The following is a 226,843-nucleotide window of genomic DNA, read 5'->3' as shown; positions in this document are numbered from 1 at the left end:
CAGGGGAATTCCGGAACGGCGACGCTCGCCACGCAGCACCCGCCCGGCGCACAGGGCGTTGTACCGGGTGACGCTCGCGGCTTGGAAGATCTCTTCGAACGCCTGGCCGCGGGTCTTTCCGGTCTCGGTCTGCAGGGCATCGAGCAACAGTTCCCGGCGGTGCAGGAGCAGGTCGTGCGCGCGCAGAAGCACGCGGCGCCGGGCGGTGAACCCGGCCTTGGCCCAGGACAGCTGTGCCTGGCGGGCGCGGGTGTAGGCATCCGTCACGTCGCTGTGTTCGCTCACCGGAAGCTCGTGCAGCACCGTTCCGGTGAACGGGGCCAGCACCGCGGCGGTGCGGCGACGGGACGAGGAGATCTGGCGGTCGAGGGCGGCGATAACGGGCCTGCCGAGGGACGAGTGCGACATAGCGTCAGTCTAAGTCGACTGCCGCGGCCGCTCCACCGGCCATGGTGGCTACAGCGGAGTGATGCCGAGGCTGCGACCGGAGAGACCGCGACCGCGGGTGGCGAGGCGCGTGGCGACGGCGGTGATGGCCACCGCGGCGGGGTCATCGGGGTGGGCGATGACCACGGGGACCCCGTCGTCGCCGCCGCCGCGCAGGGCGACGCTCAGCGGAACCAGCGCCAGAAGCGGCACGGGAGTGTCCTGCCCCGTTGAGAGCCTCCCGGCCACGTCGGCGCCGCCGCCCGAGCCGAAAAGCTCGAGCACCGTGCCGTCAGGCTGGGTGAGGCCGCTCATATTCTCGATGACGCCGTAGACCGTCTGCCCGGTCTGGCGGGCGACGATGCCGCTGCGCTCGGCCACGTCGGACGCGGCGGGCTGCGGGGTGGTCACCACGATGACCTCGGCGTGGGGGAGAAGCTGGCCCACGGTGATCGCCACGTCGCCCGTACCCGGCGGAAGATCGAGCAGCAGAATGTCCAGGTCGCCGAAATACACGTCGGTGAGGAACTGGTTGATCGTGCGGTGCAGCATGGGCCCGCGCCACGCGACGGCCGCCGAGGCGTCGTCAATGAACATGCCGATCGAGATGACCTTCACGTCGTGACTGATCGGCGGCAGGATCATGTCGCCGACCTGGGTGGGTTTCACGGCGAGACCGTCGTGCACCAGCCCGAGCAGACCAGGAATCGAGAAGCCATGCACGTCGGCGTCGACGATGCCCACCCGTAGCCCCTGTCGCGCCAGGGACACGGCGAGGTTCGCCGTGATCGTCGACTTGCCGACACCGCCCTTGCCGCTGGTGATCGCGTACACCCTGGTGAGCGACTCCGGGCCGAACTGGAAGACACGGGCCGCCTTGCCGCCGCGGAGCTTCTCGGTGAGCGCCTCGCGCTGCTCGCGCGTCATGATGCCGACCTCGATGCTCGCGTTGCCGGCGCCGGCAACGGATTCCGCCGCCGCACGAACGTCGCTCTCGATCCGCTGCGCGGCCGGGCAGCCGGCGATCGTGAGCAGGATGCCCACGGTCACGTGGCCGTCGTCCGCCACGGTGACACCGGACACCATGTCGAGTTCGGTGATGGGCTTGCGGATTTCGGGGTCGGTCACTCCGGCCAGTGCGCCGAGCACCCGGTCGGCCGTGGGGAGCGCGTCAGTCAAGAGCGCGGCGTCCGCGGGGCGTGCGCGGCGGGGTGTCGTCGGGCTCGGCGTCAGTGTCGGGGTGTCGTTCCTCGAGGGTCTCGACGAGCGCCCGCAACTCGCTCTTGATGAAGTCCTTCGACACGAGGTCTTTCAGGGCGATGCGCAGGGCAACGACCTCGCGGGCCAGGTACTCGGTATCGGCCAGGTTGCGTTCGGCCCGTTGACGATCCTGTTCGAACTGCACCCGATCGCGGTCATCCTGGCGGTTCTGCGCGAGCAGGATCATCGGGGCGGCATACGATGCCTGCATCGACAGCACGAGGGTCAGCGCAATGAAACCGAGCGAGATGGAGTCGAATCTCCACGCCGCCGGCGCGAGCGTGTTCCACGCAATCCATGCCACGGCGAAAACCGTGAGGCCGAGCAGAAACCATGGAGTGCCCATGCCTCGGGCGATGGCCTCGGTGAACCGTCCGAACCGGTCGCTGCGCGGAGCACCGCGGTACCGGCCGACGAGCGGCGTCGTGCGCAGCCCCTTCGGCGCATCGAGTCGGAGGTCGGACCGGCTAGCTCTCGCCATGTGCGCTTCTCCGTGTCCCGGGCAGCGGAATGCTGCCCGTCTTCAGGTCGTTGCGGGCGGCGGCACGTCGCCCGATGTCGTCGTCGCTGTCCTGACTGCGCCAATCGTCCGGCAGCAGGTAGTCGAGTACGTCGTCGATGGTGACGACTCCCACCAGGCGGTGGTTGTCATCGACGACCGGCACGGACACGAGGTCGTAGCTGGCGAGGATGCGGGACACCTCTGCCGCGGAGGTGTCGGCCCGAACGGGATCGAGCCCCTGGTCGAGCAGGGTGCCGAGTCGCTCGTGGGGCGGGTAGCGCAGCATCCGTTGGAAATGCACCATGCCGAGGAAGCGGCCGGTGGGTGCCTCGTAGGGCGGCAGGGTGACGCAGATCGCGGCGCCGAGGGCGGGTGCGAGGTCGTGGCGGCGCACCCGTGCCAGTCCCTCGGCCACGGTGGCGTCGGCGGAGACGATGACAGGCTCGGTGGTCATCAGCCCGCCGGCCGTGTCCGGAGCGTAGCTGAGCAGAAGACGAACGTCGTCGGCCTCTTCGGGTTCCATCAGGTCGAGCAGCTGCTCGCCGCGTTCCTCGGGGAGTTGGGCGATGAGGTCCGCGGCGTCGTCGGGCTCCATCTGGTCGAGCACGTCGGCGGCGCGCGCGTCACCGAGCCTCGTGAGGATGCTGACCTGGTCGCTTTCGGGCATCTCCCCGAGCGCGTCCGCGAGACGGTTGTCGGGCAGTTCACCGGCCACCTCGAACATCCGCTCCCGGGGCAGGTCGAGCAACGTATTGGCGAGGTCAGCAGGTTTGAGTTCCGAGTATGTCGCGATCAGTTGCTCGGCGGACTGCGCCTGGCCGAGAGTGACTTTCTCGTGCACCTCCGCCCACGTCGTGAACGTCGTGATGCCCTTGGCGAAGAGGGACGCGCTCGTCTTGGGTCGGCGCACGAAAAGCTGGCTGATTTCCCACTCGGATTCGGTGCCTTCCCGAATCGCCACGTCTTCGATGGTGGCTTCGCCGCTGCCGTCATTGAACGTCACCTTGCGCCCGAGGAGCTCGGCAATCACCCGGACCTCACCGCCGCGCTGCTCGAAGCGACGCACGTTGATGAGGCCCGTGGTGATGACCTGGCCGGAGCCGATACTGGAGACCCGACCGATGGACACGAACACGCGGCGCTTGCCGGGAATCTCGACGATCAGACCGACGACGCGGGGCGGATGACTTTTTCGATAGACCACGAGAACATCGCGCACCTTGCCGACACGGTCTCCCGCGGGGTCGAAGACGGTGCACCCGGCCAAACGGGCAGCAAAAACTCTGGTGGCACTCACAGTACAAATGTAGTCTCTGTGCGGCTGATCACCCGCTGCAAACCCCGATGCGCCTATTTGAGGGGACTTGTGTGCACCAGAGACGGGTACTCTATCGCCCGTCGTGGAGCTTCGTTCCCTGTGTCGCGTGTGATTTGCCCGCCGTTTTTTGGACCGGGTCGGCCGCGGCAGGCTCGGGGATACCCGTCGTTTCGGGTGTTTCGGGTGTTTCGGGCGGTTCGGGCACGATTTGCAGGCCCGTGGGAGTGTTGGTGAGCCGGGCAAGCACTTCCAACCAGTTTCGATTCAGGTGCGGATCCTTGCTGCCGTAGAACTCAAACTGCAGCGGAACGGACGGGTTCAGCCAGACGGAATTGCGACCGCCGCCCGACTCCGGCGTGTTGGTCCAAGTGAAGGTGAAGCTCTCGCCTCGCCGGAGCTTCGCCGTGATGACAATTTTCAGGTGCGCCAGCACACGATCATCGAACTCGACCGCCGTTGCCGGCGAACTGTACATGAACCTGCCCATTGGACTCCCAAATCCCACGCCCCCGCCAGACTGCCGGCGGACCACCCACGATATTCATGCTGACTTCCTTGGCAGTGCGCATAATACAACACAATGCGCGAGTTGACGAGGCCGACGAACAGATCAAAGAGCTGGTCAGCGCTCTGACATGTGCGGCCGGACCGTGGAAGAATGACGGCATGAGCAATCAGAGTCCCTTCGGGCGCGGCGGCAAACTCCTTCCGCCGGCGCTGCCCACCGGCGAGGTCCTGGCCACCTATGGGACCTACGCCGAGGCGCAGGGCGCGGTCGACACGCTGGCCAAGCTCGACTTTCCCGTGAAGGAGCTCGCCATTGTCGGCAACGACCTGAAGAGCGTGGAACGGGTCACGGGGAAACTCACCTACGGCCGTGTCGCCCTCGGGGGAGCGGCAACCGGCGCGTGGCTGGGGATTTTCTTCGGGCTTCTCTTCTTCATCTTCTCGCCCACGGGATCGAGCCTGGCCTTCGTGGCGGCGGCGCTGCTGATCGGTTCGGGTTTCGGCATGCTGTTCGCTCTGGTGAGCTACGCGGTCAATCGTCGTCGCCGGGACTTCACCTCGACCATGCAGGTCATTGCCGGAAACTATCAGGTCATCGTGGGCGCGGAACGGCTGAACCGGGCTCGCAACCTGCTGAACGGCCAGGGAGAGAGCGTTGTTCCGCCCGCGGCGCACCCCTCCGACCCGCCGCTCGGCCCGCCGGCCGAGTAACTCCGCGCCCGATTTCGGTGGCCGCTACGCCGGCTACCGTAGCGGCCATCCCATTCGGTAGCGGTGGTGGCGGTTACGCGCGAAGTCCCCGGATCCAGGCCTCCACGGCGTCCGCGGAACGCGGGATGGCCGCCGACAGATTCTCCGCGCCGTTCTCCGTCATCAGGATGTCGTCTTCGATCCGCACGCCGATTCCGCGGAACTCCGCCGGCACGGTGAGGTCATCGGGCTGGAAGTAGAGTCCGGGTTCGATGGTGAAGACCATGCCGGGCTCGAGCACGCCGTCCATGTACATGTCGCGGCGCGCCTTGGCGCAGTCGTGCACGTCGAGACCGAGGTGGTGGCTCGTGCCGTGCACCATGTACCGGCGGTGATGACCGTTGTCCGGCAGGAGCGCCTCCTCGGCCGTGACGGGCAGCATGCCCCACTCCGCGGTGCGGCGGGCGATGACCGCCATGGCGGCGGCATGCACGTCGCGGAAGATGGCGCCGGGGACGGCGACGGCGAATGCGGCATCCGCTGCCTCGCGCACGGTCTCGTAGACGAGGCGCTGCACCTCGCTGAAGGTTCCGTTCACCGGCAGCGTGCGCGTGATATCAGCGGTGTAGTAGCTGTCGAGCTCGACGCCCGCGTCCAGCAGCATGACGTCGCCCGGGGTGACGGGTCCGTCGTTGCGGGTCCAGTGCAAGATGCAGGCGTGCGGGCCGGATGCCGCGATCGTGTCGTAGCCGACGGCATTGCCGTCGCTGCGTGCGCGGGTGTTGAACACGCCCTCGACGAGACGTTCGCCACGGGAATGCGTGCTCGAGCTCTGCAGATCGCGCACCACGTCGTCGAAGCCGCGCGCGGTCGCGTCGACGGCGAGGCGCATCTGGTTGATTTCCCAGGCGTCCTTCACCAGACGGAGCTCAGAGACGGCGCGGGCGAAGTCGTCGTCAACCTCGTGCAGCCCATTCACTTCGATGCTGAAGGCGCTGTCGCTGGCGTTGACACCGAGGACGCGTTCGGCCGCATAGCGCAGTCGGCCTTCATCCACTTCGAGGGTGAGGGTCGGGTCGGCCTCGCGAACCACCACGGTTTCGCTGTCGATTATCGCGAGGATGCCCGCCAGATCGGCGATGCCGCGGACGGTGACGGCCAGGTCGCTGGAGACCTGTGCGATGGACGGGCGCGGGCCGATCCAGAATTCGCCGATGTCCGGGTTGGCGTAGAACTCGTCGGAGTCGCGACCCGCGCGCTCACGGAAGTAGACGGTGGCATCGTGCCCCGTTGCCCCGTTCGGCTCCAGCACCAGTACCGCACCGGGCTCGGAGTCGCTGCCCCAACCGGTGAGGTGCGCAAAGCCCGAGTGCGCTCGGAACGCGTAGTCGGTGTCGTTGGAGCGCTGCTTGAGGCGACCGGCCGGAATGATCAGGCGCTGTCCGGGGTACTGCGCCGAGAGACGGTCACGGCGAGCGGCGGCATAGGCGGCCTGCTCGCGGGCTGGGGGAAGAACTTCGGTTCGTTCGGCCCAGCCGGAGGAGATGAATGCTTTGAAGCCCTCGGAGCCCGGTGTCGTGGACCGGTTCTCGTTCGAGCGGGTGGGCGGGGTGATCGCGGTTGCGGTGGTATCGGCCATACGCCATTCTCGCACTGTCGCCTGACCGCCGCACGGGAATGGCGCGGCCTACGGGCTGGTGACCGTCGCGACAATAGGCCGGTGATCGCTTCCCGCGGAATCGAGGGACGTGATCACGCTCATGTCCGTGACGGTCCAATTCGAGCTGGCCAGTATGTGATCGATGGGGCTGCCGAGGAGCGCGGGGATCTTCGTCGTCCAGGTACCGACGGCCCCCGACCCGGCGGACAAAGCCGCGTCGTGGCAGTCTCCGAGCACGGCGCCGTTGTCCGATCCCCGTCCGCTCATGTGATCAATCGTGGCGTTGAAGTCGCCGGCCATGATGATGTTGTCGTTCTGGCACTGCTCGGCGAGCCAGTCCAGATCAGACCGCCAGTTGGACATCTCGAATTCGATCGGTGCCACGGCGTGCACGGCCACGATCGTGGGTCCGGTGCCGTCGCTGGGGGTGGCCACCACGGTGGGGAGCACGTTCGTATTGCCGGGAGGGCCGGAACCCGCCTCATTCGTCACGGTATAGTCGCCCAGATCGGGGCTGATCAGCAGCGTTGTGGAGCGCGCCTTGGAGATCTGGTCGAAGGCGAGCGTGTGCACCCACATCGGCCGTCCGCCGTCACGCATGGCCTCGGCGACGGCGATGCCGGCCTCCTTCGTCGTCTCCGGCAGGGTGATGACGTTGGCCTCCTGCTCGAGGGCGAGGCGCGCGATGGTCGCGGCGCCCGGGGCGTCGCCCAGCGTGTTCCAGCTGAGCACGGTCACGGACTCCGACGCCGGCGCTGCCTGCGCGGCGGACTCCGTGCCGAGACCCCGCGACGTCAGGATCCCGACGTTGGCCACACCGAAGAGCAGGGTGAGCACGATGAAGACGGTCATGGTGCGCCGCCAGGGCCGGAATCGAGCCAGCACGAGCAGAACGAGAACCAGGATCCCCGCCGCCACCACCGCAAGGCCGCGCAGCGACACGGCGTGTGCGATCACCCATGTGTTCTGCAGCCCGAAGGCCTGCGGCCACACGAAAACGAGCAGGACCGCGGCCACGGCGGCCACGATCAGGAAACGTACGATGCGCGTCAACATAGGTGAGGCCATGTTAATCGCGCATCCTGACAGAGTGCCCGGCCGCCCCGGTCGAGGTCCCACAACCGGGGCCCCGCATGCCGCCAACTAACATGGGGTCATGCCAGTAGCTCGTCCGTTTCGAGGTCCCATCGATTTGCACACGCATTCGAGTGTGTCGGACGGCACAGAAACCCCCGCCGAACTCATGCATGCCGCCGCAGAGGCCGGCATCGGCACGGTCGCCCTGACGGACCACGATTCGACCGCCGGGTGGGACGCCGCGACCGCCGCGGCGCGCGCCGAGCAGATCACCCTGATCCCGGGCATGGAATTCAGCACCCGGGTCGACTACTCCAGCGTGCACCTGCTCGCCTACCTCTTCGACCCGACGGATGTCGGCATCGTCACGGAGATTACGCGGATCCGCGCCGCTCGACTGACGCGGGCCGAGCAGATGGTGCAGCGCATCGCCTTCGACTACGCCATCACCTGGGACGATGTTCTCGCACAAACCACCCGCGACGCCACAGTGGGTCGACCGCATATCGCGGATGCGCTCGTGGCTCGCGGCCACGCCCTCACGCGCAGCGACGCCTTCGCGGGGATCCTGCACTGGAAGTCCGGGTACTACCAGCCGCACTATGCGCCTGACCCGCTGCGCGCGGTCGAGCTCGTGCGCGCCGCCGGGGGAGTGCCCGTGATTGCGCACCCCGCGACGAGAGGCGCCGCGGATGTCATCCCGGAGGCCCGCCTCGCCAGGCTCGCGCGGGCCGGACTGTTCGGTCTCGAATTGGGACATCGGGAGAATCGTCCGGGGGCGACCGCGCACCTGGCCGTACTCGCCGAGAAGTACGGCCTCTTCATCACCGGGTCGAGCGACTACCACGGGACCGGCAAACCCAACCGGCTCGGCGAGAACACGACGACGCCCGAGGTGCTCGAGCGCATCATCGATCAGGGTCGTGGTTCCGCGCCCCGCTACGCTTGACGGGGGCCGGACACGCCAACGCCGCCCCGCCGCCCGTGCGGGCGAGACGAGAGCGGCGTCGGTGACGTGCGATGCGGCTGCGGTGGACCCTTAGACGGTGCCGTCGGACTGGGGTGAACGACGACGGGTGCGGCTGCGGCGCAGCGGTGCGTTGTTGCCGTCGTGGTGTTCGGCGCCTCCACCGTCATGGGTGCCCGCCGCGGGCGTCGCGGCCGGGGCGTTCGGGTTGGTCGTTGAGCTGACGCGCGTGCGCGACCGGCTGCGTGCGGAGCGGTCGGCGCCGTCCTTCGCGGGGGCACTGTCGGTGCGGGGAGCGCCGCCGCGGGCGGCATCGCCACGGCCCGAATCGCCACGACCGGCGTCGGTGCGACCCGAACCCGACCGGGATCCGGAGCGGGCAGCGCCGGATCGAGTGGATTCGCCGCGGCCTCCACGGCCTGCGGATGCACCGGCGGCGACGTCCTTCACCGGAGTGGCGCGCAGACGGCCCTTCGACCCGGCCGGGATGTTCAGGTCGGTGTAGAGGTGGGGTGACGAGGAGTACGTCTCCATCGGCTCCGGCTGGCCGAAGTCGAGGGCCTTATTGATGAGCGACCACTTATGCATGTCGTCCCAGTCCACGAACGTGACGGCGATGCCGGTCTTGCCCGCACGACCGGTGCGGCCCACGCGGTGCAGGTACGCCTTTTCATCTTCCGGGATCGTGTGGTTGATGACATGCGTGACATCTTCGACGTCGATACCGCGAGCGGCAACATCCGTCGCGATGAGGATGTCTTTCTTGCCCGCCTTGAACGACGCCATCGCGCGCTCGCGCTGTTCCTGGTTCAGGTCGCCGTGCACGGCGGTGGCATTGAAACCGCGGTCGCCGAGTTCTTCGACGAGCTTCGCCGCCGCCCGCTTCGTGCGGGTGAAGATGACGGTCTTGCCGCGGCCCTCTGACATGAGAATGCGACCGATGACCTCGTCCTTGTCCATGCTGTGCGCACGGTAGACGAGGTGTTCGATGTTCGCCTGCATGAGGCCCTCATCGGGATCGCTCGCGCGGATGTGGATCGGGCGGTTCATGAATCGGCGAGCGAGCGCCACGATCGGTCCGGGCATCGTGGCCGAGAACAACATCGTGTGGCGGTCGGGCGGCGTCTGCGCGAAGAGCTTCTCGATGTCGGAGAGAAAACCGAGGTCGAGCATCTTGTCGGCCTCGTCGAGTACCATCTCCCGCACGTTGGCGAAGCTGAGCAGGCGCTGGTTGGCGAGGTCGAGCAGGCGACCCGGTGTTCCGACGACGATCTGTGCGCCGGCCTTGAGCTGCTCGATCTGACCTTCGTAGGCCTTGCCGCCGTAAATGGAGACGATCTTTGTCTCTCGGTTGCGGGCGGCGAGTTCCAGGTCTTCAGAGACCTGAACGCACAGCTCGCGAGTGGGCACCACGATGAGCGCCTGAACGCCCGATTCCGGGTTCAGTCCCAGCCGTTGGATGACCGGAAGCCCGAACCCGAAGGTCTTGCCGGTTCCGGTTTTGGCCTGCCCGATGATGTCCTGGCCGGACAGCGCCAGGGGAATGGTCTGGGTTTGAATGGGGAACGGTTCGAGGATTCCCTTGTCTGCGAGGGAGTCGACCATGTCCTGGTCGATATTGAGTTCGGAGAAAGTCACGAATGTATGCCTGTCATTAACTAGAACGGGGGTGCGCTCGTCTTCTGTCTCGGGCACCGGTCACCGATCCTTGCCGGCGACGTAATTCCACCTTACTGCGCGGGGTGTACCGCAGCCACAGGCGCGCGGTCGTATGCTGGGTTCGTGGTCACGTGGTTCGGTCGGCGCCCGCAGCGCGTGGAGGTCCCCCGGCTCACAGCCCGCGGGGTGGCACAGTCGAGCGTGAAAGTGGACATCGCAACCCTGACGCCCGACCTCATGCATTTTCTCGGCCAGGCGGCCTATTTCGAGCTCGGCGAGTTCGAAAGCCTTGCCCGTGCCGTCGCCACCGCGCCGAATCTGGCGGCGAAGGAAGGCCTCAGCGCTGCCGCCGGCCGTGCGCTTTCCAAACACCACGGCCTCATCGCCGAGATTCGCCGCCGTGGCACGGAACCCGACGTGGCGATGGCTCCGTTCGTGCCGGCTCTCGACCACTATCGCGCGCAGAGTCAGGGGTCCGACTGGCACGAGCTCCTGCTGAGCTGCTACCTGACCGGCGGCCTGCTTGAGGACTTCTTCGTGCGACTGTCCGACGGGCTTCCGCGCGACGTGGGTCCCCGCATCGCCCAGTTGCTCGGCGAAGACTCGGGAACGACCGTGCTGGTGCACGAACTACAGGCGGCCATCGCCGCCGACGCCGCTCTGGGCTCACGGCTGGCCATGTGGGGTCGCCGCCTCGTGGGCGACACACTTCTCATCGCCCGCTCGGCCATGCCGGTGTGCGAACCCGACGTCTCAGCCGAGTCGCGCACCGAGCCGGTGTTCACGGAGATCATCGCCGCCCACACGCGTCGGATGGACGGCCTCGGACTCACCGCTTAGCCGTACGACGCGAGCCGAGCCCCGGCGACGCGTCGAGTGGGCGGCGAGGGTGCCGTCAGCTTGCGGGGGACCCTCCGGGCGCGCCGTTGTTCATGCGGGCATGGAGCATATCGAGGTCGGCCTGGTTGCGTCGCCGGGCAAGCACGATCGCGATGGCAGCGGATGCCACGGCCGAGACGATGAGGGACACCCACCAGATTGCGCCGCCGTCCCACTTCCAGCCGAGCCAAGTGAGGCCCACCCAGACCGCGGCGGCGATGACCGTGCCCAGGGCCGGCACGAGTACCGACCCGTGGGTGGAACGGCCGGGCAGCAGGTAGCGCGCGGCGAGTCCCAGAAGCGTGCCGCCGAGGGACACGAACAGCAGTTCCATGCGCTGTTAGGCGACGAAACCGACGTGACGGGACTGCTCCGAGCCCAGCTCCACGTAGGCGAGACCGACCGTGGGGATGATGTACACCTTGCCCTTGTCGTCCTTCAAGGTCAGGTAGCCGGTCTGAGCGGCCAGCGCGGCCGCGACCGCTTCCTCGATCTCGGCTGCGGGCTGTGAGGTCTCGAAACCAATCTCACGGGGAGAGTTGAAGATGCCAATGCGGATATCCACCAGATGAGCCTTTCGTTGCGTAATGGTCAGGTTACGACAGAACGGCACGCCTGCCCGACACCGTTCACTGTCGGCGCAACCAGATACCGTTGAAAACGTGAACACCTCCCGCCTCCCCGACACCGTTGAGTCCGAGGACGCATCGACGGCCGGTGTCGTCACCCCCCGGCCGATCACCCCCGATGCCTCGCAGCAGGCGGCGATCGCGCTGCCCGACGGCCTGTCGTGCTCCGTCATCGGTGCGCCGGGAACGGGAAAGACGAGCACCCTGATCGAGCTCGTCGCCGACCGCGTGCTCGGCCGGGGCTATTCGCCGAGCGAGGTGCTCGTGCTCGTTCCCACCCGCACCGGCGCCACCACCCTGCGAGACCGGCTCGGCCTCCGTCTCGGCGTCCCCACGAACGGCCCGCTCGCCCGCAGCGCCAATTCGGTGGCCTTCCAGATTGTGCGGGGCGCCGAGGCCGTGTCGGGCGGACCGGCGCCGACCCTGCTCACCGGCGGGGAGCAAGACCAGATCATTGCCGAGCTGCTGCAGGGGCACCTGGACGGTGCGGCGTCCGCACGCGAAACCGATCAGGCAGGGACGACTGCCGGGCCGGACTGGCCCGAAACGCTCGGTCCCGACGTGCGTCGCCTGCGCGGTTTCCGCACGGAGCTGCGCGACCTGATGATGCGCGCCGTGGAGTACGGAGTAACGGCCACAGCGCTGGCCCGGTTTGGTGAGAGCGAGCAGCGTCCGGAGTGGGTGGCGGCGGCGGAGTTCATTCGCGGCTACGAGGACGTGAAAGACCAGACCCGTCCGGGTCAGTACGATTCGACCGAAATGGCCCAGTTCGCCGCCGCCATCGTGGCCAAGGCCCCGGCCGGGGCGGCGGGCGAAGGCGTTCTCGGGGCGCTCGCCGGGCTGCGCCTCATCGTGCTGGACGACGCGCAGGAAGTCACCCAGGCCACCCTCACGCTGCTGGCCCGGTTCGTGGACCGCGGCGTGACGGTCATCGCGTTCGGTGACCCCGACATCAGCACCGGATCCTTTCACGGCGCCCACCCGGATGCCCTCGGGCGGCTCGGTGCCTACCTCGACGCTCCGGGGTCTCGCGCCGCCGGCGACCCGGCGCTCGTCGGCCCCGCCCTCGTGCTCTCCACGGTGTACCGCCACGACGACGGGATCCGTGACGTCGTGCGCGAGATCAGCCATCGCATTGGCACCGCCGCGGCCGGCACACAGCGCGCGGCCCGCAGCGCGTCGAGCGCGCTTCCCGCGGCGAACGCTCCCCGACAGGTTCCGGCAGAGCAGGCAGAGCAGGCAGAGCAGGCAGCCCCGGCGGACCCCGCACCGGGCAATGACCGCGTGCACACCGTTGTGGTGGACAGCCCCGCCGAGCAACTCGCCGTGATTGCCCGGCGGCTGCGGGACCGGCACGTGCTTCACGGTGTGCCGTGGGGACGCATGGCGGTAATTGTGCGCAGCGGCTCCCTCGTCCCCTCGCTCTCCCGGGGCCTCGCCGCCCTGGAAGTGCCCACGCAGGTGTCGACAGCCCAGACCGCCCTGCGCGACGACTACGCGGTGCGAGCGTTCATCCTGGCCCTCGAGGTAACGCTCGGCCGTCAACCGCTCGGCGCCGAGGCGGCCGTCGAGTTGCTGCGCGGACCGCTCGGCGGACTCGACCCGATCACCCTGCGCCGGCTGCGAGCCGCGCTGCGCCAGCAGGAGCTGAGCAGGTCGCTCCCCGGCGACGAGCAGGGCTCCGCCGCCCCCGTCCCTCCGCCCGGTCGTGACCGCACATCCGACGAGCTGCTCGCCGCGGTGTTCACCACCCCGAGCCTGCTCGCGGCCATCGACAACCGCACCGCCCGTCGCGCCGCAAGCTGCGCCGCGAGTCTGCGCCAGGCCGCGATCGAGAACGCCGCGGGGGCCACGATCGAGGAGCTCCTCTGGGGCCTCTGGCAACGCAGCGGCCTCGCGCGGGAGTGGAAGGAGCAGTCCACCGGAACCGGAATCGTCGCCGACGAGGCCAACCACAACCTCGACGCCGTCGTGGCCCTCTTCTCGGCCGCGCAGCGCTACGTGGAACGCACCCCCGGCGCTCCGCCGGTCTTGTTCCTCGAGCACCTCGTCGACACGGACGTTCCCGAAGACACGCTCGCCCCGCGGTCCCTCGGCGACGCCGTGGTGGTGGCGACCCCCAGCGGCACCATCAACCGCGACTTCGAGATCGTGGTGTTGGCCGGGGTGCAGGCGAATGTGTGGCCCGACCTGCGCATCCGTGGATCCCTCCTCGGCGCCGGCGATCTCGCCGCGCTCGCCGGTCACGGTGACTCGGCCGCGGGCAACGATCCCCGCCTGGAGGTGCTGCATGACGAACTGCGCATGTTCGCCCAGGCGGCGAGCCGTGCCACCAACGAACTCATCGTCACGTGCATCAAGAGCGAAGAAAACGAACCGTCCGCTTTTCTGCGCCTGCTCCCGCCGCCCGAGACGGCCGGCGACGATCCCGACGACCCCAGCCACTACCCGCTGTCCCTGCGCGGTCTCGCCGGTCGGCTGCGCGCCGACCTCACCAGGGCCGGCTCGCCGGAGTCCGCACACCGAAGCGCTCGGGCCGCGGATGCCGCGGCGACGCTCGCCCGACTGGCCGCCGCCAACGTGCCGGGAGCATCCGTCACCGAGTGGTACGGCCTGAGCGAACCGAGCACGGAACGGCCGCTGAATGACCCGGACGCGGGCGACGACCCCGTGCGCGTCTCCCCGTCCCGGATGGCGGCGTTCGAGACCTGCCCGCTGCACTGGCTGATCGGCCAGGTGGGCGGCGGCACGTCCAACACGGCGGCGAATCTCGGCACGATCATTCACAAGGTGATGGAGGAGTCCACCGCCCGCAGCCCCGACGCGCTCTGGCAGGGCGTGGAGGAACGCTGGAACGAACTGCAGTTCGACGCCGAATGGCAGTCGCGGGTGCAGAAGGTCGAGGCGCGCGCACTCACCGACCGCCTCGCGTCGTACCTGCTCGACTTCGAACACACCGGGGGAGCGCTGCTCAGCGCCGAAGGCAAGTTCGCGCTGCCCGTCGACGGCGCCGTGCTCTCGGGAACCATCGACCGGGTGGAGCGCCTGAGCGACGGCCGGGCGGTCATCGTCGACCTCAAGACCGGCAAGGGTGATCCCACGAGCGACGCCGGAGTCATCGACCATCCCCAACTCGGTGCCTACCAGCTCGCCTTCACCGAGGGTGTCATCGAGGGGATACCGGCCGACATGTCGCTCGCCGGCGCGCGACTCGTGATCGTGTCTTCCGGCACGGCCAAACAGAACTACCGCAATCCCACCCAGCCGGCGTTCGACCCCGAGCAGATCGAGCAGTTCCGGGCCCGAGTCGGAGCCGACGCCGCCGGCATGGGCGCGTCCACGTTCCTGGCGGAGATCAGCTCTCACTGCCTCGACCCCCGTTCCTACGGCTCGTGCCGCATCCACGTGATCAAGCAGGTAAGCACATGACCCCGCACACTCCCGCCGGCGACCCGGTCTCGGCACTGCAGATTGCCGCGGCACTGGCGCTGCCGCCGCCCACCGTCCAACAGCAGGCGGTGATTGAGGCGCCACTCACGCCCACGCTCGTGGTTGCCGGCGCCGGCAGCGGCAAGACCGAGACCATGGCGAACCGGGTGCTGTGGTTGCTCGCGAACGGCCACGCCCGCCCGGATCAGATTCTGGGGCTCACGTTCACGCGCAAGGCCGCCGGTGAGCTGTCCGAGCGCATCAACAAGCGCATCCTCGAACTGGACAAGGCCGGTCTGTTGCCCACGCACGAGGCCGCAGAACCGGGCGACAACGTCGCCGACGCGGGCGACCTCTTCAACACGCCGAGCGTCTCCACCTACAACTCGTTCGCGAGCCGGCTGTTCACGGACAACGCGCTGCTGCTCGGCCGCGAACCCGAGTCGGTGCTGCTCAGTGAGACCTCCGCATGGCTTCTCGCCCGTCGGGTGGTCGTCGAACACGGCGATGGCCGCCTCGTGCCCTTCGGCCGCAACGTCGACGCCGTCACCAATGCCGTTCTCGGCCTCAGCCGGGCGCTCGCCGAGAACCCGCCGGACTTCGTTCCCGGTGCGGCCCGCGCACCCCACGATCTCACCGGCTTCGCGTCCGGTTTCGGCTACCTCCGCGATCTGCCGTATGGCAACCCGCGCAAGAAGATTCCGTACGCGTCCGTCGAGGATTCGCTTGCGGCCGTTCTGCCGATCGCGGTGCTCGCGGAACTCGCCGCGCGGTACAGCGACGAGAAGCGTCGGCTCGGCCTGATCGAATTCTCCGATCAGGTGGCCCTGGCCCTGCAGGTGTGCCAGAAGGTGCAGGCCGTCGTGGACCGTTACCGCGACCAGTACCGCGTGGTGCTCCTCGACGAATACCAGGACACGTCCGTGCTGCAGACCGAGCTGCTGCACACCGTCTTCGCGCGGCATCCGGTCATGGCCGTCGGTGACCCGCATCAGTCGATCTACGGATGGCGGGGGGCGAGTTCCGCGAACCTGCTCGGCTTCTCCCAGGACTTTGCGGGTGTCTCCAACCGGCAGGCCCCCGCCATGAGTCTGTCGTACACCTGGCGCAACCCGGTCAGCGTGCTGGACGCGGCCAACGCTCTCGTCGCGCCGCTCAGCGAGGCGCTGCGGGCCCGGCCGGACGGCATCCAGGTCGACACCCTCAAGGTGCCGGCGGGAAAGATGACCGGAACGGTGCAGGCCGTCATGGCCGAAACCATGGTCGACGAGGCCAATGCGGTCGCGGCATGGTTCGCGCGGCGGCTGCCCGCCGGCAGTCAACTCTCCGGTGCCCTGCTTTTTCGCGCGCGCAAAGACATGGAATTCTTCGCCGAAGTGCTGCGCGAGCACGGGGTGCGGGCGCATGTGCTGGGCCTCGGCGGTCTCTTGTCCACGCCGGAGGTTGCCGACGTCGTGAGCGCGCTGCGCGTCGTGCACGACCCGGGAGCGGGAAGCGAACTCGTGCGTCTGCTGAGCGGCGGACGCTTCCGGATCGGGGCGCGGGACCTGCAGGCCCTCTCCGCGGTCGCCGGGTGGCTCGCCTCTCACGACTGGGCGCAGCAGGCCGTTCCGCGGGAGATCCGAGACAAACTGCGCGCATCGGTTGCCGTCGATGAGGGGGCATCCCTGGTCGACGCGCTCGACTTTGTGGCGACCGCCTCGGAGACCCACGGCCAGCTGGCCGCCTTCAGCGAGGACGGTCGTACACGGCTGCGCGCCGCCGGGCGTCAACTGGCCTGGCTGCGGTCCCGCGCCGGGCTGCCGCTGCTCGACTTTGTGCGGCTCATCGAGCAGGAGCTGCTGCTCGACGTGGAGCTTGTGGCGAACGAATCCAACGGGCTCGGCCTCGCCAATCTCTATGCGTTCCACGACACGGTGTCCGCCTTTCTCGACAGCGACGAGCAGGGCACCCTCGCCAGCTTCGTGCGCTGGGTGGGTCGCGCCGAACGCTCTGACGACATGGGTCCTCGTCTTGAAGTTGCGGAGGAGGGCACGGTGCAGTTGCTCACCATCCACGGCGCCAAGGGACTCGAATGGGACTTCGTGGCGATTCCCAACCTCACCGAGAAGAGCCTCCCCGCGCAGAGTCGGGAGACGAGCGGATGGATGCGCTTCGGCGAGCTGCCCTATGCGTTTCGAGGCGACCGCTCCGAACTGCCCGAGCTGGAATGGTGGGACCACGAGACCCAACGTTCCTACGACGACGCCTTCACCCGGTACAAGGAGGAGCTCGGGGTACGGCACGACGACGAGGAACGCCGACTGATTTACGTGGCCACCACGCGGTCCCAACAGGAGCTGCTGCTCAGCGGCTCCTTCTGGGGCGGTGGCACCACCCAGCGCAAACCCAGCCGGTACCTGCTCGAGCTCGCCGAGGCCGGGCTCATCGCCGATGTGCCCGAGTGCAGTGAGACGGACGAGAAGCCCGACAAGGATCAGGGCGGGACCGAATCGTGGCCATTCGACCCGCTCGGCACTCGCCGACCGGTCGTTGAGGCCGCCGCAGAGCAGGTGCGCGAGGCGCACGGCGACCGGGAGACCCGGTGGACGCACATCGTGACCCTGCTCCTGGAGGAGAGGGCGCTGCGGCTGGCCGGCATCGCCGACGCCCCGATCCCCACTCGAATCCCGGCGTCACGGTTCAAGGACTACGTCGACGACCCGATCAAGGTGGCCGCCGCGCTCCGGCGCCCCATGCCGGAGCGACCGTACCGGGCCACGCGGCTCGGGACCTTGTTTCACGCCTGGGTCGAACACCGGGCCGGTGGTGTGGACTCCGAGGATCTCATCGACTCGTCCTCGTTCGAACGCGACGGACTCGACGGATTCGACGACGACACGTCAAGCGATGCCGCGCTGCCCCAGGACTGGGCCGCGGCCGAGCACGCCGCGCTCGAGCGACTTCAGCGCACGTTCGAGCGGTCCCCGTGGGGAGATCGCCGCCCGGAAGAAGTGGAGATCGAGATTCACCATCCGATGGCCGGGCAGGTGTTCGTCTGCAAGCTCGACGCGGTGTACCGCACGGACACCGGCTATCAGGTCGTCGACTGGAAGACCGGCCGTGCGCCCACGGACGCCGCCGACCTCGAGCTCAAGCAAACACAACTGGCGCTGTACCGACTCGCGTACGCGCGGTGGAAGGGAATCGACCCGGAACTCGTCGACGCCGTCTTCTACTTCGTGGCGGACGACGCCATTGTGGCGCCGGATCGCATCTACTCGGAGGACGACCTGATGCGTGCGTGGTCGTCGGTCGTCGCGCCGGAGCCGGCATCGGTGTCGGGCAGCGTGATCGGCCCGGTCGCGTCGTCACCGGTGAAGGACCCGCCGGACTGATCCGACTCGGTCCCGGCGTCGTCGTCGCCGTTCAAGCGTGCGAATTCGCCGGAGTCAAGATCGGCGAAGTTGTAGCTGTCGGTGTGCATCGACGCGTCCTGGTCAGGCGCGCGTGGCGGCCGCGGGGTCTTGTCGAGCATTGTTTCCACATCGCTGACTCCGAGAATCGGCCCGGTGTCGGGAGACAGCGGATGCGTGGTGTGGCTGTGCACCGTTTCCACGAGACCGTCAAGCATCACGACGGCATCATCGACGATGGACTGGTTGCGCGTGGCGGTGCCGTGCAGCAGCCACTGCGCCAGCTCAAGCTCCGCGTACAACATGGCGCGCTGGGTGATGCGGGAATCACCGATCTGCCTGGCCGTGGTGTACGCGACAATGGCTGTCTCCGCGGCGTCCCCCCGAGCGGACAGCAGCCAGTGCAGGTCGCGGGCGGGGTCGCCGACGCACAGGCCGGACCAACCGAGAACTCCCGACACGGAATCGTCGGTGATCAGGAGCGATTCGGCCGACATGGTGCCGTGCACAACGGTCGGGGCGAACTGCCAGAGCGCGTCGTCGTCCGTCGCCGTTTCCCAGCGACGCAGGAGCGCGGCCGGCAGGTAGCCGGTGTCCGCGGCCTGGTCAATGACGTCGATCACCGCGGTGCGGCATTCTTCCGCACTCTGCTGCGGGAGACCTGCCGTGTTGACGAAGGCGGTGGGGAGTCCGTGGATGGCGGCGATCGCGCGACCGATCGACCCGGCAACACCGTCATGGCTCGTGAGCGCGTCGGCGTCGAACATGTCGCCGTCGAGCAGCTCATAGACGATCGCCCGCGTTCCGGAGACCGGCGTCTGGCCCACAAAAGCGGGAACGTCAAATGGCAGGCGACTGCGGTTGCCCGCCGTGAGCGCGCGCAGGGCAATGAGGTCGGCCGACTGCTCGGTTTCGGCGGCCTGCGTGTTGGGAACGCGAATGATCAGCGTCCGGTCGTCGGTGCACACGATGAGTGCCGAGTCGAACAGCCCGTGCGCGCCGGAGCTGTGGCGACGCGTGCGGGCGACGCCGAGTCCGGAGACGGCGGAAGTGGCCAACGCGGCTAGAGTGAGATGAGATCTGGCCATGCCTCCTAGGTTAGGTCGACTTGCCCCCCTGCGGTTGTTCGCCACGCCTCCACAATACTTTTAGCGCCAAACCGGAGAATTCACCATGTCGTTCGCTTTCACGACGCGGCTGCCGCTGTCACGACACGCGGTTGATCGTGACCACATCGAGCGCACCACTCCGGGGCTCTTTGACACGCTCTGGGCGGATGCGTCGGCGCGTGTGTTCGTGCTCTGGCACGGACGTGCGCTGCTCACCCTTCCCCTGCCACGCGGGGAGAGGTCGGCATCCGTGCGGCCGAGACTGCAGCTCGTCGCCCCCGACCGAATCCCCGCCGACGCCCTGCGCGTGTATTTGGGCCGGTCACTGGCCGATGACGAGCTGGAGTCGGCCGGAACCCGGCTCGCCGCGGTCACGCTGAGCGACGATCAAGCCGCGGCCCTCGAGCCCGACGAGACGCGGTGGGTCGGCCTGCGCGCCGTCGTCACGGACCTGTCCGACCGGGACGCCGGGCTGTTCACCGAGGCACTCGGCGTGCTCAACTGGCACGCCTCCCACGCGCATTGCCCGCGGTGTGGCAGTGAAACAGCGTCGGAGGACGGCGGCTGGGTGCGGCGCTGCCCGTCGTGCGGCAACCAGGTCTTTCCCCGCACGGACCCCGCCGTGATCGTCCTGATCACCGACGGGCAGGACCGCCTCCTTCTGGGGTCGAACGCGCTCTGGGAGAACAACCGCTACTCGCTCCTGGCCGGTTTTGTGGAACCGGGGGAACCGCTCGAAGCGGCCGTCGTGCGCGAGATGTTCGAGGAATCCGGACTGCGTGTCACCCGCCCGGAGTATGTCGGTTCGCAGCCGTGGCCGTTCCCGGCCTCGATCATGTGCGGCTTCACGGCCCGGCTCGCCGACGACCAGCTCGCCGACGATCTCGTTCCCGACGGCCAGGAGATCCTGGACCTGCGCTGGTTCACCCGTCAGGAGCTGCGGGACGCCTCGGAGTGGCTGATTCTCCCCGGACCCTCATCCATTGCCCACGCCATGATCGAGCGGTGGCTCAGCGGCGTGCCGAGCGGTGCGCAGGCCCCGACGCCGTGACGATCACCGAGGAATCCCTGCTGGCCGGACTCGACGACCAGCAACGCGTGGCCGCGGAAGCGCTCGTCGGCCCGGTGTGCATGCTGGCCGGGGCGGGTACCGGCAAGACCCGTGCCATCACGCACCGCATCGCCTACGGGGTGATGAGCGGCGCCTACGCGCCCAACCGGGTGATGGCGCTCACCTTCACCTCCCGGTCCGCCGCCGAACTGCGCGGTCGCCTGCGACAGCTCGGCGCGGGCGGGGTCGCGGCCCGTACATTCCACGCCGCGGCCATGTCCCAACTGAACTACTTCTGGCCGCATGTTGTCGGGGGAGTCGCCCCGCGCATCCTCGACGGTAAGGGGCGGCTGCTCGGCCACGCCGCCGAGGCGCTGCGACTCAAGCTCGATACCGCTACACTCCGTGACCTGGCGGCAGAGATTGAGTGGCGCAAAACCAGCGGAATCGGCATCGACCAGTATGCCGCCGGAATCGCCTCCCGCACGCTGCCCGGTCGGCTGGATCTCGCTCAGGTGGTGGACCTGCAACTCACCTACGAACGGCTCAAGGATGAGCGCAAGCAGATCGACTTCGAGGACGTGCTGCTCGCCATGGCGGGAATGATCGAGGCAGAGCCCTCCGTGGCCCTGCAGGTTCGTGAGCAGTACCGGTTCTTCGTCGTCGACGAATACCAGGACGTGTCGCCCCTGCAGCACGACCTGCTCATGCTCTGGCTCGGCGACCGCCGCGACCTGTGCGTCGTCGGCGACGCCAGCCAGACCATCTACTCCTTCGCGGGCGCGCGCAGCGAGTACCTGCTGGAGTTTCCCAAACGCTTCACGGATGCCACGGTCGTTCGGCTGGAGCAGAACTACCGTTCCACGCCAACCATCGTGGCCGCGGCCAACCAGCTCATGCGCGGACGTCCCGGCGCACTGACGCTGCACTCCACGTCGGCGGGGCCCGGCATCGACCCGCAGGTGCGCGACTACTCCAGTGACATGGCGGAGGCGCGTGGCGTCGCCCAGCAGATACTGGACCTCATCGAAGCGGGCGCGAAACCAGAAGACATCGCCGTGTTGTTCCGCGTGAACGTGCAGGCCGCGCTGCTGGAAACGGCCCTCGGAGACGTGGGCGTCAATTACCAGATTCGCGGGGCCAAGCGGTTCTTCGACCTGCAGGAGGTGAAGCAGGCGGTCATGTCACTGCGCGCCGCATCCGTGTCGATCATGGGGGAGCCGCTGTTCAAAAGCGTCAGTGACGTTCTCCGGTCACTGGGCTGGAGCCAGACGGCGCCCGAGGCGCGCGGTGCGGTGCGCGACCGCTGGGAATCCCTCAACGCGATCATGGGACTCGTTGACCAGGCGGCCCCCGGAACAACGTTTCGCGCGTTCACGGACGAGCTCATGGAAAGGCAGGCCGGGCAGCACGAACCGACGGTGGCGGCCGTCACCCTCGCCACGATGCACTCGGCGAAGGGTCTCGAGTGGGACACGGTTTTCGTGATCGGTCTCAGTGAGGGCCTTGTGCCGATCAGTTTCGCGAGCACCTTCGAGCAGATCGACGAGGAACGTCGCCTGCTCTATGTGGGCATCACGCGCGCCAGGAAGCGGCTCGGTCTGAGCTGGTCGAAGGTCGGAAATCAGCAGCGATCCGGTCGGGAACGGTCGCGTTTTCTGGCAGAGCTTGGCACCCGCACCGCTCGTGCGCCAGGTGCACGCGGCGCCTGACCTCACCGGTTGCGGCGTCGATGATGATCGAGCCGCCCAGCATCGAGGTGGGATGCGCGGCCCGGTTCTCCAGCGTGTCGTGTGCGAGTGCGGCGACGCGGGCGGCGACCTCGATGGAGAGCCGTGGTGTCTCCGTGGCGGCGGTGCGGCGCACGAGCTGGCAGGCGAGGGCCGGCCAGGCCGGGTCGAGTTCGACGTGCGCGAGCTCCACGCACACGAGGCACGGCCCTGCTCCCGGGTGCACGAGCGGCCCGATGCGTACCCCGGCGTCGCCGTAGATCACCGAGAGATGCGGCACGTCCCGGCGCAGCCAGCGAGTGTGGCGATCCGGTTGCAGCACATAGTGCCCGATGAGTATGGCGAGGGACGGTGGCAGGTTCGACGGCGGCGCGGCCGGTGCGTCGACGAGCCCGAGGTCCCGCAGCAGAACGCGAAGGCGCTCCGCGGTCGGCCCGGCTCCGTCGACAACCACGGTCGGTCGGTCATGCTGCGGGCCGGGCGTGCTCTGCTCGACGAGCGCCGGCCCAAGCTGTTCGATCAGCCGGGTGACGGAGACCGCGGATGCTCCGGCTTCTCGTCCCAGCAGCAGCGCCGCCGAGAGGGGTACTCCCGCTTGCAGGCCGGCGATCACCGACTCCAACGCCGGCGTGACCCCGGCCACCACGAGCGCCGGACGGTCGATGCCGACCTGAATCGTGTCGGGGGTGCGCCACACCAGCGGGAGGCTGGGGTTGAGCCGGAGGATCATGACACGATGATGCACCCCGCCGACGGCGGACGGCAGTTATCCACAGGGCCGGGCGCGCCGATCGCCCCGCCGTTTCACGGAACGCGCGAAACGGCGGGGCGACGGGTGCTGCGCGCACGAGGGACCGTGCGCCGGGAATGCCCCCGCGGCTGTGTCGGCTAGTACTCGATGACGACGCGACCGTCGATCTTGCCGTGCTTCATCTCATCGAGAACATCGTTGACCTCCGCGAGTTTGCGGGTGCTCACCGTGGGATGAATCTCACCGCGTGCGTAGAAGTCGAGGGCCTCTTCCATGTCCTGGCGGGTGCCGACGATCGAGCCGCGGATGGTGAGGCCCTTGAGCACGATGTCGAAGATCGGGGCGGGGAAGTCGCCCGGCGGCAGGCCGTTGAAGACGATCGTTCCGCCGCGACGCGTCATGCCGATCGCCTGACCGAATGCTGCCGGGTGAACGGCGGTGACGAGTACGCCGTGGGCGCCCCCGGTGGCTGCCTGAATCGCGGCGATCGGGTCTTCGTTGAGCGCGTTGACGGTGACCTCCGCGCCGTGCTTGCGCGCGAGGGCCAGCTTGTCGTCGGCGATGTCGACGGCGGCAACGCGCAGCCCCATGGCCCTGGCGTACTGAACGGCGACGTGGCCGAGGCCCCCGATTCCGGAGATGACCACCCACTGGCCGGGACGGGCCTCGGTCATTTTGAGGCCCTTGTACACGGTCACTCCGGCGCACAGCACCGGAGCGATCTCGATCGGGTTGGATCCGGCGGGGATTTTCACGGCGAAGCGGGCGTCGACGAGCATGTACTGGCCGAACGAACCGTCGACACTGTAGCCGCCGTTCTGCTGCGTCTCGCAGAGGGTTTCCCAGCCGGTGCGGCAGTACTGGCAGCTGCCACACGCCGACCAGAGCCAGGCATTGCCGACGCGCTCGCCGAGCTCGAGGTTGGTCACGCCGGCGCCGAGGGCGACGACCTCGCCGACACCCTCGTGGCCGGGAATGAAGGGTGGGCTCGGTTTGACCGGCCAGTCGCCTTCCACCGCGTGCAGGTCGGTGTGGCAGACACCGCTGCTGATGAGCTTGACGAGGGCCTGCCCGGGGCCGGGCTCCGGAACGGCGACCTCTTCAATCGTGAGGTCCTGGCCGAACTCGGTCACGACCGCAGCGTGCATGGTGGCGGGCGTTCGCGTCGACTCGTAGCGAGCCTTGAACTCGTCGGTGGCAGCGTTCGCGGTGGGCTGAGCGTAAATAGTCATTCCCTGGCTCCTTCGGTTGGGACGTCTCTGTCCGTCTTCAAACCGTAGATCCGCTCGGGTTGCACAAACGTTGCGAGGGGGTTGCGACGGCCGGTGTCGGCCGTCGCAACCCCCTCGCAACGTCAGGCGTACCGGTTACTCCTCGATCGGGCGCTCCGTGCCGTCATCACGGAGCAAGTCTTCCAGGGCGCGATCGAGGTCGTCGAGTTCCGGTGCCGCCCCCGTCGACGCGCTGGTGAGGCGTGCCACGAGCGCCTGGGGATCATCGATGTCGTCCGAGGACGGCACAATGTCCGGGTGGGCCCAGAGGGCGTCGCGCGCTTCGTTGCCCACAGCATCCGTGATGCCCTGCCACATGGTCGCGGCCTCACGCAGCCGGCGAGGGCGCAACTCGAGCCCGACGAGCGTCGCGAACGCCGACTCGGCGGGCCCGCCCGAGGCACGACGCCGTTTGACCGTCTCCGCAATGGCATCCGCTTTCGGCAGGCGACTGGTGGCTTCGAGCGTGACGACGTCGACCCAGCCCTCGATCAACGCGAGCATGGTTTCGAGGCGGCCGAGGGCCTGCAGCTGGGCGTCGGATTTCGGAGGGATGAGCGACCCATCGACCATCGCCTGGCGCAGTTCCTCGGGGTTGGCGGGGTCGAATCCGGCAGCGAGGTCTTCGAGGCGGCTCGAGTCGATCGTGATGCCGCGGGCGAACTCGGTGATAGAGCTGATCAGGTGCAGGCGCAGCCACCGCGCGTGGCGGAAGAGGCGGGCATGAGCCAGTTCGCGAACGGCGAGGTAGATCTGCACCTGGTCATCGGGAACGTCGAGCCCCGCACCGAACTCGGCCACGTTTTGGGGAATGAGCGCGGCCTGCTGCTCAACCAGAAGAGGGATCCCCACGTCACCGCCGGAGACGACCTCGCTGGAGAGCTGACCGACAACCTGTCCGAGCTGCATGGCGAACAGCGTGCCCCCGACGCTGCGCACGATCTGGCTGGCGTTGGCGATCATCGCCTGCATCTCCTCCGGGGCCTGCTCGGAGAGCACGCGGGTGAGGGAATCGGCGATGCTCGTCGCGACGGGCTCGGCGAGCTGGGTCCACAGCGGCATGGTGGCCGTGACCCACTCGCGGCGGGTCATCAGGCGCGGTTCCACGGTGAGCTCGGCAACGGAGATGACGTCGTCCAGCCACAGCGCGGCGACGTGAAACGCCTGCATGAGTTGGGTGTGCTGCTCTGTTGTGGGGGAGAGCTGGCCGGTGGCGGCGCGCTCCTGTCCCTGGGTGAGCGCAACGTCCCAGTTCACGCCGGTGGAGCCCTGACTGGAGTTCATGGCGCTCTGTAGTTGTTTCATGAGAGCGGCCAGGCTGGCGGGGTCGCCGGCGAGTCCGGCCGCTCCCGCGAGTTGGCTTGGGTCGATGGACGACTTGCCCGAGAGCATATCCCGCAGCATGTCGCGGAATTGATCCTCGGGATTCTGACCTTCATCGGGTCGGGAGTCTTCAGCCACTTCAGGCACCTCTCAGTTACGTACTTCTACGCTAGTGCGAGAACCTTCCCGGAACTGGGAAATGGCCTAAGGTAGAGGGTTCGGGTGTCCGCCTGTCGCGAACAGGCCCACCTGGCGAATCACAACCGAAGAGACGGAAGGTACGCGGTGGCGCTTTTCACCGATGACTCCAGTGCACCGCACCGGCGCGGCGGGTTGAAGGGCTGGATCGTTCTCGGCGTCGCGCTCGTGGCCGGCATCGCCCTGGGCGTGGTCCCGTCCCCGTACGTGATCGAGCAGCCGGGGCCGGTGTTCAACACCCTCGGTACGGCGCCCAACGCCGACGACGTCGAAACCCCGTTGATTCAGATCGACGGTGAGCCGGTGTATCCCACGAAGGGCAGCCTCGACCTGCTCACCGTGTCCCTGTTCGGCAACCAGGACAGCCGGCCGAGCTGGTTGGCCGTGGCGGGAGCCTGGCTGGACCCGAGCAAGGCCGTGCTCCCCGTGGATCAGGTCTTCCCCGTCGGCATCACGAGCGAGCAGCGCGATACCCAGAATCAGGCCGCGATGGTCAACTCCCAGCAGGACGCGATCGCCGCCGCCCTCACCCATCTGGAGTACGACTACCCGACCACGGTGACCGTGGTCGGTCTGCCGGACGACTCCCCGGCGACCGGGCTGCTCGCGGCCGGCGACGTGGTGACGAGCATCGACGACACGCCCATTCGCAGTATCAGCGAGCTGCGCGCGGCCCTGCAGACGGCGGGAACGGATGCCCCCGTGGTTGTGGGGCTCACTCGGGACGGAACGGCCGCGTCGGAATCCGTGACCCCGGTGCTCAGCGACGGCAGCGTCGTGCTCGGCATTGGTGTCACCACGAACTATGTGTTCCCGTTCACGGTTGAACTCGAACTGGACCGCGTGGGCGGTCCGAGCGCCGGCATGATGTTTGCGCTCGGGATCATTGACAAGCTCACCCCCGGTGAGCTGCAGGGCGGCGCGAGCGTGGCGGGCACGGGCACGATCGACCAGGCCGGAACGGTCGGACCGATCGGCGGTATCCAGCAGAAGCTGTATGGGGCGAAGGATGCCGGAGCCGACTGGTTCCTGGCTCCCGCCGAGAACTGCGATGAGGTCACCGGTCACATCCCGAAGGGCCTCACCGTCTTCTCCGTGGAGACGCTGGACGACGCAGTCGCGGCCCTTGATGTCGTCCGCACCGGAGGCGACGCGGGCAGCGTTCCGACCTGCCCGACAAAGTGATGTGAATGCTGCTCAGCGCCATTTCGGTGAATGGGCCTGACGGGGTTTACTAGGATGGAATAGTCCCTGATCCCACAGAGCATGAGGCCAATTCGTGACATCTTCGCCCGACAGCGCTCCCCGACGGAGCCGAACCCCGCTCGCCATCACGGCAGCGATCATTGCGGGGTTGGTGATCCTGTTCTTTATCTTCGCCGGACTGTACACCGATGTGCTGTGGTACGACCAGCTCGGGTTCCTCAGCGTGTTGACCACGCAGTGGATCGCCACGGCGGCACTATTCCTTGTCGGCTTCGTCGCGATGGCCGTGGCCGTTTGGATCAGCATCCAGATTGCGTACCGCAAGCGCCCGGTCTACGCCAAGCTCAACTCGCAGCTTGATCGCTACCAGCAGGTGATTGAGCCGCTGCGTCGTCTCGCGATGTACGGCATCCCCGCCCTCCTTGGATTGTTCGCCGGTGTCGCCGCCGCAACCCGTTGGCAGGTTGTGCTCATGTGGCTCAACCGCAGCGAGGTAGGCCGTCAGGACCCGCAATTCGGCTTCGACATCTCGTTTTATCTCTTCGACCTGCCGTTCTTCCAGGCCGTACTCGGCTTCGCGTCGGCCGCCATTCTCATCTCGGCGCTCGTTGCTCTGGCCACGAGCTACCTCTACGGTTCGATCCGTATCAACGGTCGCGACGTCATCATTTCCAAGGCCGCGCGCGTGCAGATCGCGGTCACGGCCAGCGTCTACCTCCTGCTGCAGGCCGTGAGTATCTGGTTCGACCAGTACTCCACCCTCACGAGCGAGGGCAGCCTCATCACAGGTGCGAGCTACACAGACGTGTTCGCGACAATTCCCAGCCGTGCGATTCTCGCCGGCATCGCCGCCGTCGTTGCCTTGCTCTTCATTGTCACGGCCGTCATCGGCCGCTGGCGTCTGCCGATCATCGGCACCGCGCTGCTGATCATCTCGAGTCTGCTGATCGGCTCGTTGTATCCCTGGGTCGTTCAGCGCTTCCAGGTGGACCCGAGCGCGAAGGCGCTCGAGGCCCCGTACATCGAGAAGAACATCAACCTCACCCGTGATGCCTACGGCCTGGCCGACGTCGAGCAGATTCCGTACAACGCGACCACAACCGCAGAGCCCGGCGCGCTGCGCACCGACGCCACGACGACTGCCAACATCCGCATCCTCGACCCGGCACTGGTGAGCGATTCCTTCGGCCAGCTCGAGCAGTTCCGTCAGTACTACCAGTTCCCGTCGAACCTCGACGTCGACCGGTACATGATCGACGGCAAATCACAGGACACCGTCGTCGCCGTGCGTGACCTCAACCTCAATGGCTTGAACGCCGGCAACACCTGGGTCAACTCGACGACCGTGTACACGCACGGTTACGGTATCGTCGCAGCGTACGGCAACCAGCGTTCGGCCGATGGCCAGCCCGTATTCCTGGAGTCGGGCATTCCCACCTCAGGCGCGCTCGGCGAGTTCGAACCACGCATCTACTTCGGCGAGACCTCACCCGAGTACTCCATTGTGGGCGCGCCCGAGGGCACGGACTCCATTGAGCTCGACTACCCGTCGGGATCCGACGGAGCCGGCCAGACGTACACCACATTCTCCGGCGACGGCGGACCCAAGCTCGACAACCCGTTCAAGCAGCTCATTTACGCGCTCAAGTTCCAGTCGGAGCAAATCTTCCTCGCGAACGCCGTGAACGAGAAGTCGCAGATCCTCTACGATCGCGACCCGGTCACGCGCGTGCAAAAGGTTGCCCCGTACCTGACCCTCGACTCCGAGGCCTATCCCTCGGTCGTCGACGGCCGGGTCAAGTGGATCGTCGACGGGTACACGACCTCCGCGAACTACCCGTACTCCACGGCCGTGAGCCTGAGCGACGCGATCACCGACACGGAGACCCCGCCGCAGCCATTCGCGCTCGACAGCATCAACTACATTCGCAACTCGGTCAAGGCGACCGTCGACGCCTACAGCGGCGAGGTCACCCTCTACGCCTGGGACGACAAGGAGCCCATGCTCCAGACCTGGCAGAAGATCTTCCCGTCGACTGTCAAGCCGATGAGCGAGATGAGTGGCGACCTGATGAGCCACGTACGCTACCCCGCGGACCTCTTCAAGGTGCAGCGCGCAATCCTCGGCCAGTACCACGTGACCGATCCCGGGTCGTTCTACTCGAAGGATGACGCCTGGATCTCACCGAACGACCCGGACTCGCCGGCGTCGAACCCCACCCTGCAGCCGCCGTACTACCTCACCATGCAGGTACCCGGCCAGGATTCGCCGTCGTTCTCGCTCTACACGACGTTCCAGCCTGAGGCTACCGGGGAATCGAGCAGAAACGTGCTCTACGGCTACCTGGCCGTTGACGCGGATGCCGGTCGCACCGACGGTGAGCGTGCCGACGGTTACGGAAAGCTGAGGTTGCTCACGCTGCCGAAGGACGGAACGGTTCCCGGCCCCGGGCAGGTGCAGAACGTCTTCAACGCCGACCCGACCGTGTCGACCGAACTCAACCTGCTGCGCCAGGGCTCCTCGACGGTGCTCAACGGAAACCTGCTGACCCTCCCGGTAGGTGGCGGACTGCTGTACGTGCAGCCCGTCTACGTGCAGTCCACGGGTGAGACGAGCTACCCGCTGCTGCAGAAGGTCCTGGTGGCCTTCGGCGACCAGATCGCATTCGAGGACACGCTGAATCAGGCCCTGGACGTGTTGTTCGGTGGTGACTCCGGTGCAAGCGCCGGCGACACGACCGTGCCGGTGACCGAGAATGACACGTCAACGGAGAGTCCGACCGACGGTGAGCCCACGGCGACGCCGCCGGCAACCTCGACCGGGGACCCGGTCACGGACGCGCAGCTCAAGGACCTGCTGGCGACGGCCAACACCGCGTTGACCGACAAGCAGGCCGCGCTGGCCGCCGGTGACTTCGCCGCATTCGGCGTCGCCGACAAGAAGCTGTCGGAGACGATCGCGAGCATGCTGGCCTTGCTCGGCGAGTAGCGTTCGCTTCTCACCGCGAGCCCTCACCCGATACGGGTGGGGGCTCGCAGTGGTTAATCGGGCACGTGGTCACGGAACGCGCTGACATGAGGTAAATTGGTACATGCAGCGCGGGGTGGAGCAGTTCGGTAGCTCGCTGGGCTCATAACCCAGAGGTCGTAGGTTCAAATCCTGCCCCCGCAACCACACGGAGGGCCGGTTCAGCAGAAATGCTGAACCGGCCCTCCTTTTTTTGCGCCTCCCGGCACTCAGGTGTTTTCGGCAGAACGCCTTATGGCTGCTGCGCACGTTCGTCTGGGGTAGGGCGGAGCCCGTCTCGTCACTACGAAGTCGAACGCAAACGGCGTGTCAGACGGGACCAACCAGGCAGCGTGGGCGGCACGGTCATGCGGTGACGGCCTAGCCGTGGGTCTGACGGAGTAGTAGGTTCGCGCCGACGGTGACCGGCGGCATGAGACGGGTTGGAGACAAGAATGGGCGAGAGCAGCGCGGTATGGTTCGACGACATCGGTATGGACGACGTTCCTCGCGTCGGCGGAAAGAACGCCTCGCTCGGGGAAATGGTGCGTGCCCTGGCTTCGAGCGGTGTGCGGGTGCCGGACGGCTTCGCGACGACCGCGAACGCGTACCGGGCGTTCATTACGGCCAACGGGATCGAAGCCGCGCTCCGTCGGGAGCTGGACCTGTTCCACGCCGGAGAACAGAGCCTGCGCACAACCGGAGAAAGCCTGCGCGAGCTCTTCCGCGGTGGAGAGTTCCCCGTCGATACTGCCGAGGAGATCCGCGCCTTTTACCGGGCCCTGGGCGAACGCGCGGGACGCCCCAATCTGGCGGTGGCGGTGCGCAGCAGCGCGACGGCGGAGGACCTCGTGGATGCCAGCTTCGCGGGTCAACAGGAAACCTTTCTCAACGTCACGGGGGAGCGGGATCTGCTCGACGCCTGCCGTCGCTGCTTCGCGTCGCTTTTCACCGACCGGGCGATCAGCTACCGAGAGCTGAAAGGCTTCGACCATCTTGATGTGGCATTGTCGGTCGGGGTTCAGCGCATGGTTCGATCGGATGTCGGCGGATCCGGTGTGATGTTCTCCATCGATCCCGACAGCGGATTTCCCGGTGCCGCCGTGATCAGCGCCGCCTGGGGACTGGGCGAAACGGTGGTGCAGGGCGCCGTCGAACCGGACAAATATCTGGTGTTCAAGGCGCTGCTGGAACATAGCGACCGGATACCGATCATCGAGAAGACGCTCGGGGCGAAAGACCGCAAGATGGTCTACGCGGCGGGCGGCAGCGCGCGTACCCGTACCGTCGACACGTCGGAGCGGGAGCGACGGTCGTTCGTGCTGAGCGACGTGGAGATTGTGCAGTTGGGACGCTGGGCGGTGATCGTGGAGACGCACTACGGGCGGCCGATGGACATGGAATGGGCCAAGGACGGGCTCAGCAATGAGATGTTCATGGTGCAGGCCCGACCCGAGACCGTGCAGTCGCAGGCGAGCGGCACGACTTTTTCGGTGAGCAGGCTCACGGAGACCGGGCCGCTGTTGATCTCCGGCGTGGCCGTTGGCGAGAGCATCGCCAGTGGGAAGGCCTGCGTCATCCGGGACCCCGCCGACATCGAAAACTTCGTCGATGGCGCGATTCTCGTCACCGAGATGACCGACCCGGACTGGGTGCCGATCATGGCGCGGGCAGCGGGCATCGTCACCGACCACGGTGGCCCGACCAGCCACGCGGCAATCGTCAGCCGGGAGCTGGGCGTCCCGGCCATCGTCGGCACACGTACCGCCACCGAGACACTTACCGACGGACAGACGATCACCATGTCGTGTGCCGAGGGCGACCAAGGCAACGTCTACGCGGGCTCACTCGGCTTCGAGACCGAGACGATCGACCTCGGCGCGGTGCCGACGACCCGCACGAAGGTCATGGTGAACATCGCCAGTCCGGTCGCCGCCTTCGAATGGTGGCGCCTGCCGGCGGACGGTGTGGGCCTGGCCCGGATGGAATTCATCATCAACAATCTGATCAAGGTGCACCCGATGGCGCTCGTGCATCCGGAGCTCGTCACGGACCCGGTGGCCGTGCGGCAGATCGGCGAACTCACCCGCGGCTACCCCGACCCGGCGGAGTACTTTGTGCAGACACTGGCCCTCGGAATCGCGAAGCTTGCTGCCCCCTACTATCCGAACCCGGTGATCGTGCGCATGAGCGACTTCAAGACCAACGAGTACGCACACCTGATCGGTGGGGAGTCGTTTGAGCATGCGGAGGAGAACCCGATGCTCGGCTTCCGGGGCGCATCGCGCTACTACGACCCGCGGTACCGGGAGGGATTCGCCCTCGAGTGTCAGGCGATCCGACGAGTGCGCCAACAGATCGGTTTCACTAACGTCATCGTGATGATCCCCTTCTGCCGCACAACAGCCGAGGCCGACAGGGTACTTGAAGCGATGGCCGGGAACGGGCTGGTGCGTGGGGAGAACGACCTGCAGGTGTACATGATGTGTGAGATCCCGGCCAACGTGATTCTCGCGGAGAAGTTTGCGCCCCGGTTCGACGGCTTCTCCATCGGCTCCAACGACCTGACGCAGCTGGTGCTCGGTGTCGACCGTGACGCGGAGGACCTCGCCGCCCTCTTCGACGAGCGCGACGAGGCGGTGAAACGGATGATCAGTCAGGCGATCGAGAAAGCGCATGCCGCCGGAATCAAGGTGGGAATCTGCGGGCAGGCGCCCAGCAACTACCCGGACTTCGCGGCATTTCTGGTGGGGGAGGGGATCGACTCGATCTCGCTCAACCCGGACAGTTTCCTGAAAACGGTGACCCGAATAGCCGCTGCCGAGGCCGGGCACGACACGGACTGACGCCGGGAGGCAGAATCTTCTGCGTATGCTCTTGATTTTCGGCCATAGACGGCATAAATTCAGAGAAAGCAGTGGCCGTGGTTACGCGTTCTTTCAGGGTGTGCTAAATTAGTTCTTGTAGCGCGGGGTGGAGCAGTTCGGTAGCTCGCTGGGCTCATAACCCAGAGGTCGTAGGTTCAAATCCTGCCCCCGCAACCACAAGAAGGGCCGGCTCAGCAGACATGCTGAACCGGCCCTTCTTTTTTGCCATCTGCCGGATGATCGCCGGCCCCCGTGATCGACAGGTCGACACACTCGTCCGAACGCGCCCACGCGGGAAACGTTCCTCGCCGGTGCAGCGCGGCGCCGCGGTCCTGGCGAGCCCCGTCCCGCCATCCGTGCCGATGGACCGCTGTAGCTTGACAAACGACTCAAAATCAGAGATCGTGTAGGAAATACGATCTACACGACGGAGTGATGTATGCGTTACACAGCAGAAACCTGGCCCATCACTGCAGCACTGCTGCAGTTCCCCGGAACCGATGCGCTGGGCAATACCGCCCAGACAGCACCCGCGAGTGTTTGGGCCGAGGTCTTCCGCGAGGTCAAGGAAGCCGGCTTCGCCAACGTCGATCTTTTCGACTCGTGGATTCGCCCCGGTGACCTCTCCTCCGCGCGTCTGGACGAATTGAAGGACACCGCGACGCAAGTGGGAATCGGTGCCCCGGCGATCTCCGCCATTCGACGAAGCGTTATCGACGAGGCCAACTGGGAAGATAACCTGGCCTACAGTCACCGCACCCTTGAGGCCGCTGCGCAGCTCGGCTGCGAGGTCGTGTCGTTCGGCCTGCATCAGGCATTGACAGCCGAGCAGCGCAAACAGCTGTGGTTCTGGACCGTCGAAGGCCACCACGACCCGGTCGGCGACACCGAGGTGTGGGGCAAGGCCGTCTCGCGGCTGAAGGAGCTGGGCAATCACGCCTCCGAACTTGGTTTGCTGCTGTCCCTCGAGCTCTATGAAGACACGTACCTCGGCACCGGGGATTCAGCCGTGCAGCTGGTCCAGGACATCGGACTGACCAACGTCGGTCTCAACCCCGACCTGGGCAACCTCGTGCGTTTGCACCGCCCGATCGAAGCCGTGCAGGAAATGATCGCCAAGACCGTTCCCTACGCAAACTACTGGCACGTGAAAAACTACAGCCGCGACGAAGACCTCGCGCGTGGTCACTTCACCGCTGTTCCGGCGCCGATGGAGACCGGCGTGATCAGCTACCGGGAGGCGTTCCGCACGGCACTGTCCTTCGGCTTCCAGGGGATCATCTGCGCCGAGCACTACGGTGGCGACGGTCTCAGCGTGTCGGCCACCAACCAGGCGTACTTGCGCGAGAAGATCCTGCCCAAGACCGAGGACTATGTTCTTGGCGCCCCGCTGGTGGCTCAGGGCCGGCAGACTCCGACCGCGGTCTCGGCTGCCGTCTAGCCACCCGAACCATCCGGCGGGGGCTGCCGTATCGCAGCTCCTGCCCCCATAGATCAGTGCCGTCGTCGCTCACGCTCTGCAGTGTGGGCGTGCGACCGGGCCCAACCTATTCAATGAGGAACTATGACACGGATATTTGACGATCCCGCGGCGTTTGCCGATGAGGCACTGGCTGGTTTTGTCGCGGCCAACCGACGTTACGTGGCCCCGGTCGACGGCGGTGTCGTGCGCGCCACCGAAATGAACCCCGACCAGGTCGCCCTCGTCATCGGGGGAGGGTCGGGACACTACCCCGCCTTCGCCGGACTCGTCGGCCAGGGGCTTGCCGCCGGCTCGGCCTGCGGCAACATGTTCGCGTCGCCCGCGGCCGGTCAGATCTACCGCGTGGCCAAGGCCTCACACGCCGGTGGCGGCGTGCTTCTGAGCTACGGCAACTATGCCGGCGACGTGCTTCACTTCGGCCAGGCGCAGGACCGCCTGAACGCCGAAGGAATCCCCACCCGCACCGTGGTCGTCACCGATGACATCGCGAGCGCTGCGCCCGCCGAAATCGAGAAGCGGCGAGGTATCGCCGGTGACCTCACCGTCTTCAAAATCGCAGGGGCGGCGGCGGATGCCGGCCTCGACCTTGACGAGGTCGAGCGACTTGCCCGCAAGGCAAACTCGCTGACCCGTTCCCTGGGTGTGGCCTTCGACGGTTGCACCCTGCCCGGTGCCACGGAACCGCTCTTCAGCGTTCCCGCCGGCCAGATGTCCCTGGGATTGGGCATTCACGGTGAGCCCGGAATCTCGGACCACGACCTCCCGACTGCGAGCGAACTGGCTGAACTGCTCGTAGGCCGCCTTCTCGCCGAGAAACCGGAGGGTGCCGGAACCCGCGTGGTTCCCATCGTCAATGGTCTGGGCACCGTCAAATACGACGAGCTCTTCCTGCTTTTCGGCAAGATCGAAACCCTCCTGCTCGAGGCCGGTCTTGACGTCGTCGAGCCCGAATGCGGCGAACTCGTCACGAGCCTCGACATGTCGGGCCTCTCCCTCACCCTGTTCTGGGTCGACGACGAACTCCTGACCCTGTGGAACGCGTCCGCGGACACCCCCGCCTTCCGCCGAGGCAATGTGGCCGCCCGTCCACAGCGCACCGTCGAGCAGGTCGTGGATGCGGGCGTGGGCCCGGTGGCAACGGCGACGGAAGCCGCCGCCCGGCTCGGCGTCGGAGCCTTCGCCCTGCTGCAGTCGGTGCAGTCCGTCGTCGTGGAACACGAGGATGAACTGGGTCGCCTTGACGCGATCGCCGGCGACGGCGACCACGGAATCGGCATGCGCCGTGGAGTCGACGCGGCCGTGGACGCCGCCGAACAGCAGCTCGGGGCCGGAGCCGGCGTCGAACGGGTGCTCGTCGCCGCCGGTGAGGCCTGGGCAGAGAAGGCAGGGGGAACATCCGGTGCGTTGTGGGGAGCGGCCGTGTGCGCGTCTGGACGTTCACTCGGAAACCGAGAGTCCTACGGCCGCGCCGATGCCCTCCCCGTCGCCGAAGCCTTCAGCTCCGCGATCACCGATCTGGGTAAGGCTGAACTCGGCGACAAAACGATGGTCGATGCGCTCGTGCCGTACGTTGCCGCGTTCGCGGCCGGACTGCGGGATTCGGTATCCGTGGAAGACGCCCTGACGGATGCGGCTGCGGCGGCCGTGGAGGCCGCCGCCGTCACGGCCGCGCTCAGCCCTCGTCGCGGACGCGCCCGGCCCCTGGCCGAGCGGAGCATCGGCCATCCAGACCCGGGCGCCGTCTCCTTCGGGCTGATCGCCGCGGGGATGGCCCGTGCCTACGCCACCTTCACCGCATCAGAGACCACGACCGCACACACCACCACCGCAGCATCACCAACAGCAGAGGGCGTAACAGCATGAGCGACAAATGGCGCATCGTCATTGCAAACGACGAAGCCGGCGTTGAATTCAAAACGGCGCTGAAGCAGCTAATGGAATCGGATGACCGCGTCGAATTCGTCACCGACATGGGAGTCGGCGACAAGGACAAGACCGCCTACCCGCACATCGCCGTGAACGCGGCGCGCAAGGTTGCTGCGGGGGAATTCGACCGTGCACTGCTGATTTGCGGCACCGGGATGGGTGTCGCGATTTCCGCCAACAAGGTTCCCGGCATCCGGGCCGTCACGGCACACGACAGCTACTCCGTCGAGCGGTCCGTACTCAGCAACAACGCCCAGGTCCTGACCCTGGGCCAGCGTGTCATTGGCCTCGAACTGGCCAAGAAGCTCGTCACCGAGTGGCTCGGCTACCGGTTTGACGACAGTTCCGCCTCGGCCGAGAAGGTCGCTGCGATCGCATCCTACGAAGTGAAAGAGAGCTAGACATGACACACACAATCGCAATCGTCGGATCCGGTTACATGGGCGGCGGCATTGCCCAGGTTCTGGCGCTCGCCGGTAACCAGGTCTACCTCGCCGACGTCTCGCTCGAAGTGACCGAGAAGAACTACCAGCGTCTCATCGACGAATCGAAGGACTTCGTCAGCGCCGGCCTGTTCGCCGAGGGATCGACAGCCCTGCTCGAAGCCAACCTGCACGTGTCGGCCACGGTCGAGGAAGCCGTCGCCAACGCCGACTTCATCGAAGAAGCCGTGCCCGAGGTGCTTGCGATCAAGCACGACATTCTCGCCCGCATCAGCGGTGCGGCTCGCGCCGACGCGATTATCGCCTCCAATACCTCCACCATCTCGATCGGGGACATGGCGACGGCCGTCACCAACCCCGAGCGTTTCCTCGGTGTGCACTTCTCTAACCCGTCACCCTTCATCCCCGGCGTCGAGGTCATCCCACACTCCGGAACCGGCAGCGACGTCGTTGACCGTGCCCGCGAAATCGTGCACTCCACGGGCAAGCAGACCGCCGTCGTCAAGGACGTCACCGGCTTCGTGCTCAACCGCCTGCAGTACGCGCTCTTTCACGAGGCCACGCAGCTCGTCGAAGAGGGCGTCGCGACGGCGGACGACATCGACACGCTTGTGCGCACGACCTTCGGCTTCCGCCTGCCGATCTTCGGCCCGTTCGCCATCGCCGATATGGCAGGCCTCGACGTCTACAACTTCTGCTACAAGTCGCTGCAGACCGAATTCCCGGAGCGTTTCGCGACGCCGAAGATCCTTTCCGACCTCGTCGACGCCGGCAAGCTCGGTACCAAAACGGGAGCAGGCTTCCTCGACGTTCCTGCGGAGCGTACGGCTGAGCTCATCGCGTACCGCAACAAGGCCTACGTGGCGATGCAGAAGCTGATCGACGAACTCGGTCCGGCACCGCTGCACTAGGTCGCACCGTACGAGGAGATCCGCACCGTGCCAGCATCGATGACCGCCCCGACCGGGCCACAGGCCTGCCTTGTCGGGGTGAGCACCAAAATGTATCTGGGCTACCAGGACAGCCTGGACTGGCTCACCGCCGTGCGAGCCGTCGTGGCCGCGCGCAGCCCACTGCCATCCGGGCTGACGGTCTTCGTTGCTCCGTCGTTTCCCGTGTTGGAGAGCGCCCGGCGCATTCTGGCCGGCAGCGGCGTGCTGCTGGGCGCGCAGAACTGCAGCGCGGCGGGCGGAGCTCTCACGGGTGAGGTCAGCTCGGCTCTGCTGGCCGAGCTGGATGTGCAGCTTGTCGAAATCGGTCACGCCGAACGCCGACGGCTGTTCGGTGAAACGGATGCCGTGGTCGCGCTCAAAACGGCGGCTGCAGCGGCCGCCGGGCTGACACCTCTGCTGTGTGTGGGGGAGACCGAGCGCGGTCTCCCCGCCGACGCCGCCCGCTTCTGCTTTGAGCAGATTGCCGCGGCGCTCGGGCAGACGGTGTCGCTTGATGATGTCGTGGTGGCCTATGAACCGGTCTGGGCCATCGGCGCAGCCGACCCGGCGCAACCCGGCTACGTGAACGATGTCGTCGCCCAACTACGCGAGCTCCTGCTGCGGCGCAGCCAGGCGCACACCGGCCGCCCACGCATCATCTACGGCGGAAGCGCCGGGCCGGGCCTCTTGCCTCAGCTCGACACCGTCGACGGTCTCTTTCTCGGCCGGTTCGCCCACAATCCCGCCGGGCTCGGTCAGGTGCTCGACGAAGCCATCCGACGCGCCGACCGCTAGAAGCAGCCCGCCTTCCGCGGGCGACTCCATGGGTGCGCTGACGCCCTCGACGTCAGGAGTGAAGGCGCAGTGGTGACCGAGGCTTCAGCGGTGATGTGTTGGCGAGGCGGATGGGTGTTCGGGTGGGATCGGCGGTCGCGGGTGGGATTAGCCAATAGTCCATGCCGGTTCCAGTGCCCACTCGGGTGATCTCCCACCCGTCGTTGTGCAACCGGAGATGATCTCGGGCGCAGAGCAGGATGCCGTCATCCAGGTTGGTGAGGCCGCCGTCCGCGTGCCAACCGTGCAGGTGATGCGCTTCGCAGTGGCTGGGTGGTCGGTGGCAGCTGGGCCACGTGCACCCGCCGTCCCGGAGCGCGAGGGCCGCCCGTTGCGCCTGCGTAAAGAGTCGTTGTTCGCGTCCGACGTCGAGCACGGCGCCGTCCCTGCTGAACGACACCGGTATGAAACCCGTGTTGCAGATCGACCGGTCGATGGTGGTGGTCGCGACGGCGTCCGGCGCTCCTTCGATGAACCCGGTGCGGAGGGTCTGGCCCGATGCGGGACCGGGTACCGGTTCCTCGGTCACCACAAGCTTGACGGAGGGGCGGATCCGGCTGAACAGGGTGCCGGGGTCGGCGGCCGCGGCGACCTTGATCACTTCGATCAGGGCCTCGGCGGCGATCTGGTCCGTGGAGCGGGGGTCGTCGATGATGCGCCTGGCGCGTTCCTTCTCGCCCTTCTCCACGAACCGGGGTCCGCCGGTGCGGGGGCCGGTGATTTGCAGCAGGAAGTCTTTGAAGTAGGCGCCGTTCTCCGGGTCCAGTTCGAAGGTGCCGTGCAGCATCCCGTCGGGCTTGTCCCACACCCGCAGGTACTGCCGGGCGCGCATGGCGTCGGCCCGGGACGCGACACCGGCGGCAGCGATGGAATCCCGGCACTGCCGGGCCGTCTTCGCCGCCTGATCCGCGTTCACGGTGCGGCACTCGGCGACCAGGTGCACGAGTGCGTCCGTGAGCATGCGCTCCGTGACCCCAATGGCCGGTTCACCGAGGCCCCGGCGGATCGCGGTCGCGCACTCGGTGCTGAGGGTTCCGTCGCTGACGGCGGTGCCGAGCGGTGCGAACCAGGGCACGTGCACGTCGCGTGGCGGGGCCTCCGGGTGAGCGAGGGCCAGCCGGTCGGCCTGCCCCTGTTGTGCCCGGGCGGTTTCGGCTTCGGTGGCCATGGTGCCGGCCTCGATGAGGCGGCGGGTGTCGGCCTTCTCCGACTGATCGTCGGAGAGCTCCGCGAATGACGCCGCGGATATACCTGACCGGGCCAGAGCCCCGGTCAGTTCAACGAAAACACCGTCAATGGTGGTTGTCATGAGATAAGTGTGACAGGCACCACCGACATTGACCGGGGGCGCCCTCGGCGCTCAAAGCGTCATCATCGGGATGCACGTGCAGCGCCGGGTACACGCACGACTGGCCCGCACCCCGGGATCGGGGTGCGGGCCAGTCGTGCGTGTGCGTCGCGGCTATCCGGCCACGGACGGCAGGAAGAGCACGAGCTGCGGGAAGGCGATCAGGATCGCCAACACCGACAGCATGGCCAGGTAGAACGGTGGCATGTTGCGCAGCAGCTCATGCATGCTCACCTTCCCGACCGCGCACCCCACATACAGCACCGTGCCGACCGGCGGCGAAATGAGGCCAATACCGAGCACGAGGGACATGATCACGCCGAAGTACACGGGGTCGACCCCGACGGAGATGACGATCGGTGCCATGATGGGCGCCAGAATCACCATGGCCGGGGTGAGGTCCATGACGACGCCGACGAGCACGAGCATCGCGCACAAGAGGATCAGCATCACGTAGGGGTTCGTGGAGAAATCGCTCGCCGCAGCCACGAGCGTCTGCGGGACCATCGACTTGGTCAGCAGGATCGCCACGGGTGTCGCCAGTGCGAGCAAGAACAGCACCATTCCGGAGAGGCGACCGGTGCGTATCAGAATCGGCCACAGATCGCGCACTCGCAGCTCTTTGTAGAAGAACAGGGAGATCACGAGGGAATACACGACGGCCGCGACCGCGGCCTCAGTGGCCGTGAAGACGCCGCCGAGGATGCCGCCGATGATGATGACCGGCAGCAACAGTCCCAGCCACGCCGACTTGAAGGACTTGGCCAGGGCTACGCCGGAAAACTTCTGGCGGCTGGCCCCGCCCGTGGCCCGCCGCGAGGTGAGGTACGTGGCGATCATGAGGGCGATACCGATGAGGATGCCCGGGATGATGCCGGCGATGAACAGGGCGCTGATCGACGTGCCGGTGACGATTCCGTACAGAATCAGCGGAATCGACGGAGGCACGATGATGCCGATGACGGCGGACGACACAGTGATCGCGGTCGCGTGACCGGCCGTGTAGCCCTGTTTTTTCATCGGCGAAATCATGATGCCGCCGATGGCGGACGTGTCCGCGACCGCCGAGCCGCTGATGCCCCCGAAGAACATGGATGCCGCGACGTTGACCTGTCCGAGCCCGCCGGCCATGAAACCGACCAGGGCCTGGGCGAAATCTACCAAGCGGGTGGCGATGCCACCACGACTCATGATCTCGCCGACCAGCACAAAGAATGGGATTGCCAATAGCGGGAAGCTGTTCACACCGTTGGTTGCCTGCTCCACCAGGAGGGCGGCGTTTTCGCCGCTGGCGACCATCATGACAACGGCGGCGAGGCCGATGGCGAACGAAATGGGTATGCCGACGATGATTCCGACGAACAGTACCCCCAGGAATATCCACAGCATGGCTAGCTCATCTCACGGGGATTGGTTTTGCGAAAGGCTCCGGCCATGCGGTAGGCCGTGACCATGAGCATGACGATGGCGCACACCGGGACGGATGCATTCACCCAGATGAGGGGAACGCCGAGCAGCGGCGAGTCGCCGAGGGAGAGGGACATGACGCGCTGGGCGCTCACCAACAGTGCCACGAGCACGACGCCGATGAGAAGTTCCTGCAGCACGATCACCGGCCGCTTGAATGCGTGGGGCAGTCGGGTCACGACGAGGTCCACGGCGATGTGTTCGCCGTGGAGGTGGGCGAGGGCCGCTCCCAGGAAGATGACCCAGATAAAGAGGAATCGAGACAGCTCATCGGAGGTCGCCAGCGAATTGTGGAAGATGAATCGACCCACGACGTTCACCGCGACCGTACCGATGAGCACGGCGAGCAGCGTCACCATGACGAACCGGAGCGCGTTGTCGATCAGGCGGAACGGCACCGGCATGGCCTTGCGAGCCTGGCGCTCGGTCTCGGCCAATTCATCCTCGAGGGACAGCGTGTCACCCGGATCGTCGCCGGGTTGGGCTGTCTCATCAGCTTTTTTCGCCATGATTCCTCATTTCTTGTGGCAAAACGAAAATTTCTTGTGGCACACGAAACAGGAGGGGGCGACCGGAGTCGCCCCCTCCTGTAGCTGGTGAGCTAGCGGGCTTCGATCTGGTCTTGAACGCTTTTCACGAGCTCGGAGCCGATCTCGGGCCCCCAGGTGTCGTATACCGGCTGGGTAGCGTCCTGGAAAACCTTGAGCTGTTCGGGCGACAGGTCGGTGATTTCCATTCCGCCGGCGGCAAGTTCAGCCTTCGCGAAGTCGTCGTACTCGCGGTTGATGACCCGGTCGTAGTCACCGGCGGCCTTGGCCGCCTCCTGCACGATTTCCTGATCGTCGGCGCTGAGGTCGTCGAACATCTGCTGGCTCATCATGATGAGGAACGGCGTGTACACGTGACCGGTCTGAGAGCCGAATCCCTGCACCTCGTAGAACTTGGAGCTGTAGATCGTCGACCAGGGGTTCTCCTGCCCGTCGACGACGCCCTGCTCGAGCGCACTGAAGACCTCACCGAACGCCATGGACGTGGGGTTGGCGCCGAGCGCCTTCCAGACATCGATCTGCAGGGCATTTTCCATGACTCGCAGGTCCAGGCCTGCGACATCGGCCGGCGTCTCGACGGCATTCTTGCTGTTGGTCAAGTTGCGGAAGCCGTTGTCGGCCCACGACAGGGCCTTGATTCCGGTTCCGTCGAAGCGAGCCAGCATTTCGTCGCCGATGGGGCCGTCGACCACTGCGTCCGCGTCCTCGGCGGTCGGGAACATGAACGGCAGGTCGAAGACACGCAGCTCGGGCACGAGGGTTGTCGCCGCAGACGTGGACGGGTAGGTCATGTCCAGCGACCCGGACTGGAGCGCGGACATCATCTCCTTGTCGTCACCCACCTGGCTATTGGGGAAAATATCGACGGTGAGACGGCCGTCCGTGCGCTGGTCCAGAATTTCGCCAAAGTACTCTACGGAGAGGTACTGCGGCGACGTGTCGTTGAGGCCGATGCCGAACTTGATCGCGTGCTCGTCACCCTCAGCGACGACGTCGCCCGTGATTTCCGGGGGTGCCGACAGGTTCGGGCCGCTGGTGGTGGAATCGGTGTCGGCCTTGGCGACGTCGCCGCCGAAGCCTCCGCTGCAACCGGTGAGAACGAGCGCACTCACCAAAACGATTCCCCCAGGGATAAGGCGTCTCCGTAGGGTGCTGCCTCTTCCTCGCAATACTGGCGTCTGCTGGGGGGACTGGCTGGTTGATTTGCTCATGAATTCACTCCATTGTTCAGATCATGTTTCCTATAGGGTGCAGGATATTTCCTAGACTGTCAACTCGGTCATCCGACGCTCGGCGGGGAAAACACGCGCCGTTCGGCGGGCTAGAGTTTGTGCATGGCCGTCAAACCCGAAAAGCATCGCACCGTCAACAGGCAGGTGTTGGCCGACCACGTGTATGAGGAAGTCTTCGCCTCCCTGATCGATGGTGATCTGGAAGCCGGTGCGAACATCAGCATTGATGGCCTGGCCCGGGAGCTTGATGTGTCGCCGACCCCGGTGCGGGAGGCTCTGGCGCGCTTGGAGGCGACCGGGATGGTGCGTCGAGTCGCGCTCAAAGGCTACCGAGTGGCTCCGGTGGCTACGATCGAGGAACTTGCGGAGCTCATGGATGCCCGGCTGGTCATCGAGCCGGTGACCACCCAGCGCACCTGCGAGCGTCTCACGCCGCAAATCTACGCCGCGCTTGAGCGGACGATCGAGGATCTGCGTCGCGCTCCGCGGGGAGCCTCTTTTGCGAACTTCCGAGAGTACTGGGAGGCCGACCAGCGCTTCCACCGCCTCATTGCCGAGCACTGTGGTAACCAGTTCATCTCCTCGGCTTTCACCGCCCTGGGCGCTCAAAACCAGCGTTTTCGGCTGTTTAGCGAGCTCGGCGTGACCGATGCGGAATTTGCCATAGCCGAACATTCGGCAGTTCTTGAGGCCTTCGCCGCGGGAGATCCGCTGCGGGCCAGGCAGGCCATGTGCACGCACCTTGAAGGGGTTAAACGGCGCGCCCTCGACGATATGTCGGGGCACCGCCCCGAGTGACCCTGTAGGGGCTGCCCGCCGCGGGCGGGGGCTGGAATGCGCGCCGTGTGAGTGTTGATCGGGAATGGCACTTGCCCAACCCTATGCTGGATCGCCCCGCCCTGTGGCGTTCACGCGTGCGCGTTGCCAGTGACGTCAATGCGAACGGACCGCCATGCCTCGTGGCTACGAGGCATGGCGGTCCGTTCCTGCGCTGCTGGATCAGTGCATGTACATCCCGCCGTCGACGTTGAGCGTCTGGCCGGTGATGAATCCGCTCTGGTCGCTGATCAGGAATTCCACCGCAGCGGCGATGTCGGCCGGAACGCCGACACGGTCGACGAGCAGTCCCTGCACGAGTTCACGCTTGCGGTCATCACTCAGCGTTCCACCCATGATGTCGGTGTCAATGGGCCCGGGGGCGATGGCGTTCATGGTAATTCCGTGCGGGCCCAATTCGCGCGCCACTGCACGCGTCAGGCCGATGACGCCGGCCTTCGCGACGGAGTACGGAGTCTTGCTGTAGCTGCCGCCGCCGATCTGGGCGGACACCGACGACAGGCTCACGATCCGGCCGACGCCATTCTTCACCATCGTCTCGGCGACTCGGCGCGTGGCGTAGTGCACGCCGTTCAGGTTGACGTTGAGCACACGATCCCATTCGGCCGCGTCGAGATCGAGGTAGGGGATCGGCGAGGCGACGCCGGCGATGTTGGCGAGCGCACAGATCTGAGGCAGGGCCGCTTCCAGCTCGTCAATGGCGCGGCGAACAGATGTCTCGTCTGTCACGTTGGCTGCGGCGCCGGCTGCCTGAACGTTGTAGGTCTCCTGGATCTCGGCAGCGAGTGTCGCGCAAGCCTCAGCGTCGAGGTCGATGATGCCGATGTTCCAGCCCTGGGCGGCGAGGTGCAGCGCTGTCGCCCGTCCGATTCCGCGCGGCGATGCTGCGCCGGTGACGATGACTGTTTTCTCTGCGGGGAAAGTTCCCATGTTGATCTCCTGATGCGGTTCGGGATGAATAGTGGTTCGGGATGAATCTGCGGTTGCTGGCAAGAACTAGGGCACCTGGACGTCCTCTCGCCCGTCATCGCCGGCATCCCCGGTCATGCTTGCCGGCAATGCGATGAAGTGCCGCGGGGAACGCCCTATATAGAGGTAGGAAGCATGTGCGCCGAGACGGCGTGCCATGCCTCGCTTCCCCGGGTCGCACAGGCATGCGCCGCGACGCGATTGGGAGGTCACCGGGCATCCCACCGATCGCGGTTCTGCGCATGCATCCAACGGCCAGGAAGCGAGCCTGTCGACCGCGCCGGCGCGCGCATCAGGGGCGCCCTGGCCCGCGGGTTCGGTGAACCGCCGGACTGTCGTCGGTGGGGCGATTCGCTCGACTCATGATTCGTACTCCGCTGTCTAGATCATGTTTCCTACAGGATCTAGGATATCGCGGGCGCCGTGAATAGCAAAAGCAGCGCCGGGCCGTCGAACAGGGCCTAGAGCGTGGCGGTGTCGTCGCGGAAGAGCTCCTGCACGATCGCATGGTCACGGGCGCCCAGATCGCGTTCCACCACCTCGCTGAACAGCTCTTCGAGCAACGACAGAAGTGGGGCCCGGGCGCCGGCCTCATCCGCGGCGCGGTGCGCGTGCCGCAGGTCTTTGAGCTGGTTCAGTGCGCTTCCGCCGAGAGAATACTCGCGGCGCAACAGTTTCTCGCCCTTGAGGTCGAGCACCGCACTGGCTGCGAGCCCGCCGCCGAGAATCTCCGCCAGACAGTCCACGTTGAGGTCGCTGCGCGCCGCCAGGCTGAAGGCCTCGGCCAGGGCCGTGAGTGTGCCGGCCACCACTACCTGGTTGCATAACTTTGCCAGCGAGCCGGCGCCCACCCCGCCCATGCGTCGGATGGTCGTCCCGATCGATTCCAAGACCGGTTTGACCTCGAGAAAATCGGCCTCGCTGCCGCCGACCATGATGCTCAGGGAACCCTCGCGGGCACCCCGGTCCCCGCCGGACATGGGGGCGTCGAGCACCGCGATGGAATAGGGCTCGAGTTGTTCGGCCAGGCGCCGCACGTCTGCGGGTGAGGTCGTGCTCATGATCACCAGGCGTGCACGCCGGGAGCCCCACGCGGCCAGCGTGGCCTCGTCGAGGAGGGCCTCCAGCTGCGGAACGTCCGGCAAGACCGAGAGGATGATGTCGGCGGCGGCATCCGCCGGCGTGGACGCGACCCGGGCGCCGCGGGCACCGAAGGGAGCCGCCGTTGCGGCCGTTCGGTTCCACACCGTGACCGCGGCGGGGGAGGCGATCAAGTTGTCTGCGATGGGCGCCCCCATCGGCCCCAGCCCGATCACGCTGACGGTGGTCTGTTTCATTCGGATCCCCTCGCTCATGTGTTCTCCGGCGCGAATCGCGCGTGCGACACTCACGCTCGAAGGATGGAATCCTATTTTATCCGCACCCACCGCCCGTGGGTTACGCCGGCCAGATGCAACGCCCGGCCGGCAGTCCACTAGCGTTGCCTCATGAGCACTGACGCCAAGCTGGCCATCGTTCGTCAAGGCGTCACCTTCTTCGAGGAGCAGCTGAACACACTCAGCGATGCCCGACTCGACGAACCCTCGCTGTTGCCCGACTGGTCGCGCCGCCACGTGGTGGCACACGTCGGGTACAACGCGCTGGCGATCGCGCGGCTCGTGTCATGGGCGGAGACGGGCGTCGAGACCCCCATGTACGAGAGTCGAGCGGTCCGCGACGCGGAGATCACCTCCGGGGCGGCGCTTCCCGCCGACGCGTTGCGCAAACTCAGCATGCACGCCGGCATGCTTCTTGACAGTGCCTGGGCGAACCTGCCGGAGGAGAAATGGACGGCCGAGGTGCAGACCGCACAGGGACGCACGGTCCCGGCCACGGAAACGATCTGGATGCGCACGCGTGAGCTGTGGATCCACGCCGTTGACCTCGGCACGGAGGCCGGCTTCACCGATATTCCCCCCGGAGTCCTGCGACGCATCCTCGCGGACATCGTTGACGCGTGGACAACCCGCGGCGAGCACGTGGGCCTGCAGCTGAAGCAGTTGGACGGCGAAGGGCTGGTGCTCGGTGACCGTGATGGGGCAGATCCGCTCGTCGTCACGGGGGACGTGGCCGCCCTCACCCAGTGGGCAGCCGGCCGCCCGGGCGCAAACGTAACCAGCAACCGCCCCGGCACTCCGGTCGCTCCACGCTGGCTCTAGGCGCCGAGGCGGTGCACGGCGGCGACGGCATCGTGAACGGATGCGGCGGCCTGCTCGATCTCGTCGGCCGAATTGCCTGCCGACAGGGTGAACCGCACCGCCGTCTGCGCTACGTCATCGGCGTAGCCCATGGCCGTGAGCACGTGCGACGGTTCTGAGCTGCCCGCCGCGCACGCCGATCCGCTCGAGCACACGATTCCGCGCCGCTCAAGCTCGAGCAGCACCGCCTCGCCGCTCGTACCGGGAAAGACGAATGACGCCGTACCGGGCAACCGTTCCGCGGGGTGTCCGGTGAGCCGGGCGGTGGGCGACCGGCTCAGCACGGTGGCGATGAACGCGTCCCGCAGCGTGGCGACCCGATCCGCCGTCTCGCTGCGCTCCCGAAGGCTGAGCTCGAGCGCCACGGCGAAGGCCACCGCGCCGGCGACGTTCTCGGTGCCGCTGCGTTTGCCGCGTTCCTGACCGCCCCCGTGCAGCAGGGGCTCCAGGGGCAAGCGGCCGCGCACGAACAGTGCGCCGACCCCGGGGGGCGCACCGAGCTTGTGACCGGAGAGGCTGAGCGCATCCACCCCGAGGGCGGTTACATCGAGCGGCAGCCAGCCGCCTGCCTGCACGGCGTCGGTATGGAACCGCGCGCCGGCCGCGCGGGCGATTCCGGCGAGCTCGGCGAGGGGCTGTACGGTGCCGACCTCGTTGTTGGCGTAGTGCACGGAAACGAGGCGGGTGTTCGGGCGGAGGGACTCGCGGAGGTCGTCGGCACGCACCCGGCCATGGGCGTCCGTGGGCAGCAGCGTGACCTCGAAGCCGTGCAGCCGGTGCAGGTAATCGACGCTCTCCAGCACGGCCTCGTGTTCGATCGCTGTCGTGATGAGGTGGCCGGGCGCCTCGGTGCCCAGGCTGCCGAGGGCGAGGCCCTTGATCGCGAGGTTGTCGGACTCGGTGCCGCCGCTCGTGAAGATCACGTCCCCGGCGCGGGCGCCGAGGGAGCGCGCGACGCTCCGCCTGGCCTGTGTGAGCGCGGCGGCGGCCGCCTCACCGACATGGTGGTGACTTGACGGGTTGCCGAAACTGCCGGTGAGGAACGGCCACATGGCCTCCAGGGCCTCTCGGCGCACCGGTGTCGTCGCCGCGTTGTCGAGATAGATCACGCCGAATCAGGCCTCGGTGTGCAGCACGACGTCGAGCCCGAGGTCAAGCGAGTGCACGCTGTGGGTGAGGGCGCCCACCGAGATGATGTCGATGCCGGATTGGGCGATGCCGCGCACGGTGTCGAGGTTCACCCCACCGCTCGCCTCCACCAGGGCCCGCCCGGCCACGAGTCGCACGCCGGCGCGCAGGTCAGCGGGGGAGAAGTTGTCGAGCATGATCGTGTCGATCCCGGCGGCCAGGACCGCCTCGATCTGGTCGAGGCGGTCGACCTCCACCTCGAAATGGGTCGTGTGGGACAGTCGCCCGCGCACGTCGCGCAGCGCCGTGGTGAGGTCTTGTCCGCCCGCGGTGATCACGGCTAGGTGATTGTCCTTGGCCATCACGGTGTCCGACAGGCTGAACCGGTGGTTTCGGCCGCCGCCGTCCCGCACCGCGTGGCGCTCCAGGGCGCGCAGGCCCGGGGTGGTCTTGCGGGTGTCCACAATGCGAGCCGCGGTGCCGACCGTCTCGGCGACGTATCGGGCGGTCAGCGTCGCGATTCCGCTCATCCGCTGCACGAAGTTGAGTCCGATGCGTTCGGCCTGAAGCACCCCGCGCGCCGGGCCGGTCACCTCGGCGAGCACCGTGCCGGCGTCGAAGGCGTCGCCGTCGGCCACGAGCAGCCGCACGACAACGGCAGGGTCCGTGAGGCGGAAGGCGGCGGCGAAGACCTGTCCACCGCTGAACACTCCCGGTTCCCGGGCCTGCAACTGGGCGGTTGCCACGGCAAGGCGGGGAATGAGCACCTCGGAGGTGAGGTCGCCCCACGGGGCATCCTCGGTGAGGGCGGCCTGCACGACCAGGTCGATCGCGTGTGTGGTCAGCATGCAATGGCCTCCCTGGCCGTGGTGTCCGGTGCGTGGGGTGGGGATGTGCGCGCGAGCAGGGGCGACGGCCGGTGGGCGACCCATGACCGGGAACGGGCCAGATCGGTGCGCGTGAGCGGGTAGTCCGCGCGGTGGTGCGCTCCGCGCGATTCGGTGCGGGCGAGGGCTGCCTCTACGGCGAGCCGGCCGAGGTCGAGCAGGTTGCGATCCTCGAGCTGCCGCACGTCGGCGTGGGCGGGGTCGCTGCTCCGCCACCCGGCGAGCGTGGTCGCCGCCTGCTCGAGGCCGGCTCCGGAACGGTGCACGCCGGCGCTGTCCCACATGACGTTCTGCAGGGCCTCGCGCGAGAACGCCGGTGCGGTCGCCGCGACGACGTTCTCGGCGGGGTTCAGGCCGACGGTGGCCCGGGATCGCGCGCCGGACACCACGCGCGCCGCGTCGTGGTCCGGCGAGGAACCCGTCTGCAGCGAATCGGACAGGGCGCGAACGGCCCGATCGGCGAAGACCGCGGCTTCGAGCAGGGAGTTGGACGCGAGCCGGTTGGCGCCGTGGGCGCCCGTACGGGCAACCTCACCCACGGCGAAAAGTCCGGGCAGGGTCGTGCGACCCCACACGTCGGTCACCACGCCGCCCATCCAATAGTGCGCGGCCGGGGCCACCGGAATGGGTTCGAGGGCCCAATCCAGTCCGGCGCTTCGGCACGCCGCCGTGATGGTGGGGAATCGTGACTCGAGCAGGTCTCGGCCGAGGCCGGTGGCGTCCAGCAGAACCGGTTCGCCGTCTTGCTGGGCCATTTCGCGGGCGATGGCGCGGGCGACGATGTCGCGAGGGGCGAGTTCCTCGCCCGGAATGCCGAGCATGAATCGGTCCCCGCGTCGGTTGCGCAGCACGGCGCCTTCTCCGCGCACGGCCTCCGATACGAGCGGGCTGCCGGCGACCGCGAGGGCGGTCGGGTGAAATTGGTAGAACTCCAGGTCCGCGACGGATGCCCCCGCTCGCCACGCGGCGGCCACGCCGTCGCCGGTGGCGACGCTGGGGTTGGTCGTGTGGCGGAACAGCGTGCCGGCACCGCCCGTGGCGAGGATGACGGCGTCCGCGCGTATCTCTTGTGCCGGGCCCTCCGGGCCGAGCACGCTCACGCCGACGACGCGACCCGATCGCACGGAAAGATCGATCAGCATCGTCTGCTCACGAATGACCATCGCGGTGCCGGCCGGTGCCGCGGAGCCCGCGGCACGCTGGCGCACGGTCGCGACGAGGGCGGCCTGGATGGCGGCCCCGGTCGCGTCTCCTCCGGCGTGCAGCACCCGGGAACGCGAGTGCGCGGCCTCGAGCCCGCGAGATATTCCCGATTCGTCATGGTCGAAGTCGACGCCGAATCGGATCAGGTCCCGCACCCGGGCCGGGCCCTCGGCGCAGAGAACCTGAACCGCGTCCTCGTCGCACAGGCCCGCGCCCGCGCGCAGGGTGTCGAGCATATGCGCCTCGACCGAGTCGTCCGGAAACAGGGCGGCGGCGATGCCGCCCTGGGCATACTTCGTGTTGCTTTCGGGGAGTGCGGCCTTGGTCACCAGCGTCACCCGGTGGCCGGCATCCGTCGCGCGCACGGCGGCGGTGAGCCCGGCGAGGCCGCTGCCGATCACCACGACCGAGGCCATCAGGCTTGTCCGGCGACGAGGCGGTCGGCGTCAGCGGCGGGCGCGGTGACCGCGAGGGGCGGCCGGGCGGCCAGCATCCGTTCCAGGGCGATCTGGGCGTACGCGGCAACGTCGTCGGCGACCTCGATGCGGTTGAGCACCTCGGCGGGTCGTTCGCTGGTGCCCACCAGACCCTCAAGCACCCACGCCAGGTAACCGGCGTGGATGCGGTACATCGTCGAACACGGGCAGACCACCGGGTCGAGGCAGAAGATGGTGTGCTCGGGGTGCTGGGCGGCCAGGCGCTGCACCAGGTTGATCTCGGTGCCGATCGCAAACGTCGACCCGGCGGGAGCCGCGGCGATGGCCTTGCCGATGAAGTCGGTGGATCCGGCGGAATCGGCGGCATCCACGACCGCCATCGGGCACTCCGGGTGAACAACCACCTGAACCCCCGGGTGCGTCACGCGGGCCTGGGCGATCTGGTCCACCGTGAACCGGCGGTGCACGCTGCAGAACCCGTGCCACAGGATCACGCGGGCCGCATCGAGTTCGGCGGCGGTGCTGCCGCCGAGTGCCTTCCGCGGGTTCCACATCGGCATCTGCTCGAGCGGCACCCCCATGGCCTTGGCGGTGTTGCGTCCCAGGTGCTGGTCGGGGAAGAACAAGACCCGCTGGCCGCGTTCGAACGCCCACTCCAGCACGGTCTGGGCGTTCGAGGAGGTGCACACGATTCCGCCGTGTTCACCGCAGAACGCCTTGAGGGCGGCGGAAGAATTCATGTAGGTGACCGGGATCACAGGAACACGGCCGGAGGCATCCGGTTCGGTGCCGTAGAGGTCTTCTAGCTGTTCCCAACATTCGGTGACCGAATCGAGGTCGGCCATGTCGGCCATCGAACAGCCGGCGGCGAGGTTGGGCAGAATGACGGCCTGCTCCGGACCGGACAGCAGGTCGGCGGTCTCGGCCATGAAGTGCACGCCGCAGAAGATGATCGCCTCGGCCTGCGGGCGACTCTTCGTCGCCGTCGCAAGCTGGAAGGAATCGCCCACGACATCGGCGTGCTGGAGCACCTCGTCGCGTTGGTAGAAGTGACCGAGAATGACCACACGGTCACCGAGCGTCGCCTTGGCCGCACGGATGCGCGAATCCAGCTCCTCCGGCGTGGCCCGACGGTAGTCCTCGGGCAGTTCGCCCTGGCGGGGCGACCCGGTGGGGATGACGTCGCCCATCGAGGAGCCCGGCCCGTAGGAGGGCGCGACGGAGTCGAATTCCCACGGGTCGGTGGCCAGATCGGGGCTGCACGTGCTGCCGGCGGCGGCGCCCGTGCTGATGAGCTGGATGGTGCGATCGACCGACGGGTTCGTCATGGCGTTCTCCTGAGTGCTGGGGGACTGCTCGTTCGGGAAATGCGGGTCTGGCGGGTGGTGCGGTTCAGGCGTGCGGGGGAGCAGGTGCCCCGGAGGGACCGTGGTCGGAATGGGCATCCGAGCCGTCGTATCGGTAGAGCCGGGCCGGGCGATGCCGTGCGCCGGCAACATGCCGACCGGTGTCGACGAGGGTGCCCGAAGATTCCACGGTGCGGCGAAAGTTCGCGGGATCCAGCGGTTTACGCAGCACGGCCTCATGAACTTCGCGAAGCTGGGTGAGAGTGAACGTCTCGCCGAGAAAGGCATGGGCGATGCGTGAGTACTCCACCTTGGTGCGCAGCCGCCATAGGGCGTATTCCACGATCCTGTTGTGGTCGAAGGCCAGGCCGGGAAGCCGATCGGCGGCGAACCAGCGCACATTGTCTCCCTCGGCGGCCCTGGCCGCTTCGTCGGACTGCACCAGCGCCCAATAGACGATGGACACCACGCGGTGGCCCGGTGAGCGGCCGACGTCCCCGAACGTGTACAGCTGTTCGAGGTAGGTGGGAGACAGGGACGTGGTTTCCTGCAGCGTTCGTGCCGCCGCGTCCGCGAGCTGCTCCGCATCGGGCAGCCATCCACCGGGGAGTGCCCACTGGCCCTCGTGCGGTTGTCTGGTGCGGCGAACGAGCGGCAGCCAGAGCGTCTTCAGGGTGGAGGCGTCGTCCGGGCGCAGGGCAAAAATCACCGTCGACACGGCCAGCGTGGCGTGATTTTCTGCGGTCATGAGGGACGTCCCGGCGGTAAAGGTCTAAGTGACTCTAACTATTGCGGTAATTCTATAGCGGAACGAGCGTCGCCGAAACCAGTCGCGCCGTCCTGACGAGGCACCAGGGCCCCCAGGCTACTGTTGCGGGGCCGTCTCTGCGGGCGTGCGGGAACGCCGCACGCCCATGCCGGTCAGCCCCCAGATGGTGACCCGCATCATGGCCTCCAGCACGATCCGACCGCTCATCTTGGACGAGCCGAGCGTGCGCTCCACGAATGTGATCGGCACCTCCACGACCGTGAGCTGCGCGCGAACGGCGTGCAGGAGCATATCGATCTGAAAGCAGTATCCGAGGCTCTCGAGGCTGGAAAGCTGCATGCTCTCCAGTGCATGCGCCGAATACACCCGGTATCCGCCCGTCACGTCGTGCTGGGGCAGGCGCAGCAGGGCGCGCGAGTAGATCGAGCCGCCGCGGGACAGCGCGCGGCGGTGCCAGGGCCAGTTCTTCACGGCCCCACCGGGTATCCACCGAGAACCCATGACGACGTCGGCCGTGGCGGCGGCGGCCAGCAGCCCGGGAAGCTGCTCGGGGAGGTGCGACCCGTCGGCATCCAGTTGCACGAGCTGGTCGTAGCCGTGCGAGAGCGCCCAGCCGAAGCCGTCCAGGTACGCCGCTCCGAGCCCGGTTTTCTCCGTACGATGCAGAACGTGCACGCTGTCGTCGGCCGTGGCGAGTGCGTCGGCGAGGGCGCCCGTGCCATCGGGTGACGCGTCGTCAACGACGAGGACATGGGCGGAGGGAACACTCGAGCGAACCCGGTTGACGATGAGTCCGATGTTTTCGCACTCGTTGTACGTCGGAATGATCACCAGGGTGTTGGCCATGAGCTACCTCGTCATTTCGAAAGTGGTGGTGCGATTGACCAGTATGGTCTGGTCGACTGGGAACTCCTGTGGATTGCGTACTGTAATCTGCGCACCCGCGACGGGTCCGTGATTCTCATGATCCCTCGACTCGACGGCTAGGCTGGCGGCATGGCTGATGCGTACCCCCGCAATGACTCACCGCGTCCCGAGACCGAGACCGAGAGCGGGGTCGGCGTCGCCGTGGCACAATTTCGCCCGGGCACCGATGAACCAGCCAACCTCGCCGAAATGCGCGGCCTCGTTGCCGTTGCGGCGGGACGCGGCGCAAGCCTGGTCGTTTTTCCGGAGTATTCGGCGTTCTGTGAGGTGCCGCTCGGCCCCGCGTCGCTTGCCGCGGCCCAGCCGCTGGACGGCCGTTTCGTGTCGGCCATCGGAGACTTGGCGCGCGAGTTCGCCGTGTTCATCGTCGCCGGAATGCTGGAGGCGACCGATGATCCCACGCGCTTCTCCAACACTCTCGTCGCCGTCGACCCGAGCGGCGTGCATGTGGCGACGTATCGTAAACTGCACCTCTACGACGCCTTTGGGCAGCATGAATCCGGCGTGGTGCTGGCCGGTGAGATCGGGCATCCCGAGACCTTCGAGGTGCGTGGCCTGACCGTGGGGATGCAGACGTGTTACGACACGCGCTTTCCCGAGGTCACGCGGCGGATCGTGGATGCCGGAGCCGACGTCGTTCTGGTTCCGGCCGAATGGATGCGCGGTCCGCTCAAGGAGCACCACTGGCGCGTGCTGCTCACCGCGCGGGCGCTCGAAAACACGGTGTACGTCGTGGCCGCCGATCAGGCGCCGCCGATCGGCGTCGGCCAGAGCATGATCGTCGACCCGATGGGGGTCGAGATCGTTACGATCGGTGAGACCACCGACGTTGCCGTGGGTTGGTTGTCGTCGGAGCGCATTGCGGCGGTGCGCGCCGTGAACCCGGCACTCGCACACCGCCGGTTCGGGGTCGTACCGCGGTAGCTGCCGACTACCGCATGCTGGCCTTTGTGGCACGCGACGGTGCCGCGGCACGAATGTTTGTTGCCGGTTCGGTGCGCAAGGCCTTGTCGGGTTCCACCGCGGAGTTGTCTTCGCCGGTGACGATCAGTCCTTGCGAACTGTTTGCCGAGCGGGTGAGCTGGGCGATCCAATGCGGGTTGATGCTTGGCGCGTGTCCGCCGGAGAACTTGAAATACAGCGGGATCGAGGGATGCAGCCACGCGGAGCTGCGACCATCTCCCACAACGGCGGCGTCACGCCAGGATAAGAGAAAACTCTCGCCGCGGCGCAGCTTCTGAATAATGACGAGCTGGAGGTGCGCGAGCACCCGGTCATCGAATTCCACTACAACTCGGTCGTAAGTCAAGGAGCCCATGAGTTGCCTTCCGTCGTCACGCATGGTGCCGGGACGGTGAAAGCGGTGCTAAACACGTGCACACAACCGGATTGTATTAATTATCCCCCTTACGAGGGACGGAGAGCAAGCGATTACCGTATCTGGCGGCGTATTGGCAGACCGAGCGTGCGCACAATATCGAAGGGCCGTTCAATATGACCGAAGTGTCCGGCGCCGGTCACGGTCACCAGACTGAAGTCCGAGATCACGCGGCTCAGAGTATCGCGATCCGACGCCGCGATGAAAACGTCCCGGTCACCGGCGCAGGCTCGAACCCGGCAGTTGATGCGCGACCACGACGCGACGGCGTCGTAGCTACCGGCGCGAGCCGATGCCAGACTGAAACCGCGGGGCCGTACCTCGACGGCGAGCGCGGCAATAACGGAGGCGGGCACCCGGCCCGGATGGCGAAACAGCGGGGACACCACGGCACGCAGCAGATGCAGGCGGGCAAGACCGACGACGAGGGCGCGGCCCCACGTGCCGGCGAGGCACAGCATCCGCATCACCTGAAGAAGAGTCGTGAAACCGGGGAGCAGGCCGAACCGGAGCACGGGATGGCGCACGCTGTCGATCACGGAGAAGGTGGTGGCGGAAATGAGCCCGACCGACACGGTGGCGCCGGTCTCGGCGGCGGCGAGCTCGAGGGCGATGAGGCCGCCCATGGAATGACCGACCACGGTCCACCGGCTGTACCCCAACGCCCGGGCGATGTCAGCGACGGTGGCGGCCATCGTCTCGATCGTGAGTTCCGCGGTGTCGGCGGGCAGACCAGAGTCGCCCCAACCGGGAAGATCGGGAATGATCAGGTCCGTCAGGTCGGGGTCCGTCGGCGCCCCGTCGCCGTGCTCCGCGGCCCGGAGCAGGGGAGTCCACGTCGTCCAGGACCCGGCTGCGCCGTGCAGGAGGATCGTGGCGGTGTCGCTGTCGGTGCGGCGCCCGTGCCGCACCGACACCGAGACCGCCCCGAGCCCCAGGCGCATGACACTCGTCGTCAGACCGAAATGACGGGCATCCGCGTCGAGTGGAAAGGGGGCATACCGCGTCGTCAGGTCCGCTTCCGGTCGCGCGGTCGTGCCTGGCCGGGTGGCCGCACCTGCGCGGCGGCGGGGGCTGCGGGAAAGAACGGTGGTCATAAGACTGGTTCGGCGCGCACCGGCTTCCGGATTGGCCCGCATTGAACACGTGCTGACACGGCGCATTCTCAGGGAGGAATAGTGCGTGCCGGTCGATGTTGCACCTGAAACCGACCGACCGACAGAAAGAGATCCGCTGTGAATTTGTTTTCCCCCACCACCCTGGGCGAGCTGCGCCTGACCAATCGCCTGGTCATGGCGCCTCTCACCCGCACCCGATCGGGACAAGCCGGCGTTCCCGGCCCGATGGTGGCCGAGCACTACGCCCAGCGCGCGTCGCTCGGTCTGATCGTGTCCGAGGGCACCTACCCGAGCCACGCCGGGCAGGGTTTTCCCGGCCAGCCCGGCCTGGTCACGCCCGAGCAGATCGAGGGATGGAGGCAGGTGGCTGCCGGGGTGCACGCGGCGGGCGGCCAGATCGTCGCCCAGGTGATGCACGCGGGCCGGGTGACCCACGAGGGCACCACCGGCGGACGCACCGTGGTCGGCCCGAGTGCCATCGCGATCAACGGCCAGACGCACACCTACGATGGCAAGCAGCCGTACCCGGTTCCGCATGCGCTCGCCGACAGTGAGATCGCCGGCGTGGTCGAGGAATTCGTGACGGCGTCTCGCAATGCCATCGCGGCGGGACTCGACGGCGTCGAGATTCATTCCGCAAACGGATACCTGCTGCACGAATTCCTCTCGCCCGCGTCGAACCAGCGCGAGGGCCTGTACGGCGGTTCCCCGGAGAACCGGGCTCGTTTCGTGGTCGAGGTCGTGACCGCGGTGGCGGACGCGATCGGTGCCGGACGCGTGGGCCTGCGCATTTCCCCGGAGCACAACATTCAGGACGCGCTGGAGACGGACAGCGCCGACGTGCTCGCGACCTACGGCGCCCTGGTCGACGCCCTCGCCCCGCTGGACCTCGCCTACCTCAGCGTGCTGCACGCCGAGCCCACCGGTGCCTTCGTGCAGGAGCTGCGCGCCCGCTTCGGCGGAGCGGTGCTGCTCAACAGTGGATTCGCGCAGATGACAAGTCGTGACGAGGCCTTCGGGCTGATGCGCGACGGTCACGCCGAAGGTGTTGTTGTGGGCCGGCCGGCCCTCGCGAACCCCGACCTGGCCTATCGCTGGCAGGAAGACCTGCCGCTGAACAGCGCCGACGCCACGACCTTCTACGGCGCCGGCCCCGAGGGATACACGGACTACCCGGCCCTCGTGCGCCGCTAGCGCGTCGCCAGAGCGGCCAGTTGCGACGCGCCCCGCTCGAGCACATCGACCTTCTTGCAGAAGGCGAAGCGCACGAGGGGGGTGTAGTCGGCCCGGTACCGGGGAGAGCAGAACGCGGTCACAGGCACGGCGACGACTCCGGCCAGTTCGGGGAGTTTCCGACAGAAGTCCCCACCGTCCCTGTACCCGAACGGTGTCGCATCCGCAATGATGAAATAGCCGCCCTGCGGCTGGCTGATCGTGAAGCCGGCTGCGGTGAGGCCGCTCCCGAGCACGTCGCGTTTGGCCCGCAGATCGGCGGCGGCTCCCACATAGTAGGAATCGGGCAGGTCCAGGCCCACCGCGATGGCCGGCTGAAACGGCGCACCGTTGACGTAGGTGAGGAACTGCTTGACGGCGAGGATCGCGGTCACGAGCACAGCGGGGGCGCTCAGCCAGCCGATCTTCCAACCGGTGACACTGAATGTCTTGCCGGCCGATGAGACCGTGATGGTGCGTTCGCGTGCCCCGGGCAGGGTGCTGATCGGAATGTGCGGGCCGTCAAAGGTGAGGTGCTCGTAGACCTCATCGGTGACGATGAGCGCATCGTGATGGTGCGCCAGCTCCACGATGAGGGCGAGGGTTTCGCGGGGAAGCACGGTCCCGGTGGGGTTATGGGGGTCATTGACGATGATCAGGCGGGTGCGGTCGGTCACCGCGGCCCGGAGGGCATCCAGATCCGGTTGAAACTCGGGGGCACGCAGCGGCACGGTGCGGTGGATGCCGCCACCGAGGGCGATCAGTGCGCCGTAGGCGTCGTAGAAGGGCTCGAACGTGACCACTTCGTCGCCGGGTTCCACGAGCGCGAGAATTGTCGAGGCCAGGGCCTCGGTCGCCCCGGCGGTGACGAGCACTTCCGTCTCGGGATCGATGGTGTGACCGTAGAACCGCTGCTGGTGGCGGGCGATTGCCTCCCGCAGCACCGGCATTCCACGCCCGGGCGGGTACTGATTGACGCCGTCCGCGATCGCCTGTCTGGCTGCCTCGCGCACCTCGGCCGGCCCGTCCTCATCGGGAAATCCCTGACCCAGGTTGAGAGCACCGGTCCGAGCTGCGAGCGCACTCATTTCCGCGAAAATGCTGGCAGCAACGCTTCCGTCCGCGGCGAGGAGGCCCGCTCCGGCCGCCGTTCGACGCCATGCTCCTGTGATGCTCATCGTATTGTTCCCATGCAATAAAGCTACGTCATCGCGTTCGCGCTACTCTGACGATGACGAATTACGCGGGGCATGAATTGCCTGATCCCAGCCCCGAGCAAGGTCACGGTGTCATCATTGAATGCTCCCAGCCTGTCCATACCAAACATTCAGGTTTGGGCGCGAAGCTGGCGTTGCTTGGAAGGAGCACCCCATGACCGACAACACCAAGGATTCTGGTAACGACGTTCCCGAACCTCGCGACGAGACAGCGTCATTCGCCGTGAACGGTTCCGGCGAGGCAGCGACCACCCCTCCCACTACCAACCCGGATCCCATTGTCAGTGCGGATTCGGCGCCCACCGAAAACGTCGCTGCGGCCGAAGCGGCGCAGCCCACGGTGCACCCCTCCTCCGCCGGCGGCGCACCCGCCCCCGGCGCCTCGGCTGCCGGCAGCCCGGCAGAGACTTACCCCACGGCGGCGTACCCCACCGACGCGTTCGGACGTCCGGTCGCAGCGTCGGCCGCCGGTCCGTCCGGTCCCGCCGGCCAGGGCTACGCCACCGACGGCTACGCCACCGCGTACCCGGCCACGGCGGCCCCGAGCCTCGGCAAAGACACGACCAAGCGTCGCAACAGCGTCGGCCTGATCGCGGCGCTCGCCATCGCGGCTCTCGTCGGCGGCGCATCCGGCGCCGGCATCTACGCACTCGCCGATTCCGGACGTGAGACGGGCGTATCGACCAGCCAGACGTCGGGCGCGGCCAATGTCGTGGTGAACAACACCGAGAGCGTGAATGAGATCACCGCAGTGGCGGCGAAGGCCTCGCCGAGCGTTGTCACCATCGAGGTCAGTAGCGGACAACAGGGCGGCTCCGGGTCCGGCGTCATCCTCAGCGCCGATGGCTACGTGCTCACGAATACACACGTCGTCACCCTCGACGGTGCTGTCGGGGACGCGACGATTCAGGTGAAGAGCAACGATGGGAAGCTGTATGCGGCGACCGTCGTGGGCACCGACCCGATCTCCGACCTCGCCGTCATCAAGCTCACCGACGCCTCTGGACTCACGCCGATCGTCATGGCTGACTCGTCCAAGATCAATGTGGGTGACACTGCCATCGCGATCGGTGCGCCCCTGGGTCTTGCCGGCACGGTGACGAACGGTATCGTGAGCGCTCTCAACCGCAGCATCACGGTGGCGTCGTCGGCGGCCCCGACGACTCCGGACGCCACGACGCCCGACGACGGCGGTTCCAGCCCGTTTGATTTCTGGAACTTCGACATTCCGAACCAGGACGGCACACCGCAGCAGCCCCAGGCGCAGAAGGCGACGGGCAGCATTTCCCTGCCGGTGATCCAAACGGATGCGGCGATCAACCCCGGCAATTCCGGTGGCGCCCTGCTGAACAGCAAGGGGGAGCTCATCGGTATCAACGTGGCCATCGCCAACGCCGGTGACTCGAGCTCGGCCGCAGGAAGCATCGGCGTCGGATTCTCGATTCCCTCCAACTTCGCCCAGCGCATCTCCGAGGAACTCATCACGAACGGCACGGCGACCCACGGCCTGCTCGGTGCGAGCGTCTCCAACCCCACGAGCGCCTCAAGCGACACGGTGGGTGCGCTCATCGTCAAGGTCTCGTCCGGCGGAGCGGCCGAAAAGGCCGGACTCAAGAACGGTGACGTGGTGACCAACTTCAACGGCCTGCCCATCACGGACCCCAACGACCTGACCGCGCAGGTGCGCGCGATGCCGGCCGGTGGAACGGCCGACCTCACGTACGTGCGTGACGGAAAGACCGCAACGGTGTCGGTGACCCTGGGCGAGCTCGCTGGCTAGCCGCGTCGCTCCTTCCACCCATGTGCGCCGTCGGCCTGTCCGGCGGCGCACGCGTGTGTGCGGGGGCCGATGCGTGTGCGAGCGCCAATGATAGGCTGAATCGCCTACCCAACTACCGGAAAGCGGGCTGCCGCGTGCGTCAAAGTGGTGACCAACTCCTACCCGGGGTCTCATACGTCATGCCGGTGCTCAACGAAGTGACGCATGTGCGCGCCGCGGTGATGAGCCTGCTGCATCAGGACTATCAGGGCCCGTTCGAAGTGACCCTGGCCCTCGGCCCGAGCCTCGACGGCACGACCGAACTGGTCGAAGAGATGGCCGCCGTGGATGCCCGCATCCGCATTGTGCCCAATGACGTGGGTTCCACTCCCGCCGGCCTCAACACCGCCATCAGGGCCTCCCAATACGCGGTCGTCATTCGAGTCGACGCGCATTCCGTGCTGCCCCCGAACTATGCCCGCATCGCCGTGGAAACTCTCGAACGCACGGGCGCCGACAACGTGGGCGGAATCATGGACGCTCAGGGCGGCACGCCGTTCGAGAAGGCGGTGGCCCGCGCCTACGGCGCCCGCATCGGCCTCGGAGGCACGCCCCACCATGTGGGTGGCAAACAGGGCAAGGCCGAGACCGTCTACCTGGGCTGCTTCCGAACCGAGAGCATCCTTAAGGTCGGTCTCTTCGACGAGGGCGTCAAGCGCGGCCAGGACTGGGACCTCAACCGGCGCCTGCGCGAAGCCGGGGGCACGGTGTGGTTCACCCCCGAATTGCGGGTCGTCTACCGACCGCGCCCGAGCGTGTCACGGCTGGCCCGGCAGATGCTCTCCACCGGGCTGTGGCGTGGTGAACTGGCCAGGCGCTACCCCGCGGCCAACGGCATCCGCTACTTCATTCCGCCGCTGATGGTGCTGGGCGTGGCACTCGGTCTGCTTCTCGGGATCGGCGGCGTCGCGCAGGCCCTCGCCGGGGCGACCCCCTGGCTCCTGCTCGGTCTGATCGTTCCGATCGGGTACGCTCTGATCGTCGTCGCGGCGACGTTGACGGTGGCTCGCCCCGACGGGTTTCGTTCGGCGAGCCGGTTTCTCGTAGTCTTGCCCTGCATTCACTTTTGCTGGGGTGCGGGATTCGTACTCGGATTCCTCAAGCTCACGAGCAACATCACGGCACACACGGGGAGATAACCACATGCAAGCCACGCCCAACTCGGCTCGGCCCACGTCGATCGCCGAGTTGCGACGGGTGGCCCAGCCGCCAGAGGTTCGTCTGCGGGCCAACGCGGAACACTGGACGGCCAGCCTCTACCTGCGCAACCTGTCTCCGTACATCACCTGGATGCTGCTGAAAACGCGCATCTCGGCCAATGGTGTGACCGGACTGATGATCATGATCGGATGGTCGACCGCCGCGGCCCTGCTCATCCCCGGCATTTGGGGTGCCCTGCTGGCCCTCGTGCTCGGCCAGCTGCAAATGCTCATCGACTGCTGCGACGGCGAAGTCGCCCGGTGGCGCAAAACATCCTCACCGGCCGGGGTGTTCCTCGACAAGGTGGGGCACTACTCCACCGAGGCTCTGATCCCCATCGCGCTCGGTTTTCGTGCGGCGATGTACCCGATCGAAGCACCCGAGGACTTGCTCTGGACGAGCCTCGCGCTCCTGTTGGCACTCATCATCGTGCTCAATAAGGCGCTCAACGACATGGTGCACGTCGCGCGCGCCAATGCGGGTCTCCCGAAGCTCGCCGACGCGCACGGAGAGAGTGCCCCGACCTCGAGCCTGCTGAAGCGCGTCCGGCGGCTGGCACGTTTCCTTCCCTTCCATCGGTTGTACCACTCCGTGGAACTGACCATGGTGATTTTCGTCGCGGCGCTGTTGGGCCTCGTCATCGGCGAACCAACCGCGGACCGCGCGCTGCTCATCGTGCTGGTTCCGCTCGCCTTCCTGTCTTTGATCGGGCATTTCGTTGCGATCATGGCGTCCAAGCGTGTCCGTTCCTAAGGCAGGGGGGCGTCCCGAGGTGGCAAAGCTGCCGACCGTCGGCGTCGTGGTGCTCTCTCAGGGGACCCGGCCGGCGGACCTCGAGCGCGGCATCCTGAGTCTGTTGGCGCAACAGGGCGTTCAACTGGACGTGGTCTGCGTGGGCAACGGATGGGAACCTGCCGGGCTGCCGGGCAACGTTCGAACGCTCGGGCTTCCGACGAATCTCGGAATCCCCGCCGGACGCAACCGCGGTGTCGACCGGGTCAGCGGTGAGTACCTCTTCTTCCTCGACGACGACGCGAGCATTCCCGACCCGCATTTTCTGCGCCGCGCCATCGACAAGCTCCGGGCCGATCCGACGATCGGTCTGCTCCAGCCCCGCGTGGTCGACCCGGAGGGCCTCGCTTCCCCGAGGCGCTGGGTGCCGCGCATCCGCAAAGGCGAAGCCAGCGAGTCTAGCGCCGTGTTCTCGGTGTGGGAGGGCGCCGTGCTGCTGCCCCGTGCCGTCTTCGACGCCACCGGCGGCTGGGCGGAGCCGTTTTTCTACGCCCATGAGGGCATCGAGCTCGCCTGGCGGGTGTGGGACCAGGGTCTGCGCGTCTGGTACGCCGGTGACCTCGAAGCCAATCATCCGTTCATGCATCCGACCCGACATGCCGCGTACTATCGCCTGAACGCCCGCAACCGCGTGTGGCTGGCCCGGCGCAACCTGCCGACGGTGCTCGTGCCCGTGTACGTGGCATCGTGGACGCTGATCCAGCTGCTGCGCTGGTCTCGCAACCCCACAGCACTGCGCGCCTGGTTCGGCGGCTGGCGTGAGGGCTGGCGAACCGACCCGGGGGAGCGGCGCGTGCTGTCCCCGCGAACGGTTTGGCGCATGACTCGCGCCGGACGTCCCCCGATCGTCTGACCCTTCTCGAAGGGTAGGCTTAAGCGGTGGGTATTCAGAAAGATGTCAGGCGCGCCGTCAAGTTGGTCAGGGACGTCGCAGCGTCCCGGAAAGCTCAGCGGTATCTCGCCGATGCCCGCGAGCCGTTGCCGGAGAACCACTTCAAGATCGCCGTCTACTTTGCGGACGGCCCGGTGAACATGTATCAGATGCGCCAGTGGTACAAACCGTTGCTCGAACTCGCCGAGACCTGGCCCGTGGTCGTGTTGAGCCGCACCGGCGGCGGATCCTTGAAACTCATGAAGGAATCGCCCCTCCCCATCGCCCACGTGCGCACCGTGCGCGACCTGGAACGCGTGATCCACGAACAAGACATCCGCATGGTGTTCTACGTCAACCAGAATCCCCGAAACTTTCAGATGATGCGCTACGGGCGCATGTGGCACGTTTTCATCAATCATGGTGAGAGCGACAAAATGTACATGGTCACGAACCAGTTCAAGGCCTACGACTACTCACTCGTCGCCGGGCAGGCGGCCCTGTCCCGGCTGGGCCGGGTGCTGTGGAACTACGATTTCGACAACCGGGCCATCACCATCGGGCGACCACAGGCCGACCACTTCAGCGGGCCGCTGCCCTACACGCCCGATGCCCGCCAGGTCGTGCTGTATGCACCAACGTGGGAGGGCGACCGACCCGCCGCGGCGTACGGGTCCATTGCGACGCACGGCGTGGCGCTCGTGACGGCCCTGCTGAAAACCAGCACCCACCGCGTGATCTACCGGCCCCACCCGCGCAGCGGCGTGGTCGACCCCGCCTACGATGCGGCCAACAAGCGCATCATCGCGGCGATCGCGGCGGCGAACGCGAAAGACCCCGGCGCCCAGCACGTGCACGACACCGGCCCCGAATTGGGCTGGCAGTTGTCGGCCGCAGACGTGGCGATCGTCGACATCTCGGCCATGGTCTACGACCGGCTGGCCGCCGGTAAGCCGCTCATGATCACCCGCCCCGTCAACCCTGCCGCCCTGATCGATACGAGCGGCTATCTCTCGGATTGCGAGTGGCTCGACGCGGGGGCGTCCACCGAAATCGCGGAGGCTCTCGACGCACTCGCGAACAACACGACCGCATCGGCCCGGCTCGAGGCCTGGGTGCAGCACTACTTCGGTGACACGTCACCCGGCGCCGCCACGGCGCGACTGCATGCCGCCGTGGCCGCCCTGATGACCGAATGGGACCGGCATTCCGCCCTCCATGATGGTGATGCGCTCTTCGACCTCACCGAATCGGCCTCGGTCGACACCTCAGAGGTCTAGAGCGCCGGTCTGGCCGGGGTGGACTCGCCCGCGGTTGCGGGCAGGCCCACGGTGCGCTGCAGATGAGCGAGGATCTCGCCGCGAGAGACGGGGGCGTTCTCGTTCGAGAGGAGCACCTTCGCGCAGATGCCATCGGTGATGGCGACCAGGGCCTCGATCACGACGGGGTCAGATGTGTGGGTCGCGGCGGCGCGACCGACGAGGTCCGGCCACTTGGTGGTGAGGGGTCGCAATGCCGGACGACGTGCGGCCATCAGGACCATTTCCCGCTCGGCCAGTGCCCGGCCCCGTCCGGTTCCGCCGACGTCGGCGAGGAGAGCCGCGATTGCCTCGAGCGGAGAGAGCCCGCCGTCCAGCAGGCTCGCATACTGCAGGTCGTACTCGTCGCTGGCCCGTGTCAACGCGGCGACGAGGAGGTCGTCCAGGGTCGAAAAATAGTAGGCCACCAGGGACGGGCGCACGTCGGCTTGCGCGGCGACCGTGCGGTGACTGACACCGGCCACACCGTGTGCCTCGATGACCCGGAGCGTGGCCGCGATGATCGACAGCTTTCGATCGATGCCGCGGGCGATGCGGCCGTCCGTCGGCGGGCGGTCGGTGCTCTCAGGCGATCTCATGCGTACCGCCGTGTTCCAGGGCGACGACTCCCGCGATGACCAGCCCGATTCCCGCCACTTGCAGCCAGGTTAGGTGATCGCCGAGGAAGAGGGCACCGATCGCCGCGACGAGGGTCACCCCGGCGGCGGCCCAGATTCCGTAGGCGACGCCGATGCCCATGCCTTGTTTGAGTGCCAGGGACAACAGAAAATAGGCGCCGAGTACGCCGACGACCGTGACCACCGTGGGCACGAGTCGGGTGAAGCCATCGGAATATCGGGTGGCGATGGCTGCCACGACCTCGGCCGCGATTGCGGCGGTGAGAAACACGTAGGCCATCAGGCTCCCTCCGACCGCGACTGCAGATTTACTGAACGAACGTTCAAATAGAACGATGGTTCAATCTTATCGACGCATCAACCCGCCGGAAGCAGTGAGCCGGTTTAACTACGGCGGGGGACGCCGACGTCGGGGGAGTAGCGCGCGTGCTCCGTTGCGGATTCCGCTCAACGCATGCGTCGGCCGAGTGGCCGCCGGGTCTCGGGCCAACCGCAGGGTCGGTGCCAACTCGGCGCGAAATTCGTGCGGGGCGGGGCCGAACGCGAGCCGCGACGAATGCACCACCCTTTTGCCGAGCAGATGGTTGCCGGTGCCGCCGATGACCGCCCCGACGCCGAAGGGAAGCGCCTTGCCGAGCAGGCTCGCGCCGCCCTTGTGCGCGAACTGGCGGATGAAGACGCTCTTGAGTTTGTCGGTCAGCGGTCCGAGCAGGGTGTGCGGCAGGCTGCTGGTGATGAGCTCTCCCCAGTAGGTTGTCCGTGCACCGCCGCCGGTGAGCTGTCCGGCGAGCTGGCGGACCAGCTCCGATCCCTCCGTGCCGAGCATCATCGTCATCACGAGCGCCCGCGCGCGATCCGGGTCGTTGATGGCGATTCCGTGCACTTCACTCACGGACTGCGCGAACAGGGCTGTGGCCTCGAGAAAGCCGGCCGTCTCCACGCCGGAGAGCGCCAGGGTGATGCCGGTACCGACACCGGGAATCACGGCCGTCGCGCCGACGGCGGCTCCCCCCATCGTCGTGGCCGTCAGGTAGCGCCGTTCAAGAACCCGAATGATGGCCTCGGGCGTCGCCTGGGGGTTGTGACGCCGGATGGCTCGGATGTGGGCCAGCACGGCGGGACGGTGCACTGCCAGGATCCGGTCAAAGCCGCGGACGAATCCGTGAGGAAGCTGGCCGTCCTGTGGGCTGCCGCCCGTCGGCAAGGGGAGCGGCGGGGGTGTTGCGGACATGAGCCCTCCTTCGCTGTTCGGTTAGAGCATACGTGCCCCGCGCGGGGTCTGGTAATGCCGAGTTGGGTCCGGTAGACAGGACGTATGGCTGATCTGACCTCCGACGCAAGTCGAATATTAGGGCTTCGACTGCGTGAGCGCCGCGTGGCGCTCGCACTCAACCAGGAGGATGTGGCGCTGGCCGCCGGGATCAACGTGTCCAACTACGCCCGCATCGATCGGGGTCATGGGAATCCCACGTTCCACACGCTGCTTCGCCTCTCCCGTGTGCTGGGACTCGATCTCAGTGTGCTGCTCTCCGACTTCACAGCGGACGCTCCGACCGGACGGGGTCGCGGGAAACATGCGGCTCAGGTTCGCTTGACACCGTACTCGTCGTTGTAGCGAGCGAGCACGTCCTCGATGGGGCCGTCCAGCACGAGGTCGCCCTTGTCGAGGTACAGCCCACGTTTGCAGAAGCGACGAAGGTCGCGTTCGTTGTGCGAGACGATGAACAGGGTGCGCCCACCGGCGAGCAGCTCTTCGATGCGGCGGTAGCACTTCTCCCGGAACGCCTTATCGCCGACGGCCAGTACTTCGTCGACGAGGATGATGGGTTCTTCGAGCCGGGAAATGACGGCGAAGGCGATGCGAACCTTCATGCCGCTCGACAGATGTTTGTAGGGCGTGTCGACGAAATCGGCGATCTCCGCGAAGTCGATGATCTCGTCAAACCGCGCATCGATCTGCTTACGGGTCATGCCGTGCAGCCCCGCGGTCAGGTAGACGTTGTCCCGAACCGTCAGATCGTCCACGAAGCCGCCGGTGATCTCGATCAGCGGCGCGACGCCCTCGGTGACCTTCACCACACCCGCATCGGGCAGGACGACCCCGGTCACGAGCTTCAGGAGAGTCGATTTGCCCTGGCCGTTGCGACCCACAACGCCGATCGCCTCGCCGCGCTGCACGGAGAACGTCACATTCTGCAGCGCCCAGAACTCGCCGGGTCGGCTACGGCGGCTGCGGGCGGCGAAGAGATCCTTGAAGTTGCGGCGGCCGCGCCGATTGCGACGAAAACGGATGCCGACATCCGTCAGCGAGATCACGGGAAGGGTGCTCGGCAGCGTGGAGACGGGAGCGGCCACTAGATCTCCTTCAGAACCGCGCGCTCGGTGCGCGCGAAGACGAACAGGCCCAGGGCCAGAAAGGCAACCGACATGGCGCTGCCGACGCCGACCGAGAACCAGTCGAGCTGGTCGGGAAAAAAGGCGGAGCGGTACAGGCTGAAGATGCCGCTCAGCGGGTTGAATGCCGCCCACATGTGCAGGTCGCCGGGAAGGTCGCGGGTGCTGTAAATGATCGGGGAGGCATAGAAGAGAAAGCGCAGGATGAGTTTCACGGCGCGTTCGAGATCACGGAAGAACACCACAAGGGGAGCCACCAGCAGGCCGACGCCCGCAGTGAGGATCACCTGGAGAACAACGGCAAGCGGAAACAGCAGAACGCCGGCGTTCAGCTCGGCCCCGTAGACCACGGCGAAGAGCACGAGCACGGGAATCGCGGCGACGAATTCAATGCCCTTGGACAACACGAGGCGATTCACCCAAATGGTGCGGGGTATGCGCGTCGACCGGATCAGCTTGGCCTCGCGCAGGAAGGCACGGGTGCAGTCGGACACCGCACCGTTGAACCACATCCACGGCAGCAGGGCCGACAGCAGAAACACGATGTACGGCGACTCGCCCACATCGCGTTCGAAGACCTGGGTGAACACGAACCAGTAGATCCCGGCCATGACCAGCGGGTCGAGGATCGACCAGAAGTACCCGAGCGCCGAGGTGGAGTACCGTACGCGCAGGTCTCGTCGGGTCAGTAGCCACAGGGAATGCCAATACCGCGCGAGCGGGGTGCGCTGCTGTGGGGGCACCGTGGCGAAACTACTATTCACGCGCTCTATCGTAGGTGAGCGAATGCGACCGTGTGTTCACGGCGCATCCGCTCGCTCGCCCAGGCGGCACGAGGTGCTGGTTAGACGAACAGGTTGGCGCGTTCGAGGTCTTCGGCGAAGTCCACCTCAACGGCGTAGAAGTCGGAGATGTTTACCGGCTCCACAAGCATGCTGTTCTTCTCGATAGCCACCTCGATGCCGCGTTCGAAGTAGTCCTGGTCGCCAACCTTGGCGAGCTGGCGCATGAGAACGGCCTTGTCGGCACCGGAGACGTAGTTGATTCCGACGGCCTCACCGAGACCGTTCTTGACGGTCTTGGACAGCTCCTTGATGTAGCCCTCGGCGCTCGTGGTGTACTTCACTTCCTCGTCAGACACCTTGTCGGTGTTGACCATCACGAAGGACTGGTCGCGAGCCATCATGGCCGCGGCGCGGTCGAGAATCGCCGGGTCGAAGACTACGTCGCCGTTCATCCACAGCACGCCGCCGGGGGCCGACGCCTGAAGGGCACGCAGCAGGCTCTTGGACGTGTTCGTCTGGTCGTACTCTTCGTTGTACACGAAGGAAGCCTGCGGGAACGCCTCGATGATGTGCTCGAGCTTGTAACCGACGACGATCGTGACCTGGGCTGCTTTGCCGAAGGCGTGATCGATGTTGTCGAACTGCTGCTGCATGATCGTGCGACCGTCGTTGAGTTCGGTCAGCGGTTTAGGGAGCGAGCGGCCGAGACGGCTGCCCATTCCTGCCGCAAGAATTACAATTTGGGTATTCACGATTATCTCCTCGAGATGGATCGGGCGACCCCGAATGCCTCTCAAAGAGAAGAATTTGCTCAGGGTTCACCCACAAGTTTCTGTAAAGACACACCGTTATGCCACCCTCATCTTACCCAATTGCTTCGAGAATGGGGAAGTGTGCCCGATTATGGGACCATGCTGTGACATTCCAGCGGGCTTTTTTGCCGGCCATTTTGCGGCGATGTCGTATCATCACCTCTCAGTCAGATTGACCTTGGTAGGTTAAACGGGTGACCACTGTCCCGCCCAACTCCGAGCCCGACGGGCAGTCGTCAGGCGCGCGCAGCCCCGGCCGTGCCGCGGCCGATTCCTCGCCGTTTCTGGCGGATGCTGTTCCCGCCTTCCCCGATCCTTCCGCGGCCGTCCGGGCGGCCCAACCGGCCACCGTGCGCAAGTCCCCGGTGCGCAAGCCTGCCACAGCGCGCAGCACGACACCGCGACCGAAGCCGCCGGGATCAGCGACCTCGGCGCCGGGCGACGCCACCTCGACGGCGGTGCCGCGCACGACGGGCACGCCCACGCGCGTTCCCCGGACGACGCCGTTCGGCACCCCGCTGGCCGATTCGGCGCAGCCCGAAACAGGTACGGACGCCCCCTCGGAGTCCCCGACGCGGTCCGGTGCGGCCAAACCGGCCGCCGCAAGACCAAGCGCCGCAAGACCAAGCGCCGCAAGACCAAGCGCTGCAAAACCGGGCGCTGCAAAACCGGGAACCGCGAACCCGGCCGCCGCCGGTACGAACGCGGCTCGGACCGCCGCGGCCACCAGGACCGCTGCTGCCCGGTCGGCGTCCGCAAAAAAGGCGGCAGCGACCAGGGCCGCCACGAAAGCGAAGGCGTCGGCCGCTGCGGCGGCAGCTGCAGAGCCCGCCGTCGAGCCGCAGCATCCCCTCCCTGTCCCGCCGTCCGCGACACCCGCGTCCGCGAAGCCGCCCGCGATCGCAACGACGACGCCGGCTGTCCCGGTCGAACGCCGCGCAGACGCGGCCGCGCCCCACAGGCCCGCGGCGGATTCGCCCGCCACGAGGGCGCCGCGGCCGAACACGAGCCGCGCGTCCAACACGTCAGAGGCGCCCGTCGTGCTCTCGGTCGTTGGGCTGTCCAAACGCTTCCGTCAGAACGTCGCCGTGTCCGGAATCGATCTTGAGGTTCGCGCCGGCTCCTTCTTCGGCATCGTCGGCCCGAACGGCGCCGGCAAGACCACCACCCTGTCGATGATCACCGGGCTGCTGCGCCCAGACCACGGCTCGGTGCACGTGAATGGCATCGACGTGTGGAAGAAGCCGCGCGAGGCCAAACGCACGATTGGGGTGCTTCCCGACCGCTTGCGTGTCTTCGACCGGCTCACCGGTGCCCAGCTCCTGTACTACTCCGGCATCCTGCGCGGACTCGACAACGAGACGGTACGCGCCCGGTCGGCCGACCTCACCGCGGCGTTCGGGCTGTCTGACGCCGTCAACCGGCTCGTCTCGGACTACTCCGCCGGCATGACCAAAAAAATCGCCCTGGCGTGCGCCATGATCCACTCCCCGCGACTGCTGGTGCTCGACGAGCCGTTTGAATCCGTCGACCCCGTGTCGGCCGTGACCGTGACGGAGATTTTGCAGAAATACGTGGCGGGAGGCGGCACGGTTGTGCTGTCCAGCCACGGAATCGACATGATCCAACGGGTGTGCGACAACGTGGCCGTCATCGTGCACGGTCAGCTGCTGGATGCCGGAACCATCGATGAGGTGCGCGGGGACAAGTCCCTGGAAGAGCGCTTCGTTGAACTCGCCGGAGGGCGCGAAGAGTCGGAGGGTCTGGAGTGGTTGCACAGTTTCTCGGACTAAAGCTCCGACTGCTGTCCAACCTGTTCCGTCGCGGCCCGGGGCAGATCGCGGGAGTGGTGGCGGCCCTTGTCTATGCGCTCGCCCTGGCGGTGGCGCTGCTCGTGTCGCTCGTCGGCCTCCGCACGGTCGGTGAACTGGCGCTGATCCGCGACGCCTCCACGGTGTCCGGGTCGATCGTGGTTCTCGGCTTCCTGCTGCTACCGCTCGCGTTCGGCACCGAAGACGGCATGGACCCCCGAAAGTTCGCTCTCCTCGGACTGCCCAACCGGCAGATGTCGCTCGGGCTCGGAGTCGCCGGCCTCCTCGGCCTTCCCTCCCTCACCCTGACGATTGTGCTGCTGGGGACGGTCGTGACCTGGTCCCGGGGCGCTCTGGAAACCCTGCTGGCCGTCGTTGCCGCCGCACTGGTTCTCGTCACCTGTGTTCTGGTGTCCCGCCTCAGCATGGGGGTCGGTGCCCTCGTCCTGTCCACGCGTCGATCCCGGGAGTTCACCGGCGTCGGCGGCATCGTTTTGCTCGTGATCATCGCACCGGTCGTTCTCCTGGTGGTCAACTCGAATTGGGGCCGCAGCGGGCGCGCACTGCTGGACGACTTGTCCGCGATCCTGGGCTGGACGCCACTCGGCGCGGCCTGGGCGGTTCCCGGGGACGCGGCCATGGGCTTGTGGGGAACGGCGGGGTTGAAGCTGCTCGTGGCCGCCGCGACGGTCGGCGTGCTGTGGCTCGCCTGGCAGGCAGTCGTCGCCCGACTCATCCTGACGCCCGGACGGGACGTTGTCGTGCGCGAGCACACGCCGCTCGGCTGGTTTGATCGCTTGCCGCACGGCCCGACCGGGGCCATCGCGGCACGAAGCCTCACCTATTGGGCGCGCGACTCCCGCTACTGGATTTCCTTCCTCATGATTCCGATCGTGCCGATCATTGCGGTGACTCCGCTGGCCATTGCCGGTGTACCCACAACATGGCTCGCTCTGCTGCCCGTGCCGCTCATGTGCGTCTTTCTGGGCTGGACGATCCACAACGACGTCGCCTATGACAGCACCGCGATCTGGTTGCACGTGGCGTCCGGCACACGCGGCATCGCCGATCGAATCGGGCGGTTGCTCCCGACTCTGTCGATCGGCATTCCGGTGATCGGCCTCGGATCTGCGCTGAGCATCTTCCTCTACAACGACTGGGCGGTTCTCCCCTCCATGCTCGGGGTCGCCACGTGCATATTCCTGTGTAGTCTCGGATTCGCCAGCTTCGCCTCGGCGCGGTTCCCCTACCCGGTGGCCAAGCCGGGCGACAGCCCGTTCGCCCAGCCCCAGGCATCCGAATCGTCCTCGGCGCTCACCCAGAGCCTGACCTTCGTCGGACCGATCATTCTGGCCCTGCCCGCCATCGCCTGTGCCTACCTGGGGCTGACGAGTGACCCGATGTGGCACTCCACCGCGCTCATGGTCGGCGTGGGGACCGGCCTCGTCGTTCTGATCCTGGGCGTGTGGGCCGGCGGCCGCGCCTTCGAGCGTCGTGGTCCCGACATGCTCGCGGCGGCCCAACGCGCCTGACCCGCCCTGCCCTGACCTGCCCCGAGAAGCACGGCGCGGATTACACTGGACTCATGACTGATATCTTCCGTGCGAGCATTGCTGAACCCGGCCAGCCCGGGGGAGGAACGTCCACCCTCGACCGCGAATTGGAAGAGCTGCTCGAGCAGGAGCAGATCGAGCCGGGCGACCACGAACGGTTCTCGCACTACGTGCCCAAAGACAAGATCCTCGAGTCGGCCATCACCGGCAAGCCGGTCAAGGCGCTGTGCGGCAAGAAGTGGCTGCCGGGCCGCGACCCCGAGAAATTTCCGGTGTGCCCCACCTGCAAGGCCATCTGGGAGAAGATGAAAGACAAGTAGCCGTCGGCGCCACGCCCGGCGCCACGCCGGAGGGCTAGCGGTAGACCGTGGGGATGACAGCCTCACCGCGGCCGAGGCGGAACGCCTCAATGGGCAGTTCCCGCAGAACCGTCGCACAGTGCTCGCGGGCCAGCACGGTTCCCGCCGCACCCGTGTACCGGTCGTCGACGACGCCGTCCGTGATCAGCGGAACGAGCAGCGCACGATCGCGGGCTCCCGCCTCGATCGGGTCCGCGTTGAGCGGCGTCTCGTCGGGTTCCGCGCCGAGCAGCACGGTTTCCTGCTGGGCGGTGCCGTGCGCATCCAGGCGGCGCACGGCATTCTTTCGCCCGCCGACCGACACCTTCGAGGCGGAGGACTTGGCGACCGGGATCCACTCCGTGTCCGGACTGCGGTGCGCGACAAGCTTGTAGACCAGACCCGCGGCGGGTTCTCCGGAGCCCGTGACAACGGATGTTCCCACGCCGAACGCGTCCACCGGGGAAGCCGACAGCGCGGCGATGGCAAATTCATCGAGGTCGCTGGTGACCGTGATGGTGGTGTTGACGGCGCCGAGGGAGTCCAACTGGGCTCGGGCCGCGGCAACGACGGTGGGCAGATCCCCGGAGTCGATGCGGATGGCGCCCAGCTGCGGTCCGGCGACCTTGACGGCGAGGGCGATCCCCGTGGGAACGTCGTAGGTGTCCACGAGCAGGGTGGTGTCGGTGCCGAAGGCAGCGACCTGCGCGCGGAACGCCTCCTCCTCGCTGTCGTGCAGGAGTACGAAGGAATGCGCCGCCGTGCCCATGGTGGGAATACCCCAGGTGCGTCCGGCCTCGAGGCTGCTCGTCGCCGCGAAGCCGGCGATGTACGCGGCGCGCGCGGCGGCGACAGCGGCATGTTCGCTGGTGCGGCGTGACCCCATTTCGGCGATGGGTCGCCCGAGGCTTACGGACACCATCCGGGCGGCGGCGCTGGCCACGGACGTGTCGTAGTTCAGCACGCTCAGGATGATGGTTTCCAGCATCACGCCCTCGGCGAAGGTGCTCTCCACCTGGAGCAGGGGCGAACCCGGAAAATAGACATCGCCTTCCTGGTAGCCCCAGATGCTGCCCCGGAAGGAGTAGTTCGCAAGAAAGTCGAGGGTGGGGCGGCGCACGACCGCGTTCTCCTCAAGCCAGCTCAGCTCGGAATCCTCGAATCGAAACTGACGGATGAGGTCCATGAGACGCCCGGTCCCGGCGACGATGCCGTACCGCCGCCCCGTGGGCAGGCGGCGCGCGAAGGCCTCGAACATGCACTCCAGATCGGCGCGTCCGCTCTGGATCGCGGCGTCAACCATGGTGAGTTCGTAGCGGTCTGTGCGGAATGCGGGGGACGGAGTCACGGCAAAAGCCTATCCGTCCGCGCTGTCCGCTGTTGCGGGCCGGGCGACTAGGCTGGATCGAGTGACTGACGCACCGATTGGAATCTTTGACTCCGGAGTGGGCGGCCTCACGGTCGCTCGGGCGATCAAGGACCAGTTGCCCAACGAATCCCTGCTGTATATCGGCGACACGGCGCATTCGCCCTACGGACCGAAGAAAATCGCCGACGTGCGCGGATTCGCGCTCGATGTTCTCGACGACCTCGTCGCGCAAGACGTGAAACTGATCGTCATCGCCTGCAATACGGCGTCGGCGGCCATGCTTCGAGACGCGAGAGAGCGGTACAGCGTGCCCGTGATCGAGGTCATTCAGCCGGCCGTGCGCCGGGCCGTCGGCACCACCCGCAACAAGCGGGTCGGGGTGATCGGCACCAGCGGAACGGTGAATTCCCGGGCGTACAACGATGCCTTCGCCGCGGCCACGGACATCCGCCTGTTCAGTCAGGCCTGCCCACGCTTCGTCGAATTCGTGGAGGCCGGTGTCACCTCGGGCGCCGAGGTGCTCGCCGTCGCCGAGGAATATCTCGCACCGCTGCGCGATGCGGACGTCGACACGCTCGTGCTCGGCTGCACGCACTACCCCTTCCTGCGCGGCGCGATTTCCTACGTGATGGGGGACGCCGTGACCCTCGTGTCCAGCGACACCGAAACGGCCAATGACGTGTACCGCGTGCTCGTGAGCCAGGGCCTCGAACGCCAGGTGCGAACGGCCCCGACCTACCGCTACGAGGCCACCGGCGCGAGCGCCGACGATTTTCTGGACCTCGCACACCGGCTGCTCGGACCAGAAATTTCCCGGGTCAACCTGATCGAAACGGGTTCCCTCAGCCTCAGCGACCTCAACGAGTTCGCCGCCCTGCACCCGCACACCACCCTCAAGGAGACCCCGTGAACGACCTCTTGCGTATCGATGGACGCACCAACGACCAGCTGCGCCCCGTAACGATCGAGCGCGGCTGGAGCGACCAGGCCGAAGGTTCGGCACTGATCTCCTACGGCCGCACCAAGGTGCTGTGCACCGCCTCGTTCACCAACGGTGTGCCCCGTTGGATGTCCGGCAAGGGCAAGGGCAAGGGATGGGTCACCGCCGAATACGCGATGCTTCCCCGTTCCACCAACTCCCGCATGGACCGCGAGTCGGTCAAGGGCAAGGTCGGCGGGCGCACACACGAGATCAGCCGCCTGGTCGGGCGCAGCCTGCGGGCCGTCGTGGACATGAAGGCCCTCGGCGAGAACACCATCGTGCTGGACTGCGACGTGTTGCAGGCCGACGGCGGTACGCGCACCGCGGCCATCACCGGCGCCTACGTGGCCCTCGCGGACGCCCTGGAGTGGGGCCGTGAGAAGAAATTCATTGCGCAGAAGGCGCAGCCGCTCACCGATAGCGTGTCGGCCGTGTCGGTTGGCATCATCAAGGGCGTGCCCATGCTGGACCTGGCATATACCGAGGATGTGCGTGCCGACACCGACATGAACGTCGTGGTCACCGGCCGCGGCAAGTTCGTGGAGGTGCAGGGCACCGCGGAAGCCGCGCCCTTCGACCGCAGCGAACTCGACACCTTGCTTGACCTCGCGCTCGGCGGCGCCATCACCCTGACCGAGTTTCAGAACCGTGCGTTGGAGGGCTGACCCGATGCAAATCGTGCTGGCCACGCACAACGCCCACAAGGTCGACGAGCTGCGGCGCATTCTGGAGCCGCAGCTGCCCGGCATTGAAGTGCTCGCGTACGACGGACCCGAGCCGATCGAAGACGGCGCGACGTTCACCGACAATGCGTTGATCAAGGCGCGGGCCGCCGCGGCCCACACCGGCCTGCCGGCCATCGCCGATGACTCCGGCATCTGCGTCGACGTGCTTGGCGGCTCACCGGGCATCTTCTCCGCGCGCTGGGCCGGACCGGCCCGCGACTCGGAGGCGAACGTGCGGCTCCTGCTGTCGCAGATCAGCGACATCGCCGACGACGACCGGGGAGCGCACTTCACCTGCGTCGCCGCCCTGGCCCTCCCCGACGGCACCGAGCGTGCCGTGTCCGCCGAGTGGGCGGGGCAGCTGCTGCACGAGCCGAACGGCACCAATGGGTTCGGATACGACCCCATCTTCCTCCCGGACGGCTACGCGATCTCCGCGGCGGAGCTCTCCGCCCATGTGAAGAACCAGGTCAGTCATCGCGCGATGGCCTTCGAAGGGCTCATCCCCGTGGTTCGCGAGGCTCTGGGCGGATAACGGGCAGTCGAGAATGGCATTCATTCCCAACTAGCGGCCCGGCTGGCATTCATGCACCGGCCCACCTAACGTGGAGACATGGGTCATGACCACGCGCACGCCTCGGGGTCGAACCGTACCCGCCTGTCCCTCGCGATCGGCATCATCGGGCTCGTTCTCGTGGCCGAAATCGTGGGCGCCGTCCTCAGCGGTTCGCTGTCCCTGTTGGCCGATGCCGGGCACATGTTCTCCGATCTGCTCGGTCTGGTCGTCGCCCTCACCGCCACGATCGTCGCGGCACGACCGGCGACGGACCGGCAGACCTTCGGCTATCAACGAGCCGAGGTCTTCGGCGCGCTGATCAACGGGCTGATTCTGCTCGGCGTCGCCGTGTTCGTCGTGATCGGGGCGGTGGAACGGCTGTTGAAGCCCGCGGATGTTGAGGTTCTCGGCGGTCCGATGCTCGTCGTGGCCATCATCGGCCTCGTCGCCAACATTGCCGCGTTGCTCCTGCTGCGCCCGGCGGCGGCCGGATCCATCAATATGCGCGGGGCCTACCTCGAGGTGCTCGGTGACGCGCTCGGTTCGGTGGCCGTGATCATCGCGGCCACCGTCATTCTGCTCACCGGTTTCGCCCCAGCGGATGCGATCGCCTCGCTCGTCATCGCGGCGATGATCGTGCCACGCGCCTTCGCGCTGCTGCGGGACGTGGTGCGCGTGTTCAGCGAATCGGCACCGGCCGACACGGATGTGGCCGAAATTCGCCGCCACCTTGAGGCGGCCGCCGGCGTCGTTGCCGTGCACGACGTGCACGTGTGGGCGATCACGAGCGGCGCGCACGTCTTCACCGCGCACATCGTCGTCGAGGCGGAGGTGCTCGCCGAGGGCGGCGCCGGGGCGCTCCTCGACGAGCTGTCCGAGTGCTTGTCGACGCACTTCGACGTGGAGCACTCCACCTTTCAGCTGGAGCCCGCGGAACACGCCGACCACGGGCACGACCACATGCATCCCTGACCCGGCACGCCTCGGCCGGTGCGCCTGCTTGTGCTAGACCTCCGGGCGGTCCATCAGCGCGATGCGCGCCGCACGACGGGCCTTGACCGTGGACTGCACGTAGTGAAAAAGCGTCGGTATGAGCGTGATGACGACGGCGCCGAGCAGAATCAGGTCGATGTAACTCGTCACAAAGTCCGCGACCGGTGGGATGTAGCCGAGGAAGTAGCCGGTGTAGGTGAGCCCGGTACCCCAGGCCAAAGCGCCGATCAGGTTGTAGAGCGTGTATTTGCGGTAGTTCATTTTGCCCACGCCGGCGGCAACCGGGGCGAACGTGCGCACGACGGGCACGAACCGGGCGACGATGACGGCCACCCCGCCGAAGCGCACGAAGAACGAATTGGTGCGCTCCACGTTTGCGATGCTGAACAGGCCGGATTCCTTGCGTTCGAAGACGTGCGGCCCGAACTTGTGCCCGATGAAGTATCCGGCCTCGCCACCGAGGAACGCGGCCAAACCGATGGCCAGAGCCACCCACCAGATGTCGATGGGGATCACTCCCGCCGCGGGAAAGGCGAGCAGGCCCGTGATCACGAGAAGGGTGTCACCGGGCAGCAGAAACCCGACCAGCAGACCGGTCTCGGCGAAGACGATGGCGCACACGACAAGCAGGGCCCACGGGCCGGCCGAATTGATAATCTGGTTCGGATCCAGCCAGGGAATCAAGGCGGTTTGAATCACAGGTGACTACTCCAGTTGACGACGTCTCAAGGATGAGCCGTCGTGGCCCAGAGTACCGCGTTTGATCGATAGTTCGCCCGCAGGACGGCCCTTGCGGTGGTCTGTAAGCAAAGCACATCCGACCTCGGTGGGAAGCCGACGCCGCCGGCATCGGCGCCGGGTGATGAAACTCTAGGCCGCGCTGAGTAGCGCCGCGAGTTCCTCCAACGCATCTTCTCCGGTCATGTCTCGAACCAGCAGCGGCAGTTCGGTCATCGGCACGGTAGGGAGGTGCCCACGGAGCTCGTGGAGACAAGCATCTTCGCGTTTCCTGCGTTCCGCGAGGAAGGCGCCGGCGTCAGCAGGGGAGCGGCGGTTGACCACAAGGGCTGTGACGTCGACGCCCAAATCGTGCAATTGACCGACGATGTCAAGGGATTCGGCAACCGGCATCTTTTCCGCGACGGTCACGACCACGAAGCCCGTGATGGTGCCATCGGTGATCGTCGTGCTCATGCGCGCGAACCGGTCACGGCGGGCGATCAATGTGCGCCGCAGCTCCGAGTCGGCTGCGGCCTCCGGGTCTTCACCGCCGACAATTCCTCGGGCCGCCGCGGCGAATCGGTCCGATCTGGAGCGGCTGGCGAGCAGCGATTCCGTCCACCCCGTCAACTTCTCCGGCAGGCTGAGCAGGTGCAGCGTGTGGCCCGATGGCGCCGTGTCGAAAAGCACGAGGTCATAGGCGTCGAGACCATGGTCGATGAGCTCGGCGATCCGTTCGAGTACGGCGGACTCGTGGCTGCCCGGCGCGGTCTTCGCCAGCTCGAGGTGCGCCTTCGCCGAACGGTGCAGCCGCTCGGGCAGGAGCTTCATCATCGTGGCGCTGACCACCGTGAAATGCCGCTCGATGGTGGCGCGCGGGTCTATCTCAACGGCGTCCACGTATCCATCGGATGCGGTGAAAACCCGTGCGGCGGCATCCGACAAGACCGTGTCCCAGATATGTCCGAGGTTGTGTGCCGGATCTGTGGAGACGAGCAGCACCCGTCCGCCGTTCCGGGCACGAGCAAGAGCCAAAGCGGATGCCACGGAGGTTTTGCCCACTCCGCCCTTGCCTCCGACGAAGAGCACTTTCCGCTCGCCGGCGAGTGTCAGCAGCATCCGATGTGGTCCAATGGTGAGCGGGGGATTCCTATCCGGCGATGCCAGGCATGGAAGTCCTCCCAGAGGGCGGGCATGAGTTCGGCGGTGTAATACGCGGCCGGGTCGGGCACGCCGAGAGCCTCGCCCAGGACAGCAATCATGAACAGGTCGTCTTCGGCCTGCTGCTCCCGTTTGAACATTTGACGGTACGGGCCCACGTAGAACTCGTGCAGGCCCTCCCAAAACGCGGACCAGCGCCGGGAGAAGATCTCCCGGCGCCGGCCAATCTGCACAGGTTCCATCTAGTTGGACGTCGCCTTGGTGCCGATCAGATCCACGTTCGCGTCTTCGTCTTCGTCTTCGTGTTCGGGAACCATTTTTTTGGCGTTGCGCATTGCCATGATCGCTTCGACGGCGACCCACACGCTGGCCACGATGATGATCACGTCGAGCGAGAAGAGCATCCAATCCGGGTCGCTGGGATTCATGAAGCTGCCAAGCTGCACGATCGCTGCCCAGAATGCCATGACGAAGAGGATCACCAGCGGTATCAACGCCGCGAGGGGGTTGCGTCCCTTGCGGATCAGCATGACCGCGATGATCGACAGGGTCAACGACGCCATGAGCTGGTTGGTGGTTCCGAACAACGGCCAGATGCGCAGGCCGCCCTCGCCTCCGAGCCCCTGGGAGAACGTCAGGCCGAGCCCGAGTGCCACGACGATGAGGGTCGCCGTGATGTTGCCGATCCTGACCTTGAAGGTGACGCCGACTTCCTGGACCACGAAGCGCAGCAGCCGCATTCCGGTGTCCATCGTGGTTGCGGCGAACAGCACGGCCATGGTCGCCAACAGCGTGGCGCTCAGTGATGCCGGCAGGCCGATGCCGTTCTGCATCAGCGTCGAACCGCCCTGAACGAAGGCATTGACTCCGCCTGAGCCGAACGAGCTGTAGATCTCATTCCACTCGGCAACCGACTTGAATCCACCGACGACCGCGAGGATCGTTCCGAGGGAGAGCAGGCCCTCACCGATGGCGCCGAAGTACCCGACGAAACGAGCATCCGTTTCCTTGTCGAGCTGCTTCGACGTGGTGCCGGAGGCCACCATGCCGTGGAACCCCGAGATGGCGCCACACGCAATGGTCACGAACAGCAGCGGAATCATGGCTGGTGTGCCCGCGGGAAGGTTCATGTTGATGGCGGGGGCGACGATAGCCGGCGGTGTTGCGGAGAACAGCGTGGCCAGCAGAACGGATCCGAACAACAGGATCAGGCCGACGAAGAGCTGCACACCGTTGATGTAGTCACGCGGCTGCAGGAGGACCCACACCGGCAGAAGCGACGCGATCGCCCCATAGGCGAACAGAGCGACAATCCAGAATGTGGCGGGCGACATGCCCAGCGTCGATTCGGGGAGCACCACCGGCATCTTGTCGCCAAGCACGATAAGCGCATAAAGCGCTGCGACGCCGACGACGGTAACGGGCAGCAGATGCCAGCGAAGCCGGTACACCGCCACGCCCACCAGAAGGGCGACGACAATCGCGCCCCACACGGGAATGACCGCTCCCGGTGTGCTGATGAGGAGGTTCTTGATGACGACGGCGAATGCCGCGATCACCATGAGCAGGACCAGGAAAATCACGACCAGAAACAGGTTGGCCCCGCGTTTTCCGATGTATCGGGTGGACAGGCCGCCGATGGAGCGTCCCTTGTTACGCGTCGAGGCCCACAGCGCGCCGAGGTCGTGCATCCCGGCGAAGAATACGGTGCCGAGGGTCACCCACAGCAAGGCGGGGAGCCAGCCCCAGATCACGGCAATCGCAGGTCCGACAATGGGGGCAGCTCCGGCGACGGAGGTGAAATGATGGCCCCACAGAATGAACTTGTTCGTGGGTACGTAGTCCACGCCGTCTTTGAGCTCGTGAGCCGGGGTTACGAAGGTGTCCTTGAGCTTGAAGACCTTGCGCGCGAGAAACTTGGAATAAACGAAGTAGCCGGCCGCCATGACGGCCAGACCGATGATCATCAGAACTAGGGAACCCAAGAAGTTCTCCCCCTCTTTGCTAAGCCACTGCAGACGGCAGCGTCCGCCAGTGGGATTGGACCGACACAAATTTTGCGCTTGAGGACAAAAGGATGCCAATCAGACTTCCCGAAGGTATCAGGTCTGACCGGAATATTTCAATCCGAGCGGGACCCGGGTGAGTGCGGCAGAGGTTGCGCGGCCGGACGACCGCCGCCGACCCGCATTCGGGTAAAAAAATAGGCCGGACAACCAATATCGGTTGTCTCGACCCATTTCCCCAACGGACGTCCGGATTTCTCCGAACGTCCCACGGTGCGGGAGAGGGGACTTGAACCCCCACGCTCGAAAGCACAGGATCCTAAATCCTGCGTGTCTACCAATTCCACCACTCCCGCAATTACCGTGCCAGTCTACTTTCATTACGCCGCCGTCACTGCGCGACGGAGCGACCCATCAGCACATGGGCGAAGGCCGCCGTCTGGGAGCGCAGGGCGTTGACGACGGCTGCGACGGCGGGTTGCCGCAGTGAATCCGGTCGCAAGACCATCCAATACGGAAGCTGCTCCTTGAAATCGTCGGGCAGCAGGCGCACGAGGTCGCTGTGCTGGTCGGCCATGAAACAGGGCAGAAAGCCGATGCCGGCCCCCGCGCGCGTCGCCTCCACGTGCACGAACACGTTCGTCGAACTGATCGAGTCTTGCATCTGCGGCACGATGCGTCGCGGCGCATCGAGGTCGTCCACCTGCAGCATCGAGTCCACGAAATACACGAGCGGATGTGTGCAGAGCTCGGCGATGCTCTGCGGGATGCCGTTCTCCGCGAGGTAATTGCGTGAGGCGTACATGCCGAGCATGTAGTCACCCAGACGAAAGGCCTCGGCCCGGTGCACCTGAGGCTCACCGACGACCACCTCGATGTCGAGGCCGGAACGGTGTTGCAGGGCGCGGCGGGTCACGGTCACGATCTCCACTCGCAGTTTGGGATTTCTGCGCTGCAGATTGGCGACGGCCGGCGCGGCGATATACGCGCTGAAGCCGTCGGTGGCGGAAATTCGCACGACGCCGGAGAGTTGCGGCGCCGCTCCGAGCGGCGTGGCGAGCAGGGCCACGGCCGATTCCACGTTTTCGGCCGCTTCCACGGCGCGGATGCCGAGGGCGGTGAGTTCCCACCCGCCCACCGTCTTGGACAGAAGCCGGCCGTCGAGCACCTTCTCGAGCGCGGTGATGCGCCGCGAGATGGTGGTGTGGTTCAGGCCCAGGCTTTCGGCGGCGAGCGTGTACCGACCCGTGCGCGCGACTGCGAGCAGAACGAGCAGGTCATCGGGGTTCGGGGGCGATTGTGACGCGGACAGAAATGTCATATCTGCAATTATGCACACAGCGTGTGTCGAAGTGGTTCTTGTTGCACGTCGAGGTGACAGGAATACTCGGTGAAGGCGTCTGCGTCATGCACCCGCGCCACCACCCACACCGTGCCGGCCCCTGGGCCGGCCCATCCCGTGTCAGAGACGACACTGAAGGAGACTGACATGAGCGTCAATCAGCAAGTTGGGGGCGCGAAACCCGGTGCAGGCAGCACGGGGAGCGGCGACGTCACCGAAACCTCCGGACTCAAGAAGATTGTGGCCGCCTCGATGGTGGGGACCGTCGTCGAATGGTACGAGTTCTTCCTGTACGCCACGGCCGCGAGCCTCGTGTTCGGCAAGGTCTTCTTCCCGAACGCGGGCAGCGAGTTGGACGGCATCCTCGCCGCCTTCCTGACCTACGCGGTCGGATTCCTCGCCCGCCCGCTGGGCGGCATCGTCTTCGGCCAGATCGGCGACAAGCTGGGCCGCAAGCACACGCTGCAGCTCACGATCGTTCTCGTCGGCGTCGCGACCTTCCTGATGGGGTGCCTGCCCGGCTTCGACAGCATTGGCTACTGGGCGCCCGCACTCCTCATCGCGCTTCGCTTCATCCAGGGCTTCGCCGTTGGCGGCGAATGGGGTGGCGCCGTGCTGCTCGTCGCCGAGCACAGCCCCAACAAGTCCCGCGGTTTCTGGTCCAGCTGGCCGCAGGCCGCGGTTCCGGTCGGTAACCTGCTGGCAACCCTCGTTCTGCTGGCCAGCTCCGCGCTGCTGACCCCCGAGGCGTTCCTCAGCTGGGGCTGGCGCGTCGCGTTCTGGCTCTCCGCCATCATCGTCGTCGTCGGCTACTACATCCGCACGCACGTCAGCGAAGCTCCGATCTTCCTCGAGACTCGCGCCCAGGCCGAGGCCCAGAAGGCCGTCAACTACGGTGTGCTCGAAGTTGTACGCAAGTACCCGCGCGGAATCCTCAGCGCCATGGGCCTGCGTTTCGCTGAAAACATCCTCTACTACATCATCGTGAGCTTCTCGATCGTGTATCTGGTCACGGTGCACCAGTACGACACCAGCAAGCTGCTGTTCGCCCTGCTCCTGGCCCACCTCGTGCATTTCCTCGTGATCCCGCAGGTCGGGCGCCTCTCCGACAAGGTCGGTCGCAAGCCCGTCTACCTCGCCGGCGCCGTGCTCGGCGCGACCTGGGCACTGTTCGCCTTCCCGATGTTCGACACCGAGAACCCGGTTCTGATCATCCTGGCGATCACCCTGGGACTGTGCTTCCACGCCCTGATGTACGCCGGCCAGCCCGCGATCATGGCCGAGCTGTTCCCGACCCGGATGCGCTACTCCGGTGTATCGCTTGGCTACCAGGTCACGTCGATCCTGGCCGGTTCGATGGCGCCGATCATCGCCGTCGCACTGCTCAAGCAGTTCGACTCCTGGGTGCCGGTCGCGATCTACCTCGCGATCGCCTGCGCGATCACGGTCGTCGCCGTGCTCACGCTCAAGGAATCCAGGGGCTCCTCGCTGCGCGAGATCGATGCCATCGACGCCCGCAAGCACGGACTGCCCACGGCCGTACCGGTCAAGTAGCAGCACCATCCGCTACCCCCTTCGAGAGGCGAATCATGACTGACACACTCCCATCACCACTCACCGTTCACCGCTCCGGCCCGCTCGCAGGCAAGCGAGCGATGGTCACCGGGGGAGCGAGCGGAATCGGCGCCGCAATCACGCGTTCGCTCTCAGATCAGGGGGCCCACGTGATCGTGGCCGACATGGACGCTCACGGGGCGGCCGCGCTCGCCGAGGAGGTGGGCGGTTCGAGTTGGGCCGTTAACCTGCTCCGGACCGAGGAGTTCGGCGAGCAGGGCCTGGCCGCAGCGATGGACGGCGTGGATATCCTCGTCAACAACGCGGGCATCCAGCGGATCAGTCCGATTCAGGACTTTGACCCGGGCGACTTTCGTCGCATTCTCTCGCTGATGCTCGAGGCCCCGTTCCTGCTCATCCGGTCGGCGCTGCCGCAGATGTATGAGCGCAACTTCGGCCGCATCATCAACGTGTCGTCGGTGCACGGACTGCGGGCGTCACCGTTCAAGTCCGCGTACGTGTCCGCCAAGCACGGGCTGGAGGGACTCTCGAAGGTCACCGCGCTGGAGGGTGGCGAGCACGGGGTGACGAGCAACTGCGTGAGCCCCGGGTATGTGAACACGGCCCTCGTGCAGAAACAGATCGCCGATCAGGCCCTTGCGCACGGCATCCCCGAGTCGGAGGTGCTGAGCAAGATCATGCTGACCGAAAGCGCGATCAAGCGCCTCGTCGAACCGGACGAGGTCGGTTCCCTCGTGGCCTGGCTCGCGTCGGATCACGCGGCCATGGTCACCGGCTCGAGCTACACGATGGACGGCGGCTGGTCCGCACGTTAATCGCCTGGCTGGTCGCTAGTTCAGGAGATCTGACGGCCGGCATCCGCCCGCCCCTGTCGTTTCGGGGGTGGGCGGTGCCGGCGGTCGTGTTCGTCCTGAAGTAGCGACGGGAGTGGCGAGCCGACGCGCCTTCGCGCACACCAGGTCAACCTGTCGAAAGGCACCCCGAGTGCAGTCGGGAGCCTCACCTGAGACGGGTATACGTTCAAGGCATGGTCGAATCCCCGCCCATTGATCGCATCACCGTCGACGACCTGATGTCGCTGGTTTCTGAGCGTGGCCCCACACCCATGCAGGTCGGGGCGGTGTTGATGCTTGATGCACGGGCCGGCCTCGATCCGGCGCGTGCCATCGCCCGCATCGGACAGTGCGTCGCGGCGGTACCGCGCCTTCGGCAGCGGCTCGAGAACACGCCGTTCGGATGCGGCCGGCCGGTCTGGGTGGATGACCCCTTGTTCGAGGTCACCAATCACGTGACGGCGATCCCGTGCCCGCCGCCCGGCGGCGAGCCGGCGGTACTGGGCCTGGCGGCCGAACTGATCGGCTCCCGACTGCCGCGGGATCATCCGCTCTGGGCGGCGATTCTGGTGACCGACACGACACCGGGCGAGGCAGCCCTGATCCTGATCTTCCACCACGTGCTCGCCGATGGGATCGGCGGGCTGGCTGTTCTCGCTGCCCTCGCCGACGAGGGCAGCGAAGACGGCGTCCGAGAGGTGGTCCACCCCGGGTTTCCGAGGCCGGGCCCGTCGACTCTGCAGCTGGCCGTGGATGCCGCGCGGGGACGCATCCATTCGCTGCGGCGGATGCCGCAGACGGTTCGCCGGATCGGCAGTGCCGTGGCCGAGTTGCGCCCGACGGCCGGGGCGGGCGCGGCTCCCACATCGCTCAACCGGCCGACGGGGCCCCGGAGGGGTTTCATCGGCATCCGGGTCACGCTGATCCGCGTTCACCGTGTCGCGCACGCCCACGGGGCCACGGTGAACGACGTTGTACTCACGGCCGTCGCCGGCGCCCTGCACCATCTGCTGGCACGTCGCGGCGAGCAGGTCGACACGATCGTGATTTCGGTGCCGTTCTCCGCCCGGCGTCAGGCCAGCGCGGGCAACCTCGGCAATGACAGCGGAGTGATCCCCTTGGCGATCCCCGGTGCCGGCGACCCGACCACGCGGCTCAAAGCGGTCGCCGAGCTCACTCGCAGCGCCAAGCAGAAGCCGCCCGGCGCATCCACGGCTCTGCTCGGCCCGGTGTTCCGGGTGCTCGCCCGGGTGGGCCTGTACCAGCGCTTCATCAGCCGGCAACGGATGATCCACACCTTCGTAAGTACGCTGCGTGGGCCCGAGTCCCAACGGTCACTGTTCGGCTGCCCGATCACCGGGATCCTCCCGCTGAGCGTGCCGACCGGGAATGTGACGGTGTCGTTCGTGGTGCTGTCTTACGCGGGCGACGTCGCTGTGACGATCGCCGCGGACCCGCTGGCCTGCCCGGACCTCCCGGCGCTGCGGGAGTTGCTTGCGGAAGAGTTCGCGACGCTTGAGCGGCGGAGCGGGTGAGTTACGCGTTCTCGTCGCTGCCGCGAGGACGCGCGACGTAGTTGGTTGCTAGTGCCGGCGGTCGTGTTTGTCCTGGAGTAGGGACGGGTGCGGGAGGTACTGGCGCGAACGGGGCTGTGGATAACTCGGTGTCGGACGGGGAAGTGGGGCATCATGCACCCATGACTGAGGCCGTTCGCATCATTACCGAGCAGGTGCGGCTGCGCGTGCGCCGTGATGGCGTCGACCTGGCGGCCGACAACGCGCTCGCCGAACAGTACGTGCGCGACGAGGTGCGGCGCTACAGCGAACGCGCCCTCGGCGGTTCCCTGCCGCTGCTCGCCGACGAGCACCAGGCGACACGGGAGGTCGTCGCCTCGCTCACCGGGTTCGGAGCGCTGCAGCCGTTCCTCGACGACCCCGACATCGAGGAGGTCTGGATCAACGGGCCGGCGCGGGTGTTCGTGGCTCGGGACGGCGTGCCGGAGCTCACCACGCTGCTGCTCAGCGAACGTGAGGTGCGTGACCTCGTCGAGCGGATGCTGCAGGCCTCCGGCCGGCGTGTCGACCTGTCCTCACCCTTCGTCGATGCGTCTCTGCCCGACGGGTCGCGACTGCACGTCGTGATTCCCGACATCACCCGCAAATTCTGGGCCGTGAACATCCGCAAGTTCACCCGCCGCATCCACGACCTGAACCAGCTCGTGGCGCTCGGTTCGCTCACCACCCAGGCCGCGGAATTCCTGCGACTGTGCGTGCTGTCCGGCCAGAACATCCTCGTTTCCGGGGCCACGCAGGCGGGCAAGACCACCATGCTCAATGCGCTGCTCTCGGCCACCCGGCCAGGCGAACGCATCGTGACGGTGGAGGAGACGTTCGAGCTGGACCTCAGCGCGCGAGACGTCGTCGCCATGCAATGCCGCCAGCCGAGCCTCGAAGGCACGGGGGAAATCACCCTGCGGCGCTTGATCAAAGAGTCTCTGCGCATGCGACCCGATCGACTCATCGTGGGGGAGGTGCGGGAGGCCGAGAGCCTCGACCTGCTCATCGCTCTCAACAGCGGGCTGCCCGGCATGTGCAGCATCCACGCCAACAGCGCCCGGGATGCCCTCTCGAAGCTCTCGACGCTGCCGTTGCTGGCCGGCCGCAACATCGACTCCTCCTTCGTGCTGCCCACCGTCGCGGGATGCATCGACATTGTCGTGCACTGCGAAATCGACCGACACGGGCGCCGCCGGGTCACCGAAATCATCGCGCCGAGCGGGCAGCTCGCCGGGCCGATGATTGAAGCAAGCCCGATCTTTCTCTCACCCGACGGTCACCTGCAACCCACCGGTGGGCATCCCACGAAGCTGGCGAAGTTTCGGGCGAGCGGCCTCGACCCGACCCAGGTACTGCGGCATGGTGCCGCATGATCATCGCGCTCGGCTGCCTGCTCGGTGCCGGCCTGGTGCTGTTGGCGTCGCCGCTGATGTGGCCCGCGCAGGCCAGGGCCGGGTCCAGCGCGCCCACCCTCGTCGGTCGCTGGCGCACCCTTCTCGCGCAGGCGGGCCTGGGCGCCGTGCCGCTCGGTGTCTTTCTGGCGATCTCGGGAGTGGTTGCGCTTGCCGCGACCGGACTCGTGCAGGGCCTGTTCGCGGTGAGGGCGCTGTCGGTTGTGGCCGGAATTCTGGGTCTCGTGTTGCCGTCGCTGGTCGTGTCGTGGCGGGCGCGGGCTCGTCGCCGGGCGAATCGCACGGTCTGGCCGGATGTCGTCGACCACCTCGTGTCGGCGCTGCGCTCGGGCCTGGCGCTTCCCGATAGCGTGAGCAGCCTCGCGCTGTCCGGGCCGGCGCCCACGCGCAGTGCCTTTGCGCAGTTCGAGCGGGAATATCGGGCCACCGGTAATTTCACGTACTGCGTCGACGAGCTCAAACGCAGCCTGGCCGACCCCGTCGCGGATCGCATTCTCGAGACCTTGCGCATGGCGCGGGAGGTGGGCGGCAGCGATGTGACCGTGGTGCTGCGCAACCTCGCGGCCTGGTTGCGGCAGGACGCCGCCATCCGCTCGGAGGTAGAGGCTCGGCAGTCGTGGATTGTGAATGCCGCGCGTCTGGGCGTGGCGGCGCCGTGGATCATCCTCGTGCTGCTGGCCTCGCGGCCCGAAGCCGCTTTCGCTTACAACACTCCGGCGGGCACCGGGGTGATCGTCGGTGGACTGGTGATCTCTGTTGTGGCCTACCGGGTGATGGTCGCGCTCGGGCGGCTGCCCGAGGAACATCGCTGGTTTCGCTAGGGGCAGGTCCGCGCGGTGTGACGTCGATCGCAGCGATCCGACGGCCGGTGAGCGTCGTGGCGGCAGGGTGCTGCGTGCTGCGTGCTGCGTGCTGCGCGATGCTGAAATATCCTCAGAATCAACCTGTGGATAACTGCTGATCACTTGCGCTATCGCGGCATCATGCATCCATGATCGTTTCCGGCACCGAGAGACGCGGGCGGCGCGGGTGCTGCCCGTGACGACCTCGCTGGGCTGGGCCGTGCTGCTGGGCACCACGCTCGGGGTGGGGTTGTGGTCGCTCGTGAGCCTGATGCCGAGGCTCAGTCGACCACGGTTGGCGGATCGGGTCGCGCCGTACATTGTGGATGTGTCGGCCGAGGCGCGGGCGTTCGTCAGCCGGGTGTCTGTGGATCCGATTCCGATTCTCGGCACCCTGTTTTCGCCGGCATTCGGGTGGCTCAAACGCGGGTTGTCCAGTGTTCTCGGTGGAGCGGAGACGATTGAACGACGCCTGCGGCAGTCGGGGTCGAGCCGGACCGTCGACGAGTTCCGTTCGGGCCAATTGGTGTGGGGGCTCGTCGCCCTGGCGGGTGGGGTGGTGCTCACCGCGGCGTTGCCGGCGGTGCGAGCGCTGCCGCTGGTGCTTCAGCTCAGCCTGCCCCTGCTCGCCGGTTGCGGCGGGGCGCTCGCGCGGGAGTGGCTGCTGCAGCGCGCCGCCACCGCTCGGCTCGCACGTATGCGCAGCGAACTGCCCACGATCCTGGAATTCCTCACCCTGTCGCTGTCCGCGGGCGAAGGAATCCTTGATTCATTGCGACGCGTGTCGGGCACGAGTTCGGGGGAGCTGTCCCGGGAATTTGCGGGCGTCGTGACCGAGGTGCACACCGGGGTGCCGTTCGCGGTGGCTCTGCAGTCGCTGGCGCGCGGCATCCGGCTGCCGGAGGTGACGCGGCTCGTCGACCAGATTACGGGAGCCCTCGACCGCGGCTCCCCACTCGCCGAAGTGCTGCGGGCGCAAGCGCAAGATGCCCGCGACCAGGCCAAGCGGGTCCTGCTCGAGATCGCCGGCAAGAAAGAAGTCGCGATGCTCGTGCCACTGGTATTTCTCATTTTGCCGATGACCATACTGTTCGCTATCTTTCCCGGGCTCGTTGTCTTGCAGTCCGGCTTCTGACCGTTCCATTCGACCGTGATTCCTCAGGAAAGCAGACGATGATGTCCCAGCTCATGCGCCGCCTTGCAGTTCGCCTCACCGATGAGAGGGGCGATGTTCCCGGCTGGGTGCTGATCACCCTCATGACGGCCGGGCTGGTGCTCATCATCTGGGGCCTCGCCGGTCCCGCATTGAGCGGTGTCTTCGAGCAAGCCATCTCACGGGTCAGCGGCATCTGAGCGGTGATCGCCCTGAAACGGATGCTCCGCGCGGTGCGGGCGCCCACCCGAGCCTCCTCGGAGCGCGGCTCAGCGGTCGCCGAGTTCGTCATGGTCGCGTCGCTTCTGACCGTGCTCACGCTCGGGGTCATGCAACTTGCCCTCGCTCTGCACGTGCGCAACACCGTGCTGGACGCGGCAGCCGAAGGCGCTCGCTATGCCTCTCTCGCGGACAGCAGCCTGGCGGAGGGAACCGCGCGCACGCGTGATTTGATTCAGATCGCGGTGGGACCGGCCTACGCGCAGGGGATCACGGCGAGTTACGGCTCCGATGCCGGGGTGCCAACCGTGCAGATGCGCGTTGTCGCCCCGCTGCCGCTTCTGGGTTTGATCGGCATCAATCGCGGGTTGGAGGTCGAAGGCCATGCGGCTCGGGAGACGGCGGGGGAGTGAGCGCTCCGGGTCGTCCCACCTGAGACTCCTGCGGTCGAGGCGGGCCCAGGCGGCCCGGAGCCTCGTGGCCGACGATTCCGAATCCGGCTCCGCCGCACTTGAATTCATCACCGCCGGCATGATCCTGCTGGTACCGCTGGTCTATCTGGTTGTCGCAATGTCGGCATTGCAGGGCGGGTCGCTCGCGGTCGAGGGCGCGGCGCGGCAGGCCGCGCGGGTTTACGTGGGCTCGCCCGATGAGGAGACCGCCAACGAGCGGGCCGCCCGCGCCGTGCACTTCGCCCTGATGGATTACGGCCTCGACCCGGACGCCGCTGCCGTGGTCATCGATTGCACGGCTCCCGCCGGCGGATGCCTCACCCGCCAGAGCGCGGTCACCGTCACCGTGCGCATTCGGGTCACGCTGCCGCTCGTGCCCGACCTGCTCGCGCTGCCGAGAGCGGCGAGCATCCCGCTGGAGGCCACCGCCACGCGTGTTGTGTCGCGCTTCTGGGGCACGCGATGACCCGCCGCGACCTCGGCGCGGCAAACGAGGAAGGCTCCACCCTGCTGCTCACCATCTTCTACGGGTTCGTGTCGCTCGCGCTCATCCTCGTGGTCGTCGCCGCGACGTCCCTGTACTTGGAACGCAAACGCCTGTTCACCCTCGCAGACGGCGCGGCGCTCGCCGGGGCGGAGGCCTTCCAATTCGGCGCGATCGAACGGGGAACCACCGACGCCGACCGCGCCCTCGACGCCGCCGAAGTGCGGGGCGCCGTCGCCGACTACCTCGCCCTGCCGCACGAAGACTTCGAGGGCCTGACCATGTCTCAGGCTCTGTCAAGCGATGGTCACAGCGCCACCGTGTCGCTCAGCGCCTGGTGGAGGCCACCCGTCCTGACCCTTTTTGTCCCCGACGGCATCCCCGTCGAGGTGACCGTGGTTGCCCGCTCGGTCATGTGGTAACAATTCTGATGATTCTGGTGTATGCTGCACAGAACGCGTACTTGGCATTGTTGCTTCTTATTTTGTAAGGAGCATTTTTCTTTTTGTGTGTTCCTAATTCCATTCCAGCCCCGGACCCTGGTTGGTGTACCGACGCTTCGTCGTCGCTCATCCGGTGTGGTCGCCAGCGGGTGTTATGTGCCACCGCGCGGCTCCCCTCCTGGACGGACCGTTTCACTTCATGAATCCGCTATTGGATGCAGTTCTCGACGTTGAGATTGTCGAACTGCTCGATTTTGACACTAATTTTCCCTGCGAGGGCGTGCATCACGACCGCGGCCTCAGCGGACACGACCCGGCCGAGCCCGGCAGCTACATGGTCATCTCACCGTGCTGCGGCCCCAAGGTCATCCAGTGTTCCTCACGGGTCGTTGCCATGCGCAATTCCGGGGTGCTGTACTGCGGCATCTGCAAGAAGGAACACCTCACGAGCGAGTACAGCTTCATCCCCCTCCCCGACTAGAAACGGATGCCTCACCGCACTCGCCCGTAGCCACTACGCTCGATAGCGCACCTCCCCGGTGCAGGGGAGGACGTGCGGTGAGCGACAAACGCGACCGATTGAATGGCGCGGGCGCCCAAATCGCCACCGAGGTCAGCATCAACTTCGGCTCCAGCCTGGCCGGCCTGCTCATTCCCGTCGTGGGATCACCGGTCGTTGTCGCCGCGCGCCAGATCGTGATGGTCTGTGTGATTCTGCCGTTCTACCGGCCCAAGCTGTCGAGTCTCAGCTGGCGCCGCGTGTGGCCGGCACTCGCGCTGGGTGTCGTGCTCGCCATCATGAACGTCACCTTTTACCAGGCCGTCGGCCTGCTCGGACTCGGCGTGGCGGCGACGATCGAGTTCCTCGGCCCGTTCGCCCTGGCCCTGGCCACGTCCCGTCGTCCCCTCGACTTCGTGTTTGCCATGGCGGCAGGCGGCGGCGTGTTTCTACTCACCTGGTCGGACGGAACGCTCAGTCTGCTGGGCATCGTGCTCGCGCTCACCGCGGCGGCGGCATGGGCCGCGTATATCCTGCTCACCCGGCGCGTCGCCGCCGAGTTTCCGGGGTTGGAGGGAATTACGATTGCGAGCCTCGTCAGCCTGGCCCTCGTGGTGCCGCTCGCTCTCGTCACCGTGGACTTCAGCCGCCTCGACTGGGGCGTCATCGGCCTGCTGGCACTCATCGGCGTGCTGTCGTCGGCGTTCCCGTACACGGTCGACACGTACATCCTCCGCCGGATCACCCCGCGCCTGTACGCGATCATCACGAGTTTCGGCCCGGTGATCGCCGCGGGGTTCGGGGCGCTCGTGCTCGGCGAATCGTTCACGCTGCAGCAGCAGATCGCCATCCTGGTGGTGTGTGTGGCCGCCGGTGCCGCCGTCGCGACCCAGCGTGAGGATCGTCCGCGGTCCGACCTCGAGCTCACGGCCACCGCCGTCCCCTAGCGGAACCGCGAGGGGACGGCGGCGCGCTACTCCACGAGGATGCCGAGGTGCGCGGCGAGTAGCGGTGCCAGCAGCGACAGCTGCGCGTCGTCGATCGTGGCGCCGCGGAGTCCCTCGAGGCCGTGGACGGCACCGAACTCGCTCGAACGCAGGTCCACGTCCTTGAGCTTGGCACCATTCACGTCGAGCGTGCCGATATGGCAGTTCTGCAGCTCCAGCCGCTGCACGGACGCGCCGCCGAGATCGAGCTCGTCGATGATGCAATTGGAGAGGAGCACATCGGTGAGGGTGGCGCTGCGCAGGTTGACGAAGTCGAGCTTGGACCCGTCGATGTGCACCGAACGCATCTGCGCCTCGTAGGCCTCGACCGAGCCGAGACGCGCATGGTCGACGCGCACGTCACGCCAGGTGGAGCGGGGGGCACTGAACACGGGAGCGTGCAGGTCTCTGGCCTGCACCTCCGAGAACGTCACGCCGCGCAGTTTCGTTTCGGTGAACGTCACGCCCACGAACTCACACTCGCGAAACGAGGCGCCGGTGAGGTCGCGCGCGGTCAGGTCGCAGCCGCTGAACCGTTCGGCTTCCCGGTCGTCACCGCGTTGCAGCTGCGATCCATCGTTGTCGGCGAGATCATGCAGCCGAATCGGGTCGATCGTGGCGCCGCGGAGGCGCGAACGCGCCACGCTTAGTCAGCGACGATGGGTTCGAGTACGAACACCGGAATCGTTCGCTCCGTCTTGGCCTGGTAGTCCGCGTAGTCGGGGAACGCCGCAACCGCGCGCTCCCACCACTGGGACTTCTCGTCGCCGGTCACTTCACGCGCCGTCATGTCCCACTTCTGCGTGCCGTCCTGCAACTCCACGATGGGGTGATTCACCACGTTCGCGTACCAGACCGGGTTTTTAGGACTGCCGCCCAGGGACGCGACGGCGGCGTAGCTGCCCTCGTACTCCACACGCATGAGTGGTGCCTTGCGCAGTTTGCCGGACTTCGCGCCGAGCGTCGTCAGCACCACAACGGGCATGCCGCGCAGCGTGGTGCCTTGGGCTCCTCCGGAACTTTCATAGAGGTCCACCTGGTCACGCACCCACTGGGCCGTGCTTGCTTCGTATTCTCCAATGAGGGGCATACCGGAGCGAACAGCGTGAGCGTCGGCATTATTCCGCCGGCCCTATTCCGCCGGTTCAGGCGGCCGTCGCGACGAACAGCTCGCACCGCGCGTCGTAGTAGGCGTCGGTCACGCCCTCGTGGCGCATGCCGATGCGTTCGCACACTCGCTGCGATGCCAGGTTGTGTGGGTTGGTCACCGCCACGATCCGGTCTAGACCGTGCGCGAAGGCGTGCCGCAAGACTGCGGATGCCGCCTCGCTCGCGCAGCCTTTGCCCCACTCATCCGGATGAAAATGCCAGCCGATCTCCGTGTCGCCTGCCCGATCACCGTCCACATTCGTGGTGGACGCCGGAATGTACTTGAGCAGAACTGTCCCGAGCAGCTTGCCGCTGTCGGACTCGGTCACCGCCCAGACGCCGCGCACGCCGTCGTCGAGGAGCCGCCAGGCCGCGAGGCGATCGAAGGCATCATCGATGGAGGTCATCAGCCATGGCACGACGCCGATGTAGCGCTGCACGTCCCAGCGCGAGTAGACATCCAGAAGAAAATCCGCGTCGGTGACAGTCCACGGCCGCAGCAACAGCCGATCGGTGCGGAGCAGGTGCATGGGAATGCCTATCGCTGGCGGAACGGGCGGCTATCGAGGCCGGTGGGGAGCATAGCGCGGAATATACCTATACAGAAGTATGGCCCCCACAAGGCCGAGCACGCCCATGGCTCCGCTGGCGATGGACAACGTCGCGACTCCGGTCAGGCCGGCGATGGTCAGCGGAGCGGCCGCGCTGCCGGCATCCGCGGTGAACCGCCAGGCCCCGAGGAACGCGGCCGGACCGATCTGGGGCGCCAGGTCGGCGCCGAGCGTCATGAGCAACCCGCTTCCGATGCCGTTGGCGAGGGAGAGGAACATGGCGATGCCGATGAACCATTCCACGTTCGTGGGCAGATCGTGGGTGAGGGCGAGCACGAGATGACCGGCGGCGAGACCCACCATGGACGGCACGGCGCTCCACAGCCGCCCGAACCGGTCCATGATCTGGCCGCTCACGTAGAACAGGGCGAAGTCGATGCCGCCCGCGATGCCGATGATGAGGGCGGTGTGCGGCGCGCTGATGCCGATGCTCACCGCCCAGAGCGGGAGCATGACGGTACGGCTGGCGCGCATTGCCCCGACGAGAGCGGCGCCGGTGCCCAAACGTACGAGTACCGCGCTGCTGTCGCGAATGGTGGCGAACAGCCCGGGGGCGCGCAGGGTGGCGGGCAGGCCGACCGCGGCAGGACCGCGGGCGGGGCGTTCGCCAAACGTGGCAGCAGGGTCGGGCAGCAGAAACAGGATGACGGCCGCGCCCAGCGAGCACGCGATGAACAGCCAGAACGCCGATCGGGTCGACCCGGTGACATAGATGAGCCCGGCCGCCAGGATCGGGCCGATGAACCAGCCGGCGCGAAAAACACCGCCGAGGGTGGAGAGCGCTCTCGCCCGGTACACGCGCGGCACGTAGCTCGCCATAAAGGCATGCCGGGCGAGGGCGAAGACGGCGGTGGCGATGCCGATGAGAAAAATGCCGACCCCGAGCACCCACGGGTTGGGCGCCACGAGGCAGACGAGCACGGACACGATGGTGAGCAGCGACGCCCACAGCATGGCGTTGCGCTCGCCGATGCGGGAGACGATGGCTCCGCTCGGGATATCGCCCACCAGTTCGCCGAGCATGATCATGGCCGCGATGAAGCCGGCAACGGCGAGGGTGGCACCGAGATCATTGGCCACGAGCGGAATCAGCGGGATGATCGCGCCCTCTCCGACCGAGAAGAGCAGGGTCGGCAGAAAAGCAGCCAAGGCGACCGACCGCAGGCTGAAGGGGCGCTCGGCGTTACTCATCGGTGTCGATGCTACGCCTGCCCCGCCGGGAAACCGCCGGTTCGCGCGCCAACCGGGCCGGGTAGGCTGGAGCCCGACATGATTGACTTGAACTTCTCGGAGCAGATCGCCGCATTGCGGACCACTTTTGGCGATATTCGTTCGGTGGTCGACGTTGAACGGCTGCGCGCCGACATCGCCGAGCTCAGCGACGAGGCCGGTACACCCGACCTCTGGAACGACACCGAACACGCGCAAAAGGTCACGAGCGACCTTAGCCACCGGCAGAGTTCCCTCAAGCGCATCGAGAGCATCGACTCACGCCTCGACGACCTCGAGCTGCTGGTCGAGATGGCCAATGAGGGCCAGGGAGACCAGGACTCGGCCGATGAGGCGGCGACCGAACTTGCCAGCCTGCAGAAGCTGCTGGGCGAGCTGGAAGTGCAGACCCTGCTCAATGGCGAGTTCGACGAGCGCAACGCCGTCATCACCATTCGCGCCGGCGCCGGGGGAGTGGATGCCGCGGACTTCGCCGAGATGCTGCTGCGAATGTACCTGCGCTGGGCGGAACAGCACGACTACCGTACGAGCGTGCTCGACATCAGCTACGCCGAAGAGGCCGGCATCAAATCGGCCATCGTTGAAGTTGACGGCACTTACGCCTTCGGCACCCTGAGCGTGGAGGCCGGTACCCACCGGCTCGTGCGCATGAGCCCGTTCAACTCGGCCGGAAAACGCCAGACGTCGTTCGCGGCGGTCGAGGTCGTTCCCTTGATCGAGCAGACCGAATCCATTGACGTGCCCGACAATGACATTCGGGTCGACGTTTTTCGATCGAGCGGTCCCGGCGGCCAGTCGGTGAACACCACCGACTCCGCGGTGCGCATCACCCACCTTCCCACCGGAACAGTGGTGAGCTGCCAGAACGAGAAGAGCCAGATTCAAAACCGCGCCGCGGCCATGCGCGTGTTGCAGTCCCGGCTGCTCCTGCTCGAGCGCGAGAAGGAAGCGGCGACCAAGAAGGAACTCGCCGGAAACATCACGGCGAGCTGGGGCGACCAGATGCGCAGCTACGTGCTCGCGCCGTACCAAATGGTCAAGGACCTTCGCACGAACCACGAAGTCAACAACCCTACGAGCGTGTTCAACGGTGACCTGGACGGCTTCATTTCCGCGGGCATCCGCTGGCGCAAACGGGCGCCTCAGGACTGATAGCGCGCAATAGGTATGTCGCTGTGGCAAATCGGCTGTGGCCTGCCTAGGCTCAAGAGGCCATGATTCGATTTGATCACATCACCAAGAAGTATCCCGGTACCACCCGACCGGCCCTGAACGCTGTCGACCTCGAGATTCTTCGCGGCGAATTCGTGTTCCTTGTTGGCGCGTCCGGCTCGGGAAAATCGAGTTGTCTGCGCCTCGTGCTGAAGGAAGAGAAGCCCACCAGCGGCAGCATTCACGTGCTCGGCCACGACCTGCGCTCCATCTCCAACCGCAAGGTCCCCTACTTTCGCCGCAACCTCGGTGTGGTGTTCCAGGACTTCCGCCTGCTGCCGAACAAGAACGTCTTCGACAACGTGGCGTTCAGCCTGCAGGTGATCGGCAAGTCCCGCGGCTTCATCCAGGAAGCCGTACCCGACACGCTCAAGATGGTGGGGCTGGCCGAAAAGGCGCTTCGCCTGCCGCACGAACTCTCCGGAGGCGAGCAGCAGCGTGTGGCGATCGCCCGAGCCATTGTGAATAAACCGCAGATCCTGCTCGCCGACGAGCCGACGGGAAACCTCGACCCCACCACGAGTGCCGAAATCATGGCCCTGCTGGCGAGCATCAACGCCGGCGGCACCACGGTGATCATGGCCACCCACGAGGCCGGCATCGTCGACAAAATGCAGCGTCGAGTGATTGAACTCGAGGACGGCACGATCGTGCGCGACGAGCGTGAGGGCGGATACGCCACGGCTGCGATCCCGACCATTCCCGGAGCGGCGCATCCCGTGGCTCCCGGGTTCGCCGCCCCCGTGCACACGGACACCGTGCTGGCACCCCCCGCGGTCGCAACCCAGGCACCGTCCCGCGAGGCGATGTTCTTCCCACCGGCGCCCCCGGTGGCGCGTGACCCGGAGACCACGCCCGAGCCCGAGCCCGCGCCCGTCCCCGCGCCGGAACCTGTCCCCGAGCCCGAGCCCGAGCCCGTCCCCGTGCCGGAACCCGTCCCCGCGCCGGCTCCCGAGCCGGCACGTCTGTCTGATTTCGATCGACCGGCCGTTTCCCCGCCCGCCGACGGCGCCGAGGAACCCGCCGACGACGAGACCGCGGCCGACGAGACCGTCCCCGCCATGACGCGCCCGATTCTGCCGGTTACCCAGCACGACGCACCCGAACAGCTCACCCTGGCCGAGAAGCTCGGACTTCGTGCCCCGGGTGAGAAACCCGACCAAACCGGCGAGCAGAACGTAGGCCCCACCCGATGAGACTCGCACTCGTACTTTCTGAGGCAGCGAACGGCCTCCGCCGCAACGCCTCCATGGTGGTTTCCGTCGTGCTCGTCACGTTCATCTCCCTCACCTTCGTGGGCGCCGCCATTTTGATGCAGATGCAGATCGGCCAGATGAAGAACTTCTGGTACGAGAAGGCGCAGGTGGGCATCTACATGTGCACCGACGTGTCGTCCGGTGAGACGTGCACCGGGGGCGAAGCAACCCAGGAGCAGATCGACGCGGTCGAGGACCAGCTGAAGTCCCCGACCCTCGCGCCGTTCGTGGACAAGTACTACTTCGAGACCCACGATCAGGCGTTCGAGAACTTCCAGACGCAGTTCAAGGGCAACCCGGTCGCCGACTATGTGTCCCCGGACCAGCTCAACCAGACGTTCTGGGTGAACCTGAACGACCCCTCGCAGTCTGACGTGCTTGTGGAGAGCCTGTCCGGCCAATCCGGTGTCGAGAACGTGGCTGACCAGCGCAAGTACCTGGACCAAATCTTCTCCGTGCTCAACGTCGCCAGCTACACCGCTATCGGGATCGCGGGGCTCATGCTTGTGGCGGCGGCGCTGCTCATCGCCACGACCATCCGCTTGTCGGCATTCTCGAGGCGGCGCGAGTTGGGCATCATGCGGCTCGTCGGAGCGTCGAACCGGTTCATTCAGACCCCGTTCATTCTTGAGGGCGTGTTCGCGGCTCTTCTGGGCTCGCTACTGGCCGGCGGTGCCATCGTGGGCATCGTGCACTTCTTCGTGCAGGGGTACCTCGGGATAAGACTCACCGGATTCTCACTCGTTGGCATGGACGATGCGGCGCTTGTGGTGCCGATTCTGCTGGTGGTCGGTGCGGTCCTGGCCGCGTTCTCGGCCAACTTCGCGATCACGCGTTACCTCAAGGTCTAGCCCCGGGCCTGCTCGCGCTAGACTGATGGGCTGCCCCGCACACGCGGGCCGCTCACGTATTGGAGAAATTGTGCCCAGGGAAAGTGGCGAGAAAGTTGTAGCGTCCAACCGCAAGGCGCGCCACGACTATTCCATCGGTGACACGTACGAGGCCGGAATGGTCTTGAGCGGCACCGAGGTGAAGTCGCTGCGCGCCGGTCGAGCCTCACTCATCGACGGCTATGCCTTCATTGAGGGCGGCGAGATGTGGCTCGATGCCGTGCACATTCCCGAGTACTCGGGCGGCAGCTGGACGAACCACCCGCCCCGGCGCAAGCGCAAACTCCTGCTGCACAAGCAGGAGATCATCAAGATCAGCCATAAGACGAAAGAGGGCGGCTACACGCTCGTTCCGCTGCGCATCTACTTCTCGAACGGTCGCGCGAAGGTGGAGATTGCGGTAGCGAAGGGCAAGAAGGAATACGACAAGCGTCAGACCCTGCGGGAACGCCAGGACAAGCGTGAGTCGGATCGCGCGATGTCGGCCCGTCGCCACCTGGGCGACTAACTGGTGCCACGGCCGTGCGTGCGGTAGAGCTGTGCGTGCGGTAGAGCCGTGCGTGCGGTAGAGCCGTGCGTGCGGTAGAGTTAAGGACTGCGAAAGCAGTTTGGTAATTCAACAGCGTGTGACAACCACCTCTTCATGGGGATGATCGGTTTCGACATTGTTTGCGCAATTATGAGAAGCGGGTCGAGGATGCAGGGTTATCTCGTAAACGATCTCTGCAAAACAATAAGTGCCAATTCAAACCGCACTGTCTCGCGTTCCGCTTTCGCCCTCGCGGCCTAAGTAGAACCACATTGAGACCGTCAGACTGGGAATGCTCTCTACCCGGATCCTGACGTCAGCTAGAGAGATTGCTTCTACACTGAGCCCCGGGGTGTAGAGGGACTTAAACGAAGGCTGGGCCTGTCGGAGTAGATGCCAGTGGCAAATTCCGGGGCCGAGAAAGCGATTTCACTGGATACACCCGTAGAAGGCATATGACCACAACAGTGGACCGGGGTTCAATTCCCCGCATCTCCACCACTGGTGGTTGTCACACGCAGTTGAATTGCCAGCAGGCGCAAGCCGGCAACACAAGGCCCGGAACGTTATCGTTCCGGGCCTTGTGCGTGCCCACTGTCCCACCGTCCCGCCGACTGGTACTTTGGGGCGCACCGACGTGCCGGGAAGGAATGGGTTGGCTGCCAGGATGCTGCGGCGCTGGGTGCCGGGGATCGACACGGCACGCAGCTACCAGCGCGCGTGGCTCGTTCCGGATCTGCGTGCGGGCGTCGTGCTCACCACGCTGCTCATCCCGGTGGGCATCGGCTACGCCAAGGTCGCCGGCCTTCCGCCGCAGGCCGGTCTCTACGCCACAATCATTCCGCTGCTCGCCTACGCCGTGTTCGGTCCGTCACGCATTCTCGTGCTGGGCCCGGACTCGGCCCTGGCGCCGATCATTGCCGTGGCCATTGTGCCGCTCGCCCTCGGGGACGGTGATCGGGCCGTGGCCCTCGCCGGGTTGCTCGCGATCATGGTCGGCGTGATCCTGCTCCTTGGCGGCATTCTGCGCCTCGGGTTCATCACGGACCTGCTGTCCAAGCCCCTGCGGGTCGGTTACCTGAACGCGCTCGCGGTGTTGGTGATCATGTCGCAGCTGCCGGCACTTCTGGGTTTCCAGGTGACGGCCGATACCCCCGTCGGAACCGCGGTCGGCGTCGCCCGGGGCATCGCCGCCGGCGAGGTGCAGCTGACCGCGACGCTGATCGGCCTCGGCGCATTGCTGGTCATTGTCGTGCTGGCGTGGCGCAAGGCCCGCGTGGTGGGTGTCATCGTGGCCGTCGTCGGCGCAACGACGCTCACGGCGGTGCTGGGTCTGCAGAATGACCTTCCCGTCGTCGGGGCGCTGCCGCAGGGAATCCCGGCGCCGGAACTCGGCGGCCTCCGCTGGAGCGACGTGGGGGCCCTCGTCGTGCCGGCGCTGGGCATCGCCCTGATCGCCTTTGCCGACACGGCCGTGATTTCGCGCTCGTTCGCGGCGCGACGGGGCGAGAGCGTCGACGGCGGCCAGGAGATGACGGCCGTCGGTCTGGCCAACATTTCCGGCGGGCTGCTCGGCGGGTTTCCGGTGTGCGCCTCGTCCTCACGCACTCCCGTTGCCGAGCAGGCGGGGGCGCGGTCGCAGCTCACGAACGTGGTCGGAGCGCTGCTCATCGTGGCCTTCATGCTGCTCGCGCCGGGCTTGACCGCGTACCTGCCCTCGGCCGTCATCGCCGCCGTAGTGATCGTCGCTGCGGCCGGCCTCGTCGACGTGCGCGGATTCTTCGCGCTCGTGAGAATGAGCAAGATCGAGGCCGCCCTGTCGCTCGCGTCCTTCGCCGGAGTACTCGCCGTGGGGGTGATCGAAGGAATCGTCGTGGCGATCGTGCTGTCCCTCGGTGCCTTCATCGCCCATGCCTGGCGCCCGTACCGCGCCGAGCTCGGCCGGGTGAGCGGCGTGCGCGGCTACCACGATCTCGCCAGGCACCCGGAGGGCGAGCGGCTCCCGGGCCTCGTCATCGTGCGCTTCGACGCCCCGCTGTTTTTCGCCAACGGCGGCATGTTCGATGACTTCGTGCGATCCACGGTCGCCGGCGCCGGGGACGGGATCCACACCGTCATTCTGGCCGCCGAACCCATCACCGAAATCGACACCACCGCGATCGACGAGCTCATTGCACTCGACGATTTTCTCGCATCCCACGGCATCACCCTCATCTTCGCCGAGATGAAGGGGCCCGTGAAAGACACGCTCCGGGAGTACGGGTTGGGCGACCGGTTTCGGCCCGAGCGATTTGCCGGAACCGTCGGCGCCGCGGTTGACGCGGCGACCGGAACCCTGCGCGGCGACCTCGAGGGCACCGACTGGGACGATGACGCCTGAGCCGTGAAAGGCCCGGTGCTAGTCTGGCGCCACCAAGCGGCCCAGGGTGGAGAACCATGCACAGTACTGAAACGCCAGGCCAGGAGCGGCTGCTCGTGGTTGATCTGGACCGGGTCGATGCCGATGCTCTCGCGCTGGTGGGCGGCAAGGCCGCCAACCTCGGAGTGTTGATCCGGGCCGGGTTCGCCGTGCCGCCCGGCTTCTCACTGACCACGGATGCGTACCGGCTCAGCGCCGCCACCACCGCGCTCGACCCCGTGCTGCAGGCCCTGCGTGCAACGGACATCGACGATGTTCCCCACCTCACTCGGCTCGCCGGCGAGGCCCGCGCCATCGTGTTGGCGAGCGCGGTTCCCGCCTCGGTCGACGAGGCCGTGCGGCGCGCCTATGCGCGCTGGGGCACGGACGAACCCGTGGCGGTACGGTCGTCGGCGACCGCCGAGGACCTTCCGACGGCGAGCTTCGCCGGCCAGCAGGACACGTTCCTCAATGTGGTGGGCGGCGACGCGGTGGTGGAGGCGGTGCGTCGCTGCTGGGCCAGTCTGTTCACCGACCGGGCGGTGGTGTACCGGGCGCAGAACGGCATCCGTGACGTGGCACTGGCCGTCGTCGTGCAGCGCATGGTGCAGGCATCCGTCGCCGGCGTGATGTTCACCGCGAATCCGGTGACCGGTCGACGCCGGGAGACGGTGATCGACGCGAGCGAAGGCCTCGGCGAGGCCGTGGTATCCGGCCTCGTGACCCCAGATCATTTCGTCGTGGCCAGCGAATCCGGGACCATTCGTTCACGGCAGCCCGGTGACCGGCGATCATCCGTGCGGTCGATGCCGGGCGGCGGCACCGAACAGGTCGACCAGGAGGGCTCCGGGGCGGCCTGCCTGGACGACGCGCAGGTACGCGCGATCGCGGCCCTGGGGCGCCGGATCGAGCAGCACTTCGCGGCACCGCAAGACGTGGAATGGGCCATCGACGCCGACGGGATGTTGTGGGTGACGCAATCCCGGCCGGTGACCACGCTGTACCCGCGAGCACCCCGAACCTCGAGCCATCCGGGTCCGCGTGCCTACCTGTGCCTCAGTCTCGCCCAGGGCCTCACCCGCCCGATCACGCCGATGGGTCGCGCAGGTTTTCGGGTGATCGCATCCTCCATGGCACGGATGGGCGGGGTCGTCGTGGCCGATCCCCGAAACGGCCCCGGCGCGTACACCGAGATCGGCCAGCGCATGTTCCTGGACGTGACGCCGATGCTGCGCAGCCGCATCGGCCGCGAGATGATCGGCCGGGCCCTCGGAGTGATGGAGGCACGGTCTGCGGTCGTGTTCGCTGCCGTCGGTGCCGATCCGCGCTTCTTGGTTACCGGCCGGTCGCCCTTCCCCGTGGTGAAGCGCTTCGTGCGCGTGGCCGCCCGCATCGGTGCGGTCCCGATTCTCGTGCGTGCGGTGCTCTTCCCGAAGGCGGCGCTGCGGCGGGCCGAGCAGGTGGGGGAGGTGTTGGAACAGCTCTGCACGATACCGCCCGGGTCCACGCCGCGGGAACGACTGGACCACGCCGAACGCATCCTCGGCAGCATCTTTCCCCTGGTTCCGTCCGTTTTGCCGGTGGCGGTGGCGGGATTCGTCATGCTGGCCGCCGCGCGCTCGCTGCTCGGGGCGTCCGCGGCGCCGGGGGACCTGCAGGGCGTGCTGCGCGGGCTGCCCCACAACGTGACCACCGAAATGGATCTGGCGCTGTGGTCCGTCGCGCAGACGATTCGCCGTGACGAGGCGTCCCTCGCGCGGTTCGAGGCCGCGCCCGTACGGGAATTGGCGGAGGAATACGAGGAGGGCACGTTGCCGCACGCGGCACACGACGCGGTGACGCTGTTCCTCGCCCGCTATGGGCACCGGGCCGTCGCCGAGATTGATATCGGCATGCCTCGCTGGAGCGAGGACCCCACGCATATCGTGGGGATGGTCGCCAACTACCTGCGGCTGAGCGACCCCGAGCTCGCGCCCGACCGTCAGTTTGAGGCCGGCGCGACCGCGGCGGAGGCCACCGTCGCGAGGCTCGTGGCCACGGCTCGGCGCAGAGGGTGGCTGCGCGGGGTGCTCGTGCACGCCGCGCTGCGCCGGGCGCGGTTACTGTGCGGGCAGCGGGAACTGCCCAAGAACTACATCGTGCACATGATCGGCGCCGCACGCGGCCAGCTCCTGCTGGTGGGTCGGGAACTCGTCGACCGCGGGCTGCTCGCCGCCGCCACGGATGTTTTCTGGCTGAACCTCGGCGAGGCGCGGCTCGCCGTGCACAGCGGGGAAGACGTCCGGGCGCGAATCGAGGAGCGGCGCGATGACTACGAACGGGAGATGCGCCGCCGTCACGTTCCCCGGGTGCTGCTCTCCGACGGCACCGAGCCGGAAGCCCTGCCGGGGACGGCGCACCACAACGATCCGAACACGCTGCTGGGCAGCCCCGCATCATCGGGCACGATCACCGGTCTGGCGCGGGTGATTCTCGATCCGGTGGGCGCCCACGTCGAACCGGGGGAGATTCTGGTGGCACCGTCCACCGACCCCGGTTGGACGCCGCTGTTTCTCACCGCCGGCGCCCTTGTGATGGAAATGGGCGGTTCCAACTCGCATGGCGCCGTGGTCGCTCGGGAGTACGGCATCCCGGCGGTGGTGGGTGTGGCCGATGCGACCCTGCGCATCGTCACCGGTCAGCGGGTGACCGTTGACGGGGCCGCCGGAACGGTCACCCTCGGCTAGGGGTGCATACTGCTCAGCCCGTGAGGTTCACCGTGAAATTGTTGAAGTTCCCCGTGCACTTCTCGCGCATGCCCACCCGGCGCGAGTCGGTCGAACTTGTGTTGATGCACCAGTCGAACACCCGCGGCGGAACGAACTCCGTGAATTCGCCGGCCCACTCAGCCCCGTCAGCAGCGTGCGCGTAGTAGTACGAGCACGCGTTCAGCGCTGTGAGGTCACCGCCGTACACCACCGAGGTTTGACCCGGCTCGATGCGCCACCATCCCTTCTTCTCCCAGTTGCCTCCGTCGCTGCAGTTAGGGTGGTGCCATTCGAACATGACCCAGACGGTTCTCGAGTACCTGTTGCAGAACGCAAACATGTCAGCTCTCCCGTCGCTCTTCGGCGGAGGCCGTGTCGCGCGGATGCGCCCGGTCGCGCCGGACCGTGTCGTCCAGTCCTTCGGGCGAGCCGGAGTCCGTTTCCTGACCCGATGCCGCTTCGTCCTGCCCAAAGCGTGCCGATGTGTCTACGTCCGGACCGCCGAAGTCTTCGACCGGGTCCACACGCACGTATTCTTGCCCACTCGCCATCAGCGTTTTGCTCCTTCTCTCACGTGGCCCCTCTGGCCAGTGACAGTGAACTCCGCGCTGCGTTACCGGGACGTTATTCGGGGCGGGAGAAGGCTTTCCAGGCGCGGTGAAAACGCGCCACGGCATCCGCTGCCCGAAGCTCCTCCCGGGTGTACAGGCGACCATAGCTGAAGGTGGGCTCGCCGTTGCGGTGCGCCTGCTCGGTGAAGCGGGTGAGCAGAAGGTCACGGGCGATCACGCTGTCCTGGTGCTCGCCGAGGATGCTTTGCAGCTTTTGTGCGTCGGCGGCCAGACGTTTGGCGCTTTTGCGCCGCACGGGCAGGGCCGTTTCTGCGGCGTAGCGGAGGCGTTTCGCGCTCTTGCGCACCTCGTGCAGGGCGCGGTCGTGCTCCGGGCCGGCCGGTACATGTTTGGCCGCGCGTACCGCGGTGCGCACGCGTTTCCAGTCGCGCGCGAGCAGGCCGGGCACCACCGTGCGCGCCGAGGCATAGGCGAGCCTGGTAAAGCGTGGCGCCGCGAGTAGCTCGTCGAGCTCGTCGAGCAGTCGAAAGTAGCGGGTGCCGTCGAGCACCGACTGAAGATCGCCTCGGGCGGCCTCCGTTCGGTCCGCGAACTGCGCGGCAACGCGTTCGGCGACCGGACCGAGCAGCAGCTTGGCCGGCTCCTTCGCAATGAGCTTCAGCAGGCGGGCTTCCTGCACGTGCTCGTCTCGGGCGCGGCCGAGCGAGCGCGCCAGCCATTGCAGTTCTGCCCGCAGCCGGGTGGTGGCTTGCTCGTCGGTGAACAGGGGAGCGTACGTGGCGAGGGCGGTGCGCAGGCGGCGGGTGGCGATTCGCATCTTGTGCACGGCGTCGGGCTCGTCTTCACGCACTCGGGGGTCCTGCTCGGTGAGTGCGGACACCTGTTCGTGCGTGTAGGCAAGCAGAACTCCGGCCGCGGCGCCGGACGAGGTGGCCGCCGGAACGCCGGCCGGCTCAGCCGGAAAGCCGTCGCCGAGCGCCCGCCCGAGCTTGGAGGCATGCACCGAGGGGCGGATGCCGTCGGCGGCGAGCAGCTCGCGGCTCGCGTCGAGCAGGGAAGCCGGGCCGTCGACCAGCTCGACCTCCCATTCACGCCAGGCCGCATGCTGGGGGCTCGGCACGAGCCGGTCGGCCTCCACGCGGTCGTCGCAGACATCGGCCAGGGCCTCGCCGTCGAGTCCGCGGAGCCGGTGCACGATGCGCCGGGTGCGCAGCAGCACGACCGCCACGAGAGGGCGGTCGCGCACGTGCACCCGCACGAGGCGTACGAGCGATTCGGGCACCGTGGCGGAGTCCCCGGTCAGCGGGGCGTGGATCTCCTGCCGCTCACCGGCGTCGATCGGCAACTTGAGGTGCCAGCCCGCATCGTCGCCGCCGGCGCGACGCCGCAGGGTGATGTGGTGGGCGGCGAGTACGAGGCTCTCGGTGTCGAAGTACACCGCCTCCAGGTGATGCTCCGTCGGCGGCTCGACGGTCTTCACGCCCGGCAGATTCCGCAGCGTCGGCAGCGTCGCCTGCTCGTCGACGTCAAACTTCAGTTCAATCTCACGTCCGCTGGAAGTGTCCACACGTTAGCCTATCGCCGGGGCTCCGCCGGTGGGGATGTTCTCCGGCACCGATGCCCCGGTCGCACGCGTTACGCGGCCGGGTCGGTTCCGGCGAGCCACAGGTCCGGGCCGAAGACCTCATAGTGAATGTGCTTGGCCGGCACGCCAGAGGCCAGGGCCTGCGAACGGATCTTGCGCATGAATGGCAGCGGCCCGCACAGGTACATGGACGCGTTCGCCGGCAGGGTCACACCGTCGAGGGACATGAAGCCGGCGTGCGACTCCTCGGTGGGCTTCTCCAGCCACAGTTGCATGGTGGCGTCGCCCAGGTGGGCGACGTCGGCGTTCATCTGGTCGCGCAGAGCCCACCGCTCCATGGTGCTCTCGGCGTGCAGCACGAGAACCTCACGCTTCGAGCCGGCGTCGGCGAGCGAGCGCAGAATCGACGCGCTCGGCGTGCAGCCGATTCCGGCGGAGGCCAGGATGAGCGGGCCGTCGTCTTCGGTGAGGGTCACGTCGCCGCAGGGGTGGGAGAGCGTGAGCTGGTCGCCGACCTGCACGTCGCGGTGCAGGGCGGGGGAGACCTCGCCGTCGGAGTCGAGCTTGGTGGTGAAAACGCGCACGTCCGTGCCGGTACCGGCCGAGAGGGTGTACTGGCGAACCTGGCGGATGCCGTCGGGCATCATGACCGTGACGCTCACGTACTGACCGGGCTTCGACGCGGACACGGGGGTGTCGTCGGCGGGAACCAGGGTGAACGTGAGCGCGTCCGTGCCGGCCGCTTCCTTCTTGGTGACGGTCCACGGGTTGAGGGCCTTCGGGCTGGCGAGCCCGGCGTACAGTTCCGTTTCCTGCTTGATCAGGGCGTGGGCCATGAGCCAGTACACCTCGGTCCAGGCGTCGGCGATCTCGGCGGAGATGACGTCGCTCAGTTCGTCGGCGATGGCCTCGAACAGGTACTTGTAGACGATGTCGTACTGCTCGGGGCGGATGTCGAGCGATACGTGCTTGTGCGCGATGCGGGAGAGCATGATCTCGGGGGCGCTGTCGGGATTCTGCACGAGGTGGCTCGCGAACATGGCGACGCTGCCGGCCAGGGCCTGCTGCTGGGTGCCGTTCTTCTGGTTGGACCGGCTGAACAGCCCGTCGAACAACTCAGGGTGGGCGGTGAGCATGCGGTGGTAGAAGTTTTTCGCGATGGCGGGCATCCGCTCGCCGACGATGGGGAGGGTGGCTTCGATGATGGGTACCGACTGGACCGAAAGCATGGGGACTCCTTTGTGTGGGGACGATCCCAAAAGTAACATTTCATATGCCGAATTACGGGCCTAGTTCTACGATATGTAGAAATTGGGGTCTTAAGTCCCGGACGCTCGGGTGAGCAGCGTGACGGGCGCCGGGCCGGACGTGCGGCTGTGCAACATATCCGCGATCACGAGGTCGTCGAGCTCGCTGTAGAAGGCCTCACGCGCGCGGCGCAGCGCGCCGCGCAGCTGGCAACCGGCAATGAGCGGGCACGTGCCCGCGTGGGTTTCGCAGCCGGCGAGGTCGAGGCGGGTGTCGAGCTGGCGCAGCAGCCATCCCACCGTGGCCGTTCTTCCGAACGCGCTGATCTGCACGCCCCCGGTGCGACCCCGCACCACATCGACCATGTCGAGTTCACGCAGCCGGCTGATGGCCTTGGTCACGTGGTTGTACGGGGTCGCGACGCCCTCCGCAATGGTACGGCTGGTGACCAGCGCCGGGGTGGGCTCGGCGGCCAGTACCATGACCACCCGCAGGCAGACATCCGAAAAGGCGGTGATTCGCATGACCTCAGACTACGGCCGAGTGCGGGCGGGCCCCGAATGCGGGAGAATAGCGCAGGTGACGATGGACTCCGGGGCGATATTTGAGGTAATCCGTTTTGTGGACCTCGCCGGGGTGCTCGCCAACGCCATCCTCGGCGGTGTCGCGGCCCGATCCGCTCGCCTCGATATCGTGGGCTTCGTCGTTCTGGCCATTATGTCGGGCCTCGGCGGCGGCATTATTCGCGACACGCTGCTGCAGCAGGGACCGCCCGCGGCGCTCACCGACTCGGCGTATCTCATCACGGCGGTTCTCGGAGGGGTGATCGCCTACTTCGTCACCTTCAACGGGCGGTGGTCCCGGCGCCTGCTGATGCTGCTCGACGCGCTCGCCGTGGGATGTTGGTCGGCCGTGGGCGTGCAGAAGGCACTCGACGCCAACCTCGGCTGGCTGCCGGCGATTCTTCTCGGCATCACCACGGCGGTGGGTGGTGGCATGGTGCGCGACGTGATGCTGCTCAAGGTGCCCACCATCTTCGGTGGCAACACGCTGTATGCCACGAGCGCAGTGCTCGCGAGCGTGGAAATGGTGATCATGAGCAAGCTCGGGTTTGTGGCGCTCGGCACGGCGGTGGCCATTCTGAGTGGCGCGGTGCTGTCGCTTCTCGCGCGCCGCTACGGGTGGGTGCTGCCCACCGGTTACGCCCTCCGCATTCCCAAACCGATCTTTCTGATCAATCCGCGGGCCTGGCGCGAGCGTCGCCGCAGCGCTAAACGGCGTTTCGACCTCGAATAGCGCCACCGCTTTCCTGCCCGCCCGCTTTCCTGTCCGCCCGGGTTGCGAACCGCGTCTATTGCGGCGCGATGGCCGCCGGGTTGAGCGCCGCAAGCGTGGCCTCATGCAGCAGACCGTTGGTGGCCAGGGCGTTTCCGTGCCAGACGCCCGGTTCGCCGCTCACCGACGTGAACATGCCACCGGCCTCCTGCACGATCGGGGCGAGCGCGGCCATGTCGTAGGGTTGCAGGTCGAACTCGCCCACGATGTCGAGGTGCCCCTCGGCGAGCAGCATGTACGACCACATGTCGCCGTAGGCGCGGGTGCGCCACACCTGGCGCGACAGGCTCACGAGGGAGTCGAGGTGCCCCGCCTGGTCCCACTGCTGAATGCTGTTGTAGCTGATTGATGCCGCGGCGAGCGAATCCACGCCGGACACCTGCAGCCGGGTGGGCGCGGCGTCGGGCGTGCGTTCGTCCGTGGACCAGGCACCGCCGCCGAGGTGGGCCCACCAGCGTTTGCCGAGGGCGGGGGAGCTCACGACTCCGACCGAGGGGACGCCGTCGATCGCCAGGGAGATCAGTGTCGCCCAGATAGGGATTCCGCGCAGAAAGCCGGCCGTGCCGTCGATCGGGTCGATGATCCACTGCCGCTGCGTGGAGCCGGCGGTGCCGAACTCCTCGCCGAGGATTCCATCGGCCGGGCGGTGCGTGGCGAGCAGGTCGCGGATGGCTCGTTCGACGGCCTGGTCGGCATCCGTTACCGGGGTGCGGTCGGGCTTCGTGGTCACCACCAGATCGAGCGCGGTGAAGCGGGCCCGAGAGATCGCATCGGCGGCATCGGCGAGGTCCAGGGCGAGCTGCAGGTCCTGGGCCAAAGAGAAGGTTTCGGGCGTAGTTTGGGCGTCGGTCACGCTCTCTAGGATAGTAATTCTGAGGCAGGACACGCGGGCGGCGTCTCGATTGGCGCCCGGACTATTTGGGGTGTTAGGGTTGAACGTTCCCGCAGGTCGCCCTGCAGAAATAACACGCACCTCTAGCTCAATTGGCAGAGCAACTGACTCTTAATCAGTGGGTTCCCGGTTCAAGTCCGGGGGGGTGCACCACGCTACGACAAGCAAGGCCCGAATCGCGCAGAGCGCGGTTCGGGCCTTTTTTGTGTGCTCGCCGGCTCGCCTACGCGGAGTCGCGCAGTACCAGGCGGGTGGGCATGATCGTACGGAGCGGCACCTGGTCGTCCGTGTCGCCGGCGAGTCGGCGCAGCAGGATGTCCGCCATCGCGAAACCCATCTCGTCCGAGGGCTGGCTCACCGTGGTGAGCTGCACCGGACCGGACGTCGCCGCGGGGCTGTCATCGAATGACACGACGGCCACGTCCCGCGGGACGGAGCGGCCGCGTGCGTGCAGCACGGCCAGTGCGCCGGTGGCCATCAGGTCGCTCGCCACGAACAGCCCGTCGACGTCGGGGTACCGCTCGAGCAACCGTGCGGTCGCGGCCGCCGCGCCGGCAGCCGTGAAGTCGGCGGATTCGACGGCATCCGTTGGCATTCCGACGCGTTCCAGGGTGCGGAGAAAACCGCTCAGTCGGTCGATGCCGGCCGGCATGTCCAGGGGGCCGGTGATCGAGCCGATTCGGCGCCGGCCGATGTCGATCAGCCGCTGGGTGCCCGTTTCGGCGCCGGCCGCGTTGTCGACGTCGACGAAGTACGTGTTCGTGCCCGTGATCGTCGCCGGCCGGCCACCGAACACCACCGGCATCGTGGTTTCGAGTTCTGCCACGAAATCGTCACCGGTGTGGTGCGAGATGATCAGCGCACCGTCGACGTTGCCCGAGCGCAGGTAGCGCATCGTCTTGTGCCGGGGATCGCTCGACGCGACGAGCAGGTTGAGCGTGTAATCGCTCTCGTCGAGGCGCCGGGTGATGCCCTGTACGACGGCGGCGAAGTACGGGTCTCCGAAAAACCGGGTCATGTCTTCGGGCACCACGAGCGCCACGGCCTGGGTCTGGTGGCTGGCGAGCGAGCGGGCCGCGCGATTGGGCACGTAGTTGAGTCGTTCGACGGCCGCCGTAACCGCGGCGACGATGTCCGCCCGCACCTTGGGCGACCCGTTCACCACCCGGCTCACCGTGGCGCGGGACACGCCGGCCTCCTCCGCCACCATCTCCAGGGTCGGCTGCGAGGGACGCGTCTGGCGCACACCGATAGTCATCTGCTCAGTCTATTTGCGCCCGCCGCGGCTGTCAGCCGCGGGGGAGGACGCGGGAGCGGATGATGTCGGCGTAGGCGAGCCCGCTGTCTTTCACGGTGCGTTCCTGCGTCGCGTAATCGACGCGCACGATCCCGAACCGCTTCTCGTAGCCCCACGCCCACTCGTAGTTGTCCATCAGAGACCAGTAGAAGTAGCCCTTGACGTCGACGCCCTCATCGATCGCGTCGAGGACGGCGCCCAAATGGCTCGTGAGAAACGCCGTGCGCTCACCGTCGTGCACGCCGCCGTCGGGGGCGACGACATCGTCGTAGGCCGCGCCGTTCTCGGTGACGTAGACGCTGGTTCCGGCCGGGGCAGCGTACTCGGTGTTCACGCGCAGCAGGAGCTCGCGCAGCCCGTCGGGCTGCACCTCCCATTGCATCGCCGTCAGTGGCAGCCCCTGCGGGTGGTTGTACACGCCGTCGGCGGCCGGAAACGGGGAACCGGTGGGTCGGCCGGTGGGCGCCTCTCCGACAAGCGGATGCTTCGCCGGCCGGTCGCTGAGCAGCTCGCCGTGGTAATAGTTCACGCCGAGTGTGTCGATGGGCTGGCTGATCTGGGCGAGGTCGCCGTCATGGATGTGGTCCTCGAGTCCGAGACCGGCCACATCCGCGAGCAGGTCGTCGGGGTAGGCGCCTCGAAAGATCGGGTCGAGGAAGAAACGGTTGAACTGGCCGTCGATGCGGCGCGCGGCATCACGGTCGCCCGCGCTCGCCGGGTCGACCGGCTTGGCCACGGTGAGGTTGAGCGTTATGCCCAGCTCGAGGTCGGCGTCGCGTTCCCGGAGCGCTTCGATGGCGAGCCCGTGGCCGAGCAGCAGGTGGTGCCCGGCGGCGAGGCCGTCGCGTTTGCTCTGCCGTCCGGGTGCGTGCACGCCGGCCGTGTAACTGAGGAAGGAGGAGCACCACGGTTCGTTGAGGGTCGTCCACACGCCGACGCGGTCGCCGAGCGCGTCGTGCACGTTGAGGGCGTAGTCCCGAAAACGCAGGGCGGTGTCGCGGTTGGCCCAGCCGCCCTTCTCCTCGAGCGCCTGCGGCAGGTCCCAGTGGTACAGCGTCAGCCATGGCTTGATGTTCGCGCCGAGCAGCTCGTCGACCAGGTGGGAGTAGAAGTCGACGCCGTCCCGGTTCACCGGTCCGCCGTCCGGCTGCACCCGGGACCAGGACGTAGAGAACCGGTAAGTCTGCAGGCCCAGGTCTTTCATCATCGCCACGTCGCCCTGGTAGCGGTGGTAGTGGTCGCAGGCCACGTCTCCGTTGTCGTCGTTGATCACGGCGCCGGGGACGCGGCTGAAGGTGTCCCAAATCGAGTCGGTGCGCCCGTCTTCGTGAGCGGCGCCTTCGATCTGGTACGCGGCCGTGGCGGCGCCGAAGAGAAACTCGCGGGGGAAGGAGCGTGCATCCGTTGTGTTCATGTTGATTTCTTTCGTGAGAGTTGCGTGTGCGTTTGTCATCCCTTGACCGCGCCCTGCATGATGCCGGCGACGAGCTGCTTGCCGAGGAAGATGAAGACCACGATCAGCGGGATGATCGACAGCACGACGCCGGCGAGCACCAGCGAGTAATCGACGTAGAAGGCGGCCTGCAGTTGCTGCAGTGCCACGGGGAGGGTGGGGTTTCCCGGGCCGAGCACGATGAAGGGCCAGAAGAAGTTGGTCCAGGTTCCGATGAACGTGAACAGGGCCAACATCGCGGCCGCCGGGCGGGCGGCCGGGAGACCGATGTGCCAGAAGCTGCGGATCATGGAGGCGCCGTCCACGCGCACGGCCTCGATCAGCTCGTCGGGCAGGGCATCGCGCAGGTACTGGGTCATCCAGAACACACCGAACGCGGTGACCATGGCGGGTGCGATGACGGCCCAGAGGCTGCCGGTCCAGCCGAGCTTGGCCATGATGATGAAGAGGGGCACGATGCCCAGCTGGGTGGGAACGGCCATGGTCGCGATCACGAAGATGAGCAGTCCCTCCCGTCCGCGGAACTTCAGCTTGGCGAAGGCATAGCCGGCCAGGGTGGAGAAGGTCACGACGCTCAGCGAGACGGCGGTGGAGACGATGATGCTGTTGCCGAGGGCCTTCCAGAACGGGATGCTGTCGATGACGGTCGCCGCGTTGGCCAGGAAGTTGCCGCCCGGGATCCACATCATGCCGTTTTTATTCAGCGCCGCGGCATCCTGGCTGCCGATCAGGAAGGACCACCAGATCGGAAAGGCCGACCCGAGCAGTACCGCGATCAGGATTCCGTAGACCCAGATTCCGGGCCGGCGGTCGTGGCCGCCGATGATGCGCTTACTCATGAGATGCCTTTCGAACGGATGCGCATCTTGCGATCGGCGGAACTGGCGATGCGCCGGGTGATCACGAAGTTGAGAATGGCGATGACGATGATGATCAGAAACAGCAGCCACGCCACGGCGGAGGCCCGGCCGAAGTTGCGCTGGCCCCAACCGAGTTCGTAGATGTAGAGCGTGAGCGTCTGCCACTGCCGGTTGGCCCCGCCCTGGCCGGCCTGGTCGAACATGCGGGCCTCGTCGAAGATCTGCAGGCCGCCGATCGTGGAGGTCAGAATGACGAAGATGATGATCGGGCGCAGCAGCGGAATGGTGATCGACCAGAAGGTGCGCAGTCGGTTGGCACCGTCGATGATGGCGGCCTCGTAATAGTCGCGGGGGACCGCCTGCATGGCGGCCAGGAAGATGAGGGTGTTGTAGCCGGTCCAGCGGAAGTTCACCATCGTGGCGATGGCCATGTGGCTGGGGAGCACGTCAACGTGCCAGCGGATGGGCTCCAGCCCGAGGCTCATGATGCCGCTGTTGATGAGGCCGTAGCGGTCACCGAACAGGTCGTTGAAGATGAGCGCGACTGCAACCGGCGCCACCACGTACGGGAGCAGCACGCCCATGCGCCAGAAGGTCTTGCCGCGCAGGTTGAAGTCGAGTACCCCGGCAATGGCGATGGCCGCGATGACCTGGGGAATGCTCGAGAGCAAAAAGATGCTGAACGTGTTGCGCAGCGATGTCCAGAAGTAGGGCTGCGAGAGAACGGTGACGAAGTTCTCCAGGCCGACGAAGTCGCCCTGGCCACCGATGAGGTCCCAGTCGTGTAGCGACACCCACGCCGTGTACAGCAGGGGGAACAATCCCATCACGCCGAAGAGAAGAAAGAACGGCGAGATGTAGAGGTACGGCGAAAAGCGCACATCCCAGCGGCTGAGCGTGTGGCTAAGGGCGATGCGACGGATGCTGCGGGCATTGACCTCGACGGCGGCGGCGGTAGTCATGGATAATCCTTGCGTCTGTGTTCTGTAGTCGAGCGGGGGGAGACCGGGGTCTTCTCCGCAGTCGTTGGCTGAGGCCGTCGGGGTCGAGTGACCCCGACAGCTTCAGACCGCACGGCGGCTGGTTAGCCGAGCGCCTTCACGTCAGAGACCCACTGGTCCCACGACTCGTCGGCGGTCATGGTGCCGTCCTCGACTCGGGTGAGCGCCTGCTGCATCGCGTCGTTGATCGGGAAGTAGTTGATTCCCTTGAACGGCGTCACGTCGACGGCCGCGGCGCGGTTGGCCAGAATCTCGCCCGTCGGTGCGTTGTTGAAGAACTCGTTCGTCGCGCCGAGCAGTTCATCGCTCTTGAGGGCGTCTACCTGGCTCGGGAACGTGCCCTTCGACGCGAACGCCTTGAGCTGCTGTTCCGGGGCGGTCAGCCACGCGGCGAGCTTGGTGGCTTCTTCCTGGTGCTCGGACTGGTTGGGAACAGTCAGGTACGAACCGCCCCAGTTGCCGCCGCCGCCGGGGAACGTGTCGGCGATGTCCCAGCCGGTGACGCCTTCGGCGTTACCGGAGATGACGCCGAGCATCCAGCCCGGGCAGAGCATCGTGGCGAAGCCGTCGTTCTGGAAACTCGCGGTCCAGTCGTCACTCCACTGGCTCATGTGCGCCGACAGGGTGCTGCTGGCAGCGAGAACGCTCGTGTATGCCTTCTTCACCTCGGGGTTCTCGGTGGCGATGACCGTTCCATCGGACTTCTCGTAGGCGTTGGGAATCTGGTTGACGACGCCCTGCCAGGTTGCCCCAGCGGAGTCAAACCACGGCGTGGTAGCGCCGGCGGCGGTGAATTTCTCGCCGGCGGCGTAATAGCTGTCCCAGCTGTCACCGAGAAGCGTGGCAACTTCGGCGCGATCGGTGGGAAGGCCGGCCGCGGCGAACAGGTCGGAGCGGTAGCAGACGGCCTCCGGGCCGATGTCGGTGCCGTAGGCGATCAGGCGACCGTCGGCGTCGGTGGCCGCTTCAGACTTCCAGTCCAGCCAGCGATCCTTGACGTCGACCGCGGACAGGTCGGCGAACTGGTCGGAGTACTCGAGGAGCTCGGGCAGCCAGTCGACCTCGATTGCTTCGACGTCACTCAGGCCGCTGCCGGCGGCGAGGCGGGTGGTGAGGTTGTCGCGGGCCGCGTTGGAGGTGGCCGCCTTCTTGTGCGTGATGGTCACGTTCGGATTCGCGGCCTCGTACTCGGCGAAGAGGTCGTCGTAGCCGAATTCGTTGAACGTGGCGACGGTCAGTTTCACCTTTCCGTCCGAGGACTGCTCCGAGCCGGAGCCGGCCGAACAGCCGCTCAGAACCAGTGCGAAGGTTGCTGCTCCGGCGACGGTTGCTGCAAGTGTGGTGCGCGGGAAACGCTTCACGGTCACTCCCTTGTGTGCGTGTAGTGGAATGTGAGAGCGCTCTCTCTCGATGCTGTGAGAGCGCTCTCACAGGTGATGTTTACTTTAGGACACGCTCGCGCGGAATGTCAAGAGAGCGCTCTCACACATTGCCGGGCGTGCTGGTCTGTCGAATGTTCCCGGTGCCGCTACCGTGGACTCAGACCGAGCAAGGGAAGCCAGATGTCGGAAGCCGCACTTGACCCCATCTCGTCGATCGCGCCGCTGCTCGCCGGTCGGGCCGCCGCCAGTCAGCGCTGGTCACACCTGATGTTCCTGCACTGGCGCGTCGACGCCGAACTGGTTGCGCCGCTTCTGCCGGCCGGGCTGGTTCCCGACGAGTTCGACGGCACGAGCTGGGTCGGCTTGATACCGTTCGTGCTCGATCGCGCCACCGTGTTCGGCGGCCCGCCCATCCCGTATTTCGGCACGTTCGTCGAAGTCAACGTGCGGCTGTACGCGGTGGACGTGCAGGGCCGCCGGGGCGTCGTCTTCGTGTCGCTGGAAGCGTCTCGCCTCGCGGCCGTGCTCGCCGCGCGCGCCCTGTTCTCGCTTCCGTACATGTGGTCGCGCACGAGGCTTCAGGTTGCTCCCGGTCACGCCAGGGGTCCGCAGCTGCGCTACACCGCCCGGCGCCACGGCTCGGCGGTGGCGCACTCCGACATTGTGCTGCGCCCGAGCACCCGGCCGGTCACCGGCGACCCGCTCGCCGACTTTCTGACCGCGCGCTGGGCCCTGTTCACCCGCCGGCGCGGGCGCACCGTGTACCTGCGCAATCGGCATGACCCGTGGGAGCTGTTTCAGGCCGACCTGATGCGGCTCGACGACACCTTGCTCGCCCTGGCCGGTTTTCCCGGGCTGACCGATCGACCCCCGGATTCCGTGCTCTATTCGCCCGGGGTCACGACCTGGTTCGGCTCCGGCGGTTGAGCGCCGGCGACGACGCCGAAACCCGACTATCGCCCCAGATCGTGCCGCACATCATCCCTGGTGAGCGGATGCTGATGCCGTGCGGGCAGAGGCCGACCAGTTTCCGCTGCGCATAAGGCTCCCGCGAGAGCACGGAGCGGCCTGCGCGCCGTACGGTGGAGACACCGTACTGATTCGCCAGCTCGATCCGTCCCAAGCCCCGAAGGTCGCGCCATGCCCCTGCTGATCACCGCCACCGAACTCGCCCGGGAACGGGCCGCCTCCGACACGCTGCGAATTCTGGACGTGCGGTGGAGGCTCGACCGCCCGGACGGGCGACCCGCGTACCTCCAGGGGCATATTCCGGGAGCGGTATACGTGGATCTGGACGCTCAGCTGGCGTCGCACGGGGCGCCCACCGCCGGTCGGCATCCGCTTCCGACGCGTGACGCCCTCCAGGACGCGGCCCGAGCATGGGGCATCAACCCGGGCGACAATGTCGTGGTCTACGACGACCTGAACAACTTCTCGGCGGCGCGGGCCTGGTGGCTGCTGACGAATGCCGGCCTCGGCAACGTGCGGCTGCTCGACGGGGCGCTGCCGGCCTGGACTGCCGCCGGTTTCGAGCTGGCCGCCGGGACGGAACCGGTCACCCCCGGCGAGGTCGAGCTCGGCTGGGACGAGCTTCCGGTGGCGACGATGGACGAGATCACGAACTTGACTGAGACCGGAGTGCTGCTCGATTCCCGGGCGCCCGAGCGCTATCGCGGAGACGTCGAACCGGTCGACCCGCGTGCCGGCCACATTCCCGGGGCACGCAACGCGCCGGCCACCCACAACGTCGACGCCGATGGCCGGTTTCTGCCCGCGGAGCAACTGCGCGAGAAATTCCTGGCCGCGGGGGTGCAGGAGGGGCACCCCGTCGCCGTCTACTGCGGCTCGGGTGTGGTCGCAGCGCACAACGTCGTCGCGCTGACCCTGGCCGGATTCGTGCCGATCCTCTATCCCGGGTCGTTCAGCCAGTGGTCGAACCACGCCGACCGCCCCGTGGCCGTCGGACCGACGCCCGGGGGCGACGCCGACTGACCCGGACGCCGACTGCACGTCCGACCGATCGGCGCCCTGGACCGACGCCGGTCAGGTCGCGGGAGTCGCTATGGTGTCGGCGGGCGAGCATCCGCAGGAACGCCGAATGACGAGTTCCCCTTCGAAGCGCCGGTGATCGTGCGGGGAGGGCGACGTTCCGGTGAGCTGGGCGACGGCCGCGGCGCCCATCGACAGAACGGGCTGACGGAGCGTGGTCAGCGGCGGCCAGGAATACTCCGATTCCGGTGACCCGTCGAACGACACGATGGCCAGGTCGCCGGGAACATCCACACCCGCCTCGTGCATGGCACGCAGAGCGCCGACGGACTGCATGTCCGAGCTGATGAAGACCGCATCCGGCCGCTGCGTGAGGGCGGCGAGTTCGAGACCGGCCGCGTATCCTCCCGGGCGGGTGAACGGGGAGAAGAATGTGGGTCCGGGCTCCAGCCCGGACTGCGTCACCACGGACCGCCAGCCGCGAAAGCGCGCATCGTCCGGCTGCGCCTGGCCGATGAAGGCGATGCGCCGGTAGCCGTGGTCGACGAGGTGCTGGGTGGCCACCCGGGCCCCGGCCTCCAGATCCATGCCCACGGTGAGAGCATCCTCGAGTGAGGTGTCGTGGTTGAGTAGCGCCCACCGGATGCCGGCCGCCTGGAGCGCCGCCACGTCGGTTTCGTCCACAGCGGTGGCGATGAGCACGCCGTCGACCTGGCGCGAGGCGAGCGACTGGAGGTGCTGCAGGGTGCGCCTTTTCGTGTCATCGGAGTTGACGATGAGCACTTCGTAGCCGGCCGGGCCCGCCGCGGCTTCCACCGCCTGGCAGAGTTCGGCGAAGAACGGGTTGGAGCTGTCGGGAACGATCACCCCGATCAGGCGGGCCGAGCCCATTTTCAGTGCCCGGGCCGACGCGTTGGGGGTGTATCCGAGCAGGCGCACGGCCTCGCGCACGCGGGCGGCCGTCGCCGGGGCAACGGATGACCCGCCGTTGAGCGTGTAGCTCACCACGGCATCGCTCACCCCGGCGTACCGTGCCACGTCTTTACGTGTGACTTTGCGCGAGCTTGCGGCCGGCAGTGACGTCATGGGCTGAGGCTTTCGATTGCTGTTCGGGTAAACGGGAATGAGGTGGGTGGTCCTGAGGATACTGCCCACCGGGGGAGGAGCGGGGTCGATGGCCGCGCCCCTGCCCCGGTCAACGGCCGGGGCTCAAACCTCGGCGGCGCCCACGGGGGTTCCCGCGAACTCCGGTGCCGGGCCGAAGTCGTGGATGGGAAGTCGCTCCCCGTTGTTGAGGGCCGACTGGTGCGCGATGATGCCGGGAAGCGTGAAGCGGGCGGCCACCCACGCGTTCACCGGGGGCAGCGTGCGGGTGTTCACTGCTGTCACGAAGTCGTCGACGAGGAAGTGGTGGCTGCCCTCGTGTCCGTTGTGCGTGCCTTGGAACTCGACCGGGAGACGGTCCGTTTCGTGCACCGGGGCGTGGCCCGACACGAACGCATCGCGGAGCGCCGGAGCCACGTGGGCGAGCGACGGATCATCGGCCTCCATGGTGGCGTCCGTCGCCAGCAGCTCCGACACATCTTCGACACCGGTCTTGTCCTGCCAGAACGCTACCGTGGCGAGCTGCTCGAAGCTGCCCTCGGTGCCGAAGTAACGAAAACGGCTTTCGCGGATGTGCGAGGGGTACCCGACCCGGCGCATCTCGTTGATGCGCATCGATCCGCCGCCGGCCAGTTCGAACAGGGCGGTGGCGTTGGAGAAATCGTTATTGAACATGCTGACCTCACGGTCGAACACACCGTCACCGCGGTCGTCGCGAACACCGATGCAGCTCACACTCGTGGCATAGGTCGGGATCGCGCCGAGCACGCCGCCGATGGAATGCGTCGGATAGAGCATGGGCGGGTAGCTCGCGGTGCGCTTCCAATCCTCGCCGCCACTGTACTGATACGCCTCATAGAAGCCGAGGTCCATGTCGTGCACGTAGTCACCCTCGGCGTAGAAGATGCGACCGAACTTGCCCGCACGCACCTGGTTGCGGGCGAAGATCGTGGCCGGGTTGTAGAAGCTCGTCTCGCCCATCATGTACGTGAGGCCGGTTTCGCGAACCGCCTCGATGATGGCCGCGATTTCGTCTTCGGCAATGGCCATGGGTACGGCGGAATAGACGTGCTTGCCGGCGCGGAGCGCCTGGAGCACGAGGGGACCGTGCGTCCAGCGTTGCGTGAAGAGCGCGATGGCGTCGATGCCGTCGTCCTCGAGCAGAGCCTCAAAGCTTGCCGCGGTTCCATCGAGACCGACACGTTCGTTCAGCTCGACGGCGCGTTGCGGGAGCACGTCGGTCACCAGCACACGGGATACACCCGGGTGCAGGTGGAAGAGGGAAGCGAACTGTCCGGCGAACTGTCCGGCGCCCACAATTCCAAGGGAAAACGTCATTGGTAATCCTTTCTCAGGCCGTCCGGAGCGTCCCGGAAGGGTCTAGGCGCTGAGTCTGCCAGCAAAAGTTACGCGAGTCAATGTTTAGAGAATTCCGTTTATTTTTCTTGCAATCCAGTATTTACTCGGGTAACTTTTGACAAACGTTTCACCTGGTTCCGCCCGACGGAACTAGCGTTATATCAGCGCCACACCTACTCCAACGAAGGAATGACAATGAAGTCTCGCGTTGCACTCGTCGCGACAGCCTCTGCCCTGCTTCTGGCAGCATCCGGTTGCAGCTCCTCCGCCGGAGCCTCCGGTGACAGCCTCGAATTTCAGACCCAGGTCAGTGTCGACTCCAAACTGATGGCTGCCCTGCAAGAGGTCACCGCCAAGTTTGAGGAGGCCAACCCCGAGGTGTCCGTGGATCTGGTTCCGGCCGGCACCAACTACGAATCAGACATGAAGGTTCGGCTCGCCGCCGGCAACGTCCCCGACATTCTCGCCACCCACGGCTGGTCGCTGCTGCGCTACAGCGAATTCCTCGAACCATTGCAGAACGAGGCGTGGGCCGGCGACTTCAACCCCGACCTGGCCTCCGCGATGAAGAACGACGAGGGGGAGTTCTTCGCCTTCCCGGTGGACACCGACGTGGCCGGCATCCTCTACAACGGCGATGTGCTCGACGCCGCGGGAATCGACCCGGCATCGATCGCCACCTGGAGCGACTTTGCGGACGCCGCCGATGCGGTGAAGGCCGACGGCGCCATCCCCATCACGGTATCCGGCAAGGACGGCGGGCCGGCCGGCAACGTGGCCGACTGGATCGCCCCCGGCGGGTACGACGACGCCCAGCTGGACGAGCTCACTGCCGGCACCTTCGTCGACCAGCCCTATGCAGACATGCTCAACATGGTCGACGACTGGCGCGATGCCGGCTACTTCAACCCCGACTACTCCTCGGCCACCGCCGACGACATGGCGCGGGCCCTCGCCGAAGACCGCACCGCCTTCGTCTTCTCCCAGAACGCGACCGCGAACAACGCCCTGCAGTACAACCCGGATGCCGATCTCGGCTTCATCCCCGTTCCCTCGCTGAACGGCGACGCCCCGTACCTCATCGGCGGAGAGATGAACGCCTACGGCATCTCGAAGACGAGCGATCATCTGGACGACGCCAAGACGTTCCTCGCCTTCCTCGCCCAGCCGGATAACGCCAGCATCCTCGCCGAAGCGGCCGGGAACCTGCCCGGCCTCACCAGCGCCACCGCGGATCTCGGCGCCCTGCAGAGCAGCTTCGATAGCTTCATGACCAGCGGCGACGTTCCCCTCGTGCCGTACTTCGACCGGGTCTACCTGCCCAACGGCATGTGGAACACCATGGTCACCACGACCGACTCCATCATCACCGGTCAGACCGGTGTCGACCGTGCCGTCGACCAGATGCGCAGCGACTTCACGAGCCTCGAAGCCCAGGGGAACTAAAACCCGTGACGATACTCAAGGCTCGGCCCGTGGGGCGCCCACGGCCCTTCAGGTCGGCCGTCGGTGGGCCCGGCATCAACCTGCTGTACGTGCCGGCGATCGCCCTTCTGGCCGTCTTCACGATCTATCCCCTGATGAACGGCATCATGCTGTCGTTCACAAACTGGAACGGTTACAGCGCCGCACGCTCCAACGTGGGTTTCGACAACTACGTGCGGCTGTTCAGCGATGAGACGTTCCGTCTTGTGCTCGTGAACACGTTCATCTACGGCATCGGCTCGACCGTCATCCAGCAGATTTTGGGGCTGGGACTGGCGCTCGCCCTTGATCGCAAGATGCGCGGGCGCAACATTGCCAAGGCCATCGTGTACCTGCCGGTGCTCGTGTCTCCCGTGGTGATGGGCACCATGTACTACCTGCTCTTCCAGTACAACAACGGCGCGTTCAACGACGTGATGGTGGGGCTCGGCGGCGAACGCGTCGCCTGGCTCAGCGACTCCGGCGCGGCCGTCGCCATCATCGTGGTCATCAACTCGCTGCAGTTCGCCGGCATCTCGATGATCATCTACCTCGCGGGCCTGCAATCCATTCCGCAGATGTACCACGAGGCCGCCACGATGGACGGAGCGTCACCGGTGAAACAGTTCTGGTACGTGTCGCTTCCGCTGTTGCAGCCGGCCCTCGCCACGAGCGTCGTGATCAACCTGATCGGCGGTCTGAAACTGTACGACGTCATCGAGGTGATGACCGGCGGTGGCCCCGGCTACTCGACGAACTCGGTCTCCACCCTGATCGGGGTGTCCTACTTCGACAATCAAAGCGCCGGGTACGCCTCCGGCATGGGCGTGGTGCTATTCATCATCATTGTGCTCTTCACACTCGCCCTGAACACCCTGCTCAACCGACGCCGTTTGGAGCAACAATGACGACCACCGCCCCGATGATCAGCACCGCGCCGCCAGAGGCACCGTCATCGCTTCGAACACGCCCGAGCCGGGTGCCGGCATCCGTGCACACCCGCCGCCGCGTCGTGGGTGTCGCCATCGGCACGCTCGTCTTCATCGTGGTGCTGGTGCAGCTGCTGCCGTTCTATGTGGCGCTGACCACGGCGCTGAAGGAACGCACGGACCTCTCCTCACAGTGGTCGTTCCCCACGATCAAGCTCTACCTCGGCAACTTCGTCGCCGCCGTCGAGAGCGGAAATATTCTGCAGGCGATCGGCAACAGCGCCATCGTCACCGTCATCTCGACTCTGATCGTCTGCCTGCTGGGCGCCATGGCGGCCTACCCGCTGGCACGCCGCCCCACCCGGCTGAACAATGGGATCGCGCTCGTGCTCCTCGGGCTGATCATGGTTCCGCCGCTGAGCATCCTCGTTCCCCTGTACACGATGCTCAATCAGATGGGTGCGATCAACACCTACTGGGGCGCCATCCTGGTAATGGTCGCCACCCAGCTGCCGCTGAGCATCTTTCTCTACACCGCGTTCATGCGCTCCCTGCCGATTTCGGTCGAGGAAGCGGCGACCATGGACGGGGCCAACCGGCTGCAGGTGCTCGTGCAGATTGTGTTCCCGATGCTCAAACCGGTCAGTGCCACCGTGGTGATCCTCACCGGAGTGGCCGTCTGGAACGAGTTCGCGCTGTCAGGCTACATCCTCACCTCGCCGCAGATGCAGACGATTGCGCCGGCCATCGCCTCGTTCTTCTCGGTGCAGAGCAGCAACCTGCCCGCCGCGGCGGCTGCGTCCCTGCTCGCCGTGCTGCCGGTGCTCGTCGCCTACCTCTTCCTGCAGAAGTTCTTCATCAAGGGAATGGTCGCCGGAGCCGAGAAGTAGCCGCGTCAGGTGAGCGCCGGGATGATCGCCCCGGAAAACACCTGCCAGGCCAGCGCGGTCTTGGCCACGAGGCTCAACGTGATGTACGCATGCTCGCCGCGCAGGTAGTCCCGCCAACCGCCGATCTGGCGGTACTGCAGCCACTGGTTGACGGCGAACGTGTTGAAGAACAAGAACAGCGAAATGATGATCCCGTAAACGAACGCCGGCGGCGACACCTCACTGGTGGAGCCGGGGGCGATGAAGTAGATCAGAATCACGATCCACGGCACGACGCCCACCATCGACCCGAAGATGAAGGGCAAAAGCCGGCGACTGCCCGGCGTCTCGTACTTCTCCTGCAGCGCGCCGAACAGAATCATCGCGGCATTGACGGCGAAAATTGAGAACAGCGCCGCGATGTCGGTGATACCGGTGATCTGCGCGATCAGCCAGATCATGATCGACGAGCTCAGCGCGTACTCAACCCAGCGAAAGTAGTTGTGGTTCTGCTTCAAACCTGCCGAGTAGCGGGGGAAGAACCACGGCGAGGAAATCAGGAAGTGGAACAGGGCAGACAGGGCCAGGAACGCCGCGACGCCGATGCCCACGTTGATATCGAACAGGATCACGCGTTCGGGCGCGACGGGAAAACCGGGAGGCCCGGCCAGGTAGTCGGCGGTGACGGGGAAGGTGACCTGGGTGCTGAGCAGGGTCAGCACGTAGGCAAAGCCGGCCGCCTGTAACAGATGCAGGGCGCCGGCGACGATGTTGTACGTTCGCAGGCGGGAGATCTGTTGGTCCGTGGAGCGAACCTTGCGTGCCATCGGAAACTCCTTCACTGTTCATGCGGCAAACGAGTGCGGCGGATTACGCACACCGTAGCACCACAGCTCAGGCGGACTCGGTCACGGGACCACCACGATCTTGCCCAGTGGCTGTATTCCCAGGCCGGTGGTCGCATTGCTTCACCCTTCTGACTGATGAGTGAATGAGTGATAATTGTCAGTCGCCCACACCGCGACCGAATCCCTTCAGGAGACCTCATGACCATCACCACCGCCGTGCTCATCACGGGAACGTCTTCGGGCATCGGCCGCGCCACCGCCGAGCGGCTCGCCGGCCGCCCCGACCTCACCGTGTACGCCACCGCGCGCCGCGTCGACACCCTCGACGACCTCGCCCGCGCGGGTGCCCGCATTCTGCCGCTGGACGTCACCGACGAAGCGTCGATGCAAACCGCCGTCGACGTGATCGAGGCCGAGCACGGCGCGGTCGGTGTGCTGATTAACAACGCCGGCTTCGGCACCTACGGCACCATCGAAGAGACCGACCTCGACGCCGTACGCGCCCAGTTCGAGACCAACGTGTTCGGCCTCTCCCGCATGACGCAGCTCGTGCTGCCCGGGATGCGCGCGGCCGGAGTGGGCCGGATCGTGAACGTGGGTTCCATGGGCGGCCGGATGGTCTTCCCGGTGGGCGGCTACTACCACGCAAGCAAGTACGCGGTCGAGGCGCTCACCGACGCGCTGCGTTTCGAGGTGGCCCCGTTCGGTATCAGGGTGAGCCTGATCGAACCGGGACTCATCCGTACCGCCTTCGGCGCCGGCGTGGCGAGCAGCCTCGCGCGCAGCGCCGCACCGTCGGGCCCCTACGCCGGCCTGAACGAAGCCGCCGACAAGCAGATGGCCGCCTCCTACGGCTCGACGCTGCTCACCGCCTCGCCGGATGCGGTCGCAACGGTGATCGAGAAGGCCGTGCTCTCCGCCCGGCCGCGGTCCCGCTACCTCATCACCCCCACGGCGAAGCTACTGGTGCACAGCCGCCGGCTGCTCGGCGCGGCCGTCTTCGACGCGTTCCTGCGGATGCAGTTCCGCAGCGACACCGGCGCGGCGACCTCGTCCGGCGCGGCGCGCAGCACCCGCGCCGGTTAGGAGCGCGACGCAGAATCACCGGGCTCTTGTCGGACGCTCCGCGCCGTGCAAGGCTGCCACTGCCGCTTACCCAGCCCAGGAGGTTTCGCATGTCCCGCGTCGTGCATTTTGAGATTCAGGCCAACGATATTGACCGCGCCAAGGCGTTCTACACGGCGGTGTTCGATTGGTCGTTCGAGGACTACAGCCAGATGACCGGCTCTCCCTACTGGGGGATCGTCACCGGACCCGACGAGGCAGCCGGCATCAACGGCGGGCTGCTGCAACGGCCCGGGCCGGCGCCGGCCGTGGGGCAGGGCATCAACGCGTATGTGTGCACGATCGAAGTCGACGACTACGACGAGACCGAGCGGCGCATCCTGACATCGGGCGGGCAGGTCGCCCTGCCGAAGACGGCCCTGGTGGGCATGGCCTGGCAGGGCTACTACCTCGACGTGGAGGGCAACACCTTCGGCGTGCACCAGCCCGACACGAACGCGGCGTAGCGGCGCCGGCTCACCGAGCACACGGAAGGGCCGGGGACACGACGATTGTCGCTTCCCCGGCCCCTTTGTTGTTCCGCGAGTTACAGTGCGGGCTCGGTGACGGTGCTGCTCTGCAGCGTGACGGCCGTCTGGGCCATCAGGCGGCCGTTGATGGATGCGCCCGTGTTCAGGGCGATCAGGGTCTTGCTCAGCACGGTGCCCTCGAAGTGGGCGGTGGTGCCCACCGACACGGAACCGGCGGTCTGCCAGAAGACATTCTTGGCCTGGACGCCGCCCGCGAGGGTCACTTTCTTGGCCGAGGCCTGGGTGATGTCGCCGGAGATCTGGAAGATGAAGACGTCATTCGGACCGCCGACGAGCTTCACATCGTTGGAAATGGAGACGTTGGTGCTCCACTTGTACAGACCCGGCTTGAGGGTGAGCCCGCCGATCTCGCCGGCGCCGAGGTTGACGAAGTCCGGGTTCGTGCGGCCTGCGGCGTCGGTGTACGCGGTGCCCATGTCGCCGACGGCGGTCGTGAGGAGCGTGGCATCCGTCACCTTGCACGCCGGGCCGGCGGCATCGACGGAGAATATCGTGCCGGTCACCTCCGGGCAGGTGAGCAGGGTGGCGGCTCCCGTGATCGGGCTCGACCCGACGTTGCCCGTGACGGCGGAGGAAGGGACGTTCGTGACGCCGGTCTGCGACAGGATCGCGAACGTGCCCGCGACGCCGAGGTTCACCGGGGCCTGGGGGATCGGCTCTGCGACGGCGGCGGCACCGCCGAAGCCGATGCTGCCGATACCGACGACGGCGACGGCGAGCGCGGCGGCCAGAAGGCGTTTGCGTGAGGTGGAAAGCTGCTGGAATGAGGTCATGGTGTGTTCCCTTTCAATGAACCGCAGGACGCGGTCTCGGGCAGGGCCGCCGTGGGGCGGTCGCCGATGCTGCTCACCGGGCTTCTCAGCATTGACTGGCTTCGCTTCCGGCAGAGTTCACCCAAGAGAACCCCCGGCCCCACATCCAACAGACGTCCACCACGCACAAGACTTGTACGCCCCACGGGACCGGTTCCAACGAAGAGAATCTGTCTACCCCCACACTAGGGGGCAGGGGGGTCTCCCGCCGCCCTATTTGACGGATGCGCGGTGGTTGACCGAAAGACTCGTGTGGGGAAGGCTGCGCCCGCCGAATCTGGGCGAATTGGCCCTGTCGCAGTGTGCCGATCGGATCTAACATAGCGCTGTGGACGGTCGCGTCAACCAACACATACCCAGCACAGGCGGTTCGGCATCGTCGGTGCAGGATTCCTCCCGCGTGAGCGGCGTCGTCCAGGCCTGGCAGGGGCCGAACCCATGACGATGCTGGCGACGCTCGACCAAGGTCGCGTCGACATCGATGAGCGCGCGGTCACCGACCTCGCGAAACTCCTGCACGGCGAGCTGATTCGTCCCGGCGACGCGGCCTATGACCAGGCCCGTCAGGTGTGGAACGGCTCGATCATTCGATTCCCGGGTCTGATCGCGCGCTGCGTCGGCCTAGGCGACGTGATTGCCGCGGTGCGCTTCGCACGCAGCAACAACGTGCTGGTGGCCGTGCGCGGCGGCGGGCACAGTTTCCCCGGATACTCCGTGTGCGACGACGGACTGGTCATCGACCTGTCGCCGATGAACGGCATCCGGGTTGATCCGGAGACGCGCACGGCGCGCGTGCAGGCCGGCGCGCTGCTCGGCGATCTCGACCGTGCCACGCAGGTGCACGGCCTCGCCGCGCCGTCGGGAATCGTGACCCACACCGGTGTCGCCGGGCTGACCCTCGGTGGCGGCCTCGGCTGGCTGATGCGCAAGTACGGGCTCGCCATCGACCAGCTGCTGTCGGTGAGAATGGTGACCGCCGACGGCGGGTTCGTGCGGGCGAGTGCCACCGAGAACCCGGACCTGTTCTGGGGCGTGCGCGGGGGTGGGGGCAACTTCGGGATCGTCACCGAGTTCGAGTTCCGGCTCAATCCGGTTGGGCCGATCGTGATGGCGGGGCCGGTCTTCTGGCCGGGGGCCGACTCGGCGAAGCTACTGCGCTTCTACCGCGACTGGTCCGCCGAGGCGCCGGACGAACTGATGACGATGGTTGTGCACCGCCGAGCACCCTCGGTCCCGTGGATTCCAGCCGAACTGCGTGGGCAGCCGGTGGTCGGTGTGGTCAGTTGCTACGCGGGGCCGGTGGATGAGGGCGAAAAGGTGATCCGGCCGCTGAAGGCGTTCGGCTCCCCGGTGCTGGACCTCTGCGGGCCGAAGCCGTTTCTCGAGCATCAGTCCATGTTCGATCCCAGTTACCCGCCGGGTTGGTGGTACTACATGCGCTCCTGCGATGTCGCTGAGCTCACCGACGAGGTCATCGACATCACCGCCCACCACGCGGCGAAAATCATCTCCCCGCTGACCGCGTTCCCGATCTGGCACGGCGGGGGAGCGGTATCCCGTGTGGGCGACGAGGAGACCGCCTTTCACGGGCGTGTGGGCGGCCACACGTTCAACATCAACGCCGCTACCGAAAACGCTGAGGGCTTCGAGGCGGAACGAGACTGGGTGCGCAACTTCTGGACGGACCTCGCGCCATTCCACACCGGCGTCTACGTGAACTTCCTCATGGACGAGGGCGAAGAGCGCGTGCGGCAGGCCTACGGCGAGGCGAAGTACACCCGCCTCCGCGCACTCAAGCGCACGTGGGATCCGGACAACTTCTTCCGGCTGAACCAGAACATCCTGCCCTCCGGGCCGTTCACCTCACCCTCCTGACGCAAAGCGCACTTCTGCGGCGCGGCAGTCGCCATCCGCTCGAACCAACCCCACTAGATTGAGCACAGGGGATGGGGGAACGATGAATACAGACGAACCACGCATGGGGGAGCAATTCGCCGCTCAAGCCGTGATCGACGAGCTGCTGCGGCACCAGGCCGGCATGCCCGACCGAACCGGGTTCGCCCGGCTCTTCGGCTACTCACCGCTCTGTGCCGAGAGCGTGAGCTGGTACCTCGGCGCGAAAGGGGAAATCGAGGTCGGCCGAATTCTCGCCACCCTGCCGGCGGAATGGACGGTATTCCACGCCCTCCCCATCGGGAAGAAAGGCGCCGACATCGACCACCTCGTGATCGGCCCCGGCGGCATTGTCACGATCAACACCAAGAACCACAGCGGCAAGCCCATCTGGGTGGCGGAGCAAACCCTGATGGTTTCCGGCCGCAAACAGCCGCACATCCACAACGCGGAGTTTGAAGCCGACCGGGTCACCAAGCTGCTTCGTGAGCGGATGCCGCATCTCCCCGACGTCCACGCGGTGATCGCTCTCGTCAACCCCAAATCGCTGATAATCAAGAAGCGGCCGCGGCGAGTGACGGTGCTCGCCGCAGCGGGCCTTCGGCGTTGGCTAACACGGCTCCCCGTCGTTCTGACGCCGACCGACCTGGCGGAGGCTGTCGCTATCGTCGACAGTCCCACAACCTGGTCGCCACCGACCACACCGGCGACCGAGAACCTGATGGACCGGTTCGCCGCCCTCGACCGGCACGTTCGTGCGGCGCGGGTGAGGCGCACCGGCTGGAAGGTGGCGTCCTTCGTGGGCATCCTCGGCGGCTTCGTTCTGCTCGGACCGCCCCTGTCCGCCGCGCTGGTCGAGCTGATGACGGCGGGGCTTCGGTGAGCGGCCGCGATCACTACGGTGTGCTGGGCGTGCCGGAATCGGTCGCCTTCACCGAGTGACGCTCACCCCGGCCCCGGCCCCGGCACTGTCGGTGGCTCGCCCGCCGTCACATTCACGCACCACTGATCCAAGGGAACCTTCATGAACCTCACCCCCGCACAGAAAGACCGCGCGGCCGGTGTTCTCCTCGGCATGGCGGCCGGCGACGCCCTCGGCGCCGGATACGAATTCGGGCCGTCGCTGCCCGCCGGAACCGCCGTGCACATGGCTGGCGGCGGCGGGTTCAACTGGGCGCCGGGGGAGTGGACCGACGACACCTCCATGGCCGTGCCGATCGCCCGCGCCGCCGCGTCCGGCCTCGACCTCCGCGACGACGCGGTTCTCGACGGCATTGTCGGCGCGTGGGTGGACTGGGCTGCCACGGCGCCCGACGTGGGGATTCAGCTGCGCGCGATTCTCTCCCGCACCGAGCCGACGGCATCCGCAGTGCGCCTCGTCGCCAAGGCGCACCACGAGCGCAACGGCCGCAGCGCAGGCAACGGCTCGCTCATGCGCACCGCCCCGGTCGCCCTCGCCTACCTCGACGACCCGGTCGCGTTCGCCGAGGCGGCCCGGATGCTCAGCGACCTCACCCACTACGAAGCGGATGCCGGCGACGCCTGCGTGCTCTGGAGCCTGGCCATCCGGCACGCCGTGCTTGAGGGCGAGCTCGACGTGCGCGTCGGCCTGGCCGCGCTGCCCGTCGAGCGCCGCGAGTTGTGGGCGACGCGCATCGCCGCGGCCGAGACGGCCGAGCCGCGGGACTTCAAAGACAACGGCTGGGTCGTGCAGGCGTTGCAGGCGGCGTGGTCGGCGATCAGTACCACCCCGGCGACGGATGCGACGCACCTGCGCCTCGCCCTCGACGCCGCCGTTCGCGGCGGAAACGACACCGACACCGTCGCGGCGATCGCCGGCGGACTGCTCGGCGCGCGCTGGGGCGCATCCGCCGTTCCCGCCGACTGGCGCCGGATCATGCACGGCTGGCCCGGACTCACCGGCGCCGATCTCGTGCGCCTCGGCGGCCAGGCCTGCGGCGACCCGGGCGCCGCCACCGACGCGAACAAAAGATGGTTCGACTACGCGCACCTCGGTGACGTCTCGACCCTGGTGCGGCATCCGCACGACGACGGCATCTGGCTCGGCGCCGCCGGGGCGCTCGACACTCTGCCGGCCGAGGTGGATGCGGTGGTCTCGATGTGTCGGGTGGGTACCGCGCAGGTGCCCGCGCGCATTCGGCACCACCTGGAGGTGCGACTGATCGACAACAACGACCCCGCGCAGAACCCCAACCTCGACTTCGTGCTCGCCGACACCGTTGGCGTGATCGCCGCGCTGCGGGCGGAGGGGCGCACGGTGCTGCTGCACTGCGCGCAGGCGCAGAGCCGCACCCCGTCGGTCGCGGCCCTGTATGCGGCGCTGCACCTTGGTATCCCGATCGAGCGGGCGCTCGCCGACGTCGTGGCGGCCCTGCCCGCCCCGGCACCGCAGCAATTTCTGCTCGAGGCCATCGCGCGTCTGGGTGCGACGACGGAGGACGCGGCCGCGTAAGCGGCGCTGGGGGCCCCGCCCTGCCGCACTATCGCCTGGTCGCCAAATACAGAATGAGAGAGACCGCGGCGACAGATCCCACGAGCCCGCCGACGATGAGTCCGATCATCACGCCGGGCGTCGTGTATCCCATCACGGTCAGCGCAATGAGAGCAGACACCACAAGCACGAGGAAGGCCAAGATGAAGCCGACCATGGCCCGCAGCCATTCGTGGGCCGATGCGTAGAACCGGCCGGTGCGCGAGAGCACGATAACGCGCAACGCAATCACAGCGACGGCCTGCCAACAAAGGACCGCGAGCACACCCCACGTGACGGCCGGAACGGTGAGCAGCGAGACTTCCGGGAACACAGTCACGACGCTCTGCACCGCAGCGGGGAACAGCCATACCTGCGTGACGACAGACAAGACCAGCGAAACGATAAGAAGCGCACCCAGCGCGATCGATGTTCCACGACGCATCTCTACCCCAGTGCTGCTTGGTTACCCCCCCCACAATTGCCCTGCTGCCCAACCTAGTCGCGACACGGGGGGCCATGTGGTGTCAGACAGTCGCGCGGCCAGGTGTCGTTCGACGGCCGAAGCGCGGCCGAAGCGCGTCCGAGGGCCCGTCTGGGTCAGTCGACCAACGCGGTTTGCGCTTCGGCGCGCGAGGCCACGCTGCCGGCTGGGGTGAGGAGATCCTCCAGCTGCGAGGCGGGCACCGGTCCGGACAGGTAAAAGCCCTGGGCCTGGTCGCATCCGTAGCGGGCCAGCCCGGCGAACGTGCGGAAGTTCTCCACGCCCGCCGCGACCACGGGCACGGCGAGGCTGCGTGCCAGCGCCACCGTCGACGCGACGGTGGCGGCCGCCCGCGGGTCGTCGCCCATCGGGATCGCTAAGGACAGATCGAGTTTGAGTTCGTCGATGGGCAGGTTCTGTACCTGTGCCAGCGAGGTGTGAGCGGCGCCGAAGTGGTCGATGGAGATACGGATGCCCCGTGAGCGCAACCGGGCCAGCGCGGCGCTCGCGCGGTCGAGGTCGCTCATCACGCCGTCGGCGTTCACTTCCAGCAGCAGCAGGGCCGGGTCGAGGCCTCGCGCGTCGATCAGGCGGGCGAGGCGCGTGGGCAGGTCGGTGTCGAGCACCGCGCTCGCGGCGATGTTGACCGTGACCGATAGGTTCCGGCCCTGGGCCGCCCAGACCGCGGCCTGGTCAAGGGCGGCCTCGAGTACAACGTGGGTCAGGTCGCGCATCAATGCGGCGTCCTCGGCCAGACCGAGGAAGGCATCCGGCCGCAACATCCCCAAAGCCGGGTGATTCCACCGTACGAGCGCCTCGACGCCGCACACGGCGCCGGTAGTCAGATCGACCTTGGGTTGGTAGTGCAGAATCAGCTCGCCGCGGGTCATGCCGGTGCGGAGCTCCGACAGAGTGGGCAGTCCCGACCCGGCCGGCGAGTCATCGGGCGTGTTGTGTCGTCCAGTGGTCGAAGCCTTGGCGGCGTACATGGCGATGTCGGCCGTGCGTAACAGCACGCTCAGGTCGGTGCCCTGCTCGGGGAACATCGCGATTCCGATGGTCACGCCGCACCCGACCGTGTTGCCCTGCAGTTCGAACGGCTCGGCGATCACCGCTTTCATGGCTCTGGCCCTGGTCACCGCCTCGGCGTGGTCGCAGTCGCGCAGATGAATGGCGAATTCGTCGCCGCCGAGGCGGGCCAGCAGATCGCCGTCGCGCAGTTGGGCGCTCAGCCGCTGGGCGACCTGAATCAACAGCTCGTCGCCGATATCGTGTCCGAGCGTGTCGTTGACCACCTTGAATCTGTCCAGATCCAGTAGGAGCAGGGCACTGCGAGTGCTCTTGCTGGCGGCCAGGCGGGTGGGGAGGTCTGTGTTCAGTGCGCGCCGGTTGGGCAGCCCGGTGAGTTCATCCGTTGTTGCCTGGCGCAGCAGCACCAGCTGGCGGAAGGCGAGTGGGATCGTCGCCATGACCAGGGTTGTTCCGGCCAGGACCACCGCGAGCGTCGACACGGTGATCTGGCTGGCGAGCATCAGGATGACCAGCCCGATTGCGGTCGCCACAAGCGGTACGGAGAGTGCCGAGAGGCTGATCCGCGGAGGCTTCGACTCGCGCTCCGGCAGTGCGGTGCCGGCCACCCAGAAAGCGATCAGGGCATGAGCGGTGGCCCAGCCGGCATCCAGCGGGGTTCCCACCGTGAACGTGTCGGCAGACAGCTGTAGGGCGTAAATCGTATCGGCCGCGGTGAAAACGATCAGCCCGAGGGCGAAGAACCACCAGCGACGCCCGAAGTTCAGTCCTTGGAGGGATGCCATGCCGGCGATGGCCGCCACGATGAGCATGTCGAGGAAGGGGCTGAGGTACGCCACGACGACGCTCGAACTCTGCGGCCCGGCGAGCAGTGAATCGATCACGGGACCGAGAATGACGGCGAGCAGGGCAGCCGCACCCAGTGATCCCACGGCTGCGTCCAACAACACGGACCGCGTCAGCCCCGGAAGCTTTCGACGGGTGAGCACCAGGAGCGCTGCCAGCATGAGGGGGTAGAAGACGATGGTGCCGGCATCCGCCACGTAGGGGAATGTCGGAGCTGTTTCCGTGAGGAGAAAGGCGAGCCCGTACCAGGTGAAGCCGAATGCGCTGGCCAGCAGTGCCGCTGCGGCGAGCATGGTTTCAGGTCGTCGAAAACGGGTTCGTACCACGGCCACCACGCACACGGTGGAAGGGAGCCACGTGACGAGCAGTTGCAGAGCGCCGCGCGCCGCCAACGGGGCTGACTGCGGCATGAGCATGGCCGCAAGGAACGCGACGAGGACGATGCCCATCGTCCAGACAAGCCAGCCTGCCCGGCGGTTCGAGCTCGCGGCGCGGCCGATAATGACGCGCGATCGATGATCCGCACTCGAGGTTAACCGCATCGCCGCCCTTACTTCCGGGTCTCATCCTATGGTGCGACGACGCGTGATCGGGTGTTGGGATGGTCGCGAAGAGACACGGCGTGGAATTATCCGTTCGTGATGTGCACGGTGACGGCGTGTGCGGCGCGCCGCAGCCACGGGTCGGCGTCGCTCGCCCACCGCGCGAGGGCCGTGACGGCACGGGCGCGATTGGGCCCGCTCAGGTTTTGCACGAGGGGGAGCACCACGTCGTGGGCGAGTGGATCCACGAGTTCGGGCAGCCCGGCGCCGCGCAGAAAGCCTTCGATACGGGTGAGGTCCGTGTTGTCGAGTCGGGTCACGTGGTTTTGCAGCAGCACTATTGCCGCGAGGCGGCGCTCGAACACGGGAACGTTCCACAGCTCCGAGGTGAGCGCGGTCACTTCGTCGTGCGACATGTTCTTGTAGCGGCGGCCGAGGTCGCGGATGGTTCCTCGCACCGCCCCTACGGATGCGCCATAGAACTCCAGCGCGTCCCCGAACCGGGCTTCAGCGTCGGCCGCCCGCTCCCAGGTTGCTTCGTTCTGCAGCGTGCGATCCACGAAGTCGCCGGCGTCGCTCATGTTTCCATTCTGCAGGTGCTGATCGGCATCCCAGCATCCGGCGACGTCTCGCCGTGTCGCCGGGCGCCCGGCGACGACCGGCCTATTCGGTCGTCGCCGGGTGGAATGTCGGGCTTCTATCGCCGGTAGTGCGGACCGTCGTGGCCTTTCGGGGCGGGAACCGGCGGCCGCCCTCCTCGACGCGGTCTTCTCCTCGGGTCCACAATTCCCGGTGGAATGAAGTAGACCTCGTTGTTCTTCACGACGACGTCCCATCCGTCCCGATGCATTCTGTGGTGACAGGCCGTGCAGAGCATCACAATGTTGTTCATGTTCGTCGGCCCGTCATGCGCCTTGAACCAACGGATGTGATGCCCCTCGGTGTAGCTCGGCGGCCTATTGCACCCCGAGGTGGCGCACCCGCCGTCGCGTTCGGCGGCGGCAAGCTTCTGCGCCCGGGTGAAGAGTCGTTTCCCGAGGCCGAAGTCGAGAACTTCGCTGTTGCCGCCGAGGACCATCGGGATGATGCACGCATCCGCGGCCATCTTGCGCGCTGTTGAGGCGGAGATCGGCTGTTCGATGCCGTCGAGTTGCGCTTCGCCGAGACCCGACTGCAGGGATTCCAGCGTCATCCGCACGATCACCGTCGTGTGATCGAGCGGACCCAGCCCTTCCGTGCACGACAGAGCGTGGCGCACGATGTCGACGAAGGCGTCGAAGTTCAACTGCTGGATGGTTCGGCCGTCTCCAAGATTCTCGTGGCCGTCGCCGCACCCGTCCGGATCGTCTTTGGCTTCGAACCGGGGTTTGCGCAGCTCGGCGCTGACCATCCCATCGATCGCGGTGTCGAAGAACGCCGCCGCCACCGGGTCCGCGTCGAGCACATACCGTTTCATGCCGTTGGGCTGCACGATCCGCGTCAACCCCCGCCGCGAGACCAGGACTTCCTCGCGGGGTTCCACCCCGTCCACGTCGAGGGCGTCGCGGTAGCGCACCGCGAGCTTCCGCACCGAATCCACCGGGTTTGTAGCCGCGAACTCCACGAGCTCCTTCTCGGCCGTCACCAGGTCGTCGGTCGTGGCCCGCGGGGCCGCCTGGCCGAGGTTCGCCGTGATGAACAACGCCGAATCCACCGTCAATGCCCCCGCCATCAGCGCCTCGGCCACCTCGGGGTACTCCGGCGGCAGGTGCTCGCCGATCAGGCTCATCCGCGGCCGGATGGCCACCCCTACGCGCACGAGCCGACCGGCCTCGGCCATGGAAATATGGCCAATATCCGTCAGGGCCGCGGCGGCGTTGCGGTTTCCCGTGCGAGTGGAGATCCCCGAATCGTGTTCGAACCGGTCCTGCAGCTGACCGGCCACCTGCGCCCGCAGCGCATCCAGCTGCCGCCCGCTCGCAAACACCGCGTCAGCCACCTGCAGCAAACCCGCGTCGGTCATCCGCTTCAGGTCTAACCCGGCATTCGGCGCATCACCCGAGCCCACCCCACCACCCAGGGCGCGCAGGAACACGCTGGCGAGTGCCGTTGTGCTCTCTACCAGCGCATCCGTTGAAGTGGTCATAACTGAATTCTTCCAGCGACCACCGACATTCAGGCCCCTGAAACGGCCCTGATCGGGTATTTATGTGGAGAACTCACAAAGTTTTTGCCTGTGGAGGACGAGCGTCAGCTCAGCGGTCCGCTCACCAGCACCCCGGAGTCCGCGCGCTCCAACCGACCCGACTTGATCGCGCTGGTGAGTGCCGCATCGAGGAGCACTCCTCTATCGCCTGGCGCCCGCCGAACAACGCCCGCGCCTCCCTGTTCACCACGCCTGCCGTCAGGAGATATCCCCGGACAGGGTGTGAAAGCGAGGAGAATCGACGGCAATCCTAATCAGCCTAGGAGCCACGCGAAACATACAATACCGAGAATTCCCAGAATCATGCCGCCAATGGCGCTTCGCCGCCCGGCCGCTCGGGGCCCGAGGTCGATCAGCCCGAATGACTTTGACAGCCCGATGCTGGAAAAAACAATGCCCAGAATGCTGAGGATGGCGAACGGGTTGAAGATGAAACCGACGAGTGCAAGCACAACGCCGGTATAAGCCATCGGGTTGTTTCGACGCAGTTCGCGATCCTTCTCCTTGCGTGTCATCCGCGAGTTCGCAGCAGGCTGCGGCAGCTGGGCCGCGACGGGCCTGCGGGCCATCGGAACGTACTCTGCCGCCGTGGGCGTGACGAGTGCCTCGACCGGCGCGAGCCCCCGTGGAGGCGACTGCGGTGGTTCCGCCCAGGTGGTTCCGTTCCACCAGTGAAGCTGTGGCCCTCCGCTGGGGTCTGGATACCAACCGGGTGCTGGAGTGGTCAATTAAAAGTCCCTTGTTCTCGCGGCGGGTGCTTCGCCGTGCCCAGGCTAGTGGATCCCACCGCCGTGCCCCCCTGGTGAACCCACGCACGCGCCTCATCGGCCAACAGCTTGCGCGCCGCCTTGAGCTGCGGCCACGGGCGTGGCACATCGGTGAGGTTCAAGGGCGGGCTCCAACCGGCGAGCACGCCGATTTCGAGGGGGCGAAGCGCCGCGCCGTCGGGCTTCGCCCAGACGGCGAGTGTGAGGTTCTCCCTCATCCATTCGGTCAAGCGCGCGTCTCCGTCGGGCTCCACCTCGAAATTGGAGAAGTGACTGGGCTTCGCGGTATTGCGTGGCACGGCGTGCAGGCCGAGCGGATGCCGGAGAAGCGCGGCGAACGAACGTCGAACCGTCGACGACCCGGTCTTGCCGGTGGCGAAGTGCGTCTTGACATCCCGAGAGGCGAGGCTGCGCTCCGCCTTGCCGACGTACAGAGGCCCGTCGCGATCCTCGATCCCGAGCAGACGCCAGATCGCCGACTCGGCGTGCACGGCATACAGCCCTGCCCGATGGGGAACATGATCGCTCTCCGCGGCGATGCGCTGGCCACCGCCGCTGAGCGCGGTCATGGCGGCGGCGACGTGATCGGCTTCGCTGCCCATCAGCTCAGCGGTCCGTTCACCAGCACCCCGGAGTCCGCGCGCTCCAAGCGACCCGACTCAAGCCCGTAGAGAAGCGCCGCGTCGAGGCGCACGCCGATTGCTTCCGTCACCCGGCGCCCGCCGAACAACGCCAGCGCCTCCCGTTTCAGCTCGCTATCCTCCATGCCCGCAGCGGACGCCGCCGTGTGGAGCATCGCATTCGCGATCTCCACAAGCGACACGTGATCGATGAGTCGCACACCGCCGAGGGGCGTGCGCCGCGCCACGAGCCAGCTGGCCGGGTCGATCTCCGCCGGCCAATAGAACGGCTCGTCGGTGCTTCGCCGCAGGTCGGCGGGTACGCAGCGCAAGATCGCAGCCACCCGCGCCTGCGCTACCCGGTCGAGTCCGAACTCGCTCGCCACGAGCTTGGCCATGCGTGCGCTGTGCACGGGACCCTCGGCCGCAACCACGGCACGAATGCTCGCCTGCACCCGGGCGGATGAGCGCGGCAGCTCGTCGAGCACGCTCACCGACCCGCGGCGACTCGGCTGCCATTCCACGAACTTGACGATCAGCGGGTTGACCGGGGCGGCAACGGCTGTGCTCCGAGGCAGGGAACGGATGCCCGCCGCGGCCGGCCTCTTCGGCGTACTGACGACAGGCTCCGCCACCACCGCGGCAGCCGGTGCGGAATCACCCACCGGAGCGGAAACCCCCGCCGCCGCCGAGGCCACCGCCTCAGACAGGCGCGCCAGCGTCTCGTCGCGCTGGTGCAGCCATTCCGGCAACCACACGCGCTCCACGCTCGGCCAGCGCATCAGGCCCTGCAGCACGTCGACGGGCAGGCCGTCCCGGTCGGCGACCGTGCGGCGTGCGCGCCAGTTCGGTCCGTCGAGTAGTACGGCCACCAGTGGGCGGTTGGGCTCGGCGGCATCCGCGATGCTGATGTCCACGCGAAAGTCCGACAGCCCCACGTCGGTCTGAACGGCGAAGCCGAGGCCCCGCAGTTCGGCGGCGATATCGTCGCGGTGACGGTCGGTCACCGATTGGCGCCGCGCGTCATCGTGCATCACGGAGGCACCCTGGTCGGCCATCTCGAGGTAGGCCTTGAGGTGCTTGATGCCCACCGAGCTGGTGTCCTGGGCGCGCAGGGCCGCGGGGTCGAAGCTCGCGAACAACACGACCTGCCGCCGTGCGCGGGTGATCGCCACATTCAGGCGGCGTTCACCGCCCGCACGCGACAGTGGTCCGAAGTTGAGCGGCACGACGCCCTTGTCGTTCGCGCTGAACGCGATCGAGAACAGGATGCTGTCGCGTTCGTCGCCCTGCACGTTCTCGAGGTTCTTCACGAAAAGGCCGTCGGGTTCGTCGAGCGCGCGTTCGATGCGTTCGTCGTCGCTGTCGCGCAGCATGTTCTCGATCAGGTCGCGCTGTTGGGCGTTGAAGGTGATCACACCAACCGAGGGCGATTCCGCGGGCGAGGCCCGAAAGCGGCCCTGAACGTCCGTCACGATGGCGGTGGCCTCCACCAGGTTGGTGCGCAGGGTCTTGCCGCGGCCGCCACGCTCGAACTGTCCGTTCACCCGCACGAGGGAGACGCCGTGCCCGTCAACCGCGGCGCCCGAACCGAACGGCGCCGGGAACGATGACAGCCGACTCTCGTAGTAATAATGGTTGCTGAACGCGATGAGCGATTCGTCCTGGCTGCGGTAATGCCACGACAGCCACTTGCTCGCGACCCCCGCATGCACGCACTCGGTGAGAATCGATTCCTCGTCGACGACGACCTCCGGGGCCGTGTCCACCTCGTCGTCGATGCTCGCGCTCGCCTCGGCGAAGCTCGTCGGCGGCATCTGTTTGCTGTCACCCACCACCACAACGGATGCCGCGCGCCCCATGGCACCGATGGCATCCGCCACCCGAATCTGCGAGGCCTCGTCGAACACGACGATGTCGAACAGGTCGGCCTGCGCCGGGAAGAACCGCGCCACGGACTCGGGACTCATCAGCGTGCACGGCATCACCTGGGTGATGAGGTCGCCGTAGTTCTGCAGCAGGGCACGCACGCTCATGCCGCCGCGCTGTCGGTCGAGCTGGCGGCGCAGACCGCCCACCTGCCCCGAGAGCACGGTCGTGTCGAACCGGCGCAAGGCCAGTACCTCGGCCGGGATGGCGCGAGGCAGCTCGGCGCGCACGAGACCCGTGCTCGACGTGAACCGGCCGATGGTCTTGTTGTGTGCGGCCATGTTGAAATCTCCGAGCGCGGTGGCGTCTTCGCGCTCGACGATGGAGGTGATCGCCACGCCCTTGTCGAAGGCGAGGGCGGCATCGTCGGCGGGGATACGGCCGGCCAGCAGGGCGGCGCGCGCCTCGGTGAGGTTGCTGCGCACGAGGGGTTCGAGGTGACGCAGGAGGCCGAGCCAGCGTTCGAGGGCCACGGGCTGGGTCGCCTCGAGGTTGCGCGCGGCACGCGTCGCAGTCCACCGCGCGGCGAAGCCGAGGTCGCCGGCCCACAGCGTGAGGGTCGCGGGCAGGAGATCGGCCGCGGTGGTGAGCTGTTGCCACGCGTCGGCGAATGCTGCGAGCTCGCTCTCTCCCGCGTTCACGGCGCTCGCCGCGTAATACTCGCGCAGGTCTGTCACGTCCGCGGTGCCCGGAGGGTTGAGGGTGTCGCCGATCCAGCCGAGCCAGGTGAGATCGGCTGCCAGCTTCTCCGCCTGCTCGGTGATGAACGGGTTCCAGCCCGCGTCGACGAGCGGTGTCGGCAGCTTGAGCGCGGCGTCGCGCACTCTCGCGGCGGCCGCATACGAGGCAAAGAGGGCGCCGGTGAGTGTCGACAGGGTCTTGAGCGGCACGGATTCCGAGGCGATCGTGAGCTCGTCGGCAAAGAGCGCCAACACGGCGCGGCGCCTCTTCTTGCGCCCGAAGAACCCCGACTGATCGGCGGCGACGGCGGCGGCGTGAATGGCCGGCACATCACGAGCGAGCACGGTCGGCTTCACCGACGCAAGCCACTCGGGCCGCGACGCCGTCACGACCGCGAGTTCCTTCTCAATCGCCGAGATATACGTCTGCCAATCGTCGCGATGCAGGGCATCGATGATCGGCAGCGGGTAGCGCGGCGCTCCCGCGAGGTCGCTCCATTCGCGCATCAGGTCCGCGGAGTCGCAGCGGTTGAGCGCCTCGAGGCGGAACCCGGCTGCCTCGGCGGCGGTGAGTGCGCTGTCGAAGGCGCGGGCGGCCGCGTGGATCGGCGCGGCGTCGAGCGGGTGGGCCGCGCGCTCGTCCACGAAGCCCCACGGGTGCGTGGGGCTGGGGCGCGCCAGGTCGCTCACCTCGGGCAGGCGGCGCAGCACCTGGCGCAGCTCCGCGAAGGCCTCGGGGGTGCTGCCGGCGACGAGGGAGGCTGGGATGTCGAGGGCGGTCACGTCGGCATCCGCTGCGAGCTCGTGAGTGCGGGCGCCGTACAGCGACAGGCCGGCGGCGTTGGCCTCGTGCAGGCGATCGGCGTAGCGGGCGAGGCTTCCGCGGCTCGAGGACGCGGCCTCAACGTTGGTCTGCAGCGCGGCCGTGTCGGGCTGGATATGCAGGTCGAGGGCCGCCTTGATCTGGGCGCGCACCGCGGCCGGCCGGGCGCTCTTGTCGTGCAGGTCGAGGGAGAAATCGCCCAGGCCCACGCTCTCGAGGCGTTTCTTCACCACGTCGAGGGCTGCGCGTTTCTCGGCCACGAACAGCACGCGTTTGCCGGCGGCAAGCGATCGGGCGAGCAGGTTCGTGATGGTCTGCGACTTGCCGGTGCCGGGCGGGCCTTCAAGAACGAACGTGCGCCCATGCACGGCTTCGGCCACGGCCTCGAGCTGTGAGGAATCGGCGGGCACGGGCACCGTTCCGCCGAGCTCGTCGAGGTCCAGGGCGGATGCTCCGGTGACCGGGTCGGCGTACGTGGCGGTGGGGGAGTTGATCAGGTGCGACACCAGGCTGTTCTGCGAGAGGGTTTCCCAGTTCTCGTCGAGGTCTTTCCAGAGCCGGAACTTCGCGAACTGCAGAATCGACAGGTCGACGCTCTCCTCCACCCGAAACGGCAGCCCGGCGGCGGCGATGGACTCCCGCACAGCGGTGAACGCGGCGTGCAGGTCGATGCCCGATGCGTCCTCCGTGGGGTTGGACAGCCCCGGGATCTCGAGCCCGAAGCTCAGGCGCAGCTTCTCGAGCAGGCAATAGTTGGGCGTGGAGGCGCCGGCCTCGTCGATCGTGAGCTTGTAGGAGGTGCCGCGGCTGGCGCTGGTCATGTTCACCGGAATGAGCACGAGCGGTGAGCGCAGTTCGCGGTCGTTGAAGGTCCAGTGCAGCATGCCGAACGCGAGGTAGAGGTTGTTGGCGCCGGTTTCTTCCACGATCGTGCGGGCCTTGTTCGCCAGGTAGCGCAGCTTGCTCGTGTACGACGCGGAGGTGATGTCCACGAAGATGCTCTTCTTGTCGGCGAGCATCATCTCGCGCACGTCTTCGGGCAGGTCGCGCCCGAAGCGGATGCCGCGCACCTGGTCGATCTTCGGCACCGCGTCGGAGGGCACGAGCGTGACCGGTGTGGCCGCGCTGATCGCGTCTTCGAGGCGGGCCACGGCTGGTGCGGGAACGGCGAGGGAGTAGCCCGACCGGTCCGTGTAGTTGATGAGCTTGTTGCGCAGGCTCAGGTCGAGCAGGGCGTTTTTCCACTGGCTCACCCGGGTGGGCACCGTGGCCGCGTCGGGCGTCGCATCCGTCGCCGGTGTGCCGTAATAGGGGTCGATGGCGCGGCCGGCGGCCGGCTGGTACACCGTGACGGTGACCTCGCCGTCGGCCGCGTTTGAGCGGCTGGGCAGCGGAAAGATATGGCTTTCGCGGGCCTGGCGAATGTCGGTGACGCCGAGGAACTTGTCGAGACCGGCGGCGAGGTGCACGGTGTGCGGGATGCGGCGGGCCTCGGCGAAGGTCTTCGATTGGGCTCCGCCGGTGACGGACGTGGTCTCAATCAGTCCGATCACGCCGAGGTCGACGAGGTTCACGATGTCGGCGACGTCGGTGATCGCGATGGCGCCGAGCGAGGAATCGATGCGCCAATAGCCGAGAAAGATGTGGCCTTCGAGCAGCCAGAGTGTGGAGTTGAGGCCGGCCTGTTCGAGGGCGGCAGCGAGGGTCACGGTGGTGTCGAGGCAGGTGCCGAGTCGGCCCGCGAGAACCTCTTCGGGCGTGCGGATCTTCTGCCCGCTGTTGCCCCAGCTGGCCGGCGGTTCGGCGTAACGGATGTCGCGGGCCCGCATGGCGTCCCAGACGGCGGCGACGGTGTCGTCGACGCGCTGCCCGCTCTCGAGCTGGTAGCCCGACAGCGCGGAATCTCCCGTGCGCGTCTGGAGCAGGTCCGAGGCCTCGCTCAGCAGCGGCGCGATCGTGGCCGAGTTGGGCTGCACGTGGGCGGCGAGAAGTTCGAGGCCGAGGTGCAGGGGAGTGGCGACCCACTGGTTGTGGGCGAGAATCTGTACGTCAACGGATGCCTCGGCGAGCAGAGTTCCCGCGCTGTCGCGCAGGGTGGCACGAATCAGGCCCGGGCGCTGCTCCTCCACGGCGAGCATGCGCGCCGGGTCGAGGATCAGGTCGATCGCGCGCAGAATGGTGGACTGCTTCTCGCCGAGGTCGGCGAGCAACACCTTCGGGCCGCCGAGCGAGCCGTCGGCGGTGACCACGTCGACCTCAAGCGAGGCCCCGCGCGTCTCGCCGCCCAGGTTCTCGATCACGATCTCGTCCACAATGGGCACGCGGCAATGTGCCATCGCATAACTCAAAAACGGTACCGACTTAATGGTGAGCGAGGCTCGTTGGTCGAGCCTGTCGAGACCCGCCGCGCCCGCCCCAAGAACGCCACCATCCCGCTGGTCGAGCTTGTCGAGACCTCCCGCCGCCTCCGCTCCCGCCGGCACCGCCGCCACCACAGGCAACACACTCGCCTTAACCACCCCCATCGCATCCGCCTGCCCGTCAGCGCCCACCGCGCGCAGCAGCAGCTCCGCCGAATCAATCGCCCGATACGCCGTCTGCGCCGTGAACTCCTGGTTATGTGCCCACTGGTTCCGAACCTCGCGCAGCTCGCTCGCGTACGTCTGGCCCTGGCGCGGCAACTCCTGGTCAAAGGGAAACCCCAGCTCGCCAACCCGCTCGGTCATCGCGCGCAGCAGCAGCGACAGGTCCCGCGGCGAGTAGATGCCGCCGCGTCGCCCGGCGAGCTGATCCTTGCGCTCAAGCACGGTCGTCCACGACACTTCCGCCGGCAGCTTCGCTGCGAACACGCGCTCCACAAACGGTTGCAGCCCCTCGACCAGCAGCCCCAAGGCGTCGCCGACCTTCGCGTGGTAATCGATCTCGCTCACAGAATCCCCTTATTCCTTGCACCATTGCAGCGGTGACGACCTTGTCACCGCACCCCGTCCGTTCGTCGAATCGTGGCACGCACTGTGCCCGAGCCTATTCCCCGCGCTGGACTATTGCGCCGAAGCGCTAGCTGGTTGCAGCTCCAGGCGAAGATTCTCACCTCCCTCCGACTCCTCTCCAGCGAGCATCCTGACCAATCGAGTCCTCCATGACGTCACAGTCCCGACTGTCGCTTTTCGCCCTCGCGCGATGAGCGGGTCGGGGGCCCCGCCGTCCATGCTTCGATGGAGCTGCGTAAGATCGGATCGTGTTCACCGACGCGGCCCGAGGTCTGAAACATCCGACGCAAATCGACGAACGCCTGCGCATGCTTGAAGGAGTCGACACCGTGCAGCCGCTGCGAAAGTGGACGGCAGATTTGGTTGCCCGCCGCGGCGCTCGAGAACCGAATTTTCTTGTGCCGCATTTCGATCCGGCCGGGGCGGGTGTGGACGCCCGGGTGTTGTTCCTGCTCGAGGCCCCGGGACCGATGACTAACGCCTGCAACGCGCGGCCGGGCTCAGGATTCATCTCGGTCGACAACAACGACGGTACTGCGGCGACCGCCTGGACCCTGCGCAACGAGGCAGGTCTCCACGAAGGTGCGCTGCACTGGAACATGGTTCCGTGGTATCTCGGGGTCGCCAGCCGCAAACCGACCTCGAAGGAGCTCAAGCAGGGTGGCGGCGAACTGCTCACGCTCTTGTCCCTCCTCGGAGAGCTACGGGTAGTCCTGCTGTGCGGCCGAGCGGCGCAGCGCGGGTGGGAGAGGCACGTGGCGCCATTCATCGGCGACGGGCTGACTGTGATCGAGACGTGGCATCCGTCGCCGCTTGCGATGAATCAGGTTGGCAAGCGTGGTGCGTTGAAGGCCGCTGTCGAGCGCGCGGCTAAGATCGCGCACTCGACACGATAGATCGCTGGGATGCGACTTTCTGGTTGGAGGTGAGGTGCTCTCCTCCGTCGGACGGGAATCCACCTTCGCGACCAACTGCAAAGATGAACGACCTTGATAGTCGCCGTGATAGAACTGTGGACTTCAGCGGTCACCCGCAGCGGCGGCAAGCTCCGACCCGATGGCGCTGGCTAAGCTGGAATTACGCATCGACAGCTGAGCATATGGAGTGCACCTTTGAAGAAGAGAATAGATGTCGTGGGTGCTGTCCTCACTCGGGGCCATACAATTCTCGCGGCACGGCGTAGTTCGACAATGTCGCTGCCCGGTATGTGGGAGTTTCCCGGGGGCAAGATCGAGCCGAATGAGTCACCGGAGCGGGCGCTACTCCGTGAACTCGAAGAGGAGTTGCTCTGTACCGCAGAGATTGGTGAGCACGTCGAAACTACAGAGCACGAGTACGACTTCGGCATAGTCATCTTGACCACTTACTATTGCTCACTGATTGGGGTGGAACCGCGTCTGACCGAGCACTCAGAGATTCGGTGGGTGCAGGCGTCCGAGCTCGACCAGCTCGATTGGGCTCCTGCCGACATTCCCGCCGTGGAGCGAGTCATGAAGGACTTTCGGGTGTGAGCGCCACTAGTCGTCAACTGACAATTGACAACACCTTTGGCTTTCTTGACGCGCAGGTCAAGGCTGACCAGGTGTTCCACCCCATGCTCGTTTCAAACTCCGACGGCAACACTATGCTCCGAGCGATTCGTGATGAGCTCAAGCGCTCGAGGCACTTCGTGTTCTCCGTCGCATTCATAACGCCGAGTGCGATAGCGATGCTCAAACAGGCGATCCTCGATTTTCAAGGATCCGGCATCATCATCACCTCTACTTACCTGGGGTTCAACTCGCCGGCCGCGTTTCGTGAGCTCCTCAACCTCGATGGCATTCGCGTTTTCGTGCATCCCGACTCTGCTGCCGGGTTCCATGCCAAGGGTTATATTTTCGAGCAGGAAGCAACCACCACTGCGATTGTGGGTAGCTCAAACCTGACCGAACGTGCGCTCCTTCAGAACCACGAATGGAACCTTCGGTTTTCGGCACTTCCCGACGGCGACATCGTGCAGCAGCTCCACCGCGCTTCGCAGGCACATGTCGATGCCTCGGTTGCACTGGCAGAAGAGTGGATCGACGAGTATGAGCTGACCTGGTCGGCGCAGGTCCGTGAGCTTGCGTCCGGAAACAAGCGGATCGAGGAATCTTTCGATCTGCCGCCAAGTGGGGTCATTCTTCCAAATGCCATGCAGATCGAAGCGCTCGCAGAGATCGCGGCGCTACGCGACGCGGGAGAGAACCGCGGAGTGGTAATTTCCGCGACCGGGACTGGGAAGACCATTCTCTCTGCGCTCGACGTTCGCGCATGCGCCCCCAAGAGAATGTTGTTCGTCGTGCACCGCGAGCAGATCCTCGACCGTGCAATCTATGAGTTTAAGCGAGTGCTGGGAGCCCCGGACAGCGATTTTGGCAAATTTGTGGGGGCAAAACGAGAGATCGATCGTCGGTATGTTTTCGCCTCTATCCAGTCACTCTCGCGGCCAGAGAATCTTGCGGCGATTCAGCCTGATGCCTTTGACTACGTTCTGATCGACGAAGTCCATCGAGTCGGTGCCGAGAGCTACCGAAGGGTCATCGATCACCTGGAGCCGGCTTTCCTGCTTGGGATGACAGCAACGCCAGAGCGCACCGACGATTTCAACATATTTGAGCTGTTTGGCTACAACGTGCCATACGAAATCCGTTTGCAGAAGGCGCTGGAAGCGGACATGCTGGCTCCTTTTCACTACTACGGCGTCACCGACTTCCAGATGGAGGACGGTGAAGTCATCGATCACCTGACGGATCTCAACAGGTTGGTTGCCTCCGAGCGCGTTGACCATCTCGTGACGACAATCGAAAAGTATGGTCATGCAGGGATGACAGTTCGGGGGCTGATCTTCTGCAGCACGAACGCTGAGGCGGCAGAGCTTTCAGCGCTTCTCAACCTCCGCAAAGTTCATGGAAGCCGGCTTCGAACTCGCGCGCTCAGCGGGAGCGACTCGGTTGACGAGCGCGAGCTGGCTGTGCAGATGCTGGAACGCGGCGAACTGGACTACATAGCCACCGTTGACATCTTCAATGAAGGGATTGACATCCCCTCGGTCAACCAGGTGGTCATGCTCCGGCAGACGCTCTCGAGCATCGTATTCACTCAGCAGCTGGGACGAGGGCTGCGTAAGGCTGCGGGCAAAGCCCACCTGGTCGTGATCGACTTCATCGGCAACTACGACAACAACTACCTGATTCCCATCGCCTTGTTTGGTGACAGCAGCCTCAACAAGGATTCGATTCGCAAGAAGATAATCGATGCCCAGGAAGCCGGAGCTATTGCGGGACTCTCGAGCGTCAATTTTGACGCAATCTCGAGGGAGAGGATCTTCGCGTCTCTCGCGACAACAACTCTGGACAGTATGACGAACCTCAAGAAGTCCTTCGTCGAGTTACAGAACCGGCTGGGCCGAGCTCCGCTACTCCTCGACTTCGCCCGCTTCGAGCTTGTCGACCCTACCGTCATTGCGACAAAGCAAAGGAACTACTGGAGGTTTCTCAACAAGGTCGGAGCGATCGACGCGCGGGCGGGCGCATACGAAGAGTCAGTCTTGACGTTCCTCTCCGGAGAATTACTCAACGGCAAACGGCCCCATGAGCTGCTGCTTCTCAAAGAACTTCTGTCGCGGACTGGCACACTTGGGGTTGAAAAATTCAGGAGCATTCTCGAGCAGAGTGGGCTGACAGCCGATCCAGAGACCCTCATTTCCGTGCTGGCCGTGTTGAGCCTGTCATTCTTCACCGACGCGGAAGTCGCCAAGTACGGAGCCGCACCGATCGCGACCCTCAGGGACGGCGCGTACGACCTCAGCGAGAAGTTTTTGACTGCGTGGAACGACGAGCCGATCTTCCAAGACCACGTCTGGGATGTCTTGGAGACAGGGCTGTATCTTGCTCGACACCGATACAAGTGGACCGGCGAGCTTGAGGTGGGCCAACGATATTCCCGCAAAGATGTTTGCCGACTGCTCAATTGGAAGTCGAACCAGCAAAGCACGATTTACGGATACAAGGTCGACTTTGACTCGAACAGCTGCCCCATTTTTGTCACGTATCACAAGGGGTCCGAGGTCTCCGAGAGCACGCAGTATGAGGACGAGTTTCTCAACCCGTCAACGTTGACTTGGTTCACCCGTAGCAGGCGCACTCTTGCGAGTCGAGAGGTGCAAGCGATTGTTGACAACCAACTTCCGCTCCACGTGTTCGCAAAGAAGGACGATGCAGAGGGAACCGACTTCTATTACCTCGGCAGGGCGACATCTCAAGGCGCCCGCCAGACGAAAATGGATGGAGATAGCGGGAGCGGGCTTGATGTCGTCTCAATGACGCTGGATCTGGAGAGCCCGATTGAATCCAGCCTCTACGAGTATTTTGCAGCCCGAGCTTTGGGCGTCTAATTCTGAGCCTGCACGCGAACGTTGTGGGAGTAGACGTATAGGTGCCCATGACGCCTATGTAAGGCAGGCGCGTCTGCCCCGTCGCTACAGTGAGACGACCACCTCGTCCGATTTAGGAGCATCAAGCCCGCACACGGCTTCGCCGTCATCGACTTCGAGACGACCGGGCTGTTCCCGGGCGGTCACGACCGCGTCATTGAGGTCGCCGTCGTGTATGTCAGCGCCGAAGGTCACGTCGAAGGTCAATGGGAGACGCTGATCAACCCGGGCCGCGACCTCGGGCGCCAAGACATCCACCGCGTACGCGCTGCCGACGTCATGAACGCTCCCACTTTCGACCAAGTCGCCGGGGAACTTGTCGCGCTGCTGGACGGCCGCGTCATCGTCGCCCACAACGCCGGCTTCGACACCCGATTCCTGCTCGCCGAACTCGCCCGCGCCGACCATCCCGTCATCGGCCCGGTGATTAGCCTCTGCACCATGCAGCTTGCCCGCGACCTGCTCCCCGGCACCGGCCGGTCACTCGCGGACTGCTGCGCCGCCTACGACATCGACCTCACCGGCGCCCACCGCGCCTCCGTCGACGCCTACGCCACCGCCCAACTGCTGGCCAGCTACATCGCCAGCGCCGCCGACCCGAGCATCCGGGCCGACTCGCTCGAGCGAGCAGCCGACTACCGCTGGCCGAGCATGTCAGCAGCGACGCGCCCGTGGTATCCGCGGCCCGACTTTGCACGGGAACAAACGGCATCCACTTTTCTGGCACGCATCAGCACCCGCCTACCCGAAATTACCGGGCCGGCCGAGCACCAGGACTACCTCGCGCTGCTCGATCGTTGCCTGCTCGACCGGCACCTTTCCGCCCATGAAGCCGAGGCACTCGTGCTGCTCGCCGCCGACCTGGGCCTCAGCCGTCATCGGTGCGAGCTTCTGCACAGTGAGTACTTCACCGCCCTCGCCCGAATCGCCTGGTCCGACGGTATTCTCACCACGGATGAGATGGCTGACCTCGTCGACGTCGCCAACTTGCTCGACATTTCAGCCGATGCGCTCGACGCGGCCCTCGACCAGCCGGACCCGTCGCCCGTCGTCGTGACCAACGCGCACTTTGAACTACACCTCGGTGATCTTGTTGTGCTCACCGGCGATATGGCCCGGACCCGCAGCGACTGGGAGTCGGAACTCTTCGGCCGTGGCTTCGCCCCGAAAAGCGCCGTGACCAAGAAGGTGGCCTTGTTGGTCGCCGCCGACCCTGACTCGCTTTCGGGCAAGGCCCGAAAGGCCCGGGACTACGGAATCCCCATTGTCGGAGAGGCCGCTCTGGCCCGACTGGCGAGTTCGTTTCCGCTGACGCGGTAGGCGATTCGCGGCCAGTCGGCACGCGGGGGCACCGACCCGCCGACGACACCTGACCAAAGAAGGCCAAGATCGGAACGACCGGCACGCGCCCCTTGCCGTGCAGGCAGATCTGGGTATCAATCGACTACAAGAGTGCGGGAAAGTGGAGACGACGACGTCGGGAGCTGCTCATGTCGGGTAAAGGCACACAGGATTCGCCGAAAGGGTCGGGCCGGGGCGGCGCGGATCAGCGGCGGGCCTCGTCGTCGGGCGCACCGCCGGAGCATCCGGAGAAGATCCGCAACGTCGCCCTGGTCGGGCGGTCGGGCGCCGGTAAGACCATGCTCGCCGAAGCGTTACTCGCGGCCACCGGGGCCATCACGCGGCTCGGCTCGATCGTGGGCGGCAACACGGTGAGCGACTCGGACCCGTCCGAGATCCACCAGCAACGATCCGTGACGCTGTCAGTGCTGCCGCTCGCGGTCGGTGAGATGAAGGTGAACCTGCTCGACACCCCAGGCTACGTCGATTTCATCGGCGACCTGCGCGCCGGGCTGCGGGCAGCGGATGCCGCACTCTTCGTCGTCTCGGCCGTCGACGGCGTCGACGCGGCCACCACCGCGCTGTGGGCGGAGTGCGAACGGATCGGCATGCCGCGGGCCGTCGTGATCAGCCGGATCGATCATCCGCGGGCCGACTACGAGGCGGTGCTTGCGGCGTGCCAAGACGCCTTCGGCGCGTCGGTGCTGCCGCTGTACGTGCCGATCCGCAACGCCGGCGCCATCACCGGGTTGTTGGGTGTGCTGTCCGGCACCGTCTCGGAGTCCGGCGCGGGCGCGGTTCAGCCGGCGCTGCGGCCGGCCACCGACGCGGAACGGGCCGACGCCGAATCGGCGCGGGCCGCGCTGATTGAGGGGATCATCGCCGAGAGTGAGGACGAAACCCTGCTGGAGCGCTACCTCGGCGGCGAAGACATCGCCCTCGAGACACTGATCGCCGATCTGGAGATCGCCGTGGCGCGCGGTTCCTTCTACCCGGTGCTGGCGACATCCGCTGAGACCGGGGTGGGCCTGACGGAACTGCTGGAGGTACTGACCGGTGCGTTCCCCTCGCCGGTGGAGCGCGCGCTGCCATCGGTGACCGACCTGGACGGCAAGGCCGTGCGGCGGCTGAGCTGTGATCCCAACGGACCGCTGGTCGGCGAGGTGGTGCGCACGACCATCGACTCGTTCCTCGGTCGGGTCTGCCTGGTGCGCGTCTTCTCCGGTACCCTGCGGGAGGATTCCCTGGTGCACATCGGCGGCCACGGGCTCACCGACCGGGGCCACCAGGATCACGACAGCGACGAACGCGTCACGCATCTGCAATCCCCGCTGGGGTCCACCCTCCGGCCGGTTCCGTATTGCGTGGCGGGGGACATCTGCGCGCTCACCCGGCTGACGAGCGCCGAAACCGGCGACACCGTGAGCGACCGGGAGAAACCGTTGCTGGTCGAGGCGTGGGAGATGCCGGAACCGCTGATGCCGGTGGCCGTGCAGGGCGTGGCGCACGGCGATGACGACGCGCTTGCCAAGAACCTCGGCAAGGTCGCGGCCGTCGACCCGACGCTGCGGGTGGAACGCAACGACGAAACCCACCAGCTGGTGCTGTGGTGCATGGGCGAGGCGCATGCCGAAGTCGTGCTGGACCGGCTGCGCGCCCAGGGAGTGAACGTGCAGACCGTTGACGTGATCACCCCGCTGCGGGAGACGTTCGCCACTCCGGCAACGGCCAAGGGTCGCTACGTGAAGCAATCCGGCGGCCACGGACAGTTCGCGATCTGCGACATCGAGGTCGAACCGCGGGAGCGCGGGGCCGGGTTCGAGTTCGTGCACAAGATCGTCGGCGGCGCGATCCCCGGCCACTACATCGAGTCGGTGGAGAAGGGCGTGCGAGCGCAGATGCAGCGGGGCGTGTTTGCGGGGTTCCCGGTTGTGGACATCCGCGTGACCCTCGTGGGCGGCAAGACGCACAGCGTCGATTCCTCGGATGCCGCGTTCCAGGCCGCCGGAGCGCTCGCGTTGCGAGAGGCCGCGGCGACCAGCCGGATCCAGCTGCTCGAACCCGTCTCGGCGGTGACGATCAGCGTTCCCGACGCCCACGTGGGCCCGGTGATGATCGACCTGTCCACCCGCCGGGCCCACACGACCGGCACCGTGTCGGTCGGCGGCGAGCGCACCGAGATCAGCGCCGAGATTCCGGATGCCGAACTGCTGCGGTACGTGATCGACCTCCGCGCCCTGACCGCGGGCAGCGGGCGATTCCGGCGCAGCTACCTGCGGCACGACCCGGTGCCGGCGAAAACGGGGTCTTCGGCCGTGACCGATTGAACGGCCGGCCCGTGCCCGGGCGGCGGCCGTCGTTTGGGCTGCAGGGTCGGGGTAACAGGTTCCGCTACACACACTGACGAGGAGCGATCGACAATGAGCACAGTGACCTGCGACATCGGGGTCTCCACCGACGGCTACGCGGCCGGCCCGAACCAGAGCCTGGAGAACCCGCTCGGTGACGGCGGCGAACGGCTGCACCGGTGGATGTTCGAACGGCCCGCCGAGAACGCCGCGGAGATTGCGGCGATCGTGGAGGCGGGCGCCTACATCATGGGCCGCAACATGTTCGATCCCGGCCGCGGCGAGTGGGACATGGAGTGGAAGGGGTGGTGGGGCGATGATCCGCCGTACCACGCGCCGGTGTTCGTGCTCACGCACCACCCGCGTGCGCCGCTGGTGATGGACGGCGGCACGACGTTCTTCTTCGTCACCGACGGCATCCACTCGGCGATGGAGCAGGCCCGCGCGGCCGCGGGGGAGAGGACGGTGTCGATCGCCGGCGGGGCCTCCACCGTGCGGCAGTACCTGTCGGCCGGGCTGATCGACGAACTGCGGCTGCACATCGCCCCCGTGGTGCTGGTCGCCGGCGAGCCGTTGCTGACGGGGCTGGACGACCTCAAGCTGGAACCGGTCAGCTCGGTGGAGAAGGAGCTGGTCACCCACGTCACCTACCGGGTCGTGCACTGAGCGGGGTTCGCCCCGCCGGAAACTCCTCTGTCGATGGTCTCGAGTCCGCCGCAGGCGTCGGCTCGGCGGTCCTGGTGCCCGGACGTGATGACAATCCACTTGCGCCGGGCGCTACGGTTGGCGAGCCAAGCGCAATCCCACCATGCAATCGAAAGCGAATAATCACAATGGAAACAGCTGCAATCACCACGTGGACATTTGTCTCTGAAGTTGCCATTCCGTCGGATATCGAGCCGATGCTCGTCGCCGGTGAACACGCGGTTGCCGCCTATAAGACCTTTAGAGATAGCGCGGTTTTCACCAATAAGCGCCTCATCGTGCGGGACGCCCAAGGAATTACTGGCAAGAAAGTGGAACTCTACTCGTTGCCGTATTCCGGCATCAATATGTGGTCATCGGAGAATGCCGGCACTCTCGATTTCAATGCCGAAATCGAGCTATGGACTCGCGCCGGGCACATCAAGATCAATGTGGGAAAGAAGGTCGATGTGCGCAAGCTCGACAAACTGATTGCTGAGGTTGTGCTGAACGCGGACTAAGGAGCCTCAGGGCTCGACCCACGCATCCGCTCCTCGCACGACAGTAACTGGGCGCTCATAAAACTGTTCGCTCGGAGGCCAACCATTGGCATCCGACTCATGTCATGGGGGCGACGGCAGCACACGCCGGGTCAGAGGTCGACGTGGATCACGACCGCAGCGGTATCGCCGACTGCGAGGCCCTGCTGGGCGCGCACCGCCTTTTTCACGGGAAGGATGTAGGTGTCGCGCGTGCTGTCGGGGAAGACCGACGTGGTCCACTCCGTGTCACCGATCGACACCGCGACGGGAATCGAACCGAAACCTCGGCGCGGTTTCGTGGACCGCTCGCGAATCTCGTCGGTCACATCGGTCGGCAGGCTGAGGAACACCCAGGATGTGGACGATGTCCACTCCCACAGCACGGCGTCAAAACTAAATGTCACCATCCCGCGAGCGTACCGACTCGTGTCGGCCGAGCGCCACCCGCGAGAACCGGCCGCGGGCATCCGTGGGAGCATGACGCATGCCCAATTTCGTGAGCGAGATCGTGTACCAAACCGTGCAGCAGGACAACGCCTGGTCGCTCACGGGCGGGGGATGGCTTGTGCTGGCCCTAGTGAACGCGGGCCTGGCCGAGCAGAAGAACCGCGCGCGGCTGGCCTGGTTTCTGAGTTCGCTGCTGCTCGGGCCCATCGCCACGTTCCTCATCGTGGTGTGGGAGCCGGTGACGGATCCGCCGCCCGAGCCGTTGCACGTGTTCTCGCGACTCGAAGACCGATACCTCACCCTCGCCTTTCTCGCCGCGGTGCTCACGTTGGGCACGGTGTTTTTCGCGATGGTGGTGGGCAGCTGGTACCTGTGGGTGGCCGGCAGCATCCTCGCCGGGCTCCTGGTGGTGTTCATCGTGCGCTATCGGCGGGCTCGCGCGGAGCGACGACGGGTGGCCCGAGCTCACGTGGATGTCGCGTGAGCGCCGCGGGCACGGACGTGGGCTACTAAAACCGGGGAAATTCGCTACACGCCGCCGCGGCGGGCAACGGATGCGGCGTGTCGCCGAAAAGACGGGTTTTAGCCGGGCGCGACCGCGGCCGACGGGAAGGTCGGGAATCAAATCACCCCGGGTCGACGTTGCCCCAGTCATGAGAGCCATTGTGTACAGCCAGACCGGTGACCCGTCCGTGCTTCAGCTCGCCGATCGGCCGGTGACCGAACCCGTGGCCGGTGAGGTGCGGGTGCGCATCGTGGTGAGTGGTGTGAACCCCACCGACTGGAAATCGCGCCGAGGCTCGGCGCCGGGGCAGGCGCTCGCGTTCGACGACGTCGTGCCCGGTCAGGATGGCGCCGGCATCGTGGAAGCCGTCGGCACCGGCGTGCAGCACGTCGGCGTGGGCGACCGGGTGTGGACGGCGCTCGCCGCATACCAGCGCGCCAGCAGCGGCACCGCCCAGGAACAGTCCGTGCTGCCCGCCGAACGGGTCTTCCTGCTGCCGGCCGAGGCCAGCTTCGACCAGGGCGCGAGCCTCGGGGTGCCGGCGATCACGGCGTACCGCGCGTTGACCGTGGCCGAAGACGGACCGGACCGACTGCATCCCGGCGCCCTGGCCGGCAAAATCGTGCTCGTGGCCGGTGGGGCCGGCGCCGTCGGGCACGCGGCCATTCAGCTGGCCCGCTGGGCCGGGGCAACTGTCATCACGACCGTGAGCGGGCCGGCGAAGGCGGCGCTGGCCACCGCGGCCGGCGCGCAGCACGTGCTCGTGTACTCCGACGCCGACATTGTCGACCAGATTCGCGGGATCGCACCGTATGGCGTCGACCTCATAGTCGAGGTCGCCCCGGCGCAGAACGCTCCGCTCGACCTCGCCGTCATCCGCAACCGCGGGTCGATCGCCGTGTACGCCAACAACGGCGGCGACCAGGTGACGCTCGACGTGCGCCGGCACTTCAGCCTCAACGTGCGCTACCAGTTCGTGCTGCTCTACACGGTGGGCGCCGACGTCATCCAGGCGGCGGCCGCGGCCATCAACGCCGCGCTCGGTGACGGCGCGCTCGCCGTGGGGGAACAGGCCGGGCTGCCCCTGCACCGTTTCGACCTCTCGCGCACCGCGGATGCCCACGCCCTCGTTGAAAGCGGAGCGGTCGGCAAGGTTCTGGTCGACGTCACGGCCGAGTAGGGGGGCCTCGGCGACGAGGTCGGCGGCATCCGGTTGAGCCTAGATGTCGACGATCTCCTTGCCGAGCGGCATGAGTGACACCGGGATCAGCTTGAAGTTGGCAATTCCGAACGGGATGCCGATGATCGTGATGCATAGCGCGATGCCGGAGATCAGGTGCTCGAGGGCGAGCCACCAGCCGGCGAGCAGCACCCAGATGACGTTGCCGAGGAACGACCCGACACCGGCGCTGGGCAGGGCGACCACGGTTTTGCCGAACGGCCAGAGGGCGTAGATGCCGATGCGCGCCGCCGCGATTCCCCAGGGGATGGTGACGATGAATATGAACATGATGAGCGCCGCGAGCATGTAGCCGAGGAAGAGCCAGAAGCCCGAGAGCACGAGCCAGATGATGTTGAGGAGGGTCTTCATGATGGTTCCATCATCTCAGGTTGCGGTGCGCGGTCGTCGGGCCGTCGGTGCCATCGTCTCCCAAAACCGGTGAAACTGAGACACGCCGGTCAATCGGGCCGATCGACCCGGCGTGTCTCAGAAACACCGGTTTTCGGGGGTGGGACCATGGCCGAAAGCCGTTCCCTCGAGTGGGACATGCACCCCTTCCACAGAGCCGTGATGCGGAATACAGTTCCAGTGCCTGCCCAGTGACGATTTGTACATCGAGATCGGAGCCCTCATGCCTGCATCCGCTTTGCCCGCCAGCGGCGAAAACCCCCGGGACGGCGGCGGCGCGAAGACCTGCGATGCGAGCGGCATGGCCGAGATCCATCGGATGTTCCGGGCCGGGTTCGGCGAGGGCCCCGCGCTGGTCGAGGGGGTCGCCGACAACGACGCGTCCCACGCCGAAATCGTCGGCGACTACCTGGCGATGCTCTCCACCGGACTGCACGGTCATCACGAGGGTGAAGACACGATGCTGTGGGGCCGCCTCGAAAGCCGCGCCCCTACCTGCGCGGCGCACGTCGCCCGGATGAAGCAGCAGCACGCCGAGATGCTCCGGCATCTCGGGCACCTCGACGAGAGCCTTCCGGCCTGGCGGGCCAGCGGACGGGCGACGGATGCGGCATCCGTTGTCACGGCGCTCACCGGCATCAACGCGGCGCTCGCCGTGCACCTGACCGACGAGGAAACGCACATCGTGCCCGTGATGGAGACCTCGCTGACGCCCGCGGATGTCGACGCTCTCTCGGAGCACGGACGCAAGGCCACGCCGAAAGGCAAGACGTTCATTCAGCTGGGGGTGATCCTCGCCGCCCAACCGGATGGCGGTGACGTGTGGCTGCGCAAGAACCTGCCCGCGCCGGTGCGGGTGATCTGGCGGGTCGTTGGCCGGCCGAGGTACAAACGGCATCGCGCGGCGCTCCTCGGAGCCCGCTGACATGGCTGTCGTAGCGTGTGAGTACCGGCAGCGGTCCGAGATGAATATCCTGTCGGTATGACGACCTCGCGTAACCACGACTGCGAGTCCGACAACGTGATCGATCTGGCGGCCTTCAGAGCGAGGTTCGACCCCGCGGCGGCTCGCACGGCGACGCCAACGGTGGCGCCTGGCGCGGAAGATGCTGCGGCGACAATCGGGGCCTTTCGGTCCAGTCTCCTGGCGCCGCTCCCGCTGAAAACGTCGCCCGCGAGGCCGGTGCAGGTGCGCATCCGCGTGCACATCACCGATTCACACCCGCCGATCTGGCGGCGCCTCACGGTTCCGTCGACTGTGACCCTCGACGTGTTGCACGACGTGTTGCAGACCGCTTTCGGCTGGACCGACAGCCACCTGCACCGCTTCGCGCTGCCCGAAGACCCCTTCGGCCACGAGACGCAGGGGATTCTCACGCCCTTCGATGTGGAGGAGGGCGACGAGGGCGTGCTGGAGAGCGAGCTGCGCCTCGACCAGTTTCTGGCGACGCCGGGCGATTCGCTGCTCTACACCTACGATTTCGGCGACGACTGGGAGCACATGATCACCTGTGAAGAGGTGCTGCCCCTGCCGGCGACGGATGCCGCGGTGCGCTGCATCGACGGCGGCCGCCGGGGCCCGGCCGAAGACGTGGGCGGGATCCACGGGTGGGAGCATCTTCTCGCGGTGGCCGCGGGAACGGTGACCCCGGACTACGAGGAGTTGCGGGAGGTCGCGTCGGAGCTGGGCCTGAACTCGTTCGTCGACGAGATTGATCTCACCGAAATCAACCGCGGTCTGGACCGCCTCGCGGGGTCGGAGGCGGCGCTCGCCTGGCTGCGCCGGCCGTCGCACAGCGGCCCCCTGGCCGTTCTCGTGGCGGGCCTGGGGCAGGAGGCGCAGCGGTACCTGGGCGGGTATCTTGCAGCCGCGAACGTGGGGGAGCTCACCGAGATCGAGCAGACCGAGGCGGCGGCGGCCACCGCGGTGATCCGCGCGTTCCTCGGGCAGGTGGGTGACGGCATCCGTCTGACCAGTGCCGGGTATCTCCCTCCCGCACGCGTGCAGGCGCTGATGGACGAGCTCGACCCCGACAAGACATGGCAGGGCGAGAGGAACAGGGAGGCGCAGACCTACCCGTTGTTGTTTCTGCGAGAGATCGTGACGCGGCTGGGTTTGGTGCGAAAATACCGGGGCGAGTTGCTGCTGACCAAGCAGGGCTTGCAGTTGCGTGACGCACCGGTGAAGCTCTGGCACCATCTTGCCGCACGCCTGCCCGTGGAGCGCAGCGATTACGGCAAGGACTGCGGGCTGCTCCTCGTGCTGCTCGTGGCTGCCGGGGAAGCCGGTTCCTGGGATCGCACCCGGGAGTCGCTTGACCTGCTGACCGCGATGGTGGGCTGGAGTGTCGGCGGGCGTGGTCGCTACGGGAACGACTCCGCGCTGGGCGACGCGGCGGACACCCGAAGTGTGCTCAGCTGGGCGGCATCGGGCAGCCTGCTGCCGAGACGGGGCGCGGCATCGCGGGGGCTCAATACGGATGCCGCCCGTCGGCTCGCCCGCGCCGCGCTGACCACATGGGTGTAGCGGCTCTGTACCGCCGCGACCCGACGCCGTGGCCCGATGGTGGGCGGCCTTCTGGGCGGGTCCGTCACGGGTCTGGCCGCCGTGTCCGCGGCGTAAAACCGGTGATTTCGCAACACACCGGGGCATCCTGACCGATGTGCCCGGGGTGTCTCAGAAACCCCGGTTTTAGCCCGCGGGGTGGGCCGCACGGGTGAGGGGGTCCACTTGTCTCGGCACCGCCGCGTCCGCGGCGTAAAACCGGTGATGCTCGCGAAACGCCGTTCAGACGGGCAGCGGATGCGGTGAGTCGCGAAAATCACCGGTTATAGCCCGCGGGGCGGCACGCACACGCGGTAGTTCACCCTTCGCCGGCGAGCCCGGTCACCAGGTGCTGTAGCGACTCCTGCAGGCGACGGAACGGGGCGGGCTTCAGTGTCACGGTTTCCTCGTGCAGGTACACATCGCGGCGGATCTCGAGCATGACCGAGTGCACGCGGGCATCCGTTCCGTAGTGCTGCAGCGGAACGTAGGCGCCGGCGAACGGGCCGTTCGGGAGCAGCTGCAACGGGGCGAAGGCATCCGTCACGGCGCGCACGAGCTGGGTCGGGGTGTGGAAGTCCTCGTAGCCGAGACACAGCTGCGGGCGCGGCTGCTCGGCGTGCAACTCGTAGGCCAGCGGATGCTCGGGGTACGAGTGCACGTCAATGATCACGGCCCGTCCGTGCTGGCGGAGCGTGGCGTTGACGAGGTCGGTGAACGCCGCGGAGTAGGCGTCGAAGTGCCGCATGAGCGCCGGCCGGTCGGCGCGGGCCAGGTCGCGGATCCGTTGCCCGCGGGAACCGTGCGTGTAGAGCACGCCCATGCCGACGCTGTTCATCTCCTCGGTCTCGTCGGGGAAGCGTTCCACGTCGACGGCGAACCGGGACACCTCGTTGATCACGGAGCTCGCGCCGGTGATGCCCCCGACGAGCACGTCGGTGAAGTGGTCGGTCATGATGTTCTTCTCGGCCTCCAGCTCGGCGGCGGAGACAACGTACGCGTCGAGGTGATCGGACGGAATCAGCCGGCCGCCGTGCGGGGCGTGCAGAATCACCGGCGAGTTCGCCGACCGGTCGGTGACGCGAAAGTACGGGGACGTCATGGGTGTGCTCCTTCGTGGAGGCGAGGCCCCCATCGACTTGCCCGCTGCGGATGCCGTGGGCCGGTTCTTCCCCTGGGGCACCCCGGTCGATGGACGGGGTTGCCGTGCAGCCAGCCAGGTACTGAACGCTGCAACTCGGGAACCTGTGTCGAACCTACCTGACGGCGCCGACATCCGCGCCTAGGCCGCGCAAATGGGACCGTGGAGCGTTGTCGCGGATGCCGTGGCGCGCGCCGCGGGGCGTCTAGCTCTCTACGACCTGCTTGAGCGAGGACAAGCCCTTGGTCAGGTCGGCGCCGATCATCTTTTCCATGTTCATCATGAGGCCGAAAGCGCGCGAAGCGACCGTCTTCGGGCTTGTCAGGGTCCACACGACCGTGGTGGCGCCGTTGTGCTCGGAGAGCGAGAAGTGCACGGCGCTGCGGGACTTGAAGGGTCGCGTGAAAGCGAGGTCCACGTCGACGGCCGTGGGCGTGATCGCGGTCGCGGTCATCGTCCCGGCGCCGGCCTTGCGATTACCGTCCCAGGCGTAGGTCGCCCCGACAGTTCCCTGCACGCCGCCATAGCTGCGTTTCAGATCGGGGTCCATGCCCTCCCACGGAGACCACTTGACCCACCGGCCGAAGTCGGCGACGTAGGGGTTGATCGTGTCGACGGATGCGTGAATCACAGTCGATCGCTCGATCGTGGTGTAGCTGGTCATCTCTTGGCTCCAACGCTATAAAGTTATGCACCCATTTTAGGCCAGCGGCCGGCATACTGACCGTCGCTAAACTCATGCCATGGTGACATATTCTAATCCCGGACCGCTCGCCTTCGACGCCGTGATTCAGCGCTCTGACGCGTCGGGCTCGGCGGGATTCGTGAATTTTCCCTGGAGCGTCTCCGAGTTGTTCGGAGTGAAGGGCCGGGTGCCGGTGAAGGCGCGCTTCAACGGCATCGACTATCGCGGATCGCTTGTCACCTATGGCGGGCCGGAACACATGCTCCTCGTGCTCACCGAGGTGCGCCGGCAACTCGGCCTGGACGCCGGAGACACCGTGCACGTGCAGCTTGAACTCGACACCGAGGAACGCCGGATCGAACTCGCAACCGACAGCCGCGAGGCGCTGGAGGCCGCCGGGCAGCTGGATGCCTTCACCGGCATGAGCTACAGCCAACAGCGCGAATTCCAGCTGTGGATTGAAGATGCGAAGCGACCGGAGACCCGCGCCCGGCGCATCGAGAAGATGACCGGGCTGGTCACCGAGGGCAAGAGCCTCAAGTAACCCGGGCTAGCGGCGCCAGCTGTACTCGTTCTCGGGACGACCGGGGGTGCCGAAACGGGGCGCGCGCAGCACCGGGCCTGAGTCGGCCAGAAACTCCAGGTAGCGCCGGGCCGTGACGCGGGACATGCCGAGCGCCTCGGTCACCTCGCTCGCCGACACGGGGGAGCCCTGCGCCTTGAGATAGTCCGTCACCCGCTGCAATGTGTCGTCGGCGAGGCCCTTGGGGCGCGGCACGTCCGTGGGGGAGCGCAGGCTCGCGAACGCCTGGTCGACATCCGTCTGCGTGGTCATGCTCGACGCCGACCCCAGCTGCTGCCGAAAATCACGGTAGCTCACCAGTTTCTTCGCGAACGTTGCATACGTGAACGGCTTGATCAGGTATTGCACCACCCCGGCCGCGATCGCCCCGCGCACGGCCTGCAACTCCCGGACCGCGGTAATCGCAATGATGTCGGTGGCCAGCCCGGCCGAACGGATGCGTCGACTCACGTCGAGCCCATGCAGATCGGGCAGGTTCATATCCATCAGCACCAGGTCGATCGGGGTGCCGGCGGCGGCCTGCAGGGTGAGAATGCGCAGCGCATCCTGCCCGGTGCCGGCGGTTCCGGCGAGCACGAAACCCTCGAGGCGGCCCACGTAGGCGGCGTGCGCCTCGGCGGTGAGCGGCTCGTCTTCGACGACGAGCACGCGAATCGGCTGGTTCATGTCGGCGTTCCCTTGGGTAGCCCGGTGTCCCGTGGGTACAGGTCGTCGTCGGCCGCGGCGTCGGCGGGCGGGTCGGCGGGGGGCCCGGCGGCGATCAGTCCGGCGGTCGTCGTGGGGATGGTCACCGTGAAGACGGCGCCGTCGCGGCGGCCCACCGTGAGGGTTCCGCCGAGGCGCGCCACGGCCTGACGCACGAGCGCCAAGCCGAGCCCGCGACCGTAGCCGGCACTGTCCTTGGTGCTGTAGCCGAGCTGCATGACGCGCTCGGCGTCATCCGCGTCGATGCCCGGCCCGCTGTCGGCGACCTCAACGGTGACGCAGTCGGGGCTCTGGGTCACGCTGACGGCCACCCGGCGCGGCGGTGGGGCGGATGCCGCCGCATCGAGCGCATTGTCGATCAAGTTGCCGAGCACGGTCACCAGGTCGTGCACCGACAACTCGGAGTCGGAGATAGTGCCCTCCGCTGCCACGGTGAGGGCGATGCCGAGCTCGTTCGCTTGCGCCGCCTTGCCCATGATCAGGGCGCTGATCACGGGTTCGTCGACCGAATTGACGATGTCGTCGGTGAGCTGCTGGCTCAGTTCCAGGTCGGTCGTGGCGTAGTCGAGCGCCTCCTGGGTGCGGCCGAGTTCCATCAGCGACACGATTGTATGCAATCGGTTGGAGTGCTCGTGCGTCTGCGCACGCAGGGCGTCGGACAGGGTGCGCATGGACTGCAACTCGGTGCCGAGCGTCTGCAGATCGGTGTGATCCCGAATCGTGGCGACCGAGCCGATGCGCGCCGGTTTGTTCTTGCCCGTGCGCGACGGCGCCTCCGCCGGTTCCTGGCTGACAACCAGCACCCGGGTGTCGGTCAGAAAGACCTCGTCCTGGGTGCGGCGTCCGCTCTTCAGCAGGGCACCTAGTGCGGCCGGAAGCTCGAGTTCGGCGAGCGGCGTGCTGGGCCGGTTCGCAGCGTCCGGCGGAATGCCGAGGAGGCGTGCCGCCTGATCGTTGTAGAGCACGAGCCGGCCGCTGAGATCCACCAGCACGAGCCCTTCGCGCACCGAGCGCAGCACCGAGTCATAGTAGACGAACAGCTGCGCGAGCCGCTCAGGCCCCCAGCCGAGCGTCACCCGCCGCAGGTAGCGCCCGAGCAGCAGGGACATCAGGAAGCCCGCCGCGAGCAGGCCGAGGGCGAGGACGAGCAAGGCCGGCAGCCGGGCATTCAGGGCGAGCGCCACATTGCTCGTGGTGACTCCCGCGGCCACGAGCGCCACGACCGTTCCGTTCCCGTCAAGGACCGGAACGACGGCGCGCACCGACGGCCCGAGAGTGCCCGTGCTGATCTCCGTGAATGGCTGTCCCGCCAGGGCGGGGGCTCGGGCGCCGGAATAGTCATTGCCGATTTCCGCCGGGTTCGGGTGCGTCCACCGCGTGCCATCGGGAGCCATGATGGTGATGAAATCGAGATCAGCATCGGCGGTGACCTCGATCGTGTACGCCTGCAACAGGGCGCTCGGATCGGCGGAGCCACTGGCGTCGAGCGTGAGCGGGTTGTCGGCGATCGTCGTGGCGATCGACAACATCCGCGCCTCGGTTTCGTCGTAGCTGTGATCACGGGCATCGATGAAAAGTGCGGTGCCGATGAAGCTCGTGAGCACAACAACCGACAGTACGTGGGCGACAAGCAGCCGCCGGGCAATGCTCCATTCGCGGCTCACAGATCTCGCCTCTCCAACGCTGAACAGTACCTACCCGTGAACAGTATGACCGCAAGCTCGGCGAATCGCAGCGCGTCGACCAGTGTGAAGCCATCAGGATCAGCCGGGCCCACGCGTGTGCCGATCGAACCAAGACAAAGGAGTCTGACATGGCGTCATCCCCCCGACCGGCCAAGCCGCGCAAGCGCATCGACCGGTCCCACTATCTCTACATGGCGGTCATCGTCGCCGTGGTGCTCGGCATCGTCGTCGGCCTCGTCTGGGGCGGCCCGGATGGCTTCGCCGTGAAGCTCAAGCCCATGGGTGACGCGTTCGTCAGCCTGATCAAGATGATGATCGCGCCGGTGATCTTCTGCACGATCATTCTGGGCATCGGCTCGATCGCCAAGGCGGCGACGGTGGGCCGGGTCGGCGGACTCGCCCTCGGGTACTTCGTGATCATGTCCACGTTTGCACTCGGCATCGGGCTCGTGGTCGGCAACCTGGTGCAGCCCGGATCGGGCCTGGACCTCTCCGATGCGAACTACGTCGCCTCGACGGCTCCGGAATCGAACTTCATCCTGAGCATCATCCCCACGACCCTGGTCTCGTCACTCACCTCCGGCAGTATCCTGCAAACCCTGCTTGTGGCCCTCATTGCGGGGTTCGCTCTGCAGCGGATGGGCCCGGCCGGCGTACCGATTCTCAAGGGCATCGCGCACGTGCAGGCCCTTGTCTTCCGCGTGCTCATCATGATCATGTGGATGGCGCCGCTCGGCGCCTTCGGTGCCATCGCCGCGGTCGTGGGTTCCACCGGTGTGCAGGCGATCGTGAGCCTGTTCACGCTGATGGCCGCGTTCTACGCCACCTGCATTGTGTTCATCGTGATCATCCTCGGCGGACTGCTCAAGATCGTCACCGGCGTGAACATCTTCAAGCTGATGCGTTACCTCGGCCGGGAATACCTCCTCATCGTCTCGACATCCTCGTCCGAGGCGGCCCTGCCGCGACTCATCGCCAAGATGGAACACCTCGGCGTATCGAAGCCCGTCGTGGGCGTCACCGTTCCCGTGGGCTACTCCTTCAACCTCGACGGCACCGCAATCTACCTCACGATGGCGTCACTGTTCATCTCCACCGCCATGGGCAAGCCGATGAACCTCGGCGAGCAGGTGGCGCTGCTCCTGTTCATGATCATCGCGTCGAAGGGGGCCGCCGGGGTCTCCGGCGCCGGCCTCGCCACGCTCGCCGCCGGCCTGCAGTCCCACGCTCCTGACCTTGTGGGCGGAGTCGGTTTCATCGTCGGTATCGACCGGTTCATGAGTGAGGCGCGGGCGCTCACCAACTTCACCGGCAACGCGGTCGCCACCGTGCTGATCGGAACCTGGACGAAGGAAATCGACCGCGTGCAGGTGGACCGGGTGCTGGCCAAGCAAGACCCATTCGACGAGACTACGATGGCGGCACACCACTCGTTCGAGGCTCCCGTCGATGTGGACGCTCAGACGCTCTCGGAGGCACGCATTCCGGCAGCGATCGGTTCCTAACCTCCCACGAAATGGGGGTGTCACGGGTAAAAACCCCCGGCGGCGCCCCCATTTCGGTGACTCGAAAAGTACCGTGTGCTAGAATGGGGGTCATGGTCTCACGACCCCCAAACCAGAACGCGACTACACTCTTCCGCCGCTTCATCTGCGACGGAATTGACGTGGACGTATGGTGCGGCCCTGACGGAAGCGATCCCATGATCGCCCCAGCCCACGCCCGAACGTCGGCGTCCGGCCGGTCACGACCCACCCGTTCGACAATAGCGAGTACCCGATAAGGCGACCGCGAAAGCGTCCCGTCGGAGTGCACCGGAGAACTTTGACCGAAACCATTGCCGTCAAGGCAGAGCACCTGTACAAAGCATTCGGGCGTAGGCCCAACGAGATCGTCAAACAGCTGGCGGCCGGAAAAAGCCGCGCCGAAATCTCACACCTCGGAGTCGCAGCCGTCATCGACGCCTCCTTCGAGGTTAAAAAAGGCGAGATCTTCGTGGTTATGGGCCTGTCCGGCTCGGGAAAATCCACGCTGATCCGCATGCTCAACGGGCTGTGGGATGCGACATCCGGCAGCGTCACGGTGGGCGAGACCAACATTGCCGGCATCTCCGACACCGAGCTGCGCGACGTGCGCCGCAAGAGTGTGTCGATGGTGTTCCAACATTTCGCCCTGCTGCCGCACCGCACCGTCATCGACAATGTGGCCTACGGCCTGGAGATTCAGGGCATGGGCCGCGAGGCACGCCTGGCCAAGGCGCGCACCATCATTCACCTGGTCGGGCTTGACGGCTGGGCAGACCGCCTGCCGTCCGAACTCTCCGGCGGAATGCAGCAGCGCGTGGGCCTCGGCCGCGCACTCGCCGCCGACACCGACGTTCTGCTGATGGACGAGGCGTTCTCCGCCCTCGACCCGCTGATCCGGCGCGAAATGCAGGAACAGCTCATCGAGTTGCAGGCCGAGCTCGGCAAAACCATCATCTTCATCACCCACGACCTCAACGAGGCCATGTTCCTCGGTGACCGCATCGCGGTCATGCGTGACGGCCGCATCGTGCAGATCGGCACGCCCGAAGAGATCCTCACCGACCCGGCCAACGACTACGTTGCCCAGTTCGTGCAGGACGTCGACCGCGCCCGGGTACTGACCGCCGCCAGTGTGATGGAACCGGTGCGCGCCGTGGTCACGACCAGCGGTGGTCCGCGTGCGGCGCTTCGCGTGATGCGCGAATTCCAAACCTCCGTCGCCTTTGTGCTCAACCGCGACAACAGCTTCGTGGGCGTCGTACGCGACAGCGACGTGCTCAAGCTCGTGAAGGCGGGCGAGACCGACCTGCGCACGATCATTCTCGGCCATGCGGTCTCCGTTAGTGAGGACACGCCCCTCGTCGACCTGGTTGAGCCCTCGGTGGAAAGCGCCATGGCGATTGCCGTCGTCGACGAGAAGAAGCGCCTCCTCGGCGTTATTCCCCGGGTCACGCTGTTGGCCGCGCTCGGCAACGTCAGTACCAACACGGGCAGCCTGCCGACGATCGAACCGCGTTCGACAATCCCGCTGAGCGTTCTCGATGAAACCCTGGACGAACTCGCTACGGAAGGATCTGCACAGTGAACGACTTCCGCATACCCCTCGGCACCTGGGTAGAAGGGTTCGTCGACTGGGTCACCGCCACCTTCGGCTTCTTCTTCGACATCATCCGCACCATCTTCAAGGGCGCCTTCGAGGGCATTGACTTTCTTCTGGTCGCGCCGCCCTTCTGGGTGATCATCATCCTCGCCGCCGCGCTGGCCTATGCGACCCGCGGGTTGAAATTCGCGGCCGGCACCATTATCGGGCTGACCCTGATCCTGGGCGTCAACCAGTGGGAAAACGCGATGGACACGCTCGCCCTGGTGCTCGTCGCGAGCATCATCGCGATCGCCATCAGCGTTCCGCTGGGAATCCTGGCTGCCAAGTCGTCCGGCGCGTCGGCCACCATCAGGCCCATACTCGACTTCATGCAGACCATGCCGGCCTTCGTGTACCTGATTCCCGCGCTGATCCTCTTCCGGATCGGTGTCGTTCCCGGGATCGTCGCGACCATCATCTTCGCGATGGCACCGGGCGTGCGTCTCACCGAGCTCGGCATCCGCGGCGTCGACCCCGAGGTCGTCGAAGCCGGACAGGCCTTCGGTGCGTCCCCGTGGCGCATCCTGCGTCAGATTCAGCTGCCCCTCGCGACGCCCACCATTATGGCGGGCATCAACCAGGTCATCATGCTGTCCCTGTCGATGGTTGTCATCGCCGGCATGGTCGGCGCCGGTGGCCTCGGCGCAGAGGTCGTCGGTGCCCTCAACCGGATCGACGTAGCCCTCGGCTTCGAAGCCGGCCTCGCCGTGGTGATCCTCGCGATCTACCTCGACCGGCTGACCGCGGCGCTCGGTAAGGGTGACACCCCGCTCGGCGGCTACCTCAAGGCACGCAAGCGTCGCCAGCAGATCGCGGCGTTGGAGGCCGAAAAGGCTGACCAGCCGGCGCGATCCGAACCGGCCACAGCCGGAACGACGGCCCGAGCTTAACCCCAGACTTCACGGGTGCACCCGCATCCGTGGCGAAATGTGCGGATTCCGCATGCACCAGGAAGTATCCCGGTCGCCCGCAGCAGGGCGACAAGAAAGGAAAGACACATGAACACCCGTTCACGTACCCTTATCGCCATGGGAGCCATCGGGCTCCTTGGTTTGACCGGCTGCGCCTCAGGCGAGACCGACTCGACGGTCGGCGACGGCAACACGGACAAGAAGGACATCACCATCGCCGTCTTCAACGGCTGGGATGAAGGAGTCGCATCCTCCGAGCTGTGGAAGGCCATTCTCGACGAGAAAGGCTACAACGCAGAGCTCGCCTATGCGGATGTTGCACCCGTATTCTCCGGTCTGTCCACCGGAGACTATGACTTCACCCTCGACGTGTGGGCGCCTGACACCCACGCAACCTACATCGACGAGTACAAGGACGGCATCACCGACCTCGGCGCGTGGAACGATGAGGCAGCGCTCACCATCGCGGTGAACGAGGACGCCCCCATCGACTCCCTGTCCGAGCTCAAGGAGAACGCCGACCTGTTCAACAACCGCATCGTCGGTATTGAGCCCGGCGCCGGCCTGACGAAGGCCGTGAACGAGAAGGTCATCCCGGGCTACGGCCTGGAAGACATGGAGTTCCTGACCTCGTCAACGGCAGCCATGCTCACCGAGCTGACCGCCGCAACGGATAACGGCGAGAACATCGTCGTCACCCTGTGGCAGCCGCATTGGGTTTACAGCGCCCTCCCCATCAAGAACCTTGAGGACCCTGAGGGAGCGCTCGGCAACGCCGAGAGCCTGCACGCGTACGGCAAGTCGACCTTCAAGGACGACTTCCCGGAGGCCGCCAAGTGGCTCGGCGACTACAAGATGGACCTGGACCAGCTCGGCTCGCTCGAGAAGGCCATGTTCGTCGACTACGACGGCGACGACTTCGGTCCGATCGTCGCGAAGTGGATCGAAGACAACCAGGAGTACGTCGACTCGCTCACGAGCTAGTCACCTGATTATCTGAGGAAGGCCCGCGTCGATGACGCGGGCCTTCCCTTGTGTCCACCGGCATCAGTGTCGGTGAACCACGAAGGGCCCGCGTCGACGACGCGGGCCCTTCGTGTAGCTTCAGGTGGTTCTAGAGTGCCTGAAGTTCGCTGATCTGTCCCAGCCAGTCGTCGAACAGGGCGTCGTCCAGGTCATCGAGGCCACGCAGCTTGAACTCGCGCATCTCCGCCGAGCCGCTCGCATTGAGCCTGCCCGACGTGTCCTTGATGGCCTGACCGCGCCAGAACAGCACGGTGACAAACGTGGGGTACGCCTTGAATCCCGCAACCGGAACTCCGTCATCCAGCCACACCGGATGCCCGTGCCACAGCTCCGTGTACGTCTCCGGCAGGCCCACATCCAGCTTCGCCCGCAGTGCGACGACGACGCTGGCCAGCGGCTCTTTCTGCTTCTCGACATAAGCGGCGATGGTCGTTGCCGCCGGAATGGGGGCAGTCATGGGCGGGAGGGTGGAAGGCGTGGGGTCCAGCGTGGATGTCAGGTGATCCTCTTTCGTTAGTGAATGGTTATCCACTAACACCCTGTCATGAATTCGCCCTCGGACTCTGACCGTGTACTCAGGATTGCTTTGTGAGCTCACGCTCGTCTGGTGCCTGTCGCGCTCTGTGGTGCGTTCATAACGCCGGACGGGCTCCTAGACTTGGAGGGCTCAGTCTCTATTGAAGGGTTGCAGGTGCCCGACACCGTTCCATCGCCCATTCGCGCACGCCGCACCCGGTTTCGCCGCGTTTTCGCCTCCCGGCGTGTGCTCCTCGTGGCGTTCGCCTTCTCCGTGATGGCCGACCCGGTGTCGTCCGTGGCGTACGCCGTTGAGGCGGCGCTGCGGGCCCTCGGCGGAGACCTGTCCCTGCTGCTCGCGACGATGGGCCTCGTGGTCGCGATCATCGCTCTCGTCATCGTGAACTACCGCCAACTGATCAACCGCTATCCCAAGGGCGGTGGGGCATCCGCGGCGGTCGGTGAGGCCTTTGGGGACGGCTGGTCGTTCATCCCGATCGGGGCACTGGTCGTGGACTTCGTGCTGACGATCGCTGTGAGCGTCTCGGCGGGAGCATCCGCTGCCATCGCCTACTTTCCCGGCCTCGCGCCGTGGCGGATTGAGATAGCGATCGGCTTGCTGCTTGTCGTCGCCACCGCCACGCTCTTCGGGCACCTCGGTCGCATCATCTTTGCCGGAATGACGCTCACCTTCATCGTGCTGACTGCACTGGTGTTGCTCTATGGGCTCGGAGTCACACCGCAGGCGATCGGAACGATCACCGACACCCCGCCCCACATACCGATCGTGGCCGTGCTGCTGGCGTTCCCGGTGGCCATGGCCCTGGCCACCGGGGTCGAGGCCCCGTCGACGGCCATCGCCGAGCTGGGCCAACTCGACGACGCCGGCCGGCGGCGATTCGGGGGACTCACCCTGTGGCTGACGCTGGGCGTTGTGGGCACGGTCACTGTCGGACTCGCCGCGGAACTGGTGCACCTCAGGATCGGGATTCCGGGGCCGAACACGACCCAGATCGCTGAGTTGGCGAGGGTGGTGGCACCGGCGCCGCTCTTTGCGGCGTTCCAGCTCGCCACCGCACTATTGCTGCTCGCGGCCGCAAGCTCCGCGTTTCAGGCCGGGCCGGGGATGCTCAAGGCGCTGGCGCGGCATGCCCGAGCGGATGGCCGTCTCGTGGGGATTCTGCCGGCCGTTCTGGCGCGCACCAACAGTCGGCACACCCCGATCTGGGGCGTGGCGACATTCGCTGTGCTGTCGGTCGTGATCGTGATCATCGCGGGTGCCAGGGACCAGAGCCTGGTCTTGTTCTATGCCGTGGCCGTGTTCCTGAGCTTCCTGGGCGGGTTGCTGGCCATGGCCAGGTTCTCGTTCCGGGAGAGGCGACGGGCCTCGCTGCTTCTGAACCTTGTGGGAGCCGTCGTGGTGCTGTTCACGCTGGTCATGAATTTGTCGCGCGGCCTGCCGCTGATCAGTCTCGCGGCAGCGCTCGTCATCTCGACCATCCTGAACCGCATCTGGGTGCGCTCGGGCCGGCCGGAGGGCGTGCGCAGCATCCAGGCCGCCAGCACCACCACGTCAACAGGGGCGGCCAAGCCCTCCAGCAACGCCGCGCCCTGAAGCCACGCGTCGCCGACGACGGATTCGCGGTCACGACGTCGGCGACTCGGCAGATTCCTCCCACATCGTGCTCGCCGCGCTCGGTGCTTCGTGCTCGGTGCGACAGTGTGCTCGCTGCTCGCTGCTCGCTGCGTGGTGCTGGGTGCCGGGTACTCAGCAGCGGATCCGAGTCGAAAGCGGCGAGCGTAATTCCAGCGGTGATGCACCCGCCAGTCGAATGGGCGTGCGGGTGGGGTCGGCGGCCAATGGTGGGATCAGCCAATACTCGGTGCCGGTGCCGGTGCCGGTGCCGGTGCCGATGCGGGTGATCTCCCAGCCGTCGTTGTGCAACCGGAGATGATCTCGAGCGCAGAGCAGGATGCCGTCGTCGAGATTCGTGAGGCCTCCGTCGGCGTTCCAGCCGTTGATGTGGTGGGCTTCCGTATAGCTGGGTGGTCGGTGGCAGTCCGGCCACCTGCAGCCGCCGTCCCGAAGCGCCAGGGCCGCGCGTTGCTCAGCTGAAAAGAGTCGCTGTTCCCTGCCCACATCCAGCACGCTGCCGTCTCTCCTGAACAACACGGGGATGAAGCCGGCGTTGCAGATCGACCGGTCGATCGTGGTGATCGGTACCGCTCCCGGTGCTCCCTCGAGGAACCCGCTTGTCAGAACCAGTTCGCCCGAGGCGCCAAGCGAGGATGTCGGTGCCGGAGTATCTGTTGCAGTTACGACTAACTTGACCGATGGGCGAATGCGGCCGAACAGGGTGCCGGGGTCGGCGGCCGCGGCGACCTTGATCACCTCGATCAGTGCCTCGGCGGCGATCTGGTCCGTGGAGCGTGGGTCGTCGATGATGCGCCTGGCGCGTTCCTTCTCGCCCTTCTCCACAAACCGGGGGCCGCCGGTGCGGGGTCCGATGATCTGCAGCAGGAAGTCCGTGAAGTAGGTGCCGTTCTCCGGGTCCAGCTCGAAGGCGCCGTGCAACATACCGTCCGGCTTGTCCCACACCCGCAGGTACTGTCGGGCGCGCATGGCGTCGGCCCGGGACGCGACACCGGCGGCATCGATGGAGTCCCGGCACTGCCGGGCCGCCTTCGCGGCCTGGTCGGCGTTCCCGGTGCGGCACTGGGCGATGAGGGCGATGACCGCGTCGGCGAGCATCGCCTCCGTCACCCCGATGGCGGGTTCTCCGAGGCCTCGACGGATGGCGGTCGCGGATTCGGTGCTGAGGGTTCCATTGGTGACGGCGGCACCGAGCGGAGCGAACCACGGCACGTGCACCTCGACCGGCGGGGCCTCCGGGAACTCCCGCGCCAGCTCGTCGGCCTGCTCCTGCCGATCCCGGGCGGTTTCGGCCTCGGTGGCCATGGTGCCAGCCTCGATCAGGCGGCGGGTGTCGGCCCTGGTGCCGCCGCCACCGCCCAATGACTGCACATAGTCCTCTGCGGAGGCGTAGCCCTTCTTTCTGGCGAGGCCTTCCCGGCCGAGCTGCCAGTCGGAGCGGGCGGCGACGTTCGCCGCCGACAACGCGTAATACTTTCCGACCTCCCGCATGTGTCGGGCGATGGCCCGGTGGGTGTTCTCCGACTGATCATCGGAGAGCTCCGCGAACGACGCCGCGGATATGTTTGATCGGGCCAGCGACCCGGTCAAACCAGCGAAAACACCGTCAATGGTGGTTGTCATGAAATAAGTGTCACAGGCACCACTGACACTGACACTGACACTGACACTGACACTGACACTGGGCCGGCGCGATTCGAGCGGTCGAGTTTGTCATCGCGCCGGGGTGCGGACGCCCGAATCGCGTTCAGCAGCGCTGTGGCCAGGAGGGCGCAGCAGCCACGGGTGCGGTTAGACCTGAAGCCCGGCGGCCTGCCGTTCGCGAAACGCGATCATGTTCATGCGGTTGCCGCAGCGCACGCTGCAGAAGCGCTTGGAACCGTTGCGGGAGAGGTCGAGCACCAGGCCGGTGCAGTCATCCGCTTCGCAGAGTCGTAGGCGGCCCATTTCGTCGCTGCGGATCACGTCGATGAGGGCCATGGCGGCCTCGACGCGCATGCGTTCGCCGAGCGGTGCCTCGGGAACCGTCGCGTGCAGGTGCCAATCAGAGGCGTCGTGGCGTTCGAGCTGGGGGAGGGCGTTGGCCTCGCGCAACATGCGGTTGACCTCGGGCACGGCGCCGTCGCGGTCGAGGGTCCAGACCCGGCGCATCAGGTCGCGCGTCTGGCGCACGTCGAGCAGCTCGGCTTCGTCGCCGTCGATGCGGCCGGTGAACGGGATGGGGGCGAGCAGGGCCGCGAGATCGGCGACCGTCTCGAGCTCGTCGCGGCCGCTCGGGGATGCCCCGGGGTCGCTGTTTCCAAGCGCCACCATGAATTCCAGAGCTTCCTCGGTGTCAGGGGCAAAATGCAAGTTGACTCCTTATAGCGCCGGTTGTAGTGTCAGTGGCATCAGCCAGTTTAGACCATGACCGGCTCGAGCGAAGGGCACGGCATGAAGCTGGCAACGATACCCGGTGGGTTGATCATCGCGGTGATGGCCGCGATCTCGTTCGGCACGTCCGGCGCTCTCGTCAAGCCCATGCTCGAGGCCGGCTGGTCGCCGACCGCGGCGGTCACGGCGCGTGCGCTGACGGCCGGGATCGTGCTGCTGCCGCTCGCCCTGATCTCGCTCCGTGGGCGCTGGGCCGCGCTCTGGCCGGCACGGTGGCGGGTGCTCGGCATGGGCATCGTGGGCGTCGCGGCCACGCAGCTCGCCTACTTCGCCGCGCTGCAAACGATTCCGGTCTCCACCGCGCTGCTGATTGAATTTCTCGCCCCGCTAATTCTGGTCGGCTTCGTCTGGGCGACGACCAGACGGATGCCCCGCCGCACCGTTCTACTCGGATCTGCCCTCGCCGTGGCCGGTCTCGTGCTCGTGATCGGTCCCGGCGCGATTCGCGCCGTCGACCCGGTTGGGGTGCTGTTCGCGTTCGGAGCGGCGATTGCCTGCGCGGTGTTCTTCGTCGTTGCCGCCCGCCCGGCGCAGGGACTGCCGCCGATAGCGCTCGCGGCGTTTGGGCTGCTGGTCGGCGGAGCGGCGCTCGGGCTGCTCGGCATCACAGGGCTGCTGCCGTTCACCGCATCATTCACTGACCTGTCGCTGCTCGGGGCGGAGACGCCCTGGTGGGTGCCGCTGCTGGCGCTTGCGCTCATCAGCACAGCGATCGCCTACGCCTCCGGCATCACCGCGGCGGGGATACTCGGGTCACGGCTTGCGTCGTTCCTCGGACTGCTCGAGGTGATATTCGCGTCGCTGTTCGCATGGCTGCTGCTCGGCGAACTGCTCACGCCGCTGCAACTGCTCGGCGGGCTGCTCATCCTCGGTGGCATTGCGGCCGTTGGCGAGGAGCGGGTGGAGCTCGCCGCCGAGTCCTTGCCGCCGGAGGAGCCCGGACAGCACCATGCGGAACCCAACGAAACGGAGAACGACGCCCCGACCGGCGCCTCCGAGGAGGCACTGGCCGTGGCATCCGCTCCCGCGAACCACCTCAGGCGATCAGAACCGGGGCCGGATCGTTGATCGTGGGCGGGGTCAACACGACCTCGAGGGCGTCGGCTCGACTCAGCGAACCCGGAAAGTTGTAGCGGGCGAAGCGTCCGCTGGGGTCATCCGGCGTCTGCGGCACGGCGATGGACGATCGACGCACGACCTCGGCCACAATTGCGGTGACTGCCGCGGAGGGAACGTGGCCCGTCCTGCCGCGCAGGCGAACGGACGCCCGTGGGCCGCCCGCGGCACCGAATCGGAGCGTGAGCACGCGGGTCTGGGTGCGCCGCCGGTCGACCAGGTCCAGCCGGGCCCACGAGATGTCTGCCAGGGCAGTGACCCGTCGCCCCGCACGCATCTCATCCGTATCGAAGTTCACCCATGGCTGCGGGTAGCGCAGCCGCTGCACGAGGTAGAGCACCACGAGCAGCGGCAGCACAGAGCCGAGGGTGATCAACAGGCCCCACCAGACCGCGATATCCAGGCTTTGAGCGACCAAGGATCCCAGGTTGAGCGGCAGGATGGCCACGAGCACACCGTTTAGCGGAGTCGCGGCGAAGGCGCCCCACCAACCCGCCCGGTCGAGTGGCAGCCATCCCGACGGAAGTGCCGTTGAGTTGTGCGCGCCCGTTTCGCTCATGCGTGCAACCTACCAGCGGCCGTCCGCGTCCGCTGGATGGGGACCGGCGGCGAAGACCGAGGCATTCGCCGTCAGCGGGTGAGTGGAAACGCGTTGGGCCGGGGTTACTGCGCGGGAGCCGCGGCGGTGGGACCGGTGCCCAGAATGTCGATGACGAAGACGAGCGTGTCGGTGCCGCTGATGCCGGCATCGGGCTGACCGTCGGCGCCGTAGCCGTCCGCCGGGGGGATGATGGCGAGCACCTGGGAGCCCACCGTCTGGCCGACGAGGGCGGCGGCGAAGCCCGGAACCACGTTGGCGGTCGGCAGGGCTGCCGGGCCGTCGGTCTTCCACGACGAATCGAACTCTTTGCCGGTTGCCCAGAGCACGCCGGTGTATTCGATCTGGGCGGTGTCTCCGTCAGCGACAGGCACGCCGTCGCCCTTCTTGAGCGTGGCAATGGTCAATTCGCCGGGAGCCTCGGTGTCGGGGATCGCGATCGTGGGTGCACCGTTGTCGGCGAGCGTCACGGTCGGCAGGCCGTCGGCAACGGGCTGGTCCACGCCGTTGGCCTTGGCCGGCTGAATCGAGTTGATGTCGATGACGAAGACCATCGAGTCCGTGGCGCCGAGGCCGAGGTCGGTCCAGCCCTTGTCGCCGAATCCGTCGGAGGGCGGCATCACGGCGACGACCCGGTCGCCGACGACGGAGCAGTTCACGGCTCGTACGAGTCCGGGAACGTAGTTGTCGGCCACGGTGAGGGACACCGACGTGGCTTCTGCGCCGTATCCGGTGGAATCGACCTTGTCACCCGTGGCGCCGTCGAAGGCCGAGAACGACACGTTCACGACCGAACCGGCCTTGGTCTTCTCGGTTCCGGTACCCGCGATCGCGACGGTGCGCTCGGTCGCGGTGGTGGTGACGGGCGCTTCCATCGTCACGGCCGGCTCCACGCCGAAGTCGCCGGTCACGTCGATGGCGTCTGAGACGCTGCCGGCATCGGTGCACTCTGAGGTGGGAGACACCGTGCGGTCGGCGGTCGGGGCATCGGAGCCGTCGGGGGCGTTGCTGCTGCTGCTGCCGCTGCAGGCGGTGAGAACCGCCGTGAGGCCGAGCGTGGTGACAAGAAGGGCAAGTTTTTTGGACACGGGGCTCTCTCTACGCGAAGGATGTCTGCGTCAACACTCGCACGCCCCGGCTATGAGGTCGCTGAGTCCCGGCGGCGCGGCGACTTCAGTCGTCGAGCCCGCGCGCGGCGAGGGCTTCCCCGAGGGCGTCCGCCGCGTACAGCGACCGCACCACAACGGGGACGGCGAGGGCGAGCAGCGAGCCGCGGGTTCCCCTGGCCTTCCTGGCCTCGAGCACCTCGCGCACGATGTCGGTGACGAGCGGAATGCAGCGGATGGTCAGGGCCACGAGCAGCCCGATCCGCTCGGAGTCGACCCAGCGGGAGAACGGCTTGAGCAGCCTCTCACAGGCCTCGAGCACGGCCGTGACCGTCGTGGTCATGGTGAAGAGGGCCGCCAGCGTCACGGCGAGCAGCAGCCGCCCGGCCATGAGCGTGGCGACGACCCACCCCGCGAGCAGTCCCTGAACGGGCACCGCGATCACCAGGATCCACAGGATCGGAGCGATCTGCGCCGCCGCGGCCCGCACCGGCACACGGGAGCTCAGCACCAGCACGAGTACGAGCGCGGCGGTCACGCCCAGCATCTGCAGGTCACGGGTCGCGCCGAGCACCACCACGAAGATCGACAGCAGCAGGAGCTTGAGGAGCGTGGGTGCCCGATGCACGAAGGAGGTGCCGGGGCTGTAGAGGCCGATCACGGGTGGCCGTTCATGACACCAACGCGCGGTACGCCGACAGGGCCTCGTCGGGCCGGGCGTCTGCCACCACGGCACCCTCCTCGATCACAATCACCCGGTCGAAGTCCTCGAGCAGCTCGAGATGGTGAGTGACCATGATCACCTGTTGGCCGAGCGTCGCCACAAGCTCGGAGATCCGACGAGCGTTTCGGGCATCGAGCAGAGTGGTCGGCTCGTCGGCCACGATGATGTCTGGCTCCGACACGAGCACGGAGGCCAGGGCGAGCAGCTGCTTCTGACCGCCGGAGAGGCGATGCGCGGGATGCTCGGCGTGGGCGGACAGGCCGAAACGTTCGAGGGCGGCCGCGGTGCGCTCCGCGATCTGCTCGGCGCCGAGGCCCCGGCGGCGCAGCGTGAACGCCACGTCTTCCTGCACGGTGGGCATGACGATCTGATTGTCGGGATTCGTGAACACGAATCCCACCCGGCGGCGCACGTCCTTGCCCCGTTTGGCGACGTTGAGCCCGTCGACGGTGACCGTTCCGCTGTCGGGGGTGACGAGTCCGTTGATCATACGGGCGAGCGTGGATTTACCGGAGCCGTTGGCGCCCACGATGCCGATGCGCTGTTCGGTCAGGCGCAGGGTCACATCGCGGAGCACGGTTCGGTCTCCGAAGGCGTGGGAGACTCCGGTCAGCGTGACGATGGGCACCGGGCTACTCGGCCGTGGCCGCGGCGGTGGCGGCGGCCGGGTCGGGAACGGTGGCGACGGGGCGTTTGGCCGGCAGGTCGATCAGTCCCGGATACGCGCGGTGCACCTGGCGGGCCACGAGAACCGTGACGACGACCTTCAGGATGTCCCCGGGCAGGAAGACGACGTTGTTCGCGGCGGCGACCCAGAGCGGAAGCCCGAGGTTGAGTGCGAGTACGGGGATGCCCAGCAGGTAGACGGCGACGATGCCGCCGAGGGCCGTGGCGCCGAGCGCCTTCCACAGCGGGTACCGGGGGAGAAGACGGCGCGTGAGGTAGCCGATGACGACCACGCCGAGCAGCCAGCCGTAGAGATAGCCCGCCGAGGGGCTGATCGTGAACGCGGCGAGGCCGCCGCGACCGCCGGAGAGCAGCGGCAGTCCGGCGAGGGTCAGCAGCAGAAACAGCAGCACCGCGAAGAAGCCCTTGCGCGGGCCGAGAACGGCGCCGGCGAGCATCACCCCGAGTGTTTGAAAGGTGATGGGAACCGCAACCGCTCCGATCGACAGCGCCCCCGGGAGCCCGAGGGCCGCGATCAGGGCGGCGAAAATGGCGATCTGTGCGAGATCGCGGGAGGAGAGAATGCGTGCTGACATGAGTCTCAATCTAGAATCCGGCGACCGCCCGATTCCAGAGAAAACCTCCAAAGAATGCGAACGGAGTTTGTACGCGCCCCGGGTCAGTGCGAGATTTTGCGAATGGGGGAGCCCTCGCCGGCCGCGATCGCGTCGGCGGCACGCACAAGCGCCAGGTGCGACAGCGCCTGCGGCGTGTTTCCGGCCTGATGCCCGTTCGCCACGTCGTATTCCTCGGAAAGCAGTCCCACATCGTTGACCAGTCCCACGAGACGATCCATCAGGGCTATGGCGTCATCGAGTCGGTTAGACGTGGCGAACTGCTCAACCAGCCAGAACGAACAGGCCAGGAACTGGTTCTCCCCGGGCGACAGCCCGTCGACCGATGCGGAGGCCGGGTGCGGTGTGCGGTATCGCAGCAGCAGTCCGTCACGCATGAGCTCGGCCTCGATCAGCGCGACGGTGCCGAGCATGCGTGGATCGGTGGGCGCGCAGAAGCCGACCTGAGAGAGCACGAGCAGCGACGCATCCACCTCGGTGCCGCCGAAATACTGCGTGTAACTGTTGCGGTCCGCATTGAATCCGCGCGCCTCAATGTCGGCGCGCACCTCGTCACGCAAAGCGATCCAGCGATCCAGCGGACCGGGCAGCCCGAACTCGGTGATGCCCCGCACTGCTCGGTCGAAGGCCGCCCAGACCATCACCCGCGAGTGCGTGAACTCGCGCGCCACCCCGCGCACCTCCCAGATGCCCTGGTCGGGTCGTTGCCAGTTGGCTTCAAGAAACTGCATGAGCGCCCGTTGCAGCGGCCAGGAGAATTTGGTTTCGCCCACTCCGGAAACACGAGCGGCATGCAACGCCACCATCACCTCGCCGATCACGTCGGACTGGAACTGGTCGACGGCGCCGTTGCCCACGCGCACCGGACCCGCGCCGCGGTAGCCGGGCAGGCTGCTGAGTTCGCGCTCGGGCAGGTACCGCTCGCCGGAGAGGCCGTACAAGATCTGCACGTCGTTCGGGTCGCCCGCGATCGCCCGGAGCAGCCAGGACCGCCAGGCCTCCGCTTCCGCCTCATACCCGTGGGAGAGCAACACCTCGAGGGTCAGCGACGCGTCGCGCAGCCACACATAGCGGTAGTCCCAGTTGCGTGAACCGCCGAAGTCTTCGGGGAGCGACGTCGTGGCGGCGGCCACGATACCGCCGGTGGACTCGTGGGTGAGCGCCCGCAGCACGAGCATCGACCGCAGCACCTCTTCACGGTACGGACCCTGATCGGTGCAACGAACCGCCCAGCCGGCCCACCAGTCCGCGCTGCTGCGGTAGGCGGCATCCACGTCCACGGCGTGCGGCGTGTGTCGCTCGGCGGGGTACCACGTCATCTGCACGTCCACGGTGTCGCCGGCCGACACGGTGAAGTCGGACACGTGCCGGTGGTCGGCGGCCTGCAGGTGCGGCCCGCGAATGACGACGGCGTCCGGGCCGGCCACCGCGATGAGGCCGTGTGTGCTCTCGTTCGTGAGCTGACGCACCCAGGGGACCGTGCCGCCGTACCCGAACCGGATGCGCAGTTCCTGTTTCATCGCGACGGTTCCGGTGATGCCGCGCACGCGACGCACGAGGTCGGCGCGGTTGTCGCCGTGGGGCATGAAGTCCTGAACCTCGACGGATCCGGTGTCGGTGGTCCAGACCGTGGACAGGATGAACGTGTCGCCGAGGTACGAGCGGGTGACCGTGGCATTCGGTTCGGCCGCGGCGAGAAGCCACCGACCGTGGTTCTCGTCACCGAGCAACGCGCCGAACATCGACGCGGAGTCGTAGCGCGGCAGGCACAACCAGTCAATGCTGCCGTCGAGGCCTACGAGTGCCGCCGTGTGGCAGTCGCTGATCAGAGCGTAATCTTCGATGTTCAGTGCCATCAGACCATAGTGCCATCACCGATGGGAGTCGGCTGGGTGTTGGGTGAGTCCCCGCCGTCAGGCGACGAGTCGCGACTGCTCCGAAGCGGATGGTTGGGCGGAGGGCAGCTGCACCGGGCCGGTGACCGTGGCGCGGGCGGGTTCGGCCCACACCGAGATCGGCGCCGGGGTCCAGGACAACGCGGTGGGCTCGATGACGGCTTCGTCACCGACGACGACGGTGCGTGCCCTGGCCAGGCGTCCCGTCTTCGCGGGAACGACCGCGGGGGCGGCGGCGATGGCTGCGGCCTCGACGACGGCGAGTTTTGCCGTCTCGACGTGGAGGGCGGCGGACAGGTCGCCGGCGATCTCCGCGGCCTTCAGACCGTGGAAGAACACGTCGGTGTCATCGGCGCTGCGGGGGACCAGGGTCCACAGACCGTTCACACCCACCAACTCGCCGATTTTGTGGTGCAGAAGCTCCAGAACCTGTTCGTCGCTCAGGGCCGGCGCGGGTACCGGGGTGGGTACCGGTGCCGACACCGCCAGTGCGGCGGCAACACGACGACGACGACCAAACATGCGAGGCCCCTTTCAGGCGAAAACTGCTCGTCTCCATACTCGGGCACAGGCAGTCTCAGACCGGCCAGACACGCCGGGGAACCGGGGGTTTACTTCTCGATCTGGCGTTTGTTGGCGTCCTCTATCACGTTGCCGATGGCCACCACGGCGCTGAGAGCCCAGCCGAGCCACAACATGGTGAGCCGCCAGTCGCGGGGGCCGTTCCGGGTCGCCTGGACGGTGTTCCACCCGCCGGCGATCACGCCGATCATTGCACTGTTGAAAATGAATTTTCGCATCAAGACCTCCGCGGCCCAGAGTACCGGTCAGACGCGGCGCCGGGCGAATCTCCGGGTGTGGTCCCACTTCGGGCGAAGTCGAGCGTTTCCCGCAACAGGGTGAGCCGCTCATGCTCGCTCGTCGCCTTGCGTGTGTTGATCTCGGCGACGATCGCCCCCGTCCAGTGCGCCTTCGTGAGCATGGCGAGCACCTCGGCCACCGGCTCGTTGCCTCGGCCGGGCACCAGATGTTCGTCGAACACCTTGCCCTCATCGATGGACCCGGTGCCGTCGCAGAGGTGCACGTGGCGAAGCCGGTCACCCAGCGCGGTCGCCATATCGAGGCTGTCGTAACCGCTCAGGGCGCAGTGCGAGAAATCCAGCGTGACCGCGTCGCAGTCCATGGCGGTCGTGTCCCACGACGGTGCATAGGCCCGGAGGCTGCGGCCGCCCCACGTCCACGGAAACATGTTCTCCACGGCGATGTCGACGCCCGAGGTCTCCGTGATCTCGCGCACGATCTGCAGAAACTCCTCCGCGTACCCGGCCTGCCAGCGAAACGGCGGGTGCACAACCACGGTCGACGCCCCGACATCCTTCGCCAACTGCGCCGAGCGTTCCAGCTTCACCCGCGGGTCCCGGCCCCAGACGAAGTGCGTCAGCAGCAGAACCGGCGCGTGGATTGAAACGATGGGGAGCTCGTACCTGGCCGACAGGTCGAGCAGCGACGCGGCATCCTGCGTGCCCTCGTCGCGGGTGACCATCACCTCGATGCCGTCGAAGCCCGCGAGCCTGGCCAGCCGAAAGGCCTGCTCGGGTGGGAGCGGGTAGACGCAGGTGGTGCTCATGCCGATGCGAATCATTGGCGTCAGCATAGTCGCCGTGAATAACCGGTGGATGAACCGATGAGGAGCAATATAACCAGGCAAATTCGGGGTCCCTGATATTGTCGTAGGGCCGCACAGGCGATCAACCAGGTGTGCACTTGGGTGCACTCGGAACGGATGCCTCATTTCTCCCTCAGCCGAACCAGCAGCCCCGATCGGTACCTTCACGTTCGTCGTAGTTTCGAACCGTCTTCCCGTCGATTTTGAGGAAGCCCCGGACGGCCGAATCACCTGGCGCACATCTCCGGGCGGACTCGTGACCGCGCTGGAGCCGCTCATGCGATCCTCCGACGGAGCGTGGGTGGGCTGGCCCGGCGTTGCGGACAGGGACCTCGATCCTTTCGAGAACGACGGCATGTCCCTCGTGCCGGTACGCCTCAGCAGCCAGGATATCGAGGAGTACTACGAGGGCTTCTCCAACGACACCCTCTGGCCGCTGTATCACGACGTCATCGCGCCGCCGAGTTTTCACCGCGAGACCTGGGAGACCTACGTCTCCATCAACCGCCGCTTCGCCGAGGCCGCCATGGCCGCCGCCGCCGAAGGCGCGACGGTCTGGGTGCACGACTACCAGCTGCAGCTCGTGCCACGGATGCTGCGCGACGCGCGTCCCGACCTCGTCATCGGCTTCTTCAATCACATTCCGTTTCCGCCATACGGCATCTTCGCGCAGCTGCCGTGGCGCAAACAGATCCTGCACGGATTGCTCGGCGCCGACGTCATCGGTTTCCAGCGACTGGCCGACGCCGGCAACTTCTCCCGCGCCGTGCGCCGCCTCTACGGCTACTCCACCCGCGGTGTCGTCATCCAGGTGCCTACCGAAACAGGCCACACCCGCCGCGTGATCGCCAAGCACTTCCCGATCTCAATCGATGCGGCCGGGTATGAGGAGATGGCTCGGCGTCCCGAGGTGCAGGCCAGGGCCCGGCAGATTCGCGAGGACCTGGGCAATCCGAAGACCGTGATGCTCGGTGTCGACCGCCTCGACTACACGAAGGGCATCGGACACCGCATCAAGGCCTTCGGCGAGCTGCTCGCCGACGGTCGCCTGAGCGTGGAAGACGTTACGCTCGTGCAGGTCGCCAGTCCCTCCCGGGAGCAGGTCGGCAGCTACATGGCCCTGCGCGACGAGATCGAACTCGCCGTGGGGCGCCTGAACGGCGATTACTCCACCATCAGCCACACGGCGATCAGCTACCACCACCACGGTTACCCGCGCGAAGAGATGGTCGCCATGTTCCTCGCGGCGGATGTGATGCTCGTCACCGCCCTGCGGGACGGCATGAACCTCGTCGCCAAGGAGTACGTGGCCGTTCGCTACGACGGCGACGGTGTTCTCGTGCTGAGCGAGTTCGCCGGCGCCGCCGACGAACTGAAGCAGGCCATCCTAATCAACCCCCACGACATAGAGGGCACGAAGGATGCCATCGTGCGGGCCATCGAAATGCCGCGCCGTGATCGCACCCGACGTATGCGCGCGCTGCGGCGCCGCGTTTTCGACCACGACGTCGCCGCCTGGTCGGCATCGTTCCTGAGCGCGCTGAGCGGGGGAGCGGCCGTGAAGGCCGGGATCTCCGAGGAGCTGGGCTCCGCCCTGAGGGAACTGGCCCGGGCGGAGACGCTGCTCGTTGCCCTGGACTTCGACGGCACGCTGGCCCCGCACGTCGACCAGCCCGACGATGCCCGTGCCGTGGAGGGAACCCGCGAGGCCGTGCAGCGCCTGCTCGACCTGCCCGGGGTGCGGGTGGCATTCGTGTCCGGCCGGGCGCTCGTGAGCCTGCAGCACGTCGCCCAGCCGCAACCGGACGTGCTGCTCACCGGCTCCCACGGCATCGAGATGAAACTGGACCATCCCGACATCGAGCTCAACCTGGTGTCGGCCGAACTTGAGCAGCTCGACATTCTCGCCCGGGTGCTCACGGGCATCTCCGGCTCCGTCGAGGGCACAACCATCGAACGCAAACCGGCCGGAATGGCCCTGCACACGCGCCTCGCCACACCTCAGAACGCGGAACGCGCGCAATCGGAGGCCCGTCGGGTGCTCGGAGACGAGTTGCCGAGCCTGACCGTGCGTGAAGGCAAGAACGTGCTCGAATTCTCCGTGCGGTCCAGCACCAAGGGCGATGCGCTGCAGCTGCTCCGTGCCCACACGGGAGCCGACCGTGTGCTGTACGCGGGCGACGACGTCACCGACGAGGACGCCTTTGCCGCTCTGGGTTCCGACGACGTGGGGATCAAAATCGGCGTGGGACCCACGCTGGCCGGTTACCGGGTGCGCAGTCCCAGTGAGGTCACGCAGCTGATCACCCGACTCGCGGACCTGCGCGGCACCCGGGAATGATGACCGGCGAGACGTTCTAGACTCTGAGCATGCCTGAGATCGATATGAAGCCCCGGAGCCGCGACGTCACCGATGGAATCGAGGCAACCACGTCTCGTGGCATGCTCCGTGCCGTCGGGATGGGAGACGCAGACTGGGACAAACCCCAGATCGGTATCGCGAGTTCCTGGAACGAGATCACGCCGTGCAACCTGTCCCTGGACCGGCTCGCCCAGGGCGCGAAGGAGGGCGTGCACTCCGGTGGTGGCTACCCGCTGCAGTTCGGAACCATCTCCGTCTCCGACGGCATCTCCATGGGCCACGAAGGCATGCATTTCTCGCTCGTGTCCCGCGAGATCATCGCCGACTCCGTCGAGGTCGTCATGCAGGCCGAGCGCCTCGACGGATCCGTGTTGCTCGCCGGCTGCGACAAGTCGCTGCCCGGCATGCTGATGGCGGCGGCTCGCCTCGACCTCGCCTCGGTCTTCCTCTACGCCGGCTCCATCGCACCGGGCTGGGTCAAGCTGTCCGACGGCACCGAAAAAGACATCACCATCATCGACTCCTTCGAAGCGGTCGGAGCCGTCAAGGCCGGCCGGATGAGCGAGGAAGACGCCAAGCGCATCGAGTGCGCCTTCGCCCCCGGCGAGGGTGCCTGCGGCGGCATGTACACCGCCAACACCATGGCGAGCGTCGCCGAGGCCCTCGGCATGAGCCTCCCCGGCTCCGCATCGCCGGCCTCGGCCGACCGCCGCCGGGACTACTTCGCGCACCGGTCCGGCGAGGCTGTCGTCAACATGCTGCGCCTCGGCATCACTGCCCGGGACATCCTTACCCGCAAGGCCTTCGAAAACGCGATCGCCGTCGCCATGGCCTTCGGCGGTTCCACGAACGTCGTGCTGCACCTGCTCGCCATCGCCCGCGAGGCCGAGGTCGACCTCACCCTCGACGACTTCAACCGCATCGGCGACAAGGTTCCGCACATCGGCAACCTCAAGCCGTTCGGCAAGTACGTCATGAACGACGTCGATCGTCGCGGCGGCGTTCCCGTCGTCATGCGTGCGCTGCTGGAGGCCGGTCTCATCCACGGTGACGCGCTCACCGTGACCGGAAAGACCGTCGCCGAGAACCTTGCCGAGATCGACCCGCCCGCCCTCGACGGGGAGGTGCTGCGCACCCTTGACAACCCCATTCACAAGAACGGCGGAATCACGATCCTGAAGGGCACGTTCGCGCCCGAGGGCGCCGTCGTGAAGACGGCCGGCTTCGACGCCGCCGTCTTCGAGGGCCCCGCTCGCGTCTTCGAGCGGGAGCGCGCGGCCATGGACGCCCTCACCGAGGGAAAGATCTACAAGGGCGACGTGGTCATCATCCGTTACGAAGGCCCCAAGGGCGGCCCCGGCATGCGCGAAATGCTCTCGATCACCGCGGCCATCAAGGGTGCTGGGCTCGGCGCCGATGTACTACTGTTAACCGATGGTCGATTCTCAGGCGGCACAACCGGACTGTGCATCGGCCATATAGCACCCGAAGCAGTGGACGCTGGTCCAATTGCATTCGTGCGCGATGGTGATCTGATACGGGTCGATATCGCAGCTCGCACGCTTGACCTACTGGTCGACCCTGCCGAGCTCGACGCTCGCCGCGACGGCTGGGCCCCACTGCCCGCCCGTTATACTCGCGGCGTTCTCGCCAAGTATTCCAAGCTTGTGCATTCCGCCGCTGAGGGCGCAATCACCGGCTAATCAGACTCTCCACTCGTTACCGACTTAGGGACTCGACCTCATATGACCACGGAATCCTCTCCCGTGCCTCTGCCCGTACCCACTGCGCCGCTGACTGCTGCGGAGCCGGAGATCCTGACGGGCTCAGGGGCCATCATCCGCACGCTTGAACTTCTCGGCGTGACCGACGTCTTCGGCATTCCCGGCGGCGCGGTCATTCCGCTCTACGACGAGCTGATGAGCCAGACCAAGATCCGCCATATCCTGGTGCGTCACGAGCAGGGCGCCGGCCACGCCGCGCAGGGCTACGCCTCCTCGACCGGTCGTGTCGGTGTCGCCATCGCCACCTCGGGACCGGGGGCGACGAACCTCGTCACGGCGATTGCCGACGCCTACATGGACTCGGTGCCTATCCTGTGCATCACCGGGCAGGTCTTCTCCACGTCGATGGGAACGGATGCCTTCCAGGAGGCCGACATCGTGGGAATCACGATGCCGATCACCAAGCACTCCTTCCTCGCCCGCACCCCGGAAGAGATCCCCGCGGCGATTGCGGCGGCGTACCACATCGCATCGACCGGGCGTCCCGGTCCGGTGCTCGTGGACATCACCAAGGACGCCCAGCAGAACAAGGCGCCGTTCATCTGGCCGCCCAAGCTGGACCTTCCCGGGTACCGCCCGATCACGAAGGCACACGGCAAGCAGGTGCAGGCCGCGGCCGCGCTGTTCGCTGCGGCCGCTAAGCCCGTTCTCTACGTGGGCGGCGGCGTGATTCGCGCCCACGCCTCGGCCGAACTGCTCGCCCTCGCCGAGACGACCGGCGCGCCGGTGGTCACGACGCTCATGGCCCGCGGTGCCTTCCCCGACTCGCACCAGCAGCACCTCGGTATGCCCGGCATGCACGGGACCGTTCCGGCGGTGCTCGCCCTGCAGGAGGCGGACCTGATCATCTCGCTCGGTGCGCGTTTTGACGACCGGGTGACCGGCAAGATTTCGGAGTTCGCGCCCCACGCGAAAATCGTGCACGTCGACGTCGACCCGGCAGAGATCTCCAAGATCCGCACGGCCGACGTACCCATCGTCGGCGATGCCAAGGACGTCATCGCCGACCTGACCGTGGCCTTCACCGAGGCCTCGGCGGGAACCGAACGCAATACGAGCGCGTGGTGGACGTACCTCAACGGCCTGCGCGAGGAATTCCCGCTCGGCTATTCCGAACCCGCCGACGGCCTGCTCGCGCCGCAGTTCGTGATCAAACGCATCGGAGAGCTGACCGGCCCGGAGGCCGTGTACGCCGCCGGAGTGGGACAGCACCAGATGTGGGCCGCCCAGTACATCAAGTACGAGCGTCCCAACGCGTGGCTGAACTCGGGTGGAGCCGGCACGATGGGCTATTCGGTACCCGCCGCGATGGGCGCCCAGGTTGCCAACCCCGACCGTGTCGTCTGGGCGATTGACGGTGACGGATGCTTCCAGATGACCAACCAGGAGCTCGCCACCTGCACGATCAACCAGATCCCGATCAAGGTCGCGATCATCAACAACTCCTCGCTCGGAATGGTGCGGCAGTGGCAGTCGCTGTTCTACGACGGACGGCATTCGTTCACCGACCTGAACACGGGTCACGGCACCGCGATGGTGCCCGACTTCGTGAAGATGGCCGACGCGTACGGTGCCCTGGGCATCCGGGTCACCAGCGCCGACCAGGTCGATGACGCGATCAAACTCGCCCTCGCCACGAACGACCGCCCCGTCGTCATCGACTTCGTGGTGAGCCGGGACGCCATGGTCTGGCCGATGGTGCCGCAGGGCGTCAGCAACAGCTATGTGCAGTACGCCAAAGAGCACGCACCGACCTGGGAAGACGAATAATCATGACGAGTCACGTTCTCAGTCTTCTCGTGGAAGACAAGCCCGGCCTGCTCACACGTGTCGCCGGCCTGTTCGCCCGACGCGGGTTCAACATCGAGAGCCTCGCCGTGGGTCACAGCGAGATCAAGGGCCTGTCCCGGATCACCATCGCCGTGGACGTCGACGACGTTCCCCTGGAGCAGGTCACCAAGCAGCTGAACAAGCTGATCAACGTCATCAAGATCGTGGAACTCGACTACGCGCAGTCCGTGCAGCGTGAACACCTGCTGATCAAGGTGCGCGTCGACAACACCACGCGTTCCCAGGTGCTGGAGGCCGTCAACCTGTTTCGTGCCCGCGTCGTCGACGTCTCCACGGATGCCCTCGTGATCGAGGTCACCGGTGACACCGGCAAAACCCAGGCTCTGCTTCGCGTGCTTGAACCGTACGGAATTCGGGAGCTGGCCCAGTCCGGGCTGCTCGCGATCGGCCGCGGTTCCAAGTCCATCACCGAACGAGTCTTCAAAAACTAGGTCCCGACACACTCGACTGCCGAACTGTTTCGGCGATCGAGCGAGTCGGGGCGAGACCACAACAACAAGGAGAGAAACACATTGTCTGAGATTTACTACGACAAAGACGCTGACCTGTCGATCATCCAGGGCAAGAAGGTAGCCGTCATCGGTTATGGCTCCCAGGGACACGCCCACGCTCAGAACCTGCGCGACTCGGGTGTCGAGGTCGTCGTCGGCCTCAAGGAAGGATCGAAGTCGATCGCCAAGGCGGAAGAGGCCGGCTTCAAGGTTCTCCCCACGAACGAGGCCGCGGCCTGGGCCGACGTCATCGTCATCCTCGCGCCCGACCAGGTGCAGCGTCACCTGTACGCCGCCGACGTGCTGCCGAACCTGGCCGAGGGCAAGGCCCTCGTCTTCGGACACGGCTTCAACATCCGTTTCGGCTACATCGAAGCGCCTGAGGGCGTCGACGTCATCATGGTCGCCCCCAAGGGACCGGGGCACACCGTGCGCCGCGAGTTCGAAGCCGGCCGTGGCGTTCCCGTGATCGTGGCCGTGGAGAAGGATGCCTCCGGTGCCGCCTGGCCGCTCACCCTCAGCTACGCCAAGGCGATCGGTGGACTGCGTGCCGCCGGCATCAAGACCACCTTCACCGAGGAGACCGAGACCGACCTGTTCGGCGAGCAGGCCGTTCTGTGCGGTGGCGCGTCGCAGCTGATCCAGTACGGCTTCGAGGTTCTCACCGAGGCCGGCTACCAGCCGCAGGTCGCCTACTTCGAGGTGCTGCACGAGCTCAAGCTCATCGTTGACCTGATGTGGGAGGGCGGCATCGCCAAGCAGCGTTGGAGTGTCTCCGACACCGCCGAGTACGGCGACTACGTGTCCGGCCCGCGCGTCATCGACGCGAGCGTCAAGGAGAACATGAAGGCCGTTCTCGCCGACATCCAGAACGGCGCATTCGCCGACCGGTTCATCAAGGACCAGGACGCCGGAGCACCGGAGTTCCTCGCGCTGCGCAAGAAGGGCGAAGAGCACCCGATCGAGGCCACCGGCCGCGAGCTGCGCAAGCTCTTCTCGTGGAACGCGTCGACCGACGACGACTACGTGGACGGCGAAGCCGCCCGCTAGGCGACGCCCGGTAATAGCGCTCAGCACGTCAACGACAGGGTCGGCCGTTCTCGGCCGGCCCTGTCATTGCGTTCGGCACGGTCCTGAACCTGAGCGCGATCGACCCTGACGGGCGCGCACCGGGCGGTCGAGTCGTTCGGATTTCTCGTGAGCCCCGCGGCGGTCGCCGTGGCAAAGCACGGCTGCCGAACGTTCGAGGAACATCCGGTGAACAGACGCCGAAAGCGCTCCGGCCTCGGGACGGGCGCCCCCAGACTTGAGGGCATGAGTCCCTTCAATAGACGTGATCTGCTCCGCTCCGCCGGCGTCCTCGCCTTCGCCGGGGTCGCCACCACGACGGCGCGCAGGGAGTCGGCCCAGGCCGCCTCGCCAACGGGTGCAGCCGTTCCAGGCTTCCAGCACGGCGTTGCATCGGGGGACCCGCTGCCGAGCAGCGTGCTGCTGTGGACGCGAATCACCCCAACGACTGAAGCTGTGCCGGGGTCGGGCGTCGGCCCCGACGTCACCGTGAGGTGGGAGGTGGCCGAGGATTCGGGCTTCCTCCGGATGGCTGCCCGCGGCTCCGTGCGGACCGGCCCCGAGCGCGACCACACCGTCAAGGTCGTGCCGGGCGGGCTGCGGCCCGGCACCGCGTACTGGTACCGCTTCATCGCGGCCGGCGCGACGTCGGCCACGGGCCGCACGCGCACCGCACCGGCGGCAGGGGCCGCCGTGGATCGGCTGCGCATGGGTGTGGTTTCCTGCGCCAACTGGCAGGCCGGGCATTTCTCGGCCTACCGCTATCTCGCAGACCGCGGCGACCTGGACGTCGTGCTGCACCTCGGCGACTACCTGTACGAGTATGCCCCCGGCGAGTATCAGGCCAGGGATGTCGTCGTGCGATCGCATGATCCGGCGGTCGAGATGACCACGCTCTCGCACTACCGACGTCGCCACGCCCAGTACAAGACTGACCTCGACCTGCAGGCGTTGCACTCGGCGGTACCGTTCGTGGTGACCTGGGACGATCACGAATTCGCCAACGATGCCTGGTCGGGCGGAGCGGAGAACCACACGGAGGGTGCGGAAGGCACCTGGTCGGCCCGCCGGGCCTGGTCCCAACAGGCGTATGCGGAATGGATGCCGGTGCGGTTTGAACCGGGCGGGCATATCTATCGTCGCTTCGAGTACGGCTCCCTGGCCAGCATCTCCATGCTGGACCTGCGCACCTACCGCAGCCAGCAGGCGTCCAGCGTCGTCGACCCAGCGATCGCCAGCCCGGCGCGCACCCTGACCGGTGACGCGCAGATGGCCTGGCTGCTCGACGGCTTCTCCTCGCAGAACACCCAGTGGAAACTGATCGGCAACCCGGTCATGATTACGCCCGTGCGATTCCCCTCCACGCTCAGCGCGCAGGAAATCGGCGCGGTCGGGCAACTGCTCGGATCGACCACGATTGACGGCGTCCCCTACAACGTCGACCAGTGGGACGGCTATACCGCAGACCGGAGCAGAGTGATCAGCCACCTGCGGGACAACGCGATCACGGATACGGTCTTCCTCACGGGGGACATCCACTCCGGTTGGGCGTGCGACGTTCCGGCCGATCCCCTGACCTACCCGTCCAATGGCGCCTCCGTGGCCGCGGAGCTCGTCTGCACGTCCGTGACCAGCGACAATCTGGACGACATCATGGGGACGCCGCCACGGACGTCATCCGTTGCCGTCGAGGAAGCCTTCAAGGGAGCGAATCCGCACGTGAAGTATCTGGATTTCGACTCGCACGGATTCTCGATCCTCGAAGTCACACCGGGTGCGCTGCGGATGGACTGGTACGTGCTCTCCGAACGCACCAGCCGCGCAGCGACCAGCACGCTGTCCACCTCGTGGCAGGTTGCCGCGGGAACCCAATCCGTGAGCCGCGTTCTGTGAGCGCGTCTTCGGGTGGCGGACACGCCGGATTCCCGGGCTCCGACCGCCGCCAATTTCTGACGCTGGTCGCGGCCGGTGGAGCCTCCGTCATGCTCTCCGTCGCCGCTGGAAACGCCCTCCCGGCTTCCGCGCAACCGGCCGTCACCCCGGTGCAGTCCCCGCGCACTCGGGTGTATGTGCTGGTCGTGGACGGCTGCCGACCCGATGAGATCACGGCGGGACTGACCCCCCGGCTGGCGGCCCTTCGCACCGACGGAACCAACTTCCCCGGCGCCCGCTCGCTGCCGGTCATGGAGACGATCCCCAACCACGTCATGATGATGACCGGGGTTCGACCCGATCGATCCGGGGTGCCGGCCAACGCGATCTACGACCGAGCGGCCGGCGTCGTGAGGGACCTGGACCGCGCGAGCGACCTGCGCTTCCCGACGCTTCTCGACCGGCTCAGGGAGAAGAATTTCACGACGGGCTCGGTCCTCAGCAAACACTACCTCTTCGGTGTTTTCGGTGAACGCGCAACCTATCGTTGGGAGCCGTCCCCCCTCCTCCCGGTCACGGGACACGCGCCCGACACCGCAACAATGGACGCGCTGATCGCCATGGTCGACTCCGTGGATCCCGATTTCGTGTTCACGAACCTCGGCGACGTCGACAGGGTGGGACACGCCGATGTCACCGGTACGACGGTGCAGGCCGCCCGGACCGCCGCGCTGAAAGACACCGACAATCAGGTCGGCCGATTCGTGGACCACCTCGTCGCCGCCGGAACGTGGGAGAGCAGCGTGCTCATCGTTCTCGCCGACCATTCGATGGACTGGTCCATCCCGTCCAACGTCATTTCTGTGGACCGGATTCTCTCCGAACGCCCGGAGCTGCGCGCACAGATCGCGATCGCCCAAAACGGCGGGGCGGACCTGCTCTATTGGACCGGGCCGTCGGCGGCACGGGACGCCGGCCTGACCGAGGTTGGCACGCTCGTGGCGGCACACCCCGGCGTTCTGTCGATCGCGAACCCGGCCGAGCTGCGGCTGGGCGGGGAAGCGGGCGATCTGGTGGCGTACTGCCGGGCCGGCTGGCGATTCTCTGATCCTTACGTCGTCTCCAATCCCATCCCCGGCAACCACGGCCACCCGGCAACCGAACCGATTCCGTTCTTCGTGGGCGGCGGTAGTCAGAGGGTGGCCACCGGGGTGTCTTCCCAGCCCGCCCGCACCATTGATGTTGCGCCCACGGTGGCGGCGCTGTTCGGGCTCACCGCCCCCGCCGGCGGCTACGACGGCACGGCGCGGACCACGGCCTTCGCCACCTGAACCGCTCGCGAGCTGGAGTGGCCGGGAAGGTCTCGGCTGCGGCCTGCTCGGTGGAATTCCGAGGTGATTGGAACTCCGGGCGGGCGGGAGCATGACAGAGTGGGATCGGTCGAATACGACCGGTCCCACTCTTTTTGTGAGCCAGAGGAGCGGCATGACCGTGACAGACCCGGGTTCTGGAACCGCCGAAGAGCGCGGCGTACATTGGGCGGGCCGAACCGCCGCGCGTATCGCAATGGTGGGTGTCGTCGTCTACGTGCTCGTCGACATTGTGTTGCAGTTTCTTCCGCCGCACTACAGCCCGATCAGCGAGGCAGAGAGCAATCTCGCGGTCGGCCCGTACGGCTGGATCATGAACCTGAACTTTGTCGGACGCATGCTCACCTGCCTCGCCGCCGTGGTGGCGCTTGCGGCCCTCGGCGGCACTGGAATTCTGCGCCGCATCGGGCTTGGGCTTTTCGTTCTGGGCGGCGTCTGTTCCGGGATCCTCGCCTTCTTCCCCACCGACATCCATGCGCCGGGCAAGCCGGGCCTCGCGGCGGAGTCCTCCATCGGCGCCGTTCACCTGGCTGTGGCCAGCACTGGTTTCGTGGCGGTACTGGCCGGAATCTGCATTCTCACCGTGTGGTTGTCGACCAGCGGGGTGGTGCCGCGAGCGCGCCCCGTCGCCCTCGTTTTCGCCGGCGTCGGCGTGGCGGGTGTCGCCTTTCTGGCGCTGACGATCGCCCTGTTTCCCGGTGTGCTGGGCCTCGCCGAGCGCGTGTGCCTGCTGGGAATTCTCGGCTGGGTTTTCGGCGTGTGCCGCGTGATCGCGGTCACCGGCACGCCGCGGCCGCCGCAGTAACGCCGCAGTAACACGGCCGGGTATTCACTGGCGCGATGACGTCGAATCCATCAGGCTCCTCACCTGCTGAGAACGGAGCCGCGGACGAGGACCTGCGAGGTGTCGTCGCGGGAACCGTGCTGTTGCCCGGCGACGCCGGGTACGACGAGGCCCGGCGGGTCTGGAACGGCATGATCGACCGGAGGCCCGCCGCAGTCGTGCGGGCGGCTTCCCCGGCCGACATCGCCCCGACCGTGCGATACGCCCGGGCACATGGCCGGCCGATCGCCGTTCGCGGCGGCGGCCACAACGTCGCGGGCAATGGAACGGTCGAGGGCGGCATCGTGCTCGATCTCGGGGCGCTGAACGCCGTGGACGTCGATGAGGAGACAGGCGTGGTGCGGGTCGAGGGCGGAGCGACGCTCACCGATGTGGACTGCGCCACCCAGCCCCACGGCCTCGCCGTGCCGGTCGGTGTCGTCTCGGGCACCGGCGTGGCGGGGTTGACGTTGGGCGGGGGAGTCGGCTGGCTGACGAGGGCCCACGGGCTGAGCATCGACAATCTCATCGCCGCCCAGGTGGTCACCGCGTCGGGAGCGATCGTGCGCGCGAGCAGCGGCGAGAATTCGGAGCTTTTCTGGGGGCTTCGCGGGGGAGGGGGCAACTTCGGCGTCGTCTCCTCGTTCACGTTTCGGGCGCATCCGCTGCCCGAGAAGGTGTACTCCGGCAACCTCATCTACCGCCGGGACCGCTGGCCGGCTGCTCTGCGAGCCTACGAGACCTGGACCCGCGATTTGCCGGACGCGCTCACCTCGATCATCTCCTTCTTTGTTCCGCTCGCGGACTGGGAGATGGGCGACGAGCCGCTCATGCTGGTGGGGTTCGAGCGGCTCGCTGCCATCAAACGCCGGTACGACCCGGACAACCTGTTCCGGCTCAACCACAACATTCCGCCCGGCCACGCCGGAGCGCACGCCGCAGCAATGCCGCAGTAACGCCGCAGTAACGCGGGCGGGTATTCACTGGCGCGATGATCGCGAAGTATCGTCGCCGGGCCGGCGTCATCACGGTGGCGGTCGTCGTCTGGCTGCTCGCGGGGTGCGCCGGAAACCCGACGGGAGGCTCGTCCGCCGACCCGGTGGCGGACAGCGCCGACCAGCTGCCCGGGCCGGTCGGCCCCGACGATCCCGGGGCGGGGGAGCCTGCCGCACCCGGTTGGCTGCCGATCGGCCCCGCCGGACCGAACGATCCCGCACCCGAGAGCTGGTACTCCCGGCTGCAGAACAAGGACTGCGCGGGGCTGGTCAATCTCAATGCGGACACCTCGGCGCTGTGGACGGCCGCGATCACGCTGTGCGCCGCCGTCGTGAACCAAAACGCGGACGACTGGGCACGGGGCGCGGGACAACTCGCGGCCGTGCCCCGCCCCGCCGCAGCCGACTGCCTCGAAATCGCGGCCTACGAGACCCTGAGCGCGCTCGTCGCGTTCCGGCAGGCTAATCCCGACGTGCCGATCAACCCCGCCGCACCCGCGACGACCGCCTGCCCGGCTGGCGTGACCGGGTTGTCGACGCAGGGCGATTTCGTGACGGACACCGGCCCCGTCTGCACGAGCGGCGGCGCGAGCATCCGCCTGCTGGGGCGTCTCGTTTCGGTGACGGAGGTCACCGTGGGGTCGCACCGTGTTCCGGCACATCTGCGGGCGGAGAACACCGTGTTCTTTGCGGCCCCGGCGGTGGATGCTCCGGGCAGCATGACAGTGACCGCTCGCACCACCGGCGGTACGGTTCCCGGGTCGGCGACACTGGAGTACACGAGCGACTCCGGGCAGGCGGTGGACGGCCCGTGCTCGACGGTCGACACCGGCACGGACCCACCCGTCGATACCGGCCCCACGGCAGACCCCGACCCGCCCGTCGGCACGAATTCCGACGTACCTGCGGACTCGAACTCGGACGGCACCGGACAGGCGGGCTGATGCGCTCGACAGGGGCACAGGGCCGGGCGATGAGGGAGGGACCCCCTGCGGTCGGTCCCGACGCCGGCCGTCCCGGCCCCGCCCTCCCCGGCCCGAACGGCGCTGACCTCGGTGACCCGTATTCGGACCCACCGGGCTCGCCCGCCGCTCCCGTTCCGACCGGAACGCCGCCCGTCGTACAACCGCCGATCGCGCGTGCTGTGGCGGTTGTGTTGGCAGTCGGCCCGCCCGTCACCCTCATCACCGCCCTGCTCTTCTACTTCGGATGGGCGCGCGCCGACACGCAGGCCAAGGCGATGGGACTGGACGTGAGCCTGTTCGGGTACACACCGCAGGACTACATGCTGCGCAGCGTGACCTCGCTGTTCCTGCCGATCGTGGCCCTGCTGGCGGTGGTCATGGTCTCCGTGTCGACCGATCGGGCCCTGCACCAGCGTGTGCACGCCGGGCGGGGCAACGCCGCCATCGCCCGCGGAGCCCAGATCGTGACCGCGGCCGGTGCCGTGGGGGCAGCCGGCATCGCCGTGGCGCTTCTCGTGCTTCCGGGCGACACCCGGATCGTGGGACCGTACGTGTTGGCCGCCCTCGTGTGGATCGTCGCCGCCGCCGTGCGCCTGCGGCGCCACGCGCTCGGCGTGCTCACGGGGGAGCAGCAGCGCGTCGTGGACACGACGCTCGTGATCGCCCTGATCACCATGTTGCTGTTCTGGGGCACGACCGATTTCGCGCAGACCGTGGGGCGGGGTCTCGCCGCCAACTACGAGCAGTCGGTGCAGGCCCTGCCGCACGCCGCCGTGTACAGCACGGGGCGGCTGTCGATCGACGTTCCCCATGTGACCGAAACCGACGTGGGCACGGCGGAGGCCCCTCTGTACCGCTACATCGGGCTTCGGCTCCTCGTCGTGAGCGGGGGCCGCTACTTCTTCCTGCACGATGGCTGGACGCTCAGCGACGGAACGGTCGTGGTGCTTCCCGACAACGACAGTGTGCGCGTCGAATTCGGCAACTGACGCGATTGCCGGGTAGTCGCCAAAGGAACGTAGGGTAGACCGGGTGTGCCGGAGCCGGTGCAGCACCTCACGACGACGTCAGGACCCCAGTACATGAGTTCCAATGGAAATACCGGCGACGGTCTCGCCGTCGCCGATCCGGCCGTCGCAGACGGGCCGCTGCCCAAGTGGAAGATCGTCGGACCGGGCCTCGTGGTCGCGGCGACAGGTGTCGGAGCCGCCGACATGGTGGCCACTCTCGTCGCCGGGTCGCGATACGGGTACGCCCTGCTGTGGGCGGTCGTGCTCGGCGTCATCCTGAAGATCGTCCTCGTCGAGGGCGCCGGTCGCTTCACGCTCGCCACCGGCAAGACCATCTTCGAGGGCTGGCGCTCCCTCGGAAAATGGACGACCTGGTACTTCGGTCCGTACATCATGCTGTGGGGCTTCGTCTACGGCGCCACGGCCATGTCGAGCGCTGCGCTGCCGCTCGTTGCCCTGTTTCCCGCGATTCCGCTGCCCGTCTGGGCGGTCATCATGGGACTGGCCGGTCTCACCATGGTGTGGTTCGGCCGCTACGCGATCTTTGAGAAGGTCACGGCCGTGCTCGTGGGCATCATGTTCGTCACCGTCGTGGGACTCGCCGTCATCGCCGTGCCGGACGTTCCGGCGATGCTCCGCGGCCTCGTGCCGATGATTCCCGACGGCGGCGTGCTCTACACCCTCGCCCTCGCCGGCGGAGTGGGCGGCACCATCACCCTCGCCGCCTATGGCTATTGGCTGCGCGAAAAGGGCTGGTCCACGCCCCGCTGGATGCGCGTCATGCGCATCGACAACCGGATGGCGTACGTGATGACCGGGATCTTCGTGATTGCGATGCTCGTGGTCGGTGCCGAGGTGGTCAGCGCGGCCGGCGTCACCCTCAGCGCGGGCGACAAGGGCCTCGTCGATCTCTCGACGGTACTCAACGAGAAGTACGGCGTGGTGGTCGGCACCGGATTCCTGGTGGGTTTCTGGGCGGCATCCTTCTCGTCCATCATCGGCGTGTGGAACGGCGTCAGCCTGATGTTCGCCGATTTCTGGGGAAACATGCGCGGCAAGCCGTCGGGTCACGCCGACACCCGCGTGGGCGGAAAGTACTTCAAGTTCTACCTGTTGTGGCTCACCTTCCCGCCGATGATCCTGTTTCTGTTGGGCAAACCGATCGGGCTGATCCTCGCCTACGGGGTGCTCGGCTCGCTGTTCATGCCCTTCCTCGCCATCACCCTGCTCGGTCTGCTCAACGGCAAACGCATCCCGGCGGAATGGAAGAACAAGCTGCCCACCAACATCGCCCTCGTCGTGTGCGCGCTGATGTTCATCGTGCTCGGCGTGCAGCAGCTCGTGACCACGGTGGCGCCGCTCGTCGGCGGGTAGTCTCCGCGCGTCGCGGAGCGGGATATTCTGGGGGGATGAATGCCAATCGGGACAATGACGCACTGAGCTGGGGCGGCGAGAACGACCCCACTCTGGACCAGGGGACCGACGCTCTTCCCGAAGGATGGACCGTTCCGCGCGGCGCCGAACCGGCAACACCCGGCCGGGAACGGGCCGCCACGACGCGCGCACCCGAACAGGCGGATGCCGCGGGCTCGGTGATCCTGGTCGTTCTGGGCATCCTCGCCGGTTTCTACCTGCTCTACACCGTGGGCTGGTTCATCGGCGCCTCCCGCATCGAAAACCCCCTCTCGAGCGACCCGGTGAGCGGATTCATGTTCTCGCTCGGCGTCTGGCTCTCGGTGGCCGCACCCCTGCTGTGGTTTGCCGCAACGTTTTGGCTCACCCACAACCATCCGCGGGCGCGGCTCGTCTGGCTGATCCTCGGTGTCGTCGTGCTGGCACCCATGCCGTTTATCTTTGGAGCGAGCGCATGACCGATCACACCGGCGACCGCACCGACCGCACCAACGGCCGTGACAGCATCGAGGCCCCGCGTACCGGTGCGATCACGCCTCCCGGCACATCCGTGCGCTCACCCCGGCGCACGCCGCACTGGCTCGCACTCACCCTCGCCATCGTCTTCGGGCTGTTCTACGCCTACGACGTGTGGGAGGCGCTCGGCAACATTGTGGGCGTGAGCCTGGCCGCCCAGAGCCTCGACACCACGCTGAGCGGTTTCGGCTGGGTCGTGCTGCTCTGGGGCATTGCGATGCCCGCGGTGGTTTTCGCCGTGGCCTTCTGGATGGGCCGCCGGCGCGCCGCGGCCATTCAGGCGCTGCTCTACCTGGTGGGCCTGACCGTCGTGGCCGCACTCTCCCTCGACCTGTTCGTGCTGTTCGGCGTCGGGCGTCTCATCGTCTAACGACTCGCGCGCGGCGGCATCGGCCCGCACGATGGGCGTCCGCGGCCGGTCATGAAACGTTACGTGCTCATCTGCGCATACTGCAGCCAGTAGGCTTGTTCTGCTTGGCGCCCCTGGTTGCGCCTCCCTTTATTTACGCACTCTAAGCAATCTAAGGAACCGATTTAGTGTCGAAGCCCGTAGTCTTGATCGCCGAAGAACTGTCCCCCGCCACCGTCGATGCCCTCGGGCCGGACTTTGACATCCACCAGGTCGACGGCACGGATCGCTCCGCGCTCTTCGCCGAGTTGGCCACCGCGCACGCCGTTCTGCTGCGCTCCGCCACCAAGATGGATGCCGAAGCAATCAAGGCCGCGCCCCTGCTGAAGGTCATCGCGCGCGCCGGGGTCGGGCTCGACAACGTCGACATCAAAGCGGCCACCGCGGCCGGCGTGATGGTTGTCAACGCTCCCACGTCCAACATCATCTCGGCCGCCGAGCTGACCGTCGGACACATTCTGAGCCTCGCCCGGCACATTCCGGCCGCGAGCGGCGCACTGGCCGACGGCCAGTGGAAGCGCTCCAAGTACACCGGCGTCGAACTGTACGAAAAGACGATCGGCATCATCGGCCTCGGCCGGATCGGTGCCCTGATCACCGCGCGCATGCAGGCCTTCGGCACCAACGTCATCGCCTACGACCCCTACATCACCTCGGCGCGCGCCCAACAGCTCGGCGTCACCCCGGTGACGCTGGAAGAACTGCTGGAGCGTTCCGACTTCGTGACGATCCACATGCCGAAGACACCGGAGACCACGGGAATGATCGGTGAAGAGCAGCTGAAACTCATGAAGCCGAGCGCATTCGTGATCAACGTTGCCCGCGGTGGACTGATCGACGAGGATGCCCTCTTCGACGCACTGACCGCCGGCACCATTGCCGGCGCCGGACTCGACGTGTTCGTGAGCGAGCCGCCCACGGATTCCCGTCTGCTCGGCCTCGAAAACATCATCACGACGCCGCACCTCGGGGCGTCGACGGATGAAGCGCAGGAGAAGGCCGGCGTCTCGGTCGCCAAGTCCGTGCGCCTCGCGCTGTCGGGCGAGCTCGTTCCCGATGCCGTCAACGTGGCCGGTGGTGTCATCGACTCCTACGTGCGCCCCGGCATCCCGCTGGTCGAGAAGCTCGGACAGGTCTTCTCCGGCTTGGCCGCGCACAGCCCGCTCACGAGCGTCGACATCGAGGTTCGCGGTGAACTGGTCGAGTACGACGTGAGCGTTCTCAAGCTTGCCGCGCTCAAGGGCATTTTCACGAACGTCGTCAGCGAGACCGTATCCTACGTGAACGCGCCGCTCCTGGCGGAGCAGCGCGGCGTCAGCGTGCGCATGATCACCGACCCGGAATCGCCCGAGTACCGCAACGTGATCACGCTCCGCGGCGCCCTCGCCGACGGTTCGCAGGTTTCGGTCTCCGGAACCCTGACCGGCACCAAGCAGATCGAGAAGCTCGTCGAGATCAACGGCTACGACATCGAGGTTCCGTTCGCGAAGAACCTCATCGTGATGCTGTACACCGACCGCCCGGGAATCGTGGCCGTGTACGGTCGCGAGTTCGGCGACGCGCAGATCAACATCGCCGGCATGCAGATCGCCAGGGATGAAGCCACGGGCAACGCGCTGAGCGTGCTCACCGTCGACACCGAGGTGCCGGCCGGCCTGCTCGCATCCGTTCGCGAAGCGATCTCGGCCGAGATCATGGTGGAGATCGACCTCACCGAGTAACACTCACGCGATGTGGCCGGGGTTCGCCCCGGCCACACCGCGCGTTCGGCGACGATCAGTCGCGTGTGTAGAGCCGTGCCAGCACCGTGAGCAAACGGTTCATGCTCTCTGCCTCCGCCGCCACGGCGGGTGCGGAGGGCATTCCGGCCAGTGACGAGTTGCCGTACAGGCCGTCGCTGACGAGCATGATGGCCAGGGCGGTGTCGTGGTCGCCCACGGACTCTTCGATGACGCTCAGCCAGCCCCGGCGGATCTCTTCGAGCACGGCGATCGCCCGCTCGTGGCGCCCCTGGGCGAGGCGCGTGGTGGCGATGAACGATCGGTCGAGGGGGCTCCCCATGTTGACCGAACCGCGAATCAGATAATCGACCGGGCCCGCCACCGCGGTGCGGATGTTCTCGGTGTCGGTCGCGGCGGCCTCGAGCAGGCGGCCGAGCTGCGCCTCGACGAGCGCGTCCTTCGACGCGAAGTGGTACAGCAGGCCTCCCTTGGAGACCCCGGCGGATGCGGCCACGGCGTTCAGCGTGGCGGAGCGCTCCCCGCCGTCGATCAGTAATTCCTCGAAGGCGTCCAGAAGCCGGTCGCGGGTGGACGCGGTGGGGGACATGGCTTCAGGATAGTCAACCGGATTGGGAATCATTCGTCCACTATACCGTCCAGACGGTACAGTAGAAGAGTCCCGGCAAACCGCATACAGAAACGAGCCCGATCGTGTCGCCCACCGCATCCGAACCCACCACCCGCGGGCCCGTCGCCTTGCGCACGGCGTCACCCCCGGCCTCGTCCGGATCGGTGCGCCGATGGTGGGCTCTTGCGGTTCTGATGCTTCCGGTACTGCTCATCTCCATCGACAACACGGTGTTGAACTTCGCCCTGCCGGCCATCTCCCGGGCGACCCGGCCGACCGGAACGCAGCTCCTGTGGATGGTCGACATCTACCCGCTGGTGCTCGCCGGGCTTCTGGTGGCCATGGGAAGCCTGGGGGACCGGGTGGGGCGCCGGCGCGTGCTGCTGATCGGCGCATCCGGGTTCGGCCTCGTCTCGATCGGCGCCGCCTTCTCGCCGACGATCGAATGGCTGATCGTGGCCCGCGCCGTTCTCGGCTTCTTCGGCGCCATGTTGATGCCGTCGACGCTGTCCCTGTTGCGCTCCATCTTCACCGAGCGCGACCAGCGCCGCCTCGCCATCGCCATCTGGGCCACCGGCTTCGCCGCCGGAAGCGCGCTCGGCCCCGTTGTCGGTGGGGTGCTGCTCGAACACTTCGCGTGGGGCTCGGTATTTCTGCTGGCCGTTCCGCTGCTGCTGCCCTTGCTGGTGCTCTCCCCGTTGCTGGTTCCCGAATCCCGAGACCCGCATCCAGGCCGGATCGACGTGCCGAGCATCGCCCTGAGCCTGGCCACCATGCTGCCCATCGTCTATGGCATCAAGGCGATTGCGCAGGACGGGATCACACTGTTGTCCCTTCCCCCGCTGCTGATCGGCCTCCTGATCGGGGTGCTCTTCGTGCGTCGTCAGTTGCGGCTCCCGGTACCGATGCTCGACATGAGCCTGTTCCGCACCGGGGCGTTCAGCGGCGCCGTCGTGGTCAACCTGCTGTGCGTGACGGCGCTGGTCGGATGCCTGTTCTTCGTCTCCCAGCACCTGCAACTCGTCCTCGGCCTCTCGCCACTGAACGCCGGCCTGGTGCTCGTGCCCGGGCTCGTTGCCATGATCGTCGCCGGGCTGCTCGTGGTGCCGATTGCCCGTCGCGTGCGGCCTTCGCGGGTCATTCCCGTGTCCCTGCTCGTGTCGGCGGCCGGCTTCGCCCTGATCGCCCTCAGCGGCGGAACAATCGACTCCGTGGGAATCGTGATCGCGTTCGTGCTGTTGGGAGTGGGCATCGGAGCGGCCGAGACCGTGTCCAACGAACTGATTGTGGCCAACGCGCCGGCCGCGAAGTCGGGCGCGGCATCCGCCGTCTCCGAAACCGCCTACGAGCTCGGGGCCGTGCTGGGAACGGCGATCCTCGGCACGATCCTCACCGCCTCATACCGATCGGCGGTGCAGCTGCCCGACATCCTGACCGCCGCCGAGCGCCACGCGGCGGGGGAGACCCTCGGGGGCGCGGTCTGGGTGGCATCCGTCCTGCCCGCCGATGTGGGCGCCGAGCTGCTCACCTCGGCGCGCCACGCCTTCGACAGCGGCGTGGGGTTGAGCGCGTGGATCGGCGTCGCGCTCGTGCTCGCCGCGGTCGTCGTGGCGGCCACGGCGCTGCGCCGAGCACGGTAGGTCGGTTTCGCGGAGTGTCTCCTCGGACTTTTCGGGAACACGCCGCGGCGCGTTGCCGCTGGAGCGGCGTGTTGCGAAATAGTCCGAGGAAGCGTGCCTCCTCCACAGGGGGCCGCGGCGGCCCACGCGCAGATCGCCTGCGTCAGCGCCCTGCGGCGCGCGAGGGTCTGTACGGGCCTCGGTCATGAGCTGCATCTGCGGCGTGCACGCCACGCCGCATCGAGCCGCGCCGTCGAGGGCTGCGGCGTGCCGGTTCGGGTGCACTGGACCGACCTGCGGTTCGGCGATGCCGGACGGTCGTGGCTGGTCTCGCCGATGAACGCCCTCTGGCAGGCCATCCATTGCCTCGATGAAGAGAACGCGATCGCCTGCCTCGAGTCCGCGGTGCACGAGGGCTACGTGAGCGTCTCCGAGGCTTCCAGGCCGACCGAGATTGGGATCTGATCGCGGAAGGCCTCGGGCGGCGCACCCTGCGCCTTACTCATCAGCATGTGATGTTCGAGTGGCCGACGACGCTCGCCATCATCGAACGCGTGGTGTCCGACGCGAAACGCGCTCGGCGCTCCGGCTGCGGGTGAGGCGGGTTCAGAGGTCGTCGATGGAGTTTTCTTTGCGGGTGACCTTCTGGCCGGTCTCGGGATCTGCGATCGTACGAACCGTGCTGCTGCTGTTCCGGCGGCGGAACATGAACAGCAGGCCGATGATGAAGATGAGCGTGCCGGCGGCCATCAGGATGTAGCCCACGAGGTCAAGATCGATCCACGTGACGCTGACGTCGAGCGCCCACACAAGAATTGCGCCCACGACGAAGAGGAAAATGCCGAAGCCGATACTCATGATTCCTCGATTCGATACGGTGTTCTTGTTTTGTTGAGCATAGTCGCAACTTTGCGCGCAGTAGGGTTTGAGTACAGGTATTTCTCAGACGCTCGGAGTCGCATGTCTCGTAGAATCAAGCTCGCCGTAATTCCCGGAGACGGGATTGGCCCGGAGGTCATTGCCGAGGCCGTCAAGGTTCTCGATGCCGTCACGGCCGCAGAATCCGTGGAATTCGACAAGACCTCGTTCTCGCTCGGCGCCGCACGGTTCCTTGAGACCGGTGACGTGCTCACGCCCGAGGATCTGGCCGCCATCGCTTCGAACGACGCGATTCTGCTCGGAGCCGTGGGCGGTGCGCCGGGGGACCCCCGCCTCGCCAACGCCAACATCGAGCGCGGCCTGCTGCTGGCGCTGCGCTTCTCGCTCGATCACTACGTGAACCTGCGCCCGACGGTGCTCTTCCCCGGCGTGCCGAGCCCGCTCTCCGCACCGGGAAACGTGGACTTCGTCGTCGTGCGCGAGGGGACCGAGGGACCCTATGTGGGCAATGGCGGCGCCATCCGTCAGGGAACCCCGCAGGAGGTCGCCAACGAGGTGTCCGTCAATACCGCGTTCGGCGTGGAGCGCGTCGTGCGCTACGCCTTCGGCGTCGCGGCCGGCCGTGCGCGCAAGAAGCTCACCCTCGTGCACAAGACGAATGTGCTCGTTTTCGCCGGCAGCCTCTGGCAGCGCACCGTCACCGCGATCGCCGCCGAATTCCCCGAGGTTTCGGTGGACTACCTGCACGTCGACGCGGCGACGATCTTTCTCGTCTCAAACCCAAGTAAGTTTGATGTCATCGTCACCGACAACCTGTTCGGCGACATTCTCACCGACCTTGCAGCCGCCATCAGCGGCGGAATCGGTCTCGCCGCCTCCGGAAACATCAATCCGGAAGGCCGCTTCCCGAGCATGTTCGAGCCGGTGCACGGATCAGCACCGGACATTGCGGGCAAGCAGCTCGCCGACCCGACCGCAGCCATCCTCTCGGTCGCGATCATGCTCGATCACTTCGGCCTCACGGACGCCGCCGCCAGGGTGAACGCGGCCGTCACGGCCGATCTCGTCGCCCGCACCGACGGCACCACCTCCGGGTCTCGCAGCACCGCCGGCGTCGGCGATGCCATCGTGGCCCTCCTCACTCACGAAGGACTCGCATGACAGACACAGCGCCCACCACAACGGCCTACCCGCTTCAGTTCTCGCTTGTGCCGTCGACGGTCAAGCGCGATCAGGGCGACCGGGAGAGCATCCTCGCGGACCCCGGCTTCGGCAAGAACTTCACCGACCACATGGTGTCGATCGACTGGACCGTCGACGACGGCTGGCACGACGCCCGGGTGACGGCATACGGCCCGTTGCAGCTCGACCCCGCCTCGTCGGTGCTGCACTACGGCCAGGAGATCTTCGAAGGCCTCAAGGCCTACCGCCACGCCGACGGTTCCATCTGGACGTTCCGCCCCGAGAAGAACGCCGAACGCATGCAGCGCTCCGCTCGCCGCCTGGCGCTGCCGGAGCTGGCCGTGGAGGACTTTATCGAGTCCATCAAACAGATGATCGCCGTCGACGGCGAGTGGGTTCCCTCGGCGCCGGAGACGAGCCTGTACCTGCGGCCCTTCATGATCGCCAACGAGAGCTTCCTCGGTGTGCGCGCCGCTCACCGCGTGGGCTACTACGTGATCGCGAGCCCCGCCGGCGCGTACTTCGCCGATGGCGTGGCACCGGTGAAGATCTGGCTGTCCACCGAGTACTCCCGCGCGGGCCGCGGGGGAACCGGCGCCGCCAAGTGCGGCGGCAACTACGCGGCATCGCTTCTGCCGCAAATGGAGGCCTACGAGAACGGATGCGCCCAGGTGCTCTTCCTGGACGGTGAGACCGGAACCCGCATCGACGAGCTCGGCGGCATGAACGTCTTCTTCGTGTACGGCAACGACCGTCTCGTGACGCCGAAGCTCACCGGGTCCATCCTCGAAGGCGTCACCCGCGACAGCATCATGCAGCTCGCCCGCGACCGGGGCATGACCGTGGAAGAACGCGAGGTGACCCTCGAGGAGTGGCGGGTGGGCGTCGAATCCGGTGAAATCACCGAAATTTTCGCCTGCGGAACCGCTGCTGTGGTCACCCCGATCAGCCAGGTCAAGGGTCACGGCGTTAGCATTGGAGATCCCGATGCCCCGGCCGGAGAGATCACCATGGCTCTTCGCCGGGAGCTCACCGACATTCAATACGGCCGCATGCCCGACCGGCACGGCTGGCTCACCAGGCTCGACGCCTAGCGTTTCGCCCAGAACGGACCCTATGAAGATTGCGCGTTTCAGCCACGAAGGATCGATTGCCTTCGGCATTGTTGACGATGACGAACTGGTGGTGCTCACGGGTGACCCGATGTTCGCCGGCTACGACACAACCGGCGACCGGGTCGACCTCGTCGACGTGAAGCTGCTCGCGCCGGTGATTCCGCGCTCGAAGGTCGTCGTGCTGCGTGAGGGTTCGGGCCAGGAAGGCGCCAGGCCCTCCTTCGCGCTGAAGCCCAACACCGCGGTCGTGGGGCCGGGTGATCCCATCGTGATCCCCGCCCAGTCCTCGGACGTCACCGTCACGGGCGCGCTCGGCATCATCATCGGAACCTTCGCCAAGAACGTGTCGATCGCCGAGGCTCCCGGTGTCATCTTCGGGTACACCGTCGGCGCCGATGTGACCGCCCGTGACCTCGAGCAGCAGCCCGACCAGGCCGCGACCGCGTCGGCCTTCGACTCGTTCAGCCCGCTGGGCCCGATCATCGACACCGAATACGACCCCGCGACCGCCGTCATCCATGGGCGCATCAACGACGGCCAGTTTCAGAACAGCTCGGCGGCCGTCATGGAGCACAGCGTGGCCGAGATCGTGTCGTTCGCCTCGAGCATCTTCACGCTTTTGCCCGGCGACGTGATCCTCACGGGTGTGCCGGGAAGCTCGGGAACGATCGAGGCCAACGATGCCGTGCAGATCGAGATTCCCGGTATCGGTGTGCTCGTGAACTCGGTTCGCCCGGCCTGACCCGCTTCTCCGGCGGCTGACCCGGGGCCGGTGTGAGCGGTGCCCGGGGTCAGACGGTCGGCGCGGCGGGTTCGGGAAACCAGGACTGGATCTGGTCGAGCGCCGTCGCGAGCAGCGCCACCGACTCGGTCGCGTTGACCCGGGCCATCAGCATGGCGCTCATGGCGAGCGACGCGAGCGTTCTGGCACGCTCGGGCGCCCGCTCCGCGGCGGACCCTCCCGACGCGCGGCCGGCGGCACCGAGGGCGTCACGCAGGGCAGTGGTCAGCTCCGAGCGGTACGCCTCGACGATTTGGCGAGCCGGGTCGTCGTGGCTGGCCAGACCGGCGGCGCAGTTGACGAGCAGGCACCCACGGCGGGGGGAATCTTCGGGAAGCATGGACACCGCCGAGCGCAGTTCCTCGAAGTAGGCGACCAGCGAGGCGCGGTCGCCTCCGGCCCCCGTGAGGATGCGCAGGCGCGGCCGGATCACGGTGTTCTGGTAATCCTCGACGGCGGCGTCGAAGAGGCCGCGTTTGCTGCCGAAGGCGTGATAGAGGCTGGAACGTTTGAGTCCGGTCGCGCCTTCGAGATCGGCGAGGGAAGATGCCTCGAAGCCCTTGTCCCAAAAGAGGTCTCGAGCCGCCTGCACGACGGTCGTGCGCTCGAAACTCTGCATCCGTCCCATGGCGTTTCCTCCGCTTTTGCTGTGAGTGGTTTTGTGTATCGGTTGGTACACAATATATATTAGACCATCCGTTACAAAATAGCAGAGGAGCCCCCCATGGCCTCGTCCACCACCAGCACCCAGATCCAGCTCGCCGCCCGCCCCACCGGCTGGCCGACGGCCGACGACTTCAGCAGTACGCGCATCGACCTGTCCGATCTGGCCGCCGGTGAGGTTCGCGTCGCCAACGAGTTCATTTCCGTTGACCCGTACATGCGTGGACGTATGAACGACGCCAAATCGTACGTTCCCCCCTTCGTGCTGGACGAGACCATGACCGGCGGAGCGGTCGGCCGCGTCGTCGCATCCGCCTCGGACGCAATCACGGTCGGCGACGTCGTCGTGCACCAGTTCGGCTGGCGCGACCTGGTGCAGGAGGATGCCGCAGGCTTCCGCGTGGTTCCCGAGCTTCCCGGTGTGCCGCTGTCCGCGTACCTCGGCGTGCTCGGCATGACCGCCCTCACCGCCTACGTCGGCCTGCTTGATGTGGCCGAGTTCAAGGAAGGCGACACCGTCTTCGTCTCCGGCGCCGCCGGCGCCGTGGGCAGCATGGTCGGCCAGATCGCTCGGCTCAAGGGCGCGAAGCGCGTCATCGGATCGGCCGGCTCCGCCGAAAAGGTGGCCCTGCTCACCGGAAAGTACGGCTTTGACGCCGCCTTCAACTACCGCGACGGCGACATCGCCGGCCAGCTCGCCGCCGCCGCTCCCGACGGCATCGACGTGTACTTCGACAACGTCGGGGGCGAGCACCTCGAGGCCGCTCTGAACAGCTTCAACGGCGGCGGACGCGCGGCCCTCTGCGGCGCGATCTCCATCTACAATGACACCGAAGAAGCCGTTGGCCCCCGCAACATGGTGAACATCGTCGGCCGCGGGCTGACGCTCAAGGGCTTCATCGTGGGCAACTACGTGCACCACTTCGCCGACTTCTCCGCCGACATGGCAGCCTGGCTGGCCTCCGGCGAGGTCGTCTTCGACGAGACCGTCGTCGACGGCATCGACAATGCCGTTGACGCGTTCCTCGGCCTCATGCGCGGCGAGAACACCGGCAAGATGGTCGTTCGCACCAACCCCTGAGCGCCCGGCCCCGCCGCGCCTCCCCTCACCTATTCCGACCGCACCAATCTTTGGAGAACATATGAATTCCGTACTTTTCGTCGTCAGCGCCGCTGAACACTGGACCCTCAACGACGGCAGCCTGCACCCGACCGGGTACTGGGCTGAAGAGCTGGCCGAGCCGCACAGCCTGTTCAGCGAGGCCGACTGGGAGATCACCATCGCGACGCCGAACGGCGTCGCCCCGACCGTGGACGCGGGCAGCCTGTCGGCCCAGGCCGCCGGCGGCGAGGACCGCCTCGCCGCTATCGTTGCGTACCTCGACGTGATCAGCAGCGAGGTCAACAACCCGCGGTCGATCGCGGACATCGACGTCGCCGACTACGACGTCGTCTTCTACCCCGGAGGACACGGACCGATGGAGGACCTCGCCGTCGACGCCGTCTCCGGACGCATCATGACCGAGGCCCTCGACTCCGGTCGCATCCTCGGCGTGCTGTGCCACGCCCCAGCCGCGCTGCTGGCCGCCGTGCGCGACGACGGCAGCTGGCCCTTCGCCGGGTACACGATGACGGGCTTCACCGACGAGGAGGAGACGCTCGGCGGCCTTGCTCCGAAGGCGCCGTGGCTCGTGCAGAGCCGACTGGTTGAACTGGGTGCCGACTTCGTTGCCGGGGACCCCTGGGCCCCGCACACCGAGATCGACCGCAACCTCTACACCGGCCAGAACCCGGCATCCTCCAGCATGCTCGCATCCGCGATCATCGCTGAGGTGTCCGCCCGCGTCTAACCCGCCGCTCGCACACAATCACCCTCGTTCCGTCTCGGAACGGGGGTGTTGTGGTGGGTGGGCGCGTGCGGCGCCGGGAAGCGCGCCGTACGGCGCCGCCCGGACGCTCAGCGACCCAGCGCGGCCAGGACGAGCGAGACGTCGTCCTCATCGTTCCAGAGATGGAAGGCCACCCGGGCGCGCCCGGCGCGTCCGGAGGCGGTGAGCCCCGCGGCCCCGAGGCGGGCCAGGTCGTCGCCGTCCCGGTCCGGCCAGCTCAGGATGGCCTGACCCTGCCGGTCGATGCCGAGTCCGTCGCAGAGCGCGTCGCCGAGGCCTACGGTGTGCCCGCGCACGGCGGCGAGGTCGAGGCCGCGGAAAAGCTCGAGGGCGGGTTCGGCGCCCACCCAGGCGGGCCAGACGGGGGACACGTCGAAGCGGCGGGCATCCGCTGCGAGGTTCATGTCGGGCCCGTAGCAGGAACCCCACACATCGTCGCCCGCGTACCACCCGGCCTGCACCGGGCGGAGGAGGGCACCGAATGCGGCCGTGACGGTGAGGAAAGCGACGCCGCGCGGGGCGCACAGCCACTTGTAGCTGTGGCAGATCGTCGCGTCGAAGACCGACGCATCCACCGGCATCCACCCGGCGGCCTGGGTCGTGTCGCTTAGGGTGAAGGCGCCGTGGGCGTGCGCGGCAGCCGTGATCGCGTCGACGTCGGCGATGGCGCCGGTGGCCGACTGCACAAGCGAGAAGGCGACCAGCCAGGTGTCGGCTCCGACGCTCGTGGCCAGGTCAGCCACGGGCACGTGCCGCACCGTGACGCCGCGGTGCGCCTGCGTCAGGAAGGGGAAGACCATCGAGCTGAAGTCCCCGTCGACGCAGAGCACCTCGGCTCCGTCGGGCACGCTCGCGGCGACCATGGCGGCGATGACCGATGTTTGCGAGCCGATGGCCACGGCGCTGGACGAGACTCCCACCAGCGCGGCGTAACTCGCGCGAACGCGCTCAACGAGCGCGCCATAGTGTGCGGCGCTGGCGTCCCCTCGCGCCCATCGCTCGCTATCGGCGCGCATGGCCTCCAGGGTGCCCGCACTCGGGAGGCCGAGCGTGCACGCCGCCAGGTAGCCCCGGGCGCCGGCGAACTGTGCTCGGGCGTCGCTCAGGCTGAGAGTGGGCACGGAGGGTGGGACGGCGGCGGTGGTCATGGGTCCAGCCTGCCCGAACGCTATTCATTCATCTACGGGCGACATTCAATGACCTGCATAAGCGCAGGTTATTCTTTGTTCATGTCGCTCACTCCCGTCCCCGGCCGAGACCTGCTCGACGCCCGCGCGCTCCGCGTCGTGCGGGCGGTACAAGAAACCGGATCGATCACGGCCGCGGCGCTCGCACTCGGATACAGCCAGCCGGCCGTCAGCCAGCACCTCGCCCGGCTCGAGACCCGGCTCGGAATGCCGGTCGTCGAGCGGGTGGGCCGCGGCGTGCGATTGACCGAGGCCGGACTGGTGCTCGCCCGGCACTCGCGGGCCGTGGAGACGACGCTCGAAGCCGCCGCGGGGGAACTCGCGGAGCTCGCCGGGCTGCGCTCCGGTCGGGTGCGGATCGCCGCGTTCCCGTCGGCATCGGCGGCCATCGTGCCGGGTGTTCTCGCGCGCATGAAGCAGCGGCATCCGGGAATCGCCGTCACCTACCGGGAGGCGGAGCCGCCCGAGGCTGTCGCCCTGGTGCGCGACAGCAGTGTCGATCTCGCGTTGACCTTCAGCTATCCGGGCGACAGCGCCGACCCGCATGGAGACAGCGCGCAGGGGTTGCGGGTGAGCGAGCTGCGGCACGAAGAGATCCGGGTCGTGCTGCCGTCGGGCCACCCCGCCGCGTGCCGGGCCGCGGTCGATCTGGCCGACCTGGCCGGGGACGACTGGATCGGCGGGTGCCCGCGGTGCCGCGGTCATCTCCTGGAGCTCTGCGACCGGAACGGGTTCGCCCCACGCATCGTGTGTGAAACCGACAACGTGGCCGCGGTTTTCGGCCTCGTGGAGAACGGAATCGGCGTGGCCATTCTCCCCATCCTCGCCATCGAATCCGTCGGTCCCCGTTCGGGCGTGGCGATTCGACCCACGACGAGCCTCGACCATCGCACCGTGCACGCGGTCACCGCCGCCGGGGCGGAGCGGATCCCGGCCCTCGCCGCCACTCTCGCGGCCCTGGCCGCCGTTGTGGCCTCCGCCCCGGAGCAGGGCGGTGGCAACTAGAATTGACATTAATGTCTGAGACAACTGCGCACCCGTTTTCAACCGCCACCGGAACCGACGTTCGAGTTCGGTTCTGCCCCTCACCCACCGGAACGCCCCACGTGGGTCTGATCCGCACGGCCATGTTCAACTGGGCCTACGCGCGTCACACCGGCGGCAAGATGATCTTCCGCATCGAAGACACGGATGCCGCCCGCGACACCGAGGAGAGCTTCGACCAGATCGTGGACGGACTGCGCTGGCTGCGACTTGATTGGGACGAGGGCGTCGAGGTCGGCGGTCCGCACGGACCGTACCGCCAGTCCGAGCGCTACGACATCTACCGCGACATCATCGCGCGCCTGGTGGAGTCCGGCCACATCTACGAGAGCTTCGCCACCGGCGTCGAGATCGAGGCCCGCAACATGTCCCTCGGGCGCGACCCGAAAATGGGCTACGACAACTACGAGCGCGATCTGACGGAGGAGCAGAAGGCCGCCTATCGCGCCGAGGGCCGGTCCCCGGCACTGCGGCTGCGCGTGCCGGACACCGAGCTGTCGTTCGACGACCTCGTCCGCGGCCAGATCACGTTCCCGGTGGGTTCGTTCAGCGACTTTGTGGTGGTTCGGCCCAACGGGCATCCGCTCTACCCCTTCGTCAACCCGGTCGATGACGCCCTGATGGGAGTGACCCACGTGCTGCGCGGCGAGGACCTGCTGTCGTCGACACCGCGCCAGATCGCGCTGTACCACGCGCTCATCGACATCGGAGTCACCAGCTTCGTGCCGCGCTTCGGGCATTTGCCGTTCGTGCTCGGTGACAAGAACAAGAAGATGTCCAAGCGCGAGCCGGAGTCGAACCTGTTCCACCACCGCGACCGCGGCTTCATTCCGGAGGGACTGCTCAATTACCTGGCGCTGCTCGGCTGGTCGATCTCGCACGACCGCGACGTGTTCTCCATCGAGGAGCTCATCGCCGCGTTCGACGTGGTGAACGTGAACCCGAACCCCGCGCGATTCGACCTGAAAAAGGCCGAAGCCATCAACGGTGACCACATTCGCCTGCTGGCCGCCGACGATTTCGCCGCGCGCATCGTGCCGTATCTCGCCGAGGCGAACGTGCTCACCGAGCCGCTCAGCGACGCCGACCGGGCCGTTCTCGTGCAGGCGGCCCCGCTCATCCAGGAGCGCATTGCGCTGCTCGGCGAGGCCCCGGCCATGCTCGGCTTCCTCTTCGTCACGGCCGACACGCTCGTCTATCAGGCGGATGCCCTCGCCTCGCTCCCGCAGACGGCCGCGGAGATCCTTACCGCGTCAAGCACCGCCCTGCGCGCCCTGCCAGCGGGGGAGTGGGCAACGGACCGGGTGCACACCGTGCTGAACGAGGTTCTCCTCGAGGGGCTCGCCCTCAAGCCGCGGGTCGCTTTCGGTCCACTTCGCGTTGCCGTCTCGGGCCGCAAGGTGTCGCCGCCGCTGTTCGAATCGATGGAGATCCTCGGTCAGGTCGAAACGCTCGCCCGCCTCGACCGTCTCGCCGCGCACGTCGCGGCACAGGTGCCGAGCGTCTAAGAACGTCCGCACCGGCGAACACGCCGGTGCGGAACGTTCGTTTTGTGGAGTGTGGCTTCGGTAGGTTAGAGTGGACCACGGCCCGGTCATAGATCAGGCATTGGGGTATGGTGTAATTGGCAACACGGCTGATTCTGGTTCAGTTGTTCTTGGTTCGAGTCCAGGTACCCCAGCTTTTCTCCCGCGATTATTCGCGGGAGTTTGTGCGTTAACCCGCCCGGCCGATCGGGCAGCTTTCGCCCGTGCGCCCCAAACCGGCTCAAGCGCGTGCAATCGCGGCGTCATGAGCCGTCTTGGGGCGCAGGAGCTGGGAATTTACGGAGGCCACGGGCTTTCGTGCATCACGGCGGACTTTCCCCGGCCATAGTGGAGAGATGATGCACCTACCCAAACTCTGGTTGGCGGCAGCGTCTGCCATCGTTGTTCTTGTCGGCTGCGCGCAGGCTCGCGGTGGGGCTGAGACGCCCGCGGCATCCGCGCCTGATCCCGCGGACGTGGCGGCACTGGACAGTCGGCTGGGGGGCATTGACGCTGCCGTCACGAAATGGCGGACGGCACCGACGCTCGAGGCCGCTCACAGCGCCGCCGAAGCGGCCGCGAACCTGGTGGTCGGGCCGAACGGTCCGGAATACGGCGATCGCGACGGCGACGGCGTCATCGGTGGAGAATCGGCCGCGGGAATCCTGCCCGGGCGCGACGGCACTCCCGAAGGCCTTGCCACCCCGCTCGCCGTGAACCAGTGTGTCGTCAACGACGTGCTCGGTGGCGACTGGACAGAACCGACCGTGGAGTGGGACACAATGCTGTCCGCCATTGCGGCGTGGGAACCGGACAACAACACCATGCCCTCACTAGCCAGCCATCCGATGCGTATCGTGGGATGGGCCACGTTCACCCTGGAATCTAGTTCCCTGGACGACGCCCACGAATACGCCGGACACGTCAAGCTGCACGTCGATGTCGCGGCGCGCGCCCTCGACTGCTGACGGCCCGGCGTTGAGTCGACCGCGGTGCTGAACGGATCGACTACCCGTTCTCGCCGAGAACCCGGATCTGTTCTCGGTACTGTTCGGCTGTGATCTCGCCGGTGGCGTATCGTTCGTCGAGGATCTGCCGCGCCCGGCTCCGACCGGGTGCCGGCCCCGTCACGCCGGATCCTCCGCCGTGGCTGCCGGCTCCGCCGAACAGGCGTACCAGCAGCACGACAAGCAGCACGATCCCGACCAGCACGAGCAGCCCAAACAGGGCAAAAAGCCACGTCCAGCCCATGTCCCAACCGTATCCCCACATCATGCGAGCTCCTGTGTCTGGGCGCTGTGCGCCCATCAACGCCATGGTACCCCCAGAGGGTATTCTCGCGTCGAGATGCGCACAATACCCGCACGGGTATACGGTGGGTAGATACCAGCGCACGCCGACCCGGCACGCAGGCCTGACGCGTCCAGGTCGGCAGACAGATCGTCGGATCGTTACGCTTCGAAGACGCCCGACCACCGATCGACACTCACAAGGAGCCCCATGACCTACGCACACACCATTACGCTCTCCACGCCGTTTGACGACGCCGTTCGGCTGACCAAGGAGGCCCTCGGCGCCCAGGGCTTCGGGATTCTGACCGAGATCGACATCAATGCCACGTTCGCCGCGAAGCTCGGGTCTGACGTCGCCGCCACCGTGGGCGAGTACCTCATCCTCGGAGCCTGCAACCCGCCGCTCGCCCATCGCGCGATCACCGCGGACCCCCAGATCGGGCTTCTCCTGCCGTGCAACGTCGTGATCCGCCGCGGCCCCGGAGCCACGGAGACGGTCGTCCAGGCCATCGACCCCGCAACAATGGTGCAGCTCAGCGGCCAACCCGGCATCCAGGCCGTCGCCGACGAAGCCGACACCCGCCTGCGCGCGGCCCTCGGTTCGGTCCAGGCCGCCGCCGCACAGTAGAACGGATGCCGTCGCCAGCACCCCGAGGGTGTCGGTGCCGCCGCTAGATCCCCAGAATGAGAGTCTCGCCCGAGGTGGGCTCACCGGCGGCGCGCGCAAACACGTCAAAGCCGGCCTGCACGGCATCCATCTCGGCGGGGGAGAGCTTCTCGAGAACCAGGGAGATCTCCCTCCGGCGCGAGTCGGTCACCTCGGCGTATACGCGTGAGCCGTCGTCCGTCAGGGAAATGATGACCTCTCGGCGGTTGTCCGGGCTGGTGGAGCGCGCGATCAGCCCGCCCGCGACCATGCGGTCGGCGAACCGGCTGAAGCTGGACTGATTCGCACCCAGGTGCAGGGCCAGCTGGCCCATCCGCATCGACCCGAAGTTGGACAAGACCACGAGAACCCGAAATTGGGGGAGCGTGACGGTGTCCATCACGGGCGCCAGTGACCGGGCGATGACGCCCAGCAACGCCCGTGATGCCGTCAATGAGCTATCGAGAACGGCATCACTGTGACGCTTGGTTCCCGGATTCCCGGGTTCCCTGGGCGAGGCGGCGGTCGTCTTCATGCTTGCCATCCTACAAATATTGCCGCGAATCATGCATTCGACGGGCACGCGGGTGGGCGGTCACACGCCCCCGGGCTGCGGCACCGCCGGCGCGGTATCGGACCCGGGTCCGGACAGGATCCGCAGCACCGATTCCTGGCTGAGCCAGCCGTGCAGGAGGCCGTCCGCATCGGCGACGGGCACCCCGGCGCTGGCCGAAGACTCCAGCACCGCGTCCAGGGCAGATTTGAGGCTCGCCGCGGGGCGCACGGTGGCGGGCATCTCGGCGACGGCGGACAGGCGGATGCGGTCCTTGTCCTCGTCATTGCTGAGAACTTCCGCGAGGATGTGCACGGTGACGATGCCGCCGAGTCGGCCGGACGCGTCGGTGACCGGCAGTGCCGGGTGGCCGGAGGCGAGCAGCCGGCGGGCGCCTTCCGCGACGGTGAGGTCCTCCGGCAGTGAACGCACGGACGTGTCCATGACCGCGCTGACGAGCGTGCTGCGTAGCGCCTCGGTGCCGGGGTGGCGGTTCAGGTCGACGCCGCGTCGACGCAACTTGAGCGTGTAGATGGTGTCGGGGCTGAGCACCTTGGACACGCCGGTGGCGACAACGATGGCCAGCATCAGCGGCAGGATGATGGAATATTGCCCGGTCAGTTCGAACATGATGATGACCGCGGTGATCGGGGCGCGAGCGGCACCGGCGAACACGGCCCCCATTCCCACGAGGGCGAACGCACCGACCTGGCCCTGGAGATCGGGATTGAGCAGTCCGGCGATTTCCCCGAACGCCGCACCCAGCATCGCGCCGATGAACAGTGAAGGGGCGAAGACACCGCCGGAGCCGCCGATGCCGATGGTCAGGCTCGTCGCGATCATCTTGCCCACGAGCAGCACCACCAGGAAGCCGATTGTGTAGGTGCCGGCGACCCCCGCCTGCAAGACGGGGTATCCCACCCCGTACATCTGGGGCAGCACCAACAACAGCAGGCCCAGCAGCAGCCCGCCGGCGGCCGGGCGCAGCCACGCCGGACCGCGCCAGGCCCAGTCGCAGAGGTCCTCGATCTTGTAGAGAATGCGCGTGAAGCCGATGCCCGTGACCGCGGCCAGCAGCCCCAGCAGGATGAAGAGGGGGTACTCGGCGGCTGAGGTGATGGTGAAGGCCGGCAGGTCCAGGAAGGGGTCGTTGCCGAGGATCGCCCGACCGATGATGGATGCGGTGACCGCCGAGAGCGCAACGGCGCCGAAGTAGCCGGCGGCGAAGTCCGCGAGCAGGAGCTCCAGAGCGAAGAACACACCGGCAATCGGGGCGTTGAACGTGGCGGCGATCCCTCCGGCGGCACCGCAGGCGACCAGCGCCTTCACCCGGGATTCCGGCATCCGGAAGACGCCGGCCAGCCAGGAGCCGAGCGCGGAACCGATCTGTACGATCGGGCCCTCGCGCCCGACGGACCCGCCGGAACCGATGCAGATGGCCGAGGCGAGACCTTTCACCACGGCCACCCGACCCTTGATGCGACCGCCGTGCTGGCTGACCGCGTACATGACCTCGGGGACACCGTGGCCGCGGGCCTCCGGGGCGAAGCGCTGCACCAACGGGCCGTACAGAAGCCCGCCGACAACGGGGGCGAGCACAACGAACAGGCCGCCGGCCCAGGGCAGCCACGGGTGCGCCGGGTGACCCTGGGTGGCGGAGTAGTCAGTGGTTCCGGTGAAGATCTGGGTCGCGGTGGTGATCAGCGAGCGGAAAGCCACCGACGCGAGCCCCGCACCCGCGCCGACGACCACAGCCATGAGCGCCAGCTCGTACGATGTGCCTCCCAGCCGCGGACGAGTGAGCATCCCCGCGCCGGGTACGAACCAGCGCCGGGGGCGGTCGTCGTGGGCGGTCACGACACGTCGCCCATGCATGAGTCACTGCAATATATGTAGTACGGCACCTATGAACGCTACCACCAGCCGTGGAGCGGCGAAGCCGGGGGCCCGCTTGCTTAGAGCGCTCGCAGAGTGCGTCGCAGCAACTCGGACGTGGACGCGAGCGTTTCGGCCCGTTCCGCGCCCTCCGCGCAGGTCCAGCGCGTGGCCGTGTAGCGCATCACGCCCAGCATCGCGTGGGTGAGAAGATTCGCCTGGTCGCGCAGCTCGGTCTCGTCGCCCCCCGGTCCGGCTTCACGCCGGCGACGCAGGAAGATGAGCTCCCCGACCTCGGCCGTGATCTTGTTCATCCGGTCCATCTGCTTGAGCAGCAACTGGGGGTTGGTTTCGAACAGTCGCATCCGGTCGGCGAACAGCTTCTCGTCGCGACCGACGATTATGGTGCTTGCGGTCACGAGCGCCAGGACTTCGACCAGCAGGTCCGGCCCGTCTGCCGCGATGAAGGACCTGGCCTTGCCCTCATCGATGGCGGGCGGTTCGGCGCCGAGGACGGCCGCTTCCTTCGTCTTGAAGTAATTGAAGAAGGTGCGCTGCGAGATTCCGCTCGCCTCGCAGATCATGTCAACGGTGACGCGGTCGAAGCCGTGCTCGAGGACGAGGGAAACCGCATTGCGTTCCAGCCGTTGCCGGGTCGCCCGATGTTTCTCCTCGCGGAGAGTCGTGGTCATGGGTTCTCCTCGTCCTTCGATTCTATTCGTAGCGCAAGGACTCGATGGGGTTGGCCTTCGCCGCTCGCTGGGCGGGGAGGGTGCCCGACAGGAAAGCGATTGCCATCACCAGCAGGATGATGAGTGCCACGGAGAGGGGTTCGAAGAGCAGGATATTGAGCCCCGGGAGGTCGGCCAGGAGGCCGGTGGAGAGAACGTTGCTGAGGATCGACCCCGCTCCGATGGCGACCCCCGCACCGAGCGCGCTGCCGAGGAATCCGATCACGATGGCTTCGAGACTGAACAGCATGTAGACCTTGCCGCCGCCCATTCCCATGGCCTTCATCAGGCCGATTTCCCTCGTGCGTTCCTGCACGCTCATCAGCAGGGTGTTGATGATGCCGAACGCGGCGGCGATGAGCGCGATTACAGCGAAGGCATTGAGCACGCCGACGATGCCGGTGATGACGGTCTGCACCGTGCCGAGCTGGTCGGCAACCGTGTTGGCCCTGTAGCCGTCATCGGCGAGGGTCGCCTGCAGTGCGAGCACGGCGTCGGGGGAGAGGCTGTCGTCGAAGCGCGCCGTCGCCCCGGCGTAGCGGGCCGCCCCCGTGTCGATACCCGCCGACTGTACGGTCGCGAGTTCGGTGGTCAGGGCGGCGTTCGCTCCGGCTCCGGAGGCGAGGATGCTTTCGAGAGAGACGCCGACGACCGTGGCGTCCACGGTCTGCTGCGCGCCGAGCACGTCGGTGATGCCGATCTGCACGGTGGAGCCCACGGCTGCCGCGTCGGACGGGAATCCGAGCGGCGTCACATAGCTGTCGGGAAGGATGATCTGCAATTCGCTCGACCCGTGGTCGAGCTGTGCCCCTGCCGTGAGGTCGGCGGTGGTCACGCCGGAGGCCGCGTTGATCGTGAACTCGTATTTCGTGCCGTCATCGGCGACCACGTAGTCGGGTGCGAGAGCACGGATCGGGTCGACGGACTGGATGCCGTCCGTGTCGGAGATGGTCGCCAGGTCGGCGTCAGACAGCGCGGATGTCGCGCCGGGAGGGCCGAAGTTGCCTCCGGCCGCTGCGCCGGACGTGGCCGGGTCGTACTCGACGGGTCCGGAATCGGCCGGAGCGTCATCCGCTTTCGGCGTGACGATGAACACATCGGCGGCGCCGAGGGAGCCCACCTGCGTGTCGACGTATTGGGAAACGCCGGCGCCGACGGCGGTGGTGATCGTGAGGGTGAAGGCTCCCACGAAGATGGCGAGAACCGTCAGCGTGGTGCGTAGTTTGCTGCGAAAGGTGTTCGAAATCGCGGTGGCGACGAGGTCGGTGACTCTCATGCCGCACCTCCTGTGTTGTTGACGGCGGCGTGCGCGCCAGTGTGAGCGGGGGACGACCGGGTCTCGTTGAAGATGACGCCGTCGCGGATGTAGATCTGGCGGTCACAGCGCGCGGCGAGTTCTTCGTCGTGCGTGACGATGACCAGCGTGATGCCCTGCTCGCGGTTGAGGTCGAACAGGATGTCTTCCACGACGCGGCCGGTCGCCGTGTCGAGGTTGCCCGTCGGCTCGTCGGCGAAGATCACCCGAGGGTTGTTGACCAGGGCGCGTCCGATGACGACGCGCTGCTTCTGGCCGCCGGACAGCGTCGTGGCCTTCTTGGCGGCCTTGTCGTCGAGTTCGAGCTGACGCAAGACTTCCATGCCCCGCGAACGGCGAGCCTTGCCGCCGATGCCGGCAATTTTCAGCGGCAGGGTCACATTGTCGAGAACGCTCACGTTGGGAGTCAGGAAGAACTGCTGGAAGACGAAGCCGAATTCCTTGTTGCGGAGCTCATTGACGTCCCTCCTGGAGAGGGCGTCGGCATCCTGGCCGGCCACGTGCAGCGTGCCGGCGTCGGGCGCGTCCAGCAGTGCCAGCAGGTGCATGAGCGTGGACTTGCCGGATCCGCTTTTTCCGACGATGGCTACGGTTTCGCCCGGCGCCACCTGCAGGGAGACTCCCTTGAGGGCGTCGAAGCGACTCGCCCCCGACCCATAGGATTTCTCCAGATCGCGCGCATCGATTACCCACTCGGCTTGCATGGTGCCCCGTTCTCAGTTGTGTGTCACCGCGGACCGGTGTTTTGCAGTAACTGCACTCTAAATTGCAGAAGCTGCAAATATGCTGAGATCGAGGGGAATTCAACCGGAGTTCACCTACAGGTCGAGCACATCACCCGGCTCAAGCGGGAAAAACGTGCCGCCGCCCTGTTCCGTAGCGGCCTTGATGCGCGCGTTGGACAGGTCTTTTCCCGCACGGGAGAGCACCATCTCGTGGGTGGGAAAGCTTCGCTGCGGCCGCACGGCGAGAACATAGTCGATGACCTCGCTGATCTTCAACCAGGGGGCCCCGGCGGGCACGGCGAGCGTCGGAACGTCGACGTCGGCGGGAATTGTGAAGGAGTCACCGGCGTAATACAGCTCATCGTTCACGAGCACCCCCACGTTGTCGACAACGGGGATGGACTCATGAATCACGGCATGGGTGCGGCCGAAGAAGCGGAGCGAGAACGGACCGGCGGTCGCCGTGTCGCCGTCACGCACCACAGTGATGTGTGGCGTCGGACGGTGCGGCTCGTTCTCATCAGCGGATGCCGCGGCGACGGCCGCGGCCACAGCCGTCGCGACGCCGGCGGGGGCGTAGACGGGCACGTCCTCATTCATCTCAAAGATGCGGCGTAGTTGCGCCAGGGTCCAGTGGTCGGGGTGTTCGTGCGTGATCACGATGCCCGCGGCGCCCGCCGTCTCGGTCAGTGCCGTGGTGAAGGACCCCGGATCGATGTAGAGCTTCTGGCCTCCGACGTCGAGGATGAGGGCGGCATGCTCGAGCTTGGTCAGTTTCATGACCCGAGCTAATACCCATTCAGGCGCGCGCGCAACAGGGATCAGCCACTCGTTCAGCCGAGGGTGCCCTCGGTTTGGTTGCGCACAAATCGTGTGGCATACTCATAAAGTTGCAAAAACGGCCCCATCGTTTAGCGGCCTAGGACATCGCCCTCTCACGGCGGTAACGCGGGTTCGAATCCCGCTGGGGTCACCATCGCCCGGCTCCCTTCCCATGGAAGGGGACCGGGCTATTTCTTTGTCCGCGGCACCGGGACATCCAACCTTTCCCGTCGGTGCACGCGGCCGCGCCCTGTTATGATTTCCGGAGCGAAGGGGAGTATCCCTAAGGGCCCGATCGGGCCCTATGTCGTGATCGTCAATACGGGCTCCACAGTTGCAGCCCCGGTCGCGGTGGTGTTGCTTCCCCAGGAGGCGACGCGGGAGAGACTTTCGGGTTCAATGCCGTTCTCGGCACCCCGTCATTGTGAAAGGCCCCCGTGGAACTCGCTCTCCCCATCTGGTTTGAAGCCGGATCGCTCATCGTGCTCACGCTCATTCTCGTGGCCGACCTCCTTCTCGTGTACAAACGCCCCCACGTCCCCTCGATCAAGGAAGCCACGCTCTGGGTGGCCTTCTACGTGGGGCTGGCACTCATCTTCGCGATGCTGATGCTGATTCTCGGCGACGCGGAGCACGCCGGACAATTCCTCGCCGGCTGGCTGACCGAATACAGCCTCAGCATCGACAATCTGTTCGTCTTCGTCATCATCATGGCGCGCTTCTCCGTGCCGAGGAAGTACCAGCAGGAAGTGCTCATGGTGGGCATCATCATCGCCCTCGTGCTGCGCGGAATCTTCATTCTGCTCGGAGCCCAGCTCATCGAAAGCTACAGCTGGATTTTCTATATCTTCGGGGCCTTCCTGCTGTATACGGCCATCCGCCAGGCGCTCAACAACGAGGAGGAGGACGAAGACCAGGAGAACGGCTTCATCCGCCTGCTGCGCCGCAGAATCAGGATCTCGTCGACCTATGACGGTTCCAGGGTGCGCACGCTCGTCGACGGCAAGAAGATTTTCACCCCGATGCTCATCGTCTTTCTGGCCATCGGCACCACCGACCTGATCTTCGCGCTCGACTCCATCCCCGCGATCTTCGGCATCACGACGAGCCCGTTCATCGTTTTCACCGCGAACGTCTTCGCGCTGATGGGACTGCGCCAGCTGTACTTCCTGTTGGGCGGGCTCCTGGAACGCTTGGAATACCTCAAGTACGGCATCGCTGCCATCTTGGCCTTCATCGGCGTCAAGCTCGTGCTGCACGCCCTGCACACGAACGAGGTCGCCTTCATCAACGGTGGCCACGGCGTGGAATGGGCCCCGGAAATCGGCACGTGGACTTCCCTGGGCGTGATCATCGGGTCGATGGCCCTGGCCACGATCGCGAGCCTCATCAAGGCGCGTCACGACGCCCGCACGCGCGGCCACACCCTCTCCGAAGAGATCTCCGAGCCGATCGAGCACTAGAACACCCCGTCGACTTGGTACGGTTATTGCTGCCGTCCACCAGGACGCACGACGACGCCGCGTTCGAGTACGAGAGTGTTCGAACGCGAGAAGGATGCGGGTCAGCTTGGGAACTCTAAGGTGCACGCTCCCGTGACCGGTGTGAGCGAAATCACTCTTCCGGGTGGTACCGCGGTATGCCGCTACAGCGCGCGCACCGACGTGGGACGCGTGCGAAAGATCAACGAGGACAGCGTGATGGCGCAGTCCCCGGTTTTTCTGGTCGCCGACGGCATGGGCGGGCACGCGCAGGGCGACGTGGCAAGCCAGACCGTCGTGCGCGTCTTTGACGAACACATCGAACGCGATGTGCCGTCCACCCCGGAGAGAATCCTCGACGCCATCCATTCCTCCAACGACGCGGTGCGCGACCTCAGCGCCGTCGATGACTACGGCGCCGCCGTCTCCGGCACAACCCTGGCGGGAGTGGCGCTCGTGGACGCGGGCGACGACGTGGGCTACCACTGGATGGCCTTCAACGTGGGAGACTCCCGCATTTACACCTGGGACGGAGACGAACTCCACCAGCTCAGCGTCGACCACTCGGCGGTGCAGGAGATGTTCGATGCGGGCCTGATCACGCTCGAGGAAGCCGAAAAGCATCCGGAGCGCAATGTGATCACCCGCGCCATCGGCGCGGACGAGTACGTCGATGCCGATGTGTGGCTGCTGCCGGCATCCGGTCACCACACGTTCCTGGTCTGCTCGGACGGCCTCACCAAGGAACTCGAACCCGGCGAAATCGCGGAGATCCTGAAATCACACGCCCCGAGCGACGAGGACGCCCGTGACCTCGCGGATGTGCTCGTGGACGAGGCCCTCGAGCGCGGCGGCCGCGACAACGTGAGTGTCGTGTTCATCGAGGCCCGCTACGACGTCTGAAACCGGTTCCGACGGGCCCTGTCGCATGCAGCCGGGGCCGCCGAAGTGTTACCCTCTAGAAATGCTGGTAGGTCGACTTCTTCTTCTGTGCCGCGGCGAGACCCAACTCTGAGGCCTCTCTCGTCGCGGCGTTCAGCGTCGGCTGCTATCTATTCGTGAGGAAGACGCACAGACATGACGACAGACACCACCACTCCTACCGCTGCCCCGCGAACCCTGGCCGAAAAGGTCTGGGACAACCATCTCGTGGCCAAGGGCGAAGACGGTACGCCCGACCTGATCTACATCGACCTGCACCTGCTGCATGAGGTCACGAGCCCCCAGGCCTTCGACGGCCTGCGCCTCGCCGGTCGGCCCCTGCGACGCCCCGACCTTACGATCGCCACGGAGGACCACAATACTCCGACGCTCGCGATCGACAAGCCGATCGTCGACCTGACCAGTCGCACGCAGATCGAGACGCTGCGCCGCAACTGCGAGGAATACGGGGTTCGCCTGCACTCCCTCGGTGACATCGAGCAGGGCATCGTGCACGTCGTCGGACCGCAGCTCGGACTGACCCAGCCCGGCATCACCGTGGTCTGCGGCGACTCGCACACGTCCACCCACGGCGCCTTCGGGGCGATGGCCCTCGGCATCGGCACGAGTGAGGTGGAGCATGTGATGGCCACCCAAACACTGCCGCTCAACCCGTTCAAGACCATGGCGATCACCGTCAACGGCACCCTGCGTGAGGGCGTCACCGCCAAGGACATCATCCTCGCCGTCATCGCGCGGGTCGGGACCGGCGGCGGAGCCGGCTACGTTCTCGAATACCGCGGTGAAGCCATCCGCTCGCTGTCGATGGAAGCCCGGATGACGATTTGCAACATGTCGATCGAGGCCGGCGCGCGCGCCGGAATGATCGCACCCGACCAGGTCACCTACGACTACCTCGAGGGGCGCGCCCACGCGCCGCGCGACGCCGACTGGGACGCGGCCGTGGCCTACTGGGACACACTCGCGACCGATGACGGTGCCAGCTTCGACGCGGAAGTCATCGTCGATGCCGCCGAGCTGGAGCCCTTCGTAACGTGGGGCACCAACCCCGGCCAGGGAGTGTCGCTGAGCGGCTCCGTGCCCGACCCGGCCACGATCGACGACGCCAACGAGCGTTCCGCGGCCGAACGAGCACTCGAGTACATGGATCTCACGGCCGGAACCGCCATGAAAGACATCCACGTCGACACCGTCTTTCTCGGCTCCTGCACCAACAGCCGGGTCGAAGACCTGCGTGCCGCCGCGGAGGTGATTCAGGGGCAACGCATCGCCGATGGCGTGCGGATGCTCGTGGTTCCCGGCTCAGCCCGGGTGCGCATCGAGGCCGAGGCCGAGGGCCTCGACAAGATTTTCACCGATTTCGGTGCCGAGTGGCGCTTTGCCGGCTGTTCCATGTGCCTCGGGATGAACCCCGACCAGCTCGCACCGGGGGAGCGCTGCGCCTCCACCAGCAACCGCAACTTCGAGGGCCGTCAGGGCAAGGGCGGTCGCACGCACCTGGTGTCGCCGCTCGTGGCCGCAGCAACGGCGATCCGCGGCACGCTCTCCGGACCGTGGGATCTCTCGCAGCACGCCACCTCGGATGGAGACAAGTAATCATGGAAAAATTCACGAGCGTCACCGGCATTGCCGTCCCGCTGCGCCGTTCCAATGTCGACACCGATCAGATCATTCCTGCCGTCTACCTGAAGCGGGTCACGCGCACCGGATTCGAGGACGCCCTGTTCGCCGCGTGGCGTTCCGACCCCGAATTCGTACTCAACCAGAAGTCCTATGCCGGCGGACGCGTTCTCGTGGCGGGCGCCGATTTCGGCATTGGATCCTCCCGCGAGCACGCCGTCTGGGCCCTGCGCGACTTCGGTTTCGACGTGGTGCTGAGCCCTCGATTCGGCGATATCTTTCGCGGTAATGCTGGTAAGCAAGGCCTTTTGGCCGGGCAGATCACCGAGGAAGACGCCGAGACCCTGTGGACGGTGATCGAGTCGGACCCCGGACTCGAACTGACGGTGGACCTCGTGTCCCGAACTGTGCGTGTCGGCGATCTCACAGTCTCGTTTGTCATCGACGAATACACTAGATGGCGGCTGCTCGAAGGTCTCGATGACATCGGGTTGACCCTGCGCGACGAAGCGCGAATTGCAGAATTCGAATCGGTGCGGCCGGCGTGGCTTCCACGCACGCTCCCCGCACTCTCTCCACAAGGCAGGTAATTTTGAGCACACTCACCAACGACGCGCAGCCTGACGCCGCGCTCGACGAGTCAGCGCAGAACCGCGGCAGCGGTCAGAACCACGGCGCCGCCGTGGGACTGACCGCCGACAAGGTCACCATCCGTGGTGGCATTCCCCTGGTGGGGCGCATTGAAGTCAAGGGCGCGAAGAACCTCGTCACCAAGGCCATGGTCGCCGCGCTTCTGGGCGAAACCCCGAGCCTGCTCAAGGACGTGCCCAACATCAGTGACGTGCGCATCGTGCGCGGCCTGCTCGAGGTACACGGCGTCAAGGTCACCGAGGGCGACCAACCCGGC

General features: G+C 66.7%; 206 protein-coding genes, 6 tRNA genes, 1 other RNA gene, 3 pseudogenes and 1 riboswitch (2 of these 217 running past the window's edge). Of the genes and pseudogenes, 116 read left to right on the top strand and 100 right to left on the bottom strand.

Annotated elements, in window-relative coordinates:
- The 5 genes from AC1MB9_RS10880 to AC1MB9_RS10860 all read right to left on the bottom strand — a co-directional run.
- Positions 1-408, bottom strand: partial view of a succinic semialdehyde dehydrogenase gene (locus AC1MB9_RS10880; protein WP_479961971.1) — the 5' portion only. 1,143 nt of this gene lie to the left of the window's left edge; 408 of the gene's 1,551 nt are visible here — the first part of the coding sequence; its start codon is at positions 406-408; its stop codon lies beyond the left edge, outside the window.
- Between the two features lie 48 nt (positions 409-456).
- Positions 457-1,605: a P-loop NTPase gene (locus AC1MB9_RS10875; RefSeq protein WP_479961970.1), complete on the bottom strand. Its 1,149-nt coding sequence runs from the start codon at positions 1,603-1,605 to the stop codon at positions 457-459.
- Positions 1,598-2,167, bottom strand: coding sequence for a DUF1003 domain-containing protein (locus AC1MB9_RS10870; RefSeq protein WP_479961969.1), 570 nt, complete (start codon positions 2,165-2,167; stop codon positions 1,598-1,600). The genes AC1MB9_RS10875 and AC1MB9_RS10870 overlap by 8 nt, the downstream gene beginning before the upstream one ends.
- Entirely contained in the window at positions 2,154-3,485 is a 1,332-nt protein-coding gene (locus AC1MB9_RS10865; RefSeq protein WP_479961968.1) for a magnesium transporter MgtE N-terminal domain-containing protein, read from the bottom strand. The genes AC1MB9_RS10870 and AC1MB9_RS10865 overlap by 14 nt, the downstream gene beginning before the upstream one ends.
- A 91-nt stretch (positions 3,486-3,576) precedes the next feature.
- Complete coding sequence (locus AC1MB9_RS10860; protein ID WP_479961967.1) at positions 3,577-3,981, bottom strand: DUF7882 family protein; 405 nt, start codon at positions 3,979-3,981, stop codon at positions 3,577-3,579.
- 191 nt (positions 3,982-4,172) lie between these two features.
- Here AC1MB9_RS10860 and AC1MB9_RS10855 point away from each other — a divergent pair, with 191 nt between their 5' ends.
- The gene (locus AC1MB9_RS10855) at positions 4,173-4,724 is read left to right on the top strand and encodes a YflT domain-containing protein (protein WP_479961966.1); all 552 of its coding nucleotides are present in this window, start codon (positions 4,173-4,175) and stop codon (positions 4,722-4,724) included.
- Between the two features lie 73 nt (positions 4,725-4,797).
- On the opposite strand, the gene AC1MB9_RS10850 is transcribed toward AC1MB9_RS10855, so the two are convergent.
- Both AC1MB9_RS10850 and AC1MB9_RS10845 read right to left on the bottom strand, forming a co-directional pair.
- On the bottom strand, positions 4,798-6,342 hold the full coding sequence (locus AC1MB9_RS10850; RefSeq protein WP_479961965.1) for an aminopeptidase P family protein: 1,545 nt from the start codon (positions 6,340-6,342) through the stop codon (positions 4,798-4,800).
- 48 nt (positions 6,343-6,390) lie between these two features.
- Positions 6,391-7,419 carry an endonuclease/exonuclease/phosphatase family protein gene (locus AC1MB9_RS10845; RefSeq protein WP_479961964.1) on the bottom strand — a complete coding sequence of 343 codons (1,029 nt, stop codon included), beginning with the start codon at positions 7,417-7,419 and terminating at the stop codon, positions 6,391-6,393.
- A gap of 100 nt (positions 7,420-7,519) precedes the next feature.
- On the opposite strand from AC1MB9_RS10845, the gene AC1MB9_RS10840 reads away from it, so the two are divergent.
- On the top strand, positions 7,520-8,389 hold the full coding sequence (locus tag AC1MB9_RS10840) for a PHP domain-containing protein (protein WP_479961963.1): 870 nt from the start codon (positions 7,520-7,522) through the stop codon (positions 8,387-8,389).
- A 90-nt stretch (positions 8,390-8,479) separates the two neighbouring features.
- Here AC1MB9_RS10840 and AC1MB9_RS10835 read toward each other — a convergent pair whose 3' ends face one another.
- Entirely contained in the window at positions 8,480-10,045 is a 1,566-nt protein-coding gene (locus tag AC1MB9_RS10835; protein WP_479961962.1) for a DEAD/DEAH box helicase, read from the bottom strand.
- A 144-nt stretch (positions 10,046-10,189) separates the two neighbouring features.
- Between AC1MB9_RS10835 and AC1MB9_RS10830 the strand changes: the two genes are divergently transcribed.
- Positions 10,190-10,906, top strand: a complete 717-nt coding sequence (locus AC1MB9_RS10830) for a ferritin-like fold-containing protein (RefSeq protein WP_479961961.1) — start codon at positions 10,190-10,192, stop codon at positions 10,904-10,906.
- Between the two features lie 55 nt (positions 10,907-10,961).
- On the opposite strand, the gene AC1MB9_RS10825 is transcribed toward AC1MB9_RS10830, so the two are convergent.
- Positions 10,962-11,279 carry a hypothetical protein gene (locus AC1MB9_RS10825; protein WP_479961960.1) on the bottom strand — a complete coding sequence of 106 codons (318 nt, stop codon included), beginning with the start codon at positions 11,277-11,279 and terminating at the stop codon, positions 10,962-10,964.
- 6 nt (positions 11,280-11,285) lie between these two features.
- Positions 11,286-11,510, bottom strand: coding sequence for a DUF3107 domain-containing protein (locus AC1MB9_RS10820; RefSeq protein ID WP_479961959.1), 225 nt, complete (start codon positions 11,508-11,510; stop codon positions 11,286-11,288).
- A gap of 97 nt (positions 11,511-11,607) precedes the next feature.
- On the opposite strand from AC1MB9_RS10820, the gene AC1MB9_RS10815 reads away from it, so the two are divergent.
- Positions 11,608-15,003, top strand: coding sequence for a PD-(D/E)XK nuclease family protein (locus AC1MB9_RS10815; RefSeq protein WP_479961958.1), 3,396 nt, complete (start codon positions 11,608-11,610; stop codon positions 15,001-15,003).
- Positions 15,000-18,380 carry an ATP-dependent helicase gene (locus tag AC1MB9_RS10810; protein WP_479961957.1) on the top strand — a complete coding sequence of 1,127 codons (3,381 nt, stop codon included), beginning with the start codon at positions 15,000-15,002 and terminating at the stop codon, positions 18,378-18,380. The genes AC1MB9_RS10815 and AC1MB9_RS10810 overlap by 4 nt, the downstream gene beginning before the upstream one ends.
- A gap of 368 nt (positions 18,381-18,748) precedes the next feature.
- Here AC1MB9_RS10810 and AC1MB9_RS10805 read toward each other — a convergent pair.
- Positions 18,749-19,486, bottom strand: a pseudogene (locus AC1MB9_RS10805) (phosphotransferase); the annotation flags it as partial.
- 85 nt (positions 19,487-19,571) lie between these two features.
- Here AC1MB9_RS10805 and nudC point away from each other — a divergent pair.
- Together nudC and AC1MB9_RS10795 are read left to right on the top strand one after the other, a co-directional pair.
- Positions 19,572-20,558 carry an NAD(+) diphosphatase gene (gene nudC, locus AC1MB9_RS10800; protein ID WP_479961956.1) on the top strand — a complete coding sequence of 329 codons (987 nt, stop codon included), beginning with the start codon at positions 19,572-19,574 and terminating at the stop codon, positions 20,556-20,558.
- On the top strand, positions 20,513-22,270 hold the full coding sequence (locus AC1MB9_RS10795; RefSeq protein ID WP_479961955.1) for an ATP-dependent helicase: 1,758 nt from the start codon (positions 20,513-20,515) through the stop codon (positions 22,268-22,270). Before nudC ends, AC1MB9_RS10795 begins: the two co-directional genes overlap by 46 nt.
- Here AC1MB9_RS10795 and AC1MB9_RS10790 read toward each other — a convergent pair.
- From AC1MB9_RS10790 to AC1MB9_RS10780, 3 genes and pseudogenes are all read right to left on the bottom strand, one after another.
- Positions 22,218-23,018 (bottom strand): annotated as a pseudogene (locus AC1MB9_RS10790) (hypothetical protein); the annotation flags it as partial. The gene AC1MB9_RS10795 and the pseudogene AC1MB9_RS10790 sit on opposite strands and share 53 nt — an antisense overlap.
- Positions 23,019-23,176: 158 nt before the next feature.
- On the bottom strand, positions 23,177-24,187 hold the full coding sequence (gene adhP, locus AC1MB9_RS10785) for an alcohol dehydrogenase AdhP (RefSeq protein ID WP_479964625.1): 1,011 nt from the start codon (positions 24,185-24,187) through the stop codon (positions 23,177-23,179).
- Positions 24,188-24,406: 219 nt separating this feature from the next.
- Positions 24,407-25,771, bottom strand: a complete 1,365-nt coding sequence (locus AC1MB9_RS10780) for a zinc-dependent metalloprotease (protein WP_479961954.1) — start codon at positions 25,769-25,771, stop codon at positions 24,407-24,409.
- Positions 25,772-25,918: 147 nt separating this feature from the next.
- Here AC1MB9_RS10780 and AC1MB9_RS10775 point away from each other — a divergent pair, with 147 nt between their 5' ends.
- The 10 genes from AC1MB9_RS10775 (at position 25,919) to AC1MB9_RS10730 (ending at position 38,490) form a co-directional block, all read left to right on the top strand.
- On the top strand, positions 25,919-27,016 hold the full coding sequence (locus AC1MB9_RS10775; protein ID WP_479961953.1) for a YlbL family protein: 1,098 nt from the start codon (positions 25,919-25,921) through the stop codon (positions 27,014-27,016).
- A gap of 94 nt (positions 27,017-27,110) precedes the next feature.
- Entirely contained in the window at positions 27,111-30,026 is a 2,916-nt protein-coding gene (locus AC1MB9_RS10770; protein ID WP_479961952.1) for a UPF0182 family membrane protein, read from the top strand.
- A 109-nt stretch (positions 30,027-30,135) separates the two neighbouring features.
- A tRNA-Met gene (locus tag AC1MB9_RS10765) sits at positions 30,136-30,212 on the top strand.
- Between the two features lie 287 nt (positions 30,213-30,499).
- Positions 30,500-32,890 carry a phosphoenolpyruvate synthase gene (ppsA, locus tag AC1MB9_RS10760; protein ID WP_479961951.1) on the top strand — a complete coding sequence of 797 codons (2,391 nt, stop codon included), beginning with the start codon at positions 30,500-30,502 and terminating at the stop codon, positions 32,888-32,890.
- Between the two features lie 121 nt (positions 32,891-33,011).
- Positions 33,012-33,088 (top strand) — tRNA-Met (locus AC1MB9_RS10755).
- Between the two features lie 262 nt (positions 33,089-33,350).
- Positions 33,351-34,352, top strand: a complete 1,002-nt coding sequence (locus AC1MB9_RS10750) for a sugar phosphate isomerase/epimerase family protein (protein ID WP_479961950.1) — start codon at positions 33,351-33,353, stop codon at positions 34,350-34,352.
- Between the two features lie 123 nt (positions 34,353-34,475).
- Positions 34,476-36,257 carry a dihydroxyacetone kinase family protein gene (locus AC1MB9_RS10745; protein WP_479961949.1) on the top strand — a complete coding sequence of 594 codons (1,782 nt, stop codon included), beginning with the start codon at positions 34,476-34,478 and terminating at the stop codon, positions 36,255-36,257.
- The gene (locus tag AC1MB9_RS10740) at positions 36,254-36,721 is read left to right on the top strand and encodes a ribose-5-phosphate isomerase (protein ID WP_479961948.1); all 468 of its coding nucleotides are present in this window, start codon (positions 36,254-36,256) and stop codon (positions 36,719-36,721) included. Before AC1MB9_RS10745 ends, AC1MB9_RS10740 begins: the two co-directional genes overlap by 4 nt.
- A 2-nt stretch (positions 36,722-36,723) precedes the next feature.
- Positions 36,724-37,674 carry a 3-hydroxyacyl-CoA dehydrogenase family protein gene (locus tag AC1MB9_RS10735; protein WP_479961947.1) on the top strand — a complete coding sequence of 317 codons (951 nt, stop codon included), beginning with the start codon at positions 36,724-36,726 and terminating at the stop codon, positions 37,672-37,674.
- Between the two features lie 27 nt (positions 37,675-37,701).
- Entirely contained in the window at positions 37,702-38,490 is a 789-nt protein-coding gene (locus AC1MB9_RS10730) for a triose-phosphate isomerase (RefSeq protein WP_479961946.1), read from the top strand.
- Between the two features lie 52 nt (positions 38,491-38,542).
- Here the strand turns inward: AC1MB9_RS10730 and AC1MB9_RS10725 are convergent, their stop codons facing one another.
- The 4 genes from AC1MB9_RS10725 to AC1MB9_RS10710 all read right to left on the bottom strand — a co-directional run bounded on the left by AC1MB9_RS10725 (position 38,543) and on the right by AC1MB9_RS10710 (position 43,004).
- Positions 38,543-39,838 carry an HNH endonuclease signature motif containing protein gene (locus AC1MB9_RS10725; protein ID WP_479961945.1) on the bottom strand — a complete coding sequence of 432 codons (1,296 nt, stop codon included), beginning with the start codon at positions 39,836-39,838 and terminating at the stop codon, positions 38,543-38,545.
- Between the two features lie 153 nt (positions 39,839-39,991).
- Positions 39,992-41,266, bottom strand: coding sequence for a TRAP transporter large permease (locus AC1MB9_RS10720; RefSeq protein WP_479961944.1), 1,275 nt, complete (start codon positions 41,264-41,266; stop codon positions 39,992-39,994).
- Between the two features lie 2 nt (positions 41,267-41,268).
- A complete protein-coding gene (locus AC1MB9_RS10715; protein ID WP_479961943.1) occupies positions 41,269-41,853 on the bottom strand; it encodes a TRAP transporter small permease in 585 nt (194 codons plus the stop codon).
- A 92-nt stretch (positions 41,854-41,945) separates the two neighbouring features.
- On the bottom strand, positions 41,946-43,004 hold the full coding sequence (locus tag AC1MB9_RS10710) for a TRAP transporter substrate-binding protein (RefSeq protein ID WP_479961942.1): 1,059 nt from the start codon (positions 43,002-43,004) through the stop codon (positions 41,946-41,948).
- 222 nt (positions 43,005-43,226) lie between these two features.
- Here AC1MB9_RS10710 and AC1MB9_RS10705 point away from each other — a divergent pair, with 222 nt between their 5' ends.
- Positions 43,227-43,922: a GntR family transcriptional regulator gene (locus tag AC1MB9_RS10705; protein ID WP_479961941.1), complete on the top strand. Its 696-nt coding sequence runs from the start codon at positions 43,227-43,229 to the stop codon at positions 43,920-43,922.
- Between the two features lie 201 nt (positions 43,923-44,123).
- Here AC1MB9_RS10705 and AC1MB9_RS10700 read toward each other — a convergent pair whose 3' ends face one another.
- Together AC1MB9_RS10700 and AC1MB9_RS10695 are read right to left on the bottom strand one after the other, a co-directional pair.
- Positions 44,124-44,891, bottom strand: a complete 768-nt coding sequence (locus AC1MB9_RS10700) for an SDR family NAD(P)-dependent oxidoreductase (protein WP_479961940.1) — start codon at positions 44,889-44,891, stop codon at positions 44,124-44,126.
- 500 nt (positions 44,892-45,391) lie between these two features.
- Positions 45,392-46,285 (bottom strand): NAD(P)-dependent oxidoreductase, encoded by an 894-nt coding sequence (locus AC1MB9_RS10695; RefSeq protein WP_479964624.1) that lies wholly within the window; start codon positions 46,283-46,285, stop codon positions 45,392-45,394.
- Positions 46,286-46,417: 132 nt separating this feature from the next.
- On the opposite strand from AC1MB9_RS10695, the gene AC1MB9_RS10690 reads away from it, so the two are divergent.
- The gene (locus AC1MB9_RS10690) at positions 46,418-47,128 is read left to right on the top strand and encodes a maleylpyruvate isomerase family mycothiol-dependent enzyme (protein WP_479961939.1); all 711 of its coding nucleotides are present in this window, start codon (positions 46,418-46,420) and stop codon (positions 47,126-47,128) included.
- Here AC1MB9_RS10690 and AC1MB9_RS10685 read toward each other — a convergent pair.
- The 6 genes from AC1MB9_RS10685 to AC1MB9_RS10660 form a co-directional block, all read right to left on the bottom strand.
- The gene (locus AC1MB9_RS10685) at positions 47,125-48,276 is read right to left on the bottom strand and encodes a cysteine desulfurase family protein (protein ID WP_479961938.1); all 1,152 of its coding nucleotides are present in this window, start codon (positions 48,274-48,276) and stop codon (positions 47,125-47,127) included. The two genes, AC1MB9_RS10690 and AC1MB9_RS10685, sit on opposite strands and share 4 nt — an antisense overlap.
- Before the next feature lie 6 nt (positions 48,277-48,282).
- Positions 48,283-49,143 (bottom strand): carboxylating nicotinate-nucleotide diphosphorylase, encoded by an 861-nt coding sequence (gene nadC / locus AC1MB9_RS10680; protein ID WP_479961937.1) that lies wholly within the window; start codon positions 49,141-49,143, stop codon positions 48,283-48,285.
- Positions 49,137-50,801, bottom strand: a complete 1,665-nt coding sequence (gene nadB / locus AC1MB9_RS10675; protein WP_479961936.1) for an L-aspartate oxidase — start codon at positions 50,799-50,801, stop codon at positions 49,137-49,139. The genes nadC and nadB overlap by 7 nt, the downstream gene beginning before the upstream one ends.
- The gene (gene nadA / locus AC1MB9_RS10670; RefSeq protein WP_479961935.1) at positions 50,801-52,150 is read right to left on the bottom strand and encodes a quinolinate synthase NadA; all 1,350 of its coding nucleotides are present in this window, start codon (positions 52,148-52,150) and stop codon (positions 50,801-50,803) included. The genes nadB and nadA overlap by 1 nt, the downstream gene beginning before the upstream one ends.
- 64 nt (positions 52,151-52,214) lie before the next feature.
- Positions 52,215-52,916 (bottom strand): NUDIX hydrolase, encoded by a 702-nt coding sequence (locus AC1MB9_RS10665; RefSeq protein ID WP_479961934.1) that lies wholly within the window; start codon positions 52,914-52,916, stop codon positions 52,215-52,217.
- Between the two features lie 117 nt (positions 52,917-53,033).
- Positions 53,034-53,783, bottom strand: coding sequence for a polyprenol monophosphomannose synthase (locus tag AC1MB9_RS10660; RefSeq protein ID WP_479961933.1), 750 nt, complete (start codon positions 53,781-53,783; stop codon positions 53,034-53,036).
- 150 nt (positions 53,784-53,933) lie between these two features.
- Here AC1MB9_RS10660 and AC1MB9_RS10655 point away from each other — a divergent pair, with 150 nt between their 5' ends.
- On the top strand, positions 53,934-54,788 hold the full coding sequence (locus tag AC1MB9_RS10655; RefSeq protein WP_479961932.1) for a carbon-nitrogen hydrolase family protein: 855 nt from the start codon (positions 53,934-53,936) through the stop codon (positions 54,786-54,788).
- A gap of 7 nt (positions 54,789-54,795) precedes the next feature.
- Here the strand turns inward: AC1MB9_RS10655 and AC1MB9_RS10650 are convergent, their stop codons facing one another.
- Entirely contained in the window at positions 54,796-55,182 is a 387-nt protein-coding gene (locus tag AC1MB9_RS10650) for a DUF7882 family protein (protein ID WP_479961931.1), read from the bottom strand.
- A 113-nt stretch (positions 55,183-55,295) separates the two neighbouring features.
- Entirely contained in the window at positions 55,296-56,339 is a 1,044-nt protein-coding gene (locus AC1MB9_RS10645; protein WP_479961930.1) for an alpha/beta fold hydrolase, read from the bottom strand.
- Between the two features lie 138 nt (positions 56,340-56,477).
- On the opposite strand from AC1MB9_RS10645, the gene AC1MB9_RS10640 reads away from it, so the two are divergent.
- Entirely contained in the window at positions 56,478-57,554 is a 1,077-nt protein-coding gene (locus tag AC1MB9_RS10640; protein WP_479961929.1) for an alkene reductase, read from the top strand.
- Here the strand turns inward: AC1MB9_RS10640 and AC1MB9_RS10635 are convergent.
- On the bottom strand, positions 57,551-58,750 hold the full coding sequence (locus tag AC1MB9_RS10635; protein WP_479961928.1) for a pyridoxal phosphate-dependent aminotransferase: 1,200 nt from the start codon (positions 58,748-58,750) through the stop codon (positions 57,551-57,553). The two genes, AC1MB9_RS10640 and AC1MB9_RS10635, sit on opposite strands and share 4 nt — an antisense overlap.
- A gap of 193 nt (positions 58,751-58,943) precedes the next feature.
- Here AC1MB9_RS10635 and AC1MB9_RS10630 point away from each other — a divergent pair, with 193 nt between their 5' ends.
- The 5 genes from AC1MB9_RS10630 to AC1MB9_RS10610 all read left to right on the top strand — a co-directional run bounded on the left by AC1MB9_RS10630 (position 58,944) and on the right by AC1MB9_RS10610 (position 64,751).
- Complete coding sequence (locus AC1MB9_RS10630) at positions 58,944-60,569, top strand: S1C family serine protease (protein WP_479961927.1); 1,626 nt, start codon at positions 58,944-58,946, stop codon at positions 60,567-60,569.
- A gap of 134 nt (positions 60,570-60,703) precedes the next feature.
- The gene (locus AC1MB9_RS10625; RefSeq protein ID WP_479961926.1) at positions 60,704-61,747 is read left to right on the top strand and encodes a glycosyltransferase family 2 protein; all 1,044 of its coding nucleotides are present in this window, start codon (positions 60,704-60,706) and stop codon (positions 61,745-61,747) included.
- Positions 61,748-61,751: 4 nt separating this feature from the next.
- Positions 61,752-62,561 (top strand): CDP-alcohol phosphatidyltransferase family protein, encoded by an 810-nt coding sequence (locus AC1MB9_RS10620; RefSeq protein ID WP_479961925.1) that lies wholly within the window; start codon positions 61,752-61,754, stop codon positions 62,559-62,561.
- A 19-nt stretch (positions 62,562-62,580) separates the two neighbouring features.
- Positions 62,581-63,453 (top strand): glycosyltransferase family 2 protein, encoded by an 873-nt coding sequence (locus tag AC1MB9_RS10615; protein WP_479961924.1) that lies wholly within the window; start codon positions 62,581-62,583, stop codon positions 63,451-63,453.
- 26 nt (positions 63,454-63,479) lie between these two features.
- Positions 63,480-64,751 (top strand): hypothetical protein, encoded by a 1,272-nt coding sequence (locus AC1MB9_RS10610; RefSeq protein WP_479961923.1) that lies wholly within the window; start codon positions 63,480-63,482, stop codon positions 64,749-64,751.
- On the opposite strand, the gene AC1MB9_RS10605 is transcribed toward AC1MB9_RS10610, so the two are convergent.
- From AC1MB9_RS10605 to AC1MB9_RS10595, 3 genes are all read right to left on the bottom strand, one after another.
- Positions 64,748-65,368, bottom strand: coding sequence for a TetR/AcrR family transcriptional regulator (locus tag AC1MB9_RS10605; protein ID WP_479961922.1), 621 nt, complete (start codon positions 65,366-65,368; stop codon positions 64,748-64,750). The two genes, AC1MB9_RS10610 and AC1MB9_RS10605, sit on opposite strands and share 4 nt — an antisense overlap.
- Positions 65,355-65,687: a DMT family transporter gene (locus AC1MB9_RS10600; protein ID WP_479961921.1), complete on the bottom strand. Its 333-nt coding sequence runs from the start codon at positions 65,685-65,687 to the stop codon at positions 65,355-65,357. Before AC1MB9_RS10600 ends, AC1MB9_RS10605 begins: the two co-directional genes overlap by 14 nt.
- Before the next feature lie 108 nt (positions 65,688-65,795).
- Entirely contained in the window at positions 65,796-66,638 is an 843-nt protein-coding gene (locus tag AC1MB9_RS10595) for a hypothetical protein (protein WP_479961920.1), read from the bottom strand.
- A gap of 84 nt (positions 66,639-66,722) precedes the next feature.
- Here AC1MB9_RS10595 and AC1MB9_RS10590 point away from each other — a divergent pair, with 84 nt between their 5' ends.
- Entirely contained in the window at positions 66,723-67,022 is a 300-nt protein-coding gene (locus AC1MB9_RS10590) for a helix-turn-helix domain-containing protein (RefSeq protein ID WP_479961919.1), read from the top strand.
- Here AC1MB9_RS10590 and AC1MB9_RS10585 read toward each other — a convergent pair.
- The 4 genes from AC1MB9_RS10585 to AC1MB9_RS10570 all read right to left on the bottom strand — a co-directional run bounded on the left by AC1MB9_RS10585 (position 66,989) and on the right by AC1MB9_RS10570 (position 70,464).
- Positions 66,989-67,762 carry an ABC transporter ATP-binding protein gene (locus AC1MB9_RS10585; RefSeq protein WP_479961918.1) on the bottom strand — a complete coding sequence of 258 codons (774 nt, stop codon included), beginning with the start codon at positions 67,760-67,762 and terminating at the stop codon, positions 66,989-66,991. The genes AC1MB9_RS10590 and AC1MB9_RS10585 overlap by 34 nt on opposite strands.
- A complete protein-coding gene (locus AC1MB9_RS10580; RefSeq protein ID WP_479961917.1) occupies positions 67,762-68,565 on the bottom strand; it encodes an ABC transporter permease in 804 nt (267 codons plus the stop codon). Before AC1MB9_RS10580 ends, AC1MB9_RS10585 begins: the two co-directional genes overlap by 1 nt.
- An 80-nt stretch (positions 68,566-68,645) precedes the next feature.
- Entirely contained in the window at positions 68,646-69,338 is a 693-nt protein-coding gene (locus tag AC1MB9_RS10575; protein WP_479961916.1) for a phosphocholine cytidylyltransferase family protein, read from the bottom strand.
- Between the two features lie 223 nt (positions 69,339-69,561).
- Positions 69,562-70,464 carry a hypothetical protein gene (locus AC1MB9_RS10570; RefSeq protein WP_479961915.1) on the bottom strand — a complete coding sequence of 301 codons (903 nt, stop codon included), beginning with the start codon at positions 70,462-70,464 and terminating at the stop codon, positions 69,562-69,564.
- Here AC1MB9_RS10570 and AC1MB9_RS10565 point away from each other — a divergent pair.
- From AC1MB9_RS10565 to AC1MB9_RS10555, 3 genes are read left to right on the top strand one after another with little or no spacing between them, the layout of a single operon-like run.
- A complete protein-coding gene (locus AC1MB9_RS10565) occupies positions 70,439-71,191 on the top strand; it encodes an ABC transporter ATP-binding protein (RefSeq protein ID WP_479961914.1) in 753 nt (250 codons plus the stop codon). The two genes, AC1MB9_RS10570 and AC1MB9_RS10565, sit on opposite strands and share 26 nt — an antisense overlap.
- Positions 71,167-72,741 (top strand): hypothetical protein, encoded by a 1,575-nt coding sequence (locus tag AC1MB9_RS10560; protein WP_479961913.1) that lies wholly within the window; start codon positions 71,167-71,169, stop codon positions 72,739-72,741. The genes AC1MB9_RS10565 and AC1MB9_RS10560 overlap by 25 nt, the downstream gene beginning before the upstream one ends.
- A gap of 53 nt (positions 72,742-72,794) precedes the next feature.
- Entirely contained in the window at positions 72,795-73,082 is a 288-nt protein-coding gene (locus tag AC1MB9_RS10555; protein WP_479961912.1) for a DUF3039 domain-containing protein, read from the top strand.
- 34 nt (positions 73,083-73,116) lie between these two features.
- Here AC1MB9_RS10555 and AC1MB9_RS10550 read toward each other — a convergent pair whose 3' ends face one another.
- Positions 73,117-74,448, bottom strand: a complete 1,332-nt coding sequence (locus tag AC1MB9_RS10550) for a nicotinate phosphoribosyltransferase (RefSeq protein WP_479961911.1) — start codon at positions 74,446-74,448, stop codon at positions 73,117-73,119.
- A gap of 61 nt (positions 74,449-74,509) precedes the next feature.
- Here AC1MB9_RS10550 and murI point away from each other — a divergent pair, with 61 nt between their 5' ends.
- From murI to AC1MB9_RS10530, 4 genes are all read left to right on the top strand, one after another.
- Entirely contained in the window at positions 74,510-75,379 is an 870-nt protein-coding gene (gene murI, locus AC1MB9_RS10545) for a glutamate racemase (RefSeq protein WP_479961910.1), read from the top strand.
- Positions 75,376-76,116, top strand: a complete 741-nt coding sequence (gene rph, locus AC1MB9_RS10540) for a ribonuclease PH (RefSeq protein ID WP_479961909.1) — start codon at positions 75,376-75,378, stop codon at positions 76,114-76,116. Before murI ends, rph begins: the two co-directional genes overlap by 4 nt.
- Before the next feature lie 4 nt (positions 76,117-76,120).
- A complete protein-coding gene (gene rdgB, locus AC1MB9_RS10535; protein WP_479961908.1) occupies positions 76,121-76,711 on the top strand; it encodes an RdgB/HAM1 family non-canonical purine NTP pyrophosphatase in 591 nt (196 codons plus the stop codon).
- A 78-nt stretch (positions 76,712-76,789) separates the two neighbouring features.
- Positions 76,790-77,704, top strand: a complete 915-nt coding sequence (locus AC1MB9_RS10530) for a cation diffusion facilitator family transporter (protein WP_479961907.1) — start codon at positions 76,790-76,792, stop codon at positions 77,702-77,704.
- 33 nt (positions 77,705-77,737) lie between these two features.
- On the opposite strand, the gene AC1MB9_RS10525 is transcribed toward AC1MB9_RS10530, so the two are convergent.
- From AC1MB9_RS10525 to AC1MB9_RS10500, 6 genes are all read right to left on the bottom strand, one after another.
- Complete coding sequence (locus AC1MB9_RS10525; RefSeq protein ID WP_479961906.1) at positions 77,738-78,424, bottom strand: DedA family protein; 687 nt, start codon at positions 78,422-78,424, stop codon at positions 77,738-77,740.
- Positions 78,425-78,595: 171 nt separating this feature from the next.
- A complete protein-coding gene (locus tag AC1MB9_RS10520; protein ID WP_479961905.1) occupies positions 78,596-79,564 on the bottom strand; it encodes an ArsA family ATPase in 969 nt (322 codons plus the stop codon).
- The gene (locus AC1MB9_RS10515; protein WP_479961904.1) at positions 79,555-79,848 is read right to left on the bottom strand and encodes a cory-CC-star protein; all 294 of its coding nucleotides are present in this window, start codon (positions 79,846-79,848) and stop codon (positions 79,555-79,557) included. The genes AC1MB9_RS10520 and AC1MB9_RS10515 overlap by 10 nt, the downstream gene beginning before the upstream one ends.
- Positions 79,849-81,591 carry a carbon starvation CstA family protein gene (locus AC1MB9_RS10510; protein ID WP_479961903.1) on the bottom strand — a complete coding sequence of 581 codons (1,743 nt, stop codon included), beginning with the start codon at positions 81,589-81,591 and terminating at the stop codon, positions 79,849-79,851.
- A gap of 295 nt (positions 81,592-81,886) precedes the next feature.
- A tRNA-Leu gene (locus tag AC1MB9_RS10505) sits at positions 81,887-81,968 on the bottom strand.
- A gap of 35 nt (positions 81,969-82,003) precedes the next feature.
- Positions 82,004-82,933 (bottom strand): LysR family transcriptional regulator, encoded by a 930-nt coding sequence (locus tag AC1MB9_RS10500; RefSeq protein ID WP_479961902.1) that lies wholly within the window; start codon positions 82,931-82,933, stop codon positions 82,004-82,006.
- A gap of 168 nt (positions 82,934-83,101) precedes the next feature.
- Between AC1MB9_RS10500 and AC1MB9_RS10495 the strand changes: the two genes are divergently transcribed.
- The 12 genes from AC1MB9_RS10495 (at position 83,102) to AC1MB9_RS10440 (ending at position 93,369) form a co-directional block, all read left to right on the top strand.
- Positions 83,102-84,508: an MFS transporter gene (locus AC1MB9_RS10495; protein WP_479961901.1), complete on the top strand. Its 1,407-nt coding sequence runs from the start codon at positions 83,102-83,104 to the stop codon at positions 84,506-84,508.
- 35 nt (positions 84,509-84,543) lie between these two features.
- Positions 84,544-85,344 (top strand): 3-hydroxybutyrate dehydrogenase, encoded by an 801-nt coding sequence (locus AC1MB9_RS10490; protein ID WP_479961900.1) that lies wholly within the window; start codon positions 84,544-84,546, stop codon positions 85,342-85,344.
- A 212-nt stretch (positions 85,345-85,556) separates the two neighbouring features.
- Positions 85,557-86,897, top strand: a complete 1,341-nt coding sequence (locus tag AC1MB9_RS10485) for a wax ester/triacylglycerol synthase domain-containing protein (RefSeq protein ID WP_479961899.1) — start codon at positions 85,557-85,559, stop codon at positions 86,895-86,897.
- A 161-nt stretch (positions 86,898-87,058) separates the two neighbouring features.
- Complete coding sequence (locus tag AC1MB9_RS10480; RefSeq protein ID WP_479961898.1) at positions 87,059-88,291, top strand: TadA family conjugal transfer-associated ATPase; 1,233 nt, start codon at positions 87,059-87,061, stop codon at positions 88,289-88,291.
- Positions 88,288-89,151, top strand: a complete 864-nt coding sequence (locus tag AC1MB9_RS10475; RefSeq protein WP_479961897.1) for a type II secretion system F family protein — start codon at positions 88,288-88,290, stop codon at positions 89,149-89,151. Before AC1MB9_RS10480 ends, AC1MB9_RS10475 begins: the two co-directional genes overlap by 4 nt.
- Positions 89,152-89,368: 217 nt before the next feature.
- Positions 89,369-90,307 (top strand): type II secretion system F family protein, encoded by a 939-nt coding sequence (locus AC1MB9_RS10470; protein WP_479961896.1) that lies wholly within the window; start codon positions 89,369-89,371, stop codon positions 90,305-90,307.
- Positions 90,308-90,345: 38 nt separating this feature from the next.
- On the top strand, positions 90,346-90,525 hold the full coding sequence (locus AC1MB9_RS10465; RefSeq protein ID WP_479961895.1) for a hypothetical protein: 180 nt from the start codon (positions 90,346-90,348) through the stop codon (positions 90,523-90,525).
- Positions 90,526-90,528: 3 nt separating this feature from the next.
- Complete coding sequence (locus tag AC1MB9_RS10460) at positions 90,529-90,957, top strand: TadE/TadG family type IV pilus assembly protein (protein WP_479961894.1); 429 nt, start codon at positions 90,529-90,531, stop codon at positions 90,955-90,957.
- Positions 90,958-91,021: 64 nt separating this feature from the next.
- The gene (locus tag AC1MB9_RS10455) at positions 91,022-91,462 is read left to right on the top strand and encodes a hypothetical protein (protein ID WP_479961893.1); all 441 of its coding nucleotides are present in this window, start codon (positions 91,022-91,024) and stop codon (positions 91,460-91,462) included.
- Positions 91,459-91,902: a pilus assembly protein TadG-related protein gene (locus AC1MB9_RS10450; RefSeq protein ID WP_479961892.1), complete on the top strand. Its 444-nt coding sequence runs from the start codon at positions 91,459-91,461 to the stop codon at positions 91,900-91,902. The genes AC1MB9_RS10455 and AC1MB9_RS10450 overlap by 4 nt, the downstream gene beginning before the upstream one ends.
- 220 nt (positions 91,903-92,122) lie before the next feature.
- Entirely contained in the window at positions 92,123-92,404 is a 282-nt protein-coding gene (locus AC1MB9_RS10445; protein WP_479961891.1) for a hypothetical protein, read from the top strand.
- A 77-nt stretch (positions 92,405-92,481) separates the two neighbouring features.
- Entirely contained in the window at positions 92,482-93,369 is an 888-nt protein-coding gene (locus AC1MB9_RS10440; protein WP_479961890.1) for an EamA family transporter, read from the top strand.
- 26 nt (positions 93,370-93,395) lie between these two features.
- On the opposite strand, the gene AC1MB9_RS10435 is transcribed toward AC1MB9_RS10440, so the two are convergent.
- From AC1MB9_RS10435 to AC1MB9_RS10420, 4 genes are read right to left on the bottom strand one after another with little or no spacing between them, the layout of a single operon-like run.
- The gene (locus tag AC1MB9_RS10435; protein ID WP_479961889.1) at positions 93,396-94,052 is read right to left on the bottom strand and encodes a pentapeptide repeat-containing protein; all 657 of its coding nucleotides are present in this window, start codon (positions 94,050-94,052) and stop codon (positions 93,396-93,398) included.
- A gap of 2 nt (positions 94,053-94,054) precedes the next feature.
- Positions 94,055-94,498, bottom strand: a complete 444-nt coding sequence (locus AC1MB9_RS10430) for a nitroreductase family deazaflavin-dependent oxidoreductase (protein WP_479961888.1) — start codon at positions 94,496-94,498, stop codon at positions 94,055-94,057.
- Positions 94,499-94,553: 55 nt separating this feature from the next.
- Complete coding sequence (locus AC1MB9_RS10425) at positions 94,554-95,087, bottom strand: GNAT family N-acetyltransferase (RefSeq protein ID WP_479961887.1); 534 nt, start codon at positions 95,085-95,087, stop codon at positions 94,554-94,556.
- 30 nt (positions 95,088-95,117) lie between these two features.
- Positions 95,118-96,359 (bottom strand): MFS transporter, encoded by a 1,242-nt coding sequence (locus AC1MB9_RS10420; RefSeq protein WP_479961886.1) that lies wholly within the window; start codon positions 96,357-96,359, stop codon positions 95,118-95,120.
- Positions 96,360-96,437: 78 nt separating this feature from the next.
- On the opposite strand from AC1MB9_RS10420, the gene prfB reads away from it, so the two are divergent.
- The 7 genes from prfB (at position 96,438) to AC1MB9_RS10385 (ending at position 105,409) form a co-directional block, all read left to right on the top strand.
- Positions 96,438-97,550 (top strand): peptide chain release factor 2, encoded by a 1,113-nt coding sequence (gene prfB, locus AC1MB9_RS10415; protein ID WP_479961885.1) that lies wholly within the window; start codon positions 96,438-96,440, stop codon positions 97,548-97,550.
- Positions 97,551-97,612: 62 nt separating this feature from the next.
- Positions 97,613-98,806 (top strand): cell division ATP-binding protein FtsE, encoded by a 1,194-nt coding sequence (gene ftsE / locus AC1MB9_RS10410; RefSeq protein WP_479961884.1) that lies wholly within the window; start codon positions 97,613-97,615, stop codon positions 98,804-98,806.
- Positions 98,803-99,717 (top strand): permease-like cell division protein FtsX, encoded by a 915-nt coding sequence (ftsX, locus tag AC1MB9_RS10405; protein WP_479961883.1) that lies wholly within the window; start codon positions 98,803-98,805, stop codon positions 99,715-99,717. Before ftsE ends, ftsX begins: the two co-directional genes overlap by 4 nt.
- 70 nt (positions 99,718-99,787) lie before the next feature.
- On the top strand, positions 99,788-100,264 hold the full coding sequence (smpB, locus tag AC1MB9_RS10400; RefSeq protein WP_479961882.1) for an SsrA-binding protein SmpB: 477 nt from the start codon (positions 99,788-99,790) through the stop codon (positions 100,262-100,264).
- 137 nt (positions 100,265-100,401) lie between these two features.
- Positions 100,402-100,786: a transfer-messenger RNA gene (gene ssrA / locus AC1MB9_RS10395) on the top strand.
- Positions 100,787-100,940: 154 nt separating this feature from the next.
- A complete protein-coding gene (locus AC1MB9_RS10390; RefSeq protein WP_479961881.1) occupies positions 100,941-102,665 on the top strand; it encodes a SulP family inorganic anion transporter in 1,725 nt (574 codons plus the stop codon).
- Positions 102,666-102,721: 56 nt separating this feature from the next.
- Positions 102,722-105,409, top strand: a complete 2,688-nt coding sequence (locus AC1MB9_RS10385) for a PEP/pyruvate-binding domain-containing protein (RefSeq protein WP_479961880.1) — start codon at positions 102,722-102,724, stop codon at positions 105,407-105,409.
- A 13-nt stretch (positions 105,410-105,422) separates the two neighbouring features.
- On the opposite strand, the gene AC1MB9_RS10380 is transcribed toward AC1MB9_RS10385, so the two are convergent.
- The 5 genes from AC1MB9_RS10380 to AC1MB9_RS10360 form a co-directional block, all read right to left on the bottom strand.
- On the bottom strand, positions 105,423-105,770 hold the full coding sequence (locus tag AC1MB9_RS10380; RefSeq protein ID WP_479961879.1) for a DUF1036 domain-containing protein: 348 nt from the start codon (positions 105,768-105,770) through the stop codon (positions 105,423-105,425).
- A 1-nt stretch (position 105,771) separates the two neighbouring features.
- Complete coding sequence (locus tag AC1MB9_RS10375; protein ID WP_479961878.1) at positions 105,772-105,981, bottom strand: hypothetical protein; 210 nt, start codon at positions 105,979-105,981, stop codon at positions 105,772-105,774.
- 73 nt (positions 105,982-106,054) lie between these two features.
- A complete protein-coding gene (locus AC1MB9_RS10370; RefSeq protein WP_479961877.1) occupies positions 106,055-107,569 on the bottom strand; it encodes a CYTH and CHAD domain-containing protein in 1,515 nt (504 codons plus the stop codon).
- Positions 107,570-107,637: 68 nt separating this feature from the next.
- On the bottom strand, positions 107,638-108,816 hold the full coding sequence (locus AC1MB9_RS10365; RefSeq protein WP_479961876.1) for a globin domain-containing protein: 1,179 nt from the start codon (positions 108,814-108,816) through the stop codon (positions 107,638-107,640).
- 90 nt (positions 108,817-108,906) lie between these two features.
- Positions 108,907-109,359 (bottom strand): RrF2 family transcriptional regulator, encoded by a 453-nt coding sequence (locus AC1MB9_RS10360; protein WP_479961875.1) that lies wholly within the window; start codon positions 109,357-109,359, stop codon positions 108,907-108,909.
- Here AC1MB9_RS10360 and AC1MB9_RS10355 point away from each other — a divergent pair.
- Positions 109,358-110,131, top strand: coding sequence for a trimeric intracellular cation channel family protein (locus AC1MB9_RS10355; RefSeq protein WP_479961874.1), 774 nt, complete (start codon positions 109,358-109,360; stop codon positions 110,129-110,131). The genes AC1MB9_RS10360 and AC1MB9_RS10355 overlap by 2 nt on opposite strands.
- Before the next feature lie 55 nt (positions 110,132-110,186).
- On the opposite strand, the gene AC1MB9_RS10350 is transcribed toward AC1MB9_RS10355, so the two are convergent.
- Complete coding sequence (locus AC1MB9_RS10350; protein ID WP_479961873.1) at positions 110,187-111,023, bottom strand: inositol monophosphatase family protein; 837 nt, start codon at positions 111,021-111,023, stop codon at positions 110,187-110,189.
- A gap of 116 nt (positions 111,024-111,139) precedes the next feature.
- On the opposite strand from AC1MB9_RS10350, the gene AC1MB9_RS10345 reads away from it, so the two are divergent.
- Positions 111,140-111,215, top strand: a tRNA-Lys gene (locus AC1MB9_RS10345).
- 70 nt (positions 111,216-111,285) lie between these two features.
- Here the strand turns inward: AC1MB9_RS10345 and AC1MB9_RS10340 are convergent.
- From AC1MB9_RS10340 to AC1MB9_RS10320, 5 genes are all read right to left on the bottom strand, one after another.
- On the bottom strand, positions 111,286-112,320 hold the full coding sequence (locus AC1MB9_RS10340; protein ID WP_479961872.1) for a LacI family DNA-binding transcriptional regulator: 1,035 nt from the start codon (positions 112,318-112,320) through the stop codon (positions 111,286-111,288).
- 31 nt (positions 112,321-112,351) lie between these two features.
- On the bottom strand, positions 112,352-113,773 hold the full coding sequence (locus AC1MB9_RS10335; RefSeq protein WP_479961871.1) for a GH1 family beta-glucosidase: 1,422 nt from the start codon (positions 113,771-113,773) through the stop codon (positions 112,352-112,354).
- A gap of 35 nt (positions 113,774-113,808) precedes the next feature.
- Complete coding sequence (locus AC1MB9_RS10330) at positions 113,809-114,651, bottom strand: carbohydrate ABC transporter permease (protein ID WP_479961870.1); 843 nt, start codon at positions 114,649-114,651, stop codon at positions 113,809-113,811.
- The gene (locus tag AC1MB9_RS10325) at positions 114,648-115,634 is read right to left on the bottom strand and encodes a carbohydrate ABC transporter permease (RefSeq protein ID WP_479961869.1); all 987 of its coding nucleotides are present in this window, start codon (positions 115,632-115,634) and stop codon (positions 114,648-114,650) included. Before AC1MB9_RS10325 ends, AC1MB9_RS10330 begins: the two co-directional genes overlap by 4 nt.
- A gap of 122 nt (positions 115,635-115,756) precedes the next feature.
- Positions 115,757-117,040 (bottom strand): ABC transporter substrate-binding protein, encoded by a 1,284-nt coding sequence (locus tag AC1MB9_RS10320; protein WP_479961868.1) that lies wholly within the window; start codon positions 117,038-117,040, stop codon positions 115,757-115,759.
- A 195-nt stretch (positions 117,041-117,235) separates the two neighbouring features.
- Here AC1MB9_RS10320 and AC1MB9_RS10315 point away from each other — a divergent pair, with 195 nt between their 5' ends.
- Together AC1MB9_RS10315 and AC1MB9_RS10310 are read left to right on the top strand one after the other, a co-directional pair.
- Positions 117,236-117,982 (top strand): YqjF family protein, encoded by a 747-nt coding sequence (locus tag AC1MB9_RS10315; protein WP_479961867.1) that lies wholly within the window; start codon positions 117,236-117,238, stop codon positions 117,980-117,982.
- Positions 117,983-118,195: 213 nt separating this feature from the next.
- Positions 118,196-119,047 (top strand): sulfurtransferase, encoded by an 852-nt coding sequence (locus AC1MB9_RS10310; RefSeq protein ID WP_479961866.1) that lies wholly within the window; start codon positions 118,196-118,198, stop codon positions 119,045-119,047.
- 51 nt (positions 119,048-119,098) lie between these two features.
- On the opposite strand, the gene AC1MB9_RS10305 is transcribed toward AC1MB9_RS10310, so the two are convergent.
- Both AC1MB9_RS10305 and AC1MB9_RS10300 read right to left on the bottom strand, forming a co-directional pair.
- Positions 119,099-120,130 (bottom strand): LacI family DNA-binding transcriptional regulator, encoded by a 1,032-nt coding sequence (locus AC1MB9_RS10305; protein ID WP_479961865.1) that lies wholly within the window; start codon positions 120,128-120,130, stop codon positions 119,099-119,101.
- 123 nt (positions 120,131-120,253) lie between these two features.
- Entirely contained in the window at positions 120,254-121,486 is a 1,233-nt protein-coding gene (locus tag AC1MB9_RS10300; protein ID WP_479961864.1) for a Gfo/Idh/MocA family protein, read from the bottom strand.
- Positions 121,487-121,702: 216 nt separating this feature from the next.
- Between AC1MB9_RS10300 and AC1MB9_RS10295 the strand changes: the two genes are divergently transcribed.
- Genes AC1MB9_RS10295 through AC1MB9_RS10285 form a run of 3 tightly spaced genes read left to right on the top strand, consistent with a single transcriptional unit; the run spans position 121,703 to position 124,790 of the window.
- On the top strand, positions 121,703-122,953 hold the full coding sequence (locus AC1MB9_RS10295; protein WP_479961863.1) for an ABC transporter substrate-binding protein: 1,251 nt from the start codon (positions 121,703-121,705) through the stop codon (positions 122,951-122,953).
- 29 nt (positions 122,954-122,982) lie between these two features.
- A complete protein-coding gene (locus AC1MB9_RS10290) occupies positions 122,983-123,879 on the top strand; it encodes a carbohydrate ABC transporter permease (RefSeq protein WP_479961862.1) in 897 nt (298 codons plus the stop codon).
- On the top strand, positions 123,876-124,790 hold the full coding sequence (locus AC1MB9_RS10285; protein WP_479961861.1) for a carbohydrate ABC transporter permease: 915 nt from the start codon (positions 123,876-123,878) through the stop codon (positions 124,788-124,790). Before AC1MB9_RS10290 ends, AC1MB9_RS10285 begins: the two co-directional genes overlap by 4 nt.
- Before the next feature lie 5 nt (positions 124,791-124,795).
- On the opposite strand, the gene heR is transcribed toward AC1MB9_RS10285, so the two are convergent.
- The gene (heR, locus tag AC1MB9_RS10280; RefSeq protein ID WP_479961860.1) at positions 124,796-125,596 is read right to left on the bottom strand and encodes a heliorhodopsin HeR; all 801 of its coding nucleotides are present in this window, start codon (positions 125,594-125,596) and stop codon (positions 124,796-124,798) included.
- A gap of 219 nt (positions 125,597-125,815) precedes the next feature.
- Here heR and AC1MB9_RS10275 point away from each other — a divergent pair, with 219 nt between their 5' ends.
- Together AC1MB9_RS10275 and AC1MB9_RS10270 are read left to right on the top strand one after the other, a co-directional pair.
- Positions 125,816-126,703, top strand: a complete 888-nt coding sequence (locus AC1MB9_RS10275) for an oxidoreductase (RefSeq protein WP_479961859.1) — start codon at positions 125,816-125,818, stop codon at positions 126,701-126,703.
- An 89-nt stretch (positions 126,704-126,792) separates the two neighbouring features.
- Complete coding sequence (locus tag AC1MB9_RS10270; RefSeq protein ID WP_479961858.1) at positions 126,793-127,188, top strand: VOC family protein; 396 nt, start codon at positions 126,793-126,795, stop codon at positions 127,186-127,188.
- 80 nt (positions 127,189-127,268) lie between these two features.
- Here the strand turns inward: AC1MB9_RS10270 and AC1MB9_RS10265 are convergent, their stop codons facing one another.
- The gene (locus tag AC1MB9_RS10265) at positions 127,269-128,045 is read right to left on the bottom strand and encodes an ice-binding family protein (protein ID WP_479961857.1); all 777 of its coding nucleotides are present in this window, start codon (positions 128,043-128,045) and stop codon (positions 127,269-127,271) included.
- Positions 128,046-128,522: 477 nt separating this feature from the next.
- On the opposite strand from AC1MB9_RS10265, the gene AC1MB9_RS10260 reads away from it, so the two are divergent.
- The 3 genes from AC1MB9_RS10260 (at position 128,523) to AC1MB9_RS10250 (ending at position 132,450) form a co-directional block, all read left to right on the top strand.
- The gene (locus tag AC1MB9_RS10260) at positions 128,523-129,959 is read left to right on the top strand and encodes an FAD-binding oxidoreductase (protein WP_479961856.1); all 1,437 of its coding nucleotides are present in this window, start codon (positions 128,523-128,525) and stop codon (positions 129,957-129,959) included.
- Positions 129,960-130,041: 82 nt separating this feature from the next.
- Positions 130,042-130,860, top strand: a complete 819-nt coding sequence (locus AC1MB9_RS10255; protein WP_479961855.1) for a nuclease-related domain-containing protein — start codon at positions 130,042-130,044, stop codon at positions 130,858-130,860.
- 141 nt (positions 130,861-131,001) lie between these two features.
- Complete coding sequence (locus tag AC1MB9_RS10250) at positions 131,002-132,450, top strand: ADP-ribosylglycohydrolase family protein (protein WP_479961854.1); 1,449 nt, start codon at positions 131,002-131,004, stop codon at positions 132,448-132,450.
- A gap of 28 nt (positions 132,451-132,478) precedes the next feature.
- On the opposite strand, the gene AC1MB9_RS10245 is transcribed toward AC1MB9_RS10250, so the two are convergent.
- From AC1MB9_RS10245 to AC1MB9_RS10210, 8 genes and pseudogenes are all read right to left on the bottom strand, one after another.
- A complete protein-coding gene (locus AC1MB9_RS10245; protein WP_479961853.1) occupies positions 132,479-132,913 on the bottom strand; it encodes a DUF2975 domain-containing protein in 435 nt (144 codons plus the stop codon).
- Between the two features lie 155 nt (positions 132,914-133,068).
- Positions 133,069-135,276 (bottom strand): putative bifunctional diguanylate cyclase/phosphodiesterase, encoded by a 2,208-nt coding sequence (locus tag AC1MB9_RS10240; RefSeq protein WP_479961852.1) that lies wholly within the window; start codon positions 135,274-135,276, stop codon positions 133,069-133,071.
- A 179-nt stretch (positions 135,277-135,455) separates the two neighbouring features.
- The gene (locus AC1MB9_RS10235; protein ID WP_479961851.1) at positions 135,456-135,950 is read right to left on the bottom strand and encodes a DNA alkylation repair protein; all 495 of its coding nucleotides are present in this window, start codon (positions 135,948-135,950) and stop codon (positions 135,456-135,458) included.
- 116 nt (positions 135,951-136,066) lie between these two features.
- Complete coding sequence (locus AC1MB9_RS10230; RefSeq protein ID WP_479961850.1) at positions 136,067-137,494, bottom strand: DUF222 domain-containing protein; 1,428 nt, start codon at positions 137,492-137,494, stop codon at positions 136,067-136,069.
- Positions 137,495-137,808: 314 nt separating this feature from the next.
- Positions 137,809-138,123, bottom strand: coding sequence for a hypothetical protein (locus AC1MB9_RS10225; RefSeq protein ID WP_479964678.1), 315 nt, complete (start codon positions 138,121-138,123; stop codon positions 137,809-137,811).
- A 69-nt stretch (positions 138,124-138,192) separates the two neighbouring features.
- Positions 138,193-138,282 (bottom strand): annotated as a pseudogene (locus tag AC1MB9_RS10220) (DUF2510 domain-containing protein); the annotation flags it as partial.
- Positions 138,279-138,923: a GIY-YIG nuclease family protein gene (locus AC1MB9_RS10215; RefSeq protein WP_479961849.1), complete on the bottom strand. Its 645-nt coding sequence runs from the start codon at positions 138,921-138,923 to the stop codon at positions 138,279-138,281. The gene AC1MB9_RS10215 and the pseudogene AC1MB9_RS10220, both read right to left, overlap by 4 nt.
- Complete coding sequence (locus AC1MB9_RS10210; RefSeq protein ID WP_479961848.1) at positions 138,923-145,303, bottom strand: DUF3320 domain-containing protein; 6,381 nt, start codon at positions 145,301-145,303, stop codon at positions 138,923-138,925. Before AC1MB9_RS10210 ends, AC1MB9_RS10215 begins: the two co-directional genes overlap by 1 nt.
- 308 nt (positions 145,304-145,611) lie before the next feature.
- Between AC1MB9_RS10210 and AC1MB9_RS10205 the strand changes: the two genes are divergently transcribed.
- The 3 genes from AC1MB9_RS10205 (at position 145,612) to AC1MB9_RS10195 (ending at position 149,777) form a co-directional block, all read left to right on the top strand.
- The gene (locus AC1MB9_RS10205) at positions 145,612-146,259 is read left to right on the top strand and encodes a uracil-DNA glycosylase (protein WP_479961847.1); all 648 of its coding nucleotides are present in this window, start codon (positions 145,612-145,614) and stop codon (positions 146,257-146,259) included.
- A gap of 216 nt (positions 146,260-146,475) precedes the next feature.
- Positions 146,476-146,874, top strand: coding sequence for a (deoxy)nucleoside triphosphate pyrophosphohydrolase (locus AC1MB9_RS10200; protein ID WP_479961846.1), 399 nt, complete (start codon positions 146,476-146,478; stop codon positions 146,872-146,874).
- On the top strand, positions 146,871-149,777 hold the full coding sequence (locus AC1MB9_RS10195) for a DEAD/DEAH box helicase (protein WP_479961845.1): 2,907 nt from the start codon (positions 146,871-146,873) through the stop codon (positions 149,775-149,777). The genes AC1MB9_RS10200 and AC1MB9_RS10195 overlap by 4 nt, the downstream gene beginning before the upstream one ends.
- 84 nt (positions 149,778-149,861) lie before the next feature.
- Here the strand turns inward: AC1MB9_RS10195 and AC1MB9_RS10190 are convergent, their stop codons facing one another.
- The gene (locus AC1MB9_RS10190) at positions 149,862-150,023 is read right to left on the bottom strand and encodes a hypothetical protein (protein ID WP_479961844.1); all 162 of its coding nucleotides are present in this window, start codon (positions 150,021-150,023) and stop codon (positions 149,862-149,864) included.
- Between AC1MB9_RS10190 and AC1MB9_RS10185 the strand changes: the two genes are divergently transcribed.
- The 4 genes from AC1MB9_RS10185 (at position 149,946) to AC1MB9_RS10170 (ending at position 154,710) form a co-directional block, all read left to right on the top strand.
- Entirely contained in the window at positions 149,946-151,136 is a 1,191-nt protein-coding gene (locus tag AC1MB9_RS10185; protein WP_479964623.1) for an exonuclease domain-containing protein, read from the top strand. The genes AC1MB9_RS10190 and AC1MB9_RS10185 overlap by 78 nt on opposite strands.
- Before the next feature lie 170 nt (positions 151,137-151,306).
- Complete coding sequence (locus AC1MB9_RS10180; protein ID WP_479961843.1) at positions 151,307-153,484, top strand: elongation factor G-like protein EF-G2; 2,178 nt, start codon at positions 151,307-151,309, stop codon at positions 153,482-153,484.
- A 93-nt stretch (positions 153,485-153,577) separates the two neighbouring features.
- On the top strand, positions 153,578-154,171 hold the full coding sequence (locus tag AC1MB9_RS10175; protein ID WP_479961842.1) for a dihydrofolate reductase family protein: 594 nt from the start codon (positions 153,578-153,580) through the stop codon (positions 154,169-154,171).
- A gap of 167 nt (positions 154,172-154,338) precedes the next feature.
- On the top strand, positions 154,339-154,710 hold the full coding sequence (locus AC1MB9_RS10170; protein ID WP_479961841.1) for a PH domain-containing protein: 372 nt from the start codon (positions 154,339-154,341) through the stop codon (positions 154,708-154,710).
- Between the two features lie 131 nt (positions 154,711-154,841).
- On the opposite strand, the gene AC1MB9_RS10165 is transcribed toward AC1MB9_RS10170, so the two are convergent.
- On the bottom strand, positions 154,842-155,138 hold the full coding sequence (locus AC1MB9_RS10165; protein ID WP_479961840.1) for a DUF1905 domain-containing protein: 297 nt from the start codon (positions 155,136-155,138) through the stop codon (positions 154,842-154,844).
- A 77-nt stretch (positions 155,139-155,215) separates the two neighbouring features.
- Between AC1MB9_RS10165 and AC1MB9_RS10160 the strand changes: the two genes are divergently transcribed.
- On the top strand, positions 155,216-155,662 hold the full coding sequence (locus tag AC1MB9_RS10160; protein WP_479961839.1) for a hypothetical protein: 447 nt from the start codon (positions 155,216-155,218) through the stop codon (positions 155,660-155,662).
- A gap of 169 nt (positions 155,663-155,831) precedes the next feature.
- Complete coding sequence (locus AC1MB9_RS10155) at positions 155,832-156,863, top strand: NADPH:quinone reductase (RefSeq protein ID WP_479961838.1); 1,032 nt, start codon at positions 155,832-155,834, stop codon at positions 156,861-156,863.
- A gap of 39 nt (positions 156,864-156,902) precedes the next feature.
- On the opposite strand, the gene AC1MB9_RS10150 is transcribed toward AC1MB9_RS10155, so the two are convergent.
- Complete coding sequence (locus AC1MB9_RS10150; RefSeq protein WP_479961837.1) at positions 156,903-157,274, bottom strand: YccF domain-containing protein; 372 nt, start codon at positions 157,272-157,274, stop codon at positions 156,903-156,905.
- 262 nt (positions 157,275-157,536) lie between these two features.
- On the opposite strand from AC1MB9_RS10150, the gene AC1MB9_RS10145 reads away from it, so the two are divergent.
- Both AC1MB9_RS10145 and AC1MB9_RS10140 read left to right on the top strand, forming a co-directional pair.
- Entirely contained in the window at positions 157,537-158,238 is a 702-nt protein-coding gene (locus AC1MB9_RS10145; RefSeq protein WP_479961836.1) for a hemerythrin domain-containing protein, read from the top strand.
- Between the two features lie 57 nt (positions 158,239-158,295).
- Positions 158,296-159,840, top strand: coding sequence for a plasmid pRiA4b ORF-3 family protein (locus AC1MB9_RS10140; protein ID WP_479961835.1), 1,545 nt, complete (start codon positions 158,296-158,298; stop codon positions 159,838-159,840).
- 337 nt (positions 159,841-160,177) lie between these two features.
- Here the strand turns inward: AC1MB9_RS10140 and AC1MB9_RS10135 are convergent, their stop codons facing one another.
- Both AC1MB9_RS10135 and AC1MB9_RS10130 read right to left on the bottom strand, forming a co-directional pair.
- Positions 160,178-160,960, bottom strand: coding sequence for an N-formylglutamate amidohydrolase (locus AC1MB9_RS10135; protein ID WP_479961834.1), 783 nt, complete (start codon positions 160,958-160,960; stop codon positions 160,178-160,180).
- A gap of 28 nt (positions 160,961-160,988) precedes the next feature.
- Positions 160,989-161,103: riboswitch (SAM riboswitch) on the bottom strand.
- 101 nt (positions 161,104-161,204) lie between these two features.
- On the bottom strand, positions 161,205-161,663 hold the full coding sequence (locus AC1MB9_RS10130) for an SRPBCC family protein (protein ID WP_479961833.1): 459 nt from the start codon (positions 161,661-161,663) through the stop codon (positions 161,205-161,207).
- Between the two features lie 79 nt (positions 161,664-161,742).
- Between AC1MB9_RS10130 and AC1MB9_RS10125 the strand changes: the two genes are divergently transcribed.
- The gene (locus tag AC1MB9_RS10125) at positions 161,743-162,228 is read left to right on the top strand and encodes a YdeI/OmpD-associated family protein (protein ID WP_479961832.1); all 486 of its coding nucleotides are present in this window, start codon (positions 161,743-161,745) and stop codon (positions 162,226-162,228) included.
- Positions 162,229-162,234: 6 nt separating this feature from the next.
- Here AC1MB9_RS10125 and AC1MB9_RS10120 read toward each other — a convergent pair whose 3' ends face one another.
- Both AC1MB9_RS10120 and AC1MB9_RS10115 read right to left on the bottom strand, forming a co-directional pair.
- Positions 162,235-162,933 (bottom strand): response regulator, encoded by a 699-nt coding sequence (locus AC1MB9_RS10120; protein WP_479961831.1) that lies wholly within the window; start codon positions 162,931-162,933, stop codon positions 162,235-162,237.
- Positions 162,930-164,636 carry a sensor histidine kinase gene (locus AC1MB9_RS10115; protein WP_479961830.1) on the bottom strand — a complete coding sequence of 569 codons (1,707 nt, stop codon included), beginning with the start codon at positions 164,634-164,636 and terminating at the stop codon, positions 162,930-162,932. Before AC1MB9_RS10115 ends, AC1MB9_RS10120 begins: the two co-directional genes overlap by 4 nt.
- A 149-nt stretch (positions 164,637-164,785) precedes the next feature.
- Here AC1MB9_RS10115 and AC1MB9_RS10110 point away from each other — a divergent pair, with 149 nt between their 5' ends.
- From AC1MB9_RS10110 to AC1MB9_RS10095, 4 genes are all read left to right on the top strand, one after another.
- Complete coding sequence (locus tag AC1MB9_RS10110; protein ID WP_479961829.1) at positions 164,786-166,162, top strand: cation:dicarboxylate symporter family transporter; 1,377 nt, start codon at positions 164,786-164,788, stop codon at positions 166,160-166,162.
- Positions 166,163-166,481: 319 nt separating this feature from the next.
- Positions 166,482-167,768, top strand: coding sequence for a quaternary amine ABC transporter ATP-binding protein (locus tag AC1MB9_RS10105; protein ID WP_479961828.1), 1,287 nt, complete (start codon positions 166,482-166,484; stop codon positions 167,766-167,768).
- The gene (locus AC1MB9_RS10100; RefSeq protein WP_479961827.1) at positions 167,765-168,715 is read left to right on the top strand and encodes an ABC transporter permease; all 951 of its coding nucleotides are present in this window, start codon (positions 167,765-167,767) and stop codon (positions 168,713-168,715) included. Before AC1MB9_RS10105 ends, AC1MB9_RS10100 begins: the two co-directional genes overlap by 4 nt.
- 108 nt (positions 168,716-168,823) lie before the next feature.
- Positions 168,824-169,720 carry a glycine betaine ABC transporter substrate-binding protein gene (locus tag AC1MB9_RS10095; RefSeq protein WP_479961826.1) on the top strand — a complete coding sequence of 299 codons (897 nt, stop codon included), beginning with the start codon at positions 168,824-168,826 and terminating at the stop codon, positions 169,718-169,720.
- 130 nt (positions 169,721-169,850) lie between these two features.
- On the opposite strand, the gene AC1MB9_RS10090 is transcribed toward AC1MB9_RS10095, so the two are convergent.
- Positions 169,851-170,219 carry a DUF1801 domain-containing protein gene (locus tag AC1MB9_RS10090; protein ID WP_479961825.1) on the bottom strand — a complete coding sequence of 123 codons (369 nt, stop codon included), beginning with the start codon at positions 170,217-170,219 and terminating at the stop codon, positions 169,851-169,853.
- Positions 170,220-170,453: 234 nt separating this feature from the next.
- On the opposite strand from AC1MB9_RS10090, the gene AC1MB9_RS10085 reads away from it, so the two are divergent.
- Positions 170,454-171,893 carry an APC family permease gene (locus AC1MB9_RS10085; protein ID WP_479961824.1) on the top strand — a complete coding sequence of 480 codons (1,440 nt, stop codon included), beginning with the start codon at positions 170,454-170,456 and terminating at the stop codon, positions 171,891-171,893.
- A 153-nt stretch (positions 171,894-172,046) separates the two neighbouring features.
- Here the strand turns inward: AC1MB9_RS10085 and AC1MB9_RS10080 are convergent, their stop codons facing one another.
- Complete coding sequence (locus AC1MB9_RS10080) at positions 172,047-173,555, bottom strand: HNH endonuclease signature motif containing protein (RefSeq protein WP_479961823.1); 1,509 nt, start codon at positions 173,553-173,555, stop codon at positions 172,047-172,049.
- 168 nt (positions 173,556-173,723) lie between these two features.
- Positions 173,724-174,245 (bottom strand): CGNR zinc finger domain-containing protein, encoded by a 522-nt coding sequence (locus AC1MB9_RS10075; protein WP_479964622.1) that lies wholly within the window; start codon positions 174,243-174,245, stop codon positions 173,724-173,726.
- 120 nt (positions 174,246-174,365) lie between these two features.
- On the opposite strand from AC1MB9_RS10075, the gene AC1MB9_RS10070 reads away from it, so the two are divergent.
- Positions 174,366-175,433 carry an EamA family transporter gene (locus AC1MB9_RS10070; RefSeq protein WP_479961822.1) on the top strand — a complete coding sequence of 356 codons (1,068 nt, stop codon included), beginning with the start codon at positions 174,366-174,368 and terminating at the stop codon, positions 175,431-175,433.
- Here AC1MB9_RS10070 and AC1MB9_RS10065 read toward each other — a convergent pair.
- The 9 genes from AC1MB9_RS10065 to AC1MB9_RS10025 form a co-directional block, all read right to left on the bottom strand.
- A complete protein-coding gene (locus tag AC1MB9_RS10065; protein WP_479961821.1) occupies positions 175,402-176,040 on the bottom strand; it encodes a hypothetical protein in 639 nt (212 codons plus the stop codon). The two genes, AC1MB9_RS10070 and AC1MB9_RS10065, sit on opposite strands and share 32 nt — an antisense overlap.
- A gap of 104 nt (positions 176,041-176,144) precedes the next feature.
- Positions 176,145-177,167 (bottom strand): FKBP-type peptidyl-prolyl cis-trans isomerase, encoded by a 1,023-nt coding sequence (locus AC1MB9_RS10060; protein WP_479961820.1) that lies wholly within the window; start codon positions 177,165-177,167, stop codon positions 176,145-176,147.
- An 85-nt stretch (positions 177,168-177,252) separates the two neighbouring features.
- On the bottom strand, positions 177,253-177,846 hold the full coding sequence (locus AC1MB9_RS10055) for an energy-coupling factor transporter transmembrane component T family protein (RefSeq protein ID WP_479961819.1): 594 nt from the start codon (positions 177,844-177,846) through the stop codon (positions 177,253-177,255).
- A gap of 10 nt (positions 177,847-177,856) precedes the next feature.
- Entirely contained in the window at positions 177,857-178,537 is a 681-nt protein-coding gene (locus AC1MB9_RS10050; RefSeq protein ID WP_479961818.1) for an energy-coupling factor ABC transporter ATP-binding protein, read from the bottom strand.
- Between the two features lie 4 nt (positions 178,538-178,541).
- Positions 178,542-179,171 carry a biotin transporter BioY gene (locus AC1MB9_RS10045; protein WP_479961817.1) on the bottom strand — a complete coding sequence of 210 codons (630 nt, stop codon included), beginning with the start codon at positions 179,169-179,171 and terminating at the stop codon, positions 178,542-178,544.
- Between the two features lie 83 nt (positions 179,172-179,254).
- The gene (locus AC1MB9_RS10040) at positions 179,255-181,069 is read right to left on the bottom strand and encodes a glycoside hydrolase family 15 protein (RefSeq protein WP_479964621.1); all 1,815 of its coding nucleotides are present in this window, start codon (positions 181,067-181,069) and stop codon (positions 179,255-179,257) included.
- Positions 181,070-181,123: 54 nt separating this feature from the next.
- Positions 181,124-181,627, bottom strand: coding sequence for a hypothetical protein (locus AC1MB9_RS10035; RefSeq protein ID WP_479961816.1), 504 nt, complete (start codon positions 181,625-181,627; stop codon positions 181,124-181,126).
- An 89-nt stretch (positions 181,628-181,716) separates the two neighbouring features.
- On the bottom strand, positions 181,717-181,905 hold the full coding sequence (locus tag AC1MB9_RS10030; RefSeq protein ID WP_479961815.1) for a hypothetical protein: 189 nt from the start codon (positions 181,903-181,905) through the stop codon (positions 181,717-181,719).
- Positions 181,905-182,747 carry a sugar phosphate isomerase/epimerase family protein gene (locus tag AC1MB9_RS10025; protein WP_479961814.1) on the bottom strand — a complete coding sequence of 281 codons (843 nt, stop codon included), beginning with the start codon at positions 182,745-182,747 and terminating at the stop codon, positions 181,905-181,907. The genes AC1MB9_RS10030 and AC1MB9_RS10025 overlap by 1 nt, the downstream gene beginning before the upstream one ends.
- A gap of 148 nt (positions 182,748-182,895) precedes the next feature.
- On the opposite strand from AC1MB9_RS10025, the gene AC1MB9_RS10020 reads away from it, so the two are divergent.
- The 15 genes from AC1MB9_RS10020 (at position 182,896) to serA (ending at position 201,421) form a co-directional block, all read left to right on the top strand.
- Positions 182,896-185,112 (top strand): bifunctional alpha,alpha-trehalose-phosphate synthase (UDP-forming)/trehalose-phosphatase, encoded by a 2,217-nt coding sequence (locus AC1MB9_RS10020; RefSeq protein ID WP_479964620.1) that lies wholly within the window; start codon positions 182,896-182,898, stop codon positions 185,110-185,112.
- A gap of 29 nt (positions 185,113-185,141) precedes the next feature.
- Positions 185,142-186,836, top strand: coding sequence for a dihydroxy-acid dehydratase (gene ilvD, locus AC1MB9_RS10015; protein ID WP_479961813.1), 1,695 nt, complete (start codon positions 185,142-185,144; stop codon positions 186,834-186,836).
- A gap of 42 nt (positions 186,837-186,878) precedes the next feature.
- Positions 186,879-188,687: an acetolactate synthase large subunit gene (locus AC1MB9_RS10010; RefSeq protein WP_479961812.1), complete on the top strand. Its 1,809-nt coding sequence runs from the start codon at positions 186,879-186,881 to the stop codon at positions 188,685-188,687.
- 2 nt (positions 188,688-188,689) lie between these two features.
- Entirely contained in the window at positions 188,690-189,199 is a 510-nt protein-coding gene (gene ilvN / locus AC1MB9_RS10005; RefSeq protein ID WP_479961811.1) for an acetolactate synthase small subunit, read from the top strand.
- Positions 189,200-189,280: 81 nt separating this feature from the next.
- Positions 189,281-190,309, top strand: a complete 1,029-nt coding sequence (gene ilvC / locus AC1MB9_RS10000) for a ketol-acid reductoisomerase (protein ID WP_479961810.1) — start codon at positions 189,281-189,283, stop codon at positions 190,307-190,309.
- A gap of 264 nt (positions 190,310-190,573) precedes the next feature.
- On the top strand, positions 190,574-192,220 hold the full coding sequence (locus tag AC1MB9_RS09995; protein ID WP_479961809.1) for an alkaline phosphatase D family protein: 1,647 nt from the start codon (positions 190,574-190,576) through the stop codon (positions 192,218-192,220).
- The gene (locus AC1MB9_RS09990) at positions 192,217-193,530 is read left to right on the top strand and encodes an alkaline phosphatase family protein (RefSeq protein WP_479961808.1); all 1,314 of its coding nucleotides are present in this window, start codon (positions 192,217-192,219) and stop codon (positions 193,528-193,530) included. The genes AC1MB9_RS09995 and AC1MB9_RS09990 overlap by 4 nt, the downstream gene beginning before the upstream one ends.
- 154 nt (positions 193,531-193,684) lie before the next feature.
- Positions 193,685-194,374 (top strand): DUF998 domain-containing protein, encoded by a 690-nt coding sequence (locus AC1MB9_RS09985; RefSeq protein ID WP_479961807.1) that lies wholly within the window; start codon positions 193,685-193,687, stop codon positions 194,372-194,374.
- 35 nt (positions 194,375-194,409) lie between these two features.
- Positions 194,410-195,348 carry an FAD-binding oxidoreductase gene (locus AC1MB9_RS09980; RefSeq protein ID WP_479961806.1) on the top strand — a complete coding sequence of 313 codons (939 nt, stop codon included), beginning with the start codon at positions 194,410-194,412 and terminating at the stop codon, positions 195,346-195,348.
- Positions 195,349-195,383: 35 nt separating this feature from the next.
- Positions 195,384-196,331 carry a hypothetical protein gene (locus AC1MB9_RS09975; protein ID WP_479961805.1) on the top strand — a complete coding sequence of 316 codons (948 nt, stop codon included), beginning with the start codon at positions 195,384-195,386 and terminating at the stop codon, positions 196,329-196,331.
- 29 nt (positions 196,332-196,360) lie between these two features.
- Entirely contained in the window at positions 196,361-197,341 is a 981-nt protein-coding gene (locus AC1MB9_RS09970; RefSeq protein ID WP_479961804.1) for a hypothetical protein, read from the top strand.
- 93 nt (positions 197,342-197,434) lie between these two features.
- The gene (locus AC1MB9_RS09965; RefSeq protein ID WP_479961803.1) at positions 197,435-198,736 is read left to right on the top strand and encodes an Nramp family divalent metal transporter; all 1,302 of its coding nucleotides are present in this window, start codon (positions 197,435-197,437) and stop codon (positions 198,734-198,736) included.
- A gap of 35 nt (positions 198,737-198,771) precedes the next feature.
- Positions 198,772-199,233: a hypothetical protein gene (locus AC1MB9_RS09960; protein WP_479961802.1), complete on the top strand. Its 462-nt coding sequence runs from the start codon at positions 198,772-198,774 to the stop codon at positions 199,231-199,233.
- The gene (locus AC1MB9_RS09955; RefSeq protein ID WP_479961801.1) at positions 199,230-199,661 is read left to right on the top strand and encodes a hypothetical protein; all 432 of its coding nucleotides are present in this window, start codon (positions 199,230-199,232) and stop codon (positions 199,659-199,661) included. Before AC1MB9_RS09960 ends, AC1MB9_RS09955 begins: the two co-directional genes overlap by 4 nt.
- A gap of 167 nt (positions 199,662-199,828) precedes the next feature.
- Positions 199,829-201,421 (top strand): phosphoglycerate dehydrogenase, encoded by a 1,593-nt coding sequence (serA, locus tag AC1MB9_RS09950; protein WP_479961800.1) that lies wholly within the window; start codon positions 199,829-199,831, stop codon positions 201,419-201,421.
- A 55-nt stretch (positions 201,422-201,476) separates the two neighbouring features.
- Here serA and AC1MB9_RS09945 read toward each other — a convergent pair whose 3' ends face one another.
- Entirely contained in the window at positions 201,477-202,061 is a 585-nt protein-coding gene (locus AC1MB9_RS09945) for a TetR/AcrR family transcriptional regulator (protein WP_479961799.1), read from the bottom strand.
- A 116-nt stretch (positions 202,062-202,177) separates the two neighbouring features.
- Here AC1MB9_RS09945 and AC1MB9_RS09940 point away from each other — a divergent pair, with 116 nt between their 5' ends.
- Both AC1MB9_RS09940 and AC1MB9_RS09935 read left to right on the top strand, forming a co-directional pair.
- Positions 202,178-203,689: an MFS transporter gene (locus tag AC1MB9_RS09940; RefSeq protein ID WP_479964619.1), complete on the top strand. Its 1,512-nt coding sequence runs from the start codon at positions 202,178-202,180 to the stop codon at positions 203,687-203,689.
- 93 nt (positions 203,690-203,782) lie between these two features.
- The gene (locus AC1MB9_RS09935; RefSeq protein WP_479961798.1) at positions 203,783-204,133 is read left to right on the top strand and encodes a hypothetical protein; all 351 of its coding nucleotides are present in this window, start codon (positions 203,783-203,785) and stop codon (positions 204,131-204,133) included.
- Between the two features lie 141 nt (positions 204,134-204,274).
- Here AC1MB9_RS09935 and AC1MB9_RS09930 read toward each other — a convergent pair whose 3' ends face one another.
- Positions 204,275-204,526 (bottom strand): DUF6458 family protein, encoded by a 252-nt coding sequence (locus tag AC1MB9_RS09930; protein ID WP_479961797.1) that lies wholly within the window; start codon positions 204,524-204,526, stop codon positions 204,275-204,277.
- Between the two features lie 102 nt (positions 204,527-204,628).
- Between AC1MB9_RS09930 and AC1MB9_RS09925 the strand changes: the two genes are divergently transcribed.
- Genes AC1MB9_RS09925 through AC1MB9_RS09915 form a run of 3 tightly spaced genes read left to right on the top strand, consistent with a single transcriptional unit; the run spans position 204,629 to position 207,586 of the window.
- A complete protein-coding gene (locus AC1MB9_RS09925; RefSeq protein WP_479961796.1) occupies positions 204,629-205,708 on the top strand; it encodes a 3-isopropylmalate dehydrogenase in 1,080 nt (359 codons plus the stop codon).
- A complete protein-coding gene (locus AC1MB9_RS09920; protein ID WP_479961795.1) occupies positions 205,705-206,823 on the top strand; it encodes a branched-chain amino acid aminotransferase in 1,119 nt (372 codons plus the stop codon). The genes AC1MB9_RS09925 and AC1MB9_RS09920 overlap by 4 nt, the downstream gene beginning before the upstream one ends.
- 22 nt (positions 206,824-206,845) lie before the next feature.
- Positions 206,846-207,586: a fumarylacetoacetate hydrolase family protein gene (locus AC1MB9_RS09915; RefSeq protein ID WP_479961794.1), complete on the top strand. Its 741-nt coding sequence runs from the start codon at positions 206,846-206,848 to the stop codon at positions 207,584-207,586.
- A gap of 49 nt (positions 207,587-207,635) precedes the next feature.
- Here the strand turns inward: AC1MB9_RS09915 and AC1MB9_RS09910 are convergent, their stop codons facing one another.
- A complete protein-coding gene (locus AC1MB9_RS09910; RefSeq protein ID WP_479961793.1) occupies positions 207,636-208,253 on the bottom strand; it encodes a TetR/AcrR family transcriptional regulator in 618 nt (205 codons plus the stop codon).
- Between the two features lie 96 nt (positions 208,254-208,349).
- Between AC1MB9_RS09910 and AC1MB9_RS09905 the strand changes: the two genes are divergently transcribed.
- Positions 208,350-209,369: an NADP-dependent oxidoreductase gene (locus AC1MB9_RS09905; protein ID WP_479961792.1), complete on the top strand. Its 1,020-nt coding sequence runs from the start codon at positions 208,350-208,352 to the stop codon at positions 209,367-209,369.
- A 61-nt stretch (positions 209,370-209,430) separates the two neighbouring features.
- On the top strand, positions 209,431-210,138 hold the full coding sequence (locus tag AC1MB9_RS09900; RefSeq protein ID WP_479961791.1) for a type 1 glutamine amidotransferase domain-containing protein: 708 nt from the start codon (positions 209,431-209,433) through the stop codon (positions 210,136-210,138).
- 107 nt (positions 210,139-210,245) lie between these two features.
- Here the strand turns inward: AC1MB9_RS09900 and AC1MB9_RS09895 are convergent, their stop codons facing one another.
- Positions 210,246-211,325, bottom strand: a complete 1,080-nt coding sequence (locus tag AC1MB9_RS09895) for an aminotransferase class V-fold PLP-dependent enzyme (RefSeq protein WP_479961790.1) — start codon at positions 211,323-211,325, stop codon at positions 210,246-210,248.
- Between the two features lie 81 nt (positions 211,326-211,406).
- On the opposite strand from AC1MB9_RS09895, the gene AC1MB9_RS09890 reads away from it, so the two are divergent.
- The 4 genes from AC1MB9_RS09890 to AC1MB9_RS09875 all read left to right on the top strand — a co-directional run bounded on the left by AC1MB9_RS09890 (position 211,407) and on the right by AC1MB9_RS09875 (position 214,902).
- The gene (locus tag AC1MB9_RS09890; protein WP_479961789.1) at positions 211,407-212,369 is read left to right on the top strand and encodes a LysR family transcriptional regulator; all 963 of its coding nucleotides are present in this window, start codon (positions 211,407-211,409) and stop codon (positions 212,367-212,369) included.
- Positions 212,370-212,380: 11 nt separating this feature from the next.
- Positions 212,381-213,916, top strand: a complete 1,536-nt coding sequence (gene gltX, locus AC1MB9_RS09885) for a glutamate--tRNA ligase (RefSeq protein WP_479961788.1) — start codon at positions 212,381-212,383, stop codon at positions 213,914-213,916.
- Between the two features lie 101 nt (positions 213,917-214,017).
- A tRNA-Gln gene (locus AC1MB9_RS09880) sits at positions 214,018-214,089 on the top strand.
- 201 nt (positions 214,090-214,290) lie between these two features.
- On the top strand, positions 214,291-214,902 hold the full coding sequence (locus AC1MB9_RS09875; protein WP_479961787.1) for a hypothetical protein: 612 nt from the start codon (positions 214,291-214,293) through the stop codon (positions 214,900-214,902).
- A gap of 40 nt (positions 214,903-214,942) precedes the next feature.
- Here AC1MB9_RS09875 and AC1MB9_RS09870 read toward each other — a convergent pair whose 3' ends face one another.
- Positions 214,943-215,209 (bottom strand): SHOCT domain-containing protein, encoded by a 267-nt coding sequence (locus AC1MB9_RS09870; RefSeq protein ID WP_479961786.1) that lies wholly within the window; start codon positions 215,207-215,209, stop codon positions 214,943-214,945.
- A gap of 225 nt (positions 215,210-215,434) precedes the next feature.
- Between AC1MB9_RS09870 and AC1MB9_RS09865 the strand changes: the two genes are divergently transcribed.
- Positions 215,435-215,854, top strand: coding sequence for a DUF302 domain-containing protein (locus AC1MB9_RS09865; RefSeq protein ID WP_479961785.1), 420 nt, complete (start codon positions 215,435-215,437; stop codon positions 215,852-215,854).
- A 43-nt stretch (positions 215,855-215,897) separates the two neighbouring features.
- Here the strand turns inward: AC1MB9_RS09865 and AC1MB9_RS09860 are convergent, their stop codons facing one another.
- The 6 genes from AC1MB9_RS09860 to AC1MB9_RS09835 form a co-directional block, all read right to left on the bottom strand.
- Positions 215,898-216,407 (bottom strand): MarR family winged helix-turn-helix transcriptional regulator, encoded by a 510-nt coding sequence (locus AC1MB9_RS09860; protein WP_479961784.1) that lies wholly within the window; start codon positions 216,405-216,407, stop codon positions 215,898-215,900.
- 60 nt (positions 216,408-216,467) lie between these two features.
- On the bottom strand, positions 216,468-218,300 hold the full coding sequence (locus tag AC1MB9_RS09855) for a chloride channel protein (RefSeq protein WP_479961783.1): 1,833 nt from the start codon (positions 218,298-218,300) through the stop codon (positions 216,468-216,470).
- 80 nt (positions 218,301-218,380) lie between these two features.
- A complete protein-coding gene (locus tag AC1MB9_RS09850; protein WP_479961782.1) occupies positions 218,381-218,992 on the bottom strand; it encodes a TetR family transcriptional regulator in 612 nt (203 codons plus the stop codon).
- Positions 218,993-219,014: 22 nt separating this feature from the next.
- The gene (locus tag AC1MB9_RS09845) at positions 219,015-220,307 is read right to left on the bottom strand and encodes an ABC transporter permease (protein WP_479961781.1); all 1,293 of its coding nucleotides are present in this window, start codon (positions 220,305-220,307) and stop codon (positions 219,015-219,017) included.
- The gene (locus AC1MB9_RS09840; protein WP_479961780.1) at positions 220,304-221,050 is read right to left on the bottom strand and encodes an ABC transporter ATP-binding protein; all 747 of its coding nucleotides are present in this window, start codon (positions 221,048-221,050) and stop codon (positions 220,304-220,306) included. The genes AC1MB9_RS09845 and AC1MB9_RS09840 overlap by 4 nt, the downstream gene beginning before the upstream one ends.
- A 114-nt stretch (positions 221,051-221,164) precedes the next feature.
- Positions 221,165-221,851 carry an MBL fold metallo-hydrolase gene (locus AC1MB9_RS09835; protein WP_479961779.1) on the bottom strand — a complete coding sequence of 229 codons (687 nt, stop codon included), beginning with the start codon at positions 221,849-221,851 and terminating at the stop codon, positions 221,165-221,167.
- A gap of 120 nt (positions 221,852-221,971) precedes the next feature.
- Between AC1MB9_RS09835 and AC1MB9_RS09830 the strand changes: the two genes are divergently transcribed.
- The 6 genes from AC1MB9_RS09830 to murA form a co-directional block, all read left to right on the top strand.
- Positions 221,972-222,047, top strand: a tRNA-Glu gene (locus AC1MB9_RS09830).
- A gap of 283 nt (positions 222,048-222,330) precedes the next feature.
- On the top strand, positions 222,331-223,356 hold the full coding sequence (locus tag AC1MB9_RS09825; RefSeq protein WP_479961778.1) for a TerC/Alx family metal homeostasis membrane protein: 1,026 nt from the start codon (positions 222,331-222,333) through the stop codon (positions 223,354-223,356).
- 132 nt (positions 223,357-223,488) lie between these two features.
- Positions 223,489-224,277: a PP2C family protein-serine/threonine phosphatase gene (locus tag AC1MB9_RS09820; protein ID WP_479961777.1), complete on the top strand. Its 789-nt coding sequence runs from the start codon at positions 223,489-223,491 to the stop codon at positions 224,275-224,277.
- Between the two features lie 174 nt (positions 224,278-224,451).
- On the top strand, positions 224,452-225,912 hold the full coding sequence (leuC, locus tag AC1MB9_RS09815; protein ID WP_479961776.1) for a 3-isopropylmalate dehydratase large subunit: 1,461 nt from the start codon (positions 224,452-224,454) through the stop codon (positions 225,910-225,912).
- Between the two features lie 2 nt (positions 225,913-225,914).
- The gene (leuD, locus tag AC1MB9_RS09810; RefSeq protein WP_479961775.1) at positions 225,915-226,526 is read left to right on the top strand and encodes a 3-isopropylmalate dehydratase small subunit; all 612 of its coding nucleotides are present in this window, start codon (positions 225,915-225,917) and stop codon (positions 226,524-226,526) included.
- A 92-nt stretch (positions 226,527-226,618) separates the two neighbouring features.
- On the top strand, positions 226,619-226,843 hold the 5' portion of the coding sequence (murA, locus tag AC1MB9_RS09805) for a UDP-N-acetylglucosamine 1-carboxyvinyltransferase (RefSeq protein WP_479964618.1). 1,104 nt of this gene lie beyond the right edge of the window; the window shows 225 of its 1,329 coding nt (coding positions 1-225); it begins with the start codon at positions 226,619-226,621; the stop codon falls past the right edge of the window.

Source organism: Cryobacterium sp. AP27, assembly GCF_056680495.1.
The sequence above is the reverse complement of the archived record's forward strand: the minus strand, read 5'-3'. Positions and strand labels throughout refer to the sequence as shown.

Excerpts from the sequence above, each read along its gene's own strand:
- AC1MB9_RS09905 (WP_479961792.1), top strand. The coding sequence starts at position 208,350 with ATGGCCTCGTCCACCACCAGCACCCAGATCCAGCTCGCCGCCCGCCCC.
- AC1MB9_RS09875 (WP_479961787.1), top strand. The coding sequence starts at position 214,291 with ATGATGCACCTACCCAAACTCTGGTTGGCGGCAGCGTCTGCCATCGTT.
- AC1MB9_RS10740 (WP_479961948.1), top strand. The coding sequence starts at position 36,254 with ATGAGCGACAAATGGCGCATCGTCATTGCAAACGACGAAGCCGGCGTT.
- AC1MB9_RS10260 (WP_479961856.1), top strand. The coding sequence starts at position 128,523 with ATGACGATGCTGGCGACGCTCGACCAAGGTCGCGTCGACATCGATGAG.
- ftsX (WP_479961883.1), top strand. The coding sequence starts at position 98,803 with ATGAGACTCGCACTCGTACTTTCTGAGGCAGCGAACGGCCTCCGCCGC.
- AC1MB9_RS10045 (WP_479961817.1), bottom strand. The coding sequence starts at position 179,171 with ATGTCAGCACGCATTCTCTCCTCCCGCGATCTCGCACAGATCGCCATT.
- AC1MB9_RS09980 (WP_479961806.1), top strand. The coding sequence starts at position 194,410 with ATGACGTCGAATCCATCAGGCTCCTCACCTGCTGAGAACGGAGCCGCG.
- AC1MB9_RS10555 (WP_479961912.1), top strand. The coding sequence starts at position 72,795 with ATGACTGATATCTTCCGTGCGAGCATTGCTGAACCCGGCCAGCCCGGG.
- AC1MB9_RS10745 (WP_479961949.1), top strand. The coding sequence starts at position 34,476 with ATGACACGGATATTTGACGATCCCGCGGCGTTTGCCGATGAGGCACTG.
- AC1MB9_RS10175 (WP_479961842.1), top strand. The coding sequence starts at position 153,578 with ATGAGCACAGTGACCTGCGACATCGGGGTCTCCACCGACGGCTACGCG.
- AC1MB9_RS10285 (WP_479961861.1), top strand. The coding sequence starts at position 123,876 with ATGACGACCACCGCCCCGATGATCAGCACCGCGCCGCCAGAGGCACCG.
- AC1MB9_RS10465 (WP_479961895.1), top strand. The coding sequence starts at position 90,346 with ATGATGTCCCAGCTCATGCGCCGCCTTGCAGTTCGCCTCACCGATGAG.
- AC1MB9_RS09960 (WP_479961802.1), top strand. The coding sequence starts at position 198,772 with ATGAATGCCAATCGGGACAATGACGCACTGAGCTGGGGCGGCGAGAAC.
- AC1MB9_RS10385 (WP_479961880.1), top strand. The coding sequence starts at position 102,722 with ATGCACAGTACTGAAACGCCAGGCCAGGAGCGGCTGCTCGTGGTTGAT.
- AC1MB9_RS09970 (WP_479961804.1), top strand. The coding sequence starts at position 196,361 with ATGAGGGAGGGACCCCCTGCGGTCGGTCCCGACGCCGGCCGTCCCGGC.
- AC1MB9_RS10845 (WP_479961964.1), bottom strand. The coding sequence starts at position 7,419 with ATGTTGACGCGCATCGTACGTTTCCTGATCGTGGCCGCCGTGGCCGCG.
- AC1MB9_RS10515 (WP_479961904.1), bottom strand. The coding sequence starts at position 79,848 with ATGGAACCTGTGCAGATTGGCCGGCGCCGGGAGATCTTCTCCCGGCGC.
- nadA (WP_479961935.1), bottom strand. The coding sequence starts at position 52,150 with ATGACGAACCCGTCGGTCGATCGCACCATCCAGCTCATCAGCACGGGC.
- AC1MB9_RS09900 (WP_479961791.1), top strand. The coding sequence starts at position 209,431 with ATGAATTCCGTACTTTTCGTCGTCAGCGCCGCTGAACACTGGACCCTC.
- AC1MB9_RS10450 (WP_479961892.1), top strand. The coding sequence starts at position 91,459 with ATGACCCGCCGCGACCTCGGCGCGGCAAACGAGGAAGGCTCCACCCTG.
- nudC (WP_479961956.1), top strand. The coding sequence starts at position 19,572 with ATGTCGTTCGCTTTCACGACGCGGCTGCCGCTGTCACGACACGCGGTT.
- AC1MB9_RS09925 (WP_479961796.1), top strand. The coding sequence starts at position 204,629 with ATGTCTCGTAGAATCAAGCTCGCCGTAATTCCCGGAGACGGGATTGGC.
- AC1MB9_RS10335 (WP_479961871.1), bottom strand. The coding sequence starts at position 113,773 with ATGAACACAACGGATGCACGCTCCTTCCCCCGCGAGTTTCTCTTCGGC.
- AC1MB9_RS10150 (WP_479961837.1), bottom strand. The coding sequence starts at position 157,274 with ATGAAGACCCTCCTCAACATCATCTGGCTCGTGCTCTCGGGCTTCTGG.
- ppsA (WP_479961951.1), top strand. The coding sequence starts at position 30,500 with ATGGGCGAGAGCAGCGCGGTATGGTTCGACGACATCGGTATGGACGAC.
- AC1MB9_RS09870 (WP_479961786.1), bottom strand. The coding sequence starts at position 215,209 with ATGATGTGGGGATACGGTTGGGACATGGGCTGGACGTGGCTTTTTGCC.
- AC1MB9_RS10485 (WP_479961899.1), top strand. The coding sequence starts at position 85,557 with ATGGTCGAATCCCCGCCCATTGATCGCATCACCGTCGACGACCTGATG.
- AC1MB9_RS10340 (WP_479961872.1), bottom strand. The coding sequence starts at position 112,320 with ATGACTATCGGTGTGCGCCAGACGCGTCCCTCGCAGCCGACCCTGGAG.
- AC1MB9_RS10500 (WP_479961902.1), bottom strand. The coding sequence starts at position 82,933 with ATGACATTTCTGTCCGCGTCACAATCGCCCCCGAACCCCGATGACCTG.
- AC1MB9_RS10430 (WP_479961888.1), bottom strand. The coding sequence starts at position 94,498 with ATGCCCCTCATTGGAGAATACGAAGCAAGCACGGCCCAGTGGGTGCGT.
- AC1MB9_RS10110 (WP_479961829.1), top strand. The coding sequence starts at position 164,786 with ATGGCGTCATCCCCCCGACCGGCCAAGCCGCGCAAGCGCATCGACCGG.
- AC1MB9_RS09850 (WP_479961782.1), bottom strand. The coding sequence starts at position 218,992 with ATGACCACGACTCTCCGCGAGGAGAAACATCGGGCGACCCGGCAACGG.
- AC1MB9_RS10600 (WP_479961921.1), bottom strand. The coding sequence starts at position 65,687 with ATGGCCTACGTGTTTCTCACCGCCGCAATCGCGGCCGAGGTCGTGGCA.
- AC1MB9_RS10135 (WP_479961834.1), bottom strand. The coding sequence starts at position 160,960 with ATGACGTCCCCGTACTTTCGCGTCACCGACCGGTCGGCGAACTCGCCG.
- AC1MB9_RS10420 (WP_479961886.1), bottom strand. The coding sequence starts at position 96,359 with ATGAGTAACGCCGAGCGCCCCTTCAGCCTGCGGTCGGTCGCCTTGGCT.
- AC1MB9_RS10125 (WP_479961832.1), top strand. The coding sequence starts at position 161,743 with ATGGTGACATATTCTAATCCCGGACCGCTCGCCTTCGACGCCGTGATT.
- AC1MB9_RS10080 (WP_479961823.1), bottom strand. The coding sequence starts at position 173,555 with ATGACAACCACCATTGACGGTGTTTTCGCTGGTTTGACCGGGTCGCTG.
- AC1MB9_RS10070 (WP_479961822.1), top strand. The coding sequence starts at position 174,366 with ATGAAGCTGGCAACGATACCCGGTGGGTTGATCATCGCGGTGATGGCC.
- AC1MB9_RS10240 (WP_479961852.1), bottom strand. The coding sequence starts at position 135,276 with ATGGGCATCGTCCTCGTCGCGTTCCTTGCGGCCATGCTCATGCCGCAG.
- AC1MB9_RS09895 (WP_479961790.1), bottom strand. The coding sequence starts at position 211,325 with ATGACCACCGCCGCCGTCCCACCCTCCGTGCCCACTCTCAGCCTGAGC.
- AC1MB9_RS09985 (WP_479961807.1), top strand. The coding sequence starts at position 193,685 with ATGACCGTGACAGACCCGGGTTCTGGAACCGCCGAAGAGCGCGGCGTA.
- AC1MB9_RS10140 (WP_479961835.1), top strand. The coding sequence starts at position 158,296 with ATGACGACCTCGCGTAACCACGACTGCGAGTCCGACAACGTGATCGAT.
- AC1MB9_RS10490 (WP_479961900.1), top strand. The coding sequence starts at position 84,544 with ATGACTGACACACTCCCATCACCACTCACCGTTCACCGCTCCGGCCCG.
- AC1MB9_RS10475 (WP_479961897.1), top strand. The coding sequence starts at position 88,288 with ATGATCATCGCGCTCGGCTGCCTGCTCGGTGCCGGCCTGGTGCTGTTG.
- heR (WP_479961860.1), bottom strand. The coding sequence starts at position 125,596 with ATGGCACGCAAGGTTCGCTCCACGGACCAACAGATCTCCCGCCTGCGA.
- AC1MB9_RS09890 (WP_479961789.1), top strand. The coding sequence starts at position 211,407 with ATGTCGCTCACTCCCGTCCCCGGCCGAGACCTGCTCGACGCCCGCGCG.
- AC1MB9_RS10705 (WP_479961941.1), top strand. The coding sequence starts at position 43,227 with ATGGCCGTCAAACCCGAAAAGCATCGCACCGTCAACAGGCAGGTGTTG.
- ftsE (WP_479961884.1), top strand. The coding sequence starts at position 97,613 with ATGATTCGATTTGATCACATCACCAAGAAGTATCCCGGTACCACCCGA.
- AC1MB9_RS09845 (WP_479961781.1), bottom strand. The coding sequence starts at position 220,307 with ATGAGAGTCACCGACCTCGTCGCCACCGCGATTTCGAACACCTTTCGC.
- AC1MB9_RS10700 (WP_479961940.1), bottom strand. The coding sequence starts at position 44,891 with ATGGGAACTTTCCCCGCAGAGAAAACAGTCATCGTCACCGGCGCAGCA.
- AC1MB9_RS10635 (WP_479961928.1), bottom strand. The coding sequence starts at position 58,750 with ATGAGCATCACAGGAGCATGGCGTCGAACGGCGGCCGGAGCGGGCCTC.
- AC1MB9_RS10840 (WP_479961963.1), top strand. The coding sequence starts at position 7,520 with ATGCCAGTAGCTCGTCCGTTTCGAGGTCCCATCGATTTGCACACGCAT.
- AC1MB9_RS10245 (WP_479961853.1), bottom strand. The coding sequence starts at position 132,913 with ATGCGTCGTGGAACATCGATCGCGCTGGGTGCGCTTCTTATCGTTTCG.
- AC1MB9_RS10215 (WP_479961849.1), bottom strand. The coding sequence starts at position 138,923 with ATGGGCAGCGAAGCCGATCACGTCGCCGCCGCCATGACCGCGCTCAGC.
- AC1MB9_RS10270 (WP_479961858.1), top strand. The coding sequence starts at position 126,793 with ATGTCCCGCGTCGTGCATTTTGAGATTCAGGCCAACGATATTGACCGC.
- AC1MB9_RS10090 (WP_479961825.1), bottom strand. The coding sequence starts at position 170,219 with ATGACTGCCCCCATTCCGGCGGCAACGACCATCGCCGCTTATGTCGAG.
- AC1MB9_RS10365 (WP_479961876.1), bottom strand. The coding sequence starts at position 108,816 with ATGCTTTCGGTCCAGTCGGTACCCATCATCGAAGCCACCCTCCCCATC.
- AC1MB9_RS10275 (WP_479961859.1), top strand. The coding sequence starts at position 125,816 with ATGACCATCACCACCGCCGTGCTCATCACGGGAACGTCTTCGGGCATC.
- AC1MB9_RS10695 (WP_479964624.1), bottom strand. The coding sequence starts at position 46,285 with ATGAGCGAGGGGATCCGAATGAAACAGACCACCGTCAGCGTGATCGGG.
- AC1MB9_RS10360 (WP_479961875.1), bottom strand. The coding sequence starts at position 109,359 with ATGCGAATCACCGCCTTTTCGGATGTCTGCCTGCGGGTGGTCATGGTA.
- AC1MB9_RS10590 (WP_479961919.1), top strand. The coding sequence starts at position 66,723 with ATGGCTGATCTGACCTCCGACGCAAGTCGAATATTAGGGCTTCGACTG.
- AC1MB9_RS10595 (WP_479961920.1), bottom strand. The coding sequence starts at position 66,638 with ATGTCCGCAACACCCCCGCCGCTCCCCTTGCCGACGGGCGGCAGCCCA.
- AC1MB9_RS10810 (WP_479961957.1), top strand. The coding sequence starts at position 15,000 with ATGACCCCGCACACTCCCGCCGGCGACCCGGTCTCGGCACTGCAGATT.
- nadB (WP_479961936.1), bottom strand. The coding sequence starts at position 50,801 with ATGGCCTCGGTCGTGGTGATCGGCAGCGGCCTCGCCGGGCTCACCGCC.
- AC1MB9_RS10665 (WP_479961934.1), bottom strand. The coding sequence starts at position 52,916 with ATGACCGCAGAAAATCACGCCACGCTGGCCGTGTCGACGGTGATTTTT.
- AC1MB9_RS10235 (WP_479961851.1), bottom strand. The coding sequence starts at position 135,950 with ATGAGCGACGCCGGCGACTTCGTGGATCGCACGCTGCAGAACGAAGCA.
- AC1MB9_RS10655 (WP_479961932.1), top strand. The coding sequence starts at position 53,934 with ATGGCTGATGCGTACCCCCGCAATGACTCACCGCGTCCCGAGACCGAG.
- leuD (WP_479961775.1), top strand. The coding sequence starts at position 225,915 with ATGGAAAAATTCACGAGCGTCACCGGCATTGCCGTCCCGCTGCGCCGT.
- AC1MB9_RS09965 (WP_479961803.1), top strand. The coding sequence starts at position 197,435 with ATGAGTTCCAATGGAAATACCGGCGACGGTCTCGCCGTCGCCGATCCG.
- AC1MB9_RS10170 (WP_479961841.1), top strand. The coding sequence starts at position 154,339 with ATGGAAACAGCTGCAATCACCACGTGGACATTTGTCTCTGAAGTTGCC.
- AC1MB9_RS10715 (WP_479961943.1), bottom strand. The coding sequence starts at position 41,853 with ATGGCGAAAAAAGCTGATGAGACAGCCCAACCCGGCGACGATCCGGGT.
- AC1MB9_RS10860 (WP_479961967.1), bottom strand. The coding sequence starts at position 3,981 with ATGTACAGTTCGCCGGCAACGGCGGTCGAGTTCGATGATCGTGTGCTG.
- AC1MB9_RS10720 (WP_479961944.1), bottom strand. The coding sequence starts at position 41,266 with ATGCTGTGGATATTCCTGGGGGTACTGTTCGTCGGAATCATCGTCGGC.
- AC1MB9_RS10605 (WP_479961922.1), bottom strand. The coding sequence starts at position 65,368 with ATGAGATCGCCTGAGAGCACCGACCGCCCGCCGACGGACGGCCGCATC.
- AC1MB9_RS10620 (WP_479961925.1), top strand. The coding sequence starts at position 61,752 with ATGCAAGCCACGCCCAACTCGGCTCGGCCCACGTCGATCGCCGAGTTG.
- AC1MB9_RS10095 (WP_479961826.1), top strand. The coding sequence starts at position 168,824 with ATGAACACCCGTTCACGTACCCTTATCGCCATGGGAGCCATCGGGCTC.
- AC1MB9_RS10725 (WP_479961945.1), bottom strand. The coding sequence starts at position 39,838 with ATGACAACCACCATTGACGGTGTTTTCGTTGAACTGACCGGGGCTCTG.
- AC1MB9_RS10075 (WP_479964622.1), bottom strand. The coding sequence starts at position 174,245 with ATGGTGGCGCTTGGAAACAGCGACCCCGGGGCATCCCCGAGCGGCCGC.
- AC1MB9_RS10025 (WP_479961814.1), bottom strand. The coding sequence starts at position 182,747 with ATGATTCGCATCGGCATGAGCACCACCTGCGTCTACCCGCTCCCACCC.
- AC1MB9_RS09855 (WP_479961783.1), bottom strand. The coding sequence starts at position 218,300 with ATGCATGGGCGACGTGTCGTGACCGCCCACGACGACCGCCCCCGGCGC.
- AC1MB9_RS10120 (WP_479961831.1), bottom strand. The coding sequence starts at position 162,933 with ATGAACCAGCCGATTCGCGTGCTCGTCGTCGAAGACGAGCCGCTCACC.
- AC1MB9_RS09910 (WP_479961793.1), bottom strand. The coding sequence starts at position 208,253 with ATGGGACGGATGCAGAGTTTCGAGCGCACGACCGTCGTGCAGGCGGCT.
- AC1MB9_RS10855 (WP_479961966.1), top strand. The coding sequence starts at position 4,173 with ATGAGCAATCAGAGTCCCTTCGGGCGCGGCGGCAAACTCCTTCCGCCG.
- AC1MB9_RS09840 (WP_479961780.1), bottom strand. The coding sequence starts at position 221,050 with ATGCAAGCCGAGTGGGTAATCGATGCGCGCGATCTGGAGAAATCCTAT.
- AC1MB9_RS10825 (WP_479961960.1), bottom strand. The coding sequence starts at position 11,279 with ATGGAACTGCTGTTCGTGTCCCTCGGCGGCACGCTTCTGGGACTCGCC.
- AC1MB9_RS10315 (WP_479961867.1), top strand. The coding sequence starts at position 117,236 with ATGTCGGAAGCCGCACTTGACCCCATCTCGTCGATCGCGCCGCTGCTC.
- AC1MB9_RS10165 (WP_479961840.1), bottom strand. The coding sequence starts at position 155,138 with ATGGTGACATTTAGTTTTGACGCCGTGCTGTGGGAGTGGACATCGTCC.
- AC1MB9_RS10160 (WP_479961839.1), top strand. The coding sequence starts at position 155,216 with ATGCCCAATTTCGTGAGCGAGATCGTGTACCAAACCGTGCAGCAGGAC.
- AC1MB9_RS10660 (WP_479961933.1), bottom strand. The coding sequence starts at position 53,783 with ATGGCCAACACCCTGGTGATCATTCCGACGTACAACGAGTGCGAAAAC.
- AC1MB9_RS09995 (WP_479961809.1), top strand. The coding sequence starts at position 190,574 with ATGAGTCCCTTCAATAGACGTGATCTGCTCCGCTCCGCCGGCGTCCTC.
- AC1MB9_RS10180 (WP_479961843.1), top strand. The coding sequence starts at position 151,307 with ATGTCGGGTAAAGGCACACAGGATTCGCCGAAAGGGTCGGGCCGGGGC.
- AC1MB9_RS10330 (WP_479961870.1), bottom strand. The coding sequence starts at position 114,651 with ATGAGTAAGCGCATCATCGGCGGCCACGACCGCCGGCCCGGAATCTGG.
- AC1MB9_RS09945 (WP_479961799.1), bottom strand. The coding sequence starts at position 202,061 with ATGATTCCCAATCCGGTTGACTATCCTGAAGCCATGTCCCCCACCGCG.
- AC1MB9_RS10375 (WP_479961878.1), bottom strand. The coding sequence starts at position 105,981 with ATGGCGAGTGGGCAAGAATACGTGCGTGTGGACCCGGTCGAAGACTTC.
- AC1MB9_RS09975 (WP_479961805.1), top strand. The coding sequence starts at position 195,384 with ATGATCGCGAAGTATCGTCGCCGGGCCGGCGTCATCACGGTGGCGGTC.
- AC1MB9_RS10630 (WP_479961927.1), top strand. The coding sequence starts at position 58,944 with ATGACCGACAACACCAAGGATTCTGGTAACGACGTTCCCGAACCTCGC.
- ilvN (WP_479961811.1), top strand. The coding sequence starts at position 188,690 with ATGACGAGTCACGTTCTCAGTCTTCTCGTGGAAGACAAGCCCGGCCTG.
- AC1MB9_RS09860 (WP_479961784.1), bottom strand. The coding sequence starts at position 216,407 with ATGAAGACGACCGCCGCCTCGCCCAGGGAACCCGGGAATCCGGGAACC.
- AC1MB9_RS10130 (WP_479961833.1), bottom strand. The coding sequence starts at position 161,663 with ATGACCAGCTACACCACGATCGAGCGATCGACTGTGATTCACGCATCC.
- ilvD (WP_479961813.1), top strand. The coding sequence starts at position 185,142 with ATGCCTGAGATCGATATGAAGCCCCGGAGCCGCGACGTCACCGATGGA.
- rdgB (WP_479961908.1), top strand. The coding sequence starts at position 76,121 with ATGCAAATCGTGCTGGCCACGCACAACGCCCACAAGGTCGACGAGCTG.
- leuC (WP_479961776.1), top strand. The coding sequence starts at position 224,452 with ATGACGACAGACACCACCACTCCTACCGCTGCCCCGCGAACCCTGGCC.
- AC1MB9_RS10265 (WP_479961857.1), bottom strand. The coding sequence starts at position 128,045 with ATGACCTCATTCCAGCAGCTTTCCACCTCACGCAAACGCCTTCTGGCC.
- AC1MB9_RS10750 (WP_479961950.1), top strand. The coding sequence starts at position 33,351 with ATGCGTTACACAGCAGAAACCTGGCCCATCACTGCAGCACTGCTGCAG.
- AC1MB9_RS10355 (WP_479961874.1), top strand. The coding sequence starts at position 109,358 with ATGACCTCAGACTACGGCCGAGTGCGGGCGGGCCCCGAATGCGGGAGA.
- AC1MB9_RS09955 (WP_479961801.1), top strand. The coding sequence starts at position 199,230 with ATGACCGATCACACCGGCGACCGCACCGACCGCACCAACGGCCGTGAC.
- nadC (WP_479961937.1), bottom strand. The coding sequence starts at position 49,143 with ATGCTGACCACACACGCGATCGACCTGGTCGTGCAGGCCGCCCTCACC.
- AC1MB9_RS10520 (WP_479961905.1), bottom strand. The coding sequence starts at position 79,564 with ATGCTGCTGACACTCGCCGGCGAGCGGAAAGTGCTCTTCGTCGGAGGC.
- AC1MB9_RS09930 (WP_479961797.1), bottom strand. The coding sequence starts at position 204,526 with ATGAGTATCGGCTTCGGCATTTTCCTCTTCGTCGTGGGCGCAATTCTT.
- AC1MB9_RS10495 (WP_479961901.1), top strand. The coding sequence starts at position 83,102 with ATGAGCGTCAATCAGCAAGTTGGGGGCGCGAAACCCGGTGCAGGCAGC.
- AC1MB9_RS10250 (WP_479961854.1), top strand. The coding sequence starts at position 131,002 with ATGAACCTCACCCCCGCACAGAAAGACCGCGCGGCCGGTGTTCTCCTC.
- AC1MB9_RS10690 (WP_479961939.1), top strand. The coding sequence starts at position 46,418 with ATGAGCACTGACGCCAAGCTGGCCATCGTTCGTCAAGGCGTCACCTTC.
- AC1MB9_RS10230 (WP_479961850.1), bottom strand. The coding sequence starts at position 137,494 with ATGACCACTTCAACGGATGCGCTGGTAGAGAGCACAACGGCACTCGCC.
- AC1MB9_RS10035 (WP_479961816.1), bottom strand. The coding sequence starts at position 181,627 with ATGTTTGGTCGTCGTCGTCGTGTTGCCGCCGCACTGGCGGTGTCGGCA.
- AC1MB9_RS10445 (WP_479961891.1), top strand. The coding sequence starts at position 92,123 with ATGAATCCGCTATTGGATGCAGTTCTCGACGTTGAGATTGTCGAACTG.
- adhP (WP_479964625.1), bottom strand. The coding sequence starts at position 24,187 with ATGCACGCTGCGGTCGTGACCGAGTTCGGCCAGGACCTCACGATTGAA.
- AC1MB9_RS10425 (WP_479961887.1), bottom strand. The coding sequence starts at position 95,087 with ATGCACCTGCTCCGCACCGATCGGCTGTTGCTGCGGCCGTGGACTGTC.
- gltX (WP_479961788.1), top strand. The coding sequence starts at position 212,381 with ATGTCTGAGACAACTGCGCACCCGTTTTCAACCGCCACCGGAACCGAC.
- AC1MB9_RS10650 (WP_479961931.1), bottom strand. The coding sequence starts at position 55,182 with ATGGGCTCCTTGACTTACGACCGAGTTGTAGTGGAATTCGATGACCGG.
- AC1MB9_RS10530 (WP_479961907.1), top strand. The coding sequence starts at position 76,790 with ATGGGTCATGACCACGCGCACGCCTCGGGGTCGAACCGTACCCGCCTG.
- AC1MB9_RS10310 (WP_479961866.1), top strand. The coding sequence starts at position 118,196 with ATGCCCCTGCTGATCACCGCCACCGAACTCGCCCGGGAACGGGCCGCC.
- AC1MB9_RS10155 (WP_479961838.1), top strand. The coding sequence starts at position 155,832 with ATGAGAGCCATTGTGTACAGCCAGACCGGTGACCCGTCCGTGCTTCAG.
- AC1MB9_RS10295 (WP_479961863.1), top strand. The coding sequence starts at position 121,703 with ATGAAGTCTCGCGTTGCACTCGTCGCGACAGCCTCTGCCCTGCTTCTG.
- AC1MB9_RS10300 (WP_479961864.1), bottom strand. The coding sequence starts at position 121,486 with ATGACGTTTTCCCTTGGAATTGTGGGCGCCGGACAGTTCGCCGGACAG.
- AC1MB9_RS10065 (WP_479961821.1), bottom strand. The coding sequence starts at position 176,040 with ATGAGCGAAACGGGCGCGCACAACTCAACGGCACTTCCGTCGGGATGG.
- AC1MB9_RS09920 (WP_479961795.1), top strand. The coding sequence starts at position 205,705 with ATGACAGACACAGCGCCCACCACAACGGCCTACCCGCTTCAGTTCTCG.
- AC1MB9_RS10480 (WP_479961898.1), top strand. The coding sequence starts at position 87,059 with ATGACTGAGGCCGTTCGCATCATTACCGAGCAGGTGCGGCTGCGCGTG.
- AC1MB9_RS10325 (WP_479961869.1), bottom strand. The coding sequence starts at position 115,634 with ATGACTACCGCCGCCGCCGTCGAGGTCAATGCCCGCAGCATCCGTCGC.
- AC1MB9_RS10735 (WP_479961947.1), top strand. The coding sequence starts at position 36,724 with ATGACACACACAATCGCAATCGTCGGATCCGGTTACATGGGCGGCGGC.
- AC1MB9_RS09915 (WP_479961794.1), top strand. The coding sequence starts at position 206,846 with ATGAAGATTGCGCGTTTCAGCCACGAAGGATCGATTGCCTTCGGCATT.
- AC1MB9_RS10380 (WP_479961879.1), bottom strand. The coding sequence starts at position 105,770 with ATGTTTGCGTTCTGCAACAGGTACTCGAGAACCGTCTGGGTCATGTTC.
- AC1MB9_RS10870 (WP_479961969.1), bottom strand. The coding sequence starts at position 2,167 with ATGGCGAGAGCTAGCCGGTCCGACCTCCGACTCGATGCGCCGAAGGGG.
- AC1MB9_RS10850 (WP_479961965.1), bottom strand. The coding sequence starts at position 6,342 with ATGGCCGATACCACCGCAACCGCGATCACCCCGCCCACCCGCTCGAAC.
- prfB (WP_479961885.1), top strand. The coding sequence starts at position 96,438 with ATGATTGACTTGAACTTCTCGGAGCAGATCGCCGCATTGCGGACCACT.
- AC1MB9_RS10645 (WP_479961930.1), bottom strand. The coding sequence starts at position 56,339 with ATGACCACCGTTCTTTCCCGCAGCCCCCGCCGCCGCGCAGGTGCGGCC.
- AC1MB9_RS10255 (WP_479961855.1), top strand. The coding sequence starts at position 130,042 with ATGAATACAGACGAACCACGCATGGGGGAGCAATTCGCCGCTCAAGCC.
- AC1MB9_RS10030 (WP_479961815.1), bottom strand. The coding sequence starts at position 181,905 with ATGCGAAAATTCATTTTCAACAGTGCAATGATCGGCGTGATCGCCGGC.
- AC1MB9_RS10145 (WP_479961836.1), top strand. The coding sequence starts at position 157,537 with ATGCCTGCATCCGCTTTGCCCGCCAGCGGCGAAAACCCCCGGGACGGC.
- AC1MB9_RS10010 (WP_479961812.1), top strand. The coding sequence starts at position 186,879 with ATGACCACGGAATCCTCTCCCGTGCCTCTGCCCGTACCCACTGCGCCG.
- AC1MB9_RS10225 (WP_479964678.1), bottom strand. The coding sequence starts at position 138,123 with ATGGCCCGCAGGCCCGTCGCGGCCCAGCTGCCGCAGCCTGCTGCGAAC.
- AC1MB9_RS10305 (WP_479961865.1), bottom strand. The coding sequence starts at position 120,130 with ATGACGTCACTGCCGGCCGCAAGCTCGCGCAAAGTCACACGTAAAGAC.
- AC1MB9_RS09865 (WP_479961785.1), top strand. The coding sequence starts at position 215,435 with ATGACCTACGCACACACCATTACGCTCTCCACGCCGTTTGACGACGCC.
- AC1MB9_RS09835 (WP_479961779.1), bottom strand. The coding sequence starts at position 221,851 with ATGAAACTGACCAAGCTCGAGCATGCCGCCCTCATCCTCGACGTCGGA.